The sequence below is a fragment of the Paeniglutamicibacter cryotolerans genome (assembly GCF_014190875.1).
GTDB lineage: Bacteria > Actinomycetota > Actinomycetes > Actinomycetales > Micrococcaceae > Paeniglutamicibacter > Paeniglutamicibacter cryotolerans.
Window position 1 is genome coordinate 2,118,340 of record NZ_JACHVS010000001.1, and the last position, 230,686, is coordinate 2,349,025.

General features: G+C 64.9%; 202 protein-coding genes, 2 tRNA genes, 2 pseudogenes and 3 riboswitches (2 of these 209 running past the window's edge). Of the genes and pseudogenes, 128 read left to right on the forward strand and 78 right to left on the reverse strand.

Features of this window, described 5'->3' with window-relative positions:
• The 6 genes from E9229_RS09810 to E9229_RS09835 form a co-directional block, all read left to right on the forward strand.
• On the forward strand, positions 1-918 hold the 3' portion of the coding sequence (locus E9229_RS09810) for an ABC transporter substrate-binding protein (protein ID WP_183511019.1). The gene continues 612 nt to the left of window position 1, outside the view; only the last 918 of its 1,530 coding nucleotides appear in the window; its start codon lies beyond the left edge, outside the window; the stop codon is at positions 916-918.
• 28 nt (positions 919-946) lie between these two features.
• The gene (locus E9229_RS09815; protein ID WP_183511020.1) at positions 947-1,894 is read left to right on the forward strand and encodes an ABC transporter permease; all 948 of its coding nucleotides are present in this window, start codon (positions 947-949) and stop codon (positions 1,892-1,894) included.
• Positions 1,895-1,905: 11 nt separating this feature from the next.
• A complete protein-coding gene (locus E9229_RS09820; protein ID WP_183511022.1) occupies positions 1,906-2,766 on the forward strand; it encodes an ABC transporter permease in 861 nt (286 codons plus the stop codon).
• Positions 2,763-4,541 (forward strand): dipeptide ABC transporter ATP-binding protein, encoded by a 1,779-nt coding sequence (locus E9229_RS09825; RefSeq protein ID WP_183511023.1) that lies wholly within the window; start codon positions 2,763-2,765, stop codon positions 4,539-4,541. Before E9229_RS09820 ends, E9229_RS09825 begins: the two co-directional genes overlap by 4 nt.
• 37 nt (positions 4,542-4,578) lie before the next feature.
• A complete protein-coding gene (locus E9229_RS09830) occupies positions 4,579-5,970 on the forward strand; it encodes an amidase (protein WP_183511024.1) in 1,392 nt (463 codons plus the stop codon).
• Between the two features lie 105 nt (positions 5,971-6,075).
• Positions 6,076-6,417 carry a hypothetical protein gene (locus E9229_RS09835; protein ID WP_183511025.1) on the forward strand — a complete coding sequence of 114 codons (342 nt, stop codon included), beginning with the start codon at positions 6,076-6,078 and terminating at the stop codon, positions 6,415-6,417.
• Positions 6,418-6,825: 408 nt separating this feature from the next.
• Here the strand turns inward: E9229_RS09835 and E9229_RS09840 are convergent, their stop codons facing one another.
• Positions 6,826-7,467, reverse strand: coding sequence for a M15 family metallopeptidase (locus E9229_RS09840; RefSeq protein WP_183511026.1), 642 nt, complete (start codon positions 7,465-7,467; stop codon positions 6,826-6,828).
• 81 nt (positions 7,468-7,548) lie between these two features.
• Here E9229_RS09840 and E9229_RS09845 point away from each other — a divergent pair, with 81 nt between their 5' ends.
• Positions 7,549-7,908, forward strand: coding sequence for a VOC family protein (locus tag E9229_RS09845; RefSeq protein ID WP_183511027.1), 360 nt, complete (start codon positions 7,549-7,551; stop codon positions 7,906-7,908).
• 52 nt (positions 7,909-7,960) lie between these two features.
• Here E9229_RS09845 and E9229_RS09850 read toward each other — a convergent pair whose 3' ends face one another.
• Positions 7,961-8,689, reverse strand: coding sequence for an SDR family NAD(P)-dependent oxidoreductase (locus E9229_RS09850; protein ID WP_183511991.1), 729 nt, complete (start codon positions 8,687-8,689; stop codon positions 7,961-7,963).
• 88 nt (positions 8,690-8,777) lie between these two features.
• Positions 8,778-10,256 carry an aldehyde dehydrogenase family protein gene (locus E9229_RS09855; protein WP_183511028.1) on the reverse strand — a complete coding sequence of 493 codons (1,479 nt, stop codon included), beginning with the start codon at positions 10,254-10,256 and terminating at the stop codon, positions 8,778-8,780.
• A gap of 114 nt (positions 10,257-10,370) precedes the next feature.
• On the opposite strand from E9229_RS09855, the gene E9229_RS09860 reads away from it, so the two are divergent.
• The 3 genes from E9229_RS09860 (at position 10,371) to E9229_RS09870 (ending at position 13,547) form a co-directional block, all read left to right on the forward strand.
• Entirely contained in the window at positions 10,371-11,522 is a 1,152-nt protein-coding gene (locus E9229_RS09860; RefSeq protein WP_246380454.1) for a 3-isopropylmalate dehydrogenase, read from the forward strand.
• A 9-nt stretch (positions 11,523-11,531) separates the two neighbouring features.
• Positions 11,532-12,098, forward strand: coding sequence for a phosphoribosylglycinamide formyltransferase (gene purN, locus E9229_RS09865; protein ID WP_183511029.1), 567 nt, complete (start codon positions 11,532-11,534; stop codon positions 12,096-12,098).
• Between the two features lie 96 nt (positions 12,099-12,194).
• Positions 12,195-13,547, forward strand: coding sequence for an HNH endonuclease (locus E9229_RS09870; RefSeq protein ID WP_246380455.1), 1,353 nt, complete (start codon positions 12,195-12,197; stop codon positions 13,545-13,547).
• On the opposite strand, the gene E9229_RS09875 is transcribed toward E9229_RS09870, so the two are convergent.
• Entirely contained in the window at positions 13,544-14,893 is a 1,350-nt protein-coding gene (locus E9229_RS09875) for an MFS transporter (RefSeq protein WP_183511030.1), read from the reverse strand. The two genes, E9229_RS09870 and E9229_RS09875, sit on opposite strands and share 4 nt — an antisense overlap.
• Positions 14,894-15,102: 209 nt before the next feature.
• Here E9229_RS09875 and E9229_RS09880 point away from each other — a divergent pair, with 209 nt between their 5' ends.
• The 4 genes from E9229_RS09880 to E9229_RS09895 all read left to right on the forward strand — a co-directional run bounded on the left by E9229_RS09880 (position 15,103) and on the right by E9229_RS09895 (position 20,833).
• Complete coding sequence (locus E9229_RS09880) at positions 15,103-15,795, forward strand: DUF4303 domain-containing protein (RefSeq protein ID WP_183511031.1); 693 nt, start codon at positions 15,103-15,105, stop codon at positions 15,793-15,795.
• 315 nt (positions 15,796-16,110) lie between these two features.
• Positions 16,111-16,647: a COG4315 family predicted lipoprotein gene (locus E9229_RS09885; protein WP_246380456.1), complete on the forward strand. Its 537-nt coding sequence runs from the start codon at positions 16,111-16,113 to the stop codon at positions 16,645-16,647.
• A 75-nt stretch (positions 16,648-16,722) separates the two neighbouring features.
• Positions 16,723-18,393 carry a bifunctional phosphoribosylaminoimidazolecarboxamide formyltransferase/IMP cyclohydrolase gene (purH, locus tag E9229_RS09890; RefSeq protein ID WP_183511032.1) on the forward strand — a complete coding sequence of 557 codons (1,671 nt, stop codon included), beginning with the start codon at positions 16,723-16,725 and terminating at the stop codon, positions 18,391-18,393.
• A gap of 217 nt (positions 18,394-18,610) precedes the next feature.
• Positions 18,611-20,833 (forward strand): NADP-dependent isocitrate dehydrogenase, encoded by a 2,223-nt coding sequence (locus E9229_RS09895; protein WP_183511033.1) that lies wholly within the window; start codon positions 18,611-18,613, stop codon positions 20,831-20,833.
• A 169-nt stretch (positions 20,834-21,002) separates the two neighbouring features.
• On the opposite strand, the gene E9229_RS09900 is transcribed toward E9229_RS09895, so the two are convergent.
• Genes E9229_RS09900 through E9229_RS09915 form a run of 4 tightly spaced genes read right to left on the reverse strand, consistent with a single transcriptional unit; the run spans position 21,003 to position 23,986 of the window.
• On the reverse strand, positions 21,003-21,893 hold the full coding sequence (locus tag E9229_RS09900) for an anti-sigma factor (RefSeq protein ID WP_183511034.1): 891 nt from the start codon (positions 21,891-21,893) through the stop codon (positions 21,003-21,005).
• Positions 21,880-22,434 (reverse strand): RNA polymerase sigma factor, encoded by a 555-nt coding sequence (locus E9229_RS09905; RefSeq protein WP_183511035.1) that lies wholly within the window; start codon positions 22,432-22,434, stop codon positions 21,880-21,882. The genes E9229_RS09900 and E9229_RS09905 overlap by 14 nt, the downstream gene beginning before the upstream one ends.
• Positions 22,435-22,478: 44 nt before the next feature.
• The gene (locus tag E9229_RS09910) at positions 22,479-23,165 is read right to left on the reverse strand and encodes a class F sortase (protein ID WP_183511036.1); all 687 of its coding nucleotides are present in this window, start codon (positions 23,163-23,165) and stop codon (positions 22,479-22,481) included.
• 5 nt (positions 23,166-23,170) lie between these two features.
• Entirely contained in the window at positions 23,171-23,986 is an 816-nt protein-coding gene (locus E9229_RS09915) for a DUF4397 domain-containing protein (RefSeq protein WP_183511037.1), read from the reverse strand.
• Positions 23,987-24,462: 476 nt separating this feature from the next.
• A riboswitch (SAM riboswitch) is annotated at positions 24,463-24,576 on the forward strand.
• 101 nt (positions 24,577-24,677) lie between these two features.
• Between E9229_RS09915 and E9229_RS09920 the strand changes: the two genes are divergently transcribed.
• Positions 24,678-25,289, forward strand: a complete 612-nt coding sequence (locus E9229_RS09920) for a methylenetetrahydrofolate reductase (RefSeq protein WP_183511039.1) — start codon at positions 24,678-24,680, stop codon at positions 25,287-25,289.
• A 13-nt stretch (positions 25,290-25,302) separates the two neighbouring features.
• Positions 25,303-26,434, forward strand: a pseudogene (locus E9229_RS09925) (PLP-dependent transferase).
• Here the strand turns inward: E9229_RS09925 and E9229_RS09930 are convergent.
• Genes E9229_RS09930 through E9229_RS09940 form a run of 3 tightly spaced genes read right to left on the reverse strand, consistent with a single transcriptional unit; the run spans position 26,410 to position 29,304 of the window.
• The gene (locus E9229_RS09930; protein ID WP_183511040.1) at positions 26,410-27,480 is read right to left on the reverse strand and encodes a Gfo/Idh/MocA family protein; all 1,071 of its coding nucleotides are present in this window, start codon (positions 27,478-27,480) and stop codon (positions 26,410-26,412) included. The pseudogene E9229_RS09925 and the gene E9229_RS09930 sit on opposite strands and share 25 nt — an antisense overlap.
• A gap of 33 nt (positions 27,481-27,513) precedes the next feature.
• Positions 27,514-28,032 carry a gamma carbonic anhydrase family protein gene (locus E9229_RS09935; protein ID WP_183511041.1) on the reverse strand — a complete coding sequence of 173 codons (519 nt, stop codon included), beginning with the start codon at positions 28,030-28,032 and terminating at the stop codon, positions 27,514-27,516.
• Positions 28,033-28,062: 30 nt separating this feature from the next.
• Entirely contained in the window at positions 28,063-29,304 is a 1,242-nt protein-coding gene (locus E9229_RS09940; protein ID WP_183511042.1) for an acyl-CoA dehydrogenase family protein, read from the reverse strand.
• Positions 29,305-29,548: 244 nt separating this feature from the next.
• A riboswitch (SAM riboswitch) is annotated at positions 29,549-29,665 on the forward strand.
• A 42-nt stretch (positions 29,666-29,707) separates the two neighbouring features.
• Between E9229_RS09940 and E9229_RS09945 the strand changes: the two genes are divergently transcribed.
• Entirely contained in the window at positions 29,708-30,973 is a 1,266-nt protein-coding gene (locus tag E9229_RS09945; RefSeq protein ID WP_183511043.1) for an acyl-CoA dehydrogenase family protein, read from the forward strand.
• 6 nt (positions 30,974-30,979) lie between these two features.
• Here the strand turns inward: E9229_RS09945 and purU are convergent, their stop codons facing one another.
• The gene (gene purU, locus E9229_RS09950) at positions 30,980-31,933 is read right to left on the reverse strand and encodes a formyltetrahydrofolate deformylase (RefSeq protein WP_183511044.1); all 954 of its coding nucleotides are present in this window, start codon (positions 31,931-31,933) and stop codon (positions 30,980-30,982) included.
• Positions 31,934-32,054: 121 nt separating this feature from the next.
• Positions 32,055-32,141: riboswitch (ZMP/ZTP riboswitch) on the forward strand.
• Positions 32,142-32,217: 76 nt separating this feature from the next.
• Here purU and glyA point away from each other — a divergent pair.
• The 7 genes from glyA to E9229_RS09985 all read left to right on the forward strand — a co-directional run bounded on the left by glyA (position 32,218) and on the right by E9229_RS09985 (position 38,520).
• Positions 32,218-33,504 (forward strand): serine hydroxymethyltransferase, encoded by a 1,287-nt coding sequence (gene glyA / locus E9229_RS09955; RefSeq protein ID WP_183511045.1) that lies wholly within the window; start codon positions 32,218-32,220, stop codon positions 33,502-33,504.
• A gap of 101 nt (positions 33,505-33,605) precedes the next feature.
• Complete coding sequence (locus E9229_RS09960) at positions 33,606-34,487, forward strand: bifunctional methylenetetrahydrofolate dehydrogenase/methenyltetrahydrofolate cyclohydrolase (RefSeq protein ID WP_183511046.1); 882 nt, start codon at positions 33,606-33,608, stop codon at positions 34,485-34,487.
• A gap of 297 nt (positions 34,488-34,784) precedes the next feature.
• Positions 34,785-34,955, forward strand: a complete 171-nt coding sequence (locus E9229_RS09965; protein WP_183511047.1) for a hypothetical protein — start codon at positions 34,785-34,787, stop codon at positions 34,953-34,955.
• A 110-nt stretch (positions 34,956-35,065) separates the two neighbouring features.
• The gene (locus tag E9229_RS09970) at positions 35,066-36,187 is read left to right on the forward strand and encodes a sensor histidine kinase (protein ID WP_183511048.1); all 1,122 of its coding nucleotides are present in this window, start codon (positions 35,066-35,068) and stop codon (positions 36,185-36,187) included.
• Positions 36,184-36,849 (forward strand): response regulator, encoded by a 666-nt coding sequence (locus E9229_RS09975; protein ID WP_183511049.1) that lies wholly within the window; start codon positions 36,184-36,186, stop codon positions 36,847-36,849. Before E9229_RS09970 ends, E9229_RS09975 begins: the two co-directional genes overlap by 4 nt.
• A gap of 147 nt (positions 36,850-36,996) precedes the next feature.
• The gene (locus tag E9229_RS09980) at positions 36,997-37,281 is read left to right on the forward strand and encodes an SHOCT domain-containing protein (protein WP_183511050.1); all 285 of its coding nucleotides are present in this window, start codon (positions 36,997-36,999) and stop codon (positions 37,279-37,281) included.
• A 135-nt stretch (positions 37,282-37,416) separates the two neighbouring features.
• Positions 37,417-38,520 carry a fatty acid desaturase family protein gene (locus E9229_RS09985; protein ID WP_246380675.1) on the forward strand — a complete coding sequence of 368 codons (1,104 nt, stop codon included), beginning with the start codon at positions 37,417-37,419 and terminating at the stop codon, positions 38,518-38,520.
• An 87-nt stretch (positions 38,521-38,607) separates the two neighbouring features.
• Here the strand turns inward: E9229_RS09985 and E9229_RS09990 are convergent, their stop codons facing one another.
• Both E9229_RS09990 and E9229_RS09995 read right to left on the reverse strand, forming a co-directional pair.
• Complete coding sequence (locus E9229_RS09990) at positions 38,608-39,384, reverse strand: hypothetical protein (RefSeq protein WP_183511053.1); 777 nt, start codon at positions 39,382-39,384, stop codon at positions 38,608-38,610.
• 346 nt (positions 39,385-39,730) lie between these two features.
• Complete coding sequence (locus tag E9229_RS09995) at positions 39,731-41,134, reverse strand: MFS transporter (protein WP_183511054.1); 1,404 nt, start codon at positions 41,132-41,134, stop codon at positions 39,731-39,733.
• Between the two features lie 176 nt (positions 41,135-41,310).
• On the opposite strand from E9229_RS09995, the gene E9229_RS10000 reads away from it, so the two are divergent.
• Positions 41,311-42,246, forward strand: coding sequence for a LysR substrate-binding domain-containing protein (locus E9229_RS10000; RefSeq protein WP_183511055.1), 936 nt, complete (start codon positions 41,311-41,313; stop codon positions 42,244-42,246).
• Here E9229_RS10000 and E9229_RS10005 read toward each other — a convergent pair.
• The 3 genes from E9229_RS10005 to E9229_RS10015 all read right to left on the reverse strand — a co-directional run bounded on the left by E9229_RS10005 (position 42,243) and on the right by E9229_RS10015 (position 45,200).
• The gene (locus E9229_RS10005; RefSeq protein ID WP_183511056.1) at positions 42,243-43,496 is read right to left on the reverse strand and encodes an NAD(P)/FAD-dependent oxidoreductase; all 1,254 of its coding nucleotides are present in this window, start codon (positions 43,494-43,496) and stop codon (positions 42,243-42,245) included. The two genes, E9229_RS10000 and E9229_RS10005, sit on opposite strands and share 4 nt — an antisense overlap.
• A 5-nt stretch (positions 43,497-43,501) precedes the next feature.
• Entirely contained in the window at positions 43,502-43,825 is a 324-nt protein-coding gene (locus tag E9229_RS10010) for a 2Fe-2S iron-sulfur cluster-binding protein (protein WP_183511057.1), read from the reverse strand.
• A gap of 73 nt (positions 43,826-43,898) precedes the next feature.
• Entirely contained in the window at positions 43,899-45,200 is a 1,302-nt protein-coding gene (locus E9229_RS10015; RefSeq protein WP_246380457.1) for a cytochrome P450, read from the reverse strand.
• A gap of 120 nt (positions 45,201-45,320) precedes the next feature.
• Here E9229_RS10015 and E9229_RS10020 point away from each other — a divergent pair, with 120 nt between their 5' ends.
• The 5 genes from E9229_RS10020 (at position 45,321) to E9229_RS20080 (ending at position 49,239) form a co-directional block, all read left to right on the forward strand.
• Positions 45,321-46,241 (forward strand): LysR substrate-binding domain-containing protein, encoded by a 921-nt coding sequence (locus E9229_RS10020; protein ID WP_246380458.1) that lies wholly within the window; start codon positions 45,321-45,323, stop codon positions 46,239-46,241.
• A 44-nt stretch (positions 46,242-46,285) separates the two neighbouring features.
• Positions 46,286-47,227 (forward strand): ABC transporter ATP-binding protein, encoded by a 942-nt coding sequence (locus E9229_RS10025; protein WP_183511058.1) that lies wholly within the window; start codon positions 46,286-46,288, stop codon positions 47,225-47,227.
• Entirely contained in the window at positions 47,220-48,083 is an 864-nt protein-coding gene (locus E9229_RS10030; RefSeq protein WP_246380459.1) for an ABC transporter permease, read from the forward strand. The genes E9229_RS10025 and E9229_RS10030 overlap by 8 nt, the downstream gene beginning before the upstream one ends.
• A gap of 4 nt (positions 48,084-48,087) precedes the next feature.
• Positions 48,088-48,918, forward strand: a complete 831-nt coding sequence (locus tag E9229_RS10035; RefSeq protein ID WP_183511059.1) for an ABC transporter permease — start codon at positions 48,088-48,090, stop codon at positions 48,916-48,918.
• Positions 48,919-49,077: 159 nt separating this feature from the next.
• Complete coding sequence (locus E9229_RS20080; protein ID WP_407671362.1) at positions 49,078-49,239, forward strand: VOC family protein; 162 nt, start codon at positions 49,078-49,080, stop codon at positions 49,237-49,239.
• Here E9229_RS20080 and E9229_RS10045 read toward each other — a convergent pair.
• From E9229_RS10045 to E9229_RS19850, 3 genes are all read right to left on the reverse strand, one after another.
• Entirely contained in the window at positions 49,229-50,470 is a 1,242-nt protein-coding gene (locus tag E9229_RS10045) for an MFS transporter (protein WP_183511061.1), read from the reverse strand. The genes E9229_RS20080 and E9229_RS10045 overlap by 11 nt on opposite strands.
• A gap of 34 nt (positions 50,471-50,504) precedes the next feature.
• Complete coding sequence (locus E9229_RS10050) at positions 50,505-50,990, reverse strand: response regulator transcription factor (RefSeq protein ID WP_312855659.1); 486 nt, start codon at positions 50,988-50,990, stop codon at positions 50,505-50,507.
• A gap of 151 nt (positions 50,991-51,141) precedes the next feature.
• Entirely contained in the window at positions 51,142-52,359 is a 1,218-nt protein-coding gene (locus tag E9229_RS19850) for a sensor histidine kinase (protein ID WP_183511062.1), read from the reverse strand.
• 257 nt (positions 52,360-52,616) lie between these two features.
• Here E9229_RS19850 and E9229_RS10060 point away from each other — a divergent pair, with 257 nt between their 5' ends.
• The 6 genes from E9229_RS10060 (at position 52,617) to E9229_RS10085 (ending at position 57,437) form a co-directional block, all read left to right on the forward strand.
• The gene (locus E9229_RS10060; RefSeq protein WP_281369574.1) at positions 52,617-53,264 is read left to right on the forward strand and encodes a GAP family protein; all 648 of its coding nucleotides are present in this window, start codon (positions 52,617-52,619) and stop codon (positions 53,262-53,264) included.
• 75 nt (positions 53,265-53,339) lie between these two features.
• On the forward strand, positions 53,340-53,861 hold the full coding sequence (locus tag E9229_RS10065; RefSeq protein ID WP_183511065.1) for a hypothetical protein: 522 nt from the start codon (positions 53,340-53,342) through the stop codon (positions 53,859-53,861).
• A 63-nt stretch (positions 53,862-53,924) separates the two neighbouring features.
• The gene (locus tag E9229_RS10070) at positions 53,925-54,764 is read left to right on the forward strand and encodes an exodeoxyribonuclease III (protein WP_407671331.1); all 840 of its coding nucleotides are present in this window, start codon (positions 53,925-53,927) and stop codon (positions 54,762-54,764) included.
• A gap of 14 nt (positions 54,765-54,778) precedes the next feature.
• Positions 54,779-55,807, forward strand: coding sequence for a tryptophan--tRNA ligase (gene trpS / locus E9229_RS10075; protein ID WP_183511067.1), 1,029 nt, complete (start codon positions 54,779-54,781; stop codon positions 55,805-55,807).
• A gap of 3 nt (positions 55,808-55,810) precedes the next feature.
• The gene (locus tag E9229_RS10080; protein ID WP_183511068.1) at positions 55,811-56,389 is read left to right on the forward strand and encodes a 2'-5' RNA ligase family protein; all 579 of its coding nucleotides are present in this window, start codon (positions 55,811-55,813) and stop codon (positions 56,387-56,389) included.
• Complete coding sequence (locus tag E9229_RS10085) at positions 56,364-57,437, forward strand: YihY/virulence factor BrkB family protein (protein ID WP_183511069.1); 1,074 nt, start codon at positions 56,364-56,366, stop codon at positions 57,435-57,437. Before E9229_RS10080 ends, E9229_RS10085 begins: the two co-directional genes overlap by 26 nt.
• 167 nt (positions 57,438-57,604) lie before the next feature.
• Here E9229_RS10085 and E9229_RS10090 read toward each other — a convergent pair whose 3' ends face one another.
• The 4 genes from E9229_RS10090 to sdhC form a co-directional block, all read right to left on the reverse strand.
• On the reverse strand, positions 57,605-58,387 hold the full coding sequence (locus E9229_RS10090; RefSeq protein ID WP_183511070.1) for a succinate dehydrogenase iron-sulfur subunit: 783 nt from the start codon (positions 58,385-58,387) through the stop codon (positions 57,605-57,607).
• Positions 58,387-60,174, reverse strand: coding sequence for a succinate dehydrogenase flavoprotein subunit (gene sdhA / locus E9229_RS10095; RefSeq protein WP_183511071.1), 1,788 nt, complete (start codon positions 60,172-60,174; stop codon positions 58,387-58,389). The genes E9229_RS10090 and sdhA overlap by 1 nt, the downstream gene beginning before the upstream one ends.
• Before the next feature lie 67 nt (positions 60,175-60,241).
• Positions 60,242-60,709, reverse strand: a complete 468-nt coding sequence (locus tag E9229_RS10100; RefSeq protein ID WP_183511073.1) for a succinate dehydrogenase hydrophobic membrane anchor subunit — start codon at positions 60,707-60,709, stop codon at positions 60,242-60,244.
• A gap of 3 nt (positions 60,710-60,712) precedes the next feature.
• Positions 60,713-61,093, reverse strand: a complete 381-nt coding sequence (sdhC, locus tag E9229_RS10105) for a succinate dehydrogenase, cytochrome b556 subunit (protein ID WP_312855660.1) — start codon at positions 61,091-61,093, stop codon at positions 60,713-60,715.
• 265 nt (positions 61,094-61,358) lie between these two features.
• Here sdhC and E9229_RS10110 point away from each other — a divergent pair, with 265 nt between their 5' ends.
• The 18 genes from E9229_RS10110 (at position 61,359) to E9229_RS10195 (ending at position 81,329) form a co-directional block, all read left to right on the forward strand.
• Positions 61,359-62,471 (forward strand): mannose-1-phosphate guanylyltransferase, encoded by a 1,113-nt coding sequence (locus E9229_RS10110; RefSeq protein WP_183511075.1) that lies wholly within the window; start codon positions 61,359-61,361, stop codon positions 62,469-62,471.
• Positions 62,472-62,596: 125 nt separating this feature from the next.
• Positions 62,597-63,754 carry an amidohydrolase gene (locus E9229_RS10115; protein ID WP_246380460.1) on the forward strand — a complete coding sequence of 386 codons (1,158 nt, stop codon included), beginning with the start codon at positions 62,597-62,599 and terminating at the stop codon, positions 63,752-63,754.
• A gap of 227 nt (positions 63,755-63,981) precedes the next feature.
• Positions 63,982-65,067: a BMP family lipoprotein gene (locus E9229_RS10120; RefSeq protein WP_246380461.1), complete on the forward strand. Its 1,086-nt coding sequence runs from the start codon at positions 63,982-63,984 to the stop codon at positions 65,065-65,067.
• A 124-nt stretch (positions 65,068-65,191) separates the two neighbouring features.
• Entirely contained in the window at positions 65,192-66,772 is a 1,581-nt protein-coding gene (locus E9229_RS10125; RefSeq protein ID WP_183511079.1) for an ABC transporter ATP-binding protein, read from the forward strand.
• Entirely contained in the window at positions 66,769-68,016 is a 1,248-nt protein-coding gene (locus E9229_RS10130; protein WP_183511080.1) for an ABC transporter permease, read from the forward strand. The genes E9229_RS10125 and E9229_RS10130 overlap by 4 nt, the downstream gene beginning before the upstream one ends.
• Positions 68,013-69,317, forward strand: coding sequence for an ABC transporter permease (locus tag E9229_RS10135; RefSeq protein WP_183511081.1), 1,305 nt, complete (start codon positions 68,013-68,015; stop codon positions 69,315-69,317). Before E9229_RS10130 ends, E9229_RS10135 begins: the two co-directional genes overlap by 4 nt.
• A gap of 12 nt (positions 69,318-69,329) precedes the next feature.
• The gene (locus tag E9229_RS10140) at positions 69,330-69,740 is read left to right on the forward strand and encodes a cytidine deaminase (RefSeq protein WP_183511082.1); all 411 of its coding nucleotides are present in this window, start codon (positions 69,330-69,332) and stop codon (positions 69,738-69,740) included.
• Between the two features lie 71 nt (positions 69,741-69,811).
• Positions 69,812-71,122, forward strand: coding sequence for a thymidine phosphorylase (locus E9229_RS10145; RefSeq protein WP_183511084.1), 1,311 nt, complete (start codon positions 69,812-69,814; stop codon positions 71,120-71,122).
• Positions 71,123-71,270: 148 nt separating this feature from the next.
• A complete protein-coding gene (locus tag E9229_RS10150) occupies positions 71,271-71,981 on the forward strand; it encodes a DedA family protein (protein WP_183511085.1) in 711 nt (236 codons plus the stop codon).
• 55 nt (positions 71,982-72,036) lie between these two features.
• On the forward strand, positions 72,037-73,227 hold the full coding sequence (locus E9229_RS10155; RefSeq protein WP_183511086.1) for an adenosine deaminase: 1,191 nt from the start codon (positions 72,037-72,039) through the stop codon (positions 73,225-73,227).
• Positions 73,228-73,320: 93 nt separating this feature from the next.
• Entirely contained in the window at positions 73,321-74,028 is a 708-nt protein-coding gene (locus E9229_RS10160; RefSeq protein ID WP_183511087.1) for a MazG nucleotide pyrophosphohydrolase domain-containing protein, read from the forward strand.
• Between the two features lie 103 nt (positions 74,029-74,131).
• Complete coding sequence (gene eno, locus E9229_RS10165; RefSeq protein WP_183511088.1) at positions 74,132-75,412, forward strand: phosphopyruvate hydratase; 1,281 nt, start codon at positions 74,132-74,134, stop codon at positions 75,410-75,412.
• A gap of 140 nt (positions 75,413-75,552) precedes the next feature.
• A complete protein-coding gene (locus E9229_RS19420; RefSeq protein WP_246380462.1) occupies positions 75,553-76,410 on the forward strand; it encodes an FtsB family cell division protein in 858 nt (285 codons plus the stop codon).
• Positions 76,411-76,432: 22 nt separating this feature from the next.
• Entirely contained in the window at positions 76,433-77,134 is a 702-nt protein-coding gene (locus E9229_RS10175; RefSeq protein ID WP_312855661.1) for a DUF501 domain-containing protein, read from the forward strand.
• Complete coding sequence (locus tag E9229_RS10180) at positions 77,134-78,099, forward strand: Ppx/GppA phosphatase family protein (protein ID WP_183511090.1); 966 nt, start codon at positions 77,134-77,136, stop codon at positions 78,097-78,099. The genes E9229_RS10175 and E9229_RS10180 overlap by 1 nt, the downstream gene beginning before the upstream one ends.
• Before the next feature lie 29 nt (positions 78,100-78,128).
• The gene (locus tag E9229_RS10185; protein WP_183511092.1) at positions 78,129-79,622 is read left to right on the forward strand and encodes a S8 family serine peptidase; all 1,494 of its coding nucleotides are present in this window, start codon (positions 78,129-78,131) and stop codon (positions 79,620-79,622) included.
• Positions 79,623-79,699: 77 nt separating this feature from the next.
• Positions 79,700-81,073, forward strand: a complete 1,374-nt coding sequence (locus E9229_RS10190; protein WP_183511093.1) for an NAD(P)/FAD-dependent oxidoreductase — start codon at positions 79,700-79,702, stop codon at positions 81,071-81,073.
• A gap of 174 nt (positions 81,074-81,247) precedes the next feature.
• A tRNA-Leu gene (locus E9229_RS10195) sits at positions 81,248-81,329 on the forward strand.
• Between the two features lie 61 nt (positions 81,330-81,390).
• On the opposite strand, the gene E9229_RS10200 is transcribed toward E9229_RS10195, so the two are convergent.
• Complete coding sequence (locus E9229_RS10200; RefSeq protein ID WP_183511094.1) at positions 81,391-82,527, reverse strand: tyrosine-type recombinase/integrase; 1,137 nt, start codon at positions 82,525-82,527, stop codon at positions 81,391-81,393.
• Positions 82,514-83,047, reverse strand: coding sequence for a helix-turn-helix domain-containing protein (locus tag E9229_RS10205; protein ID WP_183511095.1), 534 nt, complete (start codon positions 83,045-83,047; stop codon positions 82,514-82,516). The genes E9229_RS10200 and E9229_RS10205 overlap by 14 nt, the downstream gene beginning before the upstream one ends.
• 122 nt (positions 83,048-83,169) lie before the next feature.
• On the opposite strand from E9229_RS10205, the gene E9229_RS19685 reads away from it, so the two are divergent.
• From E9229_RS19685 to E9229_RS10275, 14 genes are all read left to right on the forward strand, one after another.
• Entirely contained in the window at positions 83,170-83,355 is a 186-nt protein-coding gene (locus E9229_RS19685; RefSeq protein WP_312855662.1) for a helix-turn-helix transcriptional regulator, read from the forward strand.
• Between the two features lie 39 nt (positions 83,356-83,394).
• The gene (locus E9229_RS10215) at positions 83,395-83,697 is read left to right on the forward strand and encodes a hypothetical protein (protein WP_183511097.1); all 303 of its coding nucleotides are present in this window, start codon (positions 83,395-83,397) and stop codon (positions 83,695-83,697) included.
• A 27-nt stretch (positions 83,698-83,724) separates the two neighbouring features.
• Entirely contained in the window at positions 83,725-84,231 is a 507-nt protein-coding gene (locus E9229_RS10220; protein ID WP_183511098.1) for a hypothetical protein, read from the forward strand.
• Complete coding sequence (locus E9229_RS10225) at positions 84,228-84,452, forward strand: hypothetical protein (RefSeq protein ID WP_183511099.1); 225 nt, start codon at positions 84,228-84,230, stop codon at positions 84,450-84,452. The genes E9229_RS10220 and E9229_RS10225 overlap by 4 nt, the downstream gene beginning before the upstream one ends.
• Positions 84,453-84,565: 113 nt before the next feature.
• Positions 84,566-84,847, forward strand: coding sequence for a hypothetical protein (locus E9229_RS10230; RefSeq protein WP_183511101.1), 282 nt, complete (start codon positions 84,566-84,568; stop codon positions 84,845-84,847).
• Positions 84,844-86,136: an AAA family ATPase gene (locus tag E9229_RS10235; protein WP_183511102.1), complete on the forward strand. Its 1,293-nt coding sequence runs from the start codon at positions 84,844-84,846 to the stop codon at positions 86,134-86,136. The genes E9229_RS10230 and E9229_RS10235 overlap by 4 nt, the downstream gene beginning before the upstream one ends.
• Positions 86,133-86,336: a hypothetical protein gene (locus E9229_RS10240; RefSeq protein WP_183511103.1), complete on the forward strand. Its 204-nt coding sequence runs from the start codon at positions 86,133-86,135 to the stop codon at positions 86,334-86,336. The genes E9229_RS10235 and E9229_RS10240 overlap by 4 nt, the downstream gene beginning before the upstream one ends.
• A gap of 108 nt (positions 86,337-86,444) precedes the next feature.
• Positions 86,445-86,621, forward strand: a complete 177-nt coding sequence (locus tag E9229_RS10245; protein ID WP_183511104.1) for a hypothetical protein — start codon at positions 86,445-86,447, stop codon at positions 86,619-86,621.
• Complete coding sequence (locus E9229_RS10250; RefSeq protein WP_183511105.1) at positions 86,618-87,232, forward strand: GNAT family N-acetyltransferase; 615 nt, start codon at positions 86,618-86,620, stop codon at positions 87,230-87,232. Before E9229_RS10245 ends, E9229_RS10250 begins: the two co-directional genes overlap by 4 nt.
• A gap of 13 nt (positions 87,233-87,245) precedes the next feature.
• Complete coding sequence (locus E9229_RS10255) at positions 87,246-87,395, forward strand: hypothetical protein (RefSeq protein ID WP_183511107.1); 150 nt, start codon at positions 87,246-87,248, stop codon at positions 87,393-87,395.
• A gap of 127 nt (positions 87,396-87,522) precedes the next feature.
• Entirely contained in the window at positions 87,523-88,281 is a 759-nt protein-coding gene (locus E9229_RS10260; protein WP_183511108.1) for a hypothetical protein, read from the forward strand.
• Positions 88,282-88,454: 173 nt separating this feature from the next.
• Complete coding sequence (locus E9229_RS10265) at positions 88,455-88,799, forward strand: terminase (protein WP_183511109.1); 345 nt, start codon at positions 88,455-88,457, stop codon at positions 88,797-88,799.
• Between the two features lie 557 nt (positions 88,800-89,356).
• Positions 89,357-89,701 (forward strand): hypothetical protein, encoded by a 345-nt coding sequence (locus tag E9229_RS10270; protein ID WP_183511110.1) that lies wholly within the window; start codon positions 89,357-89,359, stop codon positions 89,699-89,701.
• Between the two features lie 223 nt (positions 89,702-89,924).
• Positions 89,925-90,767 carry a hypothetical protein gene (locus tag E9229_RS10275; protein WP_183511111.1) on the forward strand — a complete coding sequence of 281 codons (843 nt, stop codon included), beginning with the start codon at positions 89,925-89,927 and terminating at the stop codon, positions 90,765-90,767.
• Positions 90,768-91,033: 266 nt separating this feature from the next.
• Here the strand turns inward: E9229_RS10275 and E9229_RS10280 are convergent, their stop codons facing one another.
• Both E9229_RS10280 and E9229_RS10285 read right to left on the reverse strand, forming a co-directional pair.
• Positions 91,034-92,377, reverse strand: a complete 1,344-nt coding sequence (locus E9229_RS10280) for a hypothetical protein (protein WP_183511112.1) — start codon at positions 92,375-92,377, stop codon at positions 91,034-91,036.
• Positions 92,374-92,730: a PadR family transcriptional regulator gene (locus E9229_RS10285; RefSeq protein WP_183511113.1), complete on the reverse strand. Its 357-nt coding sequence runs from the start codon at positions 92,728-92,730 to the stop codon at positions 92,374-92,376. Before E9229_RS10285 ends, E9229_RS10280 begins: the two co-directional genes overlap by 4 nt.
• Before the next feature lie 186 nt (positions 92,731-92,916).
• On the opposite strand from E9229_RS10285, the gene E9229_RS10290 reads away from it, so the two are divergent.
• The 4 genes from E9229_RS10290 (at position 92,917) to ilvA (ending at position 97,353) form a co-directional block, all read left to right on the forward strand.
• Positions 92,917-93,723 (forward strand): Bax inhibitor-1/YccA family protein, encoded by an 807-nt coding sequence (locus E9229_RS10290; RefSeq protein WP_183511114.1) that lies wholly within the window; start codon positions 92,917-92,919, stop codon positions 93,721-93,723.
• A gap of 129 nt (positions 93,724-93,852) precedes the next feature.
• On the forward strand, positions 93,853-94,779 hold the full coding sequence (locus E9229_RS10295; protein WP_183511115.1) for an aldose 1-epimerase family protein: 927 nt from the start codon (positions 93,853-93,855) through the stop codon (positions 94,777-94,779).
• 43 nt (positions 94,780-94,822) lie between these two features.
• A complete protein-coding gene (locus tag E9229_RS10300) occupies positions 94,823-96,049 on the forward strand; it encodes an AI-2E family transporter (protein WP_183511116.1) in 1,227 nt (408 codons plus the stop codon).
• 53 nt (positions 96,050-96,102) lie between these two features.
• Positions 96,103-97,353 carry a threonine ammonia-lyase gene (ilvA, locus tag E9229_RS10305; protein ID WP_183511117.1) on the forward strand — a complete coding sequence of 417 codons (1,251 nt, stop codon included), beginning with the start codon at positions 96,103-96,105 and terminating at the stop codon, positions 97,351-97,353.
• A 368-nt stretch (positions 97,354-97,721) separates the two neighbouring features.
• Here the strand turns inward: ilvA and greA are convergent, their stop codons facing one another.
• Positions 97,722-98,216 (reverse strand): transcription elongation factor GreA, encoded by a 495-nt coding sequence (gene greA / locus E9229_RS10310; RefSeq protein ID WP_183511118.1) that lies wholly within the window; start codon positions 98,214-98,216, stop codon positions 97,722-97,724.
• Positions 98,217-98,490: 274 nt separating this feature from the next.
• A complete protein-coding gene (locus E9229_RS10315; protein WP_183511119.1) occupies positions 98,491-98,931 on the reverse strand; it encodes a DUF4307 domain-containing protein in 441 nt (146 codons plus the stop codon).
• Between the two features lie 107 nt (positions 98,932-99,038).
• On the opposite strand from E9229_RS10315, the gene mca reads away from it, so the two are divergent.
• Genes mca through E9229_RS10330 form a run of 3 tightly spaced genes read left to right on the forward strand, consistent with a single transcriptional unit; the run spans position 99,039 to position 102,428 of the window.
• Positions 99,039-99,914 (forward strand): mycothiol conjugate amidase Mca, encoded by an 876-nt coding sequence (gene mca / locus E9229_RS10320; RefSeq protein ID WP_183511999.1) that lies wholly within the window; start codon positions 99,039-99,041, stop codon positions 99,912-99,914.
• A 46-nt stretch (positions 99,915-99,960) separates the two neighbouring features.
• A complete protein-coding gene (locus E9229_RS10325) occupies positions 99,961-100,284 on the forward strand; it encodes a hypothetical protein (protein ID WP_183511120.1) in 324 nt (107 codons plus the stop codon).
• A 29-nt stretch (positions 100,285-100,313) separates the two neighbouring features.
• Positions 100,314-102,428 carry a thioredoxin domain-containing protein gene (locus tag E9229_RS10330; protein ID WP_183511121.1) on the forward strand — a complete coding sequence of 705 codons (2,115 nt, stop codon included), beginning with the start codon at positions 100,314-100,316 and terminating at the stop codon, positions 102,426-102,428.
• Here E9229_RS10330 and trhA read toward each other — a convergent pair.
• On the reverse strand, positions 102,414-103,073 hold the full coding sequence (gene trhA / locus E9229_RS10335) for a PAQR family membrane homeostasis protein TrhA (RefSeq protein WP_183511123.1): 660 nt from the start codon (positions 103,071-103,073) through the stop codon (positions 102,414-102,416). The genes E9229_RS10330 and trhA overlap by 15 nt on opposite strands.
• 188 nt (positions 103,074-103,261) lie before the next feature.
• Between trhA and E9229_RS10340 the strand changes: the two genes are divergently transcribed.
• Both E9229_RS10340 and E9229_RS10345 read left to right on the forward strand, forming a co-directional pair.
• Complete coding sequence (locus E9229_RS10340; RefSeq protein ID WP_183511124.1) at positions 103,262-104,023, forward strand: isoprenyl transferase; 762 nt, start codon at positions 103,262-103,264, stop codon at positions 104,021-104,023.
• A 200-nt stretch (positions 104,024-104,223) separates the two neighbouring features.
• On the forward strand, positions 104,224-105,546 hold the full coding sequence (locus E9229_RS10345) for a PhoH family protein (RefSeq protein ID WP_183511125.1): 1,323 nt from the start codon (positions 104,224-104,226) through the stop codon (positions 105,544-105,546).
• Here the strand turns inward: E9229_RS10345 and E9229_RS10350 are convergent, their stop codons facing one another.
• Positions 105,547-106,371 (reverse strand): hypothetical protein, encoded by an 825-nt coding sequence (locus E9229_RS10350; RefSeq protein WP_246380463.1) that lies wholly within the window; start codon positions 106,369-106,371, stop codon positions 105,547-105,549.
• A 45-nt stretch (positions 106,372-106,416) separates the two neighbouring features.
• On the opposite strand from E9229_RS10350, the gene E9229_RS10355 reads away from it, so the two are divergent.
• Together E9229_RS10355 and E9229_RS10360 are read left to right on the forward strand one after the other, a co-directional pair.
• Positions 106,417-106,974, forward strand: coding sequence for an A24 family peptidase (locus tag E9229_RS10355; protein ID WP_312855663.1), 558 nt, complete (start codon positions 106,417-106,419; stop codon positions 106,972-106,974).
• A gap of 5 nt (positions 106,975-106,979) precedes the next feature.
• On the forward strand, positions 106,980-107,447 hold the full coding sequence (locus E9229_RS10360) for an NUDIX hydrolase (protein WP_183511126.1): 468 nt from the start codon (positions 106,980-106,982) through the stop codon (positions 107,445-107,447).
• 66 nt (positions 107,448-107,513) lie between these two features.
• Here E9229_RS10360 and E9229_RS10365 read toward each other — a convergent pair whose 3' ends face one another.
• Both E9229_RS10365 and E9229_RS10370 read right to left on the reverse strand, forming a co-directional pair.
• Positions 107,514-109,187 (reverse strand): MDR family MFS transporter, encoded by a 1,674-nt coding sequence (locus E9229_RS10365; protein ID WP_183511127.1) that lies wholly within the window; start codon positions 109,185-109,187, stop codon positions 107,514-107,516.
• Positions 109,188-109,250: 63 nt separating this feature from the next.
• Positions 109,251-109,847 (reverse strand): TetR/AcrR family transcriptional regulator, encoded by a 597-nt coding sequence (locus E9229_RS10370; RefSeq protein WP_183511128.1) that lies wholly within the window; start codon positions 109,845-109,847, stop codon positions 109,251-109,253.
• 315 nt (positions 109,848-110,162) lie between these two features.
• Here E9229_RS10370 and E9229_RS10375 point away from each other — a divergent pair, with 315 nt between their 5' ends.
• A complete protein-coding gene (locus E9229_RS10375) occupies positions 110,163-112,208 on the forward strand; it encodes an acetoacetate--CoA ligase (RefSeq protein ID WP_221184431.1) in 2,046 nt (681 codons plus the stop codon).
• Between the two features lie 64 nt (positions 112,209-112,272).
• Here E9229_RS10375 and E9229_RS10380 read toward each other — a convergent pair whose 3' ends face one another.
• From E9229_RS10380 to E9229_RS10390, 3 genes are all read right to left on the reverse strand, one after another.
• Positions 112,273-113,685, reverse strand: coding sequence for a class II fumarate hydratase (locus E9229_RS10380; protein ID WP_183511129.1), 1,413 nt, complete (start codon positions 113,683-113,685; stop codon positions 112,273-112,275).
• A 100-nt stretch (positions 113,686-113,785) separates the two neighbouring features.
• Positions 113,786-114,424, reverse strand: coding sequence for a carbonic anhydrase (locus tag E9229_RS10385; RefSeq protein WP_246380464.1), 639 nt, complete (start codon positions 114,422-114,424; stop codon positions 113,786-113,788).
• Between the two features lie 65 nt (positions 114,425-114,489).
• The gene (locus E9229_RS10390) at positions 114,490-115,092 is read right to left on the reverse strand and encodes a DUF4245 domain-containing protein (RefSeq protein WP_183511131.1); all 603 of its coding nucleotides are present in this window, start codon (positions 115,090-115,092) and stop codon (positions 114,490-114,492) included.
• Between the two features lie 116 nt (positions 115,093-115,208).
• Here E9229_RS10390 and glpX point away from each other — a divergent pair, with 116 nt between their 5' ends.
• Entirely contained in the window at positions 115,209-116,261 is a 1,053-nt protein-coding gene (gene glpX, locus E9229_RS10395) for a class II fructose-bisphosphatase (protein ID WP_183511132.1), read from the forward strand.
• Between the two features lie 831 nt (positions 116,262-117,092).
• Here the strand turns inward: glpX and manA are convergent.
• The 4 genes from manA to E9229_RS10415 are packed head-to-tail and all read right to left on the reverse strand — an operon-like array spanning position 117,093 to position 121,625.
• The gene (gene manA / locus E9229_RS10400; RefSeq protein ID WP_183511134.1) at positions 117,093-118,328 is read right to left on the reverse strand and encodes a mannose-6-phosphate isomerase, class I; all 1,236 of its coding nucleotides are present in this window, start codon (positions 118,326-118,328) and stop codon (positions 117,093-117,095) included.
• Between the two features lie 8 nt (positions 118,329-118,336).
• A complete protein-coding gene (locus E9229_RS10405) occupies positions 118,337-119,905 on the reverse strand; it encodes an LCP family protein (protein WP_183511135.1) in 1,569 nt (522 codons plus the stop codon).
• Positions 119,906-119,915: 10 nt separating this feature from the next.
• Positions 119,916-120,449, reverse strand: a complete 534-nt coding sequence (purE, locus tag E9229_RS10410) for a 5-(carboxyamino)imidazole ribonucleotide mutase (protein ID WP_183511136.1) — start codon at positions 120,447-120,449, stop codon at positions 119,916-119,918.
• Complete coding sequence (locus tag E9229_RS10415; RefSeq protein WP_183511137.1) at positions 120,450-121,625, reverse strand: 5-(carboxyamino)imidazole ribonucleotide synthase; 1,176 nt, start codon at positions 121,623-121,625, stop codon at positions 120,450-120,452.
• 182 nt (positions 121,626-121,807) lie between these two features.
• Here E9229_RS10415 and E9229_RS10420 point away from each other — a divergent pair, with 182 nt between their 5' ends.
• The gene (locus E9229_RS10420; protein ID WP_183511138.1) at positions 121,808-122,389 is read left to right on the forward strand and encodes a GtrA family protein; all 582 of its coding nucleotides are present in this window, start codon (positions 121,808-121,810) and stop codon (positions 122,387-122,389) included.
• Positions 122,390-122,447: 58 nt separating this feature from the next.
• On the opposite strand, the gene E9229_RS10425 is transcribed toward E9229_RS10420, so the two are convergent.
• Positions 122,448-123,206 (reverse strand): TIGR03089 family protein, encoded by a 759-nt coding sequence (locus E9229_RS10425; protein ID WP_183511139.1) that lies wholly within the window; start codon positions 123,204-123,206, stop codon positions 122,448-122,450.
• Positions 123,207-123,499: 293 nt separating this feature from the next.
• Here E9229_RS10425 and E9229_RS10430 point away from each other — a divergent pair, with 293 nt between their 5' ends.
• From E9229_RS10430 to E9229_RS10440, 3 genes are read left to right on the forward strand one after another with little or no spacing between them, the layout of a single operon-like run.
• Entirely contained in the window at positions 123,500-124,009 is a 510-nt protein-coding gene (locus E9229_RS10430; protein ID WP_183511140.1) for a WhiB family transcriptional regulator, read from the forward strand.
• Positions 124,010-124,038: 29 nt separating this feature from the next.
• Positions 124,039-127,335: a glycosyltransferase gene (locus E9229_RS10435; protein WP_183511141.1), complete on the forward strand. Its 3,297-nt coding sequence runs from the start codon at positions 124,039-124,041 to the stop codon at positions 127,333-127,335.
• Complete coding sequence (locus E9229_RS10440) at positions 127,332-128,936, forward strand: DUF5719 family protein (protein ID WP_183511143.1); 1,605 nt, start codon at positions 127,332-127,334, stop codon at positions 128,934-128,936. The genes E9229_RS10435 and E9229_RS10440 overlap by 4 nt, the downstream gene beginning before the upstream one ends.
• Here E9229_RS10440 and E9229_RS10445 read toward each other — a convergent pair.
• The gene (locus tag E9229_RS10445) at positions 128,933-129,430 is read right to left on the reverse strand and encodes a metallopeptidase family protein (protein ID WP_183511144.1); all 498 of its coding nucleotides are present in this window, start codon (positions 129,428-129,430) and stop codon (positions 128,933-128,935) included. The genes E9229_RS10440 and E9229_RS10445 overlap by 4 nt on opposite strands.
• Before the next feature lie 85 nt (positions 129,431-129,515).
• Between E9229_RS10445 and E9229_RS10450 the strand changes: the two genes are divergently transcribed.
• Genes E9229_RS10450 through ahcY form a run of 3 tightly spaced genes read left to right on the forward strand, consistent with a single transcriptional unit; the run spans position 129,516 to position 131,566 of the window.
• Positions 129,516-129,893, forward strand: coding sequence for a DUF3499 domain-containing protein (locus E9229_RS10450; protein ID WP_183511145.1), 378 nt, complete (start codon positions 129,516-129,518; stop codon positions 129,891-129,893).
• An 18-nt stretch (positions 129,894-129,911) separates the two neighbouring features.
• Positions 129,912-130,097 (forward strand): Trm112 family protein, encoded by a 186-nt coding sequence (locus E9229_RS10455; RefSeq protein ID WP_183511146.1) that lies wholly within the window; start codon positions 129,912-129,914, stop codon positions 130,095-130,097.
• A 2-nt stretch (positions 130,098-130,099) separates the two neighbouring features.
• Complete coding sequence (gene ahcY / locus E9229_RS10460; protein ID WP_183511147.1) at positions 130,100-131,566, forward strand: adenosylhomocysteinase; 1,467 nt, start codon at positions 130,100-130,102, stop codon at positions 131,564-131,566.
• A 208-nt stretch (positions 131,567-131,774) separates the two neighbouring features.
• On the opposite strand, the gene E9229_RS10465 is transcribed toward ahcY, so the two are convergent.
• Positions 131,775-132,566, reverse strand: coding sequence for an RDD family protein (locus tag E9229_RS10465; RefSeq protein WP_183511148.1), 792 nt, complete (start codon positions 132,564-132,566; stop codon positions 131,775-131,777).
• Between the two features lie 88 nt (positions 132,567-132,654).
• Here E9229_RS10465 and E9229_RS10470 point away from each other — a divergent pair, with 88 nt between their 5' ends.
• Positions 132,655-133,650 (forward strand): stage II sporulation protein M, encoded by a 996-nt coding sequence (locus E9229_RS10470; RefSeq protein ID WP_183511149.1) that lies wholly within the window; start codon positions 132,655-132,657, stop codon positions 133,648-133,650.
• Between the two features lie 16 nt (positions 133,651-133,666).
• Positions 133,667-134,827, forward strand: a complete 1,161-nt coding sequence (locus tag E9229_RS10475) for a TIGR01906 family membrane protein (protein WP_246380467.1) — start codon at positions 133,667-133,669, stop codon at positions 134,825-134,827.
• 94 nt (positions 134,828-134,921) lie between these two features.
• On the opposite strand, the gene E9229_RS10480 is transcribed toward E9229_RS10475, so the two are convergent.
• The 4 genes from E9229_RS10480 to E9229_RS10485 all read right to left on the reverse strand — a co-directional run bounded on the left by E9229_RS10480 (position 134,922) and on the right by E9229_RS10485 (position 138,122).
• Positions 134,922-135,524 (reverse strand): AMP-binding protein, encoded by a 603-nt coding sequence (locus tag E9229_RS10480; protein WP_312855664.1) that lies wholly within the window; start codon positions 135,522-135,524, stop codon positions 134,922-134,924.
• 191 nt (positions 135,525-135,715) lie between these two features.
• Positions 135,716-135,850 carry a hypothetical protein gene (locus tag E9229_RS19690; RefSeq protein ID WP_281369513.1) on the reverse strand — a complete coding sequence of 45 codons (135 nt, stop codon included), beginning with the start codon at positions 135,848-135,850 and terminating at the stop codon, positions 135,716-135,718.
• A 374-nt stretch (positions 135,851-136,224) separates the two neighbouring features.
• Positions 136,225-136,359, reverse strand: a complete 135-nt coding sequence (locus E9229_RS19695) for a PHD finger domain-containing protein (RefSeq protein ID WP_281369514.1) — start codon at positions 136,357-136,359, stop codon at positions 136,225-136,227.
• Positions 136,360-136,514: 155 nt separating this feature from the next.
• On the reverse strand, positions 136,515-138,122 hold the full coding sequence (locus E9229_RS10485; protein WP_183511150.1) for a dolichyl-phosphate-mannose--protein mannosyltransferase: 1,608 nt from the start codon (positions 138,120-138,122) through the stop codon (positions 136,515-136,517).
• Between the two features lie 65 nt (positions 138,123-138,187).
• On the opposite strand from E9229_RS10485, the gene rsmI reads away from it, so the two are divergent.
• Both rsmI and E9229_RS10495 read left to right on the forward strand, forming a co-directional pair.
• Positions 138,188-139,033, forward strand: a complete 846-nt coding sequence (gene rsmI, locus E9229_RS10490; RefSeq protein WP_312855665.1) for a 16S rRNA (cytidine(1402)-2'-O)-methyltransferase — start codon at positions 138,188-138,190, stop codon at positions 139,031-139,033.
• Between the two features lie 142 nt (positions 139,034-139,175).
• A complete protein-coding gene (locus tag E9229_RS10495; RefSeq protein WP_183511151.1) occupies positions 139,176-140,657 on the forward strand; it encodes an NAD-dependent succinate-semialdehyde dehydrogenase in 1,482 nt (493 codons plus the stop codon).
• An 82-nt stretch (positions 140,658-140,739) separates the two neighbouring features.
• Here E9229_RS10495 and E9229_RS10500 read toward each other — a convergent pair whose 3' ends face one another.
• From E9229_RS10500 to E9229_RS10510, 3 genes are read right to left on the reverse strand one after another with little or no spacing between them, the layout of a single operon-like run.
• Positions 140,740-143,118 carry a transglutaminase TgpA family protein gene (locus E9229_RS10500; RefSeq protein WP_183511152.1) on the reverse strand — a complete coding sequence of 793 codons (2,379 nt, stop codon included), beginning with the start codon at positions 143,116-143,118 and terminating at the stop codon, positions 140,740-140,742.
• Complete coding sequence (locus E9229_RS10505) at positions 143,115-144,455, reverse strand: DUF58 domain-containing protein (protein WP_183511153.1); 1,341 nt, start codon at positions 144,453-144,455, stop codon at positions 143,115-143,117. The genes E9229_RS10500 and E9229_RS10505 overlap by 4 nt, the downstream gene beginning before the upstream one ends.
• 18 nt (positions 144,456-144,473) lie before the next feature.
• Positions 144,474-145,454, reverse strand: a complete 981-nt coding sequence (locus E9229_RS10510; RefSeq protein WP_183511155.1) for an AAA family ATPase — start codon at positions 145,452-145,454, stop codon at positions 144,474-144,476.
• 138 nt (positions 145,455-145,592) lie between these two features.
• Here E9229_RS10510 and E9229_RS10515 point away from each other — a divergent pair, with 138 nt between their 5' ends.
• From E9229_RS10515 to E9229_RS10555, 9 genes are all read left to right on the forward strand, one after another.
• Positions 145,593-146,555: a TatD family hydrolase gene (locus E9229_RS10515; protein ID WP_183511157.1), complete on the forward strand. Its 963-nt coding sequence runs from the start codon at positions 145,593-145,595 to the stop codon at positions 146,553-146,555.
• A 282-nt stretch (positions 146,556-146,837) separates the two neighbouring features.
• Positions 146,838-147,971, forward strand: a complete 1,134-nt coding sequence (locus E9229_RS19700) for a resuscitation-promoting factor (protein WP_183511158.1) — start codon at positions 146,838-146,840, stop codon at positions 147,969-147,971.
• A 93-nt stretch (positions 147,972-148,064) separates the two neighbouring features.
• A complete protein-coding gene (gene rsmA / locus E9229_RS10525) occupies positions 148,065-148,949 on the forward strand; it encodes a 16S rRNA (adenine(1518)-N(6)/adenine(1519)-N(6))-dimethyltransferase RsmA (RefSeq protein WP_183511159.1) in 885 nt (294 codons plus the stop codon).
• Positions 148,946-149,863, forward strand: a complete 918-nt coding sequence (locus tag E9229_RS10530; RefSeq protein ID WP_183511161.1) for a 4-(cytidine 5'-diphospho)-2-C-methyl-D-erythritol kinase — start codon at positions 148,946-148,948, stop codon at positions 149,861-149,863. The genes rsmA and E9229_RS10530 overlap by 4 nt, the downstream gene beginning before the upstream one ends.
• A 64-nt stretch (positions 149,864-149,927) precedes the next feature.
• Positions 149,928-151,766: an ABC-F family ATP-binding cassette domain-containing protein gene (locus E9229_RS10535; protein WP_183511162.1), complete on the forward strand. Its 1,839-nt coding sequence runs from the start codon at positions 149,928-149,930 to the stop codon at positions 151,764-151,766.
• Positions 151,767-151,913: 147 nt separating this feature from the next.
• On the forward strand, positions 151,914-154,655 hold the full coding sequence (locus E9229_RS19855) for a helix-turn-helix transcriptional regulator (RefSeq protein ID WP_183511163.1): 2,742 nt from the start codon (positions 151,914-151,916) through the stop codon (positions 154,653-154,655).
• 155 nt (positions 154,656-154,810) lie between these two features.
• Complete coding sequence (locus E9229_RS19860) at positions 154,811-157,348, forward strand: helix-turn-helix transcriptional regulator (RefSeq protein ID WP_183511164.1); 2,538 nt, start codon at positions 154,811-154,813, stop codon at positions 157,346-157,348.
• The gene (locus E9229_RS10550) at positions 157,341-159,869 is read left to right on the forward strand and encodes a LuxR family transcriptional regulator (RefSeq protein WP_183511166.1); all 2,529 of its coding nucleotides are present in this window, start codon (positions 157,341-157,343) and stop codon (positions 159,867-159,869) included. Before E9229_RS19860 ends, E9229_RS10550 begins: the two co-directional genes overlap by 8 nt.
• Before the next feature lie 1,454 nt (positions 159,870-161,323).
• Entirely contained in the window at positions 161,324-162,673 is a 1,350-nt protein-coding gene (locus tag E9229_RS10555; RefSeq protein WP_183511167.1) for a sugar transferase, read from the forward strand.
• A gap of 363 nt (positions 162,674-163,036) precedes the next feature.
• Here E9229_RS10555 and E9229_RS10560 read toward each other — a convergent pair.
• Positions 163,037-164,247, reverse strand: a pseudogene (locus tag E9229_RS10560) (IS3 family transposase); the annotation flags it as partial.
• Positions 164,248-164,436: 189 nt separating this feature from the next.
• On the opposite strand from E9229_RS10560, the gene E9229_RS10565 reads away from it, so the two are divergent.
• From E9229_RS10565 to E9229_RS10610, 10 genes are all read left to right on the forward strand, one after another.
• Positions 164,437-164,508: transfer RNA gene (locus E9229_RS10565), tRNA-Gln, on the forward strand.
• A gap of 74 nt (positions 164,509-164,582) precedes the next feature.
• Complete coding sequence (gene glmU, locus E9229_RS10570; protein ID WP_345075371.1) at positions 164,583-166,028, forward strand: bifunctional UDP-N-acetylglucosamine diphosphorylase/glucosamine-1-phosphate N-acetyltransferase GlmU; 1,446 nt, start codon at positions 164,583-164,585, stop codon at positions 166,026-166,028.
• 59 nt (positions 166,029-166,087) lie between these two features.
• A complete protein-coding gene (locus tag E9229_RS10575) occupies positions 166,088-167,068 on the forward strand; it encodes a ribose-phosphate diphosphokinase (RefSeq protein ID WP_183511169.1) in 981 nt (326 codons plus the stop codon).
• A 621-nt stretch (positions 167,069-167,689) separates the two neighbouring features.
• Positions 167,690-168,259, forward strand: a complete 570-nt coding sequence (locus tag E9229_RS10580) for a 50S ribosomal protein L25/general stress protein Ctc (protein WP_183511171.1) — start codon at positions 167,690-167,692, stop codon at positions 168,257-168,259.
• 18 nt (positions 168,260-168,277) lie between these two features.
• Positions 168,278-168,859: an aminoacyl-tRNA hydrolase gene (gene pth, locus E9229_RS10585; RefSeq protein WP_183511172.1), complete on the forward strand. Its 582-nt coding sequence runs from the start codon at positions 168,278-168,280 to the stop codon at positions 168,857-168,859.
• Between the two features lie 346 nt (positions 168,860-169,205).
• The gene (locus tag E9229_RS10590; RefSeq protein ID WP_312855666.1) at positions 169,206-170,522 is read left to right on the forward strand and encodes a SufS family cysteine desulfurase; all 1,317 of its coding nucleotides are present in this window, start codon (positions 169,206-169,208) and stop codon (positions 170,520-170,522) included.
• Entirely contained in the window at positions 170,519-170,989 is a 471-nt protein-coding gene (gene sufU, locus E9229_RS10595) for a Fe-S cluster assembly sulfur transfer protein SufU (RefSeq protein ID WP_183511173.1), read from the forward strand. Before E9229_RS10590 ends, sufU begins: the two co-directional genes overlap by 4 nt.
• Positions 170,990-171,403: 414 nt before the next feature.
• Positions 171,404-173,053, forward strand: coding sequence for a carbohydrate binding domain-containing protein (locus tag E9229_RS10600; RefSeq protein ID WP_246380469.1), 1,650 nt, complete (start codon positions 171,404-171,406; stop codon positions 173,051-173,053).
• Positions 173,054-173,122: 69 nt separating this feature from the next.
• On the forward strand, positions 173,123-174,277 hold the full coding sequence (locus E9229_RS10605; RefSeq protein ID WP_183511174.1) for a hypothetical protein: 1,155 nt from the start codon (positions 173,123-173,125) through the stop codon (positions 174,275-174,277).
• A gap of 3 nt (positions 174,278-174,280) precedes the next feature.
• Entirely contained in the window at positions 174,281-175,177 is an 897-nt protein-coding gene (locus E9229_RS10610; RefSeq protein ID WP_221184433.1) for a sulfotransferase family protein, read from the forward strand.
• Between the two features lie 13 nt (positions 175,178-175,190).
• On the opposite strand, the gene E9229_RS10615 is transcribed toward E9229_RS10610, so the two are convergent.
• The 3 genes from E9229_RS10615 to E9229_RS10625 are packed head-to-tail and all read right to left on the reverse strand — an operon-like array spanning position 175,191 to position 179,379.
• The gene (locus tag E9229_RS10615) at positions 175,191-176,273 is read right to left on the reverse strand and encodes a CDP-glycerol glycerophosphotransferase family protein (protein ID WP_183511175.1); all 1,083 of its coding nucleotides are present in this window, start codon (positions 176,271-176,273) and stop codon (positions 175,191-175,193) included.
• Positions 176,274-176,288: 15 nt separating this feature from the next.
• A complete protein-coding gene (locus E9229_RS10620) occupies positions 176,289-177,854 on the reverse strand; it encodes an oligosaccharide flippase family protein (protein ID WP_312855667.1) in 1,566 nt (521 codons plus the stop codon).
• Positions 177,826-179,379, reverse strand: coding sequence for a Wzz/FepE/Etk N-terminal domain-containing protein (locus E9229_RS10625; RefSeq protein ID WP_183511178.1), 1,554 nt, complete (start codon positions 179,377-179,379; stop codon positions 177,826-177,828). Before E9229_RS10625 ends, E9229_RS10620 begins: the two co-directional genes overlap by 29 nt.
• A 175-nt stretch (positions 179,380-179,554) precedes the next feature.
• Between E9229_RS10625 and pssD the strand changes: the two genes are divergently transcribed.
• Together pssD and E9229_RS10635 are read left to right on the forward strand one after the other, a co-directional pair.
• Complete coding sequence (gene pssD, locus E9229_RS10630; RefSeq protein ID WP_183511179.1) at positions 179,555-180,007, forward strand: PssD/Cps14F family polysaccharide biosynthesis glycosyltransferase; 453 nt, start codon at positions 179,555-179,557, stop codon at positions 180,005-180,007.
• A complete protein-coding gene (locus E9229_RS10635) occupies positions 180,004-180,570 on the forward strand; it encodes a glycosyltransferase (protein ID WP_183511180.1) in 567 nt (188 codons plus the stop codon). The genes pssD and E9229_RS10635 overlap by 4 nt, the downstream gene beginning before the upstream one ends.
• A gap of 69 nt (positions 180,571-180,639) precedes the next feature.
• Here E9229_RS10635 and E9229_RS10640 read toward each other — a convergent pair whose 3' ends face one another.
• From E9229_RS10640 to E9229_RS10650, 3 genes are read right to left on the reverse strand one after another with little or no spacing between them, the layout of a single operon-like run.
• Entirely contained in the window at positions 180,640-181,593 is a 954-nt protein-coding gene (locus E9229_RS10640) for a glycosyltransferase family 2 protein (protein ID WP_183511181.1), read from the reverse strand.
• On the reverse strand, positions 181,590-182,339 hold the full coding sequence (locus E9229_RS10645) for a CDP-alcohol phosphatidyltransferase family protein (protein WP_183511182.1): 750 nt from the start codon (positions 182,337-182,339) through the stop codon (positions 181,590-181,592). Before E9229_RS10645 ends, E9229_RS10640 begins: the two co-directional genes overlap by 4 nt.
• 51 nt (positions 182,340-182,390) lie before the next feature.
• Entirely contained in the window at positions 182,391-184,493 is a 2,103-nt protein-coding gene (locus E9229_RS10650; protein WP_183511183.1) for a hypothetical protein, read from the reverse strand.
• A 520-nt stretch (positions 184,494-185,013) separates the two neighbouring features.
• Here E9229_RS10650 and E9229_RS10655 point away from each other — a divergent pair.
• From E9229_RS10655 to E9229_RS10670, 4 genes are all read left to right on the forward strand, one after another.
• On the forward strand, positions 185,014-190,047 hold the full coding sequence (locus tag E9229_RS10655; RefSeq protein WP_183511184.1) for a PKD domain-containing protein: 5,034 nt from the start codon (positions 185,014-185,016) through the stop codon (positions 190,045-190,047).
• Positions 190,044-190,757 carry a hypothetical protein gene (locus tag E9229_RS10660; protein ID WP_183511185.1) on the forward strand — a complete coding sequence of 238 codons (714 nt, stop codon included), beginning with the start codon at positions 190,044-190,046 and terminating at the stop codon, positions 190,755-190,757. Before E9229_RS10655 ends, E9229_RS10660 begins: the two co-directional genes overlap by 4 nt.
• Before the next feature lie 157 nt (positions 190,758-190,914).
• On the forward strand, positions 190,915-191,712 hold the full coding sequence (locus E9229_RS10665; RefSeq protein WP_183511186.1) for a glycerophosphodiester phosphodiesterase: 798 nt from the start codon (positions 190,915-190,917) through the stop codon (positions 191,710-191,712).
• A 197-nt stretch (positions 191,713-191,909) separates the two neighbouring features.
• The gene (locus tag E9229_RS10670) at positions 191,910-193,673 is read left to right on the forward strand and encodes an SLC13 family permease (RefSeq protein ID WP_183511187.1); all 1,764 of its coding nucleotides are present in this window, start codon (positions 191,910-191,912) and stop codon (positions 193,671-193,673) included.
• On the opposite strand, the gene cysC is transcribed toward E9229_RS10670, so the two are convergent.
• Complete coding sequence (gene cysC, locus E9229_RS10675) at positions 193,668-194,849, reverse strand: adenylyl-sulfate kinase (protein ID WP_183511188.1); 1,182 nt, start codon at positions 194,847-194,849, stop codon at positions 193,668-193,670. The two genes, E9229_RS10670 and cysC, sit on opposite strands and share 6 nt — an antisense overlap.
• 262 nt (positions 194,850-195,111) lie before the next feature.
• On the opposite strand from cysC, the gene E9229_RS10680 reads away from it, so the two are divergent.
• From E9229_RS10680 to cysN, 3 genes are read left to right on the forward strand one after another with little or no spacing between them, the layout of a single operon-like run.
• A complete protein-coding gene (locus tag E9229_RS10680; RefSeq protein ID WP_183511189.1) occupies positions 195,112-195,864 on the forward strand; it encodes a 3'(2'),5'-bisphosphate nucleotidase CysQ in 753 nt (250 codons plus the stop codon).
• Between the two features lie 55 nt (positions 195,865-195,919).
• On the forward strand, positions 195,920-196,852 hold the full coding sequence (cysD, locus tag E9229_RS10685) for a sulfate adenylyltransferase subunit CysD (protein WP_183511190.1): 933 nt from the start codon (positions 195,920-195,922) through the stop codon (positions 196,850-196,852).
• A 2-nt stretch (positions 196,853-196,854) separates the two neighbouring features.
• Entirely contained in the window at positions 196,855-198,105 is a 1,251-nt protein-coding gene (gene cysN, locus E9229_RS10690) for a sulfate adenylyltransferase subunit CysN (protein WP_183511192.1), read from the forward strand.
• A 71-nt stretch (positions 198,106-198,176) separates the two neighbouring features.
• Here the strand turns inward: cysN and nhaA are convergent, their stop codons facing one another.
• The 3 genes from nhaA to E9229_RS10705 form a co-directional block, all read right to left on the reverse strand.
• Complete coding sequence (gene nhaA, locus E9229_RS10695) at positions 198,177-199,505, reverse strand: Na+/H+ antiporter NhaA (RefSeq protein ID WP_183511193.1); 1,329 nt, start codon at positions 199,503-199,505, stop codon at positions 198,177-198,179.
• Between the two features lie 72 nt (positions 199,506-199,577).
• Positions 199,578-200,012, reverse strand: a complete 435-nt coding sequence (locus tag E9229_RS10700; protein ID WP_183511194.1) for a VanZ family protein — start codon at positions 200,010-200,012, stop codon at positions 199,578-199,580.
• Between the two features lie 65 nt (positions 200,013-200,077).
• Positions 200,078-200,578, reverse strand: coding sequence for a DUF2505 domain-containing protein (locus tag E9229_RS10705; RefSeq protein ID WP_183511195.1), 501 nt, complete (start codon positions 200,576-200,578; stop codon positions 200,078-200,080).
• Positions 200,579-200,718: 140 nt separating this feature from the next.
• On the opposite strand from E9229_RS10705, the gene mfd reads away from it, so the two are divergent.
• Positions 200,719-204,318, forward strand: a complete 3,600-nt coding sequence (mfd, locus tag E9229_RS10710; RefSeq protein WP_183511196.1) for a transcription-repair coupling factor — start codon at positions 200,719-200,721, stop codon at positions 204,316-204,318.
• 96 nt (positions 204,319-204,414) lie between these two features.
• Here mfd and E9229_RS10715 read toward each other — a convergent pair whose 3' ends face one another.
• From E9229_RS10715 to E9229_RS10735, 5 genes are all read right to left on the reverse strand, one after another.
• Entirely contained in the window at positions 204,415-204,864 is a 450-nt protein-coding gene (locus E9229_RS10715; protein ID WP_183511198.1) for a universal stress protein, read from the reverse strand.
• A gap of 171 nt (positions 204,865-205,035) precedes the next feature.
• Positions 205,036-205,275, reverse strand: a complete 240-nt coding sequence (locus E9229_RS10720; protein ID WP_183511199.1) for a hypothetical protein — start codon at positions 205,273-205,275, stop codon at positions 205,036-205,038.
• Between the two features lie 48 nt (positions 205,276-205,323).
• Complete coding sequence (gene deoC, locus E9229_RS10725) at positions 205,324-205,995, reverse strand: deoxyribose-phosphate aldolase (protein WP_183511200.1); 672 nt, start codon at positions 205,993-205,995, stop codon at positions 205,324-205,326.
• 18 nt (positions 205,996-206,013) lie between these two features.
• Positions 206,014-207,756, reverse strand: coding sequence for a phospho-sugar mutase (locus tag E9229_RS10730; protein ID WP_183511201.1), 1,743 nt, complete (start codon positions 207,754-207,756; stop codon positions 206,014-206,016).
• A gap of 44 nt (positions 207,757-207,800) precedes the next feature.
• Positions 207,801-208,607 carry a purine-nucleoside phosphorylase gene (locus E9229_RS10735; RefSeq protein WP_183512009.1) on the reverse strand — a complete coding sequence of 269 codons (807 nt, stop codon included), beginning with the start codon at positions 208,605-208,607 and terminating at the stop codon, positions 207,801-207,803.
• A 108-nt stretch (positions 208,608-208,715) separates the two neighbouring features.
• Here E9229_RS10735 and E9229_RS10740 point away from each other — a divergent pair, with 108 nt between their 5' ends.
• The gene (locus tag E9229_RS10740) at positions 208,716-210,122 is read left to right on the forward strand and encodes an NAD(P)H-quinone dehydrogenase (RefSeq protein ID WP_183511202.1); all 1,407 of its coding nucleotides are present in this window, start codon (positions 208,716-208,718) and stop codon (positions 210,120-210,122) included.
• Between the two features lie 177 nt (positions 210,123-210,299).
• On the forward strand, positions 210,300-211,697 hold the full coding sequence (locus E9229_RS10745) for an MFS transporter (RefSeq protein WP_183511204.1): 1,398 nt from the start codon (positions 210,300-210,302) through the stop codon (positions 211,695-211,697).
• Between the two features lie 541 nt (positions 211,698-212,238).
• Here the strand turns inward: E9229_RS10745 and E9229_RS10750 are convergent.
• From E9229_RS10750 to E9229_RS10800, 11 genes are all read right to left on the reverse strand, one after another.
• Positions 212,239-214,005 (reverse strand): acetyl/propionyl/methylcrotonyl-CoA carboxylase subunit alpha, encoded by a 1,767-nt coding sequence (locus E9229_RS10750; protein WP_183511205.1) that lies wholly within the window; start codon positions 214,003-214,005, stop codon positions 212,239-212,241.
• A 161-nt stretch (positions 214,006-214,166) separates the two neighbouring features.
• A complete protein-coding gene (locus E9229_RS10755; protein ID WP_183511206.1) occupies positions 214,167-214,475 on the reverse strand; it encodes a winged helix-turn-helix domain-containing protein in 309 nt (102 codons plus the stop codon).
• On the reverse strand, positions 214,472-214,915 hold the full coding sequence (locus E9229_RS10760; protein ID WP_183511207.1) for a hypothetical protein: 444 nt from the start codon (positions 214,913-214,915) through the stop codon (positions 214,472-214,474). The genes E9229_RS10755 and E9229_RS10760 overlap by 4 nt, the downstream gene beginning before the upstream one ends.
• On the reverse strand, positions 214,912-215,121 hold the full coding sequence (locus E9229_RS10765) for a hypothetical protein (protein WP_183511209.1): 210 nt from the start codon (positions 215,119-215,121) through the stop codon (positions 214,912-214,914). The genes E9229_RS10760 and E9229_RS10765 overlap by 4 nt, the downstream gene beginning before the upstream one ends.
• A 187-nt stretch (positions 215,122-215,308) precedes the next feature.
• A complete protein-coding gene (locus E9229_RS10770) occupies positions 215,309-215,986 on the reverse strand; it encodes a Maf family protein (RefSeq protein ID WP_183511210.1) in 678 nt (225 codons plus the stop codon).
• Entirely contained in the window at positions 215,983-219,429 is a 3,447-nt protein-coding gene (locus tag E9229_RS10775) for an MMPL family transporter (RefSeq protein ID WP_183511211.1), read from the reverse strand. The genes E9229_RS10770 and E9229_RS10775 overlap by 4 nt, the downstream gene beginning before the upstream one ends.
• A gap of 7 nt (positions 219,430-219,436) precedes the next feature.
• Positions 219,437-220,093: a TetR family transcriptional regulator gene (locus E9229_RS10780; protein ID WP_183511213.1), complete on the reverse strand. Its 657-nt coding sequence runs from the start codon at positions 220,091-220,093 to the stop codon at positions 219,437-219,439.
• Between the two features lie 124 nt (positions 220,094-220,217).
• Complete coding sequence (locus E9229_RS10785; protein ID WP_183511214.1) at positions 220,218-221,606, reverse strand: dicarboxylate/amino acid:cation symporter; 1,389 nt, start codon at positions 221,604-221,606, stop codon at positions 220,218-220,220.
• An 832-nt stretch (positions 221,607-222,438) separates the two neighbouring features.
• Positions 222,439-224,109 carry a DUF885 domain-containing protein gene (locus E9229_RS10790; protein WP_183511215.1) on the reverse strand — a complete coding sequence of 557 codons (1,671 nt, stop codon included), beginning with the start codon at positions 224,107-224,109 and terminating at the stop codon, positions 222,439-222,441.
• A 111-nt stretch (positions 224,110-224,220) separates the two neighbouring features.
• Positions 224,221-224,433 (reverse strand): acyl-CoA carboxylase epsilon subunit, encoded by a 213-nt coding sequence (locus E9229_RS10795; protein WP_183511217.1) that lies wholly within the window; start codon positions 224,431-224,433, stop codon positions 224,221-224,223.
• A complete protein-coding gene (locus E9229_RS10800) occupies positions 224,430-226,043 on the reverse strand; it encodes an acyl-CoA carboxylase subunit beta (RefSeq protein WP_183511218.1) in 1,614 nt (537 codons plus the stop codon). Before E9229_RS10800 ends, E9229_RS10795 begins: the two co-directional genes overlap by 4 nt.
• A gap of 242 nt (positions 226,044-226,285) precedes the next feature.
• Between E9229_RS10800 and E9229_RS10805 the strand changes: the two genes are divergently transcribed.
• The 5 genes from E9229_RS10805 to E9229_RS10825 form a co-directional block, all read left to right on the forward strand.
• Complete coding sequence (locus tag E9229_RS10805) at positions 226,286-227,137, forward strand: SDR family oxidoreductase (protein ID WP_183511219.1); 852 nt, start codon at positions 226,286-226,288, stop codon at positions 227,135-227,137.
• Positions 227,138-227,201: 64 nt separating this feature from the next.
• Positions 227,202-228,155 (forward strand): biotin--[acetyl-CoA-carboxylase] ligase, encoded by a 954-nt coding sequence (locus tag E9229_RS10810; RefSeq protein ID WP_312855668.1) that lies wholly within the window; start codon positions 227,202-227,204, stop codon positions 228,153-228,155.
• An 84-nt stretch (positions 228,156-228,239) separates the two neighbouring features.
• Positions 228,240-228,788: a hypothetical protein gene (locus E9229_RS10815; protein ID WP_183511220.1), complete on the forward strand. Its 549-nt coding sequence runs from the start codon at positions 228,240-228,242 to the stop codon at positions 228,786-228,788.
• Positions 228,769-230,094 carry an adenylate/guanylate cyclase domain-containing protein gene (locus tag E9229_RS10820; protein ID WP_246380470.1) on the forward strand — a complete coding sequence of 442 codons (1,326 nt, stop codon included), beginning with the start codon at positions 228,769-228,771 and terminating at the stop codon, positions 230,092-230,094. The genes E9229_RS10815 and E9229_RS10820 overlap by 20 nt, the downstream gene beginning before the upstream one ends.
• Positions 230,095-230,208: 114 nt before the next feature.
• Positions 230,209-230,686: the 5' end (the start) of an Ig-like domain-containing protein gene (locus E9229_RS10825; RefSeq protein WP_183511221.1), read on the forward strand. 5,618 nt of this gene lie beyond the right edge of the window; only the first 478 of its 6,096 coding nucleotides appear in the window; its start codon is at positions 230,209-230,211; its stop codon lies beyond the right edge, outside the window.

The window sequence follows — 230,686 nt, forward strand, 5'->3', positions numbered from 1 at the left end:
TGGAAGCGCGGCGAGTCGATCAACTTCGATGCCCGCGCGGATTACTGGGGCACCGCCCCGAAGACCAAGAAGGCAACGCTGAAGTACTTCAGCGATGCGGTGGCCACCACGAACGCGCTGAAGTCCGGCGACGTCGACGTGGTCTTCAACATGCAGGCCCCGGAACTCGTGGACTCCTTCAAGGCAGACACCAAGTTCCAGGTGCTCGATGGCACTTCCAACGGCGAGATCATGCTCTCGATGAACAACAAGGCCAAGCCGTTCGACGACGTGCGGGTGCGACAGGCAGTCATGTACGCGATCGACCGCAAGGCGGTCGTGGACTCGGCCTGGAACGGCTACGGCACGCTCGTGGGCGGCCCGGTGCCCCCGACCGACCCGTACTACGAGGACCTCAACGGGGTCTACCCGTTCGACCCGGCCAAGGCCAAGGCGCTGCTCAAGGACGCAGGCGTCGAGAACCTGGACATCACCTTCACCGTCCCGACCCGTCCGTACGCTGCGGCCATCTCCGAGATCGTCGTCTCGCAGCTGAAGGACGTCGGCATCAACGCCAAGATCGAAACCGCCGAATTCCCGGCCGTCTGGCTGGATAAGGTCTTCACCAAGCACGATTACCAGATGTCGATCGTGCTGGCCGTCGAGGCCCGCGACGTGTTGACCATGTTCAACAACCCGGACTACTACATCGGCTTCGACAACTCGAAGATCGCCCCGATTGCCGCAGCTGCCGACAAGGCCGACGAGGCCGGGTTCGTCTCGGGCATGAAGAAGGTCGTCCGCGAGATCGTGGACCAGGCCGGTTCCGACACGCTGTTCATCTTCCCGAACATCGTCGTGGCCAACGCGGACGTGACAGGCATCCCGGCGAACTCGGTCACCGAGGCGCTGAACCTGTCCGTCATGGGCTGGAAATAACAAAGTACTCACGTAAGGGACCGCCCGCATGATCATTAGGATCCTCACGAACCTGCTCAGGTTCGTGGCAACCTTCATCGCCGCAACGGTGATGGTCTTCCTCCTCCTGCGGGCGGTCCCCGGTGATCCGGCAAAGATCGCCTTGGGTGAGCACTCGACGCCCGAGCTCCTGGCACAAATGCAGAAGGAGTTCGGGACCGACCGCCCACTCATCGTGCAGTACTTCGACTGGGTTTCGGGGTTGCCGTTCGGCGATTTCGGCACCTCCTACGTCACCCGTTCGGACCTCAGTCCGTTGATCATGGACCGGGTCCAGGTCTCGCTGATCCTGGTCGTGCTGGCCATGCTGCTGGCACTGGTCATCGCTATCCCGTTCGGCACGTTCGCCGCGGTCAGGCACCGCAAGGCCTCCGGCGCCGTCATCTCGGCGGTCAGCCAGCTGGGCATCGCGATCCCGGGCTTCCTGGCCGGCATCCTGCTGGTTGTCGCCTTCGCCGTCGGCCTGGGCTGGTTCCCGGCCAACGGCTGGACCCCGCCGGGGCAGGACCCAGCCGACTTCCTGCGCCGGGTCACCCTGCCCGTGGTGGCGCTCGCCTCGGTGCAGGCAGCCGTGCTCACCCGCTACGTGCGCTCCGCGGTGCTCGAGGTCATGAGCGAGGACTACCTGCGCACCGCCCGGGCCAAGGGGCTTTCACCGATGAAGGCCCTGGTGAAGCACGGGCTGCGCAATGCCGCCATTCCGGTCATCACCGTCACCTCGGTGCAGCTGGCGGCGTTGATCATCGGCGCGGTAGTCATTGAAAAGGTCTTCGTGATTCCGGGCCTGGGCTCGCTGCTGCTCGACTCGGTGGGCAACCGCGACATGATCGCCGTGCAATCGATCGTGATGGTGCTCGTCGGACTGACCCTGATCATCAACCTGCTCGTCGACGTGCTGTACACGATCGTCGACCCGCGCATCCGCAAGACGGCTTGAGGGGCCAGACCATGACTACTGAATCCATCCCCAAGACGCGTACCAGGGGCCGCCGGCGCTGGGGCACCAACATGATCATCGGTGCCGTGCTGGTCGGCCTGGTTGCCGCCGCTGCCGTGCTCTCGCTCTTCTGGACCCCGTTCGATCCGGTCCAGGCGTTCCCCTCCGAGCGGCTCCAAGGCTCCAGCCCCACCCACTTGATGGGCACCGACTGGCTGGGCCGCGACATCTTCTCCATCGTGCTCACCGGCGCCCAGGTCACCATCCTGGTCGGGTTGGCCGCGGTGGCCATCGCGCTGCTGGTCGGCACCCCGCTGGGCATCCTGGCCGGGATGAAGCGCGGCGCCACCGAGGAAGTCACCATGCGCTTCGCCGACGTGCTGCTGGCCTTCCCGGCACTGCTGGTCGCGATCGTCTTTTCCGCCGTCTTCGGGGCCAGTACCATGACGGCCATGGTGGCCATCGGCATCGGCTCGATCCCCGGCTTCGCCCGCGTGGCCCGCGCCGGCACGCTGCAGGTCATGAGCACCGAATACGTCCAGGCCGCGCGTGCTTCATCGCAGCCGGCGCTGCGCGTGGCCTGGCGCCACGTGATGCCGAACATCGTCGGCATGGTCGTGGTGCAGTGTTCGGTCACCTTCGCCCTGGCCGTGCTGGCCGAGGCCGCCCTGTCCTTCCTGGGCCTGGGCACGCCCCCGCCGATCCCGTCCTGGGGCCGCATGCTGCAGGCCTCCCAGAACTACTGGGGCCTCTATCCGATGCTTGCCGTCTGGCCCGGCGCCGCCATCGCCGCGGCGGTCATGGGCTTCAACATGCTCGGCGACGGGCTGCGCGACCGCTTCGACCCGAAGCTGAATGGAGAGCGTTCATGAGCGCCAACACCACCCAGAACCTGCTGCGCGTCGAGGGGCTTTCGGTCTCCACGGGCGGCTTCTCCCTGGTGCACGATGTCAGCTTCGCCATGGCCCGCGGCGAACGAATCGGCTTGATCGGCGAATCCGGCTCCGGCAAATCGCTGACCACCACCGCACTGATGAGCCTGCTTCCCGAAGGGCTATCGGCCACCGGCACGGTGAAGCTGGCAGGACACGAGGCGAACTTCGTCGATGCCACCGACTCCACCATGCGCAAGATCCGCGGCCGCGACATGGCCATGGTCTTCCAGGAACCGCTGACCGCGCTGAACCCGCTGATGCGCGCCGGGGCACAGGTCGCCGAGATCATGCTCCAGCACAAGACGGTTTCCTCGCGCCGCGAGGCGAACGCCAAGGCCATCGAGATGCTCGCCGCCGTGAAGCTCCCGGATCCGGCCGAAGCGGCGCGGGCCTACCCGCACCAGCTTTCCGGCGGACAGCGCCAGCGCGTGATGCTGGCGATGGCGCTGGCCAACGACCCTGCGCTGCTGCTGGCCGACGAGCCGACCACCGCCCTGGATGTCACGGTGCAGCGCCAGGTCCTGGACCTGGTCCTGGAATCCGTGGTCGAACGCGGTACCGGGCTGCTCTTCATCACCCACGACCTCGCCGTGGTGGCCAACATGTGCACCCGCGTGCTGGTCATGAACAAGGGCAGGGTCGTGGAGGAGGGTGCCACGGAAGACATTTTCACCCGTCCGCAGCACCCCTACACCCGCGGGCTGCTCGCCGCCAGCGACCTGGAGGCCACCGACAACGACGGGCGCCTGTTTACCGTCGCCTCCTCCGCCGCCTACGTGCCGCCGACGGCCGAGCAAACCCTGGCCCGCGCGCAGGCAGCCGAGGCGGCAGCGGCGCCGAAACAGGCAGCGGACACGGCCGGTACCGAAACGCCCGATGTCGAACCGGTCATCAAAATCACCGACCTGACACGCACGTACAAGCGCGGGCGTTCTTCGCTCTTCGGCAAGCCATCCGAGGTCCATGCGCTGCAGGCAGCCAACTTCACCGTGCTGCCGGGCGAACGCCTGGGCGTGGTGGGGGAGTCCGGATCGGGCAAGTCCACGCTGCTGCGCATCCTGGCCGGACTCGACCAGCCCACCTCCGGTTCGGCAGTGGTGGCCGGCAACGAGGTCGCCGGTGCCAAGGAATCCGAACTGGTGCAGCTGCGCCAGGAGCTGCAGATCGTTTTCCAGGACCCGATGGGTTCGCTGAACCCGCGCATGAAGGTGCTGGACATCGTCACCGAGCCGCTGCTGGTGCCCGGGCGCAACGAAAACGCTGCCCAGCGCCGGGTCATGGCCCAGGACATGCTCGAGGCGGTCGGCCTGGGCGCCGACACGCTGGATCGCTACCCGCACCAGTTCTCCGGCGGCCAGCGCCAGCGCATCTCCATTGCCCGCGCCCTGATCTGCCGCCCGCGCGTGCTGGTGGCCGACGAACCGGTCTCCGCGCTGGACGTCTCGGTCCGCGCACAGGTGCTGAACCTGCTCGCCGATCTGGTCGACGCCTACCAGCTGACCCTGGTCTTCGTTTCCCACGACCTCGCAGTGGTCCGCCACCTGTGCGACAAGGTCGTGGTGATGCAGTCCGGCGTCATCGTCGAGGCCGGCGACACCGAAACCGTCTACACCAACCCGCAGCACCCCTATACCGCCAAGCTCGTCGCCAGTTCGATGAACCTGCGCGCCGAGGTACTGGCCAAGGAACTGGTAGCAACCAACACCCAGTAGCACGCTCCGGGCAACCGGGGCACTAAGGAAGTACAGCATGACGCAGCAGACCCGAGAATCAACGGCAGCCGAGATGGCCGCGGGATACGCCGCCGGGCTCGACCCGCGCGACGTGGCGGAGGGAGTGCTGAGCCGGATCGCCGAGCGCGAACCGGTGCTCAACGCCTTCTACCTGCACGATCCGGAGCAGGTCCGCACCGATGCTGCGGCATCGGCCGCCCGCTGGGCCGCCGGAACGCAGCTCTCGGCGTTCGACGGGGTGCCGGTCACGGTGAAGGAGAACATCCCGCGTGCCGGACACCCGGTCCCCGCCGGCACCGCCATCGCGAACCCGCCGTTGGCAGCGTCAAACGCTCCCATCACCGACCGCCTGCTCGAGGCGGGCCTTCTCATCCTGGGATCCACCACGATGCCGGACTGGGGCATGCTCTCCTCGGGTGTTTCCTCGCTGCACGGCATCTCCCGCAACGCCTGGGACCCGTCGCTGACCACCGGCGGCTCCAGCGCCGGTGCCGGAGCGGCCGCTGCAGCCGGCTACGGCCCGCTGCATGTGGGTACGGACATCGGCGGCTCCATCCGGCTTCCGGGCACCTGGGCCGGGCTGGCAACGCTCAAGCCCAGTGCCGGGCTGGTCCCGCTGCATGCCCCCTACATGGGCCGCGCAGCCGGTCCGCTGACCCGCACTGTCGCCGACGCGCAGGCGCTGATGAGTGTCATCGCCCGCCCCGATGCCCGCGACTACTCAGCCCGTCCCTACCCGGCGATGGACTGGGAGCAGGTGCTTGAATCCCCTGCCGGACTGCGCGTGGGCGTGCAGCTGGATGCCGGTTCCGGCGCCGACGTGGACCCGGAAATCCTGGCCGCGGTGCAGCGTGCGGCCGACGTGTTTGCTTCCGCCGGCGCCACGATCGTTCCGGTGGCACCGTTCATGAGCCCTGCGATGCTGGCGGAGATCGACGCGTTCTGGCGCACCCGCTCCTGGGCCGACTACAGCGCACTGGATGATCAAGCCCGCTCCCAGGTGCTGCCCTACATCGCCCGCTGGTGCTCCGGCGCCAAGGACTACGACGGCCTGGCAACTGTCCGCCATTACCACCGCTTTGCCGAGGTCCAGCAGGTCACCCGCGCTGCCACCGAGCAATTCGACCTGGTGCTTTCGCCGGTCGCCCCGATGGCAGCGTTCGCCGCCGAGCAGGAGATGCCGGTCAACGACCCCGACCTGCCCATGGCGCACATCTCCTTCACCCTGCCCTACAACATGTCGGGCCAGCCGGCGGCGACGGTGAACTGCGGGTTCACCTCAGACGGACGCACCATCGGCCTGCAGGTCTCCGGGCGCACCGGAGCCGATGACGACGTGCTGGCTGCCTGCGCCTGGTACGAGACCGCGCGCGGGGACGCGGCGCCGAACTGGTCGCTGGTTCAGTAACCACGCCACGCGCGCGAACCGTCAACGGTGGCCCGGAACCCGGGCAAGGGGTTGCGGGCCACCGGCCTTTTCTGCTGCGGTTAAGCTTGATGAGGCAAACCGCCCGTGAACCGTAGAGGACCGAACGAGACTGTGCGTCTGATCAAGCCCAAGAAATCCTTCCGCTTCTTTGCCTGGGGCGCTCTCCTGCTCGGGGTGGGGGCACTGAGCGGTTTCGCCGCGGGGCATGATGCGGGTTCCGGCATCGCCGAACGCCTGCTCCTGGGCGGTGTCGTCCTGTCGGTCTTCGGCGCCGCGTTGCTGCTTGTTTCCCTTTCCCGGGCGCTGCGGAACCTGGATGGCATCGCCGAGTACTTCTTCCGCCAGCAACAGCGCGCCCGGGGGCCGCAGCCGCCGGTGCATACCTCGGAGTTGCCGAAAATAAGGACCGCCTCGAAGCCCAGGTGAGCGGACGGTGCGTTGAATCGACGGTGCCACCAGCGGTGTCCGAGCGCCCGTGACATGATGTTCCCGCGGGACTCGAGATCACGGCCATGCTCCAACGAACCGTCGCCGAGGCGTTCGACCATGACTGCAACGTGGAGGATGCGACGGCCAGCGATGAACCGGCCGGCAGCGGCTCCACGCGGCCAACCGGCTCGAGCCGGTGCGGACGGCAACCATCAGTGCCGCCTTTGAGTCATGCGACGCATCTGCCTCGTCATGCGCGACTACCTCCGGGGCGAGGCGCTCCTCGACCAACGGCGGCGGATGTTCAGCCCGGGGGAACCGTCCCGGTGATGACCATCGAACCGGACGGCCTGCAATGGCGTCTGGGGCGGAACCACTACACGGTGCCCGGCTTCTAACGCCGGCCTACGCGCGGGGCTTGTGCGCCGCCGTGGGATCCGAATCCGCGACGCCCAGCACCAGGCCGAGCGCCTCGAAGTGGTGGTAATCGGGCCGTTCCCAATTCCCGCCCCACTGAAACCCGGCGTCGATGAAGGCACGCACCACCGGGTGGGCGGCCGTGAACATCCCGGGCAGGTCCAGGGTGCGGTCCGTGTAGTCGATCTCCGCCGACGGACCCCAATGGCCATCGGCATACAGGTACGGATTCTGCAGCGGGTTGAGGTCCACCGCGGCACCCCAGGAATGGTTGGACGGCCGGGTGGTCCCGGAGATCAGCCGGTAGTTGAAGCAGGAGCTGTTGTTCGCCGCCATCGAGACCTCGTCGTCGCCGCGGAAGCGTTCGTCGTCCAACGGCAGCGCCTGATGGATCGGGAAGCGTTCGGCGAAGGCCACGCCCAGCACGGTTTCCAGCAGCGGCTCGAGGAGATGGTGCACGACCATCGTCCCGCTTCCGATGGTGCCCTCGAAGGTCCAGTGGCTGAAGCTGACGTGCCGCAGGTCCTGCGGGTTGACCGGGCAGCCGTTGCCGAAGGTATGGGCCAGGTCCACCCATTCGGTGACCCTGCTGGAAAAGGCGAAGGCTCCGGGGCCGGGCATGGTACTCATCTGCTTCCAACTCCTCATCGGGTGGGGGCGTATCGGATCCAGTCTGGCACCGATTGAGGTCTCGGGTGTAGCCTGCGACGCATGGCCATCGCGCGTACACCCACCCTTGTCATCGACTGCCCGGACCCCACGGCCCTCGCCGCCTTTTACGGATCCCTCTTAGGCTGGGAAGTGAGGGGCGAGGACGACTGGACCGAAATCCGGCCCGCGGACGGCTCGAACGCCATCTCGTTCCAGCAGGTGTCCGGCTATCGGGCACCTGACTGGCCTGGGCAGGAGCATCCGCAGCACATGCACCTGGACCTGGTGGTGCAGGACCTGGAGACGGGGCAGGACGAGGTGCTGCGGCGCGGTGGGCGCTTGGCAGCCGACCAACCCGGAACCACGTTCCGTGTCTTCCTGGACCCGGCGGGCCACCCGTTCTGCCTCTGCCTCAGTTAACGCACCACGCCCCGCGGCCGGGAGGCCGTGGGGCGTGGATGGGCGAAAAGGATCAGGCCGGCGGGGTGAAGCGGCCATCGATGGCGGTCCACCCGCCATCGACAGTCAGCACCGAACCGGTGACGAAGCTTGCGGCATCCGAGGTGAGGTAGACCACGGCGCCGGCGAGCTCCTCCGGACGGGACCAGCGGCCCAGCGCGCTCTTGTTCGCGTAGGCGTCATACCACTCCGGGTTGGCCTTGATCTGGGCCGTCAGCGGAGTTTCCACAACGCCCGGAGCCACGGCATTCACGCGCACGCCCTGCGGACCGAACTCGGCGGCCGCCGTCTTCATCAGCTGCACCAGACCGGCCTTGGAGGCGGCGTAGACGCCCTGGCCCGGTTCCACGACCGTTGCGCGGATCGAGGCGAACCCAGTGATCGAGCCGCCGCCGCGGGCGGCCATGTTCGGGGCGAACGCGCGGATCAGCGAGAAGCTGGCGCGCAGGTTCAGGTTCACCACGCGGTCGAACTCGTCCATCGAGTAGTCGGCGATGCGCTTGCGCACGTTGGTCGCGGCGGTGAAGACCAGTGAGTCCAGGTCGCTATAGGCGGCTGCCGCGGCCGTGACGGCTTCGACGTCGGTGACATCGAGCTGGTAGGCCGTGGTCGGGCCCCCGGCCAGTGCCGCGGTTTCGGCCGCGGCCTCCAGGTTCCTGTCGGCGCACACCACGGTGGCGCCCTGGGCCACGAGGGCGAGCACCGACTCGCGGCCGATGCCGGAGCCCGAGCCGATGACCATGACCTTGCGGCCATCGAGGCGGAACAGCTTGCTGTAATCGATTCCTGCGTTCACTTCTAAGTCCTTAGTTTCTGTACTGGAATATCGGTTAGGCCGGGCGGATCATGGCCATGCGGGTGATGGTGAATTCCTCGATGGCCCAGCGTGGTCCCTCGCGGCCGATCCCCGAGTCCTTCACGCCGCCGTAGGGCATGATGTCCGAGCGGAAGCCCGGGATCTCGTTGACCACGACGCCGCCGACATCGAGCCGGTTGATCGCCTCGAACGCGTTGGCCAGCGAGCGCGTGTAGACAGCCGCCTGCAGGCCGTAGCGCGAATCGTTGACCAGGTCGATGGCCTCGTCCATGGAAGCGACCGTATCCAGGCAGAGCACGGGGCCGAAGATCTCCTGGCACCAGAGCGGCGAGGTGCGCGGCACGTCGATCAGCACCGTCGGGTTGACCAGGCCCGGGGCCGTGGCGTCCGGATCCTTCGCCGCATTGGTGGCGACGATGCGCGCGCCGGCCGCCATGGCGTCGGCGATCCAGGAGTTGATCCGGTCTGCCGAGGCGGCGTTGATGACCGGGGCGACGCGGGTTGCGGCATCGCGCGGATCGCCGACGACGACCTCGGGCATGCGTACCGCGAGCTTGGTGGCGAACTCGGTGGCGATGTCCTGGTGCAATACCACGCGCTGGACCGAGATGCAGGCCTGGCCGTTGGCGTAGAAGCCGCCGCGGACCACTGCATCGACGGCGGCGTCGACATCGGCATCGGCATCGACGATCAGGCCGGTGTTCGAGCCGAGCTCCAGTACCGCCTTGCGCGGTGCCGCATCGCGGGCGATTTGGTGCCCGACGCCGGCCGAACCGGTGAAGGAGACCACGGCGGCACGAGGATCGCGCACCAGCGTCTCGCCGACCTCGATGCCGCCGTTGACCAGCTGGACGGCGGACCGGGGAAGCCCGTGGGCCGCCAGCACGCCGCGGATCAGGTCGACCATCCACAGCGTGGCCAGGGGGGTATCGGGGGAGGGCTTGAGGATGATCGGGCAGCCGGCCGCCAACGCCGGGGCGATCTTGTGGCTGGCCAGCAGGACGGGGTAGTTGAAGCCGGCGATGCCGACGACGACTCCCGCGGGGCGGCGGGTGTAGTAGCCGAGCATGCCGGCGCCCAGTGGCTGCAGGTCAAGCGGCACCGTTTCCCCGGTCATCCGGGTGACTTCCTCCGCGGCGGCGGTCCAGGTGGTCAGCGTGCGGGCCATTTCTACACCGCAGTCGACGGCGGGCTTGCCGGTTTCCAGCACCAGCAGTTCGCGCAGTTCGGCGCTCCGGGCTGCGAGGGCGTCGTGGATGTCGCTGAGCACGGCGCGGCGGGCGCCTGTGGTGGCCGCCGCCATGGCGGGAAGCGCGGCGGTCGCCTCATCCAGGGCCAGGGCGGCGATGGCTGCATCGCCGAACGGCGCCTGGCCGATGACCGATCCGTCGTAGGGGAAGATAACGTCGGTACTCGACGTGGCCGGTACGCCGTTTTCGCCCACGGGCAGCGTGGCCGCCAGTGGGGCGGGGAAGGGGGAATGGGTGCTCATGAGCTGATCCTGTCCGGGGTCCGCCGTCGGCGCCCTCTATTGAACGAGTGGTCTTACCAGTGATATAGGTAGACTACTGGTGAAATGCAGGCCGAAGCAATGGAGATGACAACGATGACCGGTTCCACGTCGGAAAAGCGCACGTATTCCCTGGCAGTCGTCCCGGGTGACGGCATCGGTCCGGAGGTCACCGGCTGTGCCCTCGCGGTCCTGGACCGGGCTCAGGAGCTCTTCGGCTTCGCCACCGAACGCGAGCACATCGACGCCGGGGCCAATCATTACCTCGCCACCGGCGAGCTGTTTGCCGGTCCCATCGAGGGGCGCCTGCGGGGCAAGGACGCGATCCTCTTCGGCTCCATGGGGGACCCGTCGGTAGCTCCTGGCATCCTCGAGCGCGGCTTCATCCTGGCCATGCGCCAGACCTTCGCGCAGGCGGTGAACCTGCGCCCAGTGCGCCTGTACCCCGGTGTCAAGACGCCGATCGCCGACCTCACCCCCGAACGCTGCGACATGGTCATCGTCCGCGAGAACACCGAGGGTGCCTACGTCGGACGCGGATCCACCGTCCACGCCGGGACCAGGAATGCAGTGGCGATCCAGGAATCGATCAACACCCGTGCCGGCGTCGAGCGCGTCATCGAGTACTCCTTCCGCCTGGCTGCCTCCCGGCGCAAGAAGCTGACGCTCTGCCACAAGACCAACATCCTGGTCGAGGCCGGCAAACTCTGGACCGAGACCATGGCCGATGTCGCCAAGCGCTACCCCGAGGTCGAGACGGACTACGTGCATGTGGACGCCATGTGCTTCCACTTGCCGATTTCCCCCGAGCGCTTCGACGTGGTCGTCACGGACAACCTGTTCGGCGACATCATCACCGACCTGGGCGCCGTCATCCAGGGCGGGCTCGGTGTTGCAGCCAGCGCCAACCTGAACCTGGACGGCAGCGCCCCGAGCATGTTCGAGGCCATCCACGGGTCGGCCCCCGATATCGCTGGGAAGGGCTTCGCGAATCCGGCGGGTGCTGTGCTCTCGTTGGCCATGTGCCTCGCGCACCTCGGTGAGGTCGACGCGGCCCACGCGGTGGAAACGGCGGTGGTGAGCGTGCTGGGCACGATGGAGGGTCTGAGCGGACCGGCCATGGGCGGATCCACCGACGAGGTCGGCGCCCGCATCGTGGAGACCCTTGAGGCGGTTGTTGCCGGAACGGTGCCGCTGCTGGCCGGGCGCTCCGTCATGGAGGGCCTGGGCGCAGCCGCCAGCCACTAAACTGATCAAATGCGCATCGTAGCCCTCGTTTCAGGTACCGGATCCAATTTGCAGGCAGTCATCGACGCCGTCGCCGACAAGTCGCTGGATATAGATATAGCGGCCGTGGGTGCCGACAAGCACGGCACCTACGGCGTCGAGCGTTCGGCCGCTGCCGGCATCGACACGTTCGTGGTGAACTTCAAGGACTTCACCGATCGTGGCGATTGGAACCACGCGCTGACCGAGAAGTGCCTGTCCTACGCTCCGGACTACGTGGTTTCCAGTGGTTTCATGCGGATCGTCGGCGAGGAGTTCATTGGCGCCTTCGACGGCACCTACATCAACACCCATCCGGCGCTGCTTCCAAGCTTCCCGGGAGCCCATGGCGTCCGCGACGCGCTGGCCTATGGCGTGAAGGTCACCGGATGCACCGTCCATATCGCCGATGCGGGCGTCGACACCGGCCCCATCCTCATGCAGGAGGCGGTCTCGATCGTGCCCGGCGATACCGAGGAATCGCTGCATGAGCGGATCAAGGTCGTCGAACGCCGCCTGCTCATCGCCACGCTGGCAGCGCTGGCCGCCAAGGTCTAGCGCTGGAATCCAGGCCGGAATGAACGGCTCCTTCGGGGGCCGCTTCCCTTTCCTTTTCGAGCTCGTCAGAATAATATAGGAAATATGTTCGAAGGTATGAATCTTCCGCCGACGGACCCGACGCCACCTGCGGGGATCGGCACCGAGGTCACTTGGGTCAGTGCCGACTTCGTGGCCTGGGAAGACTCGATCACCAAGTACATGCGCCCCGCAGCCCGGACCATCCGCTTCCGCGAGGACCTGCCCTCCTTTGGCGCCCCGGTGACCGAGGGAGAGGCATTGGCCCGCATCACCGCCCTTGAGCAGCTGAAGAATGCCGCCAGCGCCGAACAGGCCGTGCTGGCCGTGGCGTTGAAGGACCTGGTCATCGCCCGCCACGCCGCCCTGGGACTGGATCCGGAGAGGCGGGGCAAGGACACCGGTTCCATGGTGGCTCTGGCTCGTGCCGAATCCCCGAACAAGGGTGGAAGGCTCCTGGGCCTTGCCGCCGCGCTCGTCACCGAAATGCCCCATGCTCACCGGCTGATGACGCTGGGCCTGCTCGGGGAGTGGAAGGCGACGCTGCTGGTGCGAGAAACGGCGTGCCTGTCGGCCGGGGACCGGCTGAAGGTCGATGAAATGCTGTGTCAGGATCCGACGACGCTACAGGGCGTGGGAGAGCGCAAGCTGATCGCCCTGGCGCGGAAGATGTCCTACGCACTGGATGCCCGGGCCGTGGCGGATAGGGCATCGCATGCTGTCGAAGACCGGAGGGTTAGCCTGCGTCCGGCCCCGGATACCATGACAATTTTCCACGCACTGCTGCCAGTTCGCTCCGGCGTCGCAGTCTATGCCGTCCTGAACCGACAAGCGGACGCGTGCAAGGCGCGCGGGGACAAGCGCAGCAGGTCCCAGATCATGGCCGACACCCTGGTTGAGCGCGTCACCGGGGTGACGGACGCGAACGCGATTCCAGTGGAACTCCAGCTGGTGATCACCGACCGGGCCCTGTTCGCCGGAGATGCGGAACCGGCGCATTTGGCCGGGTACGGCTTGATTCCGGCCGCGGCTGCCCGGGAATACCTGCGGGCCGAAAACCAGGACGGGACCGGGGCCTTGGCCGGGCTCCGAAGGATCTACACTGCTCCGGGTACGGGTGAACTGGTTGCATTGGAATCCAAACGCAGGGCATTCCCCCAGGGGCTGAAGCAGTTCATCAGCATCCGGGACCAGTTCTGCCGAGCCCCGTATTGCGATGCGCCGATCCAGCACATGGATCATGTCGAACCGGTAGCCCGTGGCGGGGCAACCACGGCGGAAAATGCGGAGGGGACCTGCGCCCGTTGCAACTACACGAAGGAATTCCCCGGCTGGGTTGTTGAGGTGGTTGGTAACGAGCGGCATGCGGTGAGGTGGACGGACCCGTCCGGGAATTCGTGCCGGTCCACCGCGCCACCACAACCCGGCTAGTCCAGTTGCCTGCCCTTGGTTTCCGGTGCTGCGAAGGCCATGAAGACGACTGCCCCCAGCACCAGTGCGCCGGCAACGAGGAACAAGTTTGCCAGCCCGAAGACCGGCCACAGCCATGCGAAAAGCAGCGGACCGAACCCGGCGCCCAGACGGCTGAAGGTCGAGGCCCAGCCGAACCCCGAACCGCGAAATTCTGTTGGATACAGTTCCGATACATAGGTATAGAGCACCGGAATCGCGATTTGCACGACGACACCGAACGCCAACAACCAGCCGATCGCCAGGCTTGGCGCGTTCAGCGTCAGCGCAACGATCACCAGGATCAGGGCCGAGAGAGGGCCGGTGATGGCCAGCAGCCATTTTCGTCCGGTTCGTTCGACCAGAACCGCCGCGATTCCCACGCCGAGCAGCCCCATCAGGGCCATGATCGCCGTCATGAAAAACGCGGTGGATTGTGCCATTCCGGCATCGGCGAGAATGCTGGGCATCCATGTCAACGCGAGGTAGTAAACCAGGAGAATGGTCAGGAACAGAAGCCATGCCGTGAGCGTGATCTTCCAGTTGAACCGCCACACGGCAGCGAGCTGCTGCCACCAGGAGCCCGCGGACAGCTTGGGAACGTCCTTGGCTTCGGGCAGCGTGTAGGGCGTGGGAACAGCACCGGTTCGGCGGACCAGGTCATCGATGACCAGGGCTGCTTCTTCCCTGCGTCCCTGGCGGACGAGGAACAAGGGCGACTCGGGGACCCCGCGGCGGATCCAGAAGACCATGAATGCCGGCAAAACCATGACAGCCAAGATCAGGCGCCAGTTATCCGTGCTGGTCTGGATCGCCGCGGAAATGAAGAACGCCAAGGCGGCTCCCACGGGCCACCATCCGTCCATGGCGGTGAGCACCCTGCCGCGGTGTTTGGACGGGGTGAATTCACCAACCAACGCGTAGTCAACGGGTATGCAGCCGCCCAGTCCGACGCCGGCCAAGAACCGGAATGCCACAAACCACCCGAAGCCCGGAGCCAATGCCCCGGCAACAGTGAAGATCGAAAAGATCAGCAGGGTCCAGGTGAACGCCTTCTTGCGCCCGATCCGGTCGGCTATGGTGCCCCAGACGAAGGCTCCCAGCGCCATGCCGATGAGGTTCGCCGTGCCCAACCAGGCGGCGGTGGTCCGTTCAAGCCCCCACTCGTGGGCAACGAGCGGGATCAGCACACCATTGAGGGTCACGTCCCAGGCGTCGAACATGAAGCCCAGCCCGCCGATGATGAAAATTGTGCCTTGGACGCTCCATTTCCAGGGTAGTCCCTGAACAATCTGTTCGCCCGAAGGCAACTTTCGGAACTCGTTCATCGAGTCTTATTCCCCCGCCATGCTTGCCCTTGCCGAATCTCTGGCCGCTGCTATCGGCCGCATGTCCAAGATTAGCCGGAACTCTCCACAGCCCACATTTGGCCCTCGATAGGTGGCTTGAAGAGTGCGTCGGAGTACTTTGGATGCCGATCCGGCAGGTTCCACGCGTGCCCATTCCGGCAGCGCACCCGACGGAGTAGAGTCAGGACATGGGAGTAGATTGGGAGGCTCTGGAAGAGGCGATTCGGGTATCGGCTCTGCGCCAGGCAGAAGAGATCATCACACATCACCCGGACCATGTGTTCTATGCGATTGCCTTGGATGGGGTCAGCGCCGAGCCCTCCGAACGCATCGAACTCCCGGTTCTTGCCCTGAACTCGGAGCAGGCCCTTCAACGCGATCTTGCCGTTGCCCAGGCCCGGGACGAGGCCGAGGCCAGCGTCGTGAACGATGTAGACGAGGACGATGAGCCCTACGCCGATGAAGAACCGGTTGCCGAGGATGAAGAGGACCTCGAGGAAGGGGGCGAGGAAGACATCGATACCGAGTTCGAGGACATTGGTGATCTGGACGCCGACGACGAGGGCTTCTACTCGACCAAATGGAATCCTCCGGATTGGCATTGGTGCTCGCTGGAACTCTTTGACGAGTCGGCATCGGAACTCTGGGCCCAGGCCTTGACCGCCGTCTCCGAGAAGTCCGGCTGGGAACCCACCATCAGGCGGTATTACCAGATGCTGATTTCGGTCATGGAATCGCTGCGCAAGGAGTTGGCTGTTGGCCGCAACGCGGAAATGGTTGCCTATCTTTCGGACGAGGACCATGCCGACCAGATCCTGCGCCGATGCCTCACCCAGGACCAGCTCAAGAAGCACTTCCCCGAGTTGGCAGCCGGATCCTAGGACCCGGCCATCGGTATCGCGCAGATGGAGGGCGGCGATCCTGGCAAACGGCGTCGTTACGGCCCCGGTAATCCGACTATGTCCGTCGGGTGTTGCCATCCATCGCCCGGCACGGCCCACGAAGCCGCTGTCGTACACCACCCAGCGGGGCAGCAGCCCGGAACCGGCCCGGAGGGATCAACGGCCGGTGGCGTCAAAACCCGTGGGCGGGCTGAACCCATTTTGCCCGCCTTGCGTCTTAGAAGGCAGGGGATCGGGGCATGAACTTCCTGTTGTCCCACCCACCCCCGGACTATCGCGAAGAAAGGCCTGATCATGAACTTCCATCCCTGCGGAAAAGCAACACGAATGGCGGCCGTCGGATTGGCCGCTGCGGCGCTGTTAACGGGCTGCTCCAGCAACGGAACCACCACCCCTACCACCAGCGCCCCCGTCACCACCGTCCCCGGGGACAGCGGCGGCTATGGAGCTACCCCCGGGGCGACCGCTCCCAGCACTGCCGCGGTGGACCTGAAGACGGCAACCAGCTCGTTGGGCCCGATCGTCGTCGACGGAAACGGGATGTCGCTGTACTTCTACACGAAGGACCCCAAGGGAACCGCGACCAGCGCTTGCACTGGTGGTTGCCTCGAAATCTGGCCGGTGGCGTTGGCCTCGGGCTCCACGCCGAAGGTCGACGGCGTCACCGGAACGGTATCCACCATCAAGACGCCCGACGGCAAGGAGCAGCTCACGCTCAACGGCATGCCTCTGTACTCCTACGCACAGGACGCCAAGCCCGGTGACATCCTTGGCCAGGGAGTGGGGGGAGTTTGGTATTTGGCTTCACCGGATGGAGCGATGATCAAATAGCGGGCAGGGCGGTCGGCCCTCGGCACCCGGTAGAATGGGCATGACACCCCTCATTTCCGCACCTGGGAGATTTCTGTGAGCCAGACCGTCCTTGATCGTGTTCCGTTTCGCCGGGCCCTGATTTCCGTGTATGACAAGACCGGGCTGGAGGAACTTGCTACGGGCCTGCACGCAGCCGGTGTTCGCATCGTCTCCACGGGTTCCACGGCCAAGCGCATCGCCGCCGCCGGAATCCCCGTCCAGGAGGTCGAAGAGGTCACCGGTTCCCCGGAGATGCTCGATGGCCGCGTGAAGACGCTGCACCCGCGCGTCCACGGTGGCATCCTGGCCGATCGCCGCGTTCCCGCCCACATGCAGACCCTGGCCGACATGGAGATCGAGGCCTTCGACCTGGTCGTCGTGAACCTGTACCCGTTCGTTGAGACGGTGCGCTCCGGCGCGGCCCAGGATGACGTCGTCGAGCAGATCGACATCGGAGGACCGGCCATGGTCCGTTCTGCCGCCAAGAACCACGCTGCCGTTTCCATCGTCGTCGACCCGTCCAGCTACGGCGCCGTCGTCGCGGCCGCGGCCGAGGGCGGCTTCGAGCTGAAGACCCGCCGCCGCCTCGCGGCCAAGGCCTTCGCCCATACAGCGGCCTACGACACGGCCGTTGCGACCTGGACCGCCGAGCAGTTCAAGGACGAGGACGGGGACGGCATCATCGACTGGCCCGCTTTCTCCGGCATCTCCCTGGAGCGTGCCGAGGTGCTTCGCTACGGCGAAAACCCGCACCAGCAGGCTGCCCTCTACGTTGACAAGGCAGCCCCCGCCGGCATCGCGCAGGCCGACCAGCTGCACGGCAAGGCCATGAGCTACAACAACTACGTCGACGCCGATGCAGCACTGCGTGCGGCCTTCGACTTCGCCGAGCCGGCGGTGGCCATCATCAAGCACGCCAACCCATGCGGCGTTGCCGTCGGTTCGGCCGATGCCGCCGACCCGATCGCCGATGCCCACGCCAAAGCCCACGCCTGCGATCCGCTTTCCGCCTTCGGCGGCGTCATCGCCGCCAACCGCACTGTCACCAAGGCCATGGCCGAAACGGTGAAGGACATCTTCACCGAGGTCGTCATCGCCCCGGATTTCGAGGCCGAAGCGGTGGAGATCCTCTCCAAGAAGAAGAACATCCGCCTGATCGCCCTGCCCGAGGGCTACGGCCGCTACCAGGCAGAGAACCGCCAGGTTTCCGGCGGCATGCTGATTCAGATCTCCGACACCATCGCCGCCGCCGGAGATTCCCCGGAAAACTGGACCCTGGCCGCCGGCGAGGCGGCAGACGCCGCCACCCTGGCCGATCTGCAGTTCGCCTGGCGCGCCGTGCGCGCAGCCAAGTCCAACGCCATCCTGCTCGCCAGCAACGGCGCAGCGGTCGGTATCGGCATGGGCCAGGTCAACCGCGTCGACTCCTGCAAACTGGCGGTCGAGCGCGCAAACACCCTCGGCGTCACCGTGGAATCCACCGTTGACGCGGCAGGCGGCGCAGCCGGTGCCGGGGATGCAGTCTCCGTGAAGCGTTCGGTCGGTTCGGTAGCCTCCTCGGATGCGTTCTTCCCGTTCGCCGACGGCCTGCAGATCCTGCTCGACGCCGGTGTGAAGGCCGTCGTCCAGCCGGGCGGATCAGTTCGTGACGAGGAAGTCATCGCCGCGGCAAACGAGGCAGGCATCACCATGTACTTCACCGGTGCACGCCACTTCTTCCACTAGCAAAGCCGCCGCAGGGCCCCCGGACCATTGGCTTCGGGGGCCCTGCGGCACTTAACGCATCCCCTGGAGCGTTTGAGCGCAGTGGTGCGAAGCGTCTCATGTGGACTGGGGAGGGAGGACGAAAGTGGTTCTGGGCAGTTCCTCGGGTAAATTGGAGCTGTTGAGAATAGTTCGGAACGTACAACGTTCGAAGACCTTTCAGGGAGACGCCTCACCTATGGCCAAGATTATCTATACCCACACCGATGAAGCGCCCATGCTGGCGACCTACTCGTTCCTGCCGATCATCGAGGCCTACGCCTCGACCGCTGGTGTGGAAGTGGAAACCCGCGACATCTCGCTCGCCGGCCGTATCATCGCAACTTTCGGCGAATACCTGACCGAGGAACAGCGCGGAACTGACGCACTGGCCGAACTCGGTGCCCTGGCCAAGACCGCCGAGGCCAACATCATCAAGCTGCCGAACATTTCGGCTTCCGTGCCGCAGCTCAAGGCTGCAGTGGCCGAGCTCCAGGCCCAGGGTTTCACCCTGCCGGACTACCCGGACAACCCCAGCTCGGACGAGGAAACCAAGGTTCGCGCCCGCTACGACAAGATCAAGGGCTCGGCCGTGAATCCGGTGTTGCGCGAAGGCAACTCGGATCGCCGCGCACCGCTGTCGGTGAAGAACTACGCCCGCCAGAATCCGCACTCCATGGGCGCTTGGAGCCCCGAGTCGAAGACCAACGTCGCGACGATGGACCAGGATGACTTCCGCTCCAACGAGAAGTCCGTTGTCATCGGGGCCGATGACACCCTCTCGATTCGTTTCGTCTCCGAAGACGGCACTGTCAAGGTCCTGAAGAAGGCCGTGCCGGTGCTCGCCGGTGAGGTAGTCGACGGCACTGTCATGAACGCCGATTCCCTTGACCGTTTCCTGCAGGCGCAGATTGCCCGCGCCAAGGAAGAAGGCGTGCTCTTCTCTGCGCACCTGAAGGCCACCATGATGAAGGTCTCCGACCCGATCATCTTCGGCCACGTCGTGAAGGCCTTCTTCTCCGAGCTCTTCGCCACCTACGGCGAGCAGCTGACCGCAGCCGGCCTGAGCGCCAACAACGGCCTGGCTTCCATCCTCGGCGGCCTGGGAGAACTCCCGGACGACGTCCGCGCCGGCGTCGAAGCCCTGATCGCCAAGGGCCTGGAAGACGGTCCGGCACTTGCCATGGTCGACTCCGACAAGGGCATCACCAACCTGCACGTCCCCTCGGATGTCATCGTCGATGCCTCCATGCCGGCCATGATCCGTTCCTCGGGCCACATGTGGAACGCCGAAGGCAAGGAGCAGGACACCCTGGCTGTACTGCCGGACTCCTCCTACGCCGGTGTCTACCAGGTGGTCATCGATGATTGCCGCGCACATGGCGCCTACGATCCGACCACCATGGGCACCGTCCCGAACGTCGGACTGATGGCCCAGGCAGCCGAGGAATACGGCTCCCACGACAAGACCTTCCAGATCAGCGGTGCGGGCCACGTGCAGATCCTCGACGGTGCCGGCGCCGTACTGATCGAACACCAGGTCTTCGACGGTGACATCTGGCGTGCCTGCCAGGCCAAGGACGCCCCGATCCGCGACTGGGTCAAGTTGGCAGTCACCCGAGCCCGTGCTTCGGCAACCCCGGCGGTGTTCTGGCTCGACGAGACCCGCGCGCACGATGCCAACCTCATCGTCAAGGTCAACGAGTACCTCAAGGACCACGATACCGAGGGCCTGCAGCTTGAAATCATGTCCCCGATGGACGCCACGGCGTTCACCATTGAGCGCATCCGCCGCGGCGAGGACACCATCTCGGTGACCGGCAACGTGCTGCGTGACTACCTCACCGACCTGTTCCCGATCCTGGAGCTGGGCACCAGCGCCAAGATGCTCTCAGTGGTTCCGCTGATGAACGGTGGCGGACTGTTCGAGACCGGCGCCGGAGGCTCTGCCCCGAAGCATGTTTCGCAGCTGGTCAAGGAAAACCACCTGCGCTGGGATTCGCTCGGCGAGTTCCTGGCCCTGGCAGTGAGCTTCGAGCACCTGGCGACCACCACCGGCAATCAGCGTGCCCAGATCCTGGCAGACACGCTGGACCGTGCCACCGGCACGTTCCTGCTGGAGGACAAGTCCCCGAAGCGCAAGGCCGGCGAGCTCGACAACCGCGGCAGCCACTTCTTCCTCGCCCAGTTCTGGGCCCAGGAGCTGGCCCGCCAGACCGAGGATCTTGAGCTGGCAGCCGGCTTCGCACAGGTCGCCCAGGCGCTGACCGAGGGCGAGGAGACCATCGTCTCCGAGCTCGCCGCGGTCCAGGGTTCCCCGGTCGAGCTGGGCGGCTACTACCGCCCGGATGCGGCAAAGGTCGCAGCGATCATGCGCCCCTCGACCCACTTCAACCAGGTGATTGCGGAACTGGCCAAGTAACACCCGGATAAACGCAGTAGGCGTACCAATTCCTGTAAGGGAAGCGGTACGCCTACTGCGTTTACCACTGCAGGCCAGCGGTCATGATTTTGGAACTACAGGGCATGCAACGAGCGGTGCCCGATGTGCGGGTATCGCGGCCAGTGTGGGCTATCAATCGAGTTGCTGGTCAGCTTACCGAGCCGAGCTCGCCGCGCACGATGCTGTCCGAGCTATGGGCGGGGTTGCCATCGAAGGGTTCGTGCGACACATCGACGACATTGTATTTCGTCAGGTCCACGCCCGGAGGCAAATCGAAGACCCCCTGATCGCCATTCAGTGTGCCTACGCTCAGCAGGCCTGGCGTCTTGCCTGCCAGATCGAGCAGCCAGACCTCACGGAAACCCGAGACGGGATTATCTGGAAGGTCAACCACCAGCTGCAGTTTCCCAGCGGTGTCCTCCACCCTGGCCGTGCCGCTGGCGTCCCAGCCAGGCAGTGGCTGCAAGCTGGCCTGCTCTACGACCTCGATGCGGTCGCGGCCGACCCATTGACCAACACCGACTGCCACGGCGGCGCCCAACACGAAACTCGCCACCGCGGCAGTGGCAATCCAGGCTCTGCTCCGGTTCCGGTTGCCAGCCCGGCGCCCGCGGCGTGGCCGCAGCCCACGAATTGGCCGACCGGCATCGGGGCTGTGCTCGGGGGTAGCTTGCCGCTGTTCCGGAGCAGGATGGTTGTCCTGGGTCGGCGCCAAAGCGTCGTCAGGCGTCGTCTTTGGCAGGACGACTCGGGGGAAAAGGCCTGTGGTCGTTGCGGATGAAACACCGTTGGCGTGGGACGTCTCCAGCATCTGGGGAGATAGCTCCACACCTAGTTCCCCGGTGATGCGTTCCCACAGTTCAGCGGGTGGTTCGTCGAGGAAATCCTGGCTGCGGGCCACGGAACCGACGGAGGAGAAGGCTGCGGCTTCGACCGAGCAGTCCGGGCATGTGTCGATATGCCGACGGGACTCCGGTTCGAGACTGGCCAGACCGGAGAGGGCAATGCTCGCAAGTTCGGCATCATCAAGATGTCGCATCGCTCACCGCCATTGCTTCCCGGAGCTTCTTCAAGCTTCTATTGATATGTGACTTAACCGTTCCCAATGGCAAGTTCATTCTTTCAGCGATACTTGCGTGTGTCATATCGCCATAGAAGGCCAGATGCAGAATCTCCCGCTGGGGTGAACCTAGCCGGCCCAATGCGTCGAGAACCAGCACCCGATCCAGAACATGGGACTCGGTATTTGGCGGGAGCGCCTCGCCCTGAGCCGCTTCGGCAACGGCGGATTCGTTGCGCCGCGAACGATTCCGTTGTTCGTAGAGGTCGTGGATCTTGTTTCGGGTGATCCCGACGAGCCACGTTCCCAAGGCTCCGCGTTCGGCGTCAAAGCTCGATCGGGACCGCCACGCAGCAACAAAGACCTGCTGGGCGATGTCTTCGGCGTCTTGTCTGTTCTGCGCTGCACGAAGCGCCAAGGTGAAGACCAGAGGTGCGAAGCGCTGATAGGTGGTCCGCATAGCTTCCGGTTCGCCGGCAGCGAAGGACCGGCCGAGCGCCTCGACGTCTTCCGGATCCATCCCCGCTTCCCCCTTTGCTGCCGCCCCGGTGCACTCCAAGGAGACTATCCCGCGGGCACAGCTGTGACAATGATGTTGTCGTCGTAGCTCTGCCGTTTCTGATCCCAGCGTCCCCCGCAGGTAAAAAGCACCAGTGTGCGCTGCCCGTCCCCGGTGAAGTACGGATCGAGGTCCAGGCTTGTCTTGTGGAGCTGTTCCACTTTCGTCACCTTCCAGTTGGTCGTGGCTCCCATGGCGTCGGTGATCTCCATGGACTGTCCCACTCGTGATGAACGTAAGTCATAGAGCGGGCCGCGTGGGGTCGGGATCGATCCGGCATGTGCAGCGATGATGGTGTTCCCCGTCGGTTCGGATGGGGCGGCGGAATATCGGTACCAGCCGGCGACTGCTGCGTCATCGGGAATTTCCATGGTTCCGTCGGGTGAAACACCTACCCCGATGGTTCTCATGTCTGCCCCGATTCCCGGGTAACGGATCCGGGAAGGACCGGGAAGGGATCGTTGCGCAGCCGGTGCCGATGAGTCATGGACCACCACCCCGGCAGGTGCTCCTGCGGGCTCGGGTGTCGGCGTCGTTCGCAGCCCGGGGGAGGGGGACGACGACGCCGACACGCTGAGGGCGACGGACTCGTGGGGGACGAGCGGGCCGCCAAGGATGGTCGGGGACGCACTAGATGTCGCGCCCCCGACCACGATCAGGGCTACCGCGGCGAGGCCGGGAAGCCGGTTCATGATGCCTACTTTCGGTTTGTTGCCGGACGCAGCTTGCGGCCGAAGACAGCTACGCCAGTTAGCAGGAGCGCACCCAACCCGACGAGCATGCCCTGTGCAGCTCCGCCGTCCTTGACTTCGGCGGTGCCGGTCGGTACTCCTGCCGGTGCTGAGCCGAGACCGGCGATCGATTGGGTGCCCAGCGCCAGGTTCTTGTCCGTCAGGCTGCCCCAGGCATAGACGATCGTGTCGGAGCCTTCCGTGACCATGACATCAGCGGGGCCGATCACCGGCTTGGTGGTGCCGGTGGCAGCGACCGAGGCCGAAACGGTGCCTGCCGGCAGGTCCAGTTGTGCCTGCTTGGGATTCATCAGATCCTTGATCACGGGCTTGCCGCCTGCCAACACGTCGACGGCTGGGGCGGCCGCAATGTGGCGTACGATCAGCCGTCCATCACCCGCGGCGATCTTGGAAATGTCGTTGGTGAAGAGGGTCGCGGTAGGTTTCCCGGCTGCCGTGAGGTGTGCGGCTGCGGTGTAGTTCTTGCCTGCGGCAAGCTTCAGATCCACCGGTCCGATGGCGGGGGAGCTGTCGTCCTTGGCGTCTGCGGCCGTGATGGCCACGGTGTAGGTTCCTGCTGCGAGCTTGAGCGGACCGGCCAGGTCTCCTGGCTTGAAATCATCAAGTGTCAGCTTGCCATTGACATAGACATCGACCTTTAAGCCGGGAACGCCGTGAAACACGGAAAGTTGTGCGTCGTCTGGTGCTGCGTACCCGGGTGCCACTCCGAGTCCGAGTAATCCGAATCCTGCAATGGCGGCGATGATCGGTGTCCTGCGCATGGTTTTTCCTTCCAGATGCCCCAACCAGAGGGGTCGGTGTGTGTGATATCCCTTACTTCCCCCAATGGGTTCTCTTTGGATGCAGTTAATGTGAAAACTCTTTTCATCGATACTTTTCGGGCACCCATTCGCCAGCTGAACAGAAGCGTCCGCCCGATGCCTGAGTGTGACGGCGAGAGGCGATCTTCGTTGACGGACGGGCTGGATGTACCTGAATGAGGAAGACCGGGCGTTCGCTAACGGTTCCCCGCCGACCTCAACCGGAGGCGGCCGCCATGAAATTCTTCCGGGTGCCGCTTGAGTGCCCGGATATGCCACCGATCCGAACGTCGAGGGCAAATGAATGCTTAACAATTGTTTGGACCGTAGACGCATGGGGGTCTCCGCCGCTTCATATTTCTCCGCATGGGGCTATGTGACCAGCGGACTGACTCGATGTTGTGCCGTGCATCCATTTGGGTTTTAGATGAATTCATCAACCATCAAGAGCGGCTGAGAGATCTGGCTCGTTGACGCCGCAGCAACCATCCCAGAACCCCGGATAACAGGGGTTCATCACGGAACGGTGCTAACGCCAGGACCGATGGAGTCGCATCAGCGTCCCTTTCAGTGAGCGCTCCGGCATGTCCCGGAAAGCCCTGGCAGATGCCGCATAACGGTGCCTCCCTCGTCTACCAGCGAGGAGCAACACATGAGCATGACACTGTCGACGGCCCTGCCGTCGCTGTCCTACGAGTTATACCCGCCGGCCAGCGCTGCGGCCGCGGAGGACGCCCACCACAGCATCGTCGAACTGGAATCCACCGACCCCGACTACGTGTCGGTCACCTATTCCGGCACCGAAGCCCGTCGAAAGGCATCGCTTGAACTGATCGGGCACCTGATCAACAACACCCGGTTGCGTCCGCTGGCCCACCTGACCTGCGTGGGGGAGGACCGGGCCTCGCTTGAATCCCTGGTCCAGCACTTCGTCTCCATTGGTGTGCGTGGCGTGCCGGCACTGCGCGGCGACCTGCCCAGGGAACCTGGGGCTTGGCGCAGGGAGCTTCCCTTCGCCCGCTACCTGGTCGAACTGATCAGGGACGTCGAAGCCCGCAACACCGCCGCGCTGGGGGCCGGACGCCTGGCCATCGGCGTCGCCGCCTACCCGATGCGGCATCCCGAGTCGCCTTCCTTCGAGCACGACGTCGAGGTCCTGCTGGCCAAGGAACGCTCGGGGGCGGACTTCGCCATCACCCAGGTGTACTTCGATCCGCTCGACTACACCGGGCTGGGCGTCGCCGCCTCGAAGGCAGAAGTCTAGGAAGGAACCGGACATGGGCGCCACGCAGGGCTTCAACACGCTCGCCATCCACGCGGGCCAGGAACCGGATCCGCTGACCGGTGCGGTGATCCCGCCGATCTACCAAACCAGCACGTTCATCCAGGACGGCATCAACATGCTGCGCGCCGGGCACGAATACTCGCGCGGTTCCAACCCGACACGCAACGGGTTCGAAATCCAGTTGGCAACGCTCGAGGGTGGTGCCGCGGGCTTCGCCTTCGCCTCCGGGATAGCCGCCGAGGATGCGCTGCTGCGGGCGCTTTTGGGCCAGGGCGACCACATCGTGCTCGGTGCCGACGGCTATGGCGGGACCAATCGACTAATCAACCAGTTGCATTCTCGATTGGGCATCACCAGCACGCCGGTGGACATCACCGATCCCGCAGCCGTCGCTGCCGCCGTGCGGCCCGGTGAAACTGCGCTGCTCTGGGTGGAGACGCCCTCCAACCCGATGCTGGGCATCGCCGATGTGGCGGCGTGGGCCCGGATCGCCCACGTTGCCGGAGCGCTGCTGGTCGTGGACAACACCTTTGCCTCGCCCTACCTGCAGCGACCGCTGGCACTGGGTGCGGACCTGGTGGTCCCCTCGACCACCAAGTACATCGGCGGACATTCGGATGTGCTCGGCGGCGCCGTCATCGTCGCGGAAAAGCAGTTCAGGGGCCAGTCCCTGGCCGAGGCCATCGGCTACCAGCAGTTCGCCGCCGGTGCCGTCGCCGGACCGCAGGACAGCTACCTGGCATCGCGGGGACTCAAAACCCTGGGCCTGCGCATGGAACGGCACTGTTCAAACGCGCAGGCGCTGGCCGAATGGCTGCAAGAACAACCCGAAATCGAGACGGTGCTCTACCCGGGGCTTCCCGGCGGCCAGGGTCTTTGCCGAGGCCATGACGCTGTTCGCCCTCTCGGTCTCCCTCGGCGGGGTCGAATCGCTTGCCTGCTACAGCGCTGAAATGACCCATGCATCGGTGCAGGGAACGGCGTTGGCCGTCCCGGCGGACCTGGTGCGGCTCTCGGTGGGAGTCGAGGACCTGGCCGACCTGCGGGCCGACCTGCTCATCGGCTTGGCCGCGGCCCGGGAGGCGTCGCCGGTGCGGGTTCAACGCATGGCATCGTTCCTGTAGGTCAGGCCCAGCTGCGCGCGGGCACCGTCAAACAGCGCCATCGTCGCGACGGAGTGCTCCCACGGGATGGTGGGGGACTGCAGCAGCCCCTCCTGCACGCAGCGGGTCGCCTCGCGGAACTGCCAGACGTAGTTCTTGCCGATCGGTTCGAAGGACTCCTCGCGGTAGGCCCCACCCTGCGGGTGGACCTCTAGCCGGCTCGGGTTGTGCAGCGGTGCGCCGGTGCGCAGCCAGCCGCCGGTGCCCACCACAGTGGCCTGGCGCGGGCCGGAACCGGTCAGCGAGAGCATCAGCTGGGCGTGCTTCGAACCGGGGTAGCTCAGCGTGAGTGAATCCTGGGAGTCGACGCCATCGGCATTCAGGTGTCCGGAGACGGTCAACGACTGCGGGAAGCCCATGATGCCCAGCGCCCAGGTGAACGGGTAGACGCCAAGGTCCAGCAGCGCCCCGCCGCCCGCAACCGGATCCCAGAGCCGCCAGGTGCGATCATAGGGGGCGGTGAACCCCAGATCCGCGTGCAGCCAGGACGGCTCGCCGATCTCGCCGGAATTGATGATCTCGAATCCGCGGTGCACTGCCGGCAGGAAACGGGACCAGATGGCCTCCATCAGGAACAACCGGTGTTCGCTTGCCAGCGCGACCAGCTGGCGGGCCTCGGCCGCGTTGATGGTCAGCGACTTCTCGCACACCACGTGCTTGCCGGCCTTCAGTGCCGCCGCGGCCACCTCGAAGTGCTGCCCGTGCGGGGTGCCGATGTAGATAATCTCCACCTCGGGGTCAGCAAACATGCGCTCGTAGCCCGGCTGCCCGGCATCCCCGTAAGCCCGGGCGATGCCGTGTTCGGCGGCAAATGCGTCGGCCTTGTCCTGGCTGCGCGAGGACACGGCGACGATCTCGGCGTCATGCAGCGAGGCCAGGTCCGGCAACACGCTGGTGACGATGCCGCCGGTGGACACGATGCCCCAGCGCAGGGTGTTTCCCGTGGCCAGACGCGGGGACGGGGCACCGGGTGCCACACAGGGAGGAGCCGGAATATGCAAATTCATGACCCCAGCCTTGCACGGTTCGCGCGCCCGTGCCTAGGAAGTGGCAGCCCGGTGCTTGGCGGCTAGCACCAGGTAGTGGGCGGCGTTGGTCTTCAGCGATTCGATTTCCTCCGCGCCGAGTTCGCGGCGGACCTTGGCCGGGACGCCGGCGACCAGCGAGCGCGGCGGGACCACCATGCCCTCGAGTACCAGTGCGCCGGCGGCGACCAGCGAGTTGGCGCCGATCACCGCGCCATTCATGATCGTGGCGCTCATGCCGATCAGGCAGTCTTCCCCGATGGTGCAGCCATGGATGACGGCGGAATGTCCCACGGAGACGCGTGCGCCGACGGTGGTGGGGTAGCCGGAATCGGCATGCACCACGACGTTGTCCTGCAGGTTGGTACCCTCCCCGATGCGGATCGGGGCCGAGTCGCCGCGGACCGAGACGCCGTAGAAAGCGCTGGAGTCCGCCGCCAGCTCCACGTCCCCGGAGAGCGTCGCCGTCGGGGCGACGAAGACGCCGCTTCCGGTCGTGGGGGTGATGCCGTCAATGGTGATGATGTGAGCCATGTCCTGCAGTCTAGCGAACCGGCCGGGCTGCTAGGTGTACCAGCTGGGAGTGGGCAGCAGGCCCAGCAGTGCATATTGGCCGACCTCCCGGCGCTTGTACGCCACCGGATCATGCAGCGAGTGGGTACGCACATTGCGCCAGTAGATATCGAGCCCGACGTTGTTGGCCGTGGCCCGGGCGCCGGTGAACTCGAAGATCCGGGCTGTGGTTTCCAGCGCCGTATCGGCGGCCACCTGCTTGGCTGCAGCCACCCGGACGGCGATTTCACCACGGCCCGAAGCAGTGAGTTCCGCACGGGGCGCGTGAAGCACGGCTGCCAGTTCGGCATCCACGGCATCGGCCAGTGCGCTGGCTGCCCACAACGCGGAGCGGAGCTTGCCATAGCCCTCCAGCACGTGGAATTCCTCGGACGCCGATTCCTTGGGATCGGAGGTGTAGGGCCAGGGGCGGGTGCGGGTCCCGGTGTATTCAAGCGCCGCGGCCAGCGCGCCCTCGGCAATGCCCAGGTAGATGGAGGAGAACACCTGCTGGATCAGCGGGACGTTGAGCGTGTTGTAGACCAGCGGCTGGTACTCCTTGTCGATGAACCCGGCGGCCGAGCTCCAATCGGCCCGGACCCCGGAGATCAGCGCACCGCCGGAGGCCGAGAGCCGCTGGCCCAGATTATCCCAGTCGTCGGTGAACGTGATGCCCTCCTGCGCCGTGGGGACGATGGCGAAAACATGCACCTCCGAACCCTTCAACGCGCCTTCCAACACCAACAGGTCCGAGACGGAAGCTCCGGTGGTAAACGACTTGCGCCCGTTGAAGAGAAGCTCCGCGCCCAGGTCCTGGGCCACCAGGTCGTTGTCGCGGGGGTTCACCGCAGCGCCGAAGAACAGATTCTGCGAGGTGTAGAGCTGCTCCACGGCGGCGATCTGCGCATCGGTCCCAATCAGCCGGGCCGCCCAGGCCCAGAACAGGTGGTATCCCAGCAGCTGGCCGATGGAGCCGTCGGCGGCCGAGACGATGCGGATCACCTGGAAGGCGGTTTCCCACCGCTGCGCGCCGCCGCCGTGTTCGGCCGGACCCAGCAGCACCGTCAGCCGCGAATCCTTCAGCAGCTGCACTTCGGCCGTGGGCAGCACCCCGGCACGGTCCCGGGCCACCGCATCGATGGCCAGTACGGCGGCGACCTCCCGGGCCCGGTCCAGCCAGGCGGCGGCATTTGCGGGTTGGGTGAGGCCGGAGAACGGTAAAACGGCAGGTGCTTCTTGCAGGTGGCTGCTCATGATGTTGTCGTTTCCTTACGTGTCGGGGCGTGGTGTGGGGTCGAGCATAGGAGCCAGCTGGCGTCCGGAACCAGCAGATGAGCTCCGGTTCCACGAGATGACGCCGCGGGACCTCATCCACGCAACACGTCGTCATATTCGGTCCCGGACAACGTCATCAACGGGTTTCGGCACGTCACCAAGCGTCACCAAGCGTCATCCCGGCTGCAGCGGCGGCATCGGGATCCTAGTGTTGCGGGCACAGGATCAAGAGTTCCGGTGCTAAACCCTGGTTGGCCGGACGGCAACCCCCTGACACGTGGCGGGGTGCTCCAGGTGAGGATCCGGCCCGCGCACGCACCGTGCCGGGCAAGTACGTGCGGACCGCGTTTCCAGCGGCCGCCCAGGCAAGGAGAAGAACACCATGAGCACAGTGGCAACCACCCGGCACGCGGCAGGCATCGGCACCATCGGCACCGAGGAACCTGACTACGCGGGGTTGGCAGCACGATTCCGTCCGTTTTTTACATCAATTGCAGCCGGTTCAGCCCAGCGCGATAGCCTCCAGCAGCTGCCCTATGAACAAGTCCGGGCCCTGGCCGATGCCGGGTTCGGGGCCTTGCGTGTTCCGGTGGCAGATGGCGGTTTCGGGGCCACCTTGCCGCAGTTCTTTGAATTGCTCACCGAACTTGCGGCGGCCGATTCAAGCATCGCCCAGGCGTTGCGGGCGCACTTCGCCTTCGTCGAGGACCGGCTGCTGGCCACCGAAGGCCGGGACAGGGATACCTGGCTCGCCCGTTTTGTCGCCGGTGAACTAGTCGGCAACGCGTGGACCGAGATCGGCGCGGTGAAGGTCGGGGACGTGCTGACCAAGGTCTCCCCGGCGGGGGACGGGACATTTCGGATCAACGGGGAGAAGTTCTACTCCACCGGCAGCATCTTCGCCGACTGGCTGGACACCTATGCCGAGCGCACTGATACCGGTGCACGGGTGATTGCAGCGGTCCGGGCCGATCAGCCGGGCATCGAACGACGCGATGACTGGGACGGCTTCGGCCAGCGCACCACCGGCACCGGGACCAGCACGTTCACCCATGCCGTGGTTCAGGCCGAAGAACTGATCGACTTCGATGCCCGCTTCAAATACCAGACCGCCTTCTACCAGAACGTGCTGCTGGCAGTGCTTGCCGGTTCGGTGCGGGGGGCCGAACGCGAATTCGCGCTCGAGGTACGCAACAGGAAGCGGACCTTCAGCCATGCCGCGGCTTCGATCTGGCGCGAGGACCCGCAGATCCTGCAGGTCATCGGCGAGCTCTCGGCCGCCGGATTCACCGGCGAGGCTGTGGTCAGGCGCGTGGCCCAGGCGCTGCAGGGGGCCCACGACGCGGCACTTGCACTGCGGGCAGGGGACATCGGCCTGGTAGCCGAGGAAGCTGCAAACGATGCGGCCGAATTGGCCGCGGCGGCCGGGCAGGTGGCGCTGACCCCGCTGGCTGTCAACGCCCTGTCCCATGCCTTCGACGCGCTCGCTGCCTCGGCCACGAGCACGGCCAAGAACCTGGATAGGCACTGGCGCAATGCCCGCACGGCCGGGAACCATAACCCCTGGGTCTACAAGGCGCGGCTGATCGGGGACCTGTCGGTGAACGACGTGGCGCTGCCGAGGGTCTGGGCCATCGGCGCGGCCTAACCCCTTTTAGGAGAAGATGACGGTGCGGTTGCCGTCGAGCAGCACACGCTGCTCGGCGTGCCACTGCACGGCGCGGACCAGCGCGCGGCCCTCGACGTTGCGGCCCATGGCGACGAACTGCGCCGCGGTGCGGGCATGGTCCACCCGGATGACTTCCTGCTCGATGATCGGTCCCTCGTCCAGGTCCGCCGTCACGTAGTGCGCGGTGGCGCCGATCAGCTTCACGCCGCGGGCATGCGCCTGGTGGTAGGGCTTGGCGCCCATGAAGCTGGGCAGGAACGAGTGGTGGATGTTGATGGCCTTGCCGTTCAGCGCGCGGCACAGGTCATCGGAGAGGATCTGCATGTAGCGGGCCAGCACCACCAGGTCGATGTCGTGCTCGGCCACCAGTTCCAGCAGCTTCGCCTCGGCCTGCGCCTTGGTGGTGGACGTGACCGGGATGTGCACGAAGTCGATGCCGTAGAAGTCCGCCATGGGCTTGAGCTCAAGGTGGTTGGACACGATGACCGGAACCTCGATCGGCAGCGTGCCGGAGCGCTGGGCGAAGAGCAGGTCGTTCAGGACATGGCCCTCCTTGGAGCACATGATCAGCGTGCGCAGCGGACGGTCCTCCGGGGTGACGCGCAGCTCCATGGCGAACGCCCCGGCTGCCGGGGCCAGCGCCAGTTCCAGTTCGGCAGCAGTGGAGGCAGTGGCGACGGAGACGCGCATGAAGAAGTTATGCGTTTCGGGGCTCTCGAATTGCTGGGATTCGGTGATGTTGCATCCGGCTTCCAACAGGGCTCCGGACACGGCATGGACGATTCCGGGGCGGTCGGAGCAGGACAGGGAGACGATGAATTCGTTGGTGGTCACCGGCCCAACAGTACCGCCGGCCCGGTGCAGTCGTTCAGTTGAAGACGGACGTGTTTCGCTGCCGTGCAGATGCCGTTCGGCGGCAGCCTGGCCGGGCGCGGGCATCGACCGAGGCCTCCACGCCTTGCGCACCCCTGGTTGATTGACTTTCCACTTCGCGTCTGACGTCATGGCGAGTCGTGGTGCCGTATTCCATTTCGTCGCCCGAGCCGCCCTGAGGCTAGTATTGGAAAGTCGCAACTGGCGTTGGGTGGATGACCACCGGGGAGCGGCACGAGCGTAAGACCATGGACCGCGCGCCTGGGCCCGTGGGATATGTGTTTCGCGTGCGCGAGAACCTGACTGATGCCCGATGCCACACCCGTCCTACCGCCAAGGGAGCCTTCTCTATGAGCACTACCACCGTGACCAACCAGCCACTTTCCGAGGTCGATCCGGAGATCGCAGCGGTCCTCGAACAAGAACTCGGCCGCCAGCGCAACACCCTGGAAATGATCGCCTCGGAGAACTTCGCCCCGCGCGCCGTACTCCAGGCCCAGGGCTCGGTGCTGACCAACAAGTACGCCGAGGGCTACCCGGGACGCCGCTACTACGGCGGCTGTGAATACGTCGACGTGGCCGAGAACCTGGCCATCGAGCGCGTGAAGACGCTCTTTGGTTCGGCCTTCGCCAACGTGCAGCCGCACTCCGGCGCCTCGGCCAACGCGGCGGCCCTGTCCGCCATGATCAAGCCCGGGGATAAGATCCTGGGCCTGTCCCTGGCCCACGGCGGACACCTGACCCACGGCATGAAGCTGAACTTCTCCGGCAAGCTCTACGAGGTCGCCGCCTACGAGGTAGATCCCGAGACTTTCCGCGTCGACATGGCCAAGCTGCGCGCCCAGGCCATCGCCGAGAAGCCTGACGTCATCATCGCCGGCTGGTCCGCCTACCCGCGCCAGCTCGACTTCGCCGAGTTCCGCTCCATCGCCGACGAGGTCGGGGCGCTGCTCTGGGTCGACATGGCACACTTCGCCGGACTCGTGGCAGCGGGCCTGCACCCGAACCCGGTTCCATACGCCGACGTGGTCACCTCCACCGTGCACAAGACCCTTGCCGGTCCGCGCTCGGGCCTGATCCTGACCAATAGCCCGGAACTGGCCAAGAAGATCAACTCCAACGTCTTCCCGGGCCACCAGGGCGGACCGCTGATGCACGCCATCGCCGGCAAGGCCGTTGCGTTCAAGATCGCCGCTGGCGAGGAGTTCAGGGAACGCCAGGTCCGCACCCTCGAGGGCGCACGCATCCTGGCCGAGCGCCTGGTCGCCTCCGACGTCACCGATGCCGGTATCTCGGTGCTGACCGGCGGCACCGACGTGCACCTGGTCCTGGTTGACCTGCGCAATTCGGAACTCGATGGCAAGCAGGCCGAAGACCTGCTCCACGAAATCGGCATCACCGTGAACCGCAACTCGGTTCCGTTCGACCCGCGCCCGCCGATGGTCACCTCGGGACTGCGCATCGGCACGCCGGCACTGGCCACCCGGGGCTTCGACGCCGTCGCCTTCACCGAGGTCGCCGAGATCATCGCCTCGGCGTTGATCGCCGGTCCGGGCGCCGATATCGCCGCACTGTCCGCCCGCGTTGAGAAGCTGGCCGGCGCCTTCCCGCTGTACGCTGAACTCGAGCAGTGGTAAGCCAGTAGGAACCCCGCCGGGACCCTTGTTTCCGGCACCCCGCCCGCCGCTCCGGTACACCGGGGCGGCGGGCTTCCACCTTTGCGAAACGGAGTATTTGCATGAGCGCACAAATCCTCAACGGCACTGCCACGGCAGCCGCCATCAAGGCCGAACTCACGCAGCGCGTGGCCGTCCTGAAGGCCCGGGGAATCATCCCGGGCCTGGGCACGATCCTGGTCGGCTCCGACCCGGGCTCCACCTGGTACGTAGGCGGCAAGCACAAGGACTGCGCCCAGGTAGGCATCAACTCGATCCGCATCGATCTGCCCGAGGACACGACCCAGGAAGAGCTGCTCGCCAAGGTGGCGGAACTGAACGAGAACCCGGACTGCACCGGCTACATCGTCCAGCTGCCGCTGCCCAAGCACATCGACCAGGACGTGGTGCTCGAGGCCATGGACCCGGCCAAGGACGCCGATGGCCTGCATCCGATGAACCTGGGCCGCCTGGTCGCCAACGTGAACCGCCCGATGACCTCGCCGCTGCCGTGCACCCCCAAGGGCTGCATCGAGCTGCTCACCCGCCACGGAATCGAACTGAGCGGCAAGCGCGTGCTCGTGGTCGGCCGCGGCGTGACCATCGGCCGCCCGATCGGGTTGCTGCTGACCCGCCGCGACGTCAACGCCACCGTCGTGCTGGCCCACACCGGCACCGCCGACCTGGCTGCCGAATTGGCCATGGCCGATGTGGTCATCGCCGCCGCGGGGCAGCCGCACATGATCAAGGCCAAGGACCTGTTGCCCGGCGCCATCGTGCTCGACGTGGGCGTCTCTCGCGTCAACGATGAAAACGGCAAGGCCGTCGTGACCGGCGACGTGGAACCGGCCGCTGCCGAGGTCGCGTCCTGGATCTCGCCGAATCCCGGCGGTGTGGGTCCGATGACCCGCGCCATGCTGCTGGCCAACGTGGTTGAATCCGCAGAACGCGCAGCGGGACTCTAAACAGCCCCGCCGCCCGACGGGCGGCCGAACCGACTCCCCGGGGTCGGATCGGCCGCCCTTTGTCGTTGGCAGGGCCCTCGGCCCGGGGAATCCTGCTGGGGGCTGTCGTCTGCCTTGGACTGGCCCTGCAGCCCTTCGCCGCGGGGCGGATCCGCTATCGCTTCGGGCTGTGGGAGACCGGTTGGGCGGCGGTCTTGCGGATAGTGGGAAACGTCTGCGCCTCCATCGCCACGGCGCTGGCGCTAGCGGGCCTGTTCCGGCGGAGCCCTCCTGTTCGCCTAAGGGGGCAGCAGGGGGATGGGCGCCCCGGTTGACGCGCCCACCGCGATCGCTGCAGACGACGGGCAAAAAATCTACGCCAACCTGGGCTACGACGGCGGTGCCATTTCGGTACGGGTGCGCCGGACCCCGGCAGCTGCCTGCTGGAATGCACCGGGCCCCGGCTCGAGCTGGCTTGCAGTGAGCTGAGCGAGGTGTTCAAGGACGGAGTCCAGCTCGGGTGGCTACTCCCGTCGGAGTATGCGGGGCTCGGCCGGGGAGATCATGCGCCCGAGGCGCAGGAACTGTACGCTCGGAAAATGATGACCCGCTCCCGTCCACCGCTTGCCGTGCTAACGGTGGCGGTCGCACTGATCCAGGTCATCGGTACGCTCCTCTCCCAGCGCCGCCAGGACACGGTCCTTGATCCCTGGGGGTTCTCACTGCTGCTGGCGGGACCCGCGCTGCTGCTGTTGCGCCGTCGGGCGCCGGGGCCGATGGTTGCCGGGATAGCCGCAGTGAGCTGTGCCTACCTGTTGCTGGGTCAGCCTTGGGGGCCGTTCCCGCTGTCACTGGCCGTGGGGCTGCTGATCGCCGTGGGCGCCGGGAAACGCTGGTGGGCCTGGGGAAGCGCTGCCGGCGCCGGGACCCTCTTTGCGCTGTTCCCTGGCCAGGGGGGAACCCCGTTGCGCTGGGCCTTCACGGCGGTCTGGCTGATCGTGCTGCTGCTGGTGGGTGAGCTGGCCCGGATGGGATCCGAACGCCGGGCCGAAGCCCGGAGGGTCTATTCGGAACGCAGGCGGCACCACCGTGATGAGGAACGCCTGGTCCTGGCCCGGGACATCCACGACGTGGTGGCGCATTCGCTGTCGATGATCAACGTGCAAGCCTCCGTCGCGCTGCACCTGGCCCGCAGGGACCCTGACCCCGCGAATCTCATCGAGGCACTTCGGGTGATCAAGGACGGTTCGGGTGAGGCGCTCACCGAGGTCCGCGGGGTGCTGGGCGAGCTGCGTCAGGATGCACCGCGGGTGCCAAGTCAGCGGCTCGAGCAGCTTGGCGAGCTGGTTGAGCGCGTCCGTACCTCGGGGTTGGAGATCGAGGCCAGGCTCCCGGGCTTCCCGCTGCCCGGCTGGGTTGAGGAACGGGACGAAAATACGCTGTACCGGGCAGCGCAGGAGGCGCTGACCAATGTCGTGCGCCATGGCTCGGCGGCCCGGGTGTCGCTCACCCTCGTGGTGGATGGGCAGGCGGCGGAACTGACCGTGCTGGACGACGGCGTGGGGCCAGGGGAAGCGCCCGAGGGAAACGGCCTGCGCGGGATGCGCGAGCGGGTCACTGCCCGCGGAGGACGCCTGGAGGCCGGAAAGCGGCCGGACGGAACGGGAATGCTGTTGCACGTGGTGTTGCCCGCTGCGGAACGGCCGGGGGAGGTGACATGATCGGAATCCTGCTGGTTGATGACCAGGCGTTGATCCGGGCCGGGTTCCGGGCCCTGCTCGAGGCCGAGGACGACATGTCGGTGCTCGGCGAGGCCAGTGGCGGGCGCCTGGCCGTTCAGGAGGCGCGGCGACTGGAGCCCGACATCGTGTTGATGGACATCCGCATGTCCGGAGGCGACGGAATCGAAGCCACCGCGGAGATCCGTTCCGACCCGGCGTTGCCCGATACCCGGGTCATCATGCTCAGCACCTTCGAGCTGGACGAGTACATCCTGGATTCGATCAGGGCCGGGGCCGGCGGCTTCCTGGTCAAGGACACCGAGCCGGAGGAACTGATCAGGGCGGTGCGTACGGTTGCGGCTGGGGACTCGCTGCTTTCGCCCTCGGTCACCCGCAAGCTGCTGGCACAGGTCGCTGCCGGTAACCCGGCCCCGGGCGCCAGGCCCGAGGTGCTGGCAGGACTCACCGCACGAGAACGCGAGGTGCTGGCGCTGGTCGGGGTCGGATTGAGCAACGCGGAAATCGCGGTCCGGCTTTTCATCACTCCGTTGACAGCCAAGACCCATGTCTCGCGCATCATCGGTAAGACTGCGGTGCGCGACAGGGCGCAACTGGTGGTGGTGGCCTACGAGTCCGGTCTGATCCGGCCTGGTGGGCGCTGATACGCCGACGGGCAGGGGACAGGCACTGCAGGGGGAGTATCGGCGGGGCCTAGGAAGGCATCCCGGGGCCGACGCGACCGACCCGGCGCCGGAGGATTCTGGTGAGTGGGACCAACCGGTCCGTTCATGCGAAAACCAGGAGTCATCATGTTGTCAGTCATGGGAACCACCGTCCTCGCCTCCATGCCAGCCCATGCCTGGGGGCCGGGCTACGGAGGGGGCTGGTGGATCGTTTTTCCGATCTTCTGGATCCTGTTGATTGGTTGCTTCATCTTCGGCGGCCGGCGCATGGCATGGCGCCGGCACCACGAGGCCGGAATGGCCGGGGCCGAGTCAGTGCTGCGCGAACGCTATGCCCGCGGGGAGATCGCCGAAACCGAATACCGGCAGCGGCTGGAGGTCCTGCGCTCGGGAGATCCCAGAAACAAGTAATGCAGGGTAAATCTGTACGCTTCCACCAGTCAGCGCACAGGCTGGCCCCGTAGGCTCAAGTACAGGGAACCGAGACTTTCAGTTCTTTGGACTGAAATGTCGTGTTTTTCCCATTGGAGTCTTTGCGTGAATAGCTTGAGTGAAACCCTGTCGCCACCTGCGTCGGAGCCCCGGGTCGCCCGGGGCAATGCCGGATCCAACAACTACCGCCAACTCAAGATCAGGGTCCGCGATGCGGGCCTCCTGGGTCGGCGCAGCGGACACTACCTGATGCTCTGCGTCATCCTTGCGGTGTTGCTCGGTGGCACTGCCACCGGCTTCATCCTGCTGGGGGACAGCTGGTTCCAGCTGCTCATCGCGGCCGCCCTGGGCATCCTGCTCACCCAGTTCGCTTTCCTGGCCCACGAGGCATCGCACCGCCAGATCATGAAATCAGGTCCGGGCAACGACCGGGCCGGTCGTTTTCTGGCCAATGCGGTGGTCGGCATCAGCTACCAGTGGTGGATGAACAAGCACAATCGACACCACGCCATGCCCAATACGGTGGGCAAGGACCCCGACATCGAATGGGACACGATCTCGTTCCAGGTCGAGGATGCACAGAAGCAGAAGGGCTTCATGGGCTGGCTGACCCGCCGCCAGGGCTACCTCTTCTTCCCGCTGCTGACCATGGAAGGCATCAACCTGCACTTCCGCTCCATCGCCTACCTGTTCTCCCCGGGAGCCATCAAGGGCCGTAAACGCGAAGTGACCACCATCGCCCTGCGTCTGGCCGCCTACCTCACGCTGATCTACGTGGTGCTGCCCTTCGGCATGGCCAGCGCGTTCCTGGGTGTGCAGCTTGCCGTCTTCGGCGTCTACATGGGTGCCTCCTTCGCCCCGAACCACAAGGGCATGCCGCTGATTCCGAAGGAATCGCGGATCGACTTCTTCAGCCGTCAGGTGCTCACCAGCCGCAACATCATGGCCCGCTCCCGCTTCGGCAATCGCGTGTTGAACGTGGTCTACGGCGGCCTGAACTACCAAGTGGAGCACCACCTGTTCCCCAACATGCCCCGGGCCAACCTGCATGCGGTCAGCCAGATCGTCCGCGATTACTGCGCTGAGCTCAAGGTTCCCTACACGGTGGCAACGGTGGCCGGTTCCTATGGCCAGGTCGTGCGCTACCTGAACAAGGTCGGGCTGTCGGCCCGCGATCCGTTCGACTGCCCGATGGTCACGGAGTTCCGTCCGCACTAAGCCGGCGGGGAAACATGAAAAACCCTGGTCACCGGATCCCCACGGATCCGGTGACCGGGGTTTTTCAGGTGATGCGGGAGGGCCCCATCATGCCTGGGCGAGTTTGCTCCACAGCTGTTGATCCATGTTCAACCGTTCCTGGAGGTCCTCGGGATCGGTATTGTTCCAGTGGCGAATGTGGTTCAGGAGGCCTGGGCCCTCCTGAATGTCGATATTGTCGACCGGGATGTCCTGCAGGCGCGTGGCGCCCAGGCTGCCCACCCGGTGCAGGGTGAGGGACCGCAGGCCCGTCGGCAGGGTTTCCAAACCGGTGACGGTGCCGATGTCATGAAGCTGAAGGGCGTGGGGCAGGCAGGCAAAACGCAGCGCCCCGACATCCAGTTTCGCCAGGCCGTCGATCGCTACCTTGTGGGTGGCCCGGGGAAGAGCCACCGGCCCCTCGAAGCGCGGGTGGCCCAGTACCAGGGATGACAGCTTGGCCGTGACCATCGCCATCGCCTCGTTGGTCGCGGCGTCGATGGACAGATGGGTCAGGCGGGGCAGGCCGACCAGGGACGATGCCGAAGGACACCACATCATGGCGACTTCGCGCAGGGAAGAGACCGATACCGGCGGCGCAACGGTCAAGGGGCTCTGTTCCCGGACATTCAATTGGCTGAGATGCCTCATGGAACAAATGGCATTCGCATTCAGGATGCCCGGGTCAAAGACGACCAGCTCACGGATCTGGTTGAAGGCCGGCGCGAGGAAGCCCAGGTCGTGGCAGCCGGGTGGAGCCGACTCCACAATGACGCGGCCGCCAGCGAGGGCCACTCTGAGTCCCAACATTGGCGGAACGTCTTGGATGATCACCAGCGGGCGCATTCACAGCCCCGTTTCACGGTGGTGAGGGGTCTTCACCGGGTGGGCTCCGTTTCGATTCGGGGGGGAGATGCAACTGGTTCGTTCGGCAGATCGGTGCTCCGGTGCTCCGGTCCTCTGCGTTGTTGATCAAGCGATATCTGCCGTGATCCTATCCGGTCTTCGCGGGGCAAAGCCAGACCTCGAAGGCAGCGTTTCCCAGGGGGTCGACGTGAGGCGCAAATGCGCGTCGGAGCATGCCCGAGACGCCGCGATTCCGGTGCGTCGGCGGGCAGGTGCTGGAACGCAAAAACCCCTGGCTGAGGCCTCTTGCGAGACTTCAGCCAGGGGTTTCGTGTTTGCCCGGGTATTAGCGGGTGAGCACGCTGGACTTCACGCCTGCCGGAAGCTGGCGCTTGTCGAAGATCGTCGCTCCGATTTCCTGCTCCGCCTGGTTCTCGATCGACAGGTCGATGCCGCTACGGTCCTTGAGCACGCTGATTGCCGCGAGGGAAACCAGGGTGAGTCCGAACAGGTAGAACGAGACGGCCGTGGTGGTGCCGGTGGCCTGAACCAGCGCCGTGGCGATCATCGGAGCGAAGGCGCCGCCGAGGATGGCGCCCAAGGCGTAGGAGATCGAGACTCCGGAGAAACGTACCGAGGCCGGGAACAGCTCAGAGTAGAGTGCCGCCTGCGGGCCGTAGGAGAAGCCCAGGCCTACGGAGAAGAGGGCGAATGCGACGTACAACATGCCCAGCTCACCGGTGTTGACCAGCCAGAAGAGCGGGAAGACGGTCAGGAGCTGGGAGCCGAACCCGATGATGTAGGTGCGCTTGCGTCCGATCTTATCGGCCAGGTAGCCCGAGAGCAGGGTAGTGAGGAACCACATGATGGCGCCGAAGGAGACGGCGACCAGGACCTGGGTCTTGGAGAAGCCGACCGGGCCCTCGGGATTGGTCATGTAGGCCTGCAGGAAGCCGCCGGTGGTCATGTATCCGGCGGCGTTGTTGCCGGCGAAAACCAAAGCGGCAATGACGACAAGCATCCAGTGCTTGCGGAAGAGCTCGGCGGCCGGAACCTTGGTCTGCTTCTTCTTGGCGGCCATTTCCTCGAAGACCGGGGATTCCTCGACGGCGCGGCGGATGAAGTAGCCGACAACAATCAGCACGATGCTGAGCAGGAACGGAACGCGCCAGCCCCATTCGAGGAAAGCGTCGCCGGGGGAGACCAGGCCGGTCATGATTGCCATGACGCCGGAGGCCAGCAGCATGCCCAGCGGGACACCCAGCTGCGGGAAGGCGCCAGCGCGTCCGCGACGGTCCTTCGGTGCGTGCTCGACGGCCATGAGGACGGCGCCGCCCCATTCGCCGCCCGCCGAGATGCCCTGCAGGATACGCAGGGTCAGCAGCAGGATCGGTGCCATGACACCGGCGGTGGCGTAGGTCGGCAGGACACCGATCAGGGTGGTGGCCGCGCCCATCATGATCAGGGTGACCACGAGCATGGCGCGGCGGCCGATCTTATCGCCGTAGTGGCCTGCCAGGAACGCGCCCAGCGGGCGGAAGAGGAAGGAAATGCCGACGGAGGCGAAGGACAGCAGCAGGCCGATCTGGGCACCCGCCGGCTTGAAGAAGAGCTCGGCGAAGATCAGGCCGGCCGCTGTGGCGTAGATGAAGAAGTCGTACCACTCGATGGTGGTGCCGATAACTGTGGCGAACGCGACCCGGCGCTGGTTGGCGCGCTGGGTTGCGGTCTGGGTTGGGGCTGTACTCATGATGCTCCTCGTCGAGCAGGTCTGGATTTCTCTGGCGGAGTGAAGATGTTCGCCGTAAATGGGAGTTTGCGCGTTACAAAGGGGTGGCTGTAAGGCGCGACATCGACAAGTGTTCCATGCCACAATGATTAGGTAAACTTCTTTATTTGGTGGAACTTGTTTGATTGGACTGAAGAATGGCTGATTTCTCCCTGAGGCAGCTTGAACTGCTCTCCGAACTGCCGCGGCACTCGACATTGGGATCGGCTGCGGCGGAACTGAGCATTTCCGAATCGGCGCTCTCCCAGGCGATTACCGCCGTGGAGAAGCTGGTGGGAGAACAGTTGTGCATCAGGCGCAAGGCCCACGGGGTGCAGATGACCACGGCGGGCCTGTACTTCGCCGAGAAGGCGCGCAAGGTGGTGGCCGGAGCCCGGGAACTGGCGGACTCGTTCCCGCGGGGCGGAGGCGAGCTGCGTGGCCCGGTGAACTTCGGATGCTTTGCTTCATTCGCGGGCCACGTGGTGCCCTCGGTACTCGAGGGGTTTCCCGCGCTGCATCCGCATGTCGATGTCTCGGTGCGCGTGGGTTCCCACGACGACCTGCTACCTGCCCTGCTTTCCGGCCAACTGGACGTGGCCTTGGTCTACGACTTGCTGCTGCCCACCGGCTTGACCAAGCACACCTTGTACGACACCCAGTTGGAAGTCATCCTGCATCCGGATCATCCGCTGGCGGCGCAGGACAGCATCTCGCTGTGGGAGCTGGAGAAGGAGCCGTTGATGATGTACGAATCCAGCCCCAGCACAGCGAACACCGAACGGCTCTTTGCCGATGCCGGGCTGCGGCCGAACATTGCAGGTTCCTTTCCGCAGCTGATCATGGTCGGGGCCATGGTCGGGCGCGGACTGGGCTACGGGCTGCTGATGGCCAGGCCGAACAACCCCGGACTCACCGTGGAGGGGCTTCCGCTGGCAGTGCGGCCGCTTCGACCCCCGAACAGCCCCAGCGCCGTGGTCGCGATCTGGCCCGAGGGCTCCGAATTGAGCCCCCGGGCCAGTGCGCTGCTGGATCATGCCGGAGTCGTCATGGCCGGCGCCTGGGCCGCCGACCGGGACTGGGCCTTGAGCTAAGCCGGGGTGGCCAAGGCCTCCTTGGCGAATGCCTTGAGGTTGAATCCCGGGGCAGTGAGGGCCTCGGGACTCACGACGAGTCCCAGCCCCACGATCTTGCGCGCCGAAATGTGGTCCGCCGGCGCGTTGACCGATTCCACGGCCGCCAGCACGCCGGCGCGGAGCAGCGCGATGGAGAACTTTCCTCCGCTCGGATCCCCGAGCAGCACCGGATGGTCCCCGGGTGCCGAGATGCCGGCGATCTGCAACCGGATGGGGCCTTGCGTGCTCCAGAACCACGGGGTATCGGTGTAGGGAGCGGAAGCCCCCAGGATGCTGCGTGCCGCATGCCGGCCCTGGTCGGTGGCGTTCTGCACCGATTCGAGCCGGGTCCGGGCGCCGGTGTGGATGTTGGGGAACGAGGCGCAGTCGCCGACGGCAAGGACACCCTCCACCGACGTGCGCAGGGACTGGTCAACGACTATCCCGTTCTCCAGCGGCAGCCCCGCCGACTCGGCCAGTTCGGTGCGGGGAGTGACGCCCACGCCGTACAGCACCAGATCGGCGGCGTAGCGCGCCCCGGTGGTGGACTCGACGCTGAGGCCGGCCCCGTCTTCGTGGATGGCCGCGACGCCCTCATTCAGGCGCAGGTCGATGCCATCGGCCAGATGCCGGGCGGTGAACCAGTCCGACATCGTGCTCGAAAGCGCGCGGCCCATGGGACGCGGGGCGAATTCCAGCACGGTGACCCGCAGGCCGCGCGCTCGGGCGCCGGCGGCGAATTCCAAGCCGATGAATCCGGCCCCGATGACCACGACATTGCGTGCTTCGGCCAGTGCCTCCTGCAGCGCCTCGGCGTCGGAAAGCGAACGCAGCGCATGCACTCCCGGCAGCGAGGCACCCGGACAGGGCAGGGCGCGGTTGGTCGCACCGGTGGCGAAGACCAGGTGGCCGTAGGCCAGGGTGTTTCCGTCGCTCAGGGTGACGCGGCGGGCGACCGTGTCGACGGCCGCGGCTGAGGTGTCCTGCAGCAGCACGATGTCCTTGTCGGCGAAGAACTCGGCACCCCGCAGTGGCAGGGGTTCGGCGGGTGCGTCCACCGCGAGGTAGTCCTTGGACAGCGGCGGACGCTGGTAGGGGTTGCCCGGCTCGTCGTTGACGATGGTGATGGATCCGGCGAAGCCCTCGGCTCGCAGCGAATCGGCGACCTGGATGCCGGCCTGGCCGCCACCGATGATGACGACTGGTTCGTGTGCGGCAGTGCTGTCCATGGCGCTTAGACCTGGTCCGCTGGAACGTCGACCACGATGCTCGGCAGCTCGGCGGAGACCTTGACCTGGCAGCCCAGGCGCGACGCCTCGGTGCGCTCGGAGGTGGTGCAGTCAAGCATCTCGTCCTCGTCGTCGCTGACGGGGGGAAGCGCGCCGGCATATTCCGGGCGGACGAAGACGTGGCAGGTCGCGCACATGGCCTGGCCGCCGCATTCGCCCACGATGCCGTCGATGCCGTTGGTGACTGCCGCGCGCATGAGCGAGGTGCCCTCGGCGACAGCTACTTCGATGGATTCGCCGGTGGACTGGACAAAGGTGACGGTAGGCATGGTTGGTGTTCCTTCTGCGGTGGAGCGGGGATGGTGAAAGAGGTGGTTGGCGTGGGGCTTGAACCCGGGGGCGCTAGCCCCAGAGGACCGGCATCCTGGTCATGCCGCGGAAGACCCAGCCGGCATCGGTGGTCTCGGAGCTCGGGTCAAGGCGCAGATGGGGCAGCTTCTCGAAGACGGAGGGCATGGCCACCTGGGCGACCTGTGCCCGGGCAATCCAGGTGCCGGCGCAGAAGTGCACGCCGCCGCCGAAGCCCAGGTGCGCCTTCTTCGGGCGGAAGATGTTGAAGGCCTCCGGGTCCTCGAAGACGTCGGGGTCGCGGTTTGCCGCGCCGAGAACGACGCCCAGGCGCGCGCCCTTCGGAAGCGCCACGCCGCCCAGGACGGTGTCGCGGGTGGTTTCGCGCGGGTACATGCCGATCGGGGCCACCCAGCGCACCGATTCCTCGAAGGCCACCGAGTGCAGCCGCGGCTCCGCCTTGACCGCGGCGAGTTGCTCCGGGTTGTTCAGCAGCGCCCAGACGGTGGTTGCCAGCACGTCGCGCGGTTCGTTCAGCCCACCACCGATGGTCATCTTGATGTTGGCGCGGATCGCCTCCAGCGGAATCGGCATCGAGGCCAGGCCCGAGAGCAGCGAGTGGTCCGGGTTGCCGACGTAGTGGGAGAGCATCTCGTCGACAGCGGTGTCGACCTCGTCGGAGGAGGCGGCGGCGGTGGCCCAGACCTCGGGATCGTCTGCGTAGTTTCCGGTTCCGTCGATCAGCGTCTGGCTCCAGCGCTGCAGGTCCTGCTGGGTGGCGTTCTTGAAGCCCATGACCATGCGCAGGTTCTCGCCGGTGTAGGGGGCGGCGTAGTCCCAGACGAAGTCGGAGCCCGGGCCCTTGGCCAGCAGCTCGCCGAGGTACCTCTCGTTGTTTGCCTCGAAGATCGCGTTCCAGTGCTTCTTGATGGTTCCGGGGCGCAGCGTGGCTCCGTAGGCATCGCGGTCCACCTGGTGCTTCGGGTTGTCCTTGCGCAGCATGGAGTGGCCCATTGAACGCTTCATCAGCGAGTTGCGCTCATCGGCCGAATAGGTTGCCTCGTCCTGCTCGATCTCATGGCAGGCGGCGTAGGAGGTCACCATGTAGCGGTTGACGGCCGGGACCCAGTGCACCGGCGCCTCTTCGCGCATGCGGCGGTAGATCGGGAACGGGTCGCGGACCAGGTCCTCGATGGTGACCCAGTCGGCAACCGGGGCTTCGATGCCCGGGGCCGGCGGCGCATCGGTGGCGTGGGTTGCCGGAACGGTGGACATCAGCGCGGCGAGCTCGGCGGGGTCGCTGGGCAGTTCCCCGGTGAACGGGCATCCGGTGGCGGTGTTCGGCTGGTTGCTCATGGCGGGTGGTCCTCCTGTGGACGAATGCTGTGACTGGGCCTGCTTAACAGTGTGACCGCTCGCATAACCTCGGGTAAAGTGTATGTTTTAGCGTTATATCCACGGCTCAGGAGTGTTTATATGGCCCGCTACACCCTGCGGCAGCTTGAGTGCTTCGTGGCCGTCGGGGAACACGGCTCCATTGCCGCCGCCGCGCAAGCCCTGATGCTCTCTCCCTCGGCCGTCACCGGGGCGTTGAACGAGCTCGAGCGGATCTTCGGAGCCCAGCTCACCATCAGGCGCAAGGCCCACGGTGTCACCCTCACCCCCTCAGGGGGGTACGTGCTGTCCCAGGCCCGCAGCCTGCTCAGCTCGGCGAACGACCTGCAGACCCTGGCCGGCAGCGCCGGCACCGAGCTGCGCGGGCGGCTGGTGGTCGGGTGTTACTCCTCGCTTGCCCCCACGCTGCTGACCGGACTGCTGGCAGAATTCACTGCCGAGCATCCGCGGGTGGACATCGAGTTCCACGCGGGAACGCAGGCGGAGATCCATCGGATGCTGCTCTCCGGGGAATTGGACGTCGCCATTGCCTACGACCTGGCCGTTCCGGCGGGCGTGGCCAAGCGAAAGCTCATGGACTCGGTGCCCTCGGTGGTGCTGCCCGCGGACCACCGGCTGGCCGGGCACAGCAGGGTGGCGCTGGCTGAGCTGGTGAGCGAACCGATGATCCTGCTCGACGTGAACCCCAGCCGCGAAAACACCGAGATGATGTTCAGCGCGGCCGGGTTGGAGCCGTGGATCCGCTTCCGTACCACCGACTTCGAGGTCACCCGCTCCATGGTCGCCCGGGGGATGGGCTACGCCATCCTGGTTCAGCGCCCGGCGGGGGACGTGAGCTACGAGGGGCGGCCCCTGGTGGTGCTTCCGATTCATCCGGCCATCCGGCATGTTCCGGTGTCCATGGTGTGGCCCGAAAGCACTCGGCTTTCCGGCGCCGCCGAGGCCATGCTGGCGCTCGCCGAACGCCTGCATGGGTCCGGTCGTGCGGCACCATCGGTCTAATGATTGAGTTGTGTCAATCACTTGGAGCGCTGTAGTGTTCAGGTGTGACCCAAGCCACTTCGCGCCCCATCGTCATCTCCGCCCAGGGCCTCACCAAGAGGTTCGGGGACATCACGGCCGTGGACGGCATCTCCTTCGAGGTCCCGGCCGGGGAATCCTTCGGCCTGCTCGGGCCCAACGGCGCCGGCAAGTCGACCACCATGCGGATGATCGGGGGCGTCTCCCAGCGCACCTCCGGCTCGCTGAGCATCATGGGGCTGGACCCCGAGCTGCAGGGTCCCGAGGTCCGGGCCCACCTGGGCGTGGTCCCGCAGCAGGACAACCTCGACGAGGAACTGCGGGTGCGCGACAACCTCATCGTCTACGGGCGCTACTTCGGGCTGCCGCTGAGCTACCTGCGGCCCAAGGCCGATGAGCTTCTCGAGTTCGCCCAGCTTGTCGACAAGGCCAAATCCCGGGTCGACGACCTCTCCGGGGGAATGAAGCGCCGGCTGACCATTGCGCGTTCGCTGATCAACGACCCGAAGCTCCTGCTGCTCGACGAACCCACCACCGGCCTTGACCCGCAGGCGCGGCACATCCTCTGGGACCGGCTGTTCCGGCTCAAGGAACGAGGCGTCACCCTGGTGCTCACCACCCACCACATGGACGAGGCGGAGCAGCTCTGCGACCGGCTGATCGTCGTGGACAAGGGCCGGATCATGGCAGAGGGCTCGCCCGCCGCGCTGATCCGGGCCCATTCCACCCGCGAGGTGCTCGAGCTGCGCTTCGGCACCGAACACAACCACGCGGCGGCCAGGACCCTGCAGGGGATCGGCGAGCGCTGCGAGGAACTGCCGGACCGGGTACTGATCTATGCCGACGATGCCGAGGCGGCACTCGATGCCGTGGCCGGGCGCGGGTTGGTGCCTCTCACCTCGCTGGTGCGCCGGTCCTCACTGGAAGACGTGTTCCTGCGGCTGACCGGAAGGAGCCTCATTGAATGAGCAGCGGGGGGTGGCCCGGCGGCTGGGAAACGGGGTGCCGGCGGCCCATGGGCCGGCGACGAGTGCCGCTAAGGCACGGGCCCTGGGGACCTGGTTCGTGGCCGAGCAGTACCTGCGGGGAATGCGCGGCTACCTCGATGTGATCATCGCGTACTCGATCGGCAACCCGCTGATGTACCTCTTTGCGATGGGCGTCGGGCTGGCCACGCTGGTCGATGCGAACTCGCCCGGTGCCTTCGGCTCGGTGGGCTACCTGGTATTCATCGTCCCGGCTCTGCTGGCCTCGGCCGCCGTGATGACGGCCGCGGAGGAGTTCAGCTACCCGGTCTCCAGCGGCTTCAAGTGGCGGCGGACCTACTACGGTCCGCTGGCCTCGCCGATTTCCTCAGCACAGATCTGCCAGGGCCACGCGCTGGCCGTTACCCTGCGGATCTTCGTCCAATCGGCCGTCTACCTGGGCATCGTTGCCGCATTCGGTGCCGTCCCCAGCGGTTGGGCGGTGCTCAGCGTGTTCACGGCGACGCTGACCGGGATGGCGTTCGGGTTGCCGCTGATGGCCTATGCCGCATCGATCACCGAGGACCGCGGCCAATTCGCCATGGTCCAGCGCTTCGTGGTGATGCCGTTGTTCCTGTTCTCCGGGACGTTCTTCCCGCTGCAGACGCTACCGGTCTTCCTGCGGTGGATCGGCTGGATCTCCCCTATCTGGCACGGTACCTCGCTGGGCCGGGTGCTGAGCTACTCGATGTCCGAGCCGCTCTGGCTGAGCGCCGTGCACGTGCTCTTCCTAGTGCTGACGGCCGGGGCCGGTTTGATCATGGCCCGGCGGATCTACAGTCGGCGCTTGGAAGGTTGAACAGATGAGCCAAGTACGGGATGCCGACCTGCTCCTGAACGGGGACACGCGTCCGCTGGCCGGGCTCTATGCCCGCAACGCGCGCGCGGTGATTTCCCGGGGGTTGCTGGCCACCAGGACCAGCAACTGGGCCGTGATGGCTTCGGGGTTCATCGAACCGGTGCTGTACCTGTTCTCGCTGGGCATCGGACTGGGCGCCCTGGTGGGAACCGTGGAGGGACCCGGCGGCACTCCGGTCTCCTATGCCGCATACATCGCCCCGGCCTTGCTGGCCGTTTCGGCGATGAACGGAGCGGTGTACGACTCCACCTGGAATGTCTTCTTTAAAATGAACTTCGCCAAGCTCTACCAGAACATGCTCTATACCTCGTTGGGCCCACTGGACGTGGCGTTGGGAGAGATCTTCCTGGCCCTGCTGCGCGGAATGATCTACGCGACCGGATTCACCACGGTGATGTGGGCGATGGGGCTGATCGGTACCTGGTGGGCGTTGCTGATGATCCCGGCCTCGGTGCTGATCGCCTTCGGCTTCGCCTCGATCGGCATGGGCGTCACCAGCTTCATGAAGACGTTCCAGCAGATGGACTGGATCAACTTCTTCATGCTGCCGATGTTCCTGTTCTCCGCCACGTTCTATCCGCTGAGCGTGTACCCGCAGTGGATCCAGTGGGTCATCCAGGGGCTTCCGCTCTGGCACGGGGTGGAGTTGCTGCGTCAGCTCGGCGTCGGGGCGTTCGGCTGGATGACGCTGGTGCACGTGGGCTACTTCGTGCTGATGATCGCCGTGGGCATGGTGCTGACCACCACCCGGCTTCGTGCCCTGTTCCTGAAATGACGCAGGGAGCAGGCTTGGCCCGTACCCCGTGTGGCTCAGTGATCAGGAGGATCGTGTCGTGATGGCTGGCTGGTGATCGGTGATCGGTGACGCGGCTGACCGGCCCGGGCATCGCCTTCGCGCGCGGACTCCCATCTAGCGCCCGGATGGCCGGGGCACCTGCAGCCGCATCAGTCGCACCTGGAGATCAAGGTGAGGGACATGGATCCGGCCGCGGTGCAGGTGCTGGCACTGGGGGCGCGGCCGGCCAATCATGGCGGTGCCGGCTTCCGGGCCTACCTGGATCCCGCTTCGCATCCGTTGTGCCTGGTCAGTTGGTAAGCGGTCCCTGGGCGGCAGGGGAGAGCCTGCGGCCCTGGACCCACCAGTAGATCCCGAGCAGCACCAGTGCGTAGATGCCTAGGTAGCCGTAGGTCGCTCCGATGCCAGCGAACTGCACCACCACACCGATGAGCACCGGACCCAGGCCCATGCCCAGGTCGATGCCCAGGAAGAACGTCGAGGTGCCCATGCCCAGCTTGTTCCGTGGAACCCGGGAGATCGCTATGGTTTGCCCGGCCGAGAGCAGGTTGCCCTGACCCAGGCCGATCAGGAGCGCGGCAGCGAACAGCAGCGGAGCCGCCTGGGACTGCGAGAGCAGCAGCAGGCCGCCGGCAAAGAACACGAAGGCCGGGATCATCACGACGTTGTAGCCGCGGCGGTCCATCAATGGCCCGGTCACCGGCCGCGAGATCAGGACGGCTACGGCGTAGGCGAGGAAGAAGAAGGAGGCTGCGGAACCCAGCGAGCGTTCGGCGGCGAAGCTGCCCATGAACGTCACGATGCCCGCGTAGCCGAGCGTGAACAGGGCGCCGATTAGCGCCATCGGCAACGCCGTGGGTTCAAGCAGCCGCGACCACCCACGGGCCGGGGCGGCCGTGTTGCCGGCGGCCGGGCGCAGATCAGGCACCGCGACGGGCAGAATCAGCAGCAGTCCGGCCAGCGAGCTGGCCACGGCGACCCAGACCACCGTGTCGAAGGAGAATCCACCCAGGAGCAGCAGGCCCACGAACGGGCCCGCCGCGACGCCCAGCAGCGTGGAAGAAGCATAGTAGGCGGTACCCTCGCCGAGCCGGTGTCCCGGAATGCGGGAGACGGCCAGTGTGGCGATGACGGAGCTGGCCACCCCGAAGGTCATGCCGTGGACGACGCGCAGGGCCAGCAGCGGCCCGATCGATTCGATCATCGGGTAGAACGGCGGGATCATGGCGAAGGCAGCGAACCCGATCACGGCCAGCGCCTTGAGGTTGAAGCGGGCCATCAGCGGGCCGGCGGTCAACCTTGCCGCCAGCGCCCCGATGATGAAGATGCTCGCCGAGGCTCCGCCGAGCGCGTCACCGACCAGGAAACGCCCCATCGCGTAGGTGGCGAACGTGGCCAGGAACAGGTGCACGTTGAAGAACATGAAGATGTTCGAGATGCAGGCCAGGATGAAATCCCGCGTCCAGAGCCGGGTTGGGCCGGGGCTCCCGGCCAAGGCCTCGGCCGTGGCTTCGGATGGGGTGTTGTTCATGCCACCAAGGCTAGGGGGCTGGCGCCCGGATCCCTCAATTCGTGTAGTCCCGATCGGCGCTGATGAACAAGGCGGCTTGGACCCGCGAGGACAGCGAGAGCGTGGCCAGCACCCGGGAGACATGGGTCTTCACCGTGGTTTCGGAGATGCCCAGCGTCCGCGAGATGGCGTGGTTGCTCAACCCATCGCCGAGGCACCCGAGCACCTGGGCCTCGCGTCCGGTCAGCCTCGCCAACGCCGCCTCCCGGCCGGCGGTGGCCACCGGAGGGCCTCCGGCCAGCGCCGCCGCCACGACGCGGGCCGTCACCGCCGGGGAAATGACCTGGTCACCGGCGGCGACCCGGCGTACCGCAGCAGTGATCTCCCGGGGTTCGGCGCTCTTGAGTAGGAAACCGGCGGCGCCGGCGGCCAGGGCGCCGAAGAGGTGGTCGTCGTGATCGAACGTGGTCAGGATCAGGACGCTGGACAAGTTCTCGGCGACGATGGCCCGGGTGGCCTCGACACCGTCCATGACTGGCATGCGCAGGTCCACCAACACCACGTCAGGGCACTGCGCCCGTCGGCGGCTTGTCCGGAAACCCGAAGCGCCGCATCGCCCTCGAGCACCATGCACAGGCCCAGCCGAATCGCCGCATGGTCATCGACCAGCAGCACGCTGGTCGCCCGACCGCTCATGCTGCTTCCGTCGCGGCCTGGTGCGGGATCTCCAAGACCAAGATGAAATGCGAACCGGTGGCCGCCGCCTCCAGCGTTCCGCCGAGGGAGGCGGCCCGGGCCGCCATCGAGGCAAGCCCGGTCCCCGTCCCGGAAGCGGCAGCCGGTTCCTCCGGAAGGCACAGCGGATTGGTGGCGCGCAGCCGAAGGCCGGTGGCAATCTCGTGGAGCTCGATCTCCAGCTCCATGCCCGGGGCATGCCGGGACGCGTTCAGCAGCGCCTCGTTCACCGCCCGGTAGAGCAGGTTCTGGGTGGCGTGGGGCAGTGACGTCCCGCCAGCGGGCAGCAGGTTGCTGAAGCCGATGCCCGGGGCAGCGGCGGCGAAGGACTCGACGAGCGCCGCGAGCGCCTCGAGCCGTCCGTCCGGGGCCCTGATGGACCCGTCCCGGAGCAGCCTGATCATGTTGTTCAGGTCCTCCAGGCCGGCGACCGCCTCGGTGCGGATCCGGGCGAGCGGCGCGTTGGCGCCCGGCAACGACAACGCGGCACCGGACTGCAGCGCAATGGCAGCCAGCCGGGCCGCCACCACATCGTGCAGTTCTCCGGCCATGTGCCGGCGTTCGCGTTCAAGGCGCAGCTCCGCGTCGGCGCGTTCGGCCGCGGCCCGCTGTTCGGCCGCATCGCGCCGGGCAGAGGCGCGGGAAACTTCGCTGCGGGCCAGCGCCCGGGCATTGCGGATGTTCAAGGCCCACTCGGCGGGCATCAACAGGGTCATGGCGCACACGAGGCCCGCCATGACGGTGATGGGTGCCGAACCGCTGACCAGGTAGGTGGACAGTGTCAGGACCGCCCCGATGGCCAGGGCCAGCCGGGAGGCGTTGCGGGCAACGACATCGGTCCCGAAGAGCACCAGCGCGAAAACCACCTCGAAGAACATGAAAAATGCCGCGACGTTCCCGGCCAGGAACAACAGGACCCCGCTGATCGCGCAGATCACAGCCATCAGGGGCGTGTTCCGCTGGCGCAGGGCAACGCTGGCACATCCGGCGACCAGCAGCACCGGCCACCAGGGGCCCAATGCCGGGACTATCAGGTCGTTGCTTCCGGCCAGCCCGACCGCGAACAACAGCAACGTCACGGCGCCATAGCCGGTCGCAAGCAGCAGGTCGTCGGTGTGGATCCTGCGTACCGCATGCCCGTGTCCCGGTGCGGGGTTCATCGCCTTGTCGCTCACATCCCTAATCCTGATGCCACAAGTGCATTCTGCCAAGGGTGGCACGCCCTGATGGTACTAAGGGATGACCCTCCGATCCTCCTGATGCCCGACGCGCCGGTCCCGCCCGCCGGCAGGCTGGAAGCATGACCCCGAACCTGCTGCTCCAGCTCGCCGTGCTTGCCTTGATCGACGCGACAAGCATCGGAACCCTGCTGATTCCGTTGTAGCTGCTGCGTGCCGGATCCCGGGTCAATGCCGGCCTGGTCCTGACCTATCTGGCGGTGCTCGGCGCCTTTTACCTGGGCGTCGGACTGATGGTGCTTGGCGGTGCCGGGGTGCTGCCCGACCCGCTGATCGCCGCCGACCTGTCGGGGGTCGGGAATCCGGCCCCGCGCTGGGCGGCGCTGCTGGCCGGGGCTGGAATGCTGCTGTGGGCGGTGATGCAGCGTCCGGCCGAAAAGCGGGCACCGGTGCACGCCGGGGAAGCCGGGGGAGCGTCGGTGCGTGGGCAGTCCGGTGCCTCCCGGGCGGAGGCCGTCTGGGATCGGAGGATCAACACGGCACTGGGGTCCCGTTTGGGTGTGGTGGCACTTGCGCTGGCAGCCGGGCTCCTGGAACTTCCCACGATGTTGCCCTACCTCGGTGCGATCGGCATCCTGATCGCCTCACCGCTACCGTTTACGGCATCCGCGCTGGCGCTGGCCGGATACGCCCTGGTGATGCTCGTCCCGGCGCTGGCGCTGCTGGTCATGGGGCGGGTGGCCGGGCGGCGACTCGATGCCCCGCTGCGGGCCATGGCGGTTTTCGTGGTGCGGGCCTCGGGGGAGGCACTGTGGTGGGTGGTGGGCATTGCGGGCTTCCTGGCGATGCGCTGGGGACTGGGCTTCCTCTTCCCCGATGCTCTCTGGAACCCCTTCAAATGAGCGGATGCTCCGCTGGCGGCTGAATGCCGGTTTGCCGTTTCGCCGCCGACGTCCCGGTTTGAGATAATGGTTGGCATGAACTCCCTTGGCAAGACCCCCGACTCCGCGCAGAGCAAGAAGATCACCATCAACGCCTCCACGCTTTCGCTGGCCGTCATGGTCACCGTGTTCCTGGTGGCAGTCGTGTTCGCCGCGAACTCCAACGAGGTGGTCGGCTGGTTCGTCGCCGTCATCTCGCTGGGCTGGCTGCTGCTCTCCGCCTTCCTGGTGCTGGGTCTGCGCCGCGGCGCACGCAAGGTGACCGAGCAGCTCAAGGCCGCTACCGCGGCCGCTGCACCCCGCGCGGGAGAGGCCCCGGTGCAGACCCTCGTCATCGACGAGGCGACGCGTAACCGTGACCTGAAGCTCGACCACTCGTTCAAGATCATCCAGGTGCAGGTCGGCGTCGTGAACGAATACCGCCCGCGGGAGGGCGAGGAAGCCGCCGGGATGGTGGACCGCGCACTGGAAACCATCGAGATCACTGCGGCGAACGCCCGTTCGATGATGAAGCCCCCCGGCCAGGGCCCGACGCTCTCCGGCGAGGTCATCAACTAGCTCAAGCCCCACCGGCGGCGTGCGCCGGGCGAACGCGAACCAACTATGGGTAAGGTGGATGCCGTGATACCTGTTGCCGAAGAAATTCTGAACAAGGCCGATGGCGCGCTGCGCGTAGCCTCGGTGAACGTCAACGGCATTCGTGCCGCCTATAAGCGAGGCATGGCCGACTGGATCGCCGCCAGGGACATCGACGTGCTGGCCCTGCAGGAGGTCCGCGCACCGGATGCGATCCTGCGCGAGCTGATTGGCGGGGGCTGGAACATCCTGCATGCCGAAGCCAAGGACAAGGGCCGCGCCGGCGTGGCCATCGCCTCGCGCGCCGAACCGCTGGCCACCCGTTCGCACATTGGTGACGAGTACTTCGAAACCACGGGCCGCTGGGTCGAGGCCGACTTCGCTGTGGCCGGCGGGCGGAAGCTGACCATCGTCTCCGCCTACGTGCACTCCGGCGAGGTCGACACGCCCAAGCAGGTGGACAAGTACCGCTTCCTGGATACCATGATCGAACGCCTTCCGGCCATGGTCGCGGACTCCGACCACACGCTGGTCGTCGGTGACCTGAACGTCGGGCACACCACCCTGGACATCAAGAATTGGAAGGGCAACGTGAAGCGCTCGGGCTTCCTGCCCGAGGAACGTGCCTACTTCGACCGCTTCTTCGGTGAGGAGATCGGCTTCAAGGACGTGGCCCGGGAACTGGCCGGGCCGGTAGACGGCCCCTTCACCTGGTGGTCGTGGCGGGGGCAGGCCTTCGACAACGACTCCGGCTGGCGCATCGACTACCACATGGCCACACCTGACCTCGCCGCCCTCGCCACCAAATCAGTCGTTGACCGCGCCTCGTCGTACGACGTGCGCTTCTCCGACCACGCTCCGCTGGTCGTCGACTACCAGTTCTAAAGGATTGCCGCTTCATGAGTGAAACAACCACCCGCCCCCGCGTCCTCTCGGGCATGCAGCCATCGGCTGACTCGCTGCACCTGGGCAACTACCTCGGTGCGCTGGTCAACTGGGTCAGGGCCCAGGACGAATACGACTCGTTCTTCTTCATCCCGGATATGCACGCCATCACGGTGCCGCAGGATCCGGCGCACCTGCGGATGCGCACCCGGATGACGGCCGCCCAGTACCTGGCCGGCGGCATCGACGTGGAGAAATCCACGCTCTTCGTGCAGTCGCACGTGCCCGAGCACGCACAGCTGGCCTGGGTGCTGAACTGCATCACCGGTTTCGGCGAGGCGTCCCGGATGACCCAGTACAAGGACAAGAGCGCCAAGGGCGGTGCCGATACGGCAAGCGTCGGGCTGTTCACGTACCCTGTGCTGATGGCCGCGGACATCCTGCTCTACCAGCCGCAAGGAGTGCCGGTGGGCGACGACCAGCGCCAGCACGTCGAGCTGGCCCGAGACCTCGCAACCCGTTTCAACCACCGCTTCGGGCAGACGTTCACAGTGCCGCAGGCGTTCATCCAGAAGGAGGGCGCACGGATCTACGATCTGCAGAACCCGACATCGAAGATGTCAAAGTCCGCCTCGAGCCCCAACGGGCTGATCAACATCATGGACGATCCCAAGACGGTGGCCAAGCGGATCAAGTCCGCCGTCACCGACGCCGACACGGTGATTGCGCACGACCGTGAAAACAAGCCCGGCGTCACCAACCTGCTCGAGATCCTCGCGGCCGTCAGTGGAACCCCGATTCCGGAGCTTGTCTCCGGCTTCGAGGGCAAGATGTACGGGCACTTGAAGGTTGCCGTCGCCGATGCAGTGGTCGAGCGACTCACCCCGATCCGGGCCCGCACGCTCGAGCTGCTCGACGATCCGGCCGAGCTGGATCGGCTGCTGGCCCGTGGTGCCGAGAAGGCCCGTGAGACCGCGTCCAAGACCCTCGAAGCCGTCTACGCAAATATCGGTTTCCTGCAGCAGACCGGCGGGGTCCGCTAGGCCATGCGCCATATCCAGGGCGATGGCATCTCCCCGTGGGGTTCCCCCGAGGGGGGTCATCAGCAGTGCCTGGGCGTGGTGATTTCGCTTCCCCCGGCGCTCAGCGCCGAAATCGACGCCTGGCGTCGGGACTTCGGCGGTCCGGATGCCTTGGTGATCCCTCCGCACATCACCCTGGTCAGCGGGAATGCGACCAGTGAGTGGGAGCCGGCCGCGGCCCACGTGCGCTCCGTGGCGGCGGCATCGGCTCCGTTCACCGTGCGCCTACGCGGAACCGGCAGCTTTCGACCGGTCTCCCCAGTGGTCTTCCTGAACGTGGTCTCCGGCGCGGAAGACTGTGCGAAGCTGCACCACGAGCTGCAGTCCGGGCCGCTGGCCCACGACCAGGAGTTCCCGTACCACCCGCATGTCACCATCGCCCACGACCTGCCCGAGGCGGACATGAACCGGGCGGCGGAGCAGCTGTCCGGGTTCGACGACGAATTCACGGTCGAGTCCATCGGCCTCTTCGACCATGACGAGGCCGGGAACTGGTCCCTGAGCGAGGAGCTGCGCCTTGGCTCGGACGACCCGCAGGGCTGAGCCCGAACCTGGTACCCGGGCGCCGGGAATCAGGGCACGCCGTTTCGTGGCGGCCCCGTCCCTGCCCCCGCCCAATCCGCTGGACCGCGCGGCGCTCGGGGAGCGCTGCCATCAACTCGGCCTGCAACTGGAGCTGACCCGACGCAATGGCGCGGGCACCTCCGCGGTCGTCTCCGCCCTGTTTAGCTGGAGCATAGCCGTGGTCGCACGGCTGTTCCCGATGCGGGTCTGGAACCTCTACGTCAGGCGCCGCGGGCCGCTGCTGGCCGCTGGTTGCGCCTACCGGATGTTCTTCTCCATCGCTGCGATGCTGGTGGCCGGGTTCGCCATCCTGGGCATCTTCGCCGCGGGAAATCCCGTGCTGAGCGACGGGATCATCGACATCGTGGCCGATGGCGTCCCCGGCCTGCTGAATACCGGTGAAGGCGGGCTCGCCACTCCCGAGCAGCTGCTGGGCAGCACCCGCATCGGCCCGACCCTGATCATTTCGCTGGCCGCCCTGCTGATCACCTCCCTGGGCTGGATCACCGGAATCCGCGAGGGCATCAGGACGGTGCTCGGACTGGCCCGTGACCGAACCAACCCCATCGTCTCCAAGCTGCGTGACCTGGGCACGCTGGGCATTCTCGCGGTGGCACTGTTGGCCACCAGCGTGCTGGGCATTGCGAGCACCTCGGTGCTTGAACGCCTGGCCGGTGTCATCGAGGTCGGCGTCGAGATCTCCTGGGCCACGACCCGGCTGGTCTCGCTCGTGGTGATGCTGCTGCTGGACGTGGCCGTCAGCATGGTCCTGTTCAGGGTCGCCTCCCGGGTGCGGATGCCCAAGAAGGTGTTGTGGACGCTGGCCATCGCCTCCGGCCTGGGTGCCAGCGTGCTGCGCTACTTTTCCGCGTTGTTGCTGGGAAGCCTCACCAGCAACCCGGTGTTGGCGCCCTTTGCGGTGATCCTGGGCCTGTTCGTTTGGTTCTTCCTGCTCAGCCAGGTCTACCTGGCCTGTGCCGCCGTCGGAGCCGTCATGTCGGCCGACCTGAAGCACGCCAAGGCCTGAACCCTCCGCGCCCCAACGACGCCTAGAACATTTCTCCCCGGGGCGAACCGAGGGACTGCCTGCGGCCGTGGATCTCGGACCGGACCTGCGCTTTAATCAGCGAAGGGCATCGTTCCAGCTGCCGGAAGGCCGGCAGTTGGAACGACGCCCCTCGGGCGGCTCTCTCCTTAGATCGAGCGGGCCAGGATGGCCTGCTTGACCTCGGCGATGGCCTGGGTGACCTGGATGCCACGCGGGCATGCTTCGGTGCAGTTGAAGGTGGTGCGGCAGCGCCACACGCCTTCCTTGTCGTTGAGGATCTCCAGACGCATGTCCCCTGCATCATCGCGCGAATCGAAGATGAAACGGTGGGCGTTGACGATCGCGGCCGGGCCGAAATACTGGCCATCGGTCCAGAACACCGGGCAGGAGGAGGTGCACGCGGCGCAGAGGATGCACTTGGTGGTGTCCTCGAATTTGGCGTGGTCCTCTGCCGACTGGTAGCGCTCCGTGGAGGGCTCGTGGTCCTTGTTCACCAGGAACGGCATGATCTCGCGGTAAGACTGGAAGAACGGCTCCATGTCGACGATCAGGTCCTTTTCAAGGGGCAGGCCCTTGATGGCTTCAACGGTGATCGGCTTGGAGTGGTCCAGGTCCTTGAGCAGGGTCTTGCAGGCCAGGCGGTTGCGGCCGTTGATGCGCATGGCATCGGAGCCGCAGACGCCGTGGGCGCAGGAGCGGCGGAACGACAGCGAGCCATCGTGCTCCCACTTGACCTTGTGCAGGGCATCCAACACTCGGTCGGTGCCGTACATGGTCAGCTCAAAGTCTTCCCAGTAGGCGTCGGCTGTGGTCTCCGGCAGGTACCGGCGGACACGCAGGGTGATGTTGAACTGCTGGATTTCTCCGCCGCCGCCCACACCCGGCTTCAATGTGATCTTTGAGGCTGGTTCCGGAAGTTCCGTGCTCATTAGTACTTACGCTCCATCGGCTGGTAACGGGTAAAGATAACGGGCTTGGTCTCCATGCGGATGCCGGAGATGCCCTCTGTGGTTGCCGAATCGTCCTTGTAGCACATGGAGTGCTTCATGAAGTTCTCATCGTCGCGATCCGGGTAGTCCTCGCGGTAGTGCCCGCCACGGGATTCCTTGCGGTGCATTGCAGCGGTGGTCATGACCTCGGCCATGTCCAGCAGGAAGCCCAGCTCAATGGCTTCGAGCAGGTCCAGGTTGAAACGCTTGCCCTTGTCCTGAACCGAGACGTTCTTGTACCGAACGCGCAGCGCCTCGATGACCTCGAGTGCTTCGTTCAGGGACTTCTCGTCACGGAAAACCTGCACATTAGCGTCCATGACCTCCTGCAGTTCCGCACGGATGGGGGCCACCCGCTCGGTTCCGGTGGAAGTAAGCATCGAGGAGATCTGATTGATCGTGAACGCCTCGGGATCTTCCGGGAGCTCGACGAAGTCGGCGCCTAATGCGTACTTTGCCGCCGAAACACCGGCACGCTTGCCGAACACATTGATGTCAAGCAGCGAGTTGGTGCCAAGCCGGTTGGATCCGTGCACCGAAACGCAGGCGACTTCACCGGCCGCGAACAGGCCCGGGATGATCGTGTCGTTGTCCTGCAGGACCTGGGTATCGATATTGGTCGGAATGCCGCCCATGGCGTAGTGCGCGGTCGGGTAGACAGGCACCGGATCCGTGAACGGTTCCACACCCAAATAGGTGCGGGCGAACTCGGTGATGTCCGGGAGCTTGGCTTCGATGTGCGCCGGCTCCAGGTGCGTAAGGTCAAGGAGGACATAGTCCTTCTTGGGGCCGCAACCACGTCCCTCGCGGACTTCGTTGGCCATGGCACGGGCGACGATGTCACGCGGCGCCAGGTCCTTGATGGTCGGTGCGTAGCGCTCCATGAAGCGCTCGCCCTCGGAGTTGCGCAAGATGGCGCCTTCACCACGTGCGCCCTCGGTGAGCAGGATGCCCAAGCCGGCGAGGCCGGTCGGGTGGAACTGGAAGAACTCCATGTCTTCCAGCGGGATGCCGTTGCGGAAGGCGATGCCCATGCCGTCACCGGTGAGGGTGTGCGCGTTGGACGTGGTCTTGAAGACCTTTCCGGCTCCGCCGGAGGCGAAGATGACGGACTTGGCCTGGAAGACGTGAAGTTCGCCCGTGGCGAGGTCGTAGGAAACGACGCCCGCGACGCGCTTCTGCTTGTAGGCGGTGCCGTCCTCGCGGAAGGCATCCTCCTCAACCATGAGCAGGTCGAGCACGTAGTACTCGTTGTAGAACTCGACGTTGTGCTTAACGCAGTTTTGGTACAGCGTCTGCAGGATCATGTGGCCGGTGCGGTCCGCTGCGTAGCAGGCGCGGCGCACGGCGGCCTTGCCGTGGTCACGGGTGTGCCCGCCGAAGCGGCGCTGGTCGATCTTGCCCTCGGGTGTGCGGTTGAACGGCAGACCCATCTTTTCCAAGTCGAGGACGGCGTCGATGGCTTCCTTGGCCATGATCTCGGCTGCGTCCTGATCAACTAGGTAATCGCCGCCCTTGATCGTGTCAAAGGTGTGCCATTCCCAGTTGTCTTCCTCGACGTTGGCCAATGCCGCACACATGCCACCCTGTGCCGCACCGGTGTGCGAACGCGTCGGGTAAAGCTTGGTGAGCACGGCCGTACGTGCGCGCTGGCCGGATTCGATGGCGGCGCGCATTCCGGCTCCGCCAGCGCCGACGATAACGACGTCGTACTTGTGTACCTGCATGCTGGATGCTCTCTCTCTGAATGCTCTAAATACTGATTCCCGGCGGCAAGCCGGTGCCCCTGGCTACTTATGCGTGGCAGATGGCGCCGGGCAGCGGGACGTTGTTGGCGTCCACCAAGCACGGATCAAAGGTGAAGATCACCAGGGTGCCCAGCACGATGATTACAGCCGTAGCCACGTAGAGGATGCCCTTAAGCCAGACACGGGTGAGTGCCTTCTCCGCGTAGTCGTTGATGATCGTACGAATGCCATTGGTGCCGTGCAGCATTGCCAGCCACAGCAAGGCCAGGTCCCAGAACTGCCAGACCGGGTCCGCCCACTTGCCGGCAACGAAGCCGAAGTCGAGGCCATTGATGCCGTCGCCGACCATTAGGTTCGCGAACAGGTGCCCGAAGATCAGGACAACAAGTGCGACGCCGGAAAGGCGCATGAAGAGCCAGGCGAGCATTTCGAAGCTGCCGCGGCTGGTCTTGGCACGGTTGTACTTCGGGTCGATGCGTCCCGAACGCGGAGCTTGGATTTCTGTGTTTGCCATGGCTTAGTGACCTCCGAAGGCGAGGGAAAGGTGGCGGATGGCGAAAGCAGCCATCGTGATGATCCAGAGGGCAAGGACGCCCCACAGGATCTGACGGTGGTATTTGGGCCCCCGCTTCCAGAAGTCCACCAGGATCAGTCGCAGGCCGTTGAAGGCGTGGAAGACGATGGCGGCGACTAGGGCGGTTTCGCCCAGCGCCATTAAGGGGTTCTTGTAGGTGCCAATAACTGCGTCGTAGGCACCGGGCGACATGCGCACCAGTGACGTATCGAGCACATGGACCAACAGGAACAAGAAAATAACGACACCTGTTACGCGGTGTCCCACCCAAGACCACATGCCTTCGCGGCCGCGGTAGAGGGTGCCTGACGAAGTCTTCGACACTGAATTAACCTCCATGCTTCGCAGGGCGTTTGTGAGTTTTCCACACAAAGAATTGACGCCGGTGCGCGAGCGTTCCTTGCCCGAGTTTAGACCACATCATCAGCCCCCGTCCTGCTTTAGCCCCATGGTTGTGAGTAGCGTCACCGGACATGCCCAAGACTCGCGGATTATCAGGCATCAAGTCCGTAATAGATCAGATGGAAGTGACCTAATAAGGGAGCGGCGAAGGGTCCTGGTTTCGGGAATGTGGATTAGCCTTGGTCAAATGAACGCAGAAATTCTGGCTCGCTTCTACGGCGTCATTCCCGCAGGCGGCGTCGGTACCCGGCTGTGGCCGCTGTCCCGGGCAGCAGCCCCCAAATTCCTTCACGACCTGACCGGCTCGGGTTCCACCCTGATCCGTGCCACGTATGAGCGGATGATTCCACTGACCGGTGACCGGATCATGGTCGTGACCGGGATGGCCCACCGCACCGCGGTGCTGGCGCAGCTTCCCGAACTGGCCGATGAGGACCTGGTTCTGGAATCCGAGCCCAAGGACTCGGCTGCGGCGATCGGCCTTGCAGCGGCCATCCTGCACCGCAGGAATCCTGACCTGATCATGGGCTCGTTCGCCGCGGACCAGGTGATCGGCCCGGTCGAGGTGTTCCAGGACGCCGTCCGCGAGGCCATCGCCACGGCGGCAACGGGCAAGATCGTGACCATCGGCATCCGCCCGACCCTTCCCTCGTCCGGGTTCGGTTACATCCGCACGGGTGCGAAGCTGGAGGTCGACGGGGCCCCTTCCGCCCGCGACGTGGTCGAATTCGTCGAAAAGCCCAGCGAGGACACGGCTCGCGGATATCTGGCCAGCGGCGACTACCTGTGGAACGCCGGCATGTTCGTGGCCCCGGTGTCGCTGATGCTCGAGCACCTGGCACGGAACGAACCGGCCTTGCACGACGGCCTGCAGGAAATCGCTGCCGCCTGGGACACCCCCGAGCGGGACGAGGTCAAGGCCCGGATCTGGCCGACTCTGCCGAAGACGGCCATCGATTACGCGGTGGCCGAGCCCGCCGCCGCCGCCGGAGACGTCGCCGTGATTCCGGGGGTCTTCAACTGGGACGACGTCGGGGACTTCGCCGCCATCGGCCGGTTGAACCCGGCCTCCGAATCCACCGGGATCACCGTCATGGGGGATGGGGCCCGCGTCTACTCCGATGATGCCTCGGGCATCGTGGTCAGCGACACCAAGCGGGTGATTGCGCTGATCGGCATCCAGGACGTGGTCATCGTCGATACCCCTGACGCCTTGCTGGTCACCACCAAGGACCACGCGCAGTCGGTCAAGAAGGCAGTGGAACACCTCAAGGCCTCCGGCGACATCGACGTCCTGTAGCCCCGCGACACATGGGGGTTACAAACAGGCGGGCGGTAACCGGGCGCAGTAGTGTTTTGAGTGTGCAGACGACTTCAGGAAAAACACAGCAGATCCCTTCGGTGGCGCCCTGGGTGGCCCCGCTCATGGAACGGCTTCTAGCGTTCCGGCGCGATGTGCATGCAAACCCCGAACTGTCCTTCCATGAGCACCGCACCACGGCGCTCATCGCCTCCACGCTGCGGGAGTCCGGACTGGAGCCGGTGCTGCTCGAGGGAACGGGCGCCTTCGTCGACATCGGGGCGGGCCCGATAGCCCTGGCGCTCCGCGCGGATATCGATGCGCTGCCGATCCTCGAGGAAACCGGGCTCGACTACGCCTCCACCAACGAGGGCGTCTGCCACGCCTGCGGCCACGACATTCACACCACGGTGATGATCGGCGTCGCGCTCGCGCTCAAGTCCATGCTCGACGACGGCATGCTGACCGGCCGCGTCCGCGTGATCTTCCAGCCCGCCGAGGAGACCATGCCCGGCGGGGCCCTCTCGGTGATCGCCCAGGGCGTGCTGGACGAGGTTCCTCGCATCCTGGCCCTGCATTGCGAACCGCGCATCGATGTCGGCAGCATCGGCACCCGCATCGGCGCCATCACTTCCGCCTCCGACACCATCAAGATCGAACTGGTCGGCCGCGGCGGACACACCTCGCGGCCGCACCTGACCGAGGACATGGTCTTCGCGCTCTCGCAGATCGCCATCAACGTCCCGGCCGTGCTGGGTCGGCGGATCGACGTGCGTTCGGCCGTCTCGGTGGTCTGGGGCCAGATCCACGCCGGTAGCGCGCCGAATGCCATTCCCGCCGCCGGCTACCTCGCCGGGACCATGCGCTGCCTCGATGGCGAGGCCTGGGCCGGTGCCGGGGACCTGCTCGACGAGGTGGTTCGCCAGGTGGCGGCCCCGTACGGCGTCGAGGTGAAGCTCGAGCATACCCGTGGTGTGCCGCCGGTGATCAACACCGAATCCGAGACGGACCTGATTGAGGATTCCGCGCGTGCCGAGATCGGTTCGGCCGCAATAGTGCTCACCCCTCAGTCCATGGGCGGGGAGGACTTCGCCTGGATGACGAACAAGGTTCCCGGTTCGATGCTGCGTCTGGGCACCCGCACCCCGGGAGGGGAGACCTACGACCTGCACCGCGGAGATTACATTCCCGACGAGCGGTCTATTGTTACGGGCGTCACTGTGATGGCCGCCGCATCACTGCGGGCCATCGCGCAGCTTCAGGACGGGGACGTCCGGCGGTAAACCATCTTCCTACCTGTGGAAACGGAAGCGGGTCGGCAGGCCCGTGGAGGCCGTTGCGCGGGGAGTTCCGGAGGTCGGGGTGTCAGTTTGTTTCGATCACGTTTAGGATATGGGTTGTCGTTACAACCGTTTCACAAATCGGTGTCGACGCTTCGCGACGAAAACAGAGCAATCCTGCGGACACTCGGGCGCGAATGCAATGGTCATCATTCGTATCTGGAGGAACCTTGAAGAATTCCCTTAAATCGATCACGCGCAAGGGCACTATGGCTGCCGCCATCCTCGGCGCCTCCGCACTCGTGCTCTCCGGCTGCGGTGCCGCACCGGAAGCCAAGCCCGACGCTGCCAGCCAGGCCCCGACAGTCGACTACACGGCCTGCATGGTCTCCGATGAGGGCGGTTTCGACGACAAGTCATTCAACCAGGCCTCCTACGAGGGCCTGTTGCGCGCCAAGGCCGATCTCGGCGTGAAGATCAACTCGGCCGAGTCGACCTCGTCGACCGATATGAAGCCGAACATCGAGTCGATGGTCAGCGCTGGCTGCAACATCATCGCCACCGCCGGATTCAAGATCGGCGACGCCACGCTCGAGGCGGCGAAGAAGTACCCGAAGGTCGACTTCGCCATCGTCGACTTCGGTTACGAGACCATGCCGGCAAACCTCCGTTCGCTGAGCTACAACACTGATGAAGCTGCCTTCCTGGCCGGCTACTCGGCAGCTGCCTACACGAAGACCGGCAAGGTCGGTACCTTCGGCGGTGCCGAGATCCCGCCCGTGACCATCTTCATGGATGGCTTCCTGCAGGGTGTCAAGCACTTCAACGAGGTCAAGAACAAGGACGTCCAGGTCGTCGGCTGGGGCACCTCGAAGTCATTCGTCAACGACTTCACCAACACCGTGAAGGCACGTCAGATCGCCGACAACATGATTGCCGACGGCGTTGACGTCATCATGCCGGTCGCCGGCCCGCTGGGCCAGGTCGCCGTTGACGCGGTCAACGAGTCCTCCTCCGACACCGATGCAGTCGTCTGGGTAGACACCGACGGCTTCGAATACGCCAAAAACGGCAAGGACGTCGTCCTGACCTCCGTCATGAAGGAAATGGGCAAGACCGTTGAGGAGTCCATCGACATGGGCCTGAAGGGGACGTTCAAGTCCGAGGCCTACGTTGGCACGCTCGCCAACGGCGGCGTCGCCATGGCTCCGTTCCACAACTTCGCCGACAAGGTCCCTGCTGACCTGCAGGCCGAGGTCGATGCGCTGAAGGCCGACATCATCGCCGGCAAGATCAAGGTATCCTCCGGCTCCTAGCCGAGGGAACGATGGACGGCCGTGGCCGGGACGGGGATGCCTCCCCTCCCGGCCACGGCCGATCCATCCCCACCCAGCAACGAAGAACAATATCGCTTCCCAACCTCCAGGGCGGAAAATCGGCATGAAATTGGAACTGCAAGGGATCACTAAGTCCTTCGACGGATTCGTGGCCAACGACCATATCGACCTCGTGGTCGAACCGGGACAGGTCCACTGTCTCCTCGGTGAGAATGGGGCCGGCAAGTCGACCCTGATGAATGTGCTTTTCGGACTCTACGAACCCACCGAGGGCCGGATCCTGATCGACGGTGAACCTGTGGTCTTCAAGGGCCCCGGTGACGCCATGGCAGCCGGCATCGGCATGGTGCACCAGCACTTCATGCTGATCCCGGTGTTCACTGTCGCCGAAAACGTCGCCCTGGGCAACGAGAAGACGGGTGTCGCCGGCTTCCTGAAACTCGAGGAGACCCGCAAGGCCATCCGCGAGATCTCCGACCGCTACGGATTCGACGTCGATCCCGATGCGCTGGTCGAGGACCTCCCGGTCGGCGTGCAGCAGCGCGTGGAAATCATCAAGGCGCTGGTTCGCAACGCGAACCTGCTGATCCTCGATGAGCCGACCGCCGTGCTGACGCCGCAGGAAACCGACGAACTGATCTCGATCATCGGCCAGCTGACTGCCGCCGGTACCTCGATCATCTTCATCTCGCACAAGCTGCGCGAGGTCAAGGAGGTCTCCGACAAGATCACCGTGATCCGCCGCGGCAAGGTAGTGGGCACAGCCAACCCCGACGCCCCCGTCACGGAACTCGCATCGCTGATGGTCGGTCGTTCGGTCGAGCTTTCGCTCGGCCGCACCCAGGCAGTTCCCGGGGAAGCGAAGCTGCAGATCCGCAACCTGCTGGTGCGCCACGAAAACGGCGTGCCCGCAGTGGACCATGTCTCCTTCGACGTCCATGCCGGTGAGATCCTCGCCGTCGCCGGTGTCCAGGGCAATGGCCAGACCGAACTGGTCGAGGCCATCATGGGCCTGCGTGAAAAGGCCACCGGCTCGATCCTGCTCGACGGGAACGAACTGCTGGGCCGCAGCGTCAAACAGATCATCAACGCCGGCGTCGGGTACGTCCCGGAGGACCGCAGCACGGACGGGCTGATCGGCTCCTTCAGCATTGCCGACAACCTGGTCCTGAACCGCTATGACCGGGCCCCCATGTCCAAGGGATTGGCCCTGAAACCGGCCAAGATCGCCGCGTCCGCCGTGGAAAAGGTCGCCGAGTACGACGTCCGTGCCGGTTCCGCGCAATCGCTCATCTCGACGTTGTCCGGCGGTAACCAGCAGAAGGTCGTACTGGCGCGCGAATTCTCGCGCCCGCTCGAGCTCTTCATCGCCTCGCAGCCCACGCGCGGCGTCGACGTGGGGTCCATCGAGTTCCTGCACCGCCGGATCCTTGCCGAGCGCGACTCCGGTACCCCTGTGATCATCGTTTCCACCGAACTCGACGAGGTCAGGGAGCTGGGTGACCGCATTGCAGTGCTCTTCCACGGAGAACTGATGGGGATTGTCCCGGGCAACACCAGTCGAGAGGTGCTGGGCCTCATGATGGCCGGCACCAGCGCCGAGGAGGCCTTGGCGCAGGTCGCGGCCGAGCCCGGCGAGCACACCACAGAACAGCGCCCGACCTTGCCGGGAGGCATCGCATGAGCACCACCACCACCGAAAAGGCCGGGCCGGGTCTGGGGGAGCGGATACGCACCTCCAGCGCCGTTGTCTCGTTCCTGGCCATCGTCCTGTCGATGATCGTCGGCGGCATCCTGATCGCCATCACCGACGAGGCGACCATCGCCGCTTCGAAGTACTTCTTCGCCGCCCCGATGGACATGCTCGCCGCAGCTTGGGAGGCAGCTTCCGGCGCCTACGCCGCGATGTTCCGCGGGGCGATCTTCGACTACCGGGCCGACACGTTCACGGGCATGATCAAACCGATCACCGAGACCCTGACCATGGCCACGCCGCTGATCACTGCCGCACTGGGCGTCGCACTGGCATTCCGGGCGGGCCTGTTCAACATCGGTGCCCAGGGCCAGCTGATTATCGGTGCAACGCTTGCCGGATACATCGGCTTCACGCTGAACCTGCCCTGGCCGCTGCACATCCTGCTCATCATCATCGCCGCGGCACTCGGAGGTGCACTCTGGGGCGGGATCGTCGGCGTGCTCAAGGCCCGCACCGGCGCCCACGAGGTGATCCTGACGATCATGCTCAACTACGTCGCCATCTACCTGCTCGCGTTCCTGCTGAGCACCCCGATGATGCAGCGCGCCGGTTCCAACGACCCGGTCAGCCGACCCATCAACGAGTCGGGCACCTACCCGCTGATCTTCGGCCCCGATTTCAGGACCCACTTCGGACTGATCATCGCGTTGCTTGCCGTCTGGGGCGTCTGGTGGCTGCTTGAACGCTCCACCACCGGGTTCGAGCTCAAGGCGGTCGGTGCCAATGCCTCGGCGGCACGCACCGCCGGCATCAACACCACCCGGGCCATTGTCCTGGCGATGGTCATCGCCGGTGCCCTGGCCGGGCTCTCGGGCGCCGCGCAGGTCAACGGCACCGAACACTTCGTCGAAGGCAGCGTCGCTGCAAGCATTGGCTTCGACGCGATCACCGTCGCGCTGCTGGGCCGCTCGCGTCCGCTGGGCGTACTTGCAGCTGCACTGCTCTTCGGGGCCTTCCGCTCCGGCGGAGTGGCCATGCAAACCCAGACCGGAACGCCGATCGACATCGTGCTGGTGGTCCAGTCGCTGATCGTGCTCTTCATCGCCGCACCTCCACTGGTGCGCTCGATCTTCGGCATGAACGCGCGCAAGCGCAAACCGGCCAAGAAAACCCCCGACGATACCGAACCGACGCCTCCAAGCGCCGCAGTGACCACCGGGAGCACCCTGTGAACGACACCAAACAGCGCACCAAGAAGGTCACCGGCCGCCGCCGCCAAGGGACGGCAGCGGCAACTGAACTCGACTGGAAGCCGGCCATCGGCTACTCCATCGGCGCCCTGATCGCACTGCTGGTCTTTGCGATCAGCGCCCCCCACTCGACCGCCACCTTCAGGCTTTCCGGACCCGGCGACAAGATCGAGATGGCACCGCTGGTCATTCCCGCGGCGGCTGCCGGCTGGATCCTTGCGATCGTGCTGATCGCTGGAGCCGTCCTGGCCCTGCTGAACGCCCGCGCCGGAAGGAAGAACCCCGGCTGGCTGGCGTTGTCCTACGGGGCAGTATTCCTGGTCGCGTTCCTGATCTGGGTCGTCGGCACGGCAAACAACCCGAACATCTCGCTGGTCACGCTGTTGGGAGGCTCGCTTGCACTGGCACTGCCGATGGTCTTCGGCTCGCTGTCCGGCGTGTTCGCCGAACGCTCCGGCGTGGTGAACATCGCCATCGAGGGCCAGCTGCTGCTCGGCGCCTTCGCCGCCGCGGTGGGTGGCTCGATCAGCCAGAACGTCTATGTGGCCATGATCTGCGCCGCCGTGGGCGGTGTGGTCGTCTCGGCCCTGCTGGCACTCTTCGCCATCAAATACATGGTCAACCAGATCATCGTCGGCGTGGTGTTGAACGTGCTGGTCTCGGGCCTCACGGCCTTCTTCTTCGGCACGCTGCTGGCACCGAACGCCGACGCGCTGAATTCGCCCCCGCGGCTCAAATCCCTGGCCATCCCCGGCCTGTCAGACATCCCGGTCATCGGCCCGCTGCTCTTTGACCAGACGCTGCTGGGCTATGCGATGTTCGTGGCGGTCGGAGCCGTCTGGTTTGCGTTGTACAAGACCCGCTGGGGCCTGCGCGTGCGGGCCGTCGGCGAGCACCCGAAGGCGGCCGACACGGTGGGCATCAAGGTCAACCGCGTCCGCGTGAACAACGTGCTGATCGGCGGAGCCATCGCCGGCCTCGGCGGCAGCTACTACACGCTGGTCTCGGTCAGCCAGTTCAGCAAGGACATGACTGCCGGTGCCGGCTTCATCGCCCTGGCCGCGTTGATCTTCGGTCGCTGGAACCCGATCGGTGCGTTCTTCGCTGCCCTGCTCTTCGGCTTCGCCACCAACCTGCAATACGTGCTGGGCCAGGCCGGAACCGCGGTTCCGAGCCAGTTCATGGCGATGCTGCCGTACGTGGTGACGATCTTCGCCGTCGCCGGCCTGGTCGGCAAGTCCCGCGGACCCGCCGCCTCCGGCGAACCCTATGTGAAGGAATAGGTGGATAGCCCGATGGTTTCGGAACCAATCAACGAGGCGACGTGGGAGCAGCTGCGCGTTGCTGCCACCAACGCCATGGGACGCGCCTACGCGCCGTACTCGAAATTCAACGTCGGCGCCGCGGCACTGACCGAGGACGGACGCGTGGTCTCCGGCTGCAACGTGGAAAACGCAGCCTACGGCGTGACGCTCTGTGCCGAGTGCACGCTCGTCGGGGCGCTGTACATGAGCGGCGGCGGGCGGATCCGCGCCTTCTACTGTGTCGACGGGGCGGGCAACGTGTTGATGCCCTGTGGGCGCTGCCGGCAGCTGCTGCACGAACACCGGGCTCCCGGCATGGTGCTGATGACCGCTTCGGGCATCAGGACCATGGACCAGATGCTTCCCGACGCCTTCGGGCCAGACCGGCTGAACATCACCTAGCGATCCACCGGGCGCCGGACCACTGGTCCGGCGCCCGACCTCATTTACCACCTCGTGAAAGGCCCCCCACCATGAGCACCGAAGCCTTCGACGCCGTCGAGATCATCCGCATCAAGCGCGACCGCGGGGTACTGTCTGCAGCACAGATCGACTGGACCATCGACGCCTATACCCGCGGGGTGATAGCCGAGGAACAGATGGCCGCGCTGAACATGGCCATCCTGCTCAACGGCATGGACCGGGCGGAGATCTCGTGCTGGACCACGGCGATGATCAACTCGGGCGAGCGCATGGACTTCTCGTCGCTGCGCAATGCCGACGGGACGGCCAAACTCACCACCGACAAGCACTCCACCGGCGGCGTGGGGGATAAGACCACGTTGCCGCTGGCCCCGCTGGTCGCGGCGTTCGGGGTGGCCGTCCCGCAGCTCTCGGGCCGGGGACTGGGGCACACCGGTGGCACCCTGGATAAGCTCGAGTCGATCCCCGGCTGGCGGGCCCACCTGTCCAACGAGGCGATGATGGCCCAGCTCTCCGACTGCGGCGCCGTGATCTGTGCGGCCGGTTCCGGGCTGGCCCCGGCGGACAAGAAGCTCTATGCACTGCGCGACGTCACCGGGACGGTGGAGGCCATCCCGCTGATCGCCTCCTCGATCATGAGCAAGAAGATCGCCGAGGGCACCGGGGCGCTGGTGCTCGATGTGAAGGTCGGCTCGGGCGCGTTCATGAAGGATCTGGCCCAGGCCCGCGAGCTGGCAACCACCATGGTGGCCCTGGGCCAGGACGCCGGGGTCCGGACCGTGGCGCTGCTGACCAACATGGACACGCCCCTGGGGCGCACCGCCGGCAACGCGATAGAGGTGGCCGAGTCGATTGAGGTGCTTGCCGGCGGCGGACCCGCCGATCTGGTCGAGCTGACCGTCGCACTGGCCACCGAGATGCTCGCCGCCGTCGGGATGACCGACGTGGACGTGGCTTCAGCGCTGAAAGACGGCCGGGCCATGGACGTGTGGCGGCGCATGATCCGCTCCCAGGGCGGAGATCCGGATGCCGCGCTGCCGGTGGCCCGGGAATCAGAGGTGCTGTACGCGCAGGCCGACGGGGTGCTCAGCGCACTTGATGCAATGGATGTCGGTGTCGCCGCCTGGCGGCTGGGAGCCGGCAGGGCGCGCCGCGAGGATCCGGTGCAGGCCGGGGCCGGAGTGCTCATGCACGCCAAGCCCGGGGACGTGGTGCGTCGCGGCCAGCCGCTGCTGACCATGCTCACCGACACGCCCGAGCGCTTCGAACGGGCCAGGAACGTGCTCGAAGGTGCTGCGACCATCGCCCCGGAGGGCAGCCGCAGCGGCCAGCAACTGATCCTGGAGCGCATAGCCGAGTAACGGTGCGGCTCCGGCGCCGGGGGATGACCCTGATTGACCCCTGAATCATCCCGGGGGTGGAGGTCAAAAGTGCCTGGCATGATCGAGAATGGAAGGGCAGCACCCCCGAGAAAAACCATCAACACTTTGCGCAGGAAGCCGGTACCCCGTGGATGTCATTAACGAAGCGATCCACCACGCATCTAATGCGTGGTGGATCCTGCCCGTGGTGTACATTTTCTGCCTCATTGACGGGATGCTGCCGATCCTGCCCAGCGAGACCCTTTTGGTTGCCCTGGCCTCCGTGGCGGTGGGTACCGGAACGCCGAACATGTTCCTCCTGGCACTGGTCGGCGCGCTGGGCGCCATCAGCGGGGACCAGATCGCCTACCGGCTGGGCCGGCGGATCGGCACCGAACGCTTCGGCTGGATGCGCACCCGCCGATCGCGGAAGCTCTTCGCCTTCGCCTCGCATGAACTGATGAAACGCGGGGCGCTGCTGATCTTCACGGCCCGCTACATCCCGGTGGGTCGCGTCGCGGTGAACTTCACCGCCGGTGCGACGAACTTCTCGATCCGTCGCTTCACCGTGCTCGACGTGATCGGCTGCCTGACGTGGTCCGGGTACTCGGTGGCGATCGGGGCACTGGCCGGGAAATGGTTCCACGACAACCAGCTGCTGGGGATCGGCATTTCCATCGTGCTGGCGATCATCATGGGATTCCTCATCGACCGGGTGATCACGCTGGTGCTCAAGCGCCTGGGCCAGGACACCGAGGCGGACACCTACTCGCACCTGCGCGAGGCCGAGGCTGCCGAACGCAAGAAGACGCCGATCACGATCCCGGGGGACATCATCGAACCCGGCACCGGCAGCTGAACCGGGAATCGCGTGGCGGTGTCGCCGGGCCCCGATCACCAGTAGGCTGTGAAGCGTGACTGAAGAGCTGATCCTTACCGCATATGACCCCGAGTTCGACTTCCGCAGCCTGCCCAAGGTATCGCTGCACGACCACCTTGATGGGGGCCTGCGACCGGCCACCATCGTGGAGCTGGCCGCCGAGGTCGGCCACGAGCTTCCCACCACCGATCCGGTGGCACTGGGCGAATGGTTCCGCGCATCGGCGGACTCCGGATCGCTCGAGCGCTACCTGGAAACGTTCGACCACACCCTTGCCGTGATGCAGACCCGCGAAGCCCTGATCCGCGTTGCCCGTGAATTCGTTCAGGACCTGGCCGATGACGGAGTCATCTACGGCGAGGTCCGCTGGGCCCCGGAGCAGCACCTGAGCCGCGGCCTGTCCCTGGACGACGTCGTCGAAGCGGTCCAGCAGGGCCTGACCGAGGGCGTCGAAGCGGTCAAGGAAACCGGCCGCCCGATCCAGGTCGGCCAGCTGATCACCGCCATGCGCCATGCCGACCGCGGCGTGGAGATCGCCGAGCTCGCGCTGCGCCACCGCAGCCGCGGCGTCGTCGGCTTCGACATCGCCGGCGCCGAGGCCGGCTTCCCGCCCGCGCGGCTGAAGGAGGCCTTCGACCTGCTGGCACAGAACATGTTCCCGACCACGGTGCATGCCGGCGAGGCCGCTGGCCTGGATTCCATCGTCGATGCCATCGTCACCGGCCGGGCACAGCGCCTGGGCCACGGCGTGCGCATCGCCGAGGACATCGAGATCGAATTCGGCGGAACCGATGACGACGGGCAGGACGTCGACGAGGACACCGGACTGGTCACCCTGGGCCCGGTCGCCAACTGGGTCCGCGACCGCGGCATCGCCTTGGAGATCTGCCCGTCCTCGAACCTGCAGACCGGCGCCACGGCCGAGTTCGGGGAAGGCATCGAATCGCACCCGATCGACCTGCTCTACCAGACGGGCTTCACCGTCACCATCTCCCCGGACAACCGGCTGATGAGCGGCACCACGCTCTCGGACGAGTTCGAACTACTCGTGGAGGCCTTCGACTATGACCTCGACGACCTGCTCGAATTCACGCTCAACGCCGCAGAGGCGGCGTTCCTGCCGCTGGAGGAGCGCGAACTGCTCGTCGAGTACATCAACGATGCCTACGCCGAGCTCGGTGACGAGGACGACGAAGAGTACGAGGACGGCGAGGACCAGGACTAGGTCCCGAGACCACCGATGCCCGCCGCCCCGCATCCCGGGACGGCGGGCATCGGTGCTTGGCCGGCGAAACTAGTTGAAGGAGAACCCCAGAAAATGAGCGCCAGCACCGACAGGCTGATCTGGATCATCGGTGCGCTGCGTGAGCACTGTGCCTGGACCCACGCGCTGACCCACCGGGACCTGATGACCTACCTCGTGGAGGAATGCTACGAACTTCTCGAAGCGGTCGAGGACCGGCATCCCGATGCCGAGCTGCGCGGGGAGCTGGGAGACGTCCTGCTCCAGGTCGTCCTGCATGCGGCGATCGCCCGCGAACGCGGGGCCTTCGACTTCGACGACGTGGCCGACACCCTGTCCGCGAAGATGATCCGCCGCAACACCCACGTCTTCACGCCCGAGGGGACGCTGCGTGGATCCTTCCCGAGCTCGACCGCCGAGATCATCGCCTCCTGGGACGCCGCCAAGGCCGCCGAGAAGGCCGGCGGGGAGGCACCATCGGCCGTCCCCGCACCGACGGCCGGGCTGCCGCGGAACCTTCCGGCACTGATGCTCGCCCAGAAGGCGCTGTCGAGGATCGACCGAGCGGCCGATGCCAGGCTGCCGGCCGGGTTGGAGCCCGCTGCCGCCGCACGCGAGCTGGGGGAACGTTCCGCCGCGGTGCTGGCCTCCGAGGAGGCGCTGGGAGATCACCTGCTGGCAGTTGCCGCCGCCGCGCGCGGCGCCGGACTGGACGCCGAGGCGGCACTGCGCGGTGCCGTGGCGCGGGCGCTGGCGGGAACACCGGGCAACCCCGCTTCATGACTTGGGCAACCCGGCCCCGGCCGCGCTAGGCTATAGGCAGGCAATGGTGCCTGCCCGCAGAGCACATCGACCCGCACATCCCCACTTGAAGGAGTACCTTCCCATGGCCTTGATCGATGCCATCCACGCCCGCGAGATCCTCGATTCCCGCGGCAATCCGACCGTCGAGGTTGAAGTTCTGCTCTCCGACGGGGCAATGGGCCGCGCCGCAGTTCCCTCCGGTGCCTCCACCGGTGCCTTCGAAGCGGCCGAGCGCCGCGACGGCGACATGTCCCGCTACCTGGGCAAGGGCGTGCTCGGTGCCGTTGAATCGGTACTCGACGAGATCCAGGATGCCCTCATCGGCATGGACGCCACCGACCAGCGCGCCATCGACTCCGAGATGATCGAGCTCGACGGCACGGCCAACAAGTCCCGCTTCGGTGCCAACGCCATCCTGGGTGTTTCGCTGGCAGTGGCCAACGCGGCGGCCGAGTCCTCGAACCTGCCGCTGTACAAGTACCTGGGTGGCCCGAACGCCCACGTACTGCCGGTTCCGCTGATGAACATCCTCAATGGCGGCTCCCACGCCGACTCGGATGTCGACATCCAGGAATTCATGATCGCCCCGATCGGCGCAACGACCTTCTCCGAGGGTTTGCGCTGGGGCGTCGAGGTCTACCACTCGCTCAAGGCGGTGCTGCAGGAAAAGAACCTGTCCACCGGCCTGGGCGACGAGGGCGGCTTCGCCCCGAACCTGCCCTCCAACCGCGCCGCATTGGAACTGATCACCGAGGCGATCACCCGCGCCGGGTACACCCCGGGCACCGATATCGCCATGGCACTGGACGTCGCCTCCTCGGAATTCTTCAATGACGGTGCCTATTCCTTCGAGGGCCAGACCCGCACCGCCCAGGAGATGAGCGACTACTACGCCCAGCTCGTGGCCGACTTCCCGCTGGTCTCCATCGAGGACCCGCTGGACGAGGACGACTGGGACGGCTGGAAGACGCTGACCGACGCCATCGGTGCCAAGGTCCAGCTGGTCGGCGATGACTTGTTCGTCACCAACCCGGAGCGCCTGGCCCGCGGCATCAAGACGGCAACGGCCAACTCGCTGCTGGTGAAGGTCAACCAGATCGGCTCGCTGACCGAGACCATGGACGCCGTGTCCATGGCCCAGCGTGCCGGTTACACCACCATCACCTCGCACCGCTCCGGCGAAACCGAGGACACCACGATCGCCGACATCTGCGTTGCAACCAACGCAGGTCAGATCAAGACCGGTGCCCCGGCCCGCTCCGAGCGCGTTGCCAAGTACAACCAGCTGCTGCGCATCGAAGAGGAACTCGGTGATGCGGCAGTGTATGCCGGCCGTGGCGCCTTCCCGCGTTTCGTTGCCTAAGCACGAAGAATAACGCGTAGTCTCGTGAGGGGAACCGTTCAACGGTTCCCCTCACTGTTCGTTTGGTGCCTCAGTGAATCGGATTTTTCAGGAGCGGCCGCCGCCGGCAGGTGAGTGGCCGGGAGAGGGGCAACAGTTCCATGGCCGAGAGACGCCCACCGATGCCGCGCAATGGCGGCCGCCCCTCTTCGGCGGCGCCGCGCAGCGGACGCTCCGCCGAGTCGACACCCGTCACGCCCCTCCCGGCGGATCCGCAGCCTGTGAACCCTCTCCAGGCACCGAAGGTCGTGGCGATGGGCGCCATTCCAGAGAACCGCCGGTCGGCATCGAACCCGGCCAGGCGCCGATCCACACCCCAGGCCCCGGCCAAGCTTCCGCTCAAGCTCAAGGCGCAGACGCCCAACACCAAGCCCAAGACCAAGACGCCGGCCAAGGCGCCGGCCAAGTTCCCTGTCCCGCCCAAAGCCCAGGCCCCGAGGCAGCGGCCGACCGCCTCCCAGCGCCGTTCCGATGACCGGACCATGCTCTCGGGCGCCATCCGTGCTCCGCACGGCAGCGAACCGGTGGAACCGAAGCTCAAGGGCAAGGCCAACACCGAGGATTCGAAACCGATTCCGGCCCGCAGCTTCTCCGGACGACTGCTCGTGCTCTCGCTGGTGCTGGCGGTATTTGCCGTGATGCTGGTGCCCACCATCGGCATCTACACGCGTCAGCGCGCCGAAATCAGCGACCTGCGCGCCTCGATCGCGGACAAGCAGGTTGAGCAACAGGAACTCAAGGACCAGATAGCCCGCTGGGACGATCCGTTGTATATCAAGCAGCAGGCCCGCGATCGCATAAACTTGGTGATGCCGGGCGAGCGCAATTACATGGTGATTGGCTCCTCGGCAACCAGCCCAGAGGCCGAACCGGTCAATGAGAGCCCCGAACAGGTCCGTACGGATCTGCCGTGGGTCGACGCACTGTGGGACACCGTCCAGCGCGCCGCCACGGATTAAAACGAACCAGGAGGACCCTGCGGTGGCCACCACGCAGCCCAAGCACCACGAAGCACTCGACGCGGCAGCCCGCGTGCCCAGCGAGTCCGACCTCGAGACGCTCAGCCGGCAGCTGAACCGCCCGGTCCGCGACGTCGTGGAGATCGGGGCCCGCTGCGTGTGCGGAAACCCGCTGGTTGCCACCACGGCGCCACGGCTGTCCTCCGGGATCCCGTTCCCGACCACGTACTACCTGACCCACCCGGTGATCACGGCCGCCGTTTCTCGGCTCGAGGCAGCCGGCGTGATGAACGAGATGAACGAGGAGCTGGGTGCCAATGCCGCATTGGCGGCAGCCTACGCCTCGGCCCACGATCACTACCTCGCCGTCCGCGACGCGATCGGGGAACGCTCCGGAACCGGCGAGGTGCCGGAAATCGCCGGCGTCTCCGCCGGCGGAATGCCCACCCGCGTCAAGTGCCTGCACGTGCTGGTCGGCCACTCGCTGGCAGCCGGACCGGGTGTGAACCCGCTCGGTGACCGTGCGCTGGCGGCCATCGCCGAATGGTGGACCCCCGAGGTCTGCCGGTGCGCAGGCGCCTGGGACACCGAGGGCGAGGCCCCGATCCGGGACCGCAGCCGCCACGTGAAGACCCAGGCCGGGGATCCGGAAACCAAGAAGCGTGAACGCGCGGCCGCTCGTGCCGCCCGCGAAGCGGCCGAGGCAGCCGGGCAGGAGGGCTGATGCCCCGCATCGCGGCAATCGACTGCGGAACCAACTCAATTCGTCTGCTCATCGCCGACGCACACCATGAGGACGCCGGCGTGGTGCTGGTGGACGTGGTGCGTGAAATGCGCATCGTGCGCCTGGGCCAGGGCGTCGACGCCACTGGCGCCTTCGCCGAGGAGGCATTGAACCGTACCTTCGCGGCCGTCGATGAATACGCGGGCATGATCGCCGGGCACGGGGCCACTGCTGTGCGTTTCGTTGCCACATCGGCCACCCGCGACGCCTCGAACCGCCAAGTCTTCATCGACGGCGTGCGGGAGCGGCTGGGCATCGAGCCCGAGGTGGTTCCCGGCACCGAAGAGGCAGCGCTGTCCTTCGCCGGGGCCGTTTCAGTTGCGCCACCGGGACCCGGAGAGACCGTATTGGTCGTTGACCTGGGTGGCGGCTCGACCGAGTTGGTTCTGGGTGATGCCGATGGAGTACTTGCCTCGATCAGCCTCGACATGGGCTGCGTGCGCCACACCGAACGCTTTCTGCGCTCGGATCCACCCACGGCCAGCGAGATCTCCGAGGCCGAGGCGGAGATCACCGCCCGTCTCGAGGAGGCCTTTGCCGTGGTCCCGGTGGAGCAGGCCGTGCGGATCATCGGCGTTGCGGGGACCATCACCACGCTGACGGCCCATGGCCTGGGACTCGAGGCGTACGACTCGGCCGCCATCCACGGTGCTGAACTTCCGCTGGAGACCATTGCCGGATCGGCCGCTGAATTGCTGGCAGCCAACCGGTCCGAGCGTTCGGCCTACGGCTTCATGCACCCGGGCCGGGTGGATGTGATCGGCGCCGGCGCCCTGATCTGGAAGGGCCTGCTCGAGCAGGTCGCCGCCCGAAGCGGTGGCAGAATCACCAGCGCGCTTACATCAGAGCACGATATTCTTGACGGCATTGCGTTGGGCCTCGTCGAGTCCCTGCCAAGCCCCTGAGCAACTACCACCGGCAGGAGACCACCCCGATGGGTAAAAAGCTGAACCGCTTGGCCGGCTTCGTGCTGTCCGCAGGACTATGCGCTGGCGGCATCCTGGGTACGGCGGCTGCCGCACATGCCGACCATGTCAGGGACGGGCAGTACTGGCTCGAGGACTACGGTATCGAGCGGGCCTGGGGGGTCAGCAAGGGCGCCGGGGTGAAGGTCGCCGTGATCGATACCGGCATCGACGATACCCACCCGGACCTGCTCGGCGTAGTGGTCGGCGGCCGGGACTTCTCCAAGGCCGGCAACGTCACCGGGACCAAGCCCGTGGGCCCGCTGCCCGAGCACGGCACGCTGGTAGCCACGCTGTTGGCTGGCCGGGGTAACAACGGCGCGGACATCGACAAGGCCGAAGCCGAGGCCGAACAGCAGCAGATCGCCTATGAGCGTGCGGTCAAGGACGCGAAGGAGAACGACGAGGAGCCTCCGCTCGAGCCGGATCCGGTGGAGATCCCGGCACCGGCGGCCGGACCCGCAGGTGTCATGGGAGTAGCTCCCGAGGCCGAGCTGCTCAGCGCCTCGCTATGGCTGGGGTCTGATAATCCGGAGGGCATGTCGGTAGAGGAACAGATTCCCCACGCGGTGCGCTGGGCCGTCGACAGCGGCGCGAAGGTCATCAACATGTCGCTCGGTTCCACCCGCCCCGAATGGCCTGTGAGTTGGGATGACGCATTCAAGTACGCGGAGGAGAAGGACGTGGTCGTGGTGGTCGCGGCGGGGAACCGGGCCGGTGGCATGGCCCAGGTCGGCGCCCCGGCGACGATTCCCGGCGTGCTGACCGTGGCCGGTGTGGACAAGGACGGCCAGGCGAGCGTCGACTCCTCGACCGAGGGAATCAGCATCGGTGTTTCGGCGCCCGCAGAACCCCTCGTGGGCGGGCTGCCCGGTGGCGGCTACGCCGACTGGTCGGGCACCTCGGGTGCTGCGCCGCTGGTGTCCGGCGTCGTCGCGTTGATCCGCTCCAAATATCCGGACATGAAGGCGCCGCAGGTGATCAACCGGGTGCTTTCCACGGCGAAGGACGCGGGCAAGCCCGGCGTTGACAACCTCTACGGACATGGGCTGCTGGACGCCTACGCGGCACTGACGGCCAATGTGCCCGAAATGGCACCCAACCCGTCGAACACCATGGCCGAATGGATCAGGGTGCACCGGCGCGAGAACACCGCACCGGAGCAGGAGTCGGCCAACCCGGCGATCCCCTCCGAAATCTCCACCGTTCCCGTGGTCGCGGCTCCCGGACCGGTGGCCCCGGTTCCAGCTAACCAGGCTCTGTCTGCCGGGATGGTGTTGGGCTTCGGCGGATTGCTGGTCCTGGTCGGAGGCGCCGGGGGCTGGAGCATTTCCAGGACCCGGAGGGCCCTTGCGCGTGAGGCCGCGGCGTCGCGCACCGTGGAAGAGGACAGCCTCGCTTCGCTGAAACTACGCGGCGATTCCGGGGCCCGGGACATCTTCGACGACCTGCCCGAGCGCTGAGCGGGGTGTGTGAAAGCACACTCCGCAGAGTTAGTGAAGATTTTCACAAAGGGTGGTTTTGTGGCTATGATGGATTCATGCCTATCACTCCCAAGCTTTCTGAGCGCCCGCGCATCCTCGTCGTCGGAGGCGGATACGTCGGCCTTTACGTCGCCATGAACCTGCAGAAAAAGGTCAAGGCCCACGGTGGCATCGTCACCGTCGTCGACCCGCTGCCGTACATGACCTACCAGCCCTTCCTGCCCGAGGTCGCCGGCGGCCAGATCGAGCCCCGCCACGTAACCGTCTCGCACCGCCAGCACCTGAAGCAGGCCGAGCTGATCACCGGCCGCGTCACGGCGATCGACCACGCCAACAAGAAGGCCGTCATTGTTCCCGCCGTGGGCGAGCCGTTCGAGCTCCCGTACCAGGATGTCGTCATGGCAGCCGGCGCGATCACACGCACCTTCCCGATCCCGGGCCTCGCCGAGCAGGGCATCGGCCTGAAGTCGATCGAGGAAGCCGTTGCACTGCGCAACAAGGTCCTCGAGCGCATCGAGTCCGCCTCGCTGATGACCGATCCGGTCGCCAAGGCACGCGCACTGACCTTCACCGTGGTCGGCGGCGGCTTCGCCGGTATCGAAACGATCACCGAGATCGAGGACATGGCCCGCGCGGCCGTCAAGAAGAACGACCGCCTCGAGCACGCGGACCTGCGCTTCGTCATGGTGGAGGCCATGGGCCGCATCATGCCCGAGGTCACCGAGGACCAGGCGCTCTGGGTTGTCGACCACATGCGCAGCCGTGGCATCGAGGTTCTGCTGAACACCTCGCTGTCCAACGCCGAGGGTGGCGTGATGCAGCTGATCAACATGGCCGACAAATCCCCGGCCGAGACCTTCGAGTCGGACACCCTGATCTGGTCCGCCGGCGTCATGGCCAACCCGATGGTTCGCTCCACCGACTTCCCGATCGAGGCCCGCGGCCGCGTGATGACCGGCACCGACCTGCGCATCACCGGTGAAGACGGAAACGCCATCGAGGGTGCCTGGGCCGCAGGCGACGTCTCGGCAGTGCCCGATGTCACCGGCGGACTGCCCGACGGCACCTGCGTGCCCAACGCGCAGCACGCGGTGCGCCAGGCCAAGCTGCTCGCGCACAACCTCTACGCGGTGCGCTACGGCGTGGGCCGTGTGAAGAACTACAAGCACAAGAACCTCGGTGCCGTCGCCGGCTTCGGTGCCAACAAGGGCGTCGCCAAGGTCATGGGCATCAAGCTCAAGGGCTGGCCGGCCTGGATGGCCCACCGCGGCTACCACGGCATGGCCATGCCGACCTTTGAGCGCAAGTTCCGCGTCATCGGTGGCTGGTTCACCGCGCTTCTCTTCCAGCGCGACACCCTGCAGATCTCCAACCTGGAGAATCCGCGCGGTCTGTTCGTGGAGTCGGCCTCGCCGAAGCCCAAGGCCTAGCCAGCGCGCCGGTGCCCCGATAGGCACGCCGGCACCGAAGGCGGTGATCGATGAAAATCGATCACCGCCTTCGGGCGTTTAATGCGGTTTCTGGAATTCTGCGGCACACCGCGGCGCCACGGGTGCGGGGGTGTGCCTCGGGGCATCCCCGATCCGGTAACCTATTAGGTGCAGGCCCCTATGGTGGAATTGGCATACACAGCAGACTTAAAATCTGCCACCGCAAGGTTTGTGGGTTCGAGTCCCACTGGGGGTACAAACGAAAAGGCTCCTACTTCCCTGTTATCACGGGGGAGTAGGAGCCTTTCGCTTTGTCCTCATGCTGTCTTTGGGCACGTTTTGGGCACACTTAGACGTGAAACCGCGTCATTCATGGCTATGGCCACGCCGTCCAAATCGTCATCGAACAGTTCTGCATACACGTCCAACGTCATTGCTGCGGAGCTGTGCCCTAGCATTTTTTGAACTGCCTTCACGTTGGCATTGGCACTCACGGCGAAGCTCGCAGCAGTGTGCCGTAGGTCGTGCGGGGTGATCCTGGGGACACCTGACTTCTTCACGGCAGATGCAAACCACGACATCTTGTCTTCCCGCATATCCGTGTAGCGAAGGTAGGTTCCCGTGGGTCCAGGGAACACTAGGTCTTCGCGGTGCTTGCCCTCGCATGCTTCGCCCAATGCGGCATCGAGGAATTCCGGGAATGGCACCGAGCGTTTTTTGTGGTTCTTCGGAGTACCCACGATGATTTCCCCCGCGACGTCGACGGCGTTTTGTTCGATCCCGAGCCGTCGACGGATCATGTTTACGTCCTGCACCCGCAGCGCGGTGGCTTCACCCCACCGCAAGCCACAGTAAGCCAGTACACGCACCAGCGCAGGGTACTTTGAAGCGTCGGCTAGATCGCGCACCTGCTCATGGCTCAGGAAGACATGGGCCTTCTTCTTCTTGCGTGGAAGATCGACGCCACGAGTCGGGTTTGCCAGCAGCCGGCGGTCCTTCACCGCATCGTCCAAGATCGCAGCCAGCACGCCGTAAGCCCGTATTACCGTAGTTGCTGATTTGGGCTTCACCGGCGGTTCTGCCTTCGGATCCCCAACGGTTAGTGTCGTTACCCACGCCTGGACCTCGCTGTAGAGGATAGACGAAATGGGTCGCTTCCCCCACGTGGGTTCGACGTAGAGCCGCCAGGCGATTTCCAGTGGTCGGAAGGATGATGCTTTCAGCTGCCGCTTACGCTCCAGCCAGTCTGGCCCGAGGTCGCGCACGATCGCTCTGGCCGCGGTTGGGTCGATGAACTCGCCGCGCTGCTTGGACACTTCCACTGTTGCAGCGAAATCCTGGGCGTCACGCTTGGTCCTGAATCCACGCTTCTTGGTGGTGGTGCGGTCCGGCTTGCGATATCGGACCATGTACCGCTTACCAGATTGGGTTACGTAGGACTCAATCGTTGCCATTATTTTCGCGATTCTCAGTTAGTAGGGAATCTAGTTCCGCCCTGTCGCCCTGCTTCGCCTTCACCTCAGCTCGTCCAAGCTCAGCTAATTGGATCGCGCCTTGTATGTATTCCTCGCTTCGCCACGACGGGGTAACGAGATGAATGTAATCAATCAATTCTCTGGCGTCGGAGGAACCGCCAAGTTTCCTGTCAGCGCGAACCCACTTCCACACTTCCTCGGCTTCATGATCACTTATCCCTGTCATTTGGACAGTCTCATCGCGGGCGTCGGTATTTGGCATTAGTAACGTCACCGGCGCAACGTTCAACGCGACAGACAGAGCGACAAGATCGTCCACGTCCACACGTCGATCTCCGTCCTCCATGCGGCGGACGGCCAGCGGAGATATCGCCCGTCCGATCGATTCAAGCTTTCTTGATACTTCGGTATACGTGAGTTTTTGGGCTTCACGCATCCGCTTTAGGTTCAAAGCCACGGTCTGCCCGCTTGGGCCAATGTCAATTTTTTGTCCAGCCATACGAAGAGTCTACATGCAAAAGATGGAGGCGCATCTCCATGTTTGACAGTTCGTCACGATGGGCATACGCTAATCACGGACCTTCTAAAGATGGAGGTGGAGATGCAAGAAATGGAGGAAACGTGGAAGACCTACTCCACAAGCCCGAGGAAGTCGCAGAGTACCTTGGCACTTCCGTTGGGGGTCTGGCGCAGATGCGCTACCGGGGCAGCGGTCCCAAGTTCGTGAAGCTCGGTAGGAAAGCAGTTCGATACCGAGATTCCGATATCAAGGAATGGCTTGAGCAGAACGTCAAGAACCAGACCTAAACCCATCGGGCCAAAGCCCGGGGAAGAGAGTGGCAGAGCATGCCAATCACCGAAGATAGCCGGTCTCTCGATATCCGAGAGATTGAGGGGTACCTCAGGCAGGACCGGGGCCACGCGAAGAAAGTGGCCAGGTATTTAGCCCGTCAGGTATTCCGAGATGAAGAAACGTCCAAGCGGGAATTGCCGTCCGGTTGGCACAGCATCCTTCATCCGCCAAAAGTCTCATTCGTTCGCCGGATGGGATGGAGCCCCTTCAAATACGGAGGCGGCACCCAGATTATCCGCACGCAAGAAAACGGCCCCGAAGTTGAATCCGCCAAGAGCCACTTCGAAGCCGTCTAACCAATTCCTTGAAAGGAACCGATTCACATGTCTAACCATACCTTCACCCCAGGCACCCGCGTATGGGTGTTCCCCGCCGGCCAAACGGGCACCGTCGCCGAAGCACCAGAAGCGGCCGACGTCATCCCCGGGTTCGTCCCCGTGGTCTTCGACGGCACCAGCAAGGCCCAGCCATGCAGCGCTGACAACCTCGCCGCACTCGCTCCTGCCGATGATATCCGCACCTATTCTGATGCGGACCTCGAAGCCGAGGCCAAGCGCCGCTGCCTGCCCGTTCCTGCCAGCCTTTCGGCCCCCGAAGCAGCGGTGAGCCCACCCATTGAACTGGTCATGCGCCGCCTGAACGCAGCAGCCAACAATTCCCCGCTGAGCTTTGCCGCCATCAGCCGCCGGGCCGGGATCCCGGCAACGACGCTGCGCAACAAGCTTGGCGGCCGCTCCGTCATGGGCATGTTGGACTACTTCAAGATCTGCCGGGCGCTCGACCTGAACGCCACCCAGACGCTCAGCACGGAAACCGAGGCCGCAAAATGAGCAAGCTGCACTACTACCTGACAGCAGACATCGAGTTCGCCCGGATCACGGACGCGGCCATAATGCCCCTGTGCGGGGACTTCGGGAAGATCAGCAAGGCATTCTGGGAAATCCTGGATACGCCGAACGCCATAGCGGATGCCAGCATTCCCCTGTGTCTCGAATGTGCCGGCCGTTTCGTCGCGATCCCCGAGCGCGCCGAACAGGACGTGTCGGCATGAAGCGCGGCATCCAGATCGCAGTACAGCAGGTATTCGGTGCCACCTGCATCTGCGGGTTCATCGTCCTGGCTCACCTTCCAACCATCATCACCGGCCCGTTCTAGGACTCGCCTATGACCCAGCAACCTGATGTTGGGCCAGACCCCCGAACCGAATACCTCGAACAGCTCCTGCGCACCGACCGGACCGCGTGGGAGCTGTTCCGCATGGGCTACGAAACGGGACTGGCCCGCAGCATCGACCACGAGCACCTATCCCGCATCATCCGGGCCATGGAACTCGAACACGAGCACAACAAATCCTTTGTGAAGTCCACAGCCGGCTTCATTGACGTACTGGCCCACCGGCAACAAGCCGGGGCCACCCCAACACATCCGAGGAGGAACGCGGCATGACAGAACCCATCACCACCAAACGCGTGTTGCTGACACCAGCCAGCCAAATCAAGACCCGCCGCCAGAAATGGTTCTGGGAACCCTTCACCGGCCACGGAGTCATCCCCCTGGGCACGGCCACCATTGCCGCCGGGAAAGGCGGGGAAGGTAAGACCACGTTCATGCTCGACCTCGCCGCGCAGGGCAGCCGAGGGGAGCTTCACGGCGACCTGCATGGACGGAAGATCGCCACGATCATCATTGGCCCGGAGGACGACTGGGACACCGTTATGGTTCCCCGGCTCAAGGCCGCCGGAGCTGATCTAGACCGCATCTTCAAGATCGACGTGGAAACGACGGTTGACGATCATGTTGCCCAGACCCGTTCCATCCGCTTCCCGCTGGACGTGGACATGATCGAACAGGCCATGCACGAGGTCGGTGCCAAGCTACTGATTGTGGATCCGGCCCCGTCGCTCATGCAGGGCGACATGAACAAGGTCCAAGACGTACGGAGCTCCTACGAACCGCTCATTGCCTTGGCGCAGCGCCACGAGCTCGCCCTGGTACTGATCAACCACTTCAACAAGGGCGGCGGATCCGTTTCCAAGGGCATGTCCGGTTCGCACGCGTGGCGGGACCTCACCCGCTCCTATCTGGCCTTCGCCACCGACGAGGAGACCGGGGAACGGATCTTCAGCCAGGACAAGAACAACTACGGCGAATCGAAAGGCTCCTACAAGTTCCTGCTCGAATCAACCGATGTCACCACCGATGACGGGGAAACCGCCAGCGTCGCCCGTGTGAACTTCCTGGGGGAAACCGACCAGACCGTCGGGGACCTGATCAACCGGGAAACGGCGACCGACCCGGACGAGCAAGACGACAGGAACGCCGCCCAAGCATTCCTGGTGGACCTGCTCCGAGGCAGGGAAGCCTGGGAGGCGCCGGCACGTGACTGCCTCAAGGCGGGGCACGCTGCCGGCTTCTCCGAGAACGAGATCAAGAACGCCCGGAAGCGATGCAAGAGCCCGCGCATCGTCTCCGAGAAAAGCGCCTTCGGGGCTGGCTGGGTGTGGCGGGCTGACTTCGCCGAAGGAGTCACCCAAAACCCCGAAGGTGTCCAAGGTGTCACATCTGAACACGTGACACCTTCGTTGACCCCTTCCGAAGAAGTCACCCAAGGTGTCATGCAAATTGAAGTGACTCCTTCGACACCTTCGACACCTTCGCACGAGTGCCCACTGCACCAGGACCCGATGAACGGTTGCTACACCTGCGACCACCACAAGGGAGGAATCGCAGCATGAGCCACCGATCAGGATTCCGCCCCCAAGCAAAACTGCGCATCCGCGACTGGCTCGACAAAGACGGCACCCGAACCCCGGGGATCGCCATCATGCACGCCGGGAAAGTCCTCGCCCACATGAGTCCCTCCGAAGCGCGGGCCATCGCGGACCAGATCCACGACTACGCAGACCAGCTCGACCACACCACAAAGAATGCCTGAACCCTACGAGGACTGTTGGTTCTGCGGTGGGTACCTCCCAAGACGTTTACGCGTCGGAGGTATCCACCTTCTTTGTTCCCACGCCTACGACGAATGGAGCACCCCACCATGAGCGGATACCGATTCACGGACCGACAACTACGCCAATGGCCACCAGCGGCCGCCGCAGCAGCCCTATGGGAACAAGCCCGGCACGCCGAGCAGCGCGTCACCTACTGGAAACGCCGCGCCGAATCCGCCGAACGCCGCATGACCGAACACCACTGCCAGGAGTACAGCAAATGAGCACCGCAGCTGGAGTAGAACCACTTCAAGTTACCGAAGCCTTGCCAGCAGAATATGAACGAATCGCTGGCATATTCAACAGATCGCTAGGGCACACAGCACATCCAGAAAGTCGGCAATCGATCCAAGATGCCGTCACGGAGAATTCAGCCTCGTTGTACGCAATTCGGGCAGGATCAGAAATCGTCGGAAGTGTTTGCCTCGAAGAAATCCTGACCGCACAAAAGACTGTGCCTTCAGGAACTGTCCTGTTGCGCTTCCTTGTAATTGACCCGTTCTACCAGCGACGAGGATTTGGCAAACGCGCCATTAATGAACTCGCGGCCCAGTTACTTCGGCTTGGAAAATCATACTTCTGCTACTCATCAACGATTGGGAATCATGGGGCGCTCAACATAGGGGCACAGTTCAACCCGCAGCAAATCAAGAGTTCCGCCCTTTGCCCAAGTTCTTGCCTCTACCTAGTTGATATCTCCACCAAGGCTTCGCCGGCCATTCGCTCTCCGAATCATCCGCTGATGCATCAACCTTGCCACACCAGCTACAGCGCGCCCCTGACCGCCGCAGACGGCACCCCCGAACCAGCACTACCCGCCACCCCGGCGGAATGAACAGGAGCACCCCATGATCCGGATAATCACCGACCAAGGCACCTACGACGTACCCGGCACCGCCAAAGACGTCGACTACGAAAAAAACCTCAAAATCATCCGCAATGGACAAGTCACCTGCGTGTTCCGCAGCTGGATCCACTGGATCGAAATCGAAGACTGAACCACGACCGAGGAAAGCGACGAGCTGCGCGACTACCCACGCGCCTTGTCCAAACCCGCCCAAAACTCATCGAAGGGATCCTTGACTACTTCAAGGCCCTCACCAACCCAGAACCAAAGGACAAAACATGTTGAACCCCCAACTCGTCGGTATCGTAATCAACTCCCTACGGGCAGCCGGAATCACCCCGCCAGAACTAGCCCCAATCCGGCCATTCCCGAAGATCCGCGCAGACACTGCGGAACTGCCAGAGCTCATCGTCTCCAGCGAATACGAAGATCCGTACGCAGATCCCAAGGTCATCGCCGTTGTATCAAAGCTCTACATTCAGTCCATCGGCCAGCTCGACCAGACACACTACCTAAATGAACTCAGGCGCCAAGCCGCGGAACTCGAATCTCACACGAAAACCATTCTCGAACAACTCCAAAATGCATTCAACGCAACCGCAAATGCGCTCGTTGCAGACGCCGACCCAATTAAGGGCGTAGAAGACCCGGCAACCATTGACCAGCGCACCGCACGACGCGACACCGCCACATCGGCACTCAACGTCACACAAGGAATCACTACCCTTGAAAACCTCATCAAGGCATGGCGCGACCTCTGGGGCGCAATTGGCAGCAACAGCTACGGCAACAACGCTGGAATGCCATTCACATTCATGAACCCCAACGCCCAGCAATGGGAAGAGTTACGACACAAGCCAACCATCTGGGAAGCCGTGCGAGCAGGCGAACCACTCACCCTCGCCGACAGCCCTGAACACGTGGGCAAGCGCTACCAGAGCATGCTCCACAACGAACAGGTAGCACTGCACGCCCTCCGGGAAAGCAAACACCCCAGCCTCTTGCCAGAAGGTGGCTACGGATCCTTCATCGTCTAACCCACGACAACGGTGAGTCGGTCGCAACAGGCCGGCTCACCCCAGGGGGAGGTCCCGGGGCACCCCTCCCTCCTAGCCCTCCGGGGCTAGACGATTTCTCTCTCCGGGGAGCTGGATTAATCAACCTATGGATTTTTCCCCCGGAATTACGGGGGTTTTGAAAGGATTTGAGCATGAATCAGCGTGTTCCCGCCAACCTAAAGGCGGGTGGAAAGAAGCTTTGGAAGGCTATTACCGACGATTTTGAGCTTGGAGAGCACGAGTTATCGGTGCTTTTGGAGGCTTCACGGACGGTTGATGCCCTCGAAGCCTTGGAGAAGATCGTTCGGTCTGATGGCGTGACGACGGTGTCGCCGCAAGGTGTGAAGGCGCACCCGGCTTTGGTGGAGGCGCGTCAGCAGCGGGTGACGCTGGCGAAGCTGGTGGCGTCGCTGCGGATCCCGTTGGAGGACGAGCAGGAGGCCGACAGGACGCCGCAGAAGCGTTCCGGCGTCCGGGCCTTGTCAGCGGTCCGATGAGGCGCAGGACAAGGCCGGTACAGGCCGAGGACGGCTCGGTGATTCCGTTGCACGTGTTGGAGTTTGTGCCGGATGATTGGCCCGGCGATGCTCGCGGCGATCCCCACGATGCCTATGCGAGGTACTGCGCGTGGGATGAAGCCCGGGCAGCTTGGGCCGCTAAATACTTGGATAGCGGTGTGGATGGCCTCCCGGCCTTCAGTGGCCATGTGCCTGATGCACCTTGGGATCCTTCAGCGATTTAGCAACTCTTCTGGGTCATTCTGGAACCACCACACAGGCAGCCCATGACCTGCTACTTCTAGCAATCTGTCGGAGTCGAGCAGCTAAAATTGAAAGATTACTCAACACCTAGAGAGGTTCATATGCGTTTCGATGACGTTTTGCAAAGATTGTCCCACAGCTCACCCGAGGATTGGCGCTATCTCCCGTGTCATGGCGGCCTGGGCCCAGCGTACGCGTTTGATTGGAAGGAATCGGAGGGCCGTTTCTCTCCCAACGTGCACCCTCACCGAGCCACGTACTCGGAAGACGTAAACCTGACCATCGCCTGGGGAATGGAACTGCAGGAAGATGAATCGTTTGCTTGGCTTGGTGAGGGCATTCCGTCGCCAATCAAGGGCAAAGACACAACCGCCGATTTTGAGTGCATCGACGTATTTTGGGCTGGTGCTCTCATTGCTCGCCGTCACTACTACTCGGTTTCCAGTGAGCCTGTCTGGATTCCCGCATTTGAATATTCAGGCGAGGAACGAGTCGTTTTGGAATCTCACGTTCGGTTCCTTGAGGTAGTTAGTCACCTCGAATCCGGCGATCCAATGAACAAGGTTTACACGACGCGTTCAGCCTTGGAGAAGGTTGGAGTTCGCGTGGTTGACGACATGAAGGTGCAGATCTTCTGAATCGTTTGTGGTAAGGCCCCCAGAAGCTCACCCGAGCCCCTGGGGGCCTTACGCGGTTAAGGCGAAAGAATCCCCATCCGGCTGGAAAGCCAAATGGGGATTATTTCTTTACATTCATATTGAGATTTACCGCGGACGAACCTGCAATAACTCTCGAAACCCTTTAGTGGAGCAAACCGCGTGGGCCTCCGGGACTATGGATATGACCATATATGATGCTGGGGTGATTGAGCAACCTGACGGACCACAAAGTTTCTTCTTCCATTCTGCCATCCCCTCGGCGCGAATGAAGAGGTTTCGTTCCGCTTGTGATGGTCGGCAAACGGAATCAATCGAACTTTATGTCCTGGACTCGCAATTGTCCTCACATATGTATTCACTGTGTCGAGTCCTGGAAGTTGCACTCAGGGAGGCTGTTCACCGCCAGATGTCAGCCCGGCACGGGGTGCGGTGGTTTGATCTCGAAGATGGAACTTTCGACGACTACTTCATAAAATATGTGCAAGAAGCTCATGACGAGTTCGCCCGCCGTAGGGGGTGGAGCGGCCGTCGTAGAGGGCAGGTGAGCCCTGATGACCTCGTTGCCGAACTTCGTATGGGTGCCTGGAAAAACCTTTTGGGTAAGGGCGGCTATGCATCCGGCGTATCAGTGAAGTATGCAGATACTTTGTGGTCCGGGGATAGTGGCCTTGGTGGGGTGTTCAAAGCAAGGGACGCTATGACTGAACCGCCGAGCTTCGAGCAAGTTTCCGCGTTGGTTCAACGATTTGTGGCTGCGCGCAACCGGATTAGCCACTGTGAACCAGTTGTTTTTGGGTTCCCACAACCAAAGAAGACCAAAAGCGGTAAATTGCAACGCAGAACGGCCGCCGGGCTAATCGCTGACATGCGCCTCTTGTACTCGTTTATTCATCCCGAATTGGAAGACTGGATCTTCAGCCAGGAAGCAACCAACACGTTGTTAAGAAAGCCGCTCCTATTGCAAGTTGAGAACTACCTCAAGCAACAGGAAAACGTGCACATTAGCGGGGCAAATCACAAGCCGCAACTGAACCTGGACGGATGAGAGCTGGCACAAACTACTGGCTCGTATCAGTAGCCCTCCGACCAAGGGCGCTCGTGATTGGCAGTGCGCTGGGGTCGGCTTGGGCACACATTGGGCACACCTTGCTGAGATTTTGTGTGAAATGCTGTGATTATGCGTTGTCTATTTCCCCTAGATTCTGGGGATTTCTTGGCATGTAGCGGGTATGCAAAGAATTCGAGTCCCACTGGGGGTACGTGAAGGCCGGCCTGGAGCTCCCGAAGAAGGGTTCTCCGGGCCGATCTGTTTCATGCCCGGAGCAAGACCGGCTGGGGTGCCGTATTCCTGCGAAGCCAGACCAATGTCGCGATGCCAAGCAGGGGCGCGGCGAATGCCCCGGCCGTGGAAACCAGCAGACCCGGGAACACCGCATACCCGCCGCCGAAGGCGCAGGCCAGCAGCAACCGGTTTCCGGGGACTCCAATCCCGGCCACGAATGCCGTCCGAGCCGCGGCGCATGCGCCGATTCCCACGGATGCCAGCAGCAGACTCCATTGCCCGGCGTCACCGAGCGGCAACCCGGATGCCGCCGCGGCAACGACAAGTGCCGCAGCAGCGGCACATGCCGGAGATGCCGCAAGGCGGCCGGAAACGCCGCGGCGGGATTCGAGGAACCGGCCGGCGGTGAGCACCAGTGGCAGCGGTGCCAACAACCCCAGTGCCATGCCCTGGCGCATGGTTTCGGTGGAATCGGCTCCCGAGTCGAACCACAGGCTCCCGGTGAGGGCGTAGGCGACCGCCAGCAGTCCTACTGCCGTGCCGATCCATGCGGCACCCGCCATCCGGGCCTTTTCCCACGGGGCCGCGGGGCGCGGCGTCACCACTGCGGGCAGCGGGATGTGTATCTGTGCATCAGGTGCGTTCCCGGGAGTCCGCTTGACCAGCAACACGAGGATCAGCAATGTCAGCGCGATTCCCGCGCTGCCGAAGGGCATCAGCGGCACATACGACGGAATCGGAGCGATCACGGCTCCGCAGGCTGTGGCAATCAGCAGGCGTGGGATCCGCCGCATGCCGGTGCGGCGCAGTACCGCGGACAAGACCAAGGCACAGGCGGAGGTGCCGAAGGCCCACGCTGCCAGGAAGAGGGGGACGAAGGCCTCGGCCAGCGGCGAGTACGGAATGCCCTGGTCGGCCTGTTCGAACCCGATGGACCAGGACAGGGCGGCGAGTGAGCTCAGCAGCCACGCCGGAAGTGCCAGGGCCGCCCCGGCAAGTGCGCGCAGGTGCGGGACGATGTCCAGCTCGCGCAAGATCCCGGCCACCGCGAGCGAAAGCAGGAAGGGGGCCAATGATATCGACAGGAAGTAGGGAAGCGCTTCGGCTTCGATGGTCGGATCGAGGTACAGCAGCGATCCGGTCACGGAGAGTGCCAGTGCTACCAGGGACAAGACCAGCGCCGAACGCCGGTTGAGGCGTTCACCCAGGCCATGGCCTAGCAGCGAAGCGAGCTCCCAAACGGCGGGCTTATCGCTGGCGCGTTCCTCGGCCGCATCCAGCAGGGTTCCAAGCATGACCTCGCCGTTTTTCCGGCGCCATGAACGTGGATAGGCCAGCATGGCCCGACGGTAGGAGCGTTCCAGGGGGCTCATGCGGTGGCCTGGCCGGCCGGGCGGAAGGCCGGTCCAAGCCGGGCGGCTGCAAGCCGTTCGCCGGCCACCCGGGCCCTCGCCTCCAGCCGGGCGACTTCCCGGACGAGCGCCAGGGCGCCGGCGTCGGTCAGTCTGAAGTAGCGCCGGGAGCGGCCCTTGACGATTTCCTCCCCGTCGGGTTTCACGAGCCCGGCACGGTCCAACCGCTCAAGGGCGGCGTAGAGGGTGGTCACCTTCAGGGTGCTGCCGTTGCCGGAGGCCTCGATCTGTTGCATGATCCCGTAACCGTGTCGACGCTCACCGGCCAGGGCGGTCAATATCCAAAATGTCGTTTCGCTCAGCGGCTCTTCCATGAAACGAGCATACTCCACTGAGTGGAGTATGTTTCCGGTGAAGGACGCACGCTTGCCGCGGCAGGGCATCCGCGGTCGGCCTAGGTGAGGTCAGCCAAATAATCCACGTCATCCGGGATTTATTTGGAAGCGCCGTTCGTTACCACCACGTAGGCTATTAACTAACCACCTACCAAGGAGAATCACATGGCACTGGGCGGAAACCCGGTCTTCAATTCGAAGTCCTACCGTGAACAGACGGGTCCGAACGCAGCGACCGCAACATTCCACGCGCAGCCGAACCTGAGCGCGCAGGAACTTCAAGACCTCTACACCAAGCCGTCCGCCGGACCGCAGCAGACCGGTCGGATGACCTACGCCAGCGTCATCAACAAGACGATGGCCACTTTCGCCGTGCTGCTCATCGGCGCGGTCATCGGCTGGCAGGCGCCTGGGCTGATGATCGTCGGGGCCATCGTGGGCCTGGTCCTGGGCCTCGTGAACTCCTTCAAGAAGCAGCCATCGCCGATCCTGATCCTGCTTTACGCGGGCTTCGAGGGCCTGTTCGTCGGCGGGCTCTCCGGCTACCTTGAAGCACAGTACCCGGGCATCGCCGGCCAGGCAGTACTCGCTACGCTCTCGGTCTTCGCCGTGGTGCTGGTGCTGTACCGCTCGGGCAAGTACCGCGCCACCCCTAAGATGACCAAGATGTTCATGGCGGCCATGATCGGCTATGTGCTGTTCTCGCTGCTGAACTTCGTGCTGATGATCACCGGCGTGGCCGGCGGCCAGTTCGGCATGCGCAGCGGGTTGTTGGGCATCGGCATCGGCATCCTCGCCGTGCTGCTGGCCACCTACGCCCTCGTCCTCGACTTCACCTCGATCTCCGAGGGTGTGCGCAACGGCGCACCGGAGAAGTTCTCCTGGACCGCCGCCTTCGGCCTGACCGTCACCATGGTTTGGCTTTACATCGAAATCCTGCGGATCCTGGCGATCTTGCGCGGCGACGACTAAGAAGCGTCTGCCTTTGAGCGCCGAAGGCGGCACCCGCAACGGGTGCCGCCTTCGGCGTATCCGGGCGCGTATCGTCACACACCGTCCACGCATTGCCCATCGGTGAGCCACCCGGGCTACCGTGGATGCATGGAAGCCCAGCTGCGTGGTTCCGGTCACGCCACCGGATCGCAATTCAGGATCAGCTCCGGCGGCGCGGAAGCCGTCATTACCGAGCTGGCGGCGGCCCTGCGGATCTACCGGCGCCATGGCATCGACCTGGCACAGCCCTTTGGCGTGGAGTCCGCTCCGCCCGGAGCCTCCGGCATCCTGCTGGCCCCTTGGCCGAACCGGGTGGCCGACGGGCGTTGGATGCTCGATGGCGCCGTCCAGCAACTGGATATCACCGAGCGGGCCCGTGGTCACGCCAGTCACGGGTTGCTGCGCAATACCGGATACGCCTGCGTCGCGCAGGAATCCGACTTTGTGACATTGCGCGCGGAGATCTTTCCGCAACATGGCTACCCGCTGCGCCTGACCCACGAGGCGACCTATCGCCTCGATGCCGACGGGCACCTTGAAGTGCGCCAGTCGCTGCACAACCGCGGGCCGCGGAGGGCTCCGGTCGCCCTCGGCGCCCACCCGTATCTCTGCCTCGGCGATCTCCCGAGCGGGGAGCTCGTGCTTCGGCTGGCCGCCGAGACCTGGCTGGAAGCCGATGACCGGCTCATTCCAATAAGGGCCCGACCGGTAGCGGGCGACACCGATTTCCGTGCCGGGTCCAGGGTGGGGGACCACCGCATCGACCGTACCTACACCGGGCTGAGTGCCGTGGAAAACGGGCGTTTCGAGCACGCGCTCGAGGCCCGGGACGGGCGCAGCGTGGTGCTGTGGGCCGATGCCGCGTTCCCCTATGTCCACGTGTTCATCACCGAGGTCATGCCGGGGCGCGAGGTCTCCATCACGGTGGAACCCATGACAGCTCCGGCCAACGCATTGAACAGCGGAGAAGGCCTAATCTGGCTGGAACCCGGCGCCCGGCTCAGTGGAAACTGGGGGATTAGGTCATGTCTCTAGGTAACAAGGCAAATTGCTCGGTATTTTGTGAAAGTATGATCAGATGAAGCACCTATTTTCTCGATCACCGGGCACCCAGGTGGGCCCGGCCGGTCCTGAAGCCACCCCGAACGCCACGCCGTCCGTCCACCCGGGCAGCGACATGCCCTACGCGGTGCGCATAGCAGCCGACTGGGCCTGGCGGGTTGCCATCATCATCGGTGCCCTCGGGATTGTCATCTGGCTGCTTTCCCAGATTTCGCTGCTGCTGATCCCACTGATGATAGCGGCGCTGCTCTCGGGGTTGTTGGGTCCCGTCGTGATGCTCCTCCGCCGGACCGGCATCCCCAATGGCCTGGCCACCGGCATCACCATCCTGGCGTTTCTGGGCCTCATCGTCACTGCGCTCTCCGTGGTCGGCCAGCGCCTGGCCGTCGGGCTGACCAGCCTGTGGGCCCAGGCCCTGACCGGCATCTCACAAATCCAGCAATGGCTGGCCGAGGGCCCGCTGAAGATCAGCAACGAGGATCTTGACGCCTTCCTCGAAAACGCGCTGAACCAGCTGAAGAACAACAGCTCGGGGCTGGTCTCCGGGGCGTTGTCCTGGGGAACCACCGTCGGGCATCTGCTGACCGGCGTGTTGCTGGTGCTTTTCTCGCTGATCTTCTTCCTGCTCGATGGCCGACGCATTGGGATGTTCCTGGTCAGGTTGCTGCCGCGCCGGGCCCGCCCCGCTGCGGAGGGCGCCGGACGCAAGGGTTGGTCCAGCATGGTCAGCTATGTGCGTGTGCAGTTGTTCGTGGCATTCATCGATGCGGTGGGCATCGGCATCGGTGCCTTCATCCTGGGAGTGCCGCTGGCCATGCCGCTGGGGGTGCTGGTCTTCATCGGCTCCTTCATACCGATCCTCGGCGCGCTGGTCACCGGTGCCGTGGCGGTGCTGCTGGCGCTGGTCGCCAACGGTTGGCTGAACGCGCTGTTCATGCTGGCCATCGTGCTGCTGGTCCAACAGGCCGAATCCCATATCCTGCAGCCGATGGTCATGGGCAAGGCAGTGTCGCTGCACCCGCTGGCGGTGGTCATCACGGTCACCGCCGGAACGATGATCGCCGGCATAGCCGGGGCCCTGTTTGCCGTGCCGATCATGGCGGTGCTGAACACGGTGGTCAAATACATAGCCGCCCGCGGCTGGGACAACGACCCCAGCCTGATTCATGCCGACCCGCCACCATTGAGGGCCCCCTCCGCACCAGCGGACCTCGACGGCGAAATCCGCCCGATGGCGAACTAAGCCCCTTCCCCTCCCACCTCAAACTCCACTCCCGAACCGAGAAAGTCATCCCCATGCTCCAGCAGACCAAGTTGCCCGTCAGCCTTGCCGACATCGAAGCCGCCCGCAAGCTGCTGGACGGGGTCATTGCCCGCACGCCGGTGGAGCATTCCCGTGCGCTGTCCCTTGTCGTCGGCTCCGAGGTGTTCCTCAAGTGCGAGAACCTGCAGCGGGCGGGTTCATTCAAGGTGCGCGGGGCATACGTGCGCATGGCCAAGCTCTCGGACGAGGAGCGGGCCCGCGGTGTCGTCGCGGCATCGGCCGGCAACCATGCCCAGGGCGTGGCCCAGGCCGCGCGGCGGCTGGGGATCAAGGCGCGCATCTACATGCCGTTGGGCGTGGCGCTGCCGAAGCTGACAGCGACCCGGGACCACGGGGCTGAGGTCATCCTGCACGGACACAACGTGGACGAGGCCCTCGCAGAGGCCCAGCGCTTCGCCGATTCCAGCGGTGCCGTTTTTGTGCATCCCTTCGACAACGCCGACATCATCGCCGGGCAGGGGACCATCGGCCTCGAGATCCTCGAACAGCTACCGGACGTCGACACGGTACTCATGGGCGTGGGTGGCGGCGGACTGCTGGCCGGTGTCGCGGTGGCGATCAAGACCCGGGCGGCCGAGCTGGGCCGCGACATCAAGGTGATCGGTGTCCAGGCCGAAAACGCGGCGGCCTACCCTCCCTCGCTGGCGGCCGATGCCCTGGTCCCGCTGGATACGGTGCGGACCATCGCCGATGGCATCGCCGTGGGCCGTCCCGGCCAGCTGCCGTTCGCGATCATCAAGGAGCTGGTCGATGACGTGGTCACGGTGTCCGAAGACGCGTTGGCCCGGGCGCTTGTGTTCCTGCTGGAGCGTTCGAAGCTGGTGGTGGAACCCGCCGGCGCGGTGGGTGTTGCCGCGCTGCTCGAGGGCAAACTGCAGGAACTGGGCCTGAACCCGGCCAAGACGGCGGTGATCCTCTCCGGCGGAAACATCGACCCGTTGCTGATGCTCAAGGTGATCCAGCGCGGCCTCTCCGCCGCCGGACGCTACCTGACAGTGCGGATGATGCTTGATGACCGCCCGGGCGAGCTGGCCACCATCTCGCGGGTCATCGCCGAATCGGACGCCAACGTCACCCGGCTGGACCACACCCGGGTCGGCGGTTCGTTGAGCATGGGCGACGTGGCGATCACCATCGACATGGAAACCAAGGGACACGAGCACTCCGAGCTGGTGCTGAACAACCTGCGTGCCGAGGGGTTCCAGCCGCTGATCATGCAGTAACACCGGAGGGAACTGCCACCGGGGAACCCCTACGCGATGACCAGGCTTTCGGGACCGGCCTTCGTCTGCGTCCGGGCGTCAGCCTGCGAGATGCACTCCATGGACCTGGTCGACCGGATGGCCGGTGTGGTCGCGGATCCCTCTGATGGCCAGGTCGGGGCATGGGCTGCCTGCAGATCCGCGGCGGAGATCCATGAACTAGGCCATGACGCTGCTTCTTCCGTGCCGGTGAACGCCACAAGTCTGCAGGCCTCCGCCCCCTCCTGGAGCCGGCCACTGCCGGGGATCCGGCAGTTAAGCGCCGAGCGGCCGCCCCTCCCCGCAAAAACCGGGATGGGGCGGCCGCTCGGGAACGCCTAGTGCCGGGGTTAAGCGGCGTACGGCTTACAGGAAACGATCTCGACGATGATCTCGCGGCCGTTGGGTGCCGTATAGCTGATCTTGTCTCCGGCCTTCTTGCCGTGCACGGCGGAACCGATCGGAGACTTCTCGCTGTAGACCTCGAGGTCCGAATCGCCGGCCACCTCGCGGCTGCCGAACAGGAAGGTGGTCGGATCGCCGGCGATGACAGCCTGAACCAGCATGCCCGGTTCGACGATGCCATCGTCGGCCGGGGACTCGCCGACGTGGGCGCGGCGCAGCAAGTCCTTGAGATAGGTGATACGGGCTTCTGCTTTGCCCTGTTCCTCCTTGGCAGCGTGGTAGCCGCCGTTCTCCTTCAGGTCACCCTCGGAGCGGGCCTGCTCAATGCGGTCCACAATCTCCGAACGGCCCTCACCGGAAAGGTGGTCCAATTCGGCGTTGAGGCGGTCAAAGGCCTCCTGGGTGAGCCAGACAACGGGTTCGCTGTTCGTGGTAGTCACGTGCTTCTCCTTGTGGTGACGGGGCCGGCGCCCAAATCGGGTGCCGGCCGCCTAAACGGTCTTTGCCTTGAAGGGATCGATATCCCTTTGCATGCAAAGACCCCGCGCGGCTTGATGGTGAACCTCAGTCCATCACCAAAAATCCGGCGGGGTGGATCGTATTAGATTGATTTTAGCCATAGAAGTGCGGTTCCCCAACAACATTGGATCCGTTTGATCAAATGTTGCCGCAAACGATACCCCGACCGCGGGGAATCCCGAGGGTTTGCCGTGCCTAGTGGATGACTTTGCAGGACTCGATGCCGCCGGTCGTGCCCAGCGATTCGGTGCGCAGGTCCACCGTGCTGTGGATGGTCACTTTTCCAGTTCCCTGCGAGGGGCCCAACGTCAGTGTCTTGAACCCCACGATGGCCTTGGCCTCGTTGAGTACCCGGACGGCGCACTGCACGTCGGCCTCGGCGTCCTTGGTCACTTCGACGACGACGACGGCCGAGGTGCTGGACGGGATTTCAAAAGAGACGTCGGTGAAGGAGACCTTCTTTGCATTGGCCGTGGACATCCACAAGACGACGACCAAGGCCAGGGCCAGTGCGGCGATGACCATGACTTTTTTCGTCTGGCGGGAAAGCTTGCGCTTGGGTGTGCCGTATCGATTGGCTACGCTGGACACAGGCGCTTCTCCGTTGGTCATGGGCGTCGGATCTGGGGAAAACATCCCCTCCATTCTAAGCCTTGGTTCGGCGACACCGGACCGGCGCTATCTCAAGCAGGAGCCCACCCGTGGAAGAACCACGCATCGTCCCCATCCCGCCCTCCTCCGGCATGCGCCTGCTGGCCGTCCACGCCCACCCCGACGACGAGTCGAGTAAAGGTGCGGCCATGATGGCCGCCTACTCGGCCGCAGGTGCGCAGGTGATCGTTGCCACATGCACGGGTGGTGAATTGGGTGACATTCTCAACGCCGCCGTCGGCGAACTGGCCCACGCCCATCGGGACCTGGCCGGGGTCCGCCGGGGTGAAATGGCGGAAGCCGCCGATATCCTCGGCGTGGAACACCGCTGGCTGGGCTTCGTCGACTCGGGCCTGCCTGAAGGGGACCCGCTGCCCGCCTTGGATCCGCTCTGCTTTGCCCTGCAGCCACTGGAATCGGCGACGGCACCGCTGGTGAAGCTCATCCGTGAATTCCGCCCGCAGGTGCTGATCTCCTACGACGAGAACGGCGGCTATCCGCACCCGGACCACATCATGTCGCACAAGATCACGGTGGAGGCCTACAAGGCAGCGGCCGACCCGGCCCGCTACCCGGAGCTCGGCGAGCCCTGGAGCGTGTCCAAGCTCTACTACGATCGCGCGTTCAACCCCGAGCGCTTCCGCACGCTGCACTACGGCATGGTCGAGTCGGGCATCGAGTCGCCCTACGCGGAGCGCGTCGCGGAGTGGGAGGCGAAGCCCGACGCCGAGTTCTTCGGCTGGGTCAGCCCGCACGAGACCACCACCCAGGTCGCCTGCTTCGAGTACTTCGAGCACCGCGACCGGGCGCTGCTGGCCCACCGCACGCAGATCGATCCGACCGGCTTCTTCTTCGCTGTTCCCTCGGATGTCTACGCCCGTTACTGGCCGTGGGAGGACTACAGCCTGATCGACTCGAAGGTGCCCACCTCGCTGCCAGAAGACGACCTGTTCGCCGGGCTAAGATAGGTAGTGTCGGCAGCGCCCGGCAACCCCATCAGAAAGAGCTTTTCACGTGTATTCGATCCTGCTGCTCGCAGCTACAGCCACACCTTCGCCCAGCCCGGCTCCGATTACCGCCGACGCGGCACAATCCATTGGCCCCGGGTTCATTGGCTTCGTGTTCACCGCAGCCGTGGCCATCCTGACCATCTTCCTGATCCGCGACATGACCCGCCGGATTCGCCGGGTGCGCTACTCCGGTGAGGCCGAACTGCGTCAGGCCCAGCTGGTGGAGCGCGGCGCCGAGCTGCGGTCCGGCGATGAACTGGCCCCCGGTCCGGTCAGCAGCCAGGCGACGGGCGACCACACGGATCCGCAGGACACCGAAGCCCGCTAATGGCGGGCCCGGCCGAGGGGAGCAGGGGCATGGCATCGCGCATCGCCGCTGAGGCCTCGGCCTACCTGCGCCAACATGCCGATCAGCCGGTCGATTGGTGGCCCTATGGGTCTGCGGCCTTCGCCAGTGCCCGTGAACGCGATGTGCCGGTGTTTCTCTCGATCGGCTATGCCGCCTGCCATTGGTGTCACGTGATGGCGGGGGAGTCCTTCGCCGATGCCTCCACTGCGGCCTACCTGAACGAACACTTCGTGGCCATCAAGGTGGACCGGGAGGAACGCCCCGACGTCGATAACACCTACATGGCCGCCACACAGACCCTGACCGGGGCCGGAGGCTGGCCCATGAGCGTCTTCGCCTTCCCCGACGGCCGCGCCTTCCACGCCGGAACCTACTTCCCGCCCGTGCCCCGAAGCGGTACACCCTCGTTCATGCAGGTGCTGGCCGCCGTGCGGGAGGCCTGGGAAATCAGGCGCCCCGAACTGGAGGTCCAGGCCGACACCCTGGCAGCCCACCTCGGGTCGGTCGCAGACGGCCAGCGCGCCATGCTCTCCGCCGTGCTTGCGGCGCCCGGGGGCTCCGAACCGCGGCACGAGGCGTTGGATGCAGCGCTGGATAAGCTGCTTGAAATCGAGGATCCCACCGGTGGGTTCTCCCCGGCCCCGAAGTTCCCGCCGAATCCGGCGCTGGACTTCCTGCTCCAATTCGCCGCGGGCCCCTCTCCCCGGGCCCCCGAAGCACTGTCCCTGGCCGGACGCACCCTCGAAAAGATGGCGCTGGGCGCGCTGCACGATCTGCCCGGTGGCGGGTTTTCCCGCTATTGCGTTGACGGGCAGTGGCGGGTGCCGCACTTCGAGAAGATGCTCTACGATAATGCCCAGCTGCTCGGGCTGTACTCCCGCTTCGCCGCCCTCACGCCGGATCCCGGGCAGCGCGAGCTGGCCACCCGGGCCGCCACGGGGATCGTGACCTGGCTGTGCCGGGACATGGTGCTACCGGGCGGCGCCTTCGCCTCCTCGCTCGACGCCGATGTCATCGAGGCCGACGGCAGCCATGCCGAAGGCTCCTGCTATCTGTTCAGTGACGAGCAGCTGGCGGAGCTGGTGCCCAAGCAGTGGGCCGTGCTCGCGCCGCTACTCGATGGCCGCACGCTGGAATCGGAGATCCCGGATCAGGACACCGCACATACCCTGGCTTTTGCCGTGCTGCCGGTCCCGTCCCAGTGGCTGGCCTGGGACGCCGCGGTCCCCGCGCTGTTGGCCGCGCGGTCGGCCCGCCCGCAGCCCTCGCGCGATGAGAAGGTCGTGGCAGCCTGGAACGGATTGGCCATCCAGGGTCTGGCCCTGGCCGCCGTGCTACTGGGGGACGCTGCGGCCCTGGACCTGGCGCAAGCCGCCGCCGCCCGTCTCTGGGAGGGGCATTGGGACGCCTCTCGCTCAGGGGCCCCGCTGCTGCGCGTGAGCTACCCGGGATCGGCCGCATCGGGCGTTCCGGGGTTACTGGAGGACTACGCGGCGGTGGCGTTGGGATTCCAGGCGCTTGCTGTCGCCAGCGGGGAAGAGCGGTGGCAGAAGCGGGCGGCGCTGCTGCTCGATGCCGCTCTGGAACTCTTCATTCTCGATGGCCTGCCGGTCGAATCGGCCTCAGGTGACGCGATGCTGCTGGCCGCCCGCTCCGGACGGTCATCTATCGAGGCGCTGGACGATGCGCTTCCCAGTGCGGTGGCGCTACTTTGCTCGGCCCTGCTGGATCGGGCTGGGACGCTGGCCGCCGCCGGAACCGGTGGGGAGGATCCGCATGGTTCGGTTGAACGGGGGCGGGTGTCCGCACTGCTGGGTTTCGTTCCCCGGCTTGCAGGAAGGGTCCCGCACGCGATGGGTGCGTCCTTGGCGGTGCTCGCCCGGCTGGGAGCCGGAACCGGAACCGAACTGGTGCTTACCGGTGGCACAACCGAACAGCGCGCCGGCGCACGGGCGCTGGGCATGCTTGCAGGCGTCGCGCAGCCGGTGGGAGCGCAGCAGCGGCCCGCCGCGCCCGATGGTGGACTGGCTGCATACGTCTGCCGGGGTGGGGTGTGTCTGGCACCGGTGTCCGGTTTGGCTGCGCTGCGCGGCGTCCTGCTGCCGTATCTACCGGGAGCCTAGAACGGCGATCATGATCGCGATGAAGTGGCAGGCGAAGCCGGCCACGGTGAAGGCATGGAACAGTTCGTGGAAGCCGAACCACTCGGGGAACGGGTTCGGCCGCTTCAGCGCGTAGAAGACCGCGCCGGCGATGTAGAAGGCCCCTCCGGCGCAGATCAGGATTGCAGCCGCGGGGCTGGCGGTGTAGAAGTCTGCGATGAACAGCAGCGCCGCGAGCCCCAGCAGGATGTATACCGGAACGTAGAGCCAGCGCGGGGCATCGGTCCACAAGACCCTGAAGCCGACCCCGAGCAGGGCCCCGAGCCAGATCGCGGTCAGCAGGATGGTTGCTTTTTCCGGGGGCAGCAGTGCCCAGGCCAGCGGGGTGTAGGAACCGGCGATGACCAGCATGATGTTGGTGTGGTCCAGGCGCTTGAGCGTCCGCTTCACCCCGGGGGACCAGTTTCCCAGATGGTAGGTCGCGCTGACGGAAAACAGCAGCAGGCCGGTGAAGGCATAGAGGGCAGATGCCGCCTTCAGCGCCGGTGTCGGAGCCAGGACGACCAGCACGATGCCCGCGGCGAGGGCGAACGGGGCGGTGGCGGCATGGATCCATCCGCGAAGGCGGGGTTTGATTTCGGACACGGGGGCGGCGGGGGAGGACATGGTTAATGCTAACCGAAACCGATTTGAAGTTACTTCACGGTAACAATTGGCGAGATGGCATTCGGCCGATTCGGGCACGCGTCGCTGGAGCTGGCAGGGCCCTCGAACCGGTAGCGTTGAGCATTGAAGCGGCATGTCGCCGCCGCGGCGATGTCGCGAGACCAGCACCACAGGAAGCGGGAGACACGGTGGAACTTCCGGGATTTGCATACCTGCTCTATGAGCGTCGCGTCGCACGTTCACTGTCCCCGGAAAAGCTCCCCACGCACATCGGCGTGCTCGTTGACGGGAACCGCCGCTGGGCACGGCTGGCCGGCGCGCCCACGTCCGAGGGCCACCAGGCAGGAGCCGACAAGATCCTCGAATTCCTCGGCTGGTGCCAGGAGCTGGGCATCAACATGGTGACCCTCTACATGCTCTCCACGGACAACATGAATCGATCCAGCCAGGAACTCGACGACCTGATGGGGATCATCGCCAACACCCTGGACCGCCTCGGGGAAGCCCGTACCGTCAGGGTGCACCCGGTGGGTGCGCCCGAGCTGCTTCCGGACTACCTCTCAGACAAGCTCCTCGAGCTGGCCAAATCCACGGCGGGTGCCACCGGGATCCATGTGAACATGGCCGTCGGCTACGGCGGGCGCCGGGAGATCGTCGACGCCGTCAAGGAACTTCTGCGCGACGGCGAGGCGAACGGCCTGACCCCCGGAGAGATCGCAGAAACGCTCGACGTGGACAAGCTGGCCACCTACCTCTACACCCGCGGCATGCCGGACCCGGATCTGGTCATCCGCACCTCCGGCGAACAGCGGCTTTCCGGGTTCCTCACCTGGCAAAGCGCCTACAGCGAGTTCTACTTCTGCGAGGCGCTCTGGCCGGACTTCCGGAAGGTCGATTTCCTGCGTGCACTGCGTGATTTTGCCGACCGGAAAAGACGCTTCGGCTCCTAGTCAGGAGCATCACTGGTGTTTCCCCGAGTGCGGTCCAGTGTTATCCGATTGATAGCCCATTCGTAGGATTCGGGCGTAGGGTCGAAGGTATCGGACGGCAAGAGGCCGGACGACGGAAAGGGTCCTGCAGGAAACCCGTATCGGCAGGACCCAGCCGTTCACCAACGACCTTCGGGCCGCGGCCCGGGGCGGGAGTCGACATGGCAGGCACACCAGTGGCGGGCACCAGAAACCCCCGCCGGACCTTTGTCCTTGATACCTCGGTCCTGATCGCCGACCCGCAGGCACTGCTCCACTTCGACGAACACGAAGTGGTCCTGCCCCTGGTGGTGATCATGGAACTGGAAAAGAAGCGCCACGACCCAGAACTGGGGTTCTTCGCCCGTCAGGCCCTGCGCCTGCTCGATGACTTGGGTACCAGTCATGACGGGCTCGGCGGGCTGATCCCGCTCGGTGACAAGGGCGGCACGCTTCGCATCGAACTGAACCACGTGGGTCTGGAGGTGCTGCCCGTCGGGTTCCGCAATGGCGATAACGACTCGCGGATCCTCGCCGTCGCCAAGTCCCTGAGCAACGAGGGACTGACCGTCACCCTGGTATCCAAGGACCTGCCGATGCGCGTCAAGGCTTCTGCCATGGGCCTGCATGCCGAGGAATACCGGAACGAGCTGGTCCGTTCCTCGGGCTGGACCGGTGTCGCCGAGGCGGACATCTCCGAGGAGGCGATGGCCACCCTGTTCAAGGGCGAATCGATCAGCATCCCGGAGATGGCGCCCCAACCGGCCAACACCGGACTGGTCATCCATTCACCGCGTGGCTCGGCGCTGGGCCGGGTGGATGCGAACCAGCTGGTGCACGTAGTGCGCGGTGACCGGGAAGCCTTCGGGCTGCACGGCCGCTCGGCTGAACAGCGTCTGGCCATCGACCTGCTGCTGGACCGTAGCGTCGGCATCGTGTCGCTGGGTGGGCGGGCCGGCACTGGAAAGTCGGCCCTGGCCCTGTGTGCCGGGCTCGAAGCGGTGCTGGAGCGCAACGAGCACCGCAAGATCATGGTCTTCCGCCCGCTTTATGCGGTCGGAGGTCAGGAACTGGGCTATCTTCCGGGTGCCGAGAACGAGAAGATGAACCCATGGGCCCAAGCCGTTTTCGACACGCTGGGCTCGGTGGTCAGCCAAAACGTGATGGAGGAGGTCATGTCCCGCGGCATTCTCGAGGTGCTGCCGCTGACCCATATCCGAGGCCGCTCGCTGCATGATGCGTTCGTGATCGTCGACGAGGCGCAGTCGCTGGAGAAGAACGTGCTGCTGACGGTGCTCAGCCGGATCGGGCAGAACTCCAAGGTGGTGCTTACCCACGACGTGGCCCAACGCGACAATCTGCGCGTGGGCCGGTATGACGGGATAGCGGCCGTGGTGGAGATCCTCAAGGGCCACCCGCTTTTCGGGCACGTCACGCTGACCCGCTCCGAACGCTCGGCGATCGCCGCGCTGGTCACCGAGCTGCTGGAGGACGGGGCCCGCTGATCAGGCCGGCCGGTGGCCCCCGACGACCCAGCGGATGTGCTTGCGGACGTCGGTCAGCGGCTCCTGGGGCTGCTCGAACAGGTCATCGATCATGTATTCGTTCACTGCGAGGATGCGCAGCGAGTGCCCGCGGCCGGCCCGGGTCCCCTCGAGCCACTGGCTGCCGGTGCAGATCCCCGTGGCCATGTCGATGCGTACCGTACAGCGGCCATCGCCCACCAGCGGGGCACCGGCCACCGCCGGCGCATAAAGCCGGCCGGGGGAGACCACGGCCTCCCAGCCATCTCGCCCGGCGGAGTCGCTGGCCCGGATCAGTTCGTGGATGATCAGCGGATGCGGGAAGGGCAGGTCGGCAGGGCCCGGAGCGCAGCCCGCCAATTCCACCGGGTCCAATATGGAGTTCCAGCCGGCTGCGGGCAGCGAGGGGATCACATAGGCCGCCTCGGGCCGGCGGGAGACCAGACCGTCGTTCTCATATACGGGGCTGAGCAGCCTGGGCGGAAGCAACCAGGCATCGCGCGTTGCCGAAACGAAGGCGGCGTCCTTGGAGGGTGCACGTCCGGTATCGGCGAAGAGCACCGCGCCTTGGGCATCCTGCACCCGCACGGCGGCGGGGCGCCTGATCATCGCGGTGACCGGTCCGGCTGGCTGGCCCGGCGCCCATGGCTCGGGACTATGCTGTGCATCCCAGGATTCCCAGGTGAAGCGCACCGAATCCCATTTCCACGGAGAGGACCGGCAGAGCCGCCTGAAGGAGGCCATGTCGGCATGGTCCGGCAGTGGCCTGCGCACCGTGGAGCCGTCGAAAACTGGTTGTTCACCCATGGATTCAGTCTAGGTCGGTGCCTCGGGGCACCGCCATGGTCCCTTGTGCTGATCCGGGGTATCGCCGCGGGGGCGTTCCTGACCTACGCTGGGCACATGATCGAGGCGACAGCGCTGCTATGGGGGGCACAACCGGTGGCAGGGCTGCTGCTGGTAGCCGCCCTGGTGCTGTTCCTGGTCAACGCGGTGCGGCTGGTGGCCATCGATGCGAGGGTGCACCTGCTGCCCAACCGGATCATCTTCCCCTGGTACCCGATAGCGCTGTTGCTGTTGGTTCTTGCCGCCGCCATGGCGGGTGAGATGATGACGGCGCTGCGCGTGGTCGTGTCCGGGGTGGCGCTGTTCCTGTTCTACCTGCTGTTGCACGTCATCAATCCGGGCGGCATGGGTCTGGGGGATGTGAAACTGGCAGGGATCCTGGGCATGTACCTGGGTTTCCTGTCTTGGTCGCATCTGCTGTTCGGCACGTTGCTGGCTTTCGTGACGGGTGCGTTGTGGGCCGGTGCGCTGATGGTGCTGCGCCGGGCCAACCGCAAGAGCACGTTCGCCTTCGGTCCGTTCATGTTCCTGGGCACCACGGCGGCGTTGTTCATGACAGTATGAAAAGCATGCCCACACCGGATTTCATTGTTGAATTGCGTTCCAAGATCGGCCATGCACCGCTTTGGCTTCCCGGGGTCAAAGTGGTGGTGATCCACGACGAATCGGTGCTGCTGGTCCGCCGTGCCGACAACGGCCGCTGGACGCTGCCCGCCGGCATCATCGAACCGGGCGAGGAGCCGGCTGCCACGGCCGTGCGCGAGGTCTTGGAAGAAACCTCGGTGGTGGTCTCCGCCCGTGCGCTGGTCGGGGTGGGAACCACCGAGGCAGTGACCTATCCCAACGGGGACCAGGCCCAGTTCCTCGACGTCGTCATGGCCTGCGACTATGTGAGCGGCACCGCCAAGGTCAATGACGATGAGAACCTCGAGGTGGCCTGGTACCGGCTCGATGACCTGCCGAACCTGCCGCCACGCCATGCCCGCGCCGTGGAATGGGCGCTCGAACCACACGCCCGGGGGCACTTCATCCGCTGATCGGGCAAAGAAATCGGGACGGACCAATGGCCGGTCCCGATTTCCCCATGCGGCTGCGAAGCGGGGTTAGCGCCCGGAGTCGGTTTTCGCCTCGGCCGTCGTTCCGGCCGGAGTTTTGCCCTTGGCGGCAGCCCGGGCCCGGGCCTCGAGCTCCACCGCTTCCTCGCCGCCGATCGCCTCACCGCGGGCCACCATGCCCGATGTGTCGGAGAGTTTGACCTGCTTCAGGAACAGGGCCAGTGCGAACGCGATGAGCAGGAACGGAATCAGGTACCAGAACACCGGTGCCAGCGAGTCGGCATACGCTGTGACGATGCCCTCGCGCACCGCCTCAGGCAGCTGAGCCATGGCCGCGGGAGCAAGGCGGGCGGTCGCGTCCCCGGCCGCGGCCGGGTCGAAACCTGCGCCCAGGAACACTGTATTCAGGTTCTCGGAGAGCCGGTTAGTGAACATCGCGCCGAAGATCGCCACGCCCAGGGCGGCCCCGACCTCGCGGAAGTAGTTGTTCGTGGAGGTCGCCGTGCCCACCATCGTCGGATCGACGGCGTTCTGGACCACCAGCACCACGACCTGCATGATCAAGCCCAGTCCGGCGCCGAAGACGAACAGGTAGGCGCAGATCAGCCACAGTGGAGTGGTGGAGCTCAGCGTGGTCATCGCCAGCATGGCAATTGCCGTAACCAGGGTGCCGGCGATCGGGTAGGCACGGTAGGAACCGGATTTGGAGATGGCGATGCCGGACCAGATCGAGGTGCCCATCAGGCCGACCATCATCGGCAGCATGAGCAGCCCCGAGACGGCGGCCGAGGTGCCGGAGGACATCTGCAGGAACGTCGGGACGAATGCGATGGCGGAGAACATGCCCAGGCCCAGGGTGAAGCCGATGGCCGTGGCGTTGACGAAGACCGGGTTCCTGAACAGTGCCAGTGGGATGATCGGATCCTGCGCGCGGGCCTCGGCAATCACGAAGAGCACAATGGCGGCGAGCAGGCCCAGCCCCCAGGCCCAGGTTTCGGGTGCGGCCCAGCCGTGGTCCTTGGACCCGCCGAAGTCGGTGAAGAAGATCAGGCAGGTGGTCGCCGCGGAGAGCAGCAGCACGCCCAGCATGTCGATCTTCTTGGCGGCCTTCTTGTTCGGAAGGGTCAGTGTGAACCAGGCAATGGCGAAGGCGGCGATGCCGATCGGGATGTTGATGTAGAACGCCCAGTGCCAGCTCATATGGTCGACGAAGAAGCCGCCCAGCAGCGGTCCGGCAACGGCGGAGAGGCCGAAGATGGCACCCAGGGGCCCCATGTACTTGCCGCGTTCGGAGGCCGGCACGATGTCGGCGATGATCGCCTGCGAGAGGATCATCAGACCGCCGCCGCCCAGGCCCTGCATGGCGCGGAAGATCACGAACATCCAGAAGCCGGTCGAGAGCGCCGCGCCCACCGAGGCGAGCGTGAACAGGGCGATCGCGATCAGGAAGAGGTTGCGTCGGCCCAACACGTCACCGAACTTGCCGTAGATCGGCATCACGATGGTGGTGGCGAGCAGATAGGCGGTGGTGATCCAGGCCTGGTGTTCCACGCCGCCGAGCTGGCCCACGATGGTGGGCATGGCGGTGGAGACGATGGTCTGGTCCAGGGAAGAGAGCATCATGCCGGCGATGAGCGCGGAGAAGATGATCCAGATCCGGCGCTGCGTGAGCAGCAGCGGGGCATCGGCACCGGTTCGTGGTGCCGTGGTGGCTTGGGCCATGGGAGAAGGGGTCCTTAATGTACGTGGTTGCGTTGGAAGATGTGTGGGGTGCGTCGCTGCCGGTCAGGGAAGCGTCAGTGGCTGCGTGAAGAGCGATTGGGCCTGGCGCATCAGCCCCAGGAACTCCGCCTCGAGCGAGGTCTTGTGCGCGGCCGCTGCATAGCGCTGGACGACCTGGTGCATGGCGAACTGGATCATGTGCACGGCCATGCCCAGTGCCGGGTGCGAGGGCGGGACGCCCTCGCGCTTGGCGACCTGGGCGATGAACAGGTTCAGCCGTTCGGGGCCGACCTGGACCAGTTTGGCCAGGAGCTCTGGTTCGCGGTGCACCGCCTCGAAGAAGCCGTGCGCACTGAGGATCTCCTGCTCGTCGCGGCGCAATTGCGAGAGCACCAGTTCCACCAGGTCCGCGAGCAGCGTCGGGGAGATCCCGATGGTGCCGGGCGGCCGGGCGGCCATGAAGCGCTCGAGTGTCTCGGCGGCGACACCGTCCTCGATGTGGCCGAAAACGGCATCGAGTTTGGTGGGGAAGTAGTTGAAGAAAGTGCGCCGGCAAATACCCACCCTGGAGCACAGCTCCTCGATGGTGAACCCGGAGAAGCCATGCTCCGCGGTGAGCTCGCGCGAACAGCGGGTGATGGCCAGGCGCGTGCGCTGCATGCGCGCGCTGCGCGTGGGCGGGAGGGCCGGATCCGCCACCGAGGCTGTAGTTGCACTTTCATTCACATCGTGCAGTTTTGCACTAGTGGATCAAGGGTGCAAATTAAGTGCCGGGGTCGCCGGAGGCGTCTCGCGGCCACCGGCGTCCAGTTGTTGGCCATCGACGGGTAATGTGAAGGGTGTCACTATCTACGAGCGTAGGTGTTTGGCTGATGAGTGCCCCCTAGCATCGGGTGTGACACCGTGTTCCGGTTCAAGCCCTGAGCACGGACCCTCTCGTCACGGAAGCCGAACGAAAGAAGGAAGCTGCTGGACATGAACACGAATGAACCGATGAGTAGCGATTCCGGCGCTCCGGCAACAGCACGCCGCTTTGCCCCGGGCGATATCACTTGGGCCCCGGCGCCCGGTGCCAGGCCGCGCATGCGCGACTTCATGGAGGCGGCGAATGCCCGGCACGGGTTGATGATGTCCCACTACCGGGACCTGCACCGTTGGTCGGTGGAGGAGGCCTCGGCATTCTGGGAAGAGGTCGTCCGCTACTTCGAGGTGCTCGGCGACGGCCTGGGCGGCCGGGGACTGGAGGATCCCACGATGCCCGGAGCCGCCTGGTTCACCGGGGCACGGTTGAACTTCGCCGAGAACGTCCTGCGGCATGCCGCACGGGAGGATATGGCCGACAGCACTGCCATCCTGCGGATCGACGAGGACAACCAGATTCGGACCATCACCTGGTCCCGGTTGGCCGACCAGGTCGGTTCGCTGGCCGCCGCCCTGCGCCGGCGCGGTGTCGGCTCGGGTGACGTGGTGGCGGCCGTTATGCCCAATGTTCCCGAGGCCGTCATCGGCCTGTTGGCCACGGCGTCGCTCGGGGCCATCTGGTCCATCAACTCACCGGACATGTCGGCCGGAGCGACGCTGGATCGGATCAGCCAGCTGGCCCCGAAGGTGCTCATCGGCATCGACGGCTACCGGTTCAAGGGTCGAACCATCGACCTGACCGGATACTTTGCGCAGGTGGCAGCAGGCCTGCCGGAAACCGGGCAGCGGTTGTTCGTCAAGAATGTGTCCGAGTCCCAGGCCGGGCCCGAGGGGTTCGAGGAGCTGGGGCCGCTGCTTCACGGCAGCGAACGCGTCGGACCACGGCGGCTGCCATTCGACCATCCGCTGTGGGTGCTTTTCTCCTCCGGAACCACCGGTGCGCCCAAGGGCATAGTTCACTCGCACGGCGGCATGACGCTCGAGGCCCACAAGGGCATCGGCCTGCAGCAGGACCTGGGCCCGGGGGACCGCTACTACGTTGCGGCTAACACGTCCTGGATGGTGTGGAACACGCTGGTGAACTCGCTGACGGTGGGCGCATCGGTGGTCACCTATGACGGATCACCAGCCGTTGGTGGAGCCGCCCGGCAATTCGAGATCCTTGCCCTGACCGGCGCGACGATGTTCGCCACCGGCGCCGCCTACCTGAGCATGGTGGAGAAGTCCGGGCTGGAACCGGGAACCACCTTCGATCTGTCCGCACTGCGCCGGATCATGTCAACCGGTTCACCGCTGCCGCCGAGCACCTGGAGCTGGGTCCATGAGGCGGTGAAGGCCGATGTCCACCTCGGTTCGGATTCCGGCGGCACGGACATCTGCTCCGGGTTCCTGGGCTCGAACCCGATGGATCCGGTGCGGCTCGGCGAACTGCAGGGCGCATGCCTCGGCGCCGCCGTAGAGGCCTGGTCGCCCTCCGGGGAACGGGTCCTTGGGGAACTGGGAGAAATGGTGGTCACGGCCCCGATGCCCTCCATGCCCGCCTCCTTCTGGAACGACCCCGACGGGCAGCGCTACCGGGACGCCTACTTCGATCAGTACCCGGGGGTGTGGCGCCACGGCGACTGGATCACCGAAACCGAACACGGTTCCTTCATGGTGCACGGTAGATCCGATGCCACGCTGAACAAGAACGGAGTCCGGCTGGGCACCGCCGATATCTACGCGGTGGTCGAGGACCTGGAGCAGATCAGGCAGTCGCTGGTCATCGGCGTGGAAATTCCCGGTGGCGACTACTACATGCCGCTTTTCGTGGAGCTGTCCGCCGGCGTGGAACTGGACGAGGAACTTGTGGCGGAGCTGAAGTCCGCCATCAGTAAACAGACCTCGGCCCGTCACGTCCCGGATGAAATCGTGGTGGTTCCCGGGATCCCGATGTCGCACACGAACAAGCGCCTGGAGGTGCCGATCAAGCGGCTCTTCCTGGGATTCGAGCTTGACCGTGCGCTGAATGTGGGAAGCGTGGCCAACCCGCAGGCGCTTGACTGGTTCGTCGAGCGGGCCAGGGCCTTCGGCCGCGACCGGCTTGGGGCGGGAAACTAGCAAACAGACGGCCTGCGGCCCGCACCCGGAGGGGTGTCGGCCGCGCGCCGTCGGTTCCCGTGCTTCAGTGCCTCCCGGTCATCGTGGTGACGTCGAGCAGCTCGTCCAACTGCGCCTCGGTGAGTTCGCCGCGCTCGACGAAGCCGAGCGCGATGGTCGCCTCGCGGACGGTGAGCCCGTCGGCGACGGCCTTCTTGGCGATCTTCGCCGCGTTTTCGTAGCCGATGTACTTGTTCAGCGGCGTGACGATCGAAGGGGAGGCCTCGGCCAGGAAGCGGGCGCGTTCGACATTCGCGGTGATCCCGTCGACCATCTTGCGGGCCATCACCGTGGCGGTATTGGTCAGCAGGCGGATGGATTCGAGCAGGTTCGCCGCCATGACCGGGATGCCGACGTTCAGCTCGAACGCACCGTTGGTACCGGACCAGGCGATGGCCGTGTCGTTGCCGATCACCTGGGCCGCAACCATGATCGCCGCCTCGGCGATCACCGGGTTCACCTTGCCCGGCATGATCGATGAGCCCGGCTGCAGGTCGGGAAGGGATATCTCGCCCAGCCCGGTGTTCGGGCCCGAACCCATCCAGCGCAGGTCGTTGTTGATCTTCATCAGCGAGATGGCGATGTTGCGCAGCTGCGAGGAGGCCTCGATCAGCCCGTCGCGGTTGGCCTGGGCCTCGAAGTGGTTGCGTGCCTCGGTGAGGGGCAAGTCCGTGTCGGCCGCCAGCAGCTCGATCACGCGCTGCGGGAAGCCGTCGGGCGTATTGATGCCGGTGCCCACCGCCGTGCCGCCCAGTGGGACCTCGGCAACGCGCGGAAGCACAGCATGGATCCGCTCCACCGCATAGCGCATCTGCGCCGCATAGCCGCCGAACTCCTGGCCCAGGGTCACCGGGGTGGCATCCATCAGGTGGGTGCGCCCTGACTTGACCACGTGCGCGAACTCGTCGGCCTTGGCACCCAGGGAGCGGGCCAGCAGTTCGAGCGCCGGAACCAGATCGTGCAGCAACGCACCGGTGGCTGCAACGTGCACCGATGTGGGGAAGACGTCGTTGGAGGACTGCGAGGCGTTCACATGGTCGTTGGGGTGCACCGTGGTGGAGGACCCGTCCGCTGCCAGCGCACGGGTGGCCAGCTCGGCCAGCACCTCGTTCATGTTCATGTTCGAGCTGGTTCCGGATCCGGTCTGGAATACGTCGATCGGGAACTGGTCGTCGTACCCATGGCCGGCGACGAGGTCGGCCGCGGCGACGATGGCCCGGGCCCGTTCGGCATCCAGCACGCCGAGTTCGGCGTTGGCCAGGGCGGCGGCCTTCTTCACCTGGGCCAGTGCCTGGATGTGCCGCGGCTCGAGCACCTTGCCGGAGATCGGGAAGTTCTCCACGGCACGTTGGGTCTGGGCACGGTAGAGGGCCTTGGCCGGCACCCGGACTTCGCCCATGGTGTCGTGTTCAATACGGAATTCGTCGCTGTTGTCCATGGGGACCACGCTACGCCCGCAGCGGCGATTGTGGCAGGGGGATTGCCACCGGCGAACCCGGGAATAGACGGGTCCGCCTGGGCGCTTGCGGCTCGGTCGGCTACAGGGCCCCGAAGCCGGAAACCATTTCGGCCTTGCCCTCGGCCAGGCGGTAAGTCACGCCGATGACCGCGGTCTCACCGGAATCCACTGCTGCGGAAATGACCTTCGAGGCATCGACGAGGCGGTGCGTGGTCTGCTGCACGTGCTCGACCACCGTGGCGTTCACGTCGGTGATGCCGTGGCGGGAGGCGGTGATCACCGAGGGGGTGATGCGCTCGACCAGGTCGCGGATGAAGCCCGGGGGCATCTGTCCGGTCTCGAAGGCTTCCATGGTGGCAGTGACGGCGCCGCAGGAGTCGTGGCCCAGCACGATGATCAGCGGCACCTTCAGCAGGGCCACCGAATACTCCAGGGAGCCGAGCACCGCGTCGTCGACCACGTGGCCGGCGGTACGGACCACGAACACGTCGCCCAAGCCCACGTCGAAGATGATTTCAGCGGCAAGCCGGGAGTCCGAGCAGCCGAAGATGACGGCGAAGGGGTGCTGCGTGTCCACCAGCGAGTGGCGCCGCGGGGCGTCCTGGTTGGGGTGGTCGGTGCTGCCTTCCACAAACCGGGCGTTGCCTTGGCGCAGTTTTCGCCAGGCTTCGGCGGGGGACATGGATTTGGTTTCGACGGGTAGGTCGGCTTCGTTCATGGAACCCAGCATATTCCTGCCGGTGCGCCGTCCCGCAACCGGGGGTCCGCGGATGAAGCGGTTAGTCAGCCCGCAGCGGGCAGCCCGGCCGCCACGATGGCCGCCATTTCTTCCAGGACGTTGGTGCCCGATTTGCTGCTCAACAGCACGGTGCTCCTGCCGCGCTTGAGGATGTAGGTGGTGTCTTTGCCCTTGGTGCGTACCTCCCAGGTAGCGCCCCCGATCTCGGTGGTGCCGGTGATGGCAGCGGAATCGGTGATCTGGGCCAGCCAGACGGCATTCGCATCGGCGGTCTGGCGGAACCAGACGAACTTCTGCTCCGGGGTGACGTAGCCGATTTCCCAGTAGGCGATCCCGTCGACGCCGGCAGAGATCCAGCGGGCGAAGTTCGCGTACCAGCCCTCCGGGACGGCCGGTGCCAGCGGGGTGAAGTCCGCTGCCGCAGCTGCCTCCTGCGCCGTGACGGAGACGTTGATGTCGGGGCGGTAGCCGTCGGTCTTCGACGCTGGATTAAGCGCGATGACCACCACTGCAATGATGACTGTGAGCAGCACCGAGATGAACATGCCCTTGACTGTCTGGTTGGCGCGCTTGGCCTGTGAGGGCGTAAGCACCGGCTTGGGCAGTGCCTCGGGCGCTGATTCTGGGGTCTGGGGCAGGTTCGTCACCCCTCCATTCTCGCCTATCCCGGGCCCGGCCTCCAACGCGGGGGATGCCGTGAGCGGTTCATCACACAGAACCGGCGCGTCGCCGGCGCTATGATCTAAGGAGTGTCCGCGGCTAAATGCCGTCAATTCGAAGACGAAGGAACACCGTGACAGAAGCCACGAATTTCGCCCACCTGTCCCCACGACTGTCGGTTTCCGACGCGGAGCCGGATCGCAACCTGGCCCTTGAGCTCGTCCGGGCGACCGAGGCGGCAGCCATCGCATCGAGCCCCTGGGTCGGATTCGGTGACAAGAACGCCGCCGACGGCGCAGCTGTCGACGCCATGCGCTCGCTGCTCGCCACCGTCTCCTTCAATGGCGTAGTCGTCATCGGCGAAGGCGAAAAAGACGAAGCCCCGATGCTGTTCAATGGCGAACGCGTGGGCGACGGAACAGGCGCCGAATGCGACGTCGCAGTCGACCCGATCGACGGCACCCGCCTGGCCGCCTTGGGCATCAACAACGCACTGTCTGTGTTGGCAGTGGCCGACCGTGGCTCGATGTTCGACCCGTCTGCCGTCTTCTACATGGAGAAGCTGGTGACCGGACCCGAGGCGGCCGAACTGGTTGACCTGCGCCTGCCGGTCAAGCAGAACCTGCACCTGATCGCCAAGGCCAAGGGCAAGAAGGTCAGCCAGATCACCGTGTGCATCTTGGATCGCCCGCGCCATGCCGGCCTGGTCGAGGAAATCCGCGCCGCCGGTGCACGCACCAAGTTCATCATGGACGGCGACGTTGCCGGCGCCATCGCAGCCACTCGCGAGGGTACCGGCGTCGACGTGTTGATGGGCATCGGCGGAACCCCCGAGGGAATCGTCACCGCCTGCGCCATCAAGTCACTGGGAGGCGTCATCCAGGGCCGCCTGTGGCCGACCGATGACGACGAGAAGCAGAAGGCCATTGACGCCGGACACGACCTGTCCCGCGTGCTGACCACGAACGACCTGGTCACGAGCGATAACTGCTACTTCGCGGCGACCGGCATCACCGACGGCGACCTGCTGCGCGGTGTGCGTTACAAGAACAACAAGATCACCACCCAGTCGATCGTGATGCGTTCCAAATCCGGAACCATCCGCTTCGTCGAGGGCGAGCACCAGTCCGATAAGTGGGAAGCGTACACCCGCTGAAATCGACCGATACAAGGCCGTTTCCCCGCCATCCGATTCGTTGGATTGTGCGGGGGAACGGCCCTTTTCGTGCCCGAATCAGCGGCGGAAACCATGCCGGAGCCGTTTCGGTGGCCTGACGGCTATTTAGTCTTCTTGCCGGCGACGGTGCGCCCGTCGGCCAGGGTAATGCCGTCCGTGTCAACAGACTCGACAACCACCGAGTCGCCCGGCAGGATCCTGCCATTGACAATCGCCTCGAACCGACGCTGGACGCGGTTCCACAGAGCACCGGAAGACAGTCCTTGCCGAACTTCAACCAGGAACCATCGCCGTTGTCATCAGGCTGCTTGAGCTCAAGGAACCGCTTCACTACTTCGGTCTGGCGTGGGTCTGTTCCGGAGAACTTGGAACCGTCTGTGGTTGCCGTTTCGTTGATCTTGGGATTGGCCATCAGGACCTTGATGGCTTTCGCGTCCATCCCGAACGGTTCCTCCGGAAGCCGGTCCCTGGGGGCGACCACTTCAACGGGCTTCGCTTCCGGTGCAGTAGTGGAAACGGGCGGTGAAGCCACAGCCGGGGGCGGTGATCCGGGAGCCGGACCGGCCCCGCCAGTGCCCCCGGCGAGCAGTAGGCCAAGCGTGAGTGCAACAGCCGCAATCAATGGTTGATGCAAGGTATCCCCTTGGCAAACAGGCAAGTTCAGCCATTGAATCCATCCGCGGGGTCCGGTGAATCAGCGGCGGCGGTTTCCGAGACGCGCCGAATCAAACAAGCGTTTCACCCGTGCGTACACATGTGCAAGGCGCAGTCCCGATGACGCGGCCGCGCCTGTGGCATGTTCGGGGCTGGTCAGCCGCTGGAACCGGTGGTCACGACAAAGGCCAGTGCGCCGGCGCTGCCGCTGCGCCGGGCCATCACCGGGGCCTCGTCGGCGCCGATGAAGACCGATTCGCCGCGGGCTACCCGGGCATCGGAGTAGGGGGAATCGAGCAGGAGTTCGCCCTGCACACAGATCACCAGGACGGGTCCGTTCTGCAGCAGGGGGACGTCGGCATCTGCCATCGAAGTGTCATCCACGACGGCGGGAATCTCGATGCGCTGGAGTGCGAACTCGGCAAACGGGGGAACATAGGTTTCCTGGCCCAGATCGGTGGTCCGGGAGCGGAGACGGGGGACCCCGATGGGGTTGAAGTCCACCGTACCCATCAGTTCCGGGACGTCGATGTGCTTGGAGGTCAGTCCTCCGCGCAATACGTTGTCCGAATTGGCCATGACCTCCACGCCCAGCCCGCGTAGGTAGGCATGGACGTTGCCGGCGTCCAGGTAGATCGCTTCGCCTGGCGCCAACCGCACCAGGTTGAGCAGCAGCGAGACCACGACGCCGGGATCGGACGGGTAGTGGCTGGCCAGCGAGATCAGTTCGGCCAGTGCCGGCTCCGCTGCGAGCACCGGGTCGGCGGCGACCAGCGCGGGTGCGGCGGCTGCCAGGTCGGAGACCGGGGTTCCGGCATCGAGCAGGTAGCCGAAGGCCGCCCGCAGGCCTTGCGTGAGCAGCAGCGAGGCAACATGCTCCGCCGTCCGGGACGCTGCGCCGGTCAGGGCGGTGGCCAGCGTGGTGAAGAGCCCCGCCGATTCCTGTACCGGTCGGAATCCGCTCAGTGCCACGAAGTCGGTGAGCGCAAAAAGCATCTCCGGCTTGTGCTGGCTGTCGCGGTAATTCCGGTGGAAGGCGTCGCGGGGGACCCCGGCGGCATCCTCGGCGGCGAGTCCGGCGGCAGCCTGGGCGGGGTTCGGATGTACTTGCACCGAAAGCGGCTTGTCGGCCGCCAGCAGCTTGGCCAGGAACGGAAGCTGTCCGTAGACGGCGTTTGTTTCCTTGCCCAGAAGTGCCTCCGGATCCGCGGCAATCAGCTCATCCAGGGCCATGCGTCCCTCGGGCAGCACGGCGAGGGAGGGCGCCGTGGGGTGTGCCCCGATCCACATTTCGGCTTCGGGCGCGCCACTGGCTTCACGGCCCAGCAGGTGCGAGATCGCGCTCCTTGAGCCCCAGGGGTAGTCCCGGAACGTGTTCTCTAAGAAATACATAGCCGTCCTTAAGGTACCGAGCACTGGTCGTTGTTCATGACCAGTTCGGAGATCAAGTCCCTGCGTCCGATCTGTTCGAGCGTGACGAGGTACTCTTCGGTGATGGGCGAACCATCCGGTTTGGTGGAGGGCGGGGCCGTCTTTTCCGCCGCGGCGGTGCCCGGCTTCTTGGGCTTGGCGGATCCGCCTTCCTTGGCGGTGGGCTTGGAGGCCGGGGGCTCGTTGGTAGAGGCAAGGAGCTCGTCGATGCGCGTGTGGATTTGGCCGAAATCGGGATAGGTCGAGAACTTCTGCGAGGCAGTTCCGAAGTCCGGGGCACCGAGGGTCAGTGACTTGAACGGAGTCTGCCGGGCCTTGTCGGCCAGCGACAGGAAGCTGCCCAGCTGTTGCTGCGGGATATCGGTTTCCACCAGTTCCTCGCCGGCATCCATGATCTGGGTGAAGCGGGTCAGTACAGTCTGCGGGCTGAACTGCTTCATCATTGCCTGCTGCAGGCACTGCTGACGCCTGATCCGGTGGTAGTCGGTGGTGAAGTCGCGTGAACGGGCGAACCAGAGCGCCTGCTTGCCGTTGAACTCTTTCACGCCGGGGGAGAACCAGTGGGTGTTGACGGTGGAATTGGGCCATTTCTTCGCATTGTAGGGGACCCACCCGCCCGATTTTACAGTGACTCCGCCCATGGCGTCGATGAACCCCGAGAAGCCAGCCATGTCGATGAGCACATAGCCCTGGACCTTCAGCCCGGTGATGCCCTCGGCTGCCTCGACGGTAGCCTGCGCCGCGGGGTTCTTCACACCGGGGTAAAGGTGTGCGTATTTTTCCTCGACCGTGGGGTACAGGGCGTTGAAGATGCACTCGTTGCCGCAGCTGTAGCCGGCGGGGTACACCTCGCGCATCGGGGAGTCCGCCGGGAAGGGAGTGTTCTGGAAATTGCGCGGGATCGAGATCATTGCCGCGTGGCCGTTCTTGGCATCAACGGAGAGCAGTGACACGCTGTCAGGACGCAGCCCCTGCCGGTTGCTTCCGGCGTCCCCGCCCATGATCAGGATGTTGTAGCGGCCATCGACCGGGGCGAAGGCGGGCCCGCGGGCAAAGATGCTCTGGATCGCGTTGCGGCCCTCGTTGACGATAAACGCCCCATAGCCCAGGATGCCGCTCGTGGCGAAGATGGCAAGGACGAGGCCTCCGGCGACGATGCCGCGCATGCCCGGTGCCAGTAATTTCGGCCGGATCAGCACCAGGGTGTTCAAGAAGAGCAGCAACCAGCCCACTGCCAGCGCCATCAGCACTATCACTACGAGCAGCTGCACCCAGGACTGGGCGAAGAGGCTGATCAGGATGTTCCTGTTGATCAGTGCCAGGGCCAGCAGGAGCACGAGGAGGGCCCAGCAGGACAGGGTCACCGTCACGGCCTTGCGGCCCAGTGCCCTGTTTCCGGCCACGATCTGCGCCCCGCCGGGCAGGAACACGGTCAGCAGCAGCAACATGATGGCGCGCTTGGACCGCGTGGGTGCCGAGGCCGACTCCGGGTGACGGACCGGGTCGGCGGCGGGGCGGGGCAGATCGATGACGGGCATGGACGCGCTCCTAGAGGCCGGGGAAATCGGTCTCGACGGCGTTGCGCAGGGCTGCTCCCTTGTCGGAGGCGACCTTGCGCAGATCGGCGGAGAAGTCGATGAGCTTTTCCTGCAGCGAGGCCGCCAGCTCGTCGGTGGCGGAGGCCAGCATGCGCACGGCCAGCAGGCCGGCGTTGCGGGCACCTCCGATCGAGACAGCGGCCACCGGTACGCCGGCGGGCATCTGCACGATGGACAGCAGCGAATCCATGCCGTCGAGGGTCTTCAACGGGACCGGAACACCGATGACCGGCAACGGGGTGACCGAGGCGAGCATGCCGGGCAGGTGCGCTGCCCCGCCGGCGCCGGCGATGATCACGCGGATGCCACGGGTGTGGGCCTTCTTGCCGTAGGCGATCATGTCCTCGGGCATGCGGTGGGCGGAGACCACGTCGGCTTCGAAGGGGATGCCGAATTCGGCCAGGGCCTCGGCAGCCAGGCGCATCACGGGCCAGTCCGAATCCGAGCCCATGACCAGGCCGACCAGGGGTGCTGCAGCAGACATCTAGTTCTTTCCTTCGTTTAATGCATCCACGCCGTCGCGGATGATGGAGGCCACGCGGTTGGCACGGTCCCGCAGCGAAGCAGATCCCTCGCCGGGTTCGGCGACGACGTTCACGTGGCCGATCTTGCGGCCCGGGCGGACCGACTTGCCATAGGCATGGACCTTCACGCGCGGCTCGGCGGCCAGTGCCGCGGCGAAGGCGGAGAACAGGTCTTGGTTGGAGCCGCCAAGGTAGTTCTTCATCACACAGAGCTCGCCGAGGGCCGACGTATCGCCCAAGGGAAGGTCCAGCACGGCCCGAAGATGCTGCTCGAACTGGCTGGTCACCGAGCCGTTCATGGTCCAGTGCCCGGTATTGTGCGGGCGCATGGCCAGTTCGTTGATGACGAATCCGGCACCGAGCCCGGGGGTCTCGAAGAGCTCGGCCGCCATGACCCCGGTGACGCCGAAGGCTTCGGCGATGCGCAGCGCGGCTGCCGATGCTGCCGCAGCCACTTCGGGGTCGAGGTCCTGTGCCGGGGCGATGACCTCGTCGCAGACGCCGTCGACCTGGATGGTGTGGACGACGTCCCAGCCGCGGGCCTCACCCGAGGGGGTGCGGCCCACCATGGCGGAGAGTTCGCGGGTGAAGGGGACCTTGGCTTCGGCGAGCAGGTCGCCGTTGCCGAACCAGTCGGAGGCCGCCGCTGCGGCCGCCGCATCCTCGATCATGCGCACGCCCTTGCCGTCGTAGCCTCCGCGCGGGGTCTTGAGCACGATCGGGAAGCCGATCCGCTCACCGAAGGCAACCAGCTCCTCCACGGTGGAGACGGCGTCCCATTCCGGGTTGGGCAGGCCCAGCTCGGCGATGGCCTTGCGCATCACCAGCTTGTCCTGCGCATGGATCAGCGCCGAGGGCCGGGGCTGGACATTGACGCCCTCGTCGATCAGCGTCTGCAGATGCGCATTGGGCACGTGCTCGTGGTCGAAGGTCATCACATCCAGGCCACGGGCAAATTCGCGGAGCGTATCGAGATCCTTGTAGTCACCGACGGGTGCGGTGGCTACCGAGGACGCTGCGGAAACATCGGGGGCTTCGGCGAGGATACGCAGCTCGAAGCCGAGATTCAGGGCCTCTGGGGCCATCATTCGGGCGAGTTGGCCACCGCCCACTACACCAATCACAGGAAACATCACTGCACAAGCGTACCCAACGGGTTGCCTTGCCCCGGGCGCACACGCGATCTTGGGCACCTTTCCGAGCAAACCCACAGCGGACGTGCCTACAATGGATGGTTGGGCGCTGCTACTTCGCGGCCCGGCCCGGCGGGTGGCGAGAGCCACCAAACCGGATATTATTCGACGGACCGTGGAGGGTCATGTTAGCGAAACTGTATGGCAAGGCAATGGGCTTAGCCTCGATGATGTGGCGCGAAGTCATGAAATTCGGCGTCGTGGGCGGCCTCGCATTTGTCATCGACTCCAGTGTCTACCTTTGGCTGCTCAGTGGCCACATGGGCGACTCCCAGGTGAAGGCAAAGATCATTGCCGGTGTCGTGGCCACGCTGTTCTCCTGGGTGGCGAACCGCTTCTGGACCTTCAGGCACCGCCGCCAGGCTTCGGTCCTCCGCGAACTACTCATGTTCCTGCTGATGAACGCCATCGGCCTGGGCATCGCCGCGGCTTGCGTGGGCTTTACCAAGTACGTGCTGGACCTGACAGACACCACCAGCGTCTTCATTGCCGGCTCCGTCGTGGGTCTGGTGCTCGGCACCATCTTCCGCTTCTTCGCCTACCGTTTCTGGGTGTTCAGTGCCGAGCTGGATTCCGAGGAGAAGTTCAAGGACGACTACGACCTGATCGGTGCGGAGACATCGGGCCTCGATTCGGTGCAGACCGTGGAAGATGCCCTGCGCAACACCCCCGGCCTTACCGACACCGGGTCGATCCGCCGGATCTAGGATTCCGCTTCACCTCGAGAAGGGTGCCGTGGCCACTGGCTGCGGCACCCTCGTTCGCTTAACCGCTCGACGCGGCGGTGCTGGGATCCTGGCCTTGCTCGTCCAGGCGCCGTCCGATGCGCTCGCCCGCGAGAAGCGATTCGCCGACATCCATTCCGGCCTCGACGAGCACCACCGCGTCGCCGGCCTTCCAAATGGCCAGGGCCGAACGCAGCGCGCTGACGCAGGGCATCGCCGCGCAGAGCAGTGCGGTGCCGCCGGGGGAAGAATCGGCGAAGAGCCGCGCATAGTCTAGGGTCGCTCCGCCGCCGGTCAGTGCCGGGGAGTCGCCCGCGACGGCCTCGGGGAAGTAGGAATCGGCAAACGAGCGCACCTCGGCGGAGAAGTCCAGGGCGCCGGCGGGGATGGCTCCGGCAAAGCGCATGGCCAGTGACGGAAGGGCGACGACCATGAGTTCCGGTGCTGCGGCGGCGCGCTCGGTTTCGGGGTCCGCGGTCACCCACAGGTCGAGAGCCGGGGTGGTCCCGGTGCCCGTATCCGTGCAGACCCATTGAGCGCCGAGCTGCCAGCAGGCCAGTGCGATGGCAAACGTTTTCCAGTGCGGCTGCAGGTCGCTGCCCACGACCGACCCCTCCTCGATGTCGAATTCTTCGGAGAGCAGGTTGGCGGTTTTGGCCACCCAGTTATCGAATACCCGCCCGCTGAGTTCAACTCGTTCACCGGAGAGCGAGTACCAGGTAAGCCAGGGGGAAGTGGAATGCCGGACCGGTGCGAGCAGTGATTCGGCAAAAGCCGACTGGCCTGTGTGCGATGACATGTGGTGCTCCTCTGAAGGCTGTGAATTCGCCGGGAATCTAAGAAACTCGACGTGGCTTCGGTGCGGCGCGGAAATTTCCGGGCGTGGCGTGACCGTCATTCAAAGATATACGTCTATAGAATCCCCGAGCCCACTTGACTGATAGTGAGTTACACCAGTGTAATTAGATAGTGCGTCGACGGGTCGGTGGAATTCTTCCCGGAATCTCGCCCGTTTCAATCGGGCAAGTGCCGTCGGTGCCATTCCAAGCGGCATCGCCGCAACGCAATGAACAGTGGGAAGGTCCTATCACCATGGGGAACGTGGAGCGCAGCTTCGAAAACGCAGTAACGCCGGTGTCGGCGTCAGCGTCAGCGCGCCAAAGCCCGCGTGGGGTCCCGGCCGACTGGTTCTTGGATCCTGCCATCGACTCCGATGCCTCGACGCTGGAGGGAATGGCCAACGAAATTCTTGCCCTGCGCCCCGACGCATTAGCGCACCCCCCGAACATCGAGGCCGAAGAGCCCGAATGGGTTCCCGCGACCCCCGCCTCCACGCCGGCCAAGGCGATCTGGATCGGCCTGGGCGCCGTCGAAGACGAGGGCGAACTCGGCTGGCAGTCCGAGGCATTGTGCGCGCAGACCGACCCCGAGGCGTTTTTCCCGGAAAAGGGCGGCTCCACCAAGGACGCAAAGCGCGTCTGCGGGGCATGTAATGTGCGTTCCGAGTGCCTTGAATACGCATTGACCAACGACGAACGATTCGGCATTTGGGGCGGATTGTCGGAGCGCGAACGCCGTCGGTTGCGGAAGCAGGCAGTCTAATTCTCCCAAGTATTCGCGTCACGGCCATCGTGACGTCTCATAACGGTGGCCGTTTCATTCCCCAAACCATGGATGCGCTGCGCGCCCAGACCCGTCAAATAGATCGCTTCATCGGAGTCGACGCGGGATCGTCCGACGGCTCCGAGGAACTGCTGCGCGCCGGACTACCCGGCAACGCGCAGGTGCTGCAGGTGCCACCCCATTCGCTGGGGGCCTCCGTCGCGGCTGCCGTCGCGGCGCTTGAACCCCTGAAACCCGAGTACGAGGAATGGCTCTGGCTGATCCATGACGACTCGGCGCCCGCCCCGGACGCGTTGGAAATCCTGCTCACCACCGTTGAAGCCACGCTCTCGGTGACCATCGCCGGGTGCAAGCAGCTGGATCGCACCAGCCCGCGCCGGCTACTCGACGTCGGCCTGGGCATCAACAAGCATGCCGAACGGGTCACCCTGATCGAGATCGACGAGGTCGACCAGGGTCAATATGACAGCCGCACCGACTCGTTTGCCGTGAATTCGGCCGGCATGCTCATCAAGCGCTCGGTCTTCGAGGAGCTCGGTGGCTTCGATCCCGCCCTGCCCGGGGCCGGCGACGACCTGGACCTGTGCTGGCGCAACCGGCTGCTGGGCAAACGCGTGGTCATCGTGCCGGCGGCGAAGATGTTCCATGAACCGGACGTGGTCCGCTCGCTGGCGGGGCCCCGCGAGGTGCGTCGGGCCGAGGTCTACCTGCGCCTCAAGCACGCCCCCGCCGCCAAAGTGCCGTTCCTGGCCATCGGTGCGCTCATCGGCGCCTTGTGCCGGCTGGTCGGATCGCTGATCTCCAAGGATCCCGCCTACGCCTTCTCCCAGCTGGGTGCCACCCTCTCAGCCATGTCCCATCCGGTGAAGCTGGCCCGTTCGCGGCGCTCCGCCGCAGCCACCCGCAAGGTTCCCCGCTCCTCCATCGACCGGCTGCTCACCGACCAGCACCTCGTGCGAGAACACCGCCGGCACCTGCTCCAGGCGATGGACCACGACGAGGTCCATGGCGACGGAACCGGCGCCACCGCCGCTCCATCGAACCCCTCGGGCGACGCCCGCAACGATTTCACGGCGCTGGCCACCCCGGCACGCACCAGCGCGGCGGTCAGCGCCATCCTGGCGGTTTCGGGGGCCCTGGTGCTCTCGCTGATCGGCCTGCGTTCGTTAATCGGAGCACCGGCACTCGGTGGCGGCTCGCTGCTGCCCGTCTCCGTGGTTCCGGCGGAGATCCTGAACAATGCGTTCGGCTGGTGGCAGTCGCTGGGCGTCGGCAGCCCCGGCGCCGGTGACAGGTTCGACCTCCTGCTGTGGCTGGCCGCCCTCCTTGGAGGCGGAAACGCCAACCAGGCGCTGGTGCTGCTGACGCTGTTGGCCATGCCAGTGGCGGCGCTCAGCGCCTGGATCGGCGCCGGGGCGGTCACCTCCGGACGCGCCCCACGCCTGCTGGCCGGCCTGCTCTGGGCAGTCTCCCCGGCGCTTCAGGTGGCTCTGGGCTCGGGACGCCCCGGCGCGGTGCTGGTCCACGTGCTGCTCCCACTGCTGCTGCTGGCGCTGTTGCGCACAGTCGGCGCCGCCTCGCCACCGGCGTCCGATCCGGCTGCCCACGGCAGCGAACCGGTACGCCCCGGATTCAACGGCGTCCCGTCGTGGGCCGCGGCTGCGACTGCCTCGCTGCTGCTGGCCGTCATGGCCGCCGCCTCACCGGCGCTGGCGCCGGTGGCGCTTGTCCTGCTGGTGCTCTTTGCGCTGCTGCTCGGATCCCGGGGCAAGACCCTGTGGTGGGTGCCGCTGCCGATGCTCGCCGCCGCCTTGCCGACGGTGGTCTCGGCCTGGGGCAACACGCGTGCCCTGCTTGCAGATCCCGGCCTGCCCCGGGGCTTCACCCCGGCACCGCTTTGGGAACAGGTGCTCGGCTTCCCGGTGGCCTTCGATCCGGCCTCCCCGCTGGTCGGAATCGTTCCCGGCTGGCTGCCCGCTGCCCCGTGGGCCATGGTGGCCGCGCTGGCGATCGGGGTGCCGGTCCTGGTGCTTGCCGTCTGCTCGCTCTTTGCCATCGGCCGTAACGGCCGGTTGGCGAAGATGATGTGGCTCGTGGGAGTGCTGGCGCTGGGTGCCGGCTACGGTGCCGGTTTCATTGCCACTTCCGTGGCCTCCGGGGTGCTGGTCACACCCTTCACCGGGCCGTTCACCTCGGTCTTCGCCTTCTGCATGATCCTGTGCGCGGGACTGGGCATCCAGCACCTGCGGACCGCCGGAAACCGGAGCCACGCCCCGGAAAAGGGGCACCGCCTGGTGCTTTCCACCGCCACCGTCATGGTGCTTGTCTCGCTGGCTGCTGGATCCGCGCTGTGGCTGGGCACCTGGAACACCGCCCAGCTCGTGGAGCCCGTCGCCACAACGACCCTGCCGGCCACGGCTGCCGATCGGGCGGCCGGGGCCTTCGAGGACCGGTCACTGGTCATCGCCCCGGGCGATGCCGGATCGATGACCGCCGCGCTGATGAGCGGAGGCGGAACCACGCTCGATTCGCTCTCCGGGATCGTTGCGGCAAACACGCTCACCGGTTCGCTGCTGGCCCCGGAAAGGCGCCCCGCCGATGGCTCAGAGGAGCTAATCCGACAGACGGTTGCCACGCTTGTTTCCGACTCCGCCATCGACCCGCGGCCGGCACTGAGCGAGCTCGGCGTCGGATTCATCGTGCTGCAGGAAACCACCGGCGGCATCGGCCACCTGGCGGCGCAGCTCGATGCCGTGCCGGGCCTCGCCCCGGTGGGCCGCACCGATGCCGGCTGGCTCTGGCGCGTCCAGGCCACGGGCGAACTGCTGGGCACCGAGACGGTCAACGACTCGACCGCGCGGGTACAGATCCGTGAAAACGGGAAGTCCACCACGCTGCTGCCTTCGCACCGCGGGGAGGTCGCCGGGGCCCCGGTGGCGCCCGGCGATGCCGGACGCATGCTGGTGCTGGCCGAACGCGCCGACCCGGGATGGCGCGCCACCCTCGACGGACAGGCGCTGCCCCAGGCCGATTCCGGCTGGGCCCAGGGCTTCGACCTGGGTAGCTCTTCCGGGGAGCTGACGGTCGGCCACGTCGACTTCTGGAAGTATCCGGTCATGGCACTGCAGGGACTGGTGCTGATCATGGCGTTGCTGCTCGCGGTCCCCGTCCCGTCGCGGCGCCGCTTCGCCGGACGCCGGCTGGTGGAATACCGCACCACTGGCCAGGCCGAATCGATCGGCGATCTCGATGCCGGACAGGCAGCGGCCAACGTGGAAACCACCGAGAAGAGGACACGGAAATGAGCCAGAGCCTGCGTCCGCGCAAAAAGACCCGACGCGTGCTGGGTGCGCTGGGTGCCACCGGCCTGTTGCTGGCCACCGTTGCCGGTGTCTCGGCGCAAGCCGTGCTGACGCCCGAACGGGCGGCCACCGACCCCGGGGTTCCCCTGACCGCCTTGCCCGCCGGCGACGCCATGGCGCTTTGCCCTCCGGATGTGCGCCTGGTCAAGGGTTCGGGCGAGGCCGGCACCGACCCGCAGTACGCCCCGGCCTCCAAGAGCGCGAAGACGGCGATCCGCGCCACGGTGCTCTCCGACGCCTCCGGGCGGCTGCCTGGGTCGGCGCTGCACCGGCTCGACGCAACGGTCGAACGCGAGCTCGACCGCCGCCTGAGCGAATCCGATGCGGCCGAACTCAGCGCCACGGGAACCGACGGGCTGACCCGGCTCAAGGCCAGGGTTTCCTCCGGCAACACCACTGCGGGGGCGGCCTACCTCTCGGCACAGGCGCTGGGCGGTTTCGAAACGCGGGCAGCCGCCGTGCGCAGCCACGCTTCGGGCGACGGAGACCTCGCCGGACTGGCCGTCGCCGGATGCACCGCACCCACGGCCGACGCCTGGCTGGTCGGGGCCATGACCACACCCGGCTCCACCTCGGTGCTCAACCTCGAAAACCCTTCGGCGTCCCCGGCCACCATCGACATTTCGCTGCGCGGGTCCGAGGGCCTGGTCGATGCCCCGAACCTGCGGGGCATCGTGCTGGCACCCGGTGAGGAACGGGCCGTGATCCTGGCTGGCTACGCGCCGAACCAGGCGGCGCTCTCGGTCCAGGTGGCGGCGTCGGGCGGCCGCGTCCAGGCGGTCATCCAGCAGTCGGTGCTGCGCGGGCTGACCCCCGGAGGCGTCGACTACATCGGCGCCGGGGCCCCGCCCGCCACCACGCAGGTCATTACCGGGATCGAACTCCAGGATCCGGCGCTGGCAGGTGAAATCTCCGGGCAGCAGGGCTACGACGATGCCGTCCCGGAGCTGCAGGCCACGGTTCCCGACGCCGAGGGCGCGACCATCAAGGTGCGCCTGTTCGGCGCCGGGGGAGAGGTGCGGCTGCCCGGGGGCGAGCAGGTCATCGCCGCCGGCAACTCAACGGTGCGCATGGCGCTGGGCGGGCTCCCCGCCGGAACCTATACGGCCGTGCTGGAAGCCGACAATGCGATGGCTGCCTCGGCGCGGATCGTGCGCGGCGCCAAGGCGGGAGAACCCGTCGACACCGGATGGCTGCCGGCGGCCCCGCGCCTGGGCAGCGAACACCTGCTGGTGCTTCCCGAACTGGCAGCCGCCAAACTGTCCTTCTCCGCCCCGCTCGAGGCCGGGACGCTGGAGCTGCGTCCACTCGCCGGCGACGGCGGCGTGGGTGCCGTGCGCAAGGTCGAACTGCCGGCCGGCAAGACCATCACGCTGAACCCCGGTGATCTGGGCGGCGGGACGGTTGCCGTGCTGGTCTCCGCCTCCGGGGGCGCCAGCTATGGGTCGGCCGTGCTCACCGCCGGGAGCACCGGGATCTCCGGGATGCGTTTTCCCGACGGCCCCGCGGGCCAGCGCGGCGTCCCGGTGGACATCAGGAACTAGCGGCCGGGCCGGTTCCAGCGTCCGTAGCCGGGATCGACCTCTTCGGGGTCCTTGGCCATCAGCTCGGCGACCAGCTCGACCACCGCGTCGTGGACCACGTCGGGCAGCTCCATCGCGGAGGGGCTCAGCTCCTCCACCGGGCGGCGGAAGATGGTCGCCCGGGCCCCGCGCCGGGGCGTCGCCGCCAAGGCCTTGCCCAGCGGCACCCGCGTGCCGGTGGCAGCCGCCTTGTCCAGCACCTTGCGCCCGGGTGTCTGCTCGATCCGGAAGTCGATGCCGATTACCGTCTCGCCCCAGAGCTCGCCGAGCCGTTCGATCGACTCCGCGACCAGGTCCTCAAAGCGTTCGAGCCGGGTCCGGGCCCCGGGCAGGTCCTGGTGCATCAGTGAGCCGCGCAACCCGCGCCCGTGCCGATTGCGTCGGCGCCGGATGAAGGGGCGGGTGCTGCCGGGGGCATCGGCCTGTGAGAGGTCGATGGAAAGATGCGGTTCCATGGAACAAGCCTAGGTCACCCCGGCACCGGGGTGAGGGTGCGGTGCTGCCGGGAAAAGCCGGTGCCACCCGGTACGCTGTTTTAACGTGGGATCCCTAAGAAACTGTTCGCGTTCAGCATGCCGCCAATCCGCCGTGGCCACCCTGACGTACGTGTATGCCGACTCGACGGCGGTGCTCGGTCCGCTGGCGACTTACGCCGAACCGCACTGCTATGACCTGTGCGACATTCATGCGGAACGGCTCACTGTTCCCCGCGGCTGGAACGTGCTGCGCCTTCAAATGCCCGGCCGTGCCCGGGTCGCCGCCGATGACCTCTATGCGCTGGCCGATGCCGTGCGCGAGAGCGTTCCCGCACCCGCCCCCGAGCCGGCCCAGTCGCGCAGCAATGCCGAACGGCTCGAGGCCCCGGCCGGAGCAGACATGACGCGCCGCCACCTGAGGGTCCTGCGCGAAGAGCACTAAGGCCTTAAGCTGGGGACCATGTCGAACATTTCTCCCCAGCTGCTTTCAGTCCTGCGTTGCCCGGTCACCGGCTCGCCCCTGGTCCAGGAGGGCGACGAACTGCTCTCCACCGTTGCCGGAGCAGACGGGGTGCCCGTGCACTACCCGATCACCAACGGCATTCCGGTACTGCTCAAGCCCTCCGATTCATCCGGGGAACACTGATCATGGCCCTCGAATTCAGGGTCGCCGACCTGTCCCTGGCCGAGGCCGGGCGCCATCAGATCCGCCTAGCCGAATTCGAGATGCCCGGACTGATGTCCCTGCGCGCCGAATACGGCGCATCCAAGCCACTGACCGGGGCCCGCATCGCCGGCTCGCTGCACATGACGGTGCAGACGGCAGTGCTCATCGAGACGCTCGTTGAGCTCGGCGCCGAGGTCCGCTGGGCCTCCTGCAACATCTTCTCCACCCAGGACGAGGCCGCCGCCGCCGTCGTCGTCGGGGCCGGCACCGTGGCGGAGCCCGCCGGCGTGCCGGTCTTCGCCTGGAAGAACGAATCATTGCAGGACTACTGGTGGACGGCCGAGCAGATCATGACCTGGCCCGGGGCCTACGCCCGTCCGGAGCTTGGGCCGAACATGATCCTGGACGACGGCGGGGACGCGACCATGCTCGTGCACCACGGCGTGGCCTTCGAAGCGGCAGGCTCCGTCCCGGACGCCACGGCGGAGGATTCCCACGAATACTCGATAGTGCTCGACACGCTGCGCGCCTCGATGGCGGCCGATCCGGGCAAATGGACCAGGATCGCGGCTCGGCTGCGCGGGGTCACCGAGGAAACCACCACCGGTGTCATGCGCCTGTACCAGCTGGCCGAGGCCTCTACCCTGCTTTTCCCGGCGATCAACGTCAACGACTCGGTGACCAAGTCCAAGTTTGATAACAAGTACGGGATCCGGCACTCGCTGCCCGATGGCATCATGCGCGCCACCGACGTGCTGATTGGTGGCAAGGTGGTCGTCGTCTGCGGCTACGGCGATGTGGGCAAGGGCGCCGCGGAGGCCATGCGCGGCCAGGGGGCCCGGGTCATCGTCACCGAGATCGACCCGATCTGCGCGCTGCAGGCGGCGATGGACGGCTACCAGGTGGCGCGGCTGGAATCGGTGCTCGGCACCGGTGACATCTTCGTGACCACCACCGGCGGCAAGGACATCATCATGGCCGCCGACATGGCCAGGATGAAGAACAAGGCCATCGTGGGCAACGTCGGGCACTTCGACAACGAGATCGACATGGCCGGGCTCGCCCTGGTGCCCGGGGTGAGGAAGGTCGAGATCAAAGCCCAGGTCCACGAGTGGGTGTTCGACGCCGGCGCGGCCTCCGAACGTTCCGTCATCGTGCTCTCCGAGGGCCGGCTGCTGAACCTGGGCAACGCCACCGGCCACCCCTCGTTCGTGATGTCCAATTCCTTCACCAACCAGGTGATTGCGCAGATCGAGTTGTTCTCCAAACACGCAAACGGCGAGTACCCGGTCGGGGTCCACGTGCTGCCGAAGGTCCTCGACGAAAAGGTCGCCCGGCTACACCTGGCGGCGCTCGGCGTCGAACTGACCGAGCTCAGCGCCGAACAGGCGGCCTATCTGGGCCTGGACCGGTCCGGCCCGTACAAGTCGGACATGTATAGGTACTGATGCTCGGCGCGGCTTCCGAAAGCGAACCCCGCAGGCCTGGCTCGCCGGGGCTTTCCCCGCCCGGTGCCCTTGTCCGCCGCCGCCAGCATCATGGGCAGCCGCAGGCGGACGGTGGCCGCCTTCCCGGATCCGGGGCATGACCGGCAGGAAGGATGCATTCTCTCCTGGCTTAGCCAGGTCTCGGACGACATCGCGCGGGAGCGGCGGCTCAGGAGTGCGGGAGTCGGTGCAGCCGTTGCCCGATGGCGGCGGCGCGTTCGTGTTGTGCGCTGAGCCTGGCGAAGTCCCGGGAACGGCGTTCGGCGATCACGGCCGCTAGGAAGTCCTCGGCCGAGGTGCCGGCCGGCGGGGAGGGTGCCACGTGGACGTGGACCTCGGTGGCCAGCGCCGAGGCCATGGTGGTCCGGGCCGCGGGGGACATGCCGGCGGTCAGCCGGGAAAAGCGGGAGATCCGTGCGCCCAAGCGGTCCGGCACCCGGCCCAGATCGGCCAGCTCGGCCCAGGCCCGCAGGTGTCCGGGAACGTGCAGGACGGCCGGGACGTAAGCCCTGCGGCGCTCGCGCAGCGCATAAGTGCCGGCCAGGAGGTCGCCGAGCCGCTTGCCGCGCTCGTTGAACAGCGCAGCGAGGATGGCTAGGGTTCCGAAAGTGACGATGATTTCCAGCAGCGCGGTCACCGAGCGGATCAGCGCATGGCGCAGCCTGATCGACCCGCCGTCGTCGCGCACGATACGCAGGCCCATGGCCAGGCGGCCCAGCGACCGGCCGCGGGACAGAGCCTCTACCAGGGCCGGGGCCAACACCAGGCACAGGGCGCCGAGCGCGATGGTCAGGGCCCCGGTGGCCGATCCGTCGAGCTGGAGCGCCAAGGCAAGGACCAGGCACAGGACATAGGTCCCGATGTAGATCAGGTAGTCGAGCAGGCAGGCGACGGCGCGCGGCAGCACGGTGGCGGCATCGACCTCGAGTTCGACGCCCTCGCCGGTTACGACTGTGCCCATGGAGCTGTTTTCCCCTTCCGGTGCCGCGGCGCCGCAGTCCGCGGTGCGCTTGAGACCTCTAGCCTAGGGCCTCGGCTAGGCTGGAGTGGTGGATCTCGACGCCTTCGTGGCAGTACACCAGCAGGATTGGGCGCGGTTGGATGCGCTCTCGGCGCTTCGGCGGCCCACCGGGGCGCAGATCGATGAGTTCCTGGCGCTCTACGAGCGGACCTCGGCACACCTCTCGATGATCAGGTCCATCGAGGCTGGCACCGAGGTCTCCGCCGACGTCTCGGCCCGTCTGGCCAGGGCCCGGACCCGGTTCACCGGCGTCCGCGGCAATGCGGGACTTGCGGTATCAGATTTCCTGACCACCACGCTGCCCGCTGCCCTGTACCGGCTGCGCCTCCCAACGCTGGTCATAGGCACGCTGTTTTGCCTGGTCGCGCTGGCCTTCGGGGCCTGGGTAGCCCGGAACCCCGCCGTGCTAGCGGCGATGGGCGATCAGGCGGAGCTCGGGCGCTACGTCAACGAGGAGTTCGTCGCCTACTATTCCACCGACACGGCGGCGAGTTTCGCCGGGGCGGTCTGGACAAACAACGCGCAGATCGCGGCGCTGTCGGTGGCCTTCGGCATCACCGGGATCCTGGTTCCCTACATGCTGTTTCAGAACGCCATGGGCATCGGCATCTCCGGTGGGGTGATGGCCAGCCACGGCCAGGCCGATACCTTCTTCCTTTACATCCTTCCGCATGGCTTCATGGAGCTGACCGCCATCTTCGTCGCCGGGGCGGCCGGGCTGCGGATCTTCTGGGCATGGGTGGCGCCGGGCCCACGCCGACGCGTCGAGGCGCTGGCCGCCGAGGGCCGATCGCTGATGACGGTGGCGTTGGGACTGGTGCCCATCCTGCTGGTGTCGGGACTGGTGGAGGGGTTCGTGACACCGAGCGGGCTGCCGGGCTGGGCGCGACTCGGCCTTGGACTGTGCGTGGTTGTGGGCTATTGGGTGTATACGCTGGTATTGGGTCGCCGCGCAGTGGCCCGCGGGGCCACCGGAGATTTGCAACGATATGAGGCCGGTGCCACGGCACCGCGAGCCGGATGAGATGGAGCGGGGCCGCATGGAAAGGAACCAGAAGCAGATGACGGACAAGGACGAGGCGACGCCGAACACGCCGGCCAAGGCGACCCCAGGGGCGCAGTCTGATGCGCCGGCCGAGACACCGGCAGCAGGAACCGAAGCTTCCTCCGCACGGGATGCCGCCGGCGCGGCCCCCGCCGTTCCGGCTAGGCCGGCAGCGGCTCCCTCGGCCGGGCCCGCAAAGGCCCCCGCCGACGCGGAAGAGGTCTTCGACGTGATTGCGGCCATTCCCGTTGAACCATGGCCGACATCGACCCCCTCGGCGCCGGCGACCAGCGCCCTTCCCGCACCTGCACCCACTGCTGCACCGGCCACCCGGCCCGCGGCCGTGACCGAGGCCCGCAACATGGTCTTCGGTAGCCAGAACCCGGTTCCCGAACCGAGCCCCGCGGCGCGGGAGCGCCGTGCCGCCCGCGAGGCTGCCTTGGACTCCAAGCCGCCGATGGGCCGCTTCCTGCAGGTGGTGCTGGCCGTGGCCTATCCATTCCTGCTGTTGATCGCCGCCGTGCGCTTGATCGCCTCCTCCGCCTTCCTCTGGGTCGCCTACCACCTCCCCGGTTTCCCGGCAGACCCGTTCGGTTTCACCACCGCCGACCGGCTCACCTACGGCTCCTACGGCGTGGACTACCTGAACAACGTCGCCGACTCACGGTACCTGGGCGGGCTGCGCAGTACCTCCGGGGCCCCGCTGTTCCTGGAGTCAGAAGTCGCGCACATGAGCGACGTGAAGGACGTCATTGGGCACACCTACGTGGCCGGCATCATCCTGGCCGTGCTGGCCGCGATCTGCCTGATCTACCTGGGCCGGCGCTACGCCGGGGGGATCCGCCGCGGGCTCTTCGCCGGATCGGTCGCCATGATCGGGCTGATCCTCGTGCTGGGCGGCCTCGCCGTCTGGAACTGGGAGGGATTCTTCACCTCGTTCCATGAGGTGTTCTTCGCGAACGGCACCTGGACGTTCAGCTACTCCGACACCTTGATCCGCCTCTATCCGCCGCAGTTCTGGATCGATGCGGGCATCGGCATCGGTGTCACGGCCCTGGGCGTGGCCGTCGCCACGCTGATCGGCACCTGGCCGACGGCGCGCCGCCGGGAACGCTCCCGGCTGGCCCAGCAGGCACGTGCCTTCGGCCTGGACTGAGGAGGCAGGCCCGGACCGGGTACCCAGACGCGCAAGAGCGGTCCCCGAAATTCATCGGGAACCGCTCTTGCCGTGTCCGGCCGCGGGTCAGCGTTCATAGGGTTCCTGGATCCGGTCCTCGAACGAGCAGGCCACAGCGGCGCGCTTGAGCTTCAGGAACGGCGCCAGGTGTCCGGATTCCTCGGTGAAATCGGCCTCCGGCACGGAGAACTCCCGGATCGGCTCCGCCACCGCCGACTACCATCCATGGAAGCAGCCGCGAGGCGCGGACCAGCTCCTCCAGCGGTTCGGGAGCCACGTTCTTGCCTCCGGCCGTGACCAGGATGTCCTGCTTGCGCCCGGTGATGGTCGGCAATCCGTCATCGTCCAGTGTCCCGATGTCTCCGCTCATGAAGAAACCGTCGTCGGTGAATGCCGGCGCCGCCGCCTCGGGATGGCCGTGGTGCCCGGCAAAGACACCGATGCCCTTGATGAGCACTTCGCCGTCCCGGGCGATCCTGATCGTGGTTCCGGGGATCGGCAGCCCGACCGAACCCACGCGCACGGCACCCGCCATATTCACCGTGGCCGGTGCCGTGGCCTCGGGCAGTCCGTATCCCTCCAGCAGCCCGATTCCGGCGCCGCGCAAGACGTGGGTGAGGTCGGCGTTCAACTGGCTGGCACCGGAGAGCGTGTGGTTGGCGCTGCCGCCGAGCACGGCGCGGCTTGGGATAGGGCACCTTGTCGAAGAACGCGTGACGTACCCACAAGGAGGAGGAGAAGCGAGGATTCTCGCCGCGGGCCCGGGCATCGGCCGCCTTCGAATATCCGATGGCGGCCGCATCGCTCCGGCGAAGAGCGACGCTTTGCCGGAGTGGCCGCGTGCGCCACTGTGGTGCCGGCATGCACTCACATCTGTTGCACGGACCGCGCCAGCACGTGGGACAGTGGCAGGAACATCAGCGTGCGGTAGTCGGTGCCCGGCACCTCCTTCATGTGCGGGGTGATGTTGACGGAGACCAAGGCGAAGTTCGCGTGCGTCAACTGGCAGCCCTTGGGTGGCCGGTGGGATCAGAGGTATAGACCAGCGGCGCCACGTCCTGGAGCCTGCGCGATGTCCGGGGGCCTCCACCTTGGCGTCGAACACCGCTGAGGCAACGCCGGCGGCCAGCAGCATGCCCAGGCCCGCCGAGGGGATGGGGGAGCCGGACCCGGATCGGATTCTTCAGCGAACACCCAGCGCCGCACCGTTTCGCCCAGGTTGCGCGTCGCGGCGGCAGCCACATCGCGGCACGGCGGGTTCTCGACAAAGAGGTGCCTAGCCCCGGCTAACCAGATGGCCTGCTCGGCCAAGGCCCATTCGTAGCTGGTGCGGGACTTGAGTGCCACGGCATCGCCATGGCGGACGCCCGCGGTGCTCAGCCCCGGGCGGCACGGCGCACGCCGGCGACGAAGGCCGCCGTGGAAACATGGACCCAGTCCGCTCCGCGCTTGACACCGTAGAGGGCGCCGCCGCGCCCGAGGCGGTCAATGGGCAGCTGGCTGGTGTTCAACTCCTCCGGCAACTCCATTAAAGGTCGGTGCCCGCTTCGCGCACTGGGCGCTCCGGCCTGTCGCAGGGGTAAAACATGGTGAATGACGGGGGAGGGTCTGGGTACGCTGCACATCGCCCACGCCGAGGCCTTTCCGGCGGGCCGTCGTGCTGTGCTCAGGACCAGCTGGGCATCCAAATGCGCAGGCGCCAGGCGTCGTAGCTGATCATCTGAGCAGTCCACACCGGCCAGAAGAAGGCCGAGGTAACTAGGACCAGGACCAGGAAGAAGGACACCCCGATCAGGTTCCGCCGCCGGTGCCAGGGCGCCTGCCCGGTGCGTGGCAGGCACTTGCCGATGACGAAGCACACAGCCAGCACCATGAACGGCTGGAAGGCAATGGTGTAGAAAAAGAACATGGTTCGGTCCGGGTAGGCGAACCAAGGCACGAACCCGGCAAGCAGCCCCGAGAGGATGGCGCCGGCGCGCCAGTCCCGGGCGCCGATCCAGAACAGCAGAACCACCAGCAGGCTCAACGTCGCGGACCACCAGAAGATCGGGTTGGGCAGGTCGGTGATGGCCCGCACGCAGGAGGCGATGGTGCAGCCGTCCTGCCCGGCGCTGCTGCCCTGGTAGTGGAAGAGTGTCGGCCTCCCGGAAAAGAGCCAGGACCAGGGAGAGGATTCCCAGGCATGGTCCGAGGACAGGGACTGGTGGAACGCGTAGGCGCTGCGGTGGTAGTCGGCCAGTGAACGAAGCGGGCCGGGGATCCAGTCCAGGACGCCACCTGGATGGGTGCCGGCCCAGTGCCTGTTGTAGCCCCCGTAGGTCACGAACCATCCCGTCCAGGTGAACAGGTAGGTGATGGCCGTGGCCGGAATGATGGTGAGGAAGGCCGGAATGCCCTCGCGCAGCAGGCCACCGAGCACCCAGTGCCGGATCCCGGCCCGTCGCCGCGCGCCCAGGTCCCACAGCACCGTCAACAGGCCGAAGACGGCAATGAATGAGAGCGCCGACCACTTCACCCCGAGCGCCCCGCCCAGGGCCACGCCAGCCACCAGCCGCCACGGGCGCCAGAGCAGCCACGGCCCGTACCGCAGCGCCCGCGCCCCGTGCCCCGCCGCATGGGCGTCGGCCAGTGCGGCCGCCAGCTTCTCCCGCCCGTGGAACCTGTCGTTGAGCAGCGCCCAGAAGGCCACCACGATGAAGAACATCAAGAAGATGTCCAGCAGCCCGGTGCGCGAGAGCACCAGGTGGTGCCCGTCGACGGCCGTCAGCAGCCCCGCGATCCCGCCGAGCAGCACCGAGGAGAACAGCCGTTGGGCGATCAGCGCGATGAACAACACGGAGAGCGTGCCGAAGATCGCCGGTCCGGCGCGCCAGCCAAGCCCGGTGTCGGTCCCGAAGACGAGCATCCCCAGTGCGATCATCCATTTGCCCAGCGGCGGGTGCACCACGTACGAGGGCTCGTTGAGCGGTGCCGGATTGCCGGCGAGGAAGCCGGGGTTCGGGTCCTCGCCCCACCGCTGCTCGGTGCCCGAGTGCAGCATCGTGTACGCATCTTTGACGTAGTAGGTCTCGTCGAAGGTCAGCAGGTGCGGATTGTCGAGGTTCCAGAAGCGCAGCACGCCGGCAAGGAGCATGACGGCCAGGGGTACCAGCCATCCGGCATGCCCGAAGACCAGCCGGGGGCCGAGCAGGCGGGCCGAAAGGACGGCATGCTGGTAGGCCCGGTGCGGGGATATCAGCCAGCGCTGTGCCGGGTTGGTAGCCAAGGTGCTCATCAGGGGCAACTCTACCGGGGAAGGGCACTGCAGCCCGGGAGGCGCCCTGACGGTAGGCTTGTGCGGTGGATACTACAGTGCCCGGTGGGCGAATCGTGTTGGCTGCAACCCCGATCGGCAATCTGGGTGATGCATCGCCGCGGCTGGTCGAAATCATGCAAAGCGCCGATGTCGTCGCCGCCGAGGACACCCGGAGGTTGATCCACCTGGCCCAGGGCCTGGGCATCAGGGTTCCGGGCCGGCTGATCAGCTACCACGAGCACAACGAGGACCACCGCATCAAGGAACTTCTCGAGCAGGTCAACGGCGGTGCGACGCTGCTGGTGGTCTCCGACGCCGGCATGCCAGTGGTCTCGGACCCGGGCTTCAAGCTGGTCGCGGCCGCCGTGGCCGCGGGCGTGGAGGTCACGGCGATCCCCGGCCCCTCAGCGGTGCTCACGGCGCTGGCGCTGTCCGGCCTGCCGAGCGACAGGTTCACCTTCGAGGGCTTCCTGCCGCGTAAGACCGGGGACCGGGCCACGCGCCTGGGCGACCTGCAGGACGAGCGCCGCACCATGATCTTCTTCGAGGCGCCGCACCGGGTCGAGGCCATGCTGCGTGCCTTGCGCGATGCCTTTGGTGATGACCGCCGTGCCGCGGTGGCCCGCGAGCTGACCAAGATGCACGAACAGGTCATCCGCGGTTCGTTGCTGGAGCTGCTGGCCTGGGCCGAGGGCGAGGTCCGCGGCGAGATCGTCGTGGTGGTCGAGGGAGCCGCGGAGGGCGAGGCCCCGCGCGCCACCGACCATATGGCGTCGGTGCAGGCGCTGGTCGCCGACGGAATGCGGCTCAAGGACGCCGTGGCCGCCGTCGCAGAATCCGAACGCGTCTCCAAGCGCGAGCTCTACGCCGCGGTGCTCGCCGCCCGGTAGCCGTAGAGCGATGAGCGGGGATGGGATACCTGCACAAGAACGGGGGCAGGTCATAGTGCAACCGGGAATTTACACCGGCACCCGGCGGCACTAGCGTGGGAAGCGAAAACAACCCACCTGCGTCATTTCGGAGTGTACTGCCATGACTATTTCCCCCGAGCGCGAAGCCGCGCTGCTTGCTTCGGTACCCACCGGCCTGCTGATCGACGGCCAATGGCGCGACGCCTCCGACGGCGGAACCTTCGACGTGCACGACCCGGCCACCGGCAAGCTGCTGGCCACTCTGGCATCCGCCACGTCCGAGGACGCGATGGCGGCACTGGACGCGGCTTCGGCCGTCCAGGCCAAGTGGGCGCTGACGGCCCCGCGGACACGCGCCGAGATCCTGCGCCGGGCCTTCGACCTGGTGATGGAGCGCGCGGACGACTTCGCGCTGCTGATGACCCTGGAAATGGGCAAGCCGCTCGCCGAGGCCCGCGGCGAGGTCACCTACGGCGCCGAGTTCCTGCGCTGGTTCTCCGAGGAGACGGTGCGCGACTACGGCCGCTACCTCACCACGCCCGAGGGTAAGAACAAGATCATCGTGCAGACCAAGCCGGTGGGCCCCTGCCTGCTGATCACCCCCTGGAACTTCCCGCTGGCGATGGCCACGCGCAAGGTCGCCCCGGCGATCGCCGCCGGGTGCACCATGGTGCTCAAGCCAGCCAAGCTGACCCCGCTGACCTCGCAGCTGTTCGCCCAGACCATGCTCGATGCCGGCCTGCCCGCCGGTGTGCTGAACGTCGTCTCCTCGGCCTCGGCTTCGAAGATCTCGGCCCCGCTGATGGCCGATGACCGCCTGCGCAAGGTCTCCTTCACCGGTTCCACGGCCGTGGGCAAGATGCTGATGAAGGAAGCAACGAACAAGGTGCTGCGCACCTCGATGGAGCTCGGCGGCAACGCCCCGTTCCTGGTCTTCGAGGATGCCGACCTGGACGCGGCAGTCGAGGGTGCCATGGCGGCGAAGATGCGCAACATGGGCGAGGCCTGCACGGCCGCGAACCGCTTCCTGGTCCATGAGTCGGTGGCAGCCGAGTTCACGGAGAAGTTCGCCGCAGCCATGGGCGCACTGACCCCGGGCCGTGGCACCGAGCCCGGCTCCACCGTCGGCCCGCTGATCGATTCCAATGCCCGTGCCGACGTGCACGCACTGGTCACCGCGGCCATCGAGGCAGGCGCCGTGGCAGTCACCGGCGGCGCACCGGTTCAGGGCGATGGCTACTTCTACCAGCCGACGGTGCTGTCCAACGTCGCCAATGACGCTGAGATCCTGCGCCAGGAGATCTTCGGCCCGGTCGCACCGGTCACCACGTTCCGTGACGAGGCACACGCCATCGAGCTGGCCAACAACAGCGAATACGGGCTGGCCTCGTACATCTACACCCGCGACCACAACCGGATGTTCCGGGTTGCCGAGCAGATCGAATTCGGCCTGGTTGGATTCAACGCCGGCGTCATCTCCAACGCGGCAGCGCCGTTCGGCGGCGTGAAGCAGTCGGGCCTGGGCCGCGAGGGCGGCGCCGAGGGCCTGGCAGAGTACACCACGACCCAGTACATCGGCATCGCCGACCCGTACGCGGTCTAGCCGCCACAGCGCACCAACCGGACGGCGGCCGGAGCTCCCCCTGGGGGGGGGGGGGGGGGGAAGCTCCGGCCGCCGTCCGGCGTTAAGCCACCGGTTCGCCGGAGTGTCCCCGGTCCGCTGCCCGCCCGATCAGTGAGCGCGGGGCGAAGCCGGCCAGGAGCCGGCCGCGGGGATCTGCATCCTCGCGCAGCGCGGCGTGGGCGGCCTCCACCGCGGCCCGAAGCCCGGGCGTTTCCGGGGACCCGGAAGCCGCATACGTTTCGCGTTCGTAGGCCGCGCGGAGCAGTCCGAGGGACTCCGCGGCTTGAGGAAGCCCGGCGGTGAGCCGCCGCGCGTAACCGGCTGCCGATTCGGCACTTTGCATCGGTACCCCGTAGTCGGTGCCCAGGGCGACGAGTTCCTCCCAGGCCGCGGCGCCGGTGCCGGCGGACACCCGGCGCCGACGCGCGATCGTGCGCAGCAGGCGCGGAACGAGTCCGGCCAGCAGCAGGCCCGGCAGCACGAACACCTGCCACGGCAGCTGGGCGCCGGATCCGGGACCCGGTCCCGTTCCGGGGTCGGCCTGCCCCTGCGGTACAGGGGAGGGCGAAGAGCTTGGTATCGGGCGCGGTGCCCGGGTCGGGTTGGCTTCCGGCTGCGTCTGGGGGGTCGTTTCGGATTCCAATGCCGAGCGGGCATACGACGGGGTGCGGCCGCGCCCGGGCGTCGGTTCGAACGGGACCCAGCCGGCACCCTCGAAGTACAGTTCGGGCCAGGCATGGGCGCTGCGGCTACTGAGTGCGTAGCCGCTCAGCTTGCTGCCGTCGGTTCCGGTGATGCTGGTACCGGTGCTGCGTCCGGGCGCGTAGCCGGTGACGATCCGACTGGGAATGCCCAGGGTGCGGGCCATCAGCGCCATCGAGGAGGCGAAATGCACGCAGTATCCGGAGCGTTTTTCCAGGAACGCGACCACCACGGCGACCCCGCTGCCGTCGTAGCCGTTTTCCAGCGGCGTCTGTTCGGAGTAGGTGAATGAGCCGCCGCGCAGGTAGTCCTGCAGGGCCACCGCCTGGTCGAAGGGATTGCCGGCGTTTTCGGCGTCCACCGCCGTGCGTGCCGTTTCCACGATCGAGCGCGGCATATCGGCGGGCATGGACAGGTACTCCTGGGGCACGCCTACCCCGCCGCTGTCGCCCGGTCCGAGTGCGCGCATCCGTGCGGGACTGACCTGCGGGTTGAAACTGGTTGCCGTGTACTGCTGGGACGTCGTCGAGGTGCCAGGCTCGGCGCGCAGCGTCCAGGTATCGCCGGACCAGGACCAGTCTCCGCGCAGACCCGTCACGGTCCGGGTGTCGCCCGGCAGCGGCAGCCAGGGGCTGTTGTAGAGTCCGGTGCGGATCTCGGTGGTGGTGGGGTCCACCAGCGCCACCGCGTATTGCACCTGATCCACGGGCAGGGCGCCGTCGAAGGACTGGCGCCCATCGGATTCGCTGGGTTTCCATTGCGCCTGGTCCAGGTTTCCCACGATCGAGGTGCGCAGGTAGACCGGGTCCGGGGAATTGCTGAAGTAGGTCAGCGAGGTGGATTCGGAACCGTCGCGCAGGTTGTTGCCCAGGGTGAGCAGCGGGTTCACTCCGGTGGGGGTGCCGAACAGGTGCGGGCGTTGTCCCTGCGGCAGCGCACCGGAGCTGAATCCGGGCAAGGCCAGGGGCACCAGCAGCATCACCGCCACGGCAGCGGCGATCAACAGCATCCCCTGCGGCGCCGAACCGCCCCGCAGGCTGCCGGGGACTGCATCCTGATGGATGTGGATCCGTAGCAGCGCCGCCTCCATCCGCCGGCCCGCGGCCAGTACCAGCAGGTATCCGGCGGCGCCCAACAGGAGGAAAACCAGCCCGGCACCGTCGGGCTTGAATAGTGCCGAGACGGCCAGCAGGATGAGCGGAGGGATGCCAGCCACTGCCGGAAGCCGCAGCCCGAAAGCCAGGAACTCGACGCTCAGTGCCACGGTGCCGGCGCCCAGCGCTACCAGGAGGACTACCGGACCGGTGGCATTCAGAGGGGCGATCTGGGACATGATCTGGTCTTGGAGATCGATCGCCACCAGCCGCACCCCGGCCACCGTCCGCGGAGTGGGGATGAAGCCGAGCAGTGCCGTATTGGAGAAGAACAGGAACGTCTGGCTGGCCACGAGCCCTGCGGCGGCCACCACCGAGGGCAGGAGCGATCGCCCTCCCAGAGTCCGGGTCAGGGCGGCGGAACCGAGCGTCAAAAACAGCGTGAACAGCACCTGCGGGAGCCAGGAATAGCCCTGGACGACGCCGTTCAGCGACAGGGCGGCGGCGCCGGTGAGGGTGAATGCCGCCAGCGCAGCGAACCATGCGGCCCGGGCATGCTCCGGGTCCCGGGGAAATCGTCGGGAGCCCGCACCGGGTTCGGGAGCCGGTGGAGGGGGGACCGGGCGCTGGAGTGTCGAAGTCATCGCCGCAGGCCCCCGAGCCGCGCCCAGGCGTCGGCCACCGTTGTCCCCTCGGGGACCGCCGCGACGTTCCAGCCGGCCCGGCCCATGGTGGCTGCCGCTGCCGCCGAGCCGCTGCTTATGGCCAGTACGCCGACGGGACGGGTGGACCCGAGCGATTCGACCCATTGATGGGCTTCGGCCGCGACCAGGTCCCCGGTGATCAGCACCAGCGGATCACGGGAATGGCGGACCGCCGCCGAAACGCCGATGGCGGATCCGGCCGGTTCCCGGTGCCTTTCGTGCTGGGTCGGCGTCTCGAGTCCGAGCGCCGCCAAGACCAGGGCCAAATCGAGGTCGGCCCCGGGGCCGGAGTAGGTTTCGGTGGCGTGATCCGGTGCCGAGGCCGAAAGCCGCCCCAGCGGGGTACCGCGGTGATCGGAAACCTGCACCGCATAGCCCAGCGCCGCCAGGTGGGCACCGACGCTCAGCGCCGCGGTGACGGCCCATTCGAAGCGCGCCGTGGTGGGCGCGGGCCGGGCGGGATAGCAGGGCACCGACTCCTGATCCACGGAAGAGAGCGGACCGGCCCGGTAGGAAGCGGGGCGGCGGTCCAACAGGACCGTGGCGCGCGGGGTGGATTGGTAGTCCTCCTGCCTGACCATCAATGCGCCGTGGCGGGCCGTGGCAGGCCAGTGGATCCGCCGCACCGAGTCCCCGTCCCGGTATTCACGGGTCATCACATCGAACGAGTCGGGCGTGGAGAGCTTGCTCGTCCGCGCTTGGCCGTGGCTGCCGATGTCCCCGGCCAGGGAGGTGGGCAGCAATTGCTCGGGGACCGGGACGATGGTCAGCGACGATGCCGCATCCACTGCACCGGGTCGTTCGGACAGCCCGAACGGATCGGTGAAGCGTGCGGTGACCGGCCCGACGGGGTAGACGCCGCGGTGGGTCGGGCGCAGCCGATAGGTGAAGGCGGCGCAGGGGTAGAGGAACTCGGGGCCCGGACCGAAGCCTTCGGGCAGTGCCTCAGTGAGCAGCAAAGTGCCCGGGGAAGGTCCGGAATGCCCCGGTTCCAGGCGCACCGTCACGGCATCGCCAGCCTGGGCGACGGCCGGGTGGAAGCTGCGTGAGATGTTCAGCGGGCTACGGCCGAAGCGCAGCAGCGCAGCGGCCAGCAGCGGGGCCGCCAGCAGGAACAGTGAGATGTTCAGCAGCTCGCGCCGACCCATGATCCATGCGGCCAGTAGCAGGACCACGCCCGCGACGAACAGGCCCCAGCCGCGCGGGGTCAGGAAGCCCAAATGCACCCGGGCACGCAGGCTCGGCCCTTTGTCGATGGCTCCGTCGCGTCCGCCCATGCCGGTTCCAGAGCCCTTTTAGCCGCGTGCGCCGGCGCGTACCGGGGTCCGAGCCAGGATCGCGGCCAGGACGGCTTCGTCGCTGGTGCCCGCCACCTCGGCACGGCGGTGGAGCACCAGCCGGTGGGCCAGCACCGGCCCGGCCACTGCGGTGACGTCGTCGGGCAGCACGTAGTCACGACCCTGGAGGGCCGCTTCGGCCTTGGCCGCGCGCAGCAGCTGCAGCAGGGCCCGGGGGCTGGCGCCGAGCTGGATGTCGGCGTGGTTGCGGGTGCCGTTGCCGATCGCCACCACGTATTCCTTCACCGCATCGGAGACGAAGACGGCCTTCACCGTGTCGATCAGCAGCAGCAGCTTGGCGGCCCCGATGACCGGGGTCAGCGCATCGAGGGGGGAGGCGGACTGGTGGGTCTCAAGCATGGCCATTTCGGCTGCCGCGTCGGGATACCCCATCGAGACCTTCGCCATGAACCGGTCCCGCTGGGCCTCGGGCAGGGGGAAGGTGCCCTCGAGCTCGATCGGATTCTGGGTGGCGATGACCATGAACGGGGCGGCCAGTGCATGGGTGTGGCCGTCGACCGTCACCTGGTGTTCCTCCATGCATTCGAGCAGCGCCGATTGGGTCTTTGCCGAGGCGCGGTTGATTTCGTCGCCGATCACGATGTTCGCGAAGACCGGGCCCTGGCGGAACTGGAACTCGTGCCGGTCCTGGTTGAAGATCGAGACGCCGGTGACATCCGAGGGCAGCAGGTCCGGGGTGAATTGGATGCGCCGCACCGAGCAGTCCACCGTCCGGGCCAGTGTCTTGGCGAGCATGGTCTTGCCAACACCGGGAACGTCCTCCAACAGCAAGTGGCCCTCGGCGAGCAACACGGTCAGCGCGGTGCGGGCCACGGCCGCCTTGCCGTCGATCACCGTGGCGATGGCGGAGAGCACGGCGCCCGTCGCCGCCCGGAAGGCGTCGGAGTCCAGTGTTTTCGTCTTGGTGGTAACGCTCATGGTTCCTCCTGCGGGCGGTGGTGTCTGGCTCAAGGGTACTTAAGGAATGGGGTGATGGCACCCACGCCCCACCCTCCGTCGCGGGGCAGTAATCTGGAAGACCGATCCGCAACACTCCGAAAGGCGTCCTTCCCTCCCATGTGTGCCGATTCCCGGTCCCTGCCCGTTGTCCCTGCCGGAGCCACGCCCCCGGCTTACCTGCCGCGTGAAAGCAGAACGGCCGCGGGCGTTTCCGAGCGCTCGGCAGCCGAGGAGGGCGGGAGCAAGCGCAACCTGGACTACCCGCCAGCGCCCGAACCGCTTCCGTACCCGGTGCCGGATAACCACACCCACATGGACTTCCGCGATGGGCGGATCAGCGTGGGCGTCGCCGAGGCGCTGGATACGGCCAACGCCGTCGGTGTCAGCGGCGCCATCCAGGTCGGCTGCGACGTCGAGTCGTCGCGCTTTGCCGTGGCGGCGGCGGAAGCCGATCCGCGCGTGCTGGCCGCCGTGGCCATCCACCCCAACGATGCACCGAGGCTGGCCGAGGCCGGGGAGTTGGACGCCGCGCTGGCCGTCATCGAGGAACTTGCCGCGCATCCCCGCGTGCGGGCCGTGGGCGAGACCGGGCTGGACTACTTCCGCACCGGCCCCGGGGGAGTGGCGGCGCAAAAAGAGTCGTTCGGACGGCACATCGACATCGCCCGACGCCACGGCAAGGCGCTGCAGATACACGATCGTGATGCACATAACGATGTGGTTAAGCTGCTGCTGGCTACCGAGCTGCCGGAAAAAGTAGTCTTCCACTGCTTCTCCGGCGATGCCGAACTTGCCCGGACCTGCAACGAGCACGGCTGGTACATGTCTTTTTCGGGGACAGTGACGTTTAAGAACTCGCACGATTTGCGAGCCGCATTGTCGGTGGCGAAGCCCGAATTGGTGCTGGTCGAAACCGATGCGCCGTTCCTGACCCCGCACCCGTACCGGGGTCGTCCCAACGCCAGCTACCTGATCCCGCAGACGGTCCGCTTCATGGCCGGACACCTCGGAACGGAGCTGGAAGTACTATGCCGGCAGCTGGCGGCAAACACCGAAACCGTCTACGGATCCTTCGCCTGAGCTGGCCCTTAGGAGGCCTTCTCGGGGGTGAAAAGCTTGTCAATTTATTACGATTCGATTACGGTGGATAACTAGTAGCCGGGATCGGGGAAGGTTTCCGGGTAGCTGATCGGGGCCCGCGCTTTGATGGACAGTTAATTTGGATGACCATCGGCACGCAAGTGGCCACCTGATCTGCGCCGACAGCGTTGCCGGTGCGGGAGGAAAACCGCGTGAGATTCGCGGGCGTTCCGCCCGTATCCACTTACCCCGTGCCTGGATTAAGACAACGTTTGGAATTCTGTGCAGACTGTCCTCAAGAACCGCTGGTTCAAGCTCGGCGCGCAAGCGACCGTGCTGACCGCCCTCATCCTGGGCCTCGTCACCTTCGTCGGTGGCGGCAAAACCATCGCGCTGACCATTGACGGTCAAACCCAGTCGGTGGACACCCGGGCCAAGACGGTGGCCGATGTGCTGGCGGCCTCCGAGGTCATCTTGGATGAGGACGACGTGGTGTCGCCAGCGCTTGATGCCCCGGCGGAGAACGGCGGCGTCATCGAGGTCAGCCGCAACAAGGCCGTCAAGGTCTCCATCGACGGTGTCGACCGAGTGGTTCACACCACCGGCCTGACCGTCGCAGACGTCGTCGAGCAGCTCAAGCTCGACCAGGGCGCCGACATCGACAAGGGCAACGCAATGCAGCTGGCATCGTTGAGCGCCCCGATCGAGATCTCCACACCCAAGGCAGTGACCATCACCGCTGACGGCAAGAAGAAGAAGACCACCACCACTGCTGCCACCGTCGCCGAGGCGCTCGCAGAGGCCGACGTCACGCTGGGTCAAAAGGACAAGCTGTCGGTCAAGGCCAGTGCGGCCATCGCCGAGGGCCTGGAGGTCAAAGTCATCCGCGTCAAGACCGTCAAGGTCACCGAAACCGAGGTCATCGCCAAGGGCGAGGACAAGGTCAAGGACAAGGCGCTGCTGATTGGTTCGACCAAGGTCCTGGAGCCGGGCCAGGACGGGGAACGCACCCTCACCTACGCCGTGATTACCCACGACGGCAAGCAGGTCTCCAAGAAACTGACCGACACCAAGGTCACCACCAAGGCCGAGGACCGTACGGTTGCCGTCGGGACCAAGGCAAAGCCGACCCCAGCCAAGTCAAAGCGCGTTTCCACCCCGGGCAGCGTCTCCGGCGCCTGGGCAGGACTGGCCAAGTGCGAATCCGGTGGCAACTGGGCGGCCAACACCGGCAACGGCTACTACGGAGGCCTGCAGTTCAGCGCCAGCAGCTGGCGCGGAGCCGGAGGCACCAAGTACGCGGCGCTGCCGCACCTGGCAACCCCTGCGCAGCAGATCGCCACGGCAGAAAAGCTGCGCAGCAACGGCGGCTGGGGCCACTGGCCGCACTGCTCTTCCAAGCTGGGCCTGCGTTAAACGGCGATCTCCCTCGCACCCCTGTGACAATGATGGCCCCCGCCGCACGGCGGGGGCCATCGTGTTGCCCTGCCACTGAACTAGGATTGAGTCGTGACTGACGAAGCCAACACCATCCGCCCGCTGCTGAGCGCCACCAATATCCGAGCCCTGGCCGGTGAATTGGACGTACGCCCCACCAAGACCCTCGGGCAGAACTTTGTCATCGACGGAAACACGATCCGGCGCATCGTCGCCGCGGCGAAGGTCTCAGCCGACGAAGTGGTGCTCGAGGTCGGCCCCGGCCTCGGCTCGCTGACCCTGGGCCTGCTCGATGCGGCGGCCCGCGTCGTGGCCATCGAGATCGACCCGAAGCTGGCCGAGCGACTGCCGAAGACCATCGAGGAGTTCCGGCCCGAGCTGGCCGGGAACATCGACGTGATCCTCTCCGACGCGATGAAGGTCACCGAGCTCCCGCACGCCCCCACCGCACTGGTGGCCAACCTGCCCTACAACGTCGCCGTACCCGTGGTGCTGCACCTGTTCGAGCACTTCCCCTCGCTGCGCCACGGCCTGGTCATGGTCCAGGACGAGGTGGCCGACCGGCTGGTAGCCGGACCCGGATCACGCACCTACGGGGTACCCAGCGTGAAGTCGGCCTGGTACGCCAAGATGCGCAAGGCCGGAGTCATCGGCACCAACGTGTTCTGGCCGGCACCGAAGATCAATTCCGGGCTGGTCGGCTTCGAACGCCACGACGCACCGGAGACCACGGCAACCCGCAAGCAGGTCTTCGCCGTCATCGATGCAGCCTTCGCCCAGCGCCGCAAGACGCTGCGCGCCGCGCTGTCCGGCTGGGCCGGGGGAGCCGTGGCGGCCGAGGCGGCCCTGGTACGTGCCGGCATCGACCCGCAGGCCCGCGGCGAGAAGCTGGGCATCGATGAATTCGCCCGCATCGCCGAGGCCCACGAGGCGAACCTCGCCGAAAACGGCGCATGAGGACAGTCACTGCCCGGGCCCCGGGTAAGATCAACGTCTACTTCCGGGTCGGACCACCACGAGAGGACGGCTACCACTCGGTGGCCAGCCTCTACCTCGCCGTCTCGCTCTACGAGGACATCGCCGCCACGGCACGCGAGGACCACGAAATCCATGTGAGCCTCGACCCGGCCTCCACTGCGGTCAACGACCCCGAATCCTTCCCGCTGGGCGAGGAGAACCTGGTGGTGCGAGCAGCACGGCTGCTCGCCGAACACACCGGGCACCATGCTGGGGTCGATTTGCGCATCACCAAACGCGTCCCCATCGCCGGCGGCATGGGCGGCGGCTCGGCCGATGCCGCAGCGACGCTGGTAGCCTGTAACGCGTTGTGGGGTACCGGGCTGAACCGCGAGGAACTGGCGAGGCTCGGCGCCCGGCTAGGCGCCGACGTGCCCTTCGCCCTGCACGGTGGGGCGGCGGTGGGTCTGGGCGTGGGCGATGACCTCGCCCCGCTGCTGCTGCGCCGGCGCACCGACTGGGTGCTGGTGCCGGCCAGCTACGGCCTGTCCACGCCACGGGTCTACGGCATGCTGGACCGGCTGCGCGCCGGGGAGGACGTGCCAACACCTACCGAGGTCGACCCGGCGATGATTGGTGCGTTGCTGGAGGGCGACCTCCAGGCGCTGCCCATGCGGATCGCCAACGACATGACCCGGGCAGCGCTTGCCCTGGCCCCGGAGCTCGGCGTCGTGCGCGACATGGGCGAGGCCGCCGGTGCGCTCTGTGCACTGGTTTCCGGCTCGGGCCCCACCATCGCGCTGCTTGCCTCGGATCCGGTCCACGCCAGGGAGATCATCACCCAGCTCGGCGATGAAATCGGCGTCACCGCGCTCCCGGTCCACGGCCCGGTCCCCGGAGCGGGCATCCTCTAGCTCCACCCCCCACCGCGGTCGCCCCCGGGCGCGCTGCACACGACTCAAGACAAAGGAGCCCCTCGTGGCCCACCTGCTCGGCGCGGAAAACGTCAGCGTCTCCTTCGGCACCCGCAGCGTGCTCGACTCGGTCAGCCTCGGCCTGGAGGACGGGGACCGGATCGGGATGGTCGGGCGCAACGGCGACGGCAAGTCCACGCTGATGCGCCTGCTCGCCCTGCGCCAGCAGCCCGACGAGGGCCGGGTGACCAAGCGCGGGGACGTGACCATCGGCTACCTCGACCAGTCGGACGTGCTCGACGGAGACCTCGAGGTAGGCCAAGCCATCGTCGGGGAGGCCGCCGACCACGAATGGGCTTCCAACCCGAAGGTGCGCGAGGTCATGGGCGGACTCGTCGCGGAAGTCGACTGGCACGCTCCGGTCTCCAGCCTCTCCGGGGGCCAGCGCCGCCGCGTGGCCCTGGCCAAGCTGCTGATCGCCGACCCCGATGTCATCATGCTAGACGAACCCACCAACCACCTCGACGTGGAGGGCGTTGCCTGGCTGGCCGAGCACCTGAAGAAGCGTTGGCGCGCCAACGCCGGCGGCCTGCTCGTGGTCACCCACGACCGCTGGTTCCTCGATGAGATCTGTACCCGCACTTGGGAGATCCACGATGGCGTCGTGGATCCGTTCGATGGCGGCTACGCCGCCTACGTGCTGGCCCGCGTCGAACGCGACCGGATGAACTCGGTCATCGAAAGCAAGCGCCAGCAGCTGGTCAAGAAGGAACTGGCCTGGCTGCGCCGCGGAGCCCCGGCACGCACAGCCAAGCCCAAATTCCGCATCGAGGCCGCCAACGACCTGATCGCCGACGTGCCCGAACCCCGGGACACAGTGGCTCTGTCCAAGCTGGCCACGGCCCGGCTGGGCAAGGACGTGCTGGATCTGGAACACGTCTCGCTGGCCTTCATCGACCCGGACGGGAGCACCACAGACCGCAACCTGTTCAACAACGTCACCCTGCGACTGGCTCCCGGAGAGCGCCTGGGCATCGTCGGGGTCAACGGCGCCGGAAAATCCACGCTGCTGCGCCTGCTCAACGGTGAAATCGAGCCCACCAGCGGCACGATCAAGCGCGGCAAGACGGTGAAGACTGCCATCCTGACCCAGGATGTCAAGGAGCTCGACGAGGTGGCCAACAAGCGCGTCATCGAGGTCATCTCCTCCGAACGCAGCAGCTTCGAGGTGGGCGGCAAGGAGGTTTCCGCCGGGCAGCTGGTCGAACAGCTAGGCTTCGGCCCCGAGAAGCAGTGGACACCGGTCAAGGAACTCTCCGGTGGCGAGCGCCGCCGCCTGCAGCTCCTGCGCCTGCTCATCGGCGAGCCAAACGTGCTGATGCTCGATGAGCCCACTAACGACCTGGACACCGACACCCTCTCGGCCGTCGAGGACCTGCTCGATGGCTGGCCCGGCACCCTCGTGGTGGTCAGCCACGACCGCTACCTGCTCGAGCGCGTCACCGACCACCAGATCGCCCTGCTGGGCGACGGGAAGCTGCGTGGACTGCCTGGCGGCGTGGACCAGTACCTCGAACTCCGCCATGCGATGCCCGCCGCAGGCACCAACCAGCCCGGTTCCCCTGCGGGGAAAGCCGATGCGACCGAGAGCACCCCCGAAGCGGCTCCGCAGTACAGCGAGGCCGAAAAGCGAGATGCCCGCAAGGAAATCAACAGGATCGACCGGCAGCTGGGCAAGCTGACGCAACAGGCGCAGAAGCTGCATGAGCAGATGGCAGCGGCATCCGATGTCATGAAGTTCGATGACCTTGGCCCGCTGGGCGAGAAGCTCAAGGCCGTCGAATCCGAGCAGGAACTGCTGGAAGAGGCCTGGCTGAACGCCGCGGAAATCGTCGGGGACTGACGACCAGGTGGTCCGACCGACCAACCAGAGTCTGAACGATGGGTGCCTTTTCGCGTTCTGAAGTGGTTAGATGCCATTAGGGACTGGGGGAGTTGGTGGCACGTGGCATGGGGCGCAGGGGGGACTGCAGACGGGGATTCCTTAGGTGTGACCGGAATCCAGGGCAGTGATGCCGTCTGGGGATACCCGCTGGATGAAGATCTGGTCCAGCGTGTCGGCGACTCCCTGCTTAACGGCTACGGTGCAGTCCTTGATGGTGATATCGGTGCCGGGCGGCACGGAATCATCCACCGGGTGCTGGAAGGATTGTCGGGCAAAGTCCATCTAGTCCAGTTCTCGGCTCTTGTACTTGTCCCCTGGTCGGAAACCGGAGATCGTCAGGACCACGTCGATGCTCTGCATGCATGGCTGCTGGGGGAAAGCAGTGGGTTGCCGATCGTGGTATATGTGGGAAACAGCTACATGGTGACTGAGGAATGGATCGCGGTTTTGGGTGCCCTGGTTATTACCGGGGGAGTATCGGTACTTGCCCTGTCATACACTAGGCAGCAGGGGAGGGAACCGGAGCTGTCGCGCCTGGCTCATCTTGATCGGATCCGCATCCTGCCGATTTCTCTCGATGAAGCCCGGGCATGGATACAGTCGGCCCTTAACGGATCCGTGAGCCAGACCGCGGTCTTCCAACTTTGGTCGGCGGCGGCTGGCCAGCGTCACTTCCTGCATTTCCTGGCGCTGGATTGGATGGAGGCAGGATATCTTTGCCTTTCCGAGGGCCACTGGGTGGTCTCAGGAGTCTCCGGACCGATTGGAGAACATACAGCCAGCCTCTGGAAGCGGATTCTGGAATCAAGGCCCCAAGGAGAACGCACCGCTATAGAATTGGTGGCGCTCTCTGGAGGGCTGCCGCTGAGCGCATTGTTGAAGATCGTCGACGCAGATGAGCTGGATGGCGTCCATGACTCCGGGATACTGGAGATTGGGCCGAGCCACCTTCATACCGTTCGGCTCAGGGGTGAAGCGGCACCAAGAGCCGTCGTTGCTCATGTCGGTCCAGGTCGGGCATCAATGCTTTTGAATCTGTTAAAGAAAAGTGCGGGTTATCCAGTGGGAGTCTCGCAGGCGAAACTCTTCGATTGGGAACGCCTGAGCGGTGTCGAGACTTCACCTGAGCGGATTATGGAAGAAATTGAGCGATCAATTTCGGACGGAAATGTGCAGCGTGCGCTGGAGCTCCTGCCCGCTGTTTTTGAGCTTTCGGAATCGGTGCGCTTCAAGGCTGCCCGCTTGATCGCGTTGATCCGGTGTGGTCATCTTTCGATTGCCATGCAGGAAGTCATGGGCCTTCCCATGGCGGACTGGCTCCTGAACGGGGAAGGCGACTTCCGCGACTGGCCAGGGATTGTTTCCATAGCAGACCAGGTGGCTAACATCAGACTGGCTTATGGCATCATCGAGTACTTTGCTCACTCGGGAGCTTCGTCTGCAGCGGAGCAGTTCCGAATGATTGAACGAGTCGGAGAAGTAGTCCGAGATAAATATGAGAAAAATCTTCTAGGTGACAAAGCATATAAAATTTGTACTGCCGATGGCTCCGTCGCCTTGGCTCAACTTTCGATGCATTTCGGCCACTCACGCTGGATCGAAAACCAGATATATGTCCATCCTGATCTACAAGGAGGCATGCTGAGTCAATGGCAGGTTGCCCTTGATACAGCTTTGGTTTGGGCTGGCAGGGTAGACGGCGGAGTCCATCGGCGAAGCGAAATGACGCTGTTGAATCATCAATCATTTGAGTCCGGGAGTATAGCGCGTGATGCCAGGCTGCAACTTTTTGGGCTGAAACTCGTGTCCGGCGATTGGGTCGCGGCCAAGGCCATTTTGGATGACGGCTGGATGGGCGGGAAGAGTGCCACGAACCTCAATCATGAGAGCTTGCTCTATTCAGGCTTGCTGGATTCGCTCATGGGAAGGCACCAAGAGGCCATCGCCAAATTTGGACCCGAGGTTCTCCAACTGAAGACCTATGACCCGCGTGGACTCCTGCGGTTGGCTCTGGCCGCAACGGCAAGTTCATATGCCGCTTTGGGAGATTTGGAGGCCGGCCGGGCGGCGCTTTTTTCGATTGACGTGGCGGCCGACACGAAGTCGTTTACTTCCGGACGCTTTGAAACTTTGTTCCATATCCAGGCGCTCCACGATCTTGGCAACATGGAGGCCGCCGCGACGGCATGGTTGGAGACGGTAGGAGAAGACCGCAGGCGGGGGAACGCCTCATGGGCGCTCTTGGAAGCGACGGTGGCTATCTCCCATGGATACCTGGAGTTTGTTGATGCCCTTGGTGAACTGGTGCCTGATGTCAGCGGACGATTCTCCGAGGCCTGTGGCCAGTTCGTGGAGGCATTTCGTGCACACCGTCGGGATCCTTTGTTATCTGCGGCCGCTTCCATGGAGGAGTTAGGACATCTACGGCTATCCGGAGTTATCCGTGAGATAGCGACCTTTGGAGATGACGGAACCCCCGGCTCGCGTGCCTATGCCCCGAATCGTTCTGGCACGGTCGGGGCACCGGGTTTGGAGGCTTCAATCATTGCTGCCCGGGCATTGTCTGTGTCACCGCTACATGAAGACGCCATGATCCGTGAACATTGGTTGAAGCATTCCGTGGAACAGCTGGGGCTGACAACGAGGCAGGCCGAGATTGCAAGACTGGCGGGATTGGGCAGCAGCAACAGGGAAATTGCGGAGGAACTGGATATGTCGATACGCACTGCTGAAAGCCATCTCTATCAGATCTTTGGAAAACTGGGAGTAAGAAAGCGGTCCGATTTGAATCGATTGTTGCAGGTGCATGCTGGACTAATTGTTGGGAACACTGGCAGTACTTCATAGTTACTTAAGTAGAATTTGCATCGTATGAGTAGCATCGATGGAATGACTACTGATGCTAAGCACTTCGCCCACGAGTAGCATGACGAACATCAAGCCTTGGCGGCCCAGCTTGGGGGTGGACCGCAAGGTATCCGGAACTGGGGATCGGGTGTTTTGTGAGTAATGAATTGCGCGGATTTGAACTGCCCGCATCTTTGGGAAAAGTGCTTGCAATGGCAGGGGCCGTGGGACAAAACGGATCCTTGGACGACGATTCGCTGGCTGGTGGATTGGGCCGCATCCTTCAAGGAGGACATAGCCAAGGTGCCGTCGTCAGGGGGGCGAGGGGTAGCGGAAAGAGACATGCCGTTAACAAGGCAATCATCGATTCCGGCTTTGTGGGCGAGGTGTACCGATTGTCCGGAACACGATACGGATGCGGCATCGAATACGGTGCGATACATTTCTTGTTAATCGACCTAGAAGAGGATCAGATCACCTCACCGGTGATAGTTTTTGGGGCCTTGCAGGAACGATTCGAATCTGGGCACGAAATGCCTCTCTTCATTTTGGAGAACCTTTCCTGCCTTGACCCCTGGTCGACCACTGTACTAGCCCAGCTGGCGCAGGCTGGAGTCGTACGACTCTTTGTCCTTGACGACCTCCAGGCGGACCTTCCCGAGGACATTCTTGGGCTGGTCCGATCCGGCATACTGGCCGACAAGCGCGTGCGTCCACTTTCGGTGTCCGAGGTGGATGAATTTATTATGGAATCGACAAACCTCAGGCCTTCATCCCTCGTGACATCAACCCTTTGGGCCTATAGCGAGGGCAACGCCGAATGGCTAGACGCCATCCTTCATGAATTCATGGAAGCTGGCGTGCTGCAAAACAGACATGGGGCGCTGGTTCTCTCTGCGGAACCATGGCCCGTTGGAAAACGAATGCTGGCTAGTGCCCGGAAGAGGATTGAAAGACTCAGTCCGGTTCAACACGCAGTACTTGAACTTGTGGCTGGCCGGAAATCGCTGGAACCAGAACTTCTTGATGGTTTCCCCGCGTGCGAAGTCGATGATCTTCATACAGATGGACTACTTGAATACTTCAACTCGCCAAACCGGGTGGTCAGGATGTCCAGCAGGATCCTGGAGGAATGTGTCCGGACCATGGCTACTAACGAGCGAAGCCGGGACCCAGAGCAGCAGGTGCCCCTGGGCCTGAACATTACTTCCCGGTCAGACAGTGAGCATGACGAATCGGACATATCGAAACTCGACAGCGTTCTTTGTTCCTTACCCGGGATGATCCGGGCCGGTGGTAGCCAACAGGCCCTTGGGCTGGTTAGCCATGCTCGAAACCAAATATATGGTGTTCTTTCGATCAACTCTGAAACCCATTTGCCTACCTGTCAGGTGACGGACCAGGCTCTGGAACTCTTGAACCTGGAACTTCGGCTGGCACTACGGACAGGGGACGATGACCTGGTCGAGAGCTTGGTAGCTGTCCTGAATCCCATACGCAACGGGTTCTGCCTTCACCACATGGAGTCACCTCAGCTTCACGAGGCCTCGGCATCGTTGCTGGAGGCCCTTGCCCGGGCAAATCGGTGCGTCGACGCAAGCGTACTGGTCGACTGGCTCACTGAGGTTTGTCTGCTACGTGGGCTGCCAGCAGCGGGCCGCGACCCCAGCCAATGTCTAGCCCACACTCTTCGGGCATTATTAACGACCTGCCTGACACTGGGCAACTGGGAAGCGTGCGCAAATTTGGCCGGATTCATCCTGCAGGGAAACGTGCGCGACCCCGGTCTCATTTCTTTTGCAGCATCAACAAACGCAGTGCTTTTGGCGGCGGCCGGCGATTTTGAATCTGCATGTGAACTTTTGTTCCCGGTGGAACAGCAGCTTTTGCTGACCGGACCGCCGGAGGAGTACGAGGCCGTTGCCGGTATCTTGGCGTACTGTCATACCGAGCTCCACCAAACCGGCCAGGCCGCGATGGCTCTGACTTCAGGCTCACTCCAGGTTGGCACAAGCACTCCCTATGGTTGGGTCGCCGAGTATTTTCGGGCCTTATCCATGGCAAAAATCCATTCGCAGGAGGCTGGACGATCCCGTTTAAGGGCCCTTGAAGGGATCAGCGAATCGAAGGGCGAAGTCCTATTCCAGATTCATTCGCTGGCGGCACTCGTGCGCATGGGTGACCGTGAGGCAGCGACGCGGCTACGAGATCTATGCGAGATGACCGGAGGTGCCTTTCCCCGGGCTTATGGCTTGCTCGCCGACGGGGTGCTGAAGGAATCGGGATCATTGATTTCCGAGTCGCTGCTTCTGCTCATCGAGTTGGGTTTCGCCGCTTTTGCCCATGGGGACGGCACCGCGATCTATGACTACCTCTCTCCTGCGCAAAGAAGACAGATCGCCCGATCGATTAATCTGCGCCGGTTATCTAGTTCCCCTAGCCGAGAAAACCCCGTCGGGTATTTTGGGGAAGAAACGCCCTTTGACCTGCTCACGAAACGTGAAAGGTTCGTTGCTTCGGCAGCAGCCAGTGGGTTGTCCAACTTGGAAATCGCAGAAAAGGCGAGTGTTTCCGTACGTACCGTGGAGGGCCACCTTTACCAGATTTATTCGAAATTAACGATCAGGGGAAGAACGGAATTGCACAAGATGGCCGAATCCCTTCTCGGGCGCTCGGTTGAATCAAATGCATAACTTGGGCTATGTGTCTGAACGGGTTCGGGAAGCAAACCTGATTCATGAAGTGCTCATAGATCCGGAGTCGCCTGGGATACTGGTTGCTGGGTCACCGGGTATCGGAAAACAGGAACTCGTCCAGTCGGTATTGGCGTTGGATGAGGGATATGGCCCCGTAGTGAGGCTGCTTTGCAGCCAAACGCTTATGAAGACGTCCTTCGGAGCACTTGCGCCCATGCTTTCGGGCAATCTGAGAGCTCCCTCCGATGTCGAGGCTCTTCGCCAGATCATCCGGGCCGTACGGAACATTCTGAGTGATTGCCCGGAAGGCATGAGACTGCTTATCCTCGTCGAGGAGGCACAGTTCATAGACTCGGCCAGTGCTTTCGTCCTTGGGCAGTTGGTTCATTCAGGAATGGCAAAATTGGTAGTCCTGAGTACGGAGAAGCACCTGGATGTCTTGTCTCTCGATGCCCTGAAGAACGGTGCATTGCTTCAACGGGTTCAGCTGGGAAGGTTGGGAACTATAGAAACCCAACAACTTTGCTCCGGGCTCTTGCCAGGGCCGGTAACGACCGGGACGGCCCGAATCATCTGGGACCAAACAAATGGAAACCCCTTTCTGGTTAGGTGTTTTGTTGATGGTGCGCAAAGACAGGGACTTTTTGTCGAGCAGCGCGGGAAATGGGTTCTGAATAACGTTGCTCCTGAACCAGATGACCGTTTGCGTGAGTCAGTCCGGGACCTGCATCGACGGCATCCGGCCGACGAGCAGGAATCCTTGGAGCTCCTTTCACTGGCAGGGCCCGTGTCCATCCAAGCTTTGGGGGAGATGACGGGAGTGGAACTCGAAGGCAACAATTCCTCCAGCTTGATACGAGTGAATCTCGCATCCGAAGCCGCATCCGTAGCCAGCAGCTTCTATGCCAATATCCTGCGGTCGGCTATTCCGCCAGGACGCAATCGGTCGCTCCGCCAAAAATTTATCGATTCGAATGTGAACGAAATTAAGCTTGGGTTCGAAGAAGTGCGCTGGGCTATCGACAGCGGAGAATCACCGGCCCCCAGAGCGGTGGTGGAAGCAGCAAGATCCGCAAATGACAATGCCTCGTATGCTGATGCCTGGCAGCTGATACGGATGGTTCCAGGGGAAAGCGCATCGAAGGAGCTCCTCGTCGAGCGCGCGCGATCATTGTTCGGCCAGTCAGAGTTGATGGATAGCCCGCATCTCTTGGCCTCCGCACTCCTGCCGGACGCAGGCGAAAAGCAAACGGATATCCTTCTTGAGGCACGAAGTGTCGCACACTGGATTCTTACCGGAGATCTGGATCCTGGTCTGTCTCCTTCAGGTGACCAAGCAGAAGGCAAGGCAGACCTTTCTATCATCAGAAGGATCATTGATGCGCGATTCCATTTCGACGAAGGAGAGCTCGAAAAAGCAGCTGAACTCGTTTCCGAGGTTCAGACCTGGAACCCGCAGACATTTTTCCAACCCACCCGCTACCGTTTGTCGCTGACGGTAATTGAGGCCAGGGCAAGTACCGCGTTGGGAGACTACGATCGGGCCCTGGACGCCATTAACGGTTTCCTTTTTTCCAATCCGGCGGATGTTTTGTATGCGAACGGGAGCCTCAGTTTCTGCCAAGCTTTCAATGAACTGCAGCAAGGGAAAATGCGCGAAGCGCACATCACGATTGCTGAAGCTGTTTCCGAACTCAGCGTAGGCGATCCAGAAGGTTTGCTGGATATGGCTTGTGCCGTCAATGACTATCTGACCCGTATCCATACGAAGAATGAGGGGACAGGCCAAGCCGCCGAAGCTCCCATCCAACCCTGGGCAGATCACTCACGGAAGCCAGCCCGCGGTTATTGGAGGGAACGAGATCGCTTTCTCTCAAGTATTTACCGGGAACTTTCGCTTGCTCGTCCAAGCATACGAATGCTTCAGGCGAGTCTGGAGGCCTTGGCCGCGCAGCCAAATCGGGTAGCCGAGCAGGAAGCACTATTTCTTTGCTGGAGCACTGGGATTTCGAAAGAATTCAGTAACTCTTTAGGCAGACGATTTCTAGCTGGACAACGGAGCCAACATGGAAAGCGTGAAGAATTCCAAGCACGGCTCATCGGGCGGGCACAAGCTGGCGTTGTCGCGGAGCTTGAGAAACTAGCAGGGGCGGCCTACGAAAATAATGAAATGGTCTGTGCAGTGGAATCCGTAGCAAGAATTGTGGGGATCCTGGCGAATGCGGCTCCGGGACGGCAACAGGGGCTGTATTTGAGGCAACTAGATGAATGGCTTGGAACTTTGGGCGGGCAACCATGGGGAATCGTTGCAGACACCTTAGCGGCTAGGGGGCTGACTCTACGCGAGTGGGAGATCGTCGATTTAGCTCGAATGGGGCTGAGCAACAAGGATATTGCCAAGAAGCTGACCGTTTCCCAACGGACAGTTGAAGGCCACCTTTATCGCATCTTTGCCAAGCTGGGGATGCGGACCCGGAAGGAACTGGGCGAGATGGAGTCTCTGAAATCTCGCAAATAGGGGACGTTGCTAAAATTCTGAAGCAAGCCCAGCGCAAGAACCTGGGCCGCAAGGGTCGGAATCAAAAGGGTATCGAACTGAACTGGTCCCCGACAGTATGGATCTGAATTATTCTGTCCAACATTCGGCAAGCATTTCAAGCTGGTTCGGTCAAGATAAGTTGAAGGTCACCGGACCGGGATGGCCCCAATGTGAGGCATCTGGCGCATAGTCTCACTGGGTAGCGGTAGTCCACGTAACTGGTTTGTCGTCTCTCAGGATTATCGCAACCCAAGAGGCGCTACGCGCCAGCATCGTCAAAGTCTGCTTTAAGTAGGTGAGTATTCGACGCTTTGGGGACCACCTATTATTGCCGTTGGGGGCCGGTACGTCCCCGCGTGGGAGCCACCAGTCTCCCACGGGCCTATCTATTCCTGAACGGCGCCGAACTTCTCGCGTCATGCGCGCCTTCCGGCTCAGATCCGGATGGTGTGGTGGACGTCCCGGGCCATGTCCACATCGGCGTGGACGCCGGTGCCGGCCCATCTGCGGACAACGCGCGCAGAACAGGCAGGGCTGGGCCGTAACGGCGTTCCCTGGGCTCGCGCCACTTGCTGAGGGGCTTCCCCGCCGGATAGCAGCCCCGCTATCGCCGCCGGGATAGAGTCCGGCGTGCACTTCCCGTGGTTGGTAGTCCCCGGCAGCCTGCAGGGGCGACCGGTCCAGACCGGACGTGCTTACGTCGCGGCGTCTACCACCACTCCGCCAGCTAAGTGGCTCCCGGCAACGCCACTGGTGGCTCCCACTGAGAATATTCGCGTTTTCCCGCGGTGGTCCCCCCGCGCAATATTGCTGGCTCCCATACGAGCAAATATTCAAGTAGGACTGGTTGATGCTTGCCATCGCATCTAGGAGATCACCTGCAGGTATGAGGTGGTATCCCCTAGGTATGGAAACCCGGCATTGGGCGGAGGCAACCAGTAGTTAAACAGTAGTCGTGTCGGTCCATAACGCCGGAATCAGTATAAAAAATACGCCAATAAATTCGGCACAGACACGGACCATCGGATCGCCATAGGTAACTTCGCGCTGGCGCGAGTATTCAAAGCGGGACGTCTTGTGGAGATCAAGCTCATTGAAGTAGTTGGGTACTCGTGCTGCCACAGACATCGCTTCGTAGGCTCGGGGCAGGCGGCCCGCAGGGGGGCGCCGCATTGTCTATTTAGCGGTAGCGAGAGCCATTGCCAACGGAAATTCCAATCCAAAGGGTTTTTGCCGAATTAGCTCTGGTGTGCGCGGCCGTCAGCTATGGGGGGAATGGCAGCGTGACGCAAACACATGGTTCTTGGGGAACTCATGAGTCTCTGGCCGCAGACTCGACGACACATGCCGTCCAGGATTGGCCGCTAAGGATCGTTAGCGAACAGGAACCATATTCCGGTCTGAAATGGCGCCAGTTCTATACTCGGATACTAATGGTTTCGGACGCCAGCATTATCGTGATGTCGTGTCTCGCGGTTGCTGTACTGGTCAGAGCAAGATCAATTCACATAATTGCCGCCTATACCGGGGTCGCGATGCTATGGATCCTCCTTTTAGTGCTCTGCCGGACCAGATCACCACAGCGAATTGGCGTCGGATCCAAGGAATACAAGAGGCTTATCGACGCCACTGCCATCGTTGCAGGTACAACGGCAGTCATTGCCGTAGGGACGGGAAATACCGATTTGCGCATCCTGATATTTGTCGGATTGCCTGCCGGGCTGGCCTGTCTGCTCATTGAGCGATGGACGTGGAGAAAGTGGCTTTGGCGAAAAGCACGTGAAGGACGAGCGCTTTCCCAAGTCATTGTGGTGGGGTGTGCCTCGGATATCGATTATGTCATCCGTCAGCTCGGCAAGAATGCCGGGCCGGCTTATCGGATCGTTGGCCTCCTTTCTGCTGAGCCCGCTGTATCCGATACGGCAGAAAATGGAATACCTTGGTTCTCTGGGTTGGATCAGTTGGAGATGATAATCCCGATATTGGGCGCGGACTCGGTCATCGTCGCCGGCCCGCTCGACGGCGGTAATGCCTCCCTTAAGGACTTGAGCTGGAGACTCGAGAAATCTAGGACACAAGTGATCGTGGTTTCCTCGTTGACCAATGTCGCCGGTCCCCGAATCAGTGTGAGGCCAGTAGAGGGATTGCCTCTCATGCATGTCGACCTGCCAAGTTTTTCAGGTGGGCACCATATCGTGAAACGTGCGATGGACATCGTACTTTCGGCCGTTGCACTTCTCGCACTTGCCCCGTTGCTCGGTGTGCTGGCGCTGCTTATCAAGAAGGACAGCAAAGGCCCTGTAATCTTTGCGCAGGAGCGAATCGGAACTAACGGCCAGTCGTTCAAGATGTTCAAGCTTCGCTCAATGGTAGTTAACGCCGAGGAAGAACTTGAACGGCTGCAGTCCAAGAACCAGGGAAGCGGTCTCTTGTTCAAGCTCCAGGATGATCCACGCGTCACTAAGGTCGGAGCGTGGTTGCGAAAGTTTTCCCTTGATGAGCTGCCTCAGATCTATAACGTGCTCCGTGGAGACATGTCACTGGTCGGGCCCAGACCGCCGCTTCCCAAAGAAGTCGCCAAGTATGAGGGGCATGTGGGACGTCGGCTCTATATCAAACCGGGATTGACCGGTCTATGGCAGGTGAGCGGACGCTCGGACCTCGATTGGGAAGAGGGGGTCCGTTTGGACCTCTACTACGTGGAAAACTGGTCTGTAACCGGCGACCTCATGATCATGTGGAGGACATTCAAAGTCATGCTCCATCCGGTTGGCGCTTATTGATATGCAAAAAGCGGACGCGCTCCTTGGCGGTTATCGTCCACTGTCGATGTCCACGTAGATTGCACGAAATCTGTCAAAGTAGCCGTTTGCTTCGACCGGAGGATTCAGGTTTTCCTCTTGCCCAAATGAGCCGGGAAACCTAGTGCTCCCGGGGAAAGTTTCCGTGTTGACATTACTTTCGGCCCATCTCTTGGCGGTTGCGAAATCTGCTGATTGACAGGGGCCGGCGACGATGGAACCCCTCGGGGGCTCTCCCCCCAGCCGTTGTCGGCCCCATGGATGTTTCCCGGGGATCCAGAGTTCCCGGGGAAACTAACTAACCCATCGTGGGGTTGCCCGCAAGTAGTAGACACGTGTTCCGCATCACGCAGCTAGCGTGAGCACCTCTTCTTCCATTTCAACCAGGCCGACCGGAGTGTTCAAGGCAAGCTCACGCTCGACCGGCGGCACCATCCCAATGCTCGAATGCAACCGGTGCCGGTTATAGAAATCCTCGATCCACCAGGCAACCGACCGCTTCGCCTCGGCACGGGTCTTCCACACTCGCCGGTCATAGTATTCGGTTTTCAACGGCGACCAGAATGACTCCTGCATCGCGTTGTCCCTGCACACCCCGGTGCGCCCCACCGACTGCAGCACACCCAGTTCCCGAGCCGTCTCCCACAGCTGCGTCGAGGTGAACTGGGCGCCCCGATCCGCGTGGAACACCACGTCAGCAGGAACCGTCCCACGCAACGTGTAGGCCATCCTCAACGCCCGTTCAACCAGGTCGGTGGTCTGCACCGAGTCCATCGCCCAGCCCAGGACCCTGCGGGAACAACCATCGCGCACGGCACACAAATACAACCAGCCCTCACGCGTTCGCAGGTAGATGATATCCGAAATCCACACCGCATCCAGCCGCCCGCGATCCCACGTGCGTTTGACCAAATCAGGCAAGTGGTGGGTATCCACGCCCGGGATGGTCGTCACCGGACGGAACTTGCGCGGACTGATCCCCTCAATGCCTTGCCGGCGCATGGACTGCGCCACGGTCTTGCGATCAGCCACGGTGCCCTCCCGATGAAGTTGGGCTGCCACGCGGCGAGCCCCATAGGTCTGGTCGGACTCCTCAAAGACCTTCGCGACCTTCGCATCCCGTGCACGTTGCCTCACCGCGCGCGGGCTCGGTCCGTGGAGCCGCCGCCCGTTCCAGCGGTAGTAGGAGGCCGAGACCTTCAGGAGGCGGGCCATCCGTTTGACCGAGAAGTTCTCCTTCTCCGCGCGCATCAGTTCGAAACGTTCCGAGGGTGATGCTTCGACGCGAAGAAGGAGGCCGCTTTTCCCAGGAATTGGTTATCTTCCCTCAGATCGGAGACCTCGCGACGCAGGCGTTTGAGTTCAGCGCGTTCATCCTCATCCAGGGCCCCGGTTGGTTCGCCGCCGAGCCCGCGCCGGTCCTTTTCAACCCGGACCCAGGTGCCCAGGGTTTGATCGCCGACATTGATTTCGCGGGCGACTTTCGCGACGGAGCGTCCGGTGTCGATGACCAGGGCCGCGGCTTCTCGTTTGTATTCGTCGGTGAAAGTCCGGCGTTACTTCTTTGCTTCTGACATCAGTGACATTTTTCCAGCAGGATTCCTTATCCCGCTAATTCGGGTGTCCACTAATTAAGGATAGGCCCAATCGGGCCTGTATTGGGTTAGGGCTGACGCGAAGTCGCGTCGGGGCCGATGGCATGGCAGAATAGTTCACTGTGTTCAGGGAGTAAATCCGTGGCGCAATCCGCCCTGGTGTAATGGCAGCACCCCAGCCTTTGGAGCTGTGGAGTATAGGTTCGAGTCCTATGGGCGGAACGTTGTAACCATTGATCCAGGACACCTGCAGTCTCGCGATAGAATGGACTGGCCGTGTCCGGCCAATCAATCCCATGGGAGTACACATTTTGAGCGTGGAAGCCACCGAACCCGCAGCCGTGATCGTCCTAGCCGCCGGGGCTGGAACCCGAATGAAATCTGCCAAACCCAAGATCCTCCACGAAATCGGTGGGCGTTCGATGGTGGGACATGCGATTGCCGCAGCTTCCGGGCTTGAGCCGCAAAAGCTGGTTGCCGTAGTTCGTCACGAACGCGACAGGGTCGTCGAGCACCTGCTCGAAATCGCCCCTTCATTGATCATTGCCGACCAGGACGAGGTTCCGGGGACGGGCAGGGCCGTCCAGCTGGGCCTCGCGGCGCTTCCCGAGCACACCGAGGGCACCATCGTCGTTACGTACGGGGACGTTCCGCTGCTGACCACGTCGCTTTTGCGTGAGCTTGTTGCCGTCCACGAGGTCGACGAGAACTCTGTCACCGTGCTGACTGCACTGCTGGATGATGCCACCGGCTACGGGCGGATCCTGCGCGCCGATGATGGAACGGTCATTGGAATCGTCGAACACAAGGACGCAACCGATGAGCAGCTAGCCATTCGCGAGATCAACTCCGGAATATATGCCTTCGACGCTGCAGTCCTTCGCGATGCACTTGCACAGGTCACCACGGACAACGCCCAGGCCGAGATGTACCTGACCGATGTGCTGGGCATTGCCCGCCGCGCCGGGGGACGTGTTGCCGCCGTCGTGACCGGAGACCGCTGGCAGGTCGAGGGCGTCAACGACCGCGTCCAGCTGGCCGCCTTGGGTGCCGAAATGAACCGACGCATCGTTGAGAAGTGGATGCGCGCTGGGGTCACCGTCATCGACCCGGCGACCACTTGGATCGGCGTCGAGGTCGCCCTGTCCAACGACGTGACCATCAAGCCGGGAACGCAGTTGCACGGCCTGACTGCCATAGGCACTGACGCGATCATCGGCCCGGATACAACCCTGACCAACGTCAGGGTCGGGCGTGGAGCGAGTGTGGTGCGCAGCGACGCAACCGATTCGCAGATCGGCGCCGGCGCCACGGTGGGTCCATTCGCCTACCTTCGCCCGAAGACTGATCTGGGTGAACAGGGCAAGATCGGCGCATTCTACGAAACGAAGAATGTCACGATCGGCACCGGCTCAAAGCTTTCGCACCTCGGCTATGCCGGGGATGCGGAGATTGGCGAATACACCAATATTGGTTGCGGTAACATTACCGCCAACTACGATGGGGTCAACAAGCACCGCACGGTCATCGGCTCCCATGTGCGCACGAGTTCCAACACGGTATTCGTGGCACCGGTGAGTATCGGTGACGGCGCTTACACGGGTGCCGGGGCCATCGTCCGCAAGGACGTCCCTGCCGGCGCGCTGGCACTTTCGATTGCTCCCCAGCGCAATGCCGAGGGCTGGACGGTAGCGAAGCGTCCGGGCAGTGCGTCGGCCCAAGCCGCCGAAGCCGCACACTAGCACACCAAGATTTTCCCTCGAGTCATTTCGAACACCGTTTCAGCGAGAAAGCGAACCCCATGAGTGAACTCAGCCACAACGTCGACAAGAAGCTGGTGTTGGCGTCTGGCCGTGCCCACCCCGAACTGGCAGAGGCTGTTGCTGACGCGCTCGGCACCGAGCTACTGCCCATGTCCGCATACGACTTCGCCAACGGTGAGATCTACGTTCGTTCGGGTGAAAGCGTTCGCGGCAAGGACGTCTTCATCATCCAGGCGCACCCCGCGCCGCTGAACAATTGGCTGATGGAACAGCTGATCATGGTTGATTCCATGAAGCGCGCTTCCGCCCGCCGTATCACGGTCGTTGCGCCGTTCTACCCCTATGCCCGCCAGGACAAGAAGGGACGTGGGCGTGAGCCGATCTCGGCGCGTCTTGTCGCCGACCTTTTCAAGGCCGCAGGTGCGGACCGCATCATGAGCGTTGACTTGCACACCTCGCAGATTCAGGGCTTTTTCGACGGGCCGGTCGACCACCTCTTCGCGATTCCGTTGCTTGCGGACTACATCCGTGGACGTGTCGGCAGCGACGAGATTACCGTTGTCTCTCCGGACACGGGCCGCGTGCGCGTTGCCGAGCAGTGGGCCGAACGCCTCGGCGGTGCGCCGCTGGCATTCGTGCACAAGTCACGTGATCTGACAGTGCCGAACCAGGCGGTTTCAAAGACCGTCGTCGGTCAGATCGAGGGACGTACCTGCGTCCTCATCGATGACATGATCGATACTGGCGGAACGATCGCCGGTGCCGTGAAGGTGCTGAAGGATGCTGGCGCCAAGGATGTCATTATTGCCGCCACGCACGCCGTCTTCTCCGATCCGGCGGCACAGCGCCTATCCGAGTGTGGTGCCCGTGAAGTCGTGGTCACCGATACCCTGCCGATCCCCGAAGCTAAGCGTTTCGAGACGCTGACGGTCCTTTCAATTGCTCCGCTGCTGGCACGCGCGATCAAGGAAGTCTTCGAGGACGGTTCCGTGACGAGCTTGTTCGACGGCAACAGCTAAGAATTCTGCTAGGACGACAAGTGTGGCCCCGGTCAACGACCGGGGCCACACTTGTCATCCTGCTCCTGCCTCCAGGTGCGGGGATTAGGAGGAGCCGATGGCTGCTGGGGGGTGCGGACCGCTGAAACGTTGCCCGCCGGTCACCGGCTCCGGCTAGGACGATTGGGGTGGTGATCTGGGGTCGCCACCTCAAGGGCATTTCACCCTCGTCATCGATCTTGAAGATCTACTAGCCCTGCCGACAATACGTGTGTATTTCGTGCTGGTGAATACGTGCCGATACCCGAAGTGGAGCGCTCACACACGTGTTATCCGGTGCCTGACACTCGTTATTCGGAAGCGCGGGAGGCCCGATTGCTGAAGTCTTATGAAAGTGTCGGCCTGTCCTGAGGCTGGGGCTGAGAGTGCATGAGGATCATCAGCATAGGCTTTCATCTTTTGGCGGCACGGTCCTCCTGCTGATATTCTTTCCTATAGTGCCCAGGCGAGGGAACAAAGGAATTTTCCGGTGTTCCGTTATCGACGAGGCTAGACGTTAGACATGGTTCCGTTTTCGGATGGATCGTGTTGCTTCTAGGCCCGAACCCGGGGGCAGCAACCGACAACCATCTTGGAGGACTCATGTCTGAACTCTTGAACATCACAGCAGAAGCACGCGCCAACTTCGGCAAGGGCTACGCTCGCCAGGCCCGCATCGCCGGCAAGATCCCGGCAGTAATCTACGGCCACGGTGCCGAGCCGCTCCACGTGCTGCTTCCCGGTAAGCAGACCACACTGGCAGTTCGCCAGTCCAATGCTCTGTTGAACATCGACCTGGATGGCGAAAACCACGTCACCCTGGTGAAGGACATTCAGCGCCACGCACTGCGCCAGACCGTTGACCACCTTGACCTGTTGACCGTCAAGAAGGGCGAAAAGGTCTCCGTCGAGGTTTTCGTTCGCATAGAAGGCGAAGTTGCTCCCGGCGCCAAGCTGTCGCTGGATCACCCGTCGCTGCTCGTTCAGGCTGAAGCCGTCGCCCTGCCGGACCACGTTGTCGCCAACATCGCTGGCATGGAAGCCGGCACGCAGGTCCTCGCCTCGGATCTGATCCTGCCAGCTGGCACGGAACTGGCCATTGAAGCTAACTTCGTTATCGCCACCATTGACGCCATCGCCGTCGAAGAAGAATCTGCAGCTTCCGCAGAGTAGTCTTCACGCTTTTTTCGCATGACTAGCGAAACCTGGCTCGTAGCCGGGCTCGGGAATCCCGGGCCCGGCTACGCGCACAACAGGCACAATATCGGGCAAATGGTCCTCGACGAGCTGGCGGGACGCATAGGTGGGAAATTCAAGACCCACAAGACGCGTGCCCAAGTGCTCGAGGGGCGTCTCGGCATCGGGGGACCCCGCGTGGTTCTGGCCAAACCTATGACCTACATGAACCTTTCCGGTGGACCGGTGGCCGGGTTGGCGAAGTTTTACGGGATCGATTCAGGCCACCTGATTGCCGTCCACGACGAAATTGACATCCCCTTCGACACCGTGAAGATCAAGGTCGGTGGCGGCGAGGGTGGGCACAACGGGCTTCGGGATATCTCGAAAGCCATGGGGACCAAGGATTACTACAGGATCCGCGCCGGGGTCGGGCGTCCTCCTGGACGAATGGACACCGCCGACTACGTCCTGAAGGATTTCGGTAAGGACGAGAAGAGGGAACTGCCCTTCTTGATCGACGCCGCTGCCGATGCAGTTGAACTTTTGGTGACCCAGGGGCTGGACACGGCACAGCTGAAATTCCACGGAGCATAGCCCGGTCTACTTCCCCGGGGACGCTCCTGCGATGGACTCGATGGGATCCTCCCGGCGAAAATTCCTGACGCTGGATTAATGCCAGCCCTTGGCCCCAGCTACGGGGCCAGTAGCATGCGGCCTCAGAGACTGGGCCGTAACCAGCCTGCTACCGGTCCTTTTGGTAATCCATGCCAGGTTGGCTAGTTAGGTGCGACTGGGGTGAAGCTGCCTCCGGATCGTGGAATAATTAGCAAAGTCTTTACTGCCGTAATTTCAGGTGATGGGCTCCGATGCGCGAGGTGAGCATGAACAGGCCGAACCCCGGACTCCATTGCGCGGCACCCGCGATCTAGGAAGGCCCTCCGTGAGCAGCACCCCGCGATCAGATCTACAGCAGCTTCCCTCCCCACTTGACAACGTGGAAGTGTCGCGGCTGCGCGCCGATTTCCCGATCTTGGATCGCAAGGTCAACGGGGTTCCCCTGGTCTATCTGGATTCGGGTGCCACGTCCCAGAAGCCCAGCTGTGTCTACGAATCCGAGCAGCACTTCTACGAAACGGTGAATTCAGCCGTGCACCGGGGGGCTCATTCTCTAGCAGTGGATGCCACTGAACTTTACGAGGAGTCCCGGGCCACTGTGGCCCGCTTCATCGGGGCCGGCGAAGACGAGCTCGTCTGGACCTCCAATGCGACCGAGGCGATAAACCTGCTCGCCTACTCCTTCTCCAATGCAAGCCAGGGCCGGGGCGGAGAACCAGCCAGGCGCTTCGCGCTCGGTGCGGGTGACGAAATCGTCGTGACCGAACTCGAGCACCACGCAAACCTCATCCCGTGGCAGGAGCTGGCCTTCCGAACCGGGGCCACGCTCAGGTACATTCCGGTGGATTCCACTGGTGCGCTGCGCATGGACCTCGCATCGGAAATCATCGGTCCACGCACCCGGATCGTGGCCTTCACCCATGTCTCAAACGTGCTGGGCACCATTACCGACATTGCCACGCTTATCGCCCTGGCACGGACCGTTGACGCCCTGAGTGTGCTCGACGGCTGCCAGTCGGTACCGCATCTGCCCATCAACGTGAAGGCCCTGGGCGTCGACTTCATGGCGTTTTCAGGCCACAAGATGCTCGGCCCCACCGGCATCGGCGGATTGTATGGGCGCCGCGAACTCCTGGATGCCATGCCCCCGTTCCTGACCGGTGGATCCATGATCACCACGGTAACGATGGAACGGGCGGAGTTCCTGCCGGCACCGGTCCGCTTTGAAGCCGGAACCCAGCGCATCTCCCAGGTCATCGCTTTGGCCACCGCCGTCTCCTACCTCGAAGAGGTCGGTATGGACCGTATCGCCGGATGGGAGGCGGCACTGGGCGCGCGCATGGACGAAGGGCTCCGTTCGATTGGGGGGGTCAGGCTGTTGGGCCCCGGATCTGGCATCGAACGCATCGGTACGGCGACCTTCGAGATCGCCGGGGTCCACCCGCACGATGTCGGGCAGTTCCTGGACAGCCGGGGCGTGGCGGTGCGCGTGGGCCACCATTGCGCACAACCATTGCACCGGGCGCTGGGCGTCAAGGCCAGTACCCGGGCCAGCACCTACCTGTACAACACAACGGACGATGTAGATGCCCTGCTCAACGCAGTCGATGGGGTCCGCAATTTCTTTGGAGTGAGCCCATGAGCGGCCTGGAACAGATGTACCAGCAGATCCTTCTCGACCATGCCAAGCGACGCGTCGGTGAGGGCCTGCTCGAAGCGGTACCCGGCCACAAGTCGGGTGAATCGCATCAGCATAATCCGGTGTGCGGGGACCAGATTCGGCTCCGCGTCGACGTCGAGGGAATCGCCGTCCATGCCGTGAGCTGGGAGGGTGACGGCTGCTCGATTTCGATGGCTTCCGCGTCGATCTTGGCCGAAATGGTGCGGGACATGGACCGCGGGGAGTTCCTCGAGGTCCTGACCGAATTGCGTGTGCTCCTGCGGTCTCGGGGAACCCGCGAAGGTAACGAAGAAATCCTGGGAGACGCCGCAGCGTTTGCCGGAGTCTCCAAGTTCCCGGCACGGGTCAAATGCGCGATGCTGGCCTGGGTCGCGGCAGAGGCTGCGCTGGCAGCGATTGACGTCGGTACCCCGATAACGCTCGGCTAACGCAGTGGCCCCTGGGTTCTGAATTCTGCCGCCGGTCGGTCGCTCGACCCCGTCCCCAGAGGGTGCTAGCGGCTGGCCGCGGCCGGTAGCAGCCGGTTGAATGTGCCTCGGCCGAGTTGCCGCGTGCATACGTTGGCTCAGTCGGGCTAGATGATGGCGGTTGCCAGCCGGCTTCCCCGCATTGATCCAGGACCGGATCGCGGAGGTGCTCGTCCATATCGTCAAGGCTGGTTGAAAGGCGCGGTGTAGATGCATCGCGTAGTGGTTGTGAGCAGGATCTCATGACAATTTATCTTGAAGAATCCAGTGCGAAGGCTGTAAGGAACGAATTATCCGACCCTCCGAGCTGACAACCATGTATGGGTTAAGCGCACCGAGGACCGAAGCGTAGTTGCGAGTCGAGCGCTGGGAACCTTGCATCGTGAAACCCTCAAATTCGTTATGCAAACGTTGTCTATAGGGGGTGGCTTCTGTAGAGTTTTTCATTGTGCCCCGGCAATTTCCACCAACCGGACAAATGCCCCCTCAGACTATTTTTGGAGAATTTGCTTGTCTTCCCTCACCACTGATGTGAACCAGCCAGCGACGAAACGAAAGCGACTGGCCGCCCGACTGATCCCATCTGCGCTCGTTGCTGGGCTCGTCGTTGTAGGCCTTTCGCCGATTTCACCCCTGTGCGGGCTGCCGACAGCTACCGCCGCGGAGCAGAATGTTAAAAACGGATCGTTCACGACGAACACGGACGGCTGGCGAACCAACGCCTCCAACCAGACACTGAAGCTGGTAGCGGCCGGCCACTCCGGCTCCGGAGCCGCACTTTCGATGAGCTCGGGCAAGGGCACCGTGGTACTGAACGATGTGAAGCCAACTGTGGCTTCCGCATCGGCTGGCAGCTCCTACACCGTCTCGGCGTGGGTCAAGGCCAAGACCGCCGGAGTCAGCGGCCACCTGCGGGTCCGTGAAGTCACCAAGGCCAAGACCGTGAAGCACCAGAAGTACTTCACCCTGAGCAACACGAACTGGACGAAGGTCAGCTTCGACTTCAAGAACACCCAGGCCGGGGCCGACTTCGATCTGAACGTCTTGGGCTATGACGTGGCTTCGACGAACTCACTGTTCATCGATGACGTCAGCCTCGTCAGCGGAGGCGGTGCTCCCGTGGCGCCCGTTGGCCCAGATGCAGACACCCCAGGCATTGGGGCTGCAGCCAGCCTGAACAACGGTGGAACATTCTCCAAGCTGGGCATTCCGTCCAAGGGGGCCTACTTCGGGGCCTCGGTTGGCAGCAACACGGATCCTGCGGCTTTTGAAAAGGAAGCAGGTGGAAATCTTGGCGTCCGTCGGACGTTCTACAGCGCGACGCAGGTTGACAAGGCCGTCAGCATAGCCAAGACCGATATCGCCAACAAGCGTATTCCTTGGATCAGTTTCAAGCTTCCGTACTCTTGGAAGGATATGGCAGCCGGCAAGGGCGATGCCTGGGCAAAGGACCTCGTGGCTAAGCTCGACGCGCTGAACGGCCCGGTCTGGCTTGCTTTCCACCACGAGCCCGAAGGCGATGCTCCGATCAAGGACTGGGTTGCCATGCAGAAGCACCTGTCGCCAATCGTCAAAAAGAACTCCGACAATGTCGCGTTCACCATGATCCTCACCGGATGGAACCAGCTCTACGGCAATGCCGAGTACTCGCTGGAGAACACCTGGCCAGGTGACGGTCTCGTGGACATCGTCGGCTATGACGTCTACAACAGTCAGGACATCGTCAAGAACGGCAAGACGCTGGGCTCCACCAATATGGACGAAAGCTACTTCAAGCAGTTCGAGGCGTTTTCGAAGAAGCATGGTGTCCGCTGGGCGCTGGCGGAGACAGGAATTAATGATTCCGCCTCCAAAAAAGACCCACAATGGATGAAGCGCACCTATGATGAACTCATCAGCCGAGGTGGGATCGGAATGACCTACTTCAATACCCCGCACAACTCGATCACTACTTGGGCCATCACTGACTCGGTGAAAACTAAGCAGTTCGCCGAAGTCTTGAAGACCTCAGCAAAGATCAAGTAGCAACGTCTGAAGGGCGGTCCCGTGCCAGACTCGCAAGCGAACGTTCACGTTCCCCTGGGAGATGCGCCGGTGGCCGCCCTTTCTGCTGCCCTGCTGGATCTCGGATTCGAAGGCGATATCCAGCTGGCTCGGAACCGTCCCGGCGCCAAGGCCGTCGGATTCGCCGTGGTGCCGAGCATCGAGAAGGCCATCCTCATCGTCCCGACCGGATCGAGGCGTGCCTCGGCGGCGGCACTGCGCCGATTCAGCGCCGACCTTACCGGGCGGCAGAAACTGCAGCGTGTCGCCGCAGCGACGCTGTTCGGGCTCTGGGGTGCCCGGTCGCCGCTTGCTTCACATTCTTTGGTTCCGGGAAGCGGAACCTCTCAGGGCATCGTTGAGCACCTTTCGGGGATTTTCGGGGAGCAGGTGCAAATCAGCATGGGGGTGGGTACGCTGCGTGCGAACCGAAAGCCGATTTTGCAGGTGTTCTCGCCAAGGGGGCGGAGCCTGGGGTTCGCCAAGGTCGGAACCAACGCGTTTACCTCCGGACTGGTCGACCGGGAAGGCCTGGCGCTCGAGGAACTCAACGATAGGACCTGGAAGTCACTGATCCTTCCTCGAGTGATCCATCGTGGTCCTTGGAAGGAGGGTAGCCTCCTGATCATGTCGGGGCTCTCCACTTCGCCGGTATCCGCAGCCAGGGGTCTGGAACGGCTTCGAAATGACGTGCAGGAGGAACTGCAATCCGCCTATTCCACAACCTCCATGCCGTTGGCAAACAGTTCTTGGTTCGTGGAACTTGAGCTGGCGGTGAATGCAGGGCCTCCGGATTCGAAGCCCTTCCACCGACTTTCCCGGGCCATTGAAACGTTGTCCAGGAAGTTCGGCGAACTGCCGGTGGAGTTCGGCATGACCCATGGCGACTGGACCCCCTGGAACATGTCAGTGAGCAAGGGAAAGCTGCAGGTCTGGGATTGGGAACGGTTCTCAACCGGTGTCCCGGTGGGCTTCGACGAAATCCACTACTCCCTGCACCGGCACCTGCGGCATGCGGGACTAAGCGCACGAGCAGTCATTGACGGGGCGAGAACACCTGGCACCACCTCTTCGGTGGTGCCTCTGGCCTATTTGGGCGAACTTGCCGCGCGCTACTTGCTGGGCGGGCAGAGCCTGCACGTTCCGGCGGTCGAGCTCAAGGCCATGGCACTCATTGAAGCACTGGAAACTATGGTGAAGGAGTAATGCGTGACTAAGTCAGGATTGCGTTCGCTGACGGGGACCGCCAAAAAGGTCCTTCCGGGCGGTGTGCAAGACGGGATCCGGGCTGGGATCCAACGGTTCGGGACGATGACAGCCCCGGCCCGGATGCTGCCCGGATTCATCATCATCGGGGCCCAGCGCAGCGGCACCACCTCGCTTTACCGTCTGTTATCCGCCCATCCCGATGTGGTCAGGCCGACGGCGTCCAAGGGCATCGGCTACTTTGACCTCAACTATGCCAAGGGCCAGGCATGGTATCAGGGTCATTTCCCGCTTTCGGCGACGGCTAGGCTGGCCACGAGGCCGCAGGCGCCCCAGGTCTTCGAAAGCAGCGGCTACTACGCATTCCACCCGTTGGCCGCCGATCGGATCGCGAACGACCTGCCCGGGGTAAAACTCGTGATGATGCTGAGGGACCCGGTCGAACGGGCCTATTCGGCGCACCGGCATGAATTCGTGCGAGGTTTCGAGACCGAGGAATTCGAACCGGCGATAGAGCTTGAGGATTCACGTCTTGAAGGCGAGGTGGAGCGTCTCTCGGTGGAACCGGATTATCAGAGCTTCCATCACAGACACCATGCGTACCTGTGCCGGGGAAGGTACGCCGAGCAGATCCGGCGGATCAGGGGAGCCGTCGGCGACGACGGACTTTATCTCATGGACGCCGACGACTTCTTCGGGGACCCCTCGGCGGAGTTCCAACGCCTCCAGGCCTGGCTCGGGCTCAACAACTGGATTCCTGAGCAGATTCCGGCGGAGAACGCGCAGCCCAGGTCGCCGATGGATCCGGAACTCCGCAAACGGCTGCGGGCATACTATGAAGCACCCGACAATGATCTGGCAGTGCTCATGGGAAGGAAGCCCTCCTGGCGCCGCGAGTGATGGGTCCGGGAGCCTAGGATAACAAGGCATCGAGCAGTCGTTGGGTGGCCTTGCCATCCTCCCAGGGACAGAACCGTTGCTGGAAGGAACGGTAACGCGGTTGCAATGTCACCCGAAAAAGCTCGGAGTTACTAATGGCCGACCCCAGCTCTTCTAACGAGGTTACGATCGGCCCGGGGGCCCACTCCGCGTAGTCGAAGTAGAGCCCCCTGACCGAAGTGCTGTATTCCAATAGGTCGTACGCGTAGAGGATAATGGGTTTTCCGGTCACGGCAAAGTCGTAGATGGCCGAGGAATAGTCCGAAACCAAGACATCGGCGGCCAGATACAACTCGGCGATGTCAGGATAGCCGCTGACATCAAGGACCTTGAGGTGGCCGGAAGGGCCCTTCGGCCGGTGTGCTTCGACCACGGAGTGCATTCGGGACAGGAACACTGTGCCCTCGGGAGTATAAGTGGCAAGGCGCTCATAGTTGATATTGCTGGTGTCCTGAAACCTTCCATTCTCTGCCTTGCTGTCATCGCGCCAAGTCGGGGCATAGAGGACGACGTGTTCACCCGGCAAGATGCCCAGCGCCCCGCGTACTGTCTTACGCAGGGCGGAGGACGAATCCGAATTCAGGATGTCATTGCGGGGATATCCTGTTTCCAGGATTTCCCCTTCGTATCTGAACGCGGAACGGAAGAGTGATGAACACTCCGGACTGGGCGATACCAGGTAGTCCCATTTGGAAACGTCCCTGATCATCCGCTGACGGTGCTTTGCTGCTCCGGAGTAGGTTGCCTGGGTTTCGTCGAATCCGATCCGCTTTAGGGGCGTCCCGTGCCATGACTGTATGTACCTGACATTTCTTCCCTTGACTAGGTGCTTGGTCACGATGTCGTTGGTGAAGAGGTAATCGCTGCGTAGGAGCTGCAAGAAGTAGGCTGGAGAATGCCGCCGCAGTGGAAGACAGTAGTCCGGAAGCGCGGCGCCATCGGACGCCACCCAGTATTGCTTGATGTCCGGGCTCCTGAGGGCTAGTTGTTCCGAGACGGCTTTCGGACTATCGGCATAGCGTCCGCGCCAGCTTTCGAACATGGCACTGGGGCACATGGCTTGATGTCTCCTTCAGACTTGACGGGAAGCGGAACGTGGTCGGAGGTCCCTGAAGGAAGACAACTCCAGTGGACGGCGGCACAGCCACAGGAAGCCGAGGTAGCAGAGGCACCCAACGGCGAAAGCCAGGAAAAACGGAAGCAGCTCATCGGTTCCGCTCAGGGCGACGGGGGCCAACGGAATGGCGAAGCTAGTGATGGCGGAAACCGATACCAGCAGGGCGCCGCGGCTCCAGGGAGTGATGCCGAGCAGGGTGCGGACGCTGAGGAAGGTGAGGGTGTTGCGCACGGCGATGGCCACCGCCCAGGCCATCGCAGCCCCTAGGATCTGGAAGGCCGGGATGAAAACTAAGCACAATCCAATGTTGAAGGCTAGGCCAATCAACGAAATCCACAGGCTGACCGTGCTCTTTCCCGCCATCAGGAGCATGGTGTCCAGCGGGCCGGCAGCCGTCGCGAACATCATGGCTAATCCCATAACCAGGACGACGGTTCGGGCCGAGGGATTGTCATACCCGTTCCCAAAGATCATCAGATAGTGATTGACCCCGATGATGGCAACGACGTATAGCGGCCACGCGACAGCCATGTTCCAAGACGTGGCTACTTTGAAAACACGTTCAGCCGTTGCAGCGGTTTCCAGGGCAAGTATCTGGCTGAAACGCGGTTGAAGTACCTGCTGGATGGCGTTGACACCGAATTGTCCCAGGGCAACGAATCTGGTGGCTGCCGTGTAGACGGCAGCTTGGGCCGGTCCAATGAGGGCTGCCACCAAGATGATGTCGGCACGCTGGATGATCGCCTGTGAAATACGGGCCACGGCGCGAGGCCAGGTGAAGGTCCAGAATTCGTGCCGAAGCTCAGGCACCGGAGTCGGAATGACGTCCATGGGAACTTGCCGATAGGGACGGAACACCTGATGGAACAGGAAGACCGATAGAAATGCTGAAAGTACGTAGGGAATTGCCCAGCTCGTCGCCAGCCAGAGCACCCCGCCACTGAACAGGGCCACCAGAAGTGCGCCTGCCGGTTGAAGAACGGGCCTGAGCAGCTTCTCGGACAACACGGTGCTCTTGAACGTTCCCAAGGCACGGGCAGCGGCCAGGCTGAAGTCACCGAGGGCCGCGATGGGCAACAGTGCCATCAAGACGATAGTCAACGTCGTGCCGGAATTGTTCCCCAAGCCGGTCAGTGAACTGATCGTGGGCGCGAAGATGATCCCTAGCAAGGCCAAAAGCAGGCTGCAGATCAGAACCGGGATCCGCGCGATCCGCACTACCGGGCCCATGTCAGCCTGCCGGTTCATGGATTTGAAGCGGAGGAGGAACCGGGCTAATCCCGCATCCGTGCCCAATGAGGAAACGCTGAGGGCGATGAGGAAGATCGATGTCGCGGAAAACAACATGCCGGCGGTGGTGGGATCGAAGGACTGGGTGACCACGACAATCAGGACGAAGTTAAGCACCGCTGCGATCGCTGCCCCGAGCATGTTGAGTGTCCCGCTGCGGGCAATTCCGGAAAGGTGTGAATGTAGAGGCGATTCCCTGGTACTAGGCATTCTTGCCATGGAATACCCCATTGCCGGATGCGGTTTCTTCCATGGGGAACTTGTCCGGTGCTGGCTCCGAGGGAAGCAGGGGGCTCCGATGCGGCCGGCTGGGGTCAATCACGAGCAGGCCGATGAGTTCCGCGGCGAGTCCGGAGCAGATGTACTGGGCTGCCCTGATTTCAACATGACGGGTTGAACCCAACTCAACCTCCATCAGGACCGTCGGGACCGAAGCCACCAGGGATTGGGCCAATGGCTGGGACAAATCGTTAGTCAAGACCACGACGACATCGACGGTGCGCTTGAAATCGGCCAGTAACTCATTAAGCCGTTGAGTGGGGATGCCTTCCTCGCTGTCCCGGGAAAACTTTCCCGGTCCCAGGATCTTCAAGAAGGGTCCCACAGCTTGGGCGACGTCGAACAAGGTCATGGTGCCATCGAGGATCTCTCCCAGGCCGGGGGCCCCGGTTGCGGGTCCGCCGTGGATGTCGGTTTTCCCCGTGGTGTCCAGGATCAGTGTTTGGATTCTGGCTGTGGACAGGGCCTCCGCCAGTGCCGCGGCGCATCGGGGTGATTCGGATTGCGGGCCAGCGGATGCCACCAAGGCCACGCGCTTGCCACCGCCCTGCATGAGAGCAAGCAGCTGGGACCTGAAAGCGACGAAGTCGGCGGCCTGGGCCGACCGTGAACGTGTGGCGCTGGAAGCTCCCCGAGAGACAGGCATGCTCGTGGGTGTAAGTGCCTTACAGTTGGCGCTGAAAACCTCCAGCTCGCCCTTCCTTTTGACTACGCGCCGACCCCGTGCCGAGAAAAGCATTAATGCAGCAGCCACTGCCAGACCTCCGACAAGGCCCGCAATGCCAAAAATTTCCGGTGTCCCAATGATCGGTGCCTGATCCAAGCTAGCAGGAGTGATCACCTGACCGGGGTCGATCCGCGTGGTGGCCAGAGCGCTCTCCCTGGCACCGAGCGCAGCGAGCTGACCTGCTCCGGCGTTTAGTCGAGCTTCGAGAACCGTCTTGTCTACGGCGCTTGTGCCCGAAGCTTTCAGTTGTTTGGTCAGCTCCGCCATCTGCTCGGTCAGCTGCTTTGTCTCTGTCTGGATGCCGGAAATCTGCCCATCGAGGTAGGACCTGGCACGAATGCTTCTGAAATCTAGGAAGGAGTCGGCAAAGGCCTGAGCACGCTCCAGGGCGGTTGCCTGGTTTCGGTGCTCGTAGCTGATTCCAATGAGCTGAGTGTTGGGCGGGACAGTCGTGCTCAGGCCCTGCAGCAGAGCCGCCGGTGTGCTGCTCGCCCCGGTTTTCTTGATCACCAGATCGGCTACCGCATCGGATTTCAGAACCTGGGCCTCTGTGGTGAGGTTGATTAGTTGCTCGCCTCGGGAACTCGGATAGAAGGCGTTGCCCTCGAGCGGACTGATCAGAATCGTCGCTGAAGCGCTGTGATCCTGCGGGGCATGGCGCCCAGCAAGGAACCCGGCCGATGCGCCCGCCAACGCGAGCACCGCGGTAATTATCCAGAGTCGCTTTGACACCATAAGAAGCAATGCCATGCGCGAACTCTGATCGTTTTTTACACCCAAGACCTGCACCCCATTGGTAATCCGACAGGTGATCCTGTCCCTGACCTTGAGAGCAATATACCGCTACTACCTGTCATGAAGTGGAACTTTCGCGGGAAAGATTCGTGCTCTGTCCGGATTCCTCCGTTATGGGTAGCCTAGGCAGATGTCGACACTATTATTCGTTGGTTCAAGTGGCGGCCATCTCGCACAGATGGTGAGCATGTCGGATTGGTGGAAGCAGCATGAAAGGTCTTGGGTCACTTTCGACACACCGGATGCGATATCCGCCCTTGACGGTGAAACGGTGATTTGGGCCTATCATCCAACGACCAGAAACGTCTGGAATGCGCTGCGGAATTTCGCTCTTGCCGTCAAGGTGCTGGTGCGCGACCGGCCCGATGTCGTGGTCAGTACCGGCGCCGGGGTTGCCCTTCCATTTTTCGTGACTGCCTGGCTGTTGCGCATACCCAGGGTCTATGTCGAGGTTTATGACCGGGTGGATTCCCGGACGTTGACCGGGAGACTCTGCCGGCCCATCTCGTCGTTGTTCTGTGTGCAGTGGGAGGAGCAGCTTGCCTGCTACCCCGGTGCCACGGTGATTGGACCACTCCTGTGACTCTGTGGCGGGGACCGATTCATGTGGTGGCCTTTGTTGGTACCGACCACCATCCCTTTAATCGGCTCGTTGAATCAGTAGATGCGTGGTTCAAGTCGGCACTGGAAACCAACCTTCAGATCACCTGCATGATTCAGTACGGAACCTCAACCCGACCAGAAACTGCTCAGGGATCCGCCTATCTGGACCGGGCCGGGATCGAAAGCCAGCTGGGCTTGGCAGATATCATCGTGAGCCACGGTGGCCCGTCGACGATTGTCGAGGTCCTGCGCAGCGGTAAGATCCCGATGGTCATGCCGCGTGATCCGAGCTTTGGTGAGCATGTTGACGGTCATCAGCAGCGGTTTGCTGCGCATATGGCCAAACGCGGCCTCATCACCCCCATCAGGTCCGCCGGCGATTTGTTGGCTGCCTTCGATACGGCGATGGATGGCAGCCGCCCAGAAGTGATAGCGGATGCAGACTTTCCTGCACCCGCAGACAGTGCGATGAGGCTTGCCGGCCTCGTTGAAGGCCTGATCCGGGGCCGTGGTTCTAAGGGTAGGAACGTCTCCTCGCGTTAGAGGTGGTGACAGATGGACCCAGATGTCACGTCCGCGCTGATGTGCCCAGCGCGGACGTGACATGTTGATTCAGATGCCACGTCCGCGCTGATGGGCCCAGCGCAGCAGACGTGCAGCCGAAACCAGGTGCAAGGCAACAGCTACCGCCAGATAAGCGCGTCGTTCGAGAACCGAAAGCCGGAGTGTCTGAATGGCGCCATGTAATGCTTCTTTCCTCCGCCCCATGGCGGCAGCCGCAAACGAGCGTCGGCCCAGCAACCGGGCATGCCCCTTGGGATCAAGGCTCAGCACTGCGTGCTTTTCCAACCCGTAGTCAATGGCGTCGATGATGATGTCCCAGCGCTGGGAGAATTGCGACCCGCCCCACCTGACCCGAACCAGCGGCTCGGTGGCAACGGCAATCGAACCGATCTGGACGGCACGCAGGATCCAGTCAAAATCCTCCCCATAGCTCCCGGGAAGATCTTCGTCCATCAGCCCAATCGGTCCCATCAGGGCATCCCTCTTGACGATGACCGATGAGGGGTGGGCCTCCATGACCCGCCGCCGAACTAGGTTCTTGAGGGTCAGGTCATCGGACTTCGGTACCCTGACGGTCGAGTGCTTTCCGTAGTCGATGACGATGCCACTGACCGCTGTCAGGGCGGATCCCACGGAGAGCAGGCCCACCTGGACGCTGAGCTTGGTGGGCATCCAAATGTCATCGTCGTCACAGAAGGCAACATATTCTCCTGCGGATTCGACGATGCCACTGTTCCTTGCCCCGGCAAGGCCGGGAGTGCGCCGATTGGAAACGACCCGGAGGCGACGTCTGTCCCCGGATACCTCAAGGGTTTGGTCGGGCTCAGTCTTGTCGAACACGACGATACATTCGATGGGCCCGGCATAGTCTTGATCCATGACTCCGGCGATGGCCAGACGCAAAAGCTCGGGTCTGTTGTGTGTTGCAATGACGACACTGACCAGAGCCGGCTCGGGTGATGATACAACGGACCTGATCGGTCCGGACATTTGTTCGGTCATTTTTCTCCCCTAATGGTTCGTGTGTGATCGGCTTCTCCGGCAATGCGCCAGACACGGCGGAAATTGACGACGCAAGCCAGTGAATAGAAGACAAGTGCGACGGTGATCCCCACTGCGGCCAACCGGTCGTTGGAAAACAGGGGAAGGACCCCCAAGGCAAGGGTTTCCATCTCCACCGTGTACGGAACGGGATTCATTTGCATCTTCTTGCTCCACCGGACGTATGATCCGATGAGCGGAAGGTCGGTGGACCAGGCACGATTGGCGCCGCCGGTTCCCTGGGCATGGCGTTCGGCTAGCTGTTTGCGGTATTGCAGCAACCAGTTGAAGATCCCGAGGGCCACCAGAAGTCCGAACCCTATTGCGGGGGACAGGACGGAGACCACTACCAAGTGCCATGACAGTGCAGCGGAGCAGAGCAGGATACCGCTGACGTCCATGACAAGGTCGAGTGCTGCCCCGCGCTCACTACTTGTACCCTGCGCCCTGGCGACCTTTCCATCTAGACAGTCGATAAAGAACCGTATGAGGAACAGGGCCCCGCCCAACGGAAGCAATCCCGTGAAGAGGCACAGTGCGGCGCCGAGCCCGGTAATCCCTGAGACAGCGGTGATCCTGTTGGGAGTGACCCAACCAAAACGGGAGAGCCAGCGGGCGGTGGGTACGGCCAGCGGATCGATCACCCATCTTGTGTAGATTTCCACGTAGGTCTTGTTTAGCCGTTGATCGTCAACGTCGTTTTCCATTTGCTACTCCTCTTGGAATGCCCCGCAATAAGATGGAAGGAATATTTGAAACTAAGCCACGGGCCGCCCCGATCGACGCACCATAACGCGCTCCACAACCAGGGCCGCCAAGAATCCGATGAGGCCCAGGGAAACAATAAGTACTTCTGGCTGATTTCGGATACGGGCCGAACTCACCTCACTTAGCACTTCCCCGGCGCTCGTATCGCTCACAGTGAGGTCGATGATGGAGTCCTGAAGTCCAAGTGCGGTAGTTGCCTCCGGTTGCTGCAGGCCTTCAGCGACAGGGGTGAGCGACTCGAGGTCGATGAGCTGGTTTTGCAGGTCGTTGAGAACCTGGTCCCGACGCTGGAGCAGGTAATCTCCCCTGACAGTGAGGTACTGGGAGGCTATGAGGGCAGTGATTCCTCGGGCCCTGTCCGGATTCTCATCCCGGTAGCGGATATGCAGGATCCGCGTATTCGGAGTTGCTGAAATATTCACCCTCGACCTGATCTCGGCAACGCTCAGCTCAGGATGGGCCTGTTGTACCTTGGCAAGGGAACTCTCGCTCAAGACCAGTGCTGCTTCGGTGTCGACGGTGATGCTTTGGGCGGCGGGAGTAGTTGAAAGTCCGGAAAGATACAGCGGCGTCGGCGCCAAGAGAAGGGATGTCTCCGCGGCGTATACAGCCGGGCGAGCTGTCGCAACTGCGCCACCTGCGACGGCGCCAAGCACGAGAGCCGCGGCAAGGACCAGCACCTGTTTTCCCGTCCGTGGAAAATACGAGGCGAGTCCCACCCCCTTTGCGGATCCGGAGTCCAGGGCCTCCCTCCACATGAGGCCAACACCGATCATGATGGTGAAAAGAGGCATTCCAAGAGTGTCGTAGATGAACATTTGAACGGCAAAGAATGCCAATAGCGTCATTCCCACCAGCTGGATCCGTGAACGGACCCGGCAAAACTGAAATGCTTGACGGACGAAGAACAAGAGGAAGAAAACGGCGCCCAAAAGTCCCTGAGAGAATATGACAAGCCAGAGATGTCCTTGGGTCCCTAGCGGAGGAACGCCGCAGGCGGGACAATCGGGGGTTCCGCCACCCGCGATCGAAGCAAAGCTGCCTTGGACGTCGCGGGTGCTGCCGAACCCGACGATTGGTGAACCTTGTGCCGTGCTGAGCACCGTTTGGGCCAAGAGCTGGGCACGCCTGTCATTGCTGTGTGCCGTATCGAGGCGTTCGGTCGCTGTTCCGGCGAGCGGGCTCATGGCGAAGGCCACCGACCCGATGGTTACGGCGCAGACAAGTGCAACGACGATGCGTAGCCGATGTTTGCGGTGCCCACGTATCAGCAGGTATCCGATGAGAATGACCAGCCCCAACCCCAGCGATGCCCACAACCCCCGGTTCATGGAATACACGATCGGGGGAACGGCCAGGACCAGTACCACGGGGCCAACGAATCTACGCCACCCGGCGTCGGCGGTGAACCACCCCAGAACGAAGAAGGGGAGGTACATCGACAAGTTGCTTCCCCAGCTGTTGGCGAAGGCGAAAGGTGCTATCGGTCGGTACTCATCACGGCCCAGGAACGTCGTGAGGTTGGCCGCGGCAGGGTGGACGATCGAGTTCACAAAGCCGTTGGAGCTGAGTGATCGCGGCAGGATCATCTCCACGAGCGATGTGACCTCGAATTTAGGGAGGATCATCCCGAGTAGTCCGCCGGCCACGGTGACGACGAACATCCAGCCGATCAGGCGGACGACTCTGGTGTCCGAGACATCACGCTTCTTGGAATTGATGATCCAGAGCAAGACAACAGTGCAGCTCAGATACCAGGACAGCCGGTAGCCGTACACCATGATTCGGCTCAGCCCGCCGCCTGGCACGGCTCCCGGGGCGTCGGCCCACAGGAGGAACGAGCTGGCCAAGACCCAGATGAGGAAGAGCAGCCACCAACCGAAGCCCTTGGGAACGACGAGGTTCTTCTTGCGGGAAAGCTGTATGGCCAACGGGACCGCAATCACAACGGGCAAGATGGCGCTGAGTCCCAAGAACCACCAGAGCGGGAAGCCCAAGAGGAGCAGCGTGAGCGGCAGGTGCTTCCTTGAACGGCCCGTGGGACCGGGGAGGGCGTGGTTCTGTGAAGCAGTACCGCTCTCAATGACTTTCATCTGCACGAACCGGGCCCCCCAAGTACCTAGGTCTTGCGCGCACTTAGTGCAGGAGTATCACTCGATGAGGACTTCCTTAATGTTCCAGAGCCTAGCCAGTGACGGGGGCCATTTCAAGAGTCGCTCCAGGTCCCAAACCGGGGCGTTTTTCTAGAGCTCCATGCAACATCGGCGTTCGTGGTTTTTGGTTTCCGTGCCGGCGGCATTCCCCTGGGCGAGGTCGTGGCTGCAGGAATAGGCACAGCGGTTCCGATCTGCTGGCTCTGAATACTCTGTCGCGGCTGGCTCAAGCCCTGCTCCGGGCATCGGCTGAAGCAGATGTTCCGGCGGGAAATACGTGGATCCAGGGTGTCGCGTCACGGCAACTACTCTACTTTCGGCATGAGTACTTGATTGTGGCCAAGGGGCTGTTTCCGTTTGGTTTCATCACGGATACTGACACCTATTAGTTGCCTGTCTGCGGGTTCAAGGCCGGGCAAAAATTGGGGAATGTGGAAGTTTCTTGGGAAGGAATGGATCCATGAAGTCCAGAAAACAGCTCATGGGCAGTCGGCTTAAATCACCGGCGGCAGTGTTTGCTATGTCCGTGGCGATGATCTTTACGGTCCTGGCGCCACCGCCCGCGACGGCGGTGGAACTGGGCAACCATGCCAACATCGTCAGCACCAATCCCAGCTCGAACACGCCGCATGTCTTGGATGGGTATGTCACCGGATTCGTTAAGATCGGCGCCAATACCATTGCCGTCGGCAACTTCACCCAGGTACGGAATCCGGGTACCAACACGCCGACGATCGCCCGGAACAACATATTCTCCTTCAACACGAGTACTGGCGTCATTAACACCACCTTTACCCCGGAGGTCAACGGGGAAATTACCGATATCCAGCCCACGGGTGATGGAACCACCGTTTGGATCGGTGGAGGGTTCAGCCAGGTCAATGGAACAACGACGCGTTCCGTAGCGAAGCTCAACGGGGCATCCGGCGCCAAGGTTACCGCGTTCAACCCGCCTGCCTTCGACGGCCGGGTGACACAGATCGTGTTACGCAATAACCTCCTGTACGTCAGTGGGCGCTTCACGAAAGTCGGAAGCACCCCCCGGACCTTGCTGGCAGCACTGAATCCAACGACCGGCGCATTGAACAACGACGTGAATGTGCTCTTCGAACAACCCCGCAAGGGATCGTTGAACCTGTACCGGATGGATGTCAGCCCGGACGGGTCGAAACTCATCGGCATTGGAAACTTCTTGAAGGTCAACGGCGAGGACCACAAACAAATTGTCCTTCTAGACCTGAGCGGTCCAACTGCAACAACCTCGAACTGGTCCACCGAACGTTATGCGCCGGCCTGCTCTGCGTCCTTTGACAGTTACATGCGCGATGTCGAGTTCTCGCCGGACGGCAAGTTCTTCGTCGTGGTCACCACGGGGGCCTACTTCGGCGGAACGCTGTGTGATACGGCCGCCAGATTTGAATCATCGGCCACCGGAAGCGCCATACAGCCGCACTGGGTCGACTACACCGGCGGCGACACCCTCACCAAGGTAGCCATTACCGACAAGGTCATCTACCTCGGCGGTCATCAGCGCTGGTTGAATAATCCGTTTGCGGGCGACCGTGAGGGTCCAGGTGCAGTGTCTCGAGAGGGCCTGGCCGCCGTAGATATCCGTAACGGCATGCCGTTCAGCTGGAATCCCGGACGGACCCGCGGCTATGGGGTATACCAGCTCCTGGCCGACGATAACGGTCTGTGGATTGGTAGCGACACCGATAGGATCTCGGGCTACCAATACCGCGGACGCATGGCCTATTTGCCACTGGCCGGAGGAAAGCAGTTCCCACACGACAATGTCGGCAACACCAACAACCCGGTGTTTTCCATTGGCTCGACGGAAACCAGCAACAACGCCGTACTGGTAAAGCGCCAGCTGTCATCGGCAGGTGTCGCCTCGTCGCAGGAAATCGACACGGGAATCGACTGGACCGGTGTCCGAGCTGCATTCATGGTGGATGGGATCCTCTACACGGCCAGGACCGATGGAACACTCATGCAGCAGAGCTTTAACGGAACGACCTTTGGCACGGCTGCAGTCGTCGAAATCAATCGTTTGACCGACTTCGCCAATGAGCTCAAGACCATGACGTCTATGTTCTTTGATCCGACGACGGCACGGATGTACTTCACGCTTACCGGGTCCAATACCCTGTACTACCGCTATTTCAACAGTGAAAGCCAGATCACCGGCGCGGAACGGTATACAGCAAAGGCAAACGGAGCGGCGATTAACTGGAGCAGGACCCAGTCCATGTTCCTCTCCGGAAACGACTTGTATGTTGCCGACAACACCGGCAAGCTCACCCGTTGGGATTGGGACGCAGCCGCGGGATACATCAAGTTGAATACCGCCTCCGTTGTTTCTGGCCCGCAAATCGACGGCGTGAACTGGATATCCCGGGACGTCTTTGTGCAGGCAGCCAATACGGCGCCGACCCAGGTGGTTCAGGACAACCCGAACGTCGCATTCAGTACCACGGTCACCGGGACTAGTGCAGGGTTTGATGCGTCTGACGCCACCACGACGACCGGGACCATCACCGGATACAACTGGGACTTTGGGGATAGCTCGACGGGAATCGGCCGGTTGGCCCAACACACCTACGCCGCTCCGGGAACCTATACGGTCACCCTGAAAGTGACGACGAGTACCGGCAAGACGGGTGAAGCAAGCCGCCTGATCCGCATCGGGGCTAGTATCCCCGGCGGTCCCGTTGCACCCGACGATGCTTATGGTGCCAAGGTCTTCAACGATGCTCCAGATCTCTATTGGAGGCTGTCCGACCTGAGCGGAACCACCGCGGTGGACGCCAGCGGAAGCTCGAATGACGGTACGTACTTCCGGACCGTGAACCGGGGAACCACTGGCGCGTTGACCGGAGTCACGAACCCGGCAGTGACATTCAACGGCAACACGTCGTCGACCTACGGATGGATATCCAGTGTCAACAGTGTGACGAATCCGGGACCGTACTCGATTGAAACGTGGTTCAAGACCACGAGTACCGAAGGCGGCACGATAGCCTCCTTCGGAAACCAGCGTTCCCAGCTTTCCAGCCAACACGACCGAAAGATCTTCCTGTTGAATTCCGGGCAACTGGTCTTCGGTACGTATCCGGGAGCCGAGGCACGGGCCACTTCGACGGCCAGCTACAACGACAACAAGTGGCACCACGTCGTGGCAACTCAGGGTGACGCGGGCATGATGCTCTACGTCGATGGTTCCCTGGTGGGCAATAATCCGGCCACTACCGCTGAGAACTACACCGGTTACTGGAAGGCCGGTGCGGAAACCACCTGGTCGGGCACCAACCGGACCTGGTTCATCGGATCCCTTGACGAGTTCGCCGTTTACAGCTACCCGCTCAGTACGGCAAGCGTCCAAGAGCACTACCGTTTGGGTACTAACCAGGCCATTCCTAACGACAGCCCGGTTGCCGATTTCACCGTATCGAAAGCCGGACTCAGGGCCACTGTCGACGCGTCGGCTTCATCTGACCCCGACGGATCAGTTGTCTCCTATTCTTGGGACTTTGGCGATCAGAGTACCGGGAACGGGATATTCACCAACCATGACTATGCAGAGCCGGGAACCTACGAGATCACGCTGACCGTGACGGACAACCGGGGAGCGACAGCCACCAAGAAGCTCTCGGTGACCGTCGTGGAAGTCCCGAACGTCATGCCGGTGGCAGACTTCGAGGTTTCCGGAACGGGACGAGCCGTCTCAGTTGATGCCTCGGCCTCGACGGATTCGGATGGAACACTGACCGGATACGCATGGAATTTCGGCGACGGAACGCTGAAGACGGGAAAGACCGCCACGCATACATACTCTGCTGACGGGACATTCACCATCACATTGACCGTCACCGACAATCGTCAGGGAACAGGCACCAAGGCGAAGACCTTCAAGGCCGCCGAGGTGCAGACTCTGACCTTCGTCGACTCTGTCGGGGCCAGCATCTCGAGCGCTGCAGCCAAGGTGACGGTCCCGCAAACGGTGAAGGCGGGGGATGGGCTCGTTCTTTTCACGACAAGCAATTCCACGACGGCAACGTTGACCGAGCCCTCCGGGGTTACCGGATGGACCAAGCTCGGGGATGAAAGCGTTGGAGGGGTCAGGACCCGCGCCTACACCAAGGTTGCTGTGACCTCCGATGCCGGGAAACAAATGACCCTCTCGTCCGACGCGACAGTCAAAACATCATTGAGTCTGATGGTCTACCGTGGCCTAGCCACGAACTGGATCGCCGACTCCGCCGTGGAAGTCACCAGCTCCAGCTCGGCGACGAAGCAGGCTCCTGCAGTGACGGTCGCGGTCCCTGGAAGTACGATTGTGAGCTACTGGGCGGATAAGGGAAGCATTGACAATTCCATTACTCCGCCCACTGGCGACGAACTCAGGGACTCGGCTGATGGCACTGGAAGCGGTCGCATGATCTCCGTATCCAGCGACCACGTCACCATGTCCACCGGAACGTTCGCCGGAACCACGGCAACGATGGGAACGGCATCGGCCCGGACCGCCATGTGGTCGCTCGTCCTGAACCCGGGAAACGGGGGCGGGACAGCACCGAGCAACGAAATACCAACGGCGGCATTCTCGCTGGGAGTCGCCGATCTGAAGGTCAGCGTTGATGGTTCAACGTCATCGGATCCCGATGGCCAAGTGACCTCCTACGCGTGGGACTTCGGAGATGGAACGACAGCTACCGGCCCGACCGCCACACACACCTATGCGGCACCCGGGCTGATCTCGGTATCGCTGACGGTGGCGGATAACAGCGGGGCGCACTCGGCAACCGTGACGAAGACGGCCACCGTGAGTGCTCCCGACCCGGGAACCGGGACGCCACTGGACTTCGTGGTGGGAGCCGAGGCGAACCGCTCAAGTGCTGCACCGGCCTTGGCCGTTCCCGACGCCGTAGCCAACGGCGACGGAATGCTGCTCTTCGCAACCGTCAACTCGACGGCAGTCACGGCCCAGGCGCCCACCGGTGTCACGGGCTGGACCTTGGTTGATTCATTGAACCTGGACGGTACGCAGACGTTCCTGTACGCCAAGGCGGCGGCCGGCAACGACGGTGGCAAAACGCTGACCTTGCCACTGACGGGCACGGCGAAAACCGCGCTGCATCTGCTCGCCTACCGTGGGATCGCCCCAGGCTGGGTATCCGATTCAACCATTGAACTGAATCGAACCGGTGGTACCGCCAAAGCGACACCAAACGCCCAATCCGATGGCAAGGGCTCATTGGCCATCGCATACTGGGCCGACAAGGGCAGTATCGATAACGAGTTCACCTTGGGCACCGGACTGGTGACACGCGGTAGCACCGCGGGGACCGGCGGTGGGAGGATCATTTCGGCCATCGCGCAAACCAGCGATCCCGTTGCTGCTGGCCCGGTTGGCGGATATAACGCTACTCTGGGCACAGCCGCGGCACGCACGGTGGTTATGACGGTGACCTTGAAGGGACGGCTCCAATGACAACTAATCCCAAGCCCCAACCCGGGAACCACGCAACGGGTAGCGGGAGGACCCGGTTTGTGGTCCTGTCGCTGGGGATCGTGGTGGCAGCTGCACTGGTGTGGATGTTTGTGGGATCCCTGAATAACGACCAGGGGCCTGCGGCCAACGCCTCAGACTCATCGCCGCTGACAACCGATGCACCGGCGGAGGTTCCCGAGTCACTGGGGGCCACCACGGCTCCTGAATCGGCCAGTGCGACCGCGAAAACCCCGGCCAGTGCGACCGCGAAAACCCCGGCCGCGGGGAAAACGGATCCGGGTGCGACAAACCAAACACCGGCAACGTCGCCATCGGCAACCGGACCGGGGAAGACGGCCTCCGTGCCTCCCACAGCGGCTCCGGTGACGAAGTTCGAGGAGTCGAAGCCCAGCAATTGGCCCAAGGGCAAGACCACCGGATGCACCTACGTCCAGACCCGGCTTGAGGAAATTCAGGCCGACGTCAAGTCCTCCGGTGTCGAAGCCATGCGGAACTGGTTGGACGCCATTGACGACCTGCAAGGGGACGCCTCGATGAGCAGCGATGCGCCGGGCTTCGACGCGGTGAAACGGACTTGGAGCACCGCTTTGGCAGCTGCCGAAGAGACCGGCAACGCCGACGGTGGACAAGCGTTTACTGAGGGTGCCGCCGCGTTACGGCAGTTGGTGGATGGCATCCAATGCAAGTGATGTAACCAGCTAGAAGGTCCGGCCGGCATGGAACGGGTTTCCATGCCGGCCGGCTCCATGGACGAACCGGACCTCTGGGGAGGGCATCTTGGGTACGGATTTGAAAAGAAATCGGCATCAGGCTTGTCGTGTCGTTCTCGTGGCCATGATCGCCAGCATGATGATGGCTGGATGTGTCGGCGGACAGGTGTCCACGGGCAAGGTCCCACCGGTCCACGGCCCCACATCGACATCCGGCGGGCTGATCTTGATTGCCCACCGGGGAGCGTGGCGTGTCTTTCCCGAGTCGTCGGCCGAGGCATTCGCCGCCATGGCCGGGACCGCCTACCCGATTGAATTTGACCTGAGGCGGCTGTCTGATGGGACACTGGTCCCCAGCCACGATGCGACGGCAGATCGGATCATGCAGGGGATTTCCGGACCTCTGGATCGCATCAACCCGGATCAATGGCGTGGCGCCTCCATCCGATCTCAGGACGGCACGTCGCTCGGAACGCCCACCACATGGGATGAAATCCTAGAGCGCTATGGCGGTAAAACAGTTTTGGTGCCAGAGCTCAAGCGCCCGGTTACCGATCTGGCCGGGTTCATTGCCTCGATTCTGGACCGCGGCATTCAGGACACAGTCATTGTCCAATCAGCCGACTACGAGGTATGCCAGGAACTTGCTGCAGCGGGTTTGCGGACGGTCCTGGTGATCCAGGGCGGGCAGCCGGTACCCACCCAGATCAAGGCCGACGGCATCGGGCACGTGGCGGTGTCCCGGGATCTTCCAGCATCGTACTTCAAGGAGCTAAAGGACGCCGGACTGGAAATCTGGGTTTTTCTGGTGAACCGGGCCGGGCCATTGCAGGAATACCTGGACCGGGGCGTGGCCGGGGTCTTTACCGATGATCCCTGGAAACTGGAAGAAGAACTTGCCGAAAGTGGCAGGACGGTGGCCGGGGGACCCTGAATCGGGGACGCTTCCAGCGCCGAGGCGGGGTGGAACCGCCGGTGCCCGCTAACGCCGCGGCTCCCGAACATTAGCTACGTCATGTCATCGCCCGTGCCGGCAGCACAAAACACCTAGAGACATGGGCCCTGAATCGTGATTATCTTGATCAATCTGGGGTGGGCCACGGGTCTAGGTATTCGTATGGGGGCTAAAGCATGGGGATCGAAGCTGTTCTAACGCTGTGCACGATTGGCGCCGTGCTCGTGACACTCGCGGTATCGCGGGTGTCGGCAGACATCATCTTGATGGGGGCAGTCTTGGTGCTCTTGCTGACCGGGGTGTTGAAACCGGCCGAGGCTTTTATCGGATTCGCGAATCCGGGGGTCATCACAGTAGCTGTACTTTATGTGGTTGCTGCGGGACTCAATGAAACCGGCGCTGTGCAATGGATAGCCCACAACCTGCTGGGCCGACCGAAATCGATCCGCGGAGCCTACACCCGACTGACCTTTCCCGTCGGCGGGCTCAGCGCCTTCCTGAATAACACCACTGTGGTGGCCATGATGATGCCAGCCGTGCAGGACTGGGCAGCAAGGCTGCGTATCCCGGCATCGAAGCTGCTTATCCCTTTGAGCTACATGGCGATCCTAGGCGGCACTGCGACACTCATCGGCACCAGCACGAACCTGGTTGTCGACGGATTGCTCCAAAGCCAACGCAACGTGTCGATGTCCATCTTCGAAATCTCCGCCATCGGTGTTCCGCTAATGATTGCAGGCGCATTGTTTTTGGTACTCTTCGGAAACAAGCTGCTGCCCAACCGGGCAGGCGCCCTGGAGCAACTGAAGTCGGCCCGTGAGTATGCCGTTGAATTTGTTGTCGATTCCAGCGGTCCGATCCCGGGCAAGAGCATCGCAACAGCGGGACTGCGCAACCTCACCCATGGATACCTCGCTGAAATCCAGCGCGAGGACCAGCTGATCACCGGCGTCGGACCCGACACTGTCCTGAACACAGGTGACAAACTGATGTTCATCGGGGACCCGCGCTGCGCCATCGAACTTCGCAAGACCCGAGGTCTGAGTCCGTCCGCAGGAGACGTTGGAAAGCTCGACGTGAACCACTACCAGCGCCGGCTTGTGGAGGTGGTAATTGGTCCGGACTTCGCCGGGCTCGGGAAGGCGATCAGGGAATCGCGGTTCCGCTCGCGCTACCAGGCCGTTGTCCTGTCCATATCACGTGGAGGTAATCGGCAGACCGGGAAGATCGGAGACATCGAGCTGCGCGTCGGGGATGCGCTGCTGCTGGAAACCAGCACGGACTTCGTTGAGCAGTACCGGTTCCGCCGGGACTTCATGCTCGTCAGCCCCATCAACGACGAATCGCCAGCAAACTTCAGGAAGGCCCCGATGGCCATCGCAATACTGGCCGTCATGATCCTGTTGAACGCCCTGGGGCTGGTCGATGTCATCGTGGCTGCGTTGCTCGCTGCAGGGGCAATGCTTGCCACCGGCTGTCTTGCGGTTGGCAAGGTTCGGCGCTATATCGACATGCAGGTCATCATCGTCATAGCGGCCTCCTTTGCGCTGGGCACCGCCATGGAAAAAACGGGTGCCGCAAGTACCCTCGCGAGCAGTCTGCTGGGCATCGGCGGCGGTCACTGGTCGGCGCTCGCTGGCGTTTATGTCAGCACCATGCTGTGTACCGAGCTGCTGACCAACAACGCGGCCGCCGTGCTGATGTTCCCCATCGCGATGGGGGTCGCCGACCAGTCGGGGGCGAACTTCATGCCGTTCGCCATCGTTGTCATGATCGCAGCATCGACCTCGTTCATTGTCCCGATCGGTTATCAAACCAACCTGATGGTGATGAGTCCCGGTGGTTACCGGTTCATGGACTTCGTGCGCATCGGCGTGCCGATGAGCATACTGACCGGGGCCATCTCGCTAGCGTTGATTCCGTTAATTTGGCCGCTATGAACCGGCCTGTTCTCCTGGATAGAGCCTGTCGATAATCAGGTCGACGGCTGTGGCTACCGGCACCAGCGTGGTATCGATGGTGAGGTCCGGTTCCAGCGGAGTCTCATAGGGGCTTGAAATGCCGGTGAAGTCTCCGATCAGCCCGGCCCGGGCCTTCGCGTAGAGGCCCTTGCGGTCCCGCTGCTCGCAGATTTCCAGTGGAGTGCTGACATGGACTAACAGGAACCCGCCGGCTTCCTCAGCCAGGGTCTTGAGTCGGGCCCGGGTCTCTTCGAACGGGGCGATTGGGGTGCAGATGGCAACACCACCGGCCTCGCTGACGCGTGCTGCGACCCACCCGATGCGTTCGACATTGGTTTCCCGGTCTTCCCTGCTGAATCCCAGGCCCTTTGAAAGGAACTGGCGGATGTCGTCCCCGTCCAGCAGGACGGCCCGATGCCGGTCCATCGTACGGATCCGGTCCAGCAGCTCCCGTCCCACCGTTGACTTTCCCGATCCGGAGAGACCACTGAGTAGGACAACCTTTCCCGCGTCGGCACGGTGGAGTGATTCCCCGTTCCGTGCGTCGAGGAGAACCTTGGCACGCAACCGGGCCAGGGGGATGGCTGCGGGGATGTCGGGTGGAACCACCAGGATTCCCGGATTCACAGCGCCCACGAGCCGGGAACCGGCTTCCAGCTCCGCAAGGAGTCCGGCGAAGTCCGGATTTCTGAATTCGGCGCTGGTCGTGATCAGGACGAACTGAATGGACGACGCCACTGTATTGCGGAACGACCTGATGCGCTCGAGCAGGACGGGGGTCGGGGCGCCATCGAGGAGGACCACTGGGGTGCCGGGCACAGGGGAGGTAATGCGGTTGCCGCGGAAGGGACCATGCTCGGCGCGCGCCAACGCGGATACTCCGCCGGCCAGCAACCTCGACGACGAAATGGAGGAAGCAGATTCCGGTGCCAGCTGCGCCCGGGCCAGCGGTGTCCTATCACGATCTGCCAGCAGCACCCCCGGTGCGCCGGTGAGTTCGGGGTGAGCCGGTGCACTGATCAGCGTGCCGACCATGCCGATCGGGTAGCTGAGCTCGTCGTTGATGAGGCCGCCTAAAAGCAGTTCAAGGGCATCCAGATCGCCGTCGGGCAGTGTCACCACCGGTAAGTGAAGCGTTTCATCCAAATCGCGCATGATCCCTACCTTTTCGGGAGACCGGTCCGGTTCGGACCATAAGCGGGAGTATAACCCGATGCGGACCCCGGGCCATAGGAAAGCAGGTAGTACCGCGGGTTGTCGAGTGGAGACGGGAGAAAACACCTGTAGCCTGCGCTATTTGGGGGCGGTCATACCTCTATCATCTGGCTTCCGATCATGGGTACAGTGACAGCACCACGTGCGGTGAGGGGAAACCACGTGGAATGACCTTGCTGGGGCGGGGAAGGGACCTGGGGAAATGAACGATGTGGAATGCGCCGTGGAACTGGCCGGCGGAGCGGGGGACGTCCTGAAAAGGGTACGTGCGCAGGCGTTGGAGCGCGGTATCGGCGGCAGGGAACTCAAGGACCTAGGAGACCGGGCGGCACAAGACCACTTGTCATCAGGGCTTGCCCGGCTGCGCCCGAATGACGCGGTGCTCTCCGAGGAAGCTGAAGACGACGGCGGCAGGGTCTCACACCAGCGGGTCTGGATCATCGACCCGTTGGATGGGACCCGCGAGTATTCCGAGCATCGCGATGATTGGGCAGTTCATGTCGCGCTGTGGGAAGCTGGGCGGCTCAGCGCCGGGGCGGTGGCATTGCCCGGTCTTGGTACCGTGTTGGATAGCGGACCCCATGGCCAGGCTGCGGGGGCAGCGCCGGGAGAGCCGATCCGGATCGCCGTATCCCGGACCCGTGCGCCGGCCGTCGTCGAGCAGGTCGCCCGACGGCTCTGCGCCACGCTTGTGCCCATGGGGTCGGCAGGCTACAAGATTTGTGCGGTGATCCGTGGCGAGGTGGACGCCTATATCCATGCAGGGGGCCAATACGAGTGGGACTCCGCTGCTCCGGTGGCAGTGGCCCGTGCCCGCGGCTTCCACACCAGCAGAATCGATGGAACCCCGCTGCTATATAACCGGCCAGATCCGTACCTGCCGGATCTGGTGGTCTGCGGACCACACCTTGCGCAACGGATCCTCGAAGCCATCGCAGAGGGTGACCTTCCATGAAGCACGAGCATGGCGGGCCGGGAAAAAACCTATTGGATCGGGAAGGAACTAGAAAATGACAGTCACGCAGAATTCCCGCCGGGCAGCACTCAGATACCGGCTTGACCAGCTCTCGGCCCTCGAAGCGGAATCAATCTTCATCATCCGCGAAGTCGTTGCCGAGCTCGAACACCCGGCAATGCTCTTTTCCGGGGGCAAAGACTCCGCCGTGATGCTCCACTTGGCGTCCAAGGCCTTTGCTCCAGCAGCGATTCCTTTTCCCATGGTCCACATCGATACCGGTCACAACTTCAAGGAAGTGCTCGAGTTCAGAAATGCCGAGGTAGCGCGGCGGGGAGTAAGGCTTGTAGTTGGATCCGTCCAGGAAGCCATCGATGCAGGTTCAGTGGCCCAAGAAAAGAACGGTTCGCGGAACCGTATCCAGACCCCGGTGCTCTTGGAAACCATTGAACGTCATCGCTTCAACGCGCTCATGGGTGGTGCGCGCCGAGACGAAGAGAAGGCCCGAGCCAAAGAACGGATCTTCTCGTTCAGAGACGAGTTCGGGCAGTGGGATCCAAAGAACCAGCGTCCGGAGCTATGGGGACTGTTCAACACGCGGCTGAACCACGGCGAGAGTATCAGGGTCTTCCCGATCTCAAACTGGACCGAGCTGGACATCTGGAACTACATTGCTCGGGAAAAAATCGCCCTGCCATCGATCTACTACGCCCACGAACGGGAGGTTTTCGAGCGCAACGGCATGCTTTTTGGGGTTCATGAGTTCTGCCAACCGCTGGACGGCGAAAGGGTTTCGGTCCAGACGGTGCGTTACCGCACTGTGGGTGATGCCAGCCTGACTGCAGCCGTCCGTTCCGAGGCCAGCACGGCCGAAGAAATCGCCAACGAGGTCGCTCAGACGCACGTTACCGAGCGCGGGGCAACACGCGGTGATGACCAAGTCAGCGAAGCGGCAATGGAAGACCGCAAGAAGGAAGGGTATTTCTAACCATGGACCTCTTACGCATTGCCACGGCGGGATCCGTAGATGACGGGAAGAGCACTCTCATTGGGCGGCTGCTCTTTGATTCGAAGGCGATCTTTACTGATCAACTGGAAGCAGTAGAGAAGACCAGCAGGGAACGCGGCTCGGAGTTCACCGATCTGGCACTGCTGACTGATGGGTTGCGAGCCGAGCGGGAGCAGGGCATCACCATCGATGTCGCCTACAGGTACTTCGCTACGCCCAAACGGAAGTTCATCGTCGCCGATACCCCCGGGCACATCCAATACACCAGGAACATGGTCACCGGGGCCTCGACCTCAGACCTCTCCATCGTGCTCGTGGATGCGCGGAAGGGCATGGTCGAACAGAGCCGACGACATACCTTCCTGGTCTCGCTGCTCGCGGTCTCGCACCTGGTTGTTGCGGTAAACAAAATGGACCTGGTCGATTGGTCCGAGGAGGTGTATGACGAGATCCGACAGGAGTTCGTCGACTACGCCACCCGGCTGAACATCGCCGATATCACCGTCATCCCACTTTCGGCGCTCACCGGAGACAACGTGGTCAACCGGTCGCTGAACATGCCATGGTACGAGGGGCCTTCGTTGATGCACCACCTGGAAAACGTCCAGGTGGCCAGCGACAGGAACATGGTCGATGTCCGCTTCCCGGTCCAATGCGTGATCAGGCCGCACAGCAACGAATTCCACGACTACCGGGGATATGCCGGACAGGTTGCCAGCGGTGTCCTGAAAAAGGGGGATGAGGTCATTGTCCTGCCAAGCGGCCTGCCCTCGACGATCAAGGAGGTTTCGACGGCCGACGGACCGGTGGCCGAAGCATTCCCTCCGATGTCGGTGACCATCCGACTGGAGGATGACATCGACGTCTCCCGGGGAGACATGATCGTGCGCCCTAACAACCAGCCGATTGTGGCCCAGGACCTCGAGGCAATGGTTTGCTGGATGAGTGAGAAGCCGTTGCAGGCCGGTCAGAAGCTGGCGATCAAGCACACGACGCAGTCGGCCCGGACCCTGGTCAAGGGGTTGCGGTACGCGCTGGACATCAACACGCTGCACCGTAATGAGACGGCCACGCAGCTGTGCCTGAACGAAATCGGAAGGGTCACGCTGCGGACCACGAAACCGCTGTTGGCCGATGAATACCGGCGTAACCGCAGCACCGGAGGATTCATCCTGATCGATGAGGCAACGAACAACACGGTGGCGGCAGGCATGATCCTCGAGGCCAGCTGACGCGCCGCCCGGGCGATGTGCAATGGGCCCCCGATTCTGGAGGAATCAGGGGCCTTTGGCCTCGGCCTGAACTACTGGAATGTGTCGGGGATCCCGTCGCCATCGGCATCGATCTTGTCGCGTGCGGCTATCTCGCGGTAGCGCTTGTTGCGCGGGATCAACCAGAGCGAACCAATCACCGCTGCCAGGACCGAGGCGAGCAGGATCGCCACCTTGGCGTGGTCGTAGTGGGGGGATTGGAGTCCAAAGGACAACTCGGACACCAGCAGCGAGACGGTGAAGCCGATGCCCGCCAGCAGCGTGACACCCAGCAGGTCGCCCCATTTCACATCCGGATCCAGGTTGGCCTTGGCGCTGCGGGTGACCAGCCAGGTGGAGGCCATGATGCCGATGGGCTTGCCCAGGAGCAGGCCCAACACGATGCCCCAGAGCACCGGATCCCCAAGGGCCGAGGCGATTCCGGAGGCGCCCCCGATGGCCACCCCGGCGGCGAAGAACGCGAAAATCGGGACGCAGAGGCCACTGGAGAGCGGGCGGAAACGGTGTTCAAACGTCTCGGCCAGGCCCGGTTTATCCGGTGCGTCCTTGCGTGTCACGGGAACACAGAAGCCGAGCACGACGCCGGCAATGGTGGCGTGGATGCCCGAGCCGAAGACCAATGCCCAGGCGATGAGGCCCAGCGGCAGCAGGATCAGCCACGGAGCCCAGCGCTTCGTCGCAAAGAACCGGGGCCACTTGTGGGCGAAGAATGCGTAGAGCGCGATCGGCACGATGGCCATCAGCAGGTACGGGGGGCGCAGCTCGTCGGTGAAGACGAAGGCGATGATGATGATGGCGATCAGGTCGTCAACCACTGCCAGGGTGAGCAGGAAGATGCGCAGCGGGGAGGGAAGGTTCGAACCGATGACGGCCAGGACGGCCACGGCAAAGGCGATGTCGGTGGCGGTGGGGATCGCCCAGCCGCGCAGCGTTTCGCCGCCCGAGCTGGCGTTGATGGCCACGAAGATCACCGCGGGAACCAGGACGCCGCCGAATGCGGCGGCGACGGGGACCACCGCACGCTTGAAGTCGCGCAGGTCGCCGGCGACGAATTCCTTCTTCAGTTCGAGCCCGACCAGGAAGAAGAACACCGCCAAAAGTCCGTCGGCCGCCCAGTGGCCCAGGGAGAGGTTCAGGTCGATACCGGCGATTTCGAAGCCGATGTGGAAGTCGCGCAGTGCGAAGTAGGCGCCGGATGCGGGGGAGTTAGCCCAGACGATGGCCAGCAGGGCACCGACGATCAGGACCAGGCCGCCGACGGTTTCCTTGCGCAGGATTTCGCCGATGCGCAGGTTTTCGGCATAGCTGCCGCGTCCGAGGACGGTGCGCGGCTTGGGTGTGGGGGGTGGGGATTGGCTCATGGAGTAGCACCGATTCTTTTTGGGTCCATTGAATTATCGCCGACCAGACTTCCCGGCACACCGTCGTCAATCCTAGCGCGTTTTGAACCGGATCCGTTCAAAAAGGATGAAGCATCCAGCTCCGGCTGCTGCTCCGAGGGTATTGGCTGCCACGTCGAGCAGGCTGGCGGTGCGCTGGTCCAGGAAGAGGAGCTGGGTCGATTCAATGGCGATCGAAGTGCCCAGCCCGATTAGCGTGGGGGCCCACCAGCAGCTGCGGGGGAGCATCACCGCAAGAATGAATCCGAACGGCAGGAACATCACCACATTGGAGAGCCACTCGACCAACGCATAGTCGAACCAGGCGGGAACGCCGTGGGAATGCAGCCAGGCCAGGGCCGCCGTGAGGAAGCGGCCGGAATTTCGGTCCACGGGGGTGGGCCAGAAGACGACGGCGGCCAGCGCCACGAGATAGGCGAGCAGGATCCCGGCTATCAGGCGGTGCCGGGGGTGCGGTGCGCTGAACACGGCTGCTCTTTTCGCGTGGCGGGGGGCCGGGGACCGATGGGTCACCCGGCCCGCGAAGTGGTCGGTTAGGCGCTGCGGGTGTTCCAGACGGCAAGCTGGTCGGCCTGCAGCTTCAGCGCCTTGCTGATGAACGGCTCGGCTGCCGAGGCGATCTTGCCGCCCAGGAACGGGATGGAGGAGGTGACCTGTCCATCGAGGGTCAGGCGTGAACCAGCGTCCGTGGCATCGACGCGCTGTGTGGCGGCCACGTTGACGGGGATGCCGGCAACGGTGACGGCGACCTGGGCTGAGCGGGAACCATCGGTGCCCGGGGCGGACCAGGATTCCTTCTGCGTCACGTCGACCGTGGCGCCGACGAACTTGCGGGCCATCTCCGGGGCGCGGTCGGTGGGCACTGCCCGGACGGTACTCAGTTCGAAGGCCCCGGAGGTGTCGCCGGACAGGGTGAACTCCTTCAGAGTGCCGCCGACGATGGCGGTGATGTGCTCGGCGAATCCGCGATCGGTCAAGGTCGCGAGGACCTCGGCGGGGGAGTAGGACAGGTCGGTGCTGGCATTCAGGGCCACGGGGATTTCCTCCACGGTTCGGGGGTGGTACCACTCCAGCGTACCGGTGCGACGGTACGCTAGAGGGAACCACGCCCCGGGGTCCGCCATGGATTCCGGGTGCTTGTGTTGTCCGCTGAACCTTCCGGAAGGAACCATCCATGGGTCTCGTAGGCCTCCGTACAGCCCTCGCCGCCGATACCTCCTACGCCCGGGTGCGCGCCAATGCGCGCGAACCGTTCGCCAACCGCAGCCCGGAGCTGGAGATCGCGGCTCCGACGGGGCTGCGCGCGGCACTGGTGGCCGAGGTCGTCGATGGACTGGAGGATGCGGAACGCAATGGACTGCCCGGGGTGGTGCTGGCGATCACCGCCACCGAACGCGAAACCGAGGACCTGGCCGCCGCGCTGCGTGCCTACCTGCCCGATGCCGCCGTCGCCGAGTTCCCGGCCTGGGAAACGCTGCCGCACGAGCGCCTGTCGCCGCGCTCGGACACCGTCGGGCGCCGCCTGCACGTGCTGCGCCGGCTGCACCTGAAGGACGCCGCGTTGCGGGTCATCGTGGCACCGGTGCGCTCGGTGCTGCAGCCGCTGGTCAAGGACCTGGGCAAGCTGGCACCGGTGCACCTGCGCGTGGGCGAGGAACCCGGGTTCACCGAGGTGGTCAGGGAGCTGGCCGCTGCCGCCTACGCCCGGGTCGACATGGTCACCCACCGTGGCGAGTTCGCAGTGCGCGGCGGCATTCTCGATGTCTTCCCGCCCACCTCGGACCACCCGGTGCGCATCGACTTCTTCGGCGACGAGATCGAGTCCATGCGCTACTTTTCCATCGCCGACCAGCGCTCGCTGGGTACCCCCGAGGAGGGCCCGGCAAGTATCGAGGCCCCGCCCTGCCGTGAACTGCTGATCACCCCGGCCGTGATGTCCCGGGCGGCGAAGCTGAAGTCCGCCCTGCCCGGCGCCGCCGACATGCTCGAAAAGATCGCCGGGGGCATCGCCGTCGAGGGCATGGAGTCCCTCGCCCCGGTGCTCGTGGACGGCATGGTCCCGTTCGTCGGGCTGCTGCCCGATGAGTCCATTGCCATCGTCATGGAGCCAGAACGCGTGCGTGCCCGCGCCCACGACCTTTCGGCCACCAACGCGGAGTTCCTTGCCGCTGCCTGGTCCACAGCCTCCGACGGCGGCGCCGCACCCGTGGACCTGGCCCAGGGGCAGGGGGCCAGCGCCGCCCTTGACACCGGCAACTTCGCCACGCTGGCCGAAACCCGGGCCACCGCGCTGGAGGACGAGGTCAGCTGGTGGTCTCTGACCTCGCTGGGTGCCGACGCGGAACTGCTGCCGGAACACGACTCGATCCGGGTCGCCGCCCGTGAACCGCGCGGCTACCAGGGCGAGGTGGCGGAGATGATGGACTTCATCGGGGAACGGATCGCCGCGGATTGGCGGATCGTGGTGGCCACCGACGGACCGGGCCCGGCCCAGCGTCTGGCCGAACTGTTCCACGACGCGGAGATCCCCTGCCACCGCATCGATTCGCTGGATGGGGATCCCACGCCGGGACTGATCGAGATCACCACCGCCGTGGCCGGGCGCGGCTTCGTCTTCGACGGGCTGAAGCTGGGCCTGCTCACCGAGGCAGACCTGTTGGGCCGCTCCAGCGCCTACTCGGTGAAGTCCGGGCGCAAGCTCGCCGCCCGGCGCCGCAACGCCGTGGATCCGATGCAGCTGACCGAGGGCGACTTCGTCGTGCATGAACAGCACGGCATCGCCCGCTTCAAGGAGCTGCTGCAGCGCAAGGTCGCCGGTGGCTCCGGGCCCGAGGCGCTGCGCGAGTACATGGTGCTTGAATACGCGCCCTCAAAGCGCGGGGCGCCGGGAGACCGGCTGTTCGTGCCCACCGACCAGCTGGATCAGATCACCCGCTACGTCGGCGGGGAGACCCCGGTGCTTTCCAAGATGGGCGGCGCCGACTGGTCCTCCACGAAGTCCAAGGCGCGCAAGGCGGTCAAGGAGATCGCCGGGGACCTGATCCGGCTGTATTCGGCCCGGATGGCCAGCCGCGGGCACGCGTTCGCGAAGGACACCCCCTGGCAGTCGGAGTTGGAGGAGGCGTTCCCGTATGTGGAGACGCCGGATCAGTTGACCACCATCAACGAGGTCAAGTCCGACATGGAGCGGGAGATCCCGATGGACCGGCTGATCTCCGGCGACGTCGGCTTCGGCAAGACCGAGATCGCCGTGCGTGCTGCGTTCAAGGCGGTGCAGGACGGCAAGCAGGTGGTGGTGCTGGTGCCGACCACGCTGCTGGCGCGCCAGCAACACGAGACGTTCACCGAACGCTTCTCCGGCTTCCCGGTGAGGGTGCGCACCCTCTCGCGCTTCCAGGGCACCAAGGAGACCAAGGACGTGATCGAGGGGCTGAAGAACGGCTCGGTCGACGTGGTCATCGGCACCCACCGGCTGCTTTCGGATTCGGTGGCGTTCAAGGACCTGGGCCTGGTCGTGGTGGACGAGGAACAGCGCTTCGGCGTCGAGCACAAGGAACAGCTCAAGAAGATGCGCACCAACGTGGATGTGCTCTCGATGTCGGCCACGCCGATCCCGCGCACGCTGGAGATGTCGCTGACCGGGATCCGCGAAACCTCCACCCTGGCCACACCGCCGGAGGAGCGCCACCCCGTGCTCACCTATGTCGGGGCGCGCACCGATCAGCAGATCAGTGCGGCGATCAAGCGCGAGCTGATGCGCGAGGGGCAGGTGTTCTTCGTGCACAACCGGGTCTCCTCGATCGAGAAGGTAGCCGCCGACCTGCGTGAACTGGTGCCCAACGCGCGGATCGAGGTGGCGCACGGAAAGATGAGCGAGTCGCGGCTCGAACAGATCATCGTGGACTTCTGGGAGAAGAAGTTCGACGTGCTGGTATCCACCACCATCATCGAAACGGGGCTTGACATCTCCAACGCGAACACGCTGATCGTCGACCGGGCCGACGCCTACGGGCTCTCGCAGCTGCACCAGCTGCGCGGGCGCGTGGGCCGCGGGCGCGAGCGGGCCTACGCGTATTTCCTGTGGAACGCGGAGAAGCCGCTGGGCGAGGTGGCCCTGGAACGGCTCAAGGCGGTGGCAGCGCACAATGAGCTCGGATCGGGCTACCAGCTGGCGATGAAGGACTTGGAGATCCGCGGTGCGGGCAACCTGCTCGGCGGGGAACAGTCCGGGCACATCGCCGGTGTCGGGTTCGATTTGTACCTGCGCCTGGTCGGCGAGGCGGTGGCCGACTTCAAGGGCGATGCCGAGCAGAAGGTCCCGGACATGAAGATCGAGCTGCCGGTCAACGCGCACCTGCCGCACGATTACGTGCCCGGCGAGCGGCTTCGCCTGGAGGCGTACCGCAAGCTGGCCGCGGCGTCGGACCTTGAGTCCATCGCCGAGGTGCTGGCCGAGCTCACCGACCGCTACGGCGAACCGCCGGCAGCCGTGGCCAACCTGCTGGAGGTGGCACGGATCCGGGTGCGCGCGCGGACGGCCGGGCTGAGCGATGTCGCCATGCAGGGCAACTTCATCAAGTTCGCCCCGGTTCACCTGCCCGAGTCCCGCGAGATGCGGCTGCTGCGGATGTACAAGGGGGCGCAGCTCAAGCCGGTGCTCGCCGCGGCGCTGATCCCCAAGCCCAAGACTTCCCCGGTGGGCGGGCGGGACCTGGTGGACGAGGCTATCTTGGCCTGGACCTCGGACGTGCTGAAGAACATCTTCGACGCCTGAGCCGTCCCGGCAGTTCGCACCGGGAACGCCGAAGGCCGGCGGCGCAGCTCGCGTGGATGCGCCGCCGGCCTTCGGTGGTTTGCGTGGTGCTGGCTGCTACGTGGCGTCGCTGATCGTGCGGTCGTGGTGGATCAGTACCGGGCAGGACGCGTGGGCGGCCAGCGAGGTCGAAACCGAGCCGAGGACCATGCCGGCGAAGCCGCCGCGGCCGCGGGTGCCCAGTACCAGCAGTTCGGCGTACTTGCTGGCATCGAGCAGGACCCTGACGGGGGAGCCCTTGAGCACGTTCACCTGGAGGCCGTCCGGAACCTGGTGGCCGAAGGCCTCCTTGACCACCTCGTCCACGAGGATCCGGGCATCGCGCTCGGGGTTCCATTCGGCGGTGTAGTGCTCCAGGGCGACGCGAGGCTGCCAGGCGCCGAGGACCTCGAGATGGTGTCCCAGGGCCCGGGAGATGGTCGCCGCATAGCGCAGTGCGGCGACCGATTCGGGCGATCCGTCGACTCCGACAATGACCTTGGCTGGTGCGTTGGCTGGCTGGGTCATTTCGTGTACTGCCTTCCGGTCGGCTTCGGGCGATGTCATTTCACCCTCGGAACAAGCTTAGCCGCACGCCACACCGGTTTTCTACCAATTGTAGAAATACAATGCATGGGACCGGTTAAACACGTGGGACCCGGCCTGTTGGCCGGGTCCCACGGGGAAAATCCCGGAGTGCTACTCGCCGTCGGCGTGCACGTGGGTGTCGCCGCGGCCCAGGACGTGCTGCGGGACCATCAGGGCGATCATGACCAGCACGAAACAGCTGATGCCGGGCAGCCAGGCGTTGTCCAGCGACCAGAAGGACAGTGCATAGATGCCGCCGGCAAAGCACACGAAGAGGATGAGGAACGCAACGACGTTCCCCGCGAAGTGGCCCTGGCCCGAGTGGGCCTTGTTTCTGCCGTTCGAATACACAGCGATTCTCCTTGGTTAAGTGTCAATCACGAGGCGCCTCCGGCCGGCTTAGTAGCCGGTGGTGCCCTGTTCTCCTTCTACAATAGCAACTCCGGAGCTGGAGCCGAGCCTTGTGGCGCCAGCGTCGATCATGGCGCGTGCTGTTTCCATCGAGCGGACCCCGCCCGAGGCCTTCACTCCCATCTCCGGGCCCACGGTCGAGCGCATCAGTGCGACGTCCTGCACCGTTGCCCCGCCGCCGGCGTAACCGGTGGAGGTCTTCACGAAATCGGCTCCGGCGGCGACCGATGCGCGGCAGGCAATGACTTTCTGGTCGTCGGTGAGCAAAGCCGTCTCGATGATGACCTTCAAGATGGCCCCGCCCGCATGGACGGCTGCGGCGACGGCGGTGATGTCGGCAGCCAGGGCAGCCTCGTCGTTGGCCTTGGCAGAGGCGATATCGATGACCATGTCGATCTCGTTCGCACCGTCGGCAATGGCCCGGCGGGCCTCGAAGACCTTCGAATCGGTGGTGGTGGCGCCAAAGGGGAATCCGATCACCGAGCAGGTCAGCACGCCCGAGCCGGCCAGTGCCGCGGCGACGGCGGGAACCCAGATCGGGTTCACGCAGACCGACTTGAAGTGGTATTTCGCTGCCTCGGCGCAGATCCGGGCGATGTCCTGCGCGCCGGCGTCGGGTGCCAGGAGGGTGTGGTCGATGTAGGAGGCGATCTCGTTCATGGTGTGGGGTCCTCGGTGTTAGGTGGTGGGAAGGCCGAGCGCGGCTGACAGGTCGGCCCGCAGGGCGGTCAGCCGTCGTGCTGCCGCCGCACGTGCAGCGGGAAGCGCCGACGCGTCGGCGACGTCGTCGATGGTTTCCAGGTAGCACTTGAGCTTGGGTTCGGTGCCGCTGGGGCGCACGATGGCACGGGTGCGGTCGGCCGTCTCGAAGACCAGCGCGTCGGTCGGGGGCAGGTCGCCGCCGGGCGCCAGGTCGGCGAATCCGGTGACGGGGGATCCGGCAAGCATCGCCGGGGGAGCGGTCCGCAGTGCGGCCATCATCGAGCCGATCAGGTCCAGGTCGGCCACGCGGACCGAGAGCTGGTCCGTGGTGTGCAGGCCGTGGGCCAGGGAGAGCCGGTCCAGCGCGTCGGGGATGGAGCTTCCGGCGGCCTTGAGCCGCGCGGCCAGCCGCGCCAGTAGCAGCCCGGCGGAAATCCCGTCCTTGTCCCGTACGAGTTCGGGCGCCACGCAATAGCCCAGCGCTTCCTCGTAGCCGAAGGCGAGGCCCGGCACCCGGGCGATCCACTTGAAACCGGTCAGGGTCGCGCGGTGTCCGATGCCGTGAGCGGCGGCGATGGAGGCGAGCTGGCGCGAGGAAACGATGGAGTTGGCAAAAAGGGTGCCGTCCCCGGGATTCCGGTTGCGGGCGATCTCCTCGCCCAGCAGGGCACCGAGCTCGTCCCCGCGCAGCATGCGCCAGCCGGTACCCGGGAAATCGACGGCCGCGGCGCAGCGATCGGCGTCGGGGTCGTTGGCGATGACCAGGTCCGCGCCGCGGGCCGCGGCCAGGGCCAGGGCCAGATCAAGTGCGCCGGGCTCCTCGGGGTTGGGGAAGTCGACGGTGGGAAATTCCGGGTCCGGTTCCCATTGCTCGGGCACGGGTGCGACGGAAGCGAACCCGGTCTGCGCCAGCGCGGACGCCATCGTGTGGCCGCCGACCCCGTGCAGCGGGGTCAGCACGATGTCCAGCGAGGCGCGGGCAGCCGACTCCTGCTGCGGATTGCCGGCCACGGCGGCGACGGCGGCGATGTACCGGGCCTCGATGTCGCCGTCCTGCCCGGATCCGGGCAGCACCGACCAGCCGGAGCCGGCCAGCGCTATCTCGCAGATCGGTTCGTCGTGATCGATCAGCGCGGCAATCGCCGCGTCGGTCGGCGCCACGATCTGTGCACCCTGCCCGGCATCGGAGATCGCCCGCCCGCCGAGGTACACCTTGTATCCGTTGTCCGCCGGCGGGTTGTGGCTAGCCGTGACCATGACACCGGACTCGGCGCCGAATGCACGCACGGCCCAGGCCAGCACCGGGGTGGGCAGGGCCGCGGGCAACAGCAGCGTCCGGACGCCGGCGGCGGTGAAGATCGCCGCAGATTCCGCAGCGAAGACATCGGAATTGTGCCTGGCGTCGTAGCCGACCACTGCCGTCGGGACGTAGTCCCCGGCTGCCGTGGCATTCAGGAAGCGGGCGATGCCCGCGGCCGTGCGGCGCACCACCATCCGGTTCATCCGATTCGGTCCGGGGCCCAAGGCCGCCCGCAGTCCGGCGGTGCCGAAGGCCAGGTTGCCGGCGAAGGCATCGGCAAGCTCAGCGGCGGCGGCCGCGTCGTGGACCGCCGCATCGATCAGCTCGAGCAGCAGTGCGCAGGTAGCCGGGTCGGGGTCCTGGGCGGCCCAGGCGCGGGCCGCCGCGATAGTGCCGGTCTCTTGCGGGGTGGTGGTCATGCTGGTGGATCCGTTCTGCAGGTGGCCGGGGATCGGACGGGGAATTAGAGGCGGGCGACGATGTCGGCCAACAGGCGCGAAATCCGCGGGCCCGCGGCTTGTCCGGCCTCGATCACCTCGGCGTGCGAGAGCGGGACCGGGGAGATGCCCGCAGCCAGGTTGGTGACCAGCGAGATGCCGAACACCTCCATGCCCGCGTGGCGGGCCGCGATGGCCTCCAATGCAGTGGACATGCCGACCAGGTCCGCGCCGATGGCCTTGGCGTATCGGACCTCGGAGGGGGTCTCGTAGTGCGGGCCGGTGAACTGCGCATAGACGCCCTCGACCAGGGACGGGTCCACGCTCCGGGCGATCTCGCGGGTGCGTGCCGAGTACAGGTCGGTCAGGTCGACGAACGTCGCACCCTCCAGCGGCGAGGCGGCGGTCAGGTTGATATGGTCGGAAATCAGCACCGGGGTGCCCGGAGTCCAGCCGGGGTTCAGCCCGCCGCAGCCGTTGGTCAGCACCAGCGTCTTGCAGCCGGCGGCGGCGGCGGTGCGCACGCCGTGCACGACCGAGCGCACGCCCTTGCCTTCGTAGTAGTGGGTGCGGGCGCCGAGTACCAGCACGCGCTGCCCGGTGGCCGTCAGCACCGAGCGGATGGTGCCGACGTGTCCGGGCACGGCCGGGGCGTGGAATCCGGGAAGGGTCGAGGCGTCCAGGGTGTGGGTGGTCTCGCCAATCAGTTCGGCGGCCTCTCCCCATCCGGAGCCCAGCACCAGGGCGATGTCGTGGGATTCGACGCCGGTGGCGGCGCCGATCAGTTCGGCGGCCTCGCTGGCCAGTTCAAAGGGGTCGTTCGAAGTATGCATCACGCGTAACAATCTACCGGTTTTCGATCCGGTGCGGGTATGCCGGCAGCGCGTCGGGCTGCGCGTGTGGTGTGCATCATCGGCCGGGGTAGTGGAGAATGGACTTCCGTGACTGCACAACACGATTTCTCGTCCCATCGGCTCGTAATACTCGGAGGCGGCCCCGGCGGCTACGAAGCAGCCTTCGTCGGCGCACAATTGGGGGCCCAGGTCACCATCGTCGAACGCCAGGGCATGGGCGGCTCGGCCGTCCTGACCGACGTGGTGCCCTCCAAGACCCTCATCGCCACGGCCGACGCCATGCGCCGGGTCGCCTCCGCCCAGTCCTTCGGCGTCCGGGTGCTGGCCGATGATGCCAGCACCACCGCCGACCTGGGCGTCGTCAACAGCCGCCTCCTTGAGCTGGCCCGCGACCAGTCCAGCGACATCCACACGGGCTTGGAGCGCGCCGGGGTGCGCGTGGTCATCGGCGAGGGGAGGCTGCTTGATTCCTCCACCGTCGAAGTTTCCCGCCCGGACGGCAGCGTCGAGATCATCACGGCCGACGCCCTGCTGATCGCCACCGGCGCCAAGGCCCGCGAGTTGGAGAGCGCCAAGCCCGACGGCGAGCGGATCTTCAATTGGACCCAGGTGTACAACCTGAAGAAGGTGCCGGAGCACCTGATCGTCGTCGGCTCCGGCGTCACCGGCGCGGAGTTCGCCTCCGCCTACAATCTGCTCGGCACCCGGGTCACCCTGGTTTCCTCGCGTGACCGCGTGCTTCCCGGCGAGGATGCGGACGCCGCCCAGGTGCTGGAAGAGGCCTTTGCCCGCAACGGCGTCACCGTGGTCGCCCAGGCCCGGGCCGAGGCCGTCGAGCGCACGGCGGACGGCGTGCGCGTCACCCTCGCTTCGGGCGAGAGCATCGAGGGCAGCCACTGCCTGGTTGCCGTCGGCGGCATCCCGAACACCGCCGGCATCGGGCTGGAGGAGGCCGGGATCAAGCTCAACGCCTCGGGCCACATCCAGGTCGATGGCGTCTCGCGCACCACGGCCACCAACGTGTATGCGGCGGGCGACTGCACCGGCGTCTTCGCGCTGGCCTCCGTCGCGGCCATGCAGGGCCGCATTGCCATGGCCCACCTGCTGGGCGACTCGGTGAAGCCGCTGCAGCTCACCGACGTCTCCTCGAACGTCTTCACCTCCCCGGAGATCGCCACCGTCGGGGTGACCGAACGCCAGGTCGCCGAGGGCAAGTACCAGGCCGACATCATCAAGCTGGACCTGGCCACCAATGCCCGGGCGAAGATGATGAACGTGGACCAGGGCTTCGTGAAGATCATCGCAAGCCGGGGATCCGGCACCGTGATCGGCGGCGTCGTGGTGGCCCCGCGCGCCTCGGAACTGATCTTTCCACTGGCCATCGCGGTGACGAAGAACCTGCACGTGGACGACCTCGCCGAGACGTTCACCGTCTACCCGTCGCTGAGCGGATCGATCTCCGAGGCGGCCCGCCGCCTGCATATCCACCTATAGCGCCGGGCCTGAAGCGGACACCGGGTTCCCGCCAAAGGGGTCGCCACGCATCGGCGTGGCGACCCCTTTGCTGTTGTGCGGATCACCCGAAGTCCAACATGTGGACGCATTGTCCGGCATGTGATCACACAAAATAGAATGACAGGGCACCAATCTTCAGCAAGAGAGACAAGCCCCATGCCAAAATCGACAATCACCGCAGCCCCCAAAGCGAACACACGCGGACGTGTCCTGTTTGCCAGCATGATCGGGACGACGGTCGAGTTCTTCGACTTCTACGCATACGCCACGGCCTCGGTCCTGGTCTTCCCGACGCTGTTCTTCCCGAACGCCAGCAACGTCAACGCCATCCTCAGTTCGTTCGCCATCTTCGGCGTTGCGTTCATCGCCCGACCTCTCGGATCGGTGCTCTTCGGGCACTACGGCGACAAGCTCGGCCGCAAGGGGACGCTGGTCGGATCGCTGATGCTCATGGGCATTTCCACGTTCCTGATCGGCTTCCTGCCCGCCGCGGCAGGCAGCTTCGTGGTGCTGGCACCACTGATGCTGGTGCTGCTGCGCTTTGCCCAGGGCCTGGCCCTGGGTGGCGAATGGTCCGGGGCTGCCCTGCTGGCCACCGAAAACGCGCCGGCCAACAAGCGCGCCATCTACGGCACGTTCCCGCAGCTGGGAGCCCCCATCGGCTTCATTGTCGCCAACCTGCTCTTCGTGGTGCTGCAGACCACGCTCACCGAGGACCAGTTCATGGACTGGGGCTGGCGCCTGCCGTTCCTGCTCTCCGCCGTGCTGGTCGTCGTCGGCCTCTACGTCCGTCTGAAGCTGGTCGAATCCAACTCCTTCCAGAAGGTCCTGGACCAGAAGAAGGTCGCCAAGTCCCCGTTCAAGGACACCATGAAGTACCACTGGCGCCCCGTGCTCGCCGGCACGTTCATCATGCTCGCGACCTACGTGCTGTTCTACCTGATGACCTCCTTCACGCTGACCTACGGCACGGCCCCGGCCACGGTGGAGGCGGCCCGCGCCGCCGCAGAGGCCAAGGGAAAGGTCTTCGACGCGGCGGCCGAGGCGGCCTTCGCCCCGGGCCTGGGCCTCGCCCGGCCGGAGTTCCTGACCATGTTGATCATCGGCGTCGTGTTCTTCGGCATCTTCACCGTGGTCTCGGGCCCGCTGGCCGAGAAGTTCGGACGCCGCAAGTTCCTGATCGGGGTCACCCTGGGCATCCTGGTCTTCGGTGCCGCCTGGACGCTGATGTTCGGCCCAGGCAAGGGCGCGGCCATGGCCGGCCTGATCATCGGCTTCACGCTGATGGGCTTGACCTTCGGTCCGATGGCGGCGATCCTGCCGGAGCTCTTCCCCGCCAACGTGCGGTACACCGGCTCGGCCATCGCCTACAACATGTCCTCGGTGATCGGTGCCGCGCCGGCTTCGTTCGTCGCCATCGCGCTGTGGCAGTTCGGCAAGGGGGACACTGTCTGGGTCGGCGTCTACCTGGCCATCGCCGCCGTGCTGACGCTGATCGCGTTGTTCCTGACCGCCGAAACCAAGGACACCGACTACGAAAACAACGTCGCTTAGCGGGTAGCTCCCAGCCCAGGGGCCGCCGTCCCGTTTCCAGCCGCCCCTCGCCGGGGGCGGGGAGCGGGGCGGCGGCCCCTGCCGCATCTGGCGCTCTTCGCCGGGGCTGTCTTGATGCGTCGCCGTCAGCGGCGTTGCGCTCACCGCCGCATCGGCGAAAGCGGCCTGCGCGCTCCGGGCCGCCCAACTGGCTGCCACCAGTGGGTATCGGCCTGACGGAAGCCGAAATCGGTCATCGGCCTCGGGCCCCGGTAAAGCGCCGGCGCGTTGAGTCCCAGCAGGCCGCGCCGAACGGTCCGCGGCAGCCGGACCCGAGTACTTCATTTTCAGCGCCGCGCGCTGGTAGCTCGGGAAGCCGCAGGGCTCCTGCGTTCCCCGGCCTTCAAGGGAGGCTCGATGCGCGAATCGGTCAGGGGTGCAGCCCAGGCCACGTCGGGACGCCCGTCCCGGAACCCGGACCGATGCCATCGAAGGCAAAAAGCGGCCGTCCTGCGCCCAAAGGCAAGGCAGGACGGCCGCTGAGCGGGGCCAGGTGGTGGGATTAGGCGTCGTTGATCGAGGCCAGCACCGCTCCGGCCGACACCGTGTCGCCGGGGACTGCACTGAGTCCGGACACGACGCCGGCGCGGTGTGCCGTCAGCGGCTGTTCCATCTTCATCGCCTCGAGCACGACGATCAGTTCGCCTTCGGCCACTGTATCGCCATCCTGCACGGCGACCTTCACGATGGTGCCCTGCATGGGGGAGGCCAGGTCGTTGCCGCCGGCGCCCGCGGCAGCCGCCGAGGAACGCGAACCGCGCTTCTTCTTGGACTTCGCCGGTGCGGAGCCGTTGGAGCTGACGAGCGATGCCGGAAGCGTCACCTCGAGGCGCTTGCCGCCGACCTCGACGGTGATGGACTGGCGCCCCGCGTCGTCGGCCGCCTCGCCGGGAGCCGGGGTGTGTGGCGGGATCTCGTTGACGAACTCGGTCTCGATCCAGCGGGTATGGATGCTGAACGGGCCGGATTCCGGGATGTAGGCGGCATCGGCCATGACGGCGCGATGGAACGGGATGACCGTGGGCATGCCCTCGATGACCAGTTCCTCCAGCGCGCGGCGTGCGCGCTGGGCGGCCTGGGCGCGAGTGGCGCCGGTGACGATGAGCTTGGCGATCATCGAGTCGAAGTTGCCCGAGACGGTTTCCCCGGCTTCGACGCCGGAGTCGACGCGCACGCCGGGCCCGGTGGGCAGCTTCAAGGTGGTGATGGTGCCCGGTGCCGGCATGAAGCCGCGACCGGCGTCCTCGCCGTTGATCCGGAACTCGAAGGAGTGGCCGCGGACCTCGGGGTCCGGGTAACCCAGCTCCTCGCCGCGGGCGAGCCGGAACTGTTCGCGGACCAGGTCGATGCCGGTGACCTCTTCGGAGACCGGGTGCTCGACTTGCAGCCGGGTGTTGACCTCCAGGAAGGAAATGTCCCCATCCTGGCCGACCAGGAACTCGCAGGTTCCCGCACCGACATAACCCGCCTCGCGCAGGATCGCCTTCGACGCCTCATACAGGCGGGTGTTCTGCTCCTCGCTCAGGAACGGGGCCGGAGCTTCTTCGACGAGCTTCTGGTTGCGGCGCTGCAGCGAGCAGTCGCGGGTGGAGACCACCACGACGTTGCCGTGGGCATCGGCCAGGCATTGGGTTTCGACGTGCCGCGGGGCGTCGAGGAAGCGTTCGACGAAGCATTCGCCACGGCCGAACGCCGCAATGGCCTCACGGACGGCGGATTCGAAGAGTTCGGGGATTTCCTCGCGGTTGCGCACGACCTTGATACCACGCCCACCGCCGCCGTAGGCCGCCTTGATGGCCAGCGGAAGACCGTGTTCGTCGGCGAAGGCCACTACCTCGTCGGCATCGGCCACGGGGTTCTTGGTGCCGGGAACCAGTGGGGCGCCGACCTTTTCGGCGAGGTGGCGGGCCTGGACCTTGTCGCCGAGTTGGTCGATGGCCGCCGGTGGCGGGCCGATCCAAGTCAGCCCGGCGTCGATGACTGCCTGGGCGAAGGAGGCGTTTTCGGCGAGGAATCCGTAGCCGGGGTGTACCGCATCGGCGCCGGAACGGGCGGCTGCGTCGAGGATCTTCTCGATGGACAGGTAGGAGTCCGCCGCTGAGGCGCCACCCAGGGCGTATGCCTCGTCGGCGAGGCGGACGTGCAGCGCTTCGCGGTCGGGCTCGGCGTAGACGGCAACCGAACCGATGCCCTCGTCGCGGGCGGCGCGGATGATGCGTACTGCGATTTCTCCGCGGTTGGCGATGAGAACCTTGGTCAACTGACTCATATCGGTGGCTTTCTCCTTAAAATGTGCTCTTGTGGAGCCTACCGGCGGTTGTGGGATATGTACCCACAAAGCCGCTGGTGTCGGACGAACTGCCAAGGATTTTTGTAGGAACCCTACAACACTGGACGTGCTTGTCCGGCTTCCGGGGAACGGTGCGGGGCCTATCCGGCGCCGCGGGCTATCTCGGTCAGGGCCCGCAGGTGCCGCTCCCAGGTCGCCCGGCCTTGGGGGGTGAGGGAAAACCAGGTGCGCGGGCGCTTTCCCACGAATCCCTTGCGGATCTTGACGATGCCGGCGGCCTCCAGCTGGGATGCCTGCCGGCTGAGTACCGAGTCCGAGACCTGCAGGTGGTCGCGCACGACGGCGAACTCGCTTTCCTCGGTTCCGGCAATGGCCGCGACAAGGGAGAATCGAACCGGGTGGGCCAGGTCTTCGCAGAGTTGGTGCCGGGGGTGCTCGGCGGCGCTCATTTCCTGGCCTCCACCCATGCGCCGATGGCCGAGTTGAGGGTGATGGCGGTGGCGACGGAGAGGGTGAACCAGAGCTGGTTGGCGGCAAGGGTGGTGCCGAATCCCACGCCGATGACCCACAGTGCGCCCCAGATGGCCATGAAGGTGATCCAGCGCCTGCCGAATCCGCGCTTGGTGGAACGCCCGAAGGCCAGCATGACTCCCATGAAGATCCCCAGCCAGATGAGCATGGCAATCAGCGGGATGGCGATGAGTGATTCATCGAACCGGCCCACGAGCCAGAACGAGATCAGGCTCAGTGAGCTGATGGCACCCATGCCGAGCAGCATGGCGATGTGTGGCCAGCTGGCGCCGGTGCGGGCCGCCGCGCCGAGGCGTCCGGCTTCCCGGAGCAGGTCACGGGCCGCCTGGGCCGATGGCGGGTTGGATTCGGCACTCATTTCGCGGCCTTCTTCTTTGCCGGGACGCTGGTGGATGACCAGACGGCGCCGAGCAGTGCGGCCATGATGGAGCTCATGACCAGGAGCTGCGGAATCTCGCCGACCAGCGCGTAGATGAAGAGCCCTGCCATGCACGCGATGCCCAGCACGTAGCCGGTCCAGGCGTACTGCGTGCCGGTGGTCCGGGGCTGTTTCGTGGCTTCCATTGCTGCTCCTCTTGTCGGTTGGTGTTTCCCCAGCATAGAAAGTACTTTCCATTTCTGCAAGTGCTTTCCATGAAATTTTGGGACCCCCCGAAAACAAGTCGCTGAGGATCCGGCGGCCAGCCGGTTAAGCAACTGCGGGCCCGCACGCCGTTTCCGGTGTGCGGGCCCGCAGGGGAGTTCGGGGCGGTTAGGCCCAGAGGTCCATGATGGTCAGATTCGCAGACCCCAGCAGTTCGCGCAGCGTGGAGACATTCAGCCCCACCACGGTGTGCGGGTTTCCCTCGATGGAGGTGATGAACGCCGAGCCGAGGCCGTCGATGGTGAAACCACCTGCGCACGGCAACGGCTCACCGCTGGCCACGTAGGCCTCGATCTCCTCGTCGGTGACCTTGGCGAAGTGCACGATGGCGGAGGAAACCTCGCCGATGGTGGCACCGCTTCCGCCGTCCTGCCCTTCCTCGGAACGGTTGTCGATCAGCCAGTGGCCGGTGTGCAGGATGCCGGATTTACCGCGCATCGCCGCCCAACGCCCGGCGGCAACGGCGGCCGTATGCGGCTTGCCATAGGCGGCTCCCTCGAATTCGAATACCGAGTCGCAGCCCAGCACCACGGCGCCGTCGGCATCCTCCTGCGCGGCCACCGCCTCGGCCTTGGCCTTGGCCAGCAGCAGGGCCGTGGTGGAGGGGTCAAGTGTTCCGAAACGTGCCGTGGCGGCAGCCAATTCGGCGTCCTCGTCGACCGCCGAGACGATCACCTGGAAGTCGATGCCGGCCTCGCGCAGGATCTTCGCGCGGCCGGGGGAGGCCGAGGCAAGCACCAGCAGCGGGAGGTCTTCGGGGGACACCGGGGCATTTGATTCACTCATGCATCAACCGTAGCCTTTCCGGCGGCCGGACCGGGCCCCGCGGCATCGTCCGGCAGCCCCGGTGTCGCGGCGGGGGCCGTGGCATCGAGCTTGGCGCCCTCCACATCGACATCGGGCAGGATCCGGTCCAGCCAGCGCGGGATGTACCAGGCATGGCGGCCCAGCAGGTGCATGATCGCCGGGGTCAGCGTCATGCGCACGATGAAGGCGTCGAAGAGCACGCCGACGGCCAGGGCGAAGCCGATGGCCCGGATCATGGTCAGGTGCGAGAACACGAAACCGGCGAACACGCTGGCCATGATCAGCGCGGCGGCGGTGACCACCGGTGCCGAATGGGCGAACCCGGCCCGCACTGCGGCCTGTGCCTTCCCGCCGTGCACGTAAGCCTCGCGCATGCCCGAGACCAGGAAGACCTGGTAGTCCATGGCCAGCCCGAACAGGATGCCGGTGAGCAGGATCGGCAAAAAGCTCATGATCGGCCCCGGCACGTTCACGTCGAAGACCGAACCCAGCCAGCCCCACTGGTACACCGCCACGGTAGCTCCGAACGCGGCGGCCAGCGACAGCAGGAATCCGACGGTGGCCAGCAGCGGCACCACGATGGAGCGGAAGACCAGCAGCAGCAGGATCAGCGAGAGCCCGACGACGATGGCCAGGTACGGAGGCAGCGCTTCGGAGAGCTTCTCCGACACGTCGATCTGGGCCGCCACCTGGCCGGTGACCGCGATGGTGGAGCCGGTGGCCTGCTTGATCGAGCCGGTGGAATCACGCAGCGTGTGCACCAGCTGTTCGGTTTCGACGCTGGCCGGACCGGCCTCGGGGATCACCTGGAGCACGCCCAGGTTGTTCGCCTTGTTCACCGCGACGGGAACGGCGGCGATGACCCCGGGGACAACGCGCAGCTTGTCGGCGACGTCCAAGTTGGCCAGCTGCGCACCGGTGTGATCGAGCCCGGTCGGCAGGTCTGCCAGCACCAGCAGCGGGCCATTGTAGCCGGCTCCGAACGCCGTGCTGATGTCGTCGTACGCCTGGTAGGCGCTGGAGTTCTGCGGTTCGGCGCCGCCGTCGGGCAGCGCGGTGCGCAGCTGCGCGGCGGGGATCGCCACGATGCCCAACAGCACGATGGATGCCGCTGCCGCCAGCCACGGCCGGCGGGTGACGACGGCACCCCAACCGCGGCGACCGTCCGCATTGCGTGTCTGGGTGGCCAAATGGACCGGGTCTGCCGCTTTGGCCCAGGCCCGCTTGCTGATGAGCTTCGTCCCGATGATGCCCAGCACCGCCGGGGTCAGGGTGATGGCCAACGCCACCGCCATGGCCACGGTGAACGCCGCCGACAGGCCAAGCACTGTCAGGAACGGCAGGCCAGGAACGGCCAGCGCGGAGAGCGCGATGACCACCGTCAGGCCGGCGAAGACCACGGCGTTGCCGCTGGTGCCGGTGGCCCGACCGATGGATTCCTGCATTTCCATGCCCTCGAGGAGCTGGCGGCGGTGCCGGTGCACGATGAACAGCGAGTAGTCGATGCCCACGGCCAGGCCCAGCATCAGGGCCAGCGCCGGGGTGATCGAAGCCATCTCGATGACGCTGGACAGGGCCAGCGTGCCGCCGACGCCCGCACCCACGCCCAGCACGGCCATGACCAGCGGCAGTCCGGCAGCAACCAACGTCCCGAGCATCACCAGCAGTACGACGGCGGCGATGGCCAGGCCGAGGACTTCGGCAATGCCGAAGATGGAGGACAGGTCCTGGACGATCTCCTTGGAGTAGAACACCTCGACCCCCGATGCCACGGGTGCGGAGGCAACCTGCTGGATCTCGGTCCGGGTAGCGGAGGAGATGGCGTCGGTGGAGCCGGTGAAGGTCACATGGACGGCAGCAGTGGTGCCGTCCTTCGAGACGAAGCGCATGCCGTTAGTGGAGGCCGCGGTACGGACTCCGAGCTCGAGCTTCTGCTGGCCGTCGGCGAGCTTGGCCACGCCCTTGGCCAGGTCGGCCTCGGCCTGCGGGAGTTTGGCTTCGGCCACGTCGAGCTTCTTCTGGGCCGCATCGAGCTTCTTGGCGTTCGCTGCGATATCGGACTCGCCGGCCTTCAGCTTGGCTTCGTTGAAGACGATGGCGGCGGCACCATCGTCCACCTTGCGTTGCGCCGCCGCCAACTGGTCCGCGGCAATGGAGGTCTTGGTTCCACCGGCGCGCAGGTTGGCGGCCGCGGCATCCAGCGACTTTTTGGCGGCGGGCAGTTTGGCAGCCGCTGCGTCGAGTTGTTTTTCCTTACCGGCCAGGGTCTTCTTGGCGCTGGCCAGGGCGGTGGCCCCGGCATCCAATTTCACTTTTGCCGCGTCGAGCTGCTTCAGCGCGGCCGTGCCGGCGTCCACGTCCGCCTTGACGCCGCGCAGCGATTTGGCGCCCGCAACGGCCTGGTCGTGTCCGTCCTGCGCCTGTTTCAGGCCCGTGCGGGCAGCAGACAGCTGACCGGCCACGTCCTTGCCGGCGTCGGCCTGCTTTTCAAGGTCGGTAATCTGGGTCTTGAGTCCCGCGATGGTCGAAGCGAGCGTCGTAATCTGTGCTTCGAGCCCGGGCAGCTTTGTCAGTGCGGCGCGGCCGGTGGCGAGCTGGGACTCGAACGCGGCGCGGGACTTTCCACCCAGGAGCTTTTTCATGCCGGCCGCCTGGGCTGCCACGCCGGCGTCGAGCTTCTTCGCCTCGGCGGGCAGGTCCTGCTTGGCCTGGGCGATTTGCCGTCGTCCGTCGGCGACCTTGGCGACGCCGGCCTTGTAGGCGGCGTTCCCGGCGTCCCACTTCTTCTGCCCGGCGGCCAGACTGGCGCGGCCCGAAGCCAGTGCCGCCTTGCCCGGGGCCAGTTGGCTCCGTCCGTCGGCGAGCCTGGCCTTGCCGGCGTTGAGCTCCTTGCGTCCGGTGGCCAGCGTCACCCGGGCATCCTTGAGCTGGGCCCGGCCGTCGGTGATCTGCTTCCGGCCGTCCTCCAGTGTCTTTCGTCCGGCGGCGAGTTGTGCCTTGCCGTCGTCGAGCTTCTTCTGCCCGGTGGCCAGATCGGCGCGCGCGGTATCCAGCTTGGCTCCGGCGTCATCGATTTGGGCCTGGAGCTTGAAAGGGTCCTGGACCTCGGCGACGTCCGGGAGCTTGGACAGCTTCCCCAGCGCGGCACCGATCTCCAGCTCCTGGGTGGGGGTGAAGGCCTTGCCGTCTGCCGTGCGGTAGACGAGGGAACCGGTGCCGCCGGCGAACTCCGGCATTTCAACCTTCAGCTTGTCCAGCGTGCGCTGGGTTTCAGTGCCCGGGATCGTGAAGGTATTGCTCAGCGTGCCCATGAAGGCCACGGCGCCGATGCCGATGGCCAGCAGCAGCACGGTCCAGATGGAGACGAACATCCAGCGGCGGCGATAGGCCAGCCGGCCCAGTCGGTAGAGGAAGGAAGCCATGGTCGGATCAGGCCTTTCGTGCTGTGGAATCGGCCTGCATTCGCAGGGTGGGGAAGCCGTCGCGCAGCAGCGCGAGGGCGTTGATCAGGCTCTGTTTCAGGGCCTGCATCGACGTGTTGGAGAGGTCGTTGCCCCAGTCCTCGGCCCAGTCGACGAAGGCCGCCTTGCCGGCGCCGATGACCGAGTGCGCAAAAACCGCCACCGGGAGCCGCTGGTCGCCGCTGACGCGTTCGCGGACGATCTCGACGAGGCGGGTCGAGCAGTTTTCCCAGGATTCAAGTTGCAGCCGGCCCAGCTGGGCGTTGCCGCCGGAGAGCACGAAGAGTTCGGCCACGGGGGCGAGCAGTTCGGGGTCGGCCAGCGACTGCAGGGCGCGCACCGCGGCTTCCATGACCGGGAGGTCGTCGTGCAGCGCATCGAGGTTTTCGAGCGCGCGATTCAGGAAGTCCTCCGTCGGGACGTTCAGCGCGGCTTCCACCGAGGGGAAGTAGTTGAAGAAGGTCCGCCGGGAAACCCCGGCGGCCTCGGCGATTTCCTCCGCAGTCATGGAACCGCCGGCTCGTTGGCGCAGCAGCGACAGGGCCGCGGCGGCGATCGAGCTGCGGGTGTTTTCCTTGTTCAGCTCCCGGCGTGACGAAACGCCGGGGAAGGTCTCTGGGGGCATGCAACTACACTACGTGCAAGTTTGCATGCCGTGCAAATATTTTGGCGGGGAGTACCGTGCACAAAAAGAGCGGCCGTCGTACTTCCCGTGAGGAGTACGACGGCCACTCGTGAAACCGCGCAGGTCAGGCGTTGGCCGGTTCCTTGGCGTCCTGCCCGGACCCGGCCTCGAGGGCCTCGTCGGCAAACGGGTTGCCGTTACGCGGTGCGTTGTAGAGAGCCTCGTCGAGGATGCCTTCGCGCTTGGCGACAATCACGGGGACCAGCGCCTGCCCGGCGACGTTCAGCGCGGTGCGGCCCATGTCCAGGATCGGGTCGACGGCCAGCAGCAGTCCGACGCCGGCCAGCGGCAGGCCCAGGGTGGAGAGGGTCAGCGTGAGCATCACGACGGCACCGGTGGTTCCGGCCGTGGCCGCCGAGCCGAGGACCGAAACCAGGGCGATGAGCAGGTACTGGGTCAGGGTCAGCTCGATGTTGAAGAACTGGGCGACGAAGATCGCCGAGATGGCCGGGTAGATCGCCGCGCAGCCGTCCATCTTGGTGGTCGCACCCAGGGGCACCGCGAAGGACGCGTAGCCGGAGGGGACGCCCAGGTTGCGTTCGGTGACGCGCTGGGTCAGTGGCAGCGTGCCGATCGAGGAGCGCGAGACGAAGCCCATCTGGACCGCCGGCCAGACGCCGGAGAAGTACTGCTTGATGCTCAGCCCGTGCAGGCGCACCAATACCGGGTACAGGACGAACATCACCAGGGCCAGGCCCACGTAGATGGTCAGGGTGAACTTGCCCAGCGCGCCCATGGTGTCCCAGCCGTAGGTGGCCACCGCATTGCCGATCAGCCCGACGGTACCCAACGGGGCGATGCGGATGATCCACCACAGGATCTTCTGGATCACTGCCAGCATCGAGGTGCTGAACGCCAGGAACGGTTCGGCCGCCTTGCCGACCTTCAGGGCGGCGATGCCGACCACGACGGCGATGACCAGCACCTGGAGCACGTTGAAGTTCAACGTGGTGGTGGCCGTCGTTTCGACGACCTTGGTGGACGCGCCCAGGCCCAGGAAGTTGGACGGGATCAGGCCGATGAGGAACGACCACCAGTCGCCGGTCTTGCCGTCATAGTCCGGCGGCGTCGCCTGTCCGGTCTTGGCCCCGGGCTGGAAGACCAGACCCAGGACCATGCCGATCAGCACCGAGACGAACGAGGTGATGCCGAACCAGATGATGGTCTGCCAGGCTAGTCGCGCGGCGTTTGCGACCTGAGCCAGATTCGCGATGGAGGCCACCACGGCGAAGAAGACCAGCGGCACCACGGCCGCGCGCAACAGATTGACGTAGCTGGAGCCGATGGTTCCCAGCGTCACGCCGAGCCCGTTCGGCGTCTCGGCGGTGTGGCCGGAGTACTTGGCCAGCAGGCCAAGCAGGAGGCCGATGATCAGGGCGGCAATGATCTGCGGCCCGAAGGCAGTGGCCCAACGGGGCAGGCGCCGTACGGGCGCGGAGGTTTCGGAAGTCACCCACTGACGGTAGTGCCTGCCGTGCTTCAAGTACTACCGGGCATTTCGCCATGTTACGGAACCGGAGTGGAGGCCCGCCGTGCTCCTGCCGCGTGCCCGGGTCGAATAGGCACGGCACCGCCCCGACCAGGCACTGGACCTGGTCGGGGCGGTGCCGGGCGCAGGGGCCTGCCGATGCTGCCGGCGCCTGACCCGCGCAGGGTCAAGGAGCTTTCGCCGGGATCGGTGTGGAAGCAGGACGCGTCATTCAGTACGGCTCGCCGAGTCCAGGAAACCTGTCGATGGCGAGCCTGACCGACCGGGAGCGCGCCGTCTGGTCCGAGCTGGTGTCCGCAGGCAATGCGGGGCAGCGTGCCCAGCGGCAGTTCGCGTCGGTCAATACCGTCAAGGGCCGGCTGCGCAGCCTCTACCGCAAGCTGGGGTGCCTCCGGGAAGGTGGCTGCGCTGCGCGAGGTGCGGCGCAGCGGCCTGATCTGATCCCGGCAGGGCCAGGCACGGGGCCCCTGAGGGCGGTTGCATCCTCCAAGAACCGCAACCACGCCACGATCAATTCCAGCATTGCCGAGGGGAGGTTCACCATGTTCCGCAACACCCGAAGCCACCCTCGGGTTCACCCTCCCGTGGGCCGCAATGAGCCGCACGAAGCAACGCTGGATCGGGAACGCGCTGACGCATCCATCACTCATGCAGTGTTCGACGTGCCCGGCGTCTTGCAGGGTCCTGGCCTTAACCACGGGACGGTAGCCGTTCTCCGCTCCGTCGGTTCGGGGCCCGGCCGGCCCCTGGACGCGCCTTCCGGCGGGTCCAGCGGACGGCCGCATCGGGGCGATTCCTAGCCGAGCAGTGCACGGCCCAGAGTGTCGAGGCCCACCGAACCCAGACGCAGCGCCTCGCTATGGAACGCCTTTTCGTCATAGCGCTCGCCGGCGGCGGCGCGCCGGGCATCGCGGATCTGTTCCCAGAGCCGCTGCCCCACCTTGTATGAGGGGGCCTGGCCCGGCCAGCCCAGGTAGCGCGTGTACTCGAACTTCAGCTGGCCCTCGGAGATGTCCAGGTTCTTCTCCAGGAAGCCGAAGCCCTTCTCGCTGGTCCAGGTGCCGGTGCCCCAGCGTTCGGGAACGGGCAGTTCAAGGTGCACGCCGATGTCGAAGACGACGCGGGCTGCGCGCAGGCGCTGGGCATCGAGCATGCCCATGTAGTCGCCGGGGTCGGAGAGGTAGCCCAGGTCGGCCATGAGCTTCTCTGCGTACAGGGCCCAGCCCTCGCCGTGCCCGGAGACCCAGCAGGCGTTGCGGCGCCAGTCGTTGAGCGTGTCGCGGGCCAGCACCGCCGTGGCGACCTGCAAATGGTGGCCCGGGACGCCCTCGTGGTAGACGGTGGTCAGTTCGGCCCAGGTGGTGAACTCGTCCTCGCCCTCGGGGACGGACCACCACATGCGTCCAGGGCGGGCGAAGTCGTCCGACGGGCCCGAGTAGTAGATGCCGCCATCCTGGGTGGGTGCGATCATGCACTCGAGCCGGTCCATCGGGGCAGGGATCTCGAAGTGCGTGGACGCCAGCGATGCCAGCGCCGCATCGGACTTCTCCTGCATCCAGGCCTGCAGTGCTGCCGTGCCCTTGAGCTGGCGGGCCGGATCGGCGTTGAGGGAGGCCTTGGCCTGATCGATGGTGGCCCCGGGGAGGATCTTGTGCGCCGTGGCCTCCTGCTCGGCGATGATCGCGTCGAGCTCGGCCACGCCCCAGGCGTAGGTCTCCTCGAGATCGACCTCAGCGCCCAGGAAGCGGCGGGACATGAGCGCATAGTATTCGCGGCCCACGGCATCCTTCTCCGGAGCCTGGGGCAGCAGCTCGGCCTCGAGCACGTCGGCCAGCCGGAGGTAGGCGGCGTTGGCCGCGGCGGCGCCGGTGGCCAGCCGCTCGACGGTGGCCGGGGGGAGATCCGGCTGCGCCGTGGCCAGCGAGTCGAAGAAGCCCCCGGTCTTGGCATAGCCGCGGGACTGCTCGGCGGCGATCAGCACCTGGCGACGGGCGGAGACATGGCCGCGGGCCTGCGATGTGCGCAACGAAGCGGTGAAGCCTTCCAGCGCGGCGGGCAGGTTGTGCATGCGTTCGGCGATATGTCCCCACTGTTCCGGGGTGTCCTGGGGCATCAGGTCGAAGATGGCGCGGGCGCTCTGCACCACCGACTCGATGTTATTCAGCTCGGTGATGCCCGTGGCGTGGATTTCCACCTCCAGGCCCAACCGCTCGGTCATCGCGTCGAGGGTGACCGCATCGACCGCGTCGACGGGTTCCAGCCCGGCCAGCTGCCCGAGCGTGTGGCTCGCGGCGTCGGCCATGGCATCGATGCCGGCGGGGGAGTAGTCGGCGTAGCCGGACTCGCTGCCCGGCAGGCCAAGCGAGGTGGCGAACTCCGGGCTCAGCTCCAGCAGGCGGTTGTAGTAGGCGGTGGCGACGGCATCGATGGGCGTGGGCCGGCGCGCGGCGGGAGTGGCGTTGGTCATGCCCACCAGCCTAAACGCTTGTGAAGCCTTTGTTGAAGGGTTTTGCCGGATTGGATTTCGCCGGCTGGCGGGGACGGGGTGGTCCCCACCGGCCGGCGACCGGGTTTTCGCTTAGAGCCGGCCGCTGCGCCAGGGGCCGGGAGCAGCCGCCAGCGCGAGCCGTCGACGTGCCTTGCGGCGGCGTTCGGATGGGCCGGTGGCTGCCGGGGGCGCCGATGCCGAGGCGGCACCGAGTGCCAGCACTACGGCCGTGACGGCGGCGATTTCCTCCTCGGACGGGTTGCCCGCAGTGAATTCCAGTACCGGGACCGGGTCGGCGCTCACAGCGGGATGTTCCCGTGCTTCTTGGCCGGCAGTGAGGCGTGCTTGTCCCGCAGGGCGCGCAGCCCGCGAACAATCTGCAGGCGCGTGTCGGCCGGGGCGATGACCGCATCCAGGTAGCCGAGCTCGGCGGCCTGGTACGGGTTGAGCAGTTCGGCCTCGTAGCCCTCGATGATCTCGGTGCGGCGTGCCTCCACGTCGCCTCCGGCTGCCTCGACGGCGGCGAGGTCCCGGCGGTAGAGGATGTTGACGGCGCCCTGGGCGCCCATGACGCCGATCTGGGCGGTGGGCCAGGCCAGGTTCAGGTCGGCGCCGAGCTTCTTGGAGCCCATCACGATGTACGCTCCGCCGTAGGCCTTGCGGGTGATCACCGTCAGCTTCGGCACGGTGGCCTCGGCATAGGCGTAGAGCAGCTTGGCGCCGCGGCGGATGATGCCGGCGAACTCCTGGTCCTTGCCGGGCAGGAAGCCGGGTACGTCGACCAGGGTCAGGATCGGGATGTTGAACGCGTCGCAGTTGCGCACGAAGCGGGCGGCCTTCTCCGATGCGGCGATGTCCAGCGTGCCGGCGAACTGCATCGGCTGGTTGGCGACGATGCCGATGGTGGCACCCTCGACGCGGGCGTAGCCAATCATCACGTTCGGCGCGTAGAGCGCCTGCATCTCCAGGAAGTTGCCGTCATCGACGATGTGCGAAATCACGGTGCGCATGTCGTAGGGCTGGTTGGCCGAGTCCGGGACCAGCGCGTCGAGCTCGAGGTCCTCGGCGGTGAGCTCCAGTTCCTGGTCCGAGTCCAGCAGCGGGGCCTCGGTGATGTTGTTCGAGGGGAGGAATTCGAGCAGTTCCTTGCAGAACTCGATGGCGTCGGACTCGTCGGAGGCCAGGTAGGTGGCGGTGCCCGTGGTGGCATTGTGCTGGCGCGCGCCGCCGAGGGTCTCCATGTCCACTTCCTCGCCGGTGACCGTCTTGATCACGTCGGGGCCGGTGATGAACATGTGGCTGGTCTTGTCGACCATGATCACGTAGTCGGTCAGCGCGGGGGAATACGCTGCGCCGCCGGCGCACGGGCCCATGATCAGCGAGATCTGCGGGACGACGCCCGAGGCGTGCACGTTGTTGCGGAAGATGTCGGCGAACATGGCCAGCGAGGCCACGCCTTCCTGGATGCGGGCGCCGCCGCCGTCGTTGATGCCGATGACGGGGCAGCCGTTGCGCAGCGCGAATTCCTGCACCTTAACGATCTTTTCACCGTTGACCTGGCTCAGTGAGCCGCCATAGACGGTGAAGTCCTGCGAGTAGACGGCGACCATGCGCCCGTCGACGGTGCCGTAGCCGGAGACCACGCCATCGCCCAGTGGGCGCTTGGACTCCATGCCGAAGGCGGTGGAGCGGTGCACGACCAGTGCGTCGAATTCGATGAAGGAGCCGTCGTCCAGCAGCATGTCGATGCGCTCGCGGGCCGTGTGCTTGCCCTTCGAGTGCTGGCGTTCGATGGCGGCCAGACCGCTCGGTGCCATGCTGGCTGCCTGGCGGCGGCGGAATTCCGCGATCTTCCCGGCTGTGGTGGACAGGTCGATCGCTGCCACGGCGTCGTCGGTACGGCTCTCGGTCATCCCGGGGCTCCCTTGGAGTTAGGTAGTAGTAGGAATGGCACAACGAACATGCCATCTCAGCCAGTCTAGTGACGCGAACGACGCCCACGGTTGTAGGAACCCTACAAATTATTCGGGGAGCAATCCGGGGTCGGCGGCCGGTGCGGGGATCGGCGCGGGTTCGGCGCGCCCCTCGGGGGGATGCCGAAAAATAAGTTACTTACGGGTAATAATTGACTGTTTCCTCCAGTAGTGTGGGTCGCATGAGCGAATCGAGCACCCCGGAAAACGCCGGAACCCTGGCCGGACGCACCATCCTGATGAGCGGGGGCAGCCGCGGCATCGGGCTGGCCATCGCCCTGCGCGCCGCAGCGGACGGAGCCAACGTGGCGATCCTGGCCAAGACCGGATCCCCGCACAAGCAGCTGGAGGGAACCGTGCATTCCGCCGCCGCCGCAATCGAGGCGGCCGGCGGCCGCGCGCTGGCGATCGTGGGCGACGTGCGCAACGACGAGGACGTGGAGCGCGCCGTCCGGGCGGCCGTCGCGGCGTTCGGCGGCATCGACATCGTGGTGAACAATGCCTCCGCCATCGACCTCTCGGACACCTCGGCGCTGTCCATGAAGAAGTACGACCTGATGCAGGACATCAACGTCCGCGGTTCATTCCTGCTCTCCAAGACGGCACTGCCGGCCCTGCGGGAGGGCACTAACCCGCACATTCTCACGCTTTCGCCGCCGCTGAACCTGGACCCGAAATGGGCCGGGGCGCACCTGGGCTACACCATGTCCAAGTACGGGATGTCGCTGACCACGCTCGGGCTGGCGCAGGAGCTGCGCGCGGACGGGATCGGGGTGAATTCGCTGTGGCCGGCGACGCTGATCGACACCGCGGCGATCCGGGCCATGCCCGGCGGCGAGCAGCTGGTCCGCGCCGCGCGCAGTCCGCGGATCGTCGCCGATGCCGCCCATGCGATCCTTCTCTCCGATGCCCGCACCCACACCGGAAACTTCCATACGGACGAGTCGGTGCTCGCCGCGGCCGGGGTCACCGACCTGAGCGTTTACTCCCTGGGCGCGCCCGAGGACCGGCTGATTCCCGACATCTTCCTGTAGCCCCGGGAGGATGTGCGCGGAGGGACGGCGGCGTCGACGGGTGCGGGCTCTGGAACAATTGTCGGTGCCCACCGATAAGCTGGGACGCATGAGTGCCACGATGCCCACAGACCCCGGAGCCCCCGGCCCAGACGCGGAGCCAGGGGAGAACCGCCCGCCGCTGGATGCCGCCGTCCTGGCCCGGCGGCTGGTACGGCCCGCCGGCGCCTTCGCCGTGCTCGACATCGTCGAGGACACCGGCTCCACCAACATCGATTTGGCCGACCGGGCCCGGGGCAGCCGGTATGACCTGGATGACCTTACCGTCCTCAGTGCCGAGCACCAGAGCGCCGGTCACGGCAGGTTGGGACGCGGCTGGAGCGCTCCGGCGCGCAGCTCGCTGGCTGTCAGCGTGTATTTCGCCCCCGGCCCGCCGGCCGGTTTTGCCCCCGCCGGCTACCCCTGGCTCTCGATGCTCTGTGCGTTGGCGCTGAGCGAGGCACTGGAAGCCGTGGCAGGCATCGACGCCGCCATCAAGTGGCCCAACGACGTGATTTCCGGGGGGGCCAAGATCTCCGGGCTGCTCGCCCAGCTCCTCCCGGGCGCCGGGGCCCCGGCGGTGATCGTCGGAGCCGGGGTGAACGTGTCGCTGAGCGCCGGGGAACTGCCGGTGCCCACGGCCACCTCGGTGCTGCTGCGCGGCGGAACCTGCCTGGATCGCACCGAACTGCTGGCCGGCTACCTGGAACGGCTCGGAGCGCTCTACGGCGGTTTTCGCTCGGTGGCGGGAAACCCCGAGCTGCCGTTCGCAGCCGGGGGCCCGGTCGAGGCCGGCCTGCGCGTACGGGTATCGGCGGCCATGGCTACGCTGGGGGAACGGGTCCGGGCCGAACTGCCCGGGGGAACCGAGCTGATCGGCGAGGCGACGGGGCTGGGCAGCGACGGGTCGCTGCTGGTCCGCACCGCCGACGGCAAGAACCATAGCGTGCTCGCCGCGGATGTGATCCACCTGCGCCGGGCCGACGGATCCTATGCCTGACGGGCGCGCCGCCACCGAAGCGCCTAGAATTGGAATGTTGGAGTGCCGGCCCGCGGGGCCGGAGGATGTGAAAGGTTCGCGTGGATGCGGTTGCGGTTAGAGCGGACCGAACGCGTCATCGTCAAAACCAGGGCCCACCCCCGGGCGCTCCGCCGTCCGCTGTTCGCCGGCTACCTGCTGCTGGCCGTCTTCCCCTTTGCCTTGGCGTTCCTCAGCAGGGGAAACCTGCCCGATGCCCTGGCCTCGATGGCGCCGGCCTTGTCGGTGGGCGCGGCGGTGCTCGGTGCGCTGCTGTTCATCTGGTGGTGCCTGCGGCCGCTGTGGAAATGGAACCGGCACCTCACCTACCTGACCAACCGGCGCCTGATCGCCAAGGCCGGGACCCTGACAACGGGCGAGACGGTGAGCCTGTACGCGGTGCACGGCATCAACGTCCAGGCCCGCGCCGAGGGCGGCCCGGGGACCCTGCGCATCGCCGCTGGGGAGAAGCAGGCCGTCTACCGGAACCTGCCGGGCGTGCATAAAATGGCGCACCTGGTGCAGGAGGCGATCATGGCGCTGCCACGTGGCCTGCGGGTTGATGGTGTAAATATGGAAGTCAACGAAACAACCGATGGGACCGAACATGGATGACCGGCAGCTGGCGACGGGCTCGCAGCCCCTGGCCCCGACGGCCGCCTCCGTGGCGGCCCGGGCCGGAGCCCAGCGGCCCGCAGCTGACGAGCCGCTGCCCTTCGCCGACGAGAGCGGCAGGCAGGCTCAGGCAGACCCGCATGGGAATGCCGACGCAGAGCCCTCGACCGCTGAAGTCGCCCCGGATGCCACGGGCGAGCCGGGCGAACCAAACGGGCCGGGTGAAGCGACGGAAAGCCAGGAACCGGACCCCGCCTCGACCCCGTTGTCCTCCCGGGACGCCGCCCGAGCATTGGAACGCAGGCTGCTGGGCGCCGAACGCACCATGCGCCGGCGCGAAGTGGCCCAGGGTGCCGGAGTCTCGCTGCTTTCGGCGCGCAAGCTCTGGCGCGCCATCGGCTTCCCGAACCTGGGCGACGAGGAAGTCTTCTTCACCGCTGTCGATCAGGAGGCGCTGCTGACCATGGTCGGTATGGTGCGTGAAGGCACCCTGACCGAGGAAACGGCCATCTCGCTGACCCGGTCCATCGGACAGATGACTGACCGCATGGTGGTCTGGCAGGTTGAGGCGCTGGTGGAAGACATGGTCCAGAACCAGGGCATGAGCGACCCCGAGGCCCGCCGTCAACTCGTGCACCTGCTACCGGACCTGCTCGAACCGCTGGAGGAACTGCTTGTCTACTCCTGGCGCCGGCAGATGAACGCCGCCGTGCACCGGTTGGTGCTGCGCGCCGAATCCGGGCTGGCGGCCAGCGCCGAGGGCCGCGACGGGTCCGAGGACGACGCACCCCTGCCCTTGGCCCGCGCCGTGGGCTTCGCCGACCTGGTCTCCTACACCTCGCTGTCGCGGCGCATGAACGAGCGCACGCTGGCCCAGCTGGTGCAACGCTTCGAGAACAAGTGTGCAGAGGTGATCTCGGTCGGCGGCGGGCGGCTGGTGAAGACGATCGGCGACGAAGTGCTCTTCATCGCCGAGACGCCGCAGGCAGGGGCGCAGATCTCGCTGGCCTTGGCGCGCGAGTTCCGCGAGGACGAGTTCCTGCCCGACACCCGCGTCTCGCTGGTCTGGGGCCGGGTCCTTTCGCGCCTGGGCGACATCTACGGGCCCACGGTGAACCTGGCGGCCCGGCTGACCTCGCTGGCCGAACCCGGTACGGTGCTCATTGATTCGCTCACTGCCGCGACGCTGGCGGATGACGACCGGTTCGTGCTCGAGCCGATGGAAACCACGTCCGTGCGCGGCTTCGGTGACATCAATCCGGTCCGCCTGGCACCGGGCAAGGGCGAGGGACTGGTGCTTGACTAGGCGCCACTCGGGGAGGGTCCATCCGGTTCAGCTCATCGGTTAGACTTATTCCGCGAAGGGTCCCGGCACTGGGTTGCCGTGGTGCCGCAGGACTCGAACACGAAGGTCACAAGCATGTCCCGTCGGGGATTCGAAGCACTCCGCTCCACCGCTTTCAAGGCGTCCGCGCTGACGGTTGCCGCCGCGATCGCCGTGACCGGTGCCGTGTTCTACCCCGGATTCGACACGGCAGACGTCGAACTCAACGACGGCGGCGTCTGGGTGGTCAACAAGGCGGCGAACAAGGTCGGGCACCTGAACTACCAGTCCAGGACGCTGGACGGCGGCCTGCTCACCCCGATCCCCTCCTACGACCTGGCCCAGAACGCCGACAAGGTCTTCGTGCGCAACCTGCAACAGGCGTCGCTGACCACCATCGACCCGGCCATGGTGGCCTTTGCGGATGACAATTCGATGCCGGCGAACACCGAGTTCTCCTATGGCTCAAAGGTCATCGCCGTAGCCGACGCCGACCGCGGCATGGTGTACGGGACCACCACGGCGCAACTGGCCGGATTCGCCTCGCAGGACAATGAACCGCTGCTCGATGCCA

Excerpts from the sequence above, each read along its gene's own strand:
- E9229_RS09815 (WP_183511020.1), top strand. The coding sequence starts at position 947 with ATGATCATTAGGATCCTCACGAACCTGCTCAGGTTCGTGGCAACCTTC.
- E9229_RS09820 (WP_183511022.1), top strand. The coding sequence starts at position 1,906 with ATGACTACTGAATCCATCCCCAAGACGCGTACCAGGGGCCGCCGGCGC.
- E9229_RS09825 (WP_183511023.1), top strand. The coding sequence starts at position 2,763 with ATGAGCGCCAACACCACCCAGAACCTGCTGCGCGTCGAGGGGCTTTCG.
- E9229_RS09830 (WP_183511024.1), top strand. The coding sequence starts at position 4,579 with ATGACGCAGCAGACCCGAGAATCAACGGCAGCCGAGATGGCCGCGGGA.
- E9229_RS09840 (WP_183511026.1), bottom strand. The coding sequence starts at position 7,467 with ATGAGTACCATGCCCGGCCCCGGAGCCTTCGCCTTTTCCAGCAGGGTC.
- E9229_RS09845 (WP_183511027.1), top strand. The coding sequence starts at position 7,549 with ATGGCCATCGCGCGTACACCCACCCTTGTCATCGACTGCCCGGACCCC.
- E9229_RS09850 (WP_183511991.1), bottom strand. The coding sequence starts at position 8,689 with ATGGTCATCGGCTCGGGCTCCGGCATCGGCCGCGAGTCGGTGCTCGCC.
- E9229_RS09855 (WP_183511028.1), bottom strand. The coding sequence starts at position 10,256 with ATGAGCACCCATTCCCCCTTCCCCGCCCCACTGGCGGCCACGCTGCCC.
- E9229_RS09860 (WP_246380454.1), top strand. The coding sequence starts at position 10,371 with ATGACCGGTTCCACGTCGGAAAAGCGCACGTATTCCCTGGCAGTCGTC.
- purN (WP_183511029.1), top strand. The coding sequence starts at position 11,532 with ATGCGCATCGTAGCCCTCGTTTCAGGTACCGGATCCAATTTGCAGGCA.
- E9229_RS09870 (WP_246380455.1), top strand. The coding sequence starts at position 12,195 with ATGAATCTTCCGCCGACGGACCCGACGCCACCTGCGGGGATCGGCACC.
- E9229_RS09875 (WP_183511030.1), bottom strand. The coding sequence starts at position 14,893 with ATGAACGAGTTCCGAAAGTTGCCTTCGGGCGAACAGATTGTTCAGGGA.
- E9229_RS09880 (WP_183511031.1), top strand. The coding sequence starts at position 15,103 with ATGGGAGTAGATTGGGAGGCTCTGGAAGAGGCGATTCGGGTATCGGCT.
- E9229_RS09885 (WP_246380456.1), top strand. The coding sequence starts at position 16,111 with ATGAACTTCCATCCCTGCGGAAAAGCAACACGAATGGCGGCCGTCGGA.
- E9229_RS09895 (WP_183511033.1), top strand. The coding sequence starts at position 18,611 with ATGGCCAAGATTATCTATACCCACACCGATGAAGCGCCCATGCTGGCG.
- E9229_RS09900 (WP_183511034.1), bottom strand. The coding sequence starts at position 21,893 with ATGCGACATCTTGATGATGCCGAACTTGCGAGCATTGCCCTCTCCGGT.
- E9229_RS09905 (WP_183511035.1), bottom strand. The coding sequence starts at position 22,434 with ATGGATCCGGAAGACGTCGAGGCGCTCGGCCGGTCCTTCGCTGCCGGC.
- E9229_RS09910 (WP_183511036.1), bottom strand. The coding sequence starts at position 23,165 with ATGAACCGGCTTCCCGGCCTCGCCGCGGTAGCCCTGATCGTGGTCGGG.
- E9229_RS09915 (WP_183511037.1), bottom strand. The coding sequence starts at position 23,986 with ATGCGCAGGACACCGATCATCGCCGCCATTGCAGGATTCGGATTACTC.
- E9229_RS09920 (WP_183511039.1), top strand. The coding sequence starts at position 24,678 with ATGAGCATGACACTGTCGACGGCCCTGCCGTCGCTGTCCTACGAGTTA.
- E9229_RS09930 (WP_183511040.1), bottom strand. The coding sequence starts at position 27,480 with ATGAATTTGCATATTCCGGCTCCTCCCTGTGTGGCACCCGGTGCCCCG.
- E9229_RS09935 (WP_183511041.1), bottom strand. The coding sequence starts at position 28,032 with ATGGCTCACATCATCACCATTGACGGCATCACCCCCACGACCGGAAGC.
- E9229_RS09940 (WP_183511042.1), bottom strand. The coding sequence starts at position 29,304 with ATGAGCAGCCACCTGCAAGAAGCACCTGCCGTTTTACCGTTCTCCGGC.
- E9229_RS09945 (WP_183511043.1), top strand. The coding sequence starts at position 29,708 with ATGAGCACAGTGGCAACCACCCGGCACGCGGCAGGCATCGGCACCATC.
- purU (WP_183511044.1), bottom strand. The coding sequence starts at position 31,933 with ATGCCCGCGCCCGGCCAGGCTGCCGCCGAACGGCATCTGCACGGCAGC.
- glyA (WP_183511045.1), top strand. The coding sequence starts at position 32,218 with ATGAGCACTACCACCGTGACCAACCAGCCACTTTCCGAGGTCGATCCG.
- E9229_RS09960 (WP_183511046.1), top strand. The coding sequence starts at position 33,606 with ATGAGCGCACAAATCCTCAACGGCACTGCCACGGCAGCCGCCATCAAG.
- E9229_RS09965 (WP_183511047.1), top strand. The coding sequence starts at position 34,785 with ATGGGCGCCCCGGTTGACGCGCCCACCGCGATCGCTGCAGACGACGGG.
- E9229_RS09970 (WP_183511048.1), top strand. The coding sequence starts at position 35,066 with ATGATGACCCGCTCCCGTCCACCGCTTGCCGTGCTAACGGTGGCGGTC.
- E9229_RS09975 (WP_183511049.1), top strand. The coding sequence starts at position 36,184 with ATGATCGGAATCCTGCTGGTTGATGACCAGGCGTTGATCCGGGCCGGG.
- E9229_RS09980 (WP_183511050.1), top strand. The coding sequence starts at position 36,997 with ATGTTGTCAGTCATGGGAACCACCGTCCTCGCCTCCATGCCAGCCCAT.
- E9229_RS09990 (WP_183511053.1), bottom strand. The coding sequence starts at position 39,384 with ATGCGCCCGCTGGTGATCATCCAAGACGTTCCGCCAATGTTGGGACTC.
- E9229_RS09995 (WP_183511054.1), bottom strand. The coding sequence starts at position 41,134 with ATGAGTACAGCCCCAACCCAGACCGCAACCCAGCGCGCCAACCAGCGC.
- E9229_RS10000 (WP_183511055.1), top strand. The coding sequence starts at position 41,311 with ATGGCTGATTTCTCCCTGAGGCAGCTTGAACTGCTCTCCGAACTGCCG.
- E9229_RS10005 (WP_183511056.1), bottom strand. The coding sequence starts at position 43,496 with ATGGACAGCACTGCCGCACACGAACCAGTCGTCATCATCGGTGGCGGC.
- E9229_RS10010 (WP_183511057.1), bottom strand. The coding sequence starts at position 43,825 with ATGCCTACCGTCACCTTTGTCCAGTCCACCGGCGAATCCATCGAAGTA.
- E9229_RS10015 (WP_246380457.1), bottom strand. The coding sequence starts at position 45,200 with ATGAGCAACCAGCCGAACACCGCCACCGGATGCCCGTTCACCGGGGAA.
- E9229_RS10020 (WP_246380458.1), top strand. The coding sequence starts at position 45,321 with ATGGCCCGCTACACCCTGCGGCAGCTTGAGTGCTTCGTGGCCGTCGGG.
- E9229_RS10035 (WP_183511059.1), top strand. The coding sequence starts at position 48,088 with ATGAGCCAAGTACGGGATGCCGACCTGCTCCTGAACGGGGACACGCGT.
- E9229_RS10045 (WP_183511061.1), bottom strand. The coding sequence starts at position 50,470 with ATGAACAACACCCCATCCGAAGCCACGGCCGAGGCCTTGGCCGGGAGC.
- E9229_RS10050 (WP_312855659.1), bottom strand. The coding sequence starts at position 50,990 with ATGCCAGTCATGGACGGTGTCGAGGCCACCCGGGCCATCGTCGCCGAG.
- E9229_RS10065 (WP_183511065.1), top strand. The coding sequence starts at position 53,340 with ATGAACTCCCTTGGCAAGACCCCCGACTCCGCGCAGAGCAAGAAGATC.
- trpS (WP_183511067.1), top strand. The coding sequence starts at position 54,779 with ATGAGTGAAACAACCACCCGCCCCCGCGTCCTCTCGGGCATGCAGCCA.
- E9229_RS10080 (WP_183511068.1), top strand. The coding sequence starts at position 55,811 with ATGCGCCATATCCAGGGCGATGGCATCTCCCCGTGGGGTTCCCCCGAG.
- E9229_RS10090 (WP_183511070.1), bottom strand. The coding sequence starts at position 58,387 with ATGAGCACGGAACTTCCGGAACCAGCCTCAAAGATCACATTGAAGCCG.
- sdhA (WP_183511071.1), bottom strand. The coding sequence starts at position 60,174 with ATGCAGGTACACAAGTACGACGTCGTTATCGTCGGCGCTGGCGGAGCC.
- E9229_RS10100 (WP_183511073.1), bottom strand. The coding sequence starts at position 60,709 with ATGGCAAACACAGAAATCCAAGCTCCGCGTTCGGGACGCATCGACCCG.
- E9229_RS10110 (WP_183511075.1), top strand. The coding sequence starts at position 61,359 with ATGAACGCAGAAATTCTGGCTCGCTTCTACGGCGTCATTCCCGCAGGC.
- E9229_RS10115 (WP_246380460.1), top strand. The coding sequence starts at position 62,597 with ATGGAACGGCTTCTAGCGTTCCGGCGCGATGTGCATGCAAACCCCGAA.
- E9229_RS10125 (WP_183511079.1), top strand. The coding sequence starts at position 65,192 with ATGAAATTGGAACTGCAAGGGATCACTAAGTCCTTCGACGGATTCGTG.
- E9229_RS10130 (WP_183511080.1), top strand. The coding sequence starts at position 66,769 with ATGAGCACCACCACCACCGAAAAGGCCGGGCCGGGTCTGGGGGAGCGG.
- E9229_RS10140 (WP_183511082.1), top strand. The coding sequence starts at position 69,330 with ATGGTTTCGGAACCAATCAACGAGGCGACGTGGGAGCAGCTGCGCGTT.
- E9229_RS10145 (WP_183511084.1), top strand. The coding sequence starts at position 69,812 with ATGAGCACCGAAGCCTTCGACGCCGTCGAGATCATCCGCATCAAGCGC.
- E9229_RS10160 (WP_183511087.1), top strand. The coding sequence starts at position 73,321 with ATGAGCGCCAGCACCGACAGGCTGATCTGGATCATCGGTGCGCTGCGT.
- eno (WP_183511088.1), top strand. The coding sequence starts at position 74,132 with ATGGCCTTGATCGATGCCATCCACGCCCGCGAGATCCTCGATTCCCGC.
- E9229_RS19420 (WP_246380462.1), top strand. The coding sequence starts at position 75,553 with ATGGCCGAGAGACGCCCACCGATGCCGCGCAATGGCGGCCGCCCCTCT.
- E9229_RS10180 (WP_183511090.1), top strand. The coding sequence starts at position 77,134 with ATGCCCCGCATCGCGGCAATCGACTGCGGAACCAACTCAATTCGTCTG.
- E9229_RS10185 (WP_183511092.1), top strand. The coding sequence starts at position 78,129 with ATGGGTAAAAAGCTGAACCGCTTGGCCGGCTTCGTGCTGTCCGCAGGA.
- E9229_RS10190 (WP_183511093.1), top strand. The coding sequence starts at position 79,700 with ATGCCTATCACTCCCAAGCTTTCTGAGCGCCCGCGCATCCTCGTCGTC.
- E9229_RS10200 (WP_183511094.1), bottom strand. The coding sequence starts at position 82,527 with ATGGCAACGATTGAGTCCTACGTAACCCAATCTGGTAAGCGGTACATG.
- E9229_RS10205 (WP_183511095.1), bottom strand. The coding sequence starts at position 83,047 with ATGGCTGGACAAAAAATTGACATTGGCCCAAGCGGGCAGACCGTGGCT.
- E9229_RS10215 (WP_183511097.1), top strand. The coding sequence starts at position 83,395 with ATGCCAATCACCGAAGATAGCCGGTCTCTCGATATCCGAGAGATTGAG.
- E9229_RS10220 (WP_183511098.1), top strand. The coding sequence starts at position 83,725 with ATGTCTAACCATACCTTCACCCCAGGCACCCGCGTATGGGTGTTCCCC.
- E9229_RS10225 (WP_183511099.1), top strand. The coding sequence starts at position 84,228 with ATGAGCAAGCTGCACTACTACCTGACAGCAGACATCGAGTTCGCCCGG.
- E9229_RS10230 (WP_183511101.1), top strand. The coding sequence starts at position 84,566 with ATGACCCAGCAACCTGATGTTGGGCCAGACCCCCGAACCGAATACCTC.
- E9229_RS10235 (WP_183511102.1), top strand. The coding sequence starts at position 84,844 with ATGACAGAACCCATCACCACCAAACGCGTGTTGCTGACACCAGCCAGC.
- E9229_RS10240 (WP_183511103.1), top strand. The coding sequence starts at position 86,133 with ATGAGCCACCGATCAGGATTCCGCCCCCAAGCAAAACTGCGCATCCGC.
- E9229_RS10245 (WP_183511104.1), top strand. The coding sequence starts at position 86,445 with ATGAGCGGATACCGATTCACGGACCGACAACTACGCCAATGGCCACCA.
- E9229_RS10250 (WP_183511105.1), top strand. The coding sequence starts at position 86,618 with ATGAGCACCGCAGCTGGAGTAGAACCACTTCAAGTTACCGAAGCCTTG.
- E9229_RS10255 (WP_183511107.1), top strand. The coding sequence starts at position 87,246 with ATGATCCGGATAATCACCGACCAAGGCACCTACGACGTACCCGGCACC.
- E9229_RS10260 (WP_183511108.1), top strand. The coding sequence starts at position 87,523 with ATGTTGAACCCCCAACTCGTCGGTATCGTAATCAACTCCCTACGGGCA.
- E9229_RS10265 (WP_183511109.1), top strand. The coding sequence starts at position 88,455 with ATGAATCAGCGTGTTCCCGCCAACCTAAAGGCGGGTGGAAAGAAGCTT.
- E9229_RS10270 (WP_183511110.1), top strand. The coding sequence starts at position 89,357 with ATGGAACTGCAGGAAGATGAATCGTTTGCTTGGCTTGGTGAGGGCATT.
- E9229_RS10280 (WP_183511112.1), bottom strand. The coding sequence starts at position 92,377 with ATGAGCCCCCTGGAACGCTCCTACCGTCGGGCCATGCTGGCCTATCCA.
- E9229_RS10285 (WP_183511113.1), bottom strand. The coding sequence starts at position 92,730 with ATGGAAGAGCCGCTGAGCGAAACGACATTTTGGATATTGACCGCCCTG.
- E9229_RS10290 (WP_183511114.1), top strand. The coding sequence starts at position 92,917 with ATGGCACTGGGCGGAAACCCGGTCTTCAATTCGAAGTCCTACCGTGAA.
- E9229_RS10295 (WP_183511115.1), top strand. The coding sequence starts at position 93,853 with ATGGAAGCCCAGCTGCGTGGTTCCGGTCACGCCACCGGATCGCAATTC.
- E9229_RS10300 (WP_183511116.1), top strand. The coding sequence starts at position 94,823 with ATGAAGCACCTATTTTCTCGATCACCGGGCACCCAGGTGGGCCCGGCC.
- ilvA (WP_183511117.1), top strand. The coding sequence starts at position 96,103 with ATGCTCCAGCAGACCAAGTTGCCCGTCAGCCTTGCCGACATCGAAGCC.
- E9229_RS10315 (WP_183511119.1), bottom strand. The coding sequence starts at position 98,931 with ATGTTTTCCCCAGATCCGACGCCCATGACCAACGGAGAAGCGCCTGTG.
- mca (WP_183511999.1), top strand. The coding sequence starts at position 99,039 with ATGCGCCTGCTGGCCGTCCACGCCCACCCCGACGACGAGTCGAGTAAA.
- E9229_RS10330 (WP_183511121.1), top strand. The coding sequence starts at position 100,314 with ATGGCATCGCGCATCGCCGCTGAGGCCTCGGCCTACCTGCGCCAACAT.
- trhA (WP_183511123.1), bottom strand. The coding sequence starts at position 103,073 with ATGTCCTCCCCCGCCGCCCCCGTGTCCGAAATCAAACCCCGCCTTCGC.
- E9229_RS10345 (WP_183511125.1), top strand. The coding sequence starts at position 104,224 with ATGGCAGGCACACCAGTGGCGGGCACCAGAAACCCCCGCCGGACCTTT.
- E9229_RS10350 (WP_246380463.1), bottom strand. The coding sequence starts at position 106,371 with ATGGGTGAACAACCAGTTTTCGACGGCTCCACGGTGCGCAGGCCACTG.
- E9229_RS10360 (WP_183511126.1), top strand. The coding sequence starts at position 106,980 with ATGCCCACACCGGATTTCATTGTTGAATTGCGTTCCAAGATCGGCCAT.
- E9229_RS10365 (WP_183511127.1), bottom strand. The coding sequence starts at position 109,187 with ATGGCCCAAGCCACCACGGCACCACGAACCGGTGCCGATGCCCCGCTG.
- E9229_RS10370 (WP_183511128.1), bottom strand. The coding sequence starts at position 109,847 with ATGCAGCGCACGCGCCTGGCCATCACCCGCTGTTCGCGCGAGCTCACC.
- E9229_RS10375 (WP_221184431.1), top strand. The coding sequence starts at position 110,163 with ATGAACACGAATGAACCGATGAGTAGCGATTCCGGCGCTCCGGCAACA.
- E9229_RS10380 (WP_183511129.1), bottom strand. The coding sequence starts at position 113,685 with ATGGACAACAGCGACGAATTCCGTATTGAACACGACACCATGGGCGAA.
- E9229_RS10385 (WP_246380464.1), bottom strand. The coding sequence starts at position 114,424 with ATGAACGAAGCCGACCTACCCGTCGAAACCAAATCCATGTCCCCCGCC.
- glpX (WP_183511132.1), top strand. The coding sequence starts at position 115,209 with ATGCCGTCAATTCGAAGACGAAGGAACACCGTGACAGAAGCCACGAAT.
- manA (WP_183511134.1), bottom strand. The coding sequence starts at position 118,328 with ATGTATTTCTTAGAGAACACGTTCCGGGACTACCCCTGGGGCTCAAGG.
- E9229_RS10405 (WP_183511135.1), bottom strand. The coding sequence starts at position 119,905 with ATGCCCGTCATCGATCTGCCCCGCCCCGCCGCCGACCCGGTCCGTCAC.
- purE (WP_183511136.1), bottom strand. The coding sequence starts at position 120,449 with ATGTCTGCTGCAGCACCCCTGGTCGGCCTGGTCATGGGCTCGGATTCG.
- E9229_RS10420 (WP_183511138.1), top strand. The coding sequence starts at position 121,808 with ATGTTAGCGAAACTGTATGGCAAGGCAATGGGCTTAGCCTCGATGATG.
- E9229_RS10425 (WP_183511139.1), bottom strand. The coding sequence starts at position 123,206 with ATGTCATCGCACACAGGCCAGTCGGCTTTTGCCGAATCACTGCTCGCA.
- E9229_RS10430 (WP_183511140.1), top strand. The coding sequence starts at position 123,500 with ATGGGGAACGTGGAGCGCAGCTTCGAAAACGCAGTAACGCCGGTGTCG.
- E9229_RS10440 (WP_183511143.1), top strand. The coding sequence starts at position 127,332 with ATGAGCCAGAGCCTGCGTCCGCGCAAAAAGACCCGACGCGTGCTGGGT.
- E9229_RS10445 (WP_183511144.1), bottom strand. The coding sequence starts at position 129,430 with ATGGAACCGCATCTTTCCATCGACCTCTCACAGGCCGATGCCCCCGGC.
- E9229_RS10455 (WP_183511146.1), top strand. The coding sequence starts at position 129,912 with ATGTCGAACATTTCTCCCCAGCTGCTTTCAGTCCTGCGTTGCCCGGTC.
- ahcY (WP_183511147.1), top strand. The coding sequence starts at position 130,100 with ATGGCCCTCGAATTCAGGGTCGCCGACCTGTCCCTGGCCGAGGCCGGG.
- E9229_RS10465 (WP_183511148.1), bottom strand. The coding sequence starts at position 132,566 with ATGGGCACAGTCGTAACCGGCGAGGGCGTCGAACTCGAGGTCGATGCC.
- E9229_RS10475 (WP_246380467.1), top strand. The coding sequence starts at position 133,667 with ATGGAAAGGAACCAGAAGCAGATGACGGACAAGGACGAGGCGACGCCG.
- E9229_RS10485 (WP_183511150.1), bottom strand. The coding sequence starts at position 138,122 with ATGAGCACCTTGGCTACCAACCCGGCACAGCGCTGGCTGATATCCCCG.
- E9229_RS10495 (WP_183511151.1), top strand. The coding sequence starts at position 139,176 with ATGACTATTTCCCCCGAGCGCGAAGCCGCGCTGCTTGCTTCGGTACCC.
- E9229_RS10500 (WP_183511152.1), bottom strand. The coding sequence starts at position 143,118 with ATGACTTCGACACTCCAGCGCCCGGTCCCCCCTCCACCGGCTCCCGAA.
- E9229_RS10505 (WP_183511153.1), bottom strand. The coding sequence starts at position 144,455 with ATGGGCGGACGCGACGGAGCCATCGACAAAGGGCCGAGCCTGCGTGCC.
- E9229_RS10510 (WP_183511155.1), bottom strand. The coding sequence starts at position 145,454 with ATGAGCGTTACCACCAAGACGAAAACACTGGACTCCGACGCCTTCCGG.
- E9229_RS10515 (WP_183511157.1), top strand. The coding sequence starts at position 145,593 with ATGTGTGCCGATTCCCGGTCCCTGCCCGTTGTCCCTGCCGGAGCCACG.
- E9229_RS10530 (WP_183511161.1), top strand. The coding sequence starts at position 148,946 with ATGAGGACAGTCACTGCCCGGGCCCCGGGTAAGATCAACGTCTACTTC.
- E9229_RS10550 (WP_183511166.1), top strand. The coding sequence starts at position 157,341 with ATGCATAACTTGGGCTATGTGTCTGAACGGGTTCGGGAAGCAAACCTG.
- E9229_RS10555 (WP_183511167.1), top strand. The coding sequence starts at position 161,324 with ATGGTTTCGGACGCCAGCATTATCGTGATGTCGTGTCTCGCGGTTGCT.
- glmU (WP_345075371.1), top strand. The coding sequence starts at position 164,583 with ATGGGAGTACACATTTTGAGCGTGGAAGCCACCGAACCCGCAGCCGTG.
- E9229_RS10575 (WP_183511169.1), top strand. The coding sequence starts at position 166,088 with ATGAGTGAACTCAGCCACAACGTCGACAAGAAGCTGGTGTTGGCGTCT.
- E9229_RS10580 (WP_183511171.1), top strand. The coding sequence starts at position 167,690 with ATGTCTGAACTCTTGAACATCACAGCAGAAGCACGCGCCAACTTCGGC.
- pth (WP_183511172.1), top strand. The coding sequence starts at position 168,278 with ATGACTAGCGAAACCTGGCTCGTAGCCGGGCTCGGGAATCCCGGGCCC.
- sufU (WP_183511173.1), top strand. The coding sequence starts at position 170,519 with ATGAGCGGCCTGGAACAGATGTACCAGCAGATCCTTCTCGACCATGCC.
- E9229_RS10615 (WP_183511175.1), bottom strand. The coding sequence starts at position 176,273 with ATGTGCCCCAGTGCCATGTTCGAAAGCTGGCGCGGACGCTATGCCGAT.
- E9229_RS10620 (WP_312855667.1), bottom strand. The coding sequence starts at position 177,854 with ATGGGGTATTCCATGGCAAGAATGCCTAGTACCAGGGAATCGCCTCTA.
- E9229_RS10625 (WP_183511178.1), bottom strand. The coding sequence starts at position 179,379 with ATGGCATTGCTTCTTATGGTGTCAAAGCGACTCTGGATAATTACCGCG.
- pssD (WP_183511179.1), top strand. The coding sequence starts at position 179,555 with ATGTCGACACTATTATTCGTTGGTTCAAGTGGCGGCCATCTCGCACAG.
- E9229_RS10640 (WP_183511181.1), bottom strand. The coding sequence starts at position 181,593 with ATGACCGAACAAATGTCCGGACCGATCAGGTCCGTTGTATCATCACCC.
- E9229_RS10645 (WP_183511182.1), bottom strand. The coding sequence starts at position 182,339 with ATGGAAAACGACGTTGACGATCAACGGCTAAACAAGACCTACGTGGAA.
- E9229_RS10650 (WP_183511183.1), bottom strand. The coding sequence starts at position 184,493 with ATGAAAGTCATTGAGAGCGGTACTGCTTCACAGAACCACGCCCTCCCC.
- E9229_RS10655 (WP_183511184.1), top strand. The coding sequence starts at position 185,014 with ATGAAGTCCAGAAAACAGCTCATGGGCAGTCGGCTTAAATCACCGGCG.
- E9229_RS10660 (WP_183511185.1), top strand. The coding sequence starts at position 190,044 with ATGACAACTAATCCCAAGCCCCAACCCGGGAACCACGCAACGGGTAGC.
- E9229_RS10665 (WP_183511186.1), top strand. The coding sequence starts at position 190,915 with ATGATGATGGCTGGATGTGTCGGCGGACAGGTGTCCACGGGCAAGGTC.
- E9229_RS10670 (WP_183511187.1), top strand. The coding sequence starts at position 191,910 with ATGGGGATCGAAGCTGTTCTAACGCTGTGCACGATTGGCGCCGTGCTC.
- cysC (WP_183511188.1), bottom strand. The coding sequence starts at position 194,849 with ATGCGCGATTTGGATGAAACGCTTCACTTACCGGTGGTGACACTGCCC.
- E9229_RS10680 (WP_183511189.1), top strand. The coding sequence starts at position 195,112 with ATGAACGATGTGGAATGCGCCGTGGAACTGGCCGGCGGAGCGGGGGAC.
- cysD (WP_183511190.1), top strand. The coding sequence starts at position 195,920 with ATGACAGTCACGCAGAATTCCCGCCGGGCAGCACTCAGATACCGGCTT.
- cysN (WP_183511192.1), top strand. The coding sequence starts at position 196,855 with ATGGACCTCTTACGCATTGCCACGGCGGGATCCGTAGATGACGGGAAG.
- nhaA (WP_183511193.1), bottom strand. The coding sequence starts at position 199,505 with ATGAGCCAATCCCCACCCCCCACACCCAAGCCGCGCACCGTCCTCGGA.
- mfd (WP_183511196.1), top strand. The coding sequence starts at position 200,719 with ATGGGTCTCGTAGGCCTCCGTACAGCCCTCGCCGCCGATACCTCCTAC.
- E9229_RS10715 (WP_183511198.1), bottom strand. The coding sequence starts at position 204,864 with ATGACCCAGCCAGCCAACGCACCAGCCAAGGTCATTGTCGGAGTCGAC.
- deoC (WP_183511200.1), bottom strand. The coding sequence starts at position 205,995 with ATGAACGAGATCGCCTCCTACATCGACCACACCCTCCTGGCACCCGAC.
- E9229_RS10730 (WP_183511201.1), bottom strand. The coding sequence starts at position 207,756 with ATGACCACCACCCCGCAAGAGACCGGCACTATCGCGGCGGCCCGCGCC.
- E9229_RS10735 (WP_183512009.1), bottom strand. The coding sequence starts at position 208,607 with ATGCATACTTCGAACGACCCCTTTGAACTGGCCAGCGAGGCCGCCGAA.
- E9229_RS10745 (WP_183511204.1), top strand. The coding sequence starts at position 210,300 with ATGCCAAAATCGACAATCACCGCAGCCCCCAAAGCGAACACACGCGGA.
- E9229_RS10750 (WP_183511205.1), bottom strand. The coding sequence starts at position 214,005 with ATGAGTCAGTTGACCAAGGTTCTCATCGCCAACCGCGGAGAAATCGCA.
- E9229_RS10755 (WP_183511206.1), bottom strand. The coding sequence starts at position 214,475 with ATGAGCGCCGCCGAGCACCCCCGGCACCAACTCTGCGAAGACCTGGCC.
- E9229_RS10760 (WP_183511207.1), bottom strand. The coding sequence starts at position 214,915 with ATGAGTGCCGAATCCAACCCGCCATCGGCCCAGGCGGCCCGTGACCTG.
- E9229_RS10765 (WP_183511209.1), bottom strand. The coding sequence starts at position 215,121 with ATGGAAGCCACGAAACAGCCCCGGACCACCGGCACGCAGTACGCCTGG.
- E9229_RS10770 (WP_183511210.1), bottom strand. The coding sequence starts at position 215,986 with ATGAGTGAATCAAATGCCCCGGTGTCCCCCGAAGACCTCCCGCTGCTG.
- E9229_RS10775 (WP_183511211.1), bottom strand. The coding sequence starts at position 219,429 with ATGGCTTCCTTCCTCTACCGACTGGGCCGGCTGGCCTATCGCCGCCGC.
- E9229_RS10780 (WP_183511213.1), bottom strand. The coding sequence starts at position 220,093 with ATGCCCCCAGAGACCTTCCCCGGCGTTTCGTCACGCCGGGAGCTGAAC.
- E9229_RS10790 (WP_183511215.1), bottom strand. The coding sequence starts at position 224,109 with ATGACCAACGCCACTCCCGCCGCGCGCCGGCCCACGCCCATCGATGCC.
- E9229_RS10800 (WP_183511218.1), bottom strand. The coding sequence starts at position 226,043 with ATGACCGAGAGCCGTACCGACGACGCCGTGGCAGCGATCGACCTGTCC.
- E9229_RS10805 (WP_183511219.1), top strand. The coding sequence starts at position 226,286 with ATGAGCGAATCGAGCACCCCGGAAAACGCCGGAACCCTGGCCGGACGC.
- E9229_RS10815 (WP_183511220.1), top strand. The coding sequence starts at position 228,240 with ATGCGGTTGCGGTTAGAGCGGACCGAACGCGTCATCGTCAAAACCAGG.
- E9229_RS10820 (WP_246380470.1), top strand. The coding sequence starts at position 228,769 with ATGGGACCGAACATGGATGACCGGCAGCTGGCGACGGGCTCGCAGCCC.